Source organism: Providencia sp. wls1914, assembly GCF_009706645.1.
Taxonomy (GTDB): domain Bacteria; phylum Pseudomonadota; class Gammaproteobacteria; order Enterobacterales; family Enterobacteriaceae; genus Providencia; species Providencia zhijiangensis.
The window spans coordinates 1-230686 of the sequence record NZ_WLUN01000004.1 but is presented as its reverse complement, the minus strand read 5'-3'; the positions used below and the strand labels follow the sequence as shown (position 1 = coordinate 230686).

Here is a 230686-nt window from a genome sequence, read left to right as displayed (position 1 = left end):
ACTTTAATAGAAACTTATATTATTCATAATACATAAAGTCATAATCACGCTATAAATTACTTTATTATTTTTTAATTATATTTTGCTGCTCAAGTAAATCGATTAATAAACAAAAAAGCCACCTTATTTATATTCATAATAAGATGGCAATTAATGAGGCATTTAAATTTTATATTATCGAAAATCGATTAAGCGATTTCTGTGTCACCTTGTAATTGGCAACTGCACGCTAAAACATAGCCGTTAGCAATTTCGTCTGCGGTTAATGTCATGGTACTGCTGGTTGTATAATTTCCCGAGAGCACTTTGGTTTTACAGCTACCACACACACCCGCGCGACACGCCGCAATTACCGGTTGTTTATTCTGTTCTAACGCAGACAGCAGCGATGTTCCCACGGGTACAGTGAAATTCACTAAACGGTGACGAATTTTTAAGTTCAATACCTCTTCACTCACGGCCTCATCGCCGCCAGTGGTAAAGCGCTCCATAAAGAAGTGCTCTGCTGGAACGCCTAGTGCCTTAGAAAATTCCTGTACATTTTTCATATACGGAACAGGCCCGCAAGTCATTACCACTCGCCCGTGAATATCCGGTACTAACTCCAGCAATTTTTCTTGGCTTAAGCGACCTTGTGCAACACCGCCGTTATCGGGTGTTTCCGGCATGATGCACAACTGCAAACGTTGCGGATATTGCTGAACCAATCTTTGCCACTCACTAGCAAAAATGACCTGCTTTTCATCTCGCACATTAAACAGTACTTTGACATCCGTTTCTGGGCGATTCGCCATCAGCCAGCGAGTCATCGACATGATCGGCGTGACACCGCAGCCTGCCGCTAACATTAAGTATTGGTGGCTTTGAACATTGGCACAAGTAAACTCCCCTTGCGCCTCAGACAGCCAAAGATAATCCCCTGGTTTGACCGCTCCAGTTAGCCAACAAGAGCCTGCTCCCTCGTCTAATCGTCTCACCGTAATGGAGATAAAACGGCTTTGCCCCGGCGATGAAGACAAAGTATAAGCACGCATCACGTCATCACTGTTTTTGATACTCACCAGCGCATACTGTCCCGGTTCATATTGGTAAAAATCATGATTAATCAGGTTAATTGTCCAAACATCTGAGGTTTCCTGCACAATCGAGTGAATTTGCATTCTGTTCGGACATAGGCTTGTTGGCATGGTCATGGGTTACTCCTTGCAAGGGGGAAAGCCGCTTCCCCCTTGGTTTCCATCAAATTACGCAGGCAGGATTTCCGCCAAATCTTGTTCAACCGTGGTAATGCTGCGCATACCGAATTTTTCATTCAGAATATTCAGCAGATTTTCGGTTAAGAAGCCCGGAGCCGTTGGACCGGTGTAAATGTTTTTCACACCCAGAGCAAGCAGGGTTAACAAGATCACAATGGCTTTTTGCTCGAACCAAGAGAGGATCAGGCTCAGCGGTAAGTCATTCACGCCACAACCTAATTTCTCTGCTAAGTTCACCGCTAACATAATGGCAGAATAGGCATCGTTACATTGACCCACATCCAGTAAACGCGGTAAGCCTTCTAAGGTGCCGAAGTCCAGTTTGTTGAAACGGTATTTACCGCAAGCCAACGTTAAAATCAGGCAGTCTTTCGGTACGCTACGAGCGAAATCCGTGTAGTAACTACGTTCACCACGGCTACCATCACAACCACCGACTAAGAATACGTGGCGTAATTTTTTCTGAGCAACGAGATCAATCACCGCATCCGCAGCACCCAGCAGGGTTTGACGACCAAAACCGACAGTAATTTTGTGTTCGATTTCAGTGTATGGGAAGCCTGCCATTTCCTGCGCTTGCGCTATCATTTCAGCAAAACTGTCGCCCGTAATGTGTTTCACGCCCGGCCAGCCCACAATGCTACGAGTCCAGATACGCGCTTTATATTCACCTACATCAGGGTCGATAATGCAGTTAGAGGTCATTAAAACAGGGCCTGGGAACTTAGCAAATTCCACTTGCTGATTCTGCCAACCACTGCCGTAGTTACCCACTAAATGAGCGTATTTTTTCAGTTCAGGGTAACCATGAGCAGGCAGCATTTCACCGTGGGTGTAAATATTAATGCCTGTGCCTTCGGTCTGTTCTAACAACATTTTTAAATCTTTCAGGTCGTGACCTGAAATCAAAATACATTTACCGGCAACTGGGCGCACGTTAACTTCCGTTGGAACAGGATGACCAAATTCCCCCGTTTCGCCGGCATCCAGAATTTCCATGATTTTGAAGTTCATCATGCCGATAGCCATTGCATTGTTGAGCAGCTCATTCATATCCGCTGGCAATGTGCCTAACCACGCCATAATTTCATGGTATTGAGCATAAATCTGGTTATCAAACTGACCTAAAACGTGAGCGTGCTCCATATACGCCGCCGCACCTTTCAAGCCATACAGGCACAGCATACGTAAGCCATGAATATCCTCGCCAATTTGCGCTTTATCGATATCTAACGCAAATTGTGCCGCTTGCTGTTGCAGGGTCGCAATATCCTGCCCTGCTAATTGCAGGTTGATCAATGGATGGTTAAATGCCACTGCACTATTCACTGACAGGCAATGTTTGATTAATTTATCACGCAGATAAATGGCTTCACGGGCATAACCGATAATACGTTCAGAATCGAAGTTAACGTTGGTCAATGTAGAGAAGAAAGCGCGCGGTGCGAAACTGTCCACATCATGATCAATAATGCCCAGTTCACGAGCCACCACCGCACTGGCAGATAAGCTTTGCAGGACAGCAACTAATAAATCTTGCAGGTCTGAAGTTTCAGCGGTTTTACCGCACATACCTTGCGAATAAGCGCAGCCATTGGTTGCTGGAGTTCTAATTGTTTGTTCACATTGCACACAATACATGGAGGAAACCCCTTTAAGTTGCATTTCATATACAACATTAAGATTACCCCTTTTAAATAAATAGAAAAGCACCTTAAAATTCTATTTGCAGGTTTGTTGATCTACATTAACTTTCACTATAAATAAGAATTATTCAATGTTGTAAAATAGACAGTTTCACTAAGCACAGTTGATTTTTCGCTGGGGTTTCAAAGCAGTATTGCTATACTATGTTTATCATTCATACTTCATAAGTTATTGTTGTTAAATCATTTTAAGAGAATCAAAAAGCGATGATGCAGGCTAATTCGACTCCAAAATCAGACAACAAAACCCATTTTAGTTTTTTACGTCACGTGAAAGAATCCGATAAAACGCCACTCAAAGTGCTTGTTTTAGCGGCTATTATTGGTGCCGTCGTTGGGCTGATAGGCTCCCTGTTTATGCTAGGGACAGAGTGGGTCAGCAATATTCGTATCGCGTCTGTTAACCAATATGTCACCAACAAATGGTTGGTGATCCCCGCTATGTTTGTGGCTTCAGCCCTATTGGCCATGCTCGGCTATTATTTGGTTAAACGCTTTTCACCTGAAGCGGGGGGATCTGGGATCCCGGAAATCGAAGGGGCACTGCAAGATTTGCGCCCTGTCCGTTGGTGGCGCGTGATCCCAGTGAAATTTATCGGTGGGTTAGGTACGTTAGGTTCAGGTATGGTGCTCGGTCGTGAAGGACCTACCGTACAACTGGGGGCGAACATTAGCCAAATGTTTTATGACCTATTTCGCCTCAAAGATAATGAATCTCGCCATACATTATTAGCTGCGGGCGCCGCTGCGGGTCTATCTACCGCCTTTAATGCCCCATTAGCGGGGATCCTGTTTATCATCGAAGAGATGCGACCACAATTTAAATACAGCCTGATTTCCATCAAAGCCGTGTTTATTGGTGCCGTCAGTGCCACCATTGTTTTTCGCCTTATTAATGGTGAAGCCGCGGTGCTGAATATTGGGCAATTCTCCTCTGCCCCCATGGAAACTCTGTGGTTATATCTGATTTTAGGCATGTTATTTGGGATCGTGGGAATTGGCTTTAACCGCTTCTTGCTCTATCTGCAAAGCCTATTTTTAGCTTTTTACCAAAATAAAGTGTCGCGGTTTGTTTTGATGGGCGGTTTGATCGGGGGTAGCTGTGGCGCTATCGGTGTGTTTGCTCCTGAAGTCGTAGGGGGTGGCTATAGCGTGATCCATCAAATGGTGGCCAATAGCTTTACTATCACCATGCTGATGGTCTTTTTTGCCCTGCGCTTTTTAACCTCAACCATCAGCTTTAGTTCCGGTGCGCCAGGGGGGATTTTCTCGCCATTATTAGCCCTTGGTACACTGTTTGGCGGAATCTATGGTTATGCGGCACTGGAGCTATTCCCACATTATTCGATTGAAGTCGGTACCTTTGCAATAGCCGGCATGGGAGCGCTGTTTGCCGCCACAGTGCGTGCGCCATTAACGGGCATTGTCTTAGTGTTGGAAATGACCAATAACTATCAATTGATTTTACCGATGATTATTACCTGCATTGGCGCAACGATGGTGGCGCAATTCTTAGGGGGTCGACCACTTTATTCTGTACTGCTCGAAAAAACTTTAGAGCGCAGCGAAAAACAAGCGGCAACGTCTAATCCCTAAAATTCATTTATATCTCACCATAGAACGCAAAATGGGTTGCCTAGGCAACCCATTATGTTGATGACAAAGAGGGATAAAAGCGTGGTTTTTCCCTCTTTGTGTTATCAGGCGAAAATCAATAAATTGATTTTCCTTTTATCTTCGCTATCGCAGGTTATTTTTTCTTAGCAATCAACGTTGCAAAGTTCAATTTAATTCGGTTACCTTGCGCATCCGTTCTGTGCAAGTGTCCTGGGTTTTCATTGTATTTGAGGATTTCCCAGTCTTGATAATACTGCTGTAATTCACCTGGTTTTAAGAAGCACTTAAATGGCACCATATCCAGTGGCGCATCCGGCGTTTCTACCGCGCATACCACAATATTAATCCCACCCGCTCGAGTATGCGATTGCATATCCGCGATAATGTCAGCAATTTTATCCCGTTGTAGGAACATCAACACGACTGTAGAAACAATCAAATCATAGTCACCTTGGATTTGGTGGCTATTAATGTCATATAGCGCGGTATGGATATTTTCTATGCCCGATTGCTGCTTAACAGTTTCAATGGCTTGAATATGGTTTTGGTTAATATCAACCGCCGTCACATCATACCCTTGCTGAGCAAGGTAGAAGCTATTACGCCCACGGCCGGAACCTAAATCCAATACTTTGCAAGGTTTTGCTAAGTTATTCTCGCAAAGATAGCGCACTTCAGAGTGAGGCACACTGAGATCATACTGTTTATAAAACGCAATTTCAGGACGACATAAAAAAGAGAGTTGGCAACGCATATCATCGCTGCAATCGGCAATACGATGCCAGACTTGCGGCTGGATCACTGGCGGTTGATTTTGCGTATCAAACGTAAATTTTTGCTCGCTGCCATCTTCACCAAAAATAATAAAATCGAGGGAGCCTTGTAACACCTTCAATTGGGCGAATGTGTCTTCCTTGGTGTTATGGCGTTCTTGGAACATTAACGGAACCGAAGCCTTATCCCAAACAGGCATGGTTTTGTAGCACACTAATTCAGTCATGGGGTCACCTTTAAGTTGCATATTAAATACATCTTATGACGTTCATCTTGATAGTGCAACGTTTTCATAGATAGAAAATGAATGAGTTGATGTGCATCAACCTCCTGGGCACAGGAGGTTGAATTCGGAATCTTGGACTTAGAAACTCGGTTTTAAAAATTTGGTTTTATAAACTTGGTTTTATAAACTTGGTTTTAAAAACTTGGTTTTAAAAACTTAGTAACCCAGCTGCTCTGCACTCAGCCCTAAAAATTCAAACGGTTTGGTATCCACATATTGCGCAGTCGCATCACCCGAATAGATATGGCTTTGCTCTTCACCGAGATCTAGTTTTTTCACTTTTCCGGTTTCATTGGAAAAATCAATTTTCTTTAGATCCGTCCAAAAAATATTTGGCGTTAAAGCAGATTCAAAGAAATAGAGTTGACGCTTGCTGTCAACCAGTGTACGCCAACGGGTAGAAGAGATCTCAGGAGACGTTTCCGATGTTAAACCGTAGGGGACGGACACATTTCGGATCACCCCAAACACACTGGCAACCGCTTTATTTGGCGTCGTTTTTTGTGGGATAGCATTGATGTAGAACTGCGCTCGTGCGAAACGATCCGCTGAGCGGTTGGTTCCCGGTAGCATTACCGTGCCACCAATACCTTGCCAATACTCTTGCATCGCTAACTGCTTTTCATAAGCTGGTGAGTTAGTCATGACTTGATATTTACGGCTATGATGAATGACTTGTTTGCCATCGATATATTCGATAATCGCGCTATCACCGCTCGCATCAGACAGCGATAAATGCAGAGTCGCTAAGCGATTTTGTCCCGGAACCTTGTCAGTCGCGACTATCAATGGCGTTTTTTCTAATGCGGCAACGGCTTCTTCAACCGTGGCATAGTTGTCCAGCATATATTGCGCCCATAGCGAAATAGACAGTGCGGGCTTTTTATTATCTAACTCAGGATATTTCGATTCTGCAAGCCAGAGTAAGTTTGCTACTAACCCTTTTTCATTAACGCCATCTGTCGTAGAAATATCGTAACCTGACGCTATCACGCTACCGTATTTGGATTTCCATTTGAGTGATTGTGGCCCTGCCGCGCCATTTCGTTCCATGCCTCGTGGGAAAATCCATAAATTGGTACCCACATCATATTTCCAATCCATGGTTCTACCGGTCATGATTTGTTGATCTTCCCCGAGATAAACAACGCGGGTACAAGCCTGAGAAACCATGGCAGGAACATAAATTGCAGCGATGGTTAAGAGCGTAACAATGCTTTTCTTCACAAATCGCATCTTGCCTCCAAGGGGTATTGAATAAGTAGCGCAGATAAGCTGCGCGAATAAATAACTATTATTTATATTAGACAGTATATCGTTTTCAGCGTGTTTTTAGAGGATGGATATTGAAACAAAATGCAACAAGGATTAACTCAATCAAACTGTTTACGTTTTCCAGTGAGTTAATCCTATTAAAGAAATGGATTAGCAGCCCGCTATTATTTTTTCTTTGCAGAAAACCATGAGCGTAATAATGCCGCTTTTTTCTGATTGTCAGGAATATTCAGTGCGGAGTCATACAAGCTAATCGAAATTTGGCAAACTGTTGCAGGTGATTTTTTTCCAGCCTTCACATCAATCAGCATGGTGACGTCATTCCCGTATTTTTCCGTTAATTTGATTCTCAGAGAGTCCATTAATGCCTGATACTCTTCTTCAGATAACGAGGTACGCTTCTCGCTAGCTTCGCTGGAAATCAACAAAGCATCGATCGCACTCACTTGTTTTAATAAGACATCTTGGCTTTTTTGTGGCGGAATGACATCCGCAGGATCCCTTAACTGAGGGAATAGCGCGTCGTAACACATTTTTCCTGATGGATCTTGCTCTAACAATGATTTGATATTGTCGTTCACTTTAGCGACAAAATTAATCACTGTTTCATCGGAGGCATAAGGCATACGCTCAACGACCAGCTTCATTGATTGGCTCACAACCTGATCCAATAATTGACGACGTAAATCTTCATTAGCTGGATCATATTGAGACATTAAAGGCTCGAAGCTCTGGTAAGTGACAGGGCTTAATTTTTTGATAGTGACTAAAATCGGCAGTTCTTTCTCAACTTGAGCAATGGCCTCTGAATGAATTTCGCTATTACTTTCCGTCGATAGTACGTTGTTGTCTTTACTTAACCAGTAAAAACCCAGCGCAAAGATAATAAAAATGATGCTAACGACTACTGCGATTTTGCGTGAACTGTTTGTATTCAAAGTGAATCTGCCTTTTAACAATCTGTCTTTTAACAATTTGTTGTTAACAACAAAAGCCAAAAAACCAATACTCAATAATAAACTCTTATCATTATTCTAGTCGTGAATGCGGATATATCGCTATAGGAATAAGAGTAAATGCGAAGAAAAAAGCAGAAAATTAACAGTTCTAATGAGTATTTAGAATGAAAAAACCGCAGACACATATTTCAGTCTCTGCGGTTTTGAAAAATCGAAGGAAAGTATTTCAAAAATACGAATTACTTAACTTGAACACCTTCAACAGACAGCATTAATTCAACTTCTTGAGATTTAGGGCCTAAATCAGATTTGATATTAAACTCTTTCAGTTTAATGTTCCCTTTCGCTTCGAAGCCTGCGCGGTAGCCACCCCAAGGATCTTTACCTTCACCCGTTAATTTCGCATCTAAAGTGATTGGTTTCGTCACGCCGTTTAAGGTGAAGTCCCCCGTTACGAGGTATTTATCACCCTCTTTTTTCACTTCTGTAGAAACAAATTTCGCTTCTGGGAATTTTGCTGCATTTAAGAAATCTGGGCTACGTAAATGCTTATCACGCTCTGCGTGGTTAGTGTCGATGCTGCCAGTTTTAATCGTCACTTCAACTTTATCTTTCGCCGGATCTTTCGCGTCGTAAGTAAAGTTACCATCAAAATCTTTAAAGCTACCGTATAACCAGCTGTAGCCTAAATGCTGGATACGAAACTCAATAAAACCGTGTTGGCCTTGTTTATCAAATTGATAGTTTTCTGCCAGTGCAGATCCTGCTGATAATAATAAAGTACCCGCAGCAAGACCTAAAATAGATTTCTTCAACATAACTCTCTCCACGTTATTTATCGGGATTAAAACCCAACATTCTTTTTAAAGTAATATCACCATCAAAGAAATGGTGTTTTAAAGCTGCAAATGCATGCAAAACAGATAACAAAACAACAGCCCAAGCTAAATAAAGGTGAATTTCACCTGCTGTATCCGCTTGTTCTGCTGCACCTGTAAATAATGCAGGCACTTCAAACCAACCAAATACACTTATTGCTTGTCCATCCGCAGTTGAAATTAAATAACCGCTGATCAAAATAGAGAATAAAATAATATAAATTAAAAGCTGAACCGTAATTGAAGCAAATTTCGTTAATTTGCTATAGCTCGATAACGGCTTAGGTGGTGGAGAAATAAATCGCCAAACCACACGAAAAAGCATGATAAAGAATAGCAACATTCCTATGCTTTTATGTATTTCAGGAGCTTGATGGTACCAGGTGTCATAATAGCCTAATGACACCATCCATAAGCCTAATGCAAACATTCCATATACGACAATTGCGACCAACCAATGAATGAGCAGCGAAAGATGCCCATAACGAGTGGCGTTATTTTTCCATTGCATAGTTTAAAAACCATATAGTTTTAAAGGTAATTACTTGTTTTACCAAGTAGGAATAATCATAAGGTTAATCTGGCTTTATTCCTATCCCAAAGTTAAACAAATATTTTGTCGAAGATATTCAAATAGTATCATCATCATAATGAAAAATAGGTGAATTCTATTTTTCTTATTACAAGCGTAAACCTTTAATAAAGAATCTTCTGTTTATGTAAATAGATTACACCTAATAACGTCCGTGATTATTTAATCTGCTGATTTTCTTATTGCTCATCATAATATGATAGATGAATTTGTTATAAATGTAGTTCAGCTTTTCTAAAATAGGTAGGCAAGATTTTTATTTCAACGAATAAATTAACCTAATTTTCTCTATTCCTGCTAAATTGATACTCTGTCTATGGGTTGTTTTTTCTTTATTCTTAGAGGCTAGCGTATGTATACATTATGGATTGCCAATAAAAATTACTCCTCATGGTCTCTAAGACCTTGGATCTTGTTAAAAGCATTGCAAATCCCTTTTGAAGAGAATATTTGCTTCTTCGAAAATGGAAAAAGTAGCCATGAAAAATTTAGCCGTTTTTCACCTTCAGGCTTAGTGCCATGCCTGATTGATGGTGATAAAACCATTTGGGACTCTTTGGCAATTTGTGAATATGTTGCCGAAGATTTCCCTCAAGTTTGGCCCACTGAAAAATCAGCGAGAGCCTGGGCTCGCTGCGCGAGCGCTGAAATGCACGCAGGTTTTTCTGCACTACGCCAACAGTGCCCGATGAATGTGACAAGAAATGAAGCTCTCACTGAAATATCCCATGAGCTACAAGGAAACTTAAATCGCATTCAGCAATTATGGCAGGAAGGATTTGATAAGTTTGAAGGGCCTTGGTTAGCAGGAAAACACTTTACTGCCGTCGATGCATTTTTTGCACCAGTAGCATTTCGCATTCAGAGCTACCAATTAAAAGTCAATGAACACGCTCAACAATGGATTGAACGCATTATTGCATTACCGGCGATGCAAGAGTGGAAACGTGCTGCAGAAATCGAGCCGTCTATCGAACACTAAAAAAACACCTGTACGAGCATCAAAATTAATTTTTGAGCAGTTTGAGTAAGAAATAGACCCAAACTGCTTATTTCAGTCACAAATCACCTAGAGGCTTTCATCCCAAGGATCTGCAGTCATCACATCCCCCGTTGGGGTGTGCAGCGTCACTTGGTCATTTTTAAACCATTCCGCTAAAGAAAATCCACCTTTCGGTGTTTCCACATGAATATCAATTGGGCAATATGGCGTATTCGCTTTAATCGCAAATTGCGCAAAATCTTCTTTTTGCTGTCGAGTTGGGCAGCGGATCACAACATCCAGGTCGCAATCTGTCAGCATACTTTGAATATCCGTCGCCAATGTATAAGCGCAGCTACCCGTCACACCCCATTTCCAAGGCCAATTGTGCTGAGAAATTAGTAACAAAACTTGGATAGGCGGTAACGCAATAAACATCGAACGTTGCAATTCAATGGAATTCGACACTAAAGATTCCACATTCATAATGTGCGTAATGGCCGATTTTGAAATTTGGGTCGTCACACGCTGATGGGGCTTAATACCACGAATAGCCACGGTTAATTGGCTTTCACCGGCTTTTTCTCGGTGCACAATAAGGGGTAGTTTACTGTTCCACTGCGTTTGAACCCATTCCGGCAGAGTATCAAGAGGGACATCGTTATTACTACCAACCCAAACAAAATCATGGGGATTAATTATTTGCATTTATTCTTCCTTATCATGACGACAAATTGCTCTCGTTCTGCGCTATTATGCATTTTTTCAGATAGATGAATACATTCACGCATAATCAACATCTTTATTTATCCCATCAAAAACAAAGATTCATAGGTTATTGATGGAGGAAATTTGTCTTCAAATAGCAATATGTTATCATAGAATACTCTTAATAATGAAAGAGTTAGATAACGAATTTTGAGCATCATAATATGAAGAAAATCCCTGCTATCCATGACGGAATACTGTTCAGCAGCTGCTTAGTTTTAAGTGCCCTCACCGCACTCGCACTGATCAACGTTCAGGCCGCCATGTGGGCAGCATTTTCGACACTCTACTCATTTAACCTATTTAACGCCGCTAAAGAATATAAAAATTACCTCTATACCGCTTTTTGGCTATCCATGATTTTAGTCGCTATCTATATTGGCGATACGCTACGCTTGGGGACTGGGTTTTATATTTATCTGGCTATATTCTCATTTATCTATTATCAGCTCTATGGCACAGATCCGATCATGGACTTAACCATGAAATTCATGATTATCATGTCCACTATTGGCACAATCTTGCCTGAAGTATCGAAAAGCCTGACCTTAGGTTTTTTAATTGGCAGTGGCGTCACCTTGCTCACCTATTATTTTCTCAGCCACAAAATGACTCGCCATTCCATTATTACGCCACTTACTGTGGAAAAAAATCTATTTACTCTACGTAAAAATATTATTCCACGGTCAATGACCTATACCATTGGATTACTATTAACTTTGGCCATCCCCCGGATGGTAGACCTAGGGCATTTTTATTGGACACTACTGACTTTCGTGTTTGTATTGCATCCAAAATCTGAAAGTATTGTGCGCATTACGCTTCAACGGGTGGCGGGTAGTTTAATTTCCGTGTTATTCCTATTCTTATTATTTAATACCCCGTTGATGCCTTATATTGGTCTAGTGGCTATTTTAGTTTTCGCCTTTTTGCTGCCAATGAGCTTTCATCACGGCTATACCTTTATGACTTTTGTCGTCACCAGCCTAATACTCTCGGTTCTTGAACAAGTAGTTTATTGGCGTCACCCTGTTTATACATTATTGTTTGATCGCGTTCTTGAAACTGCCTTAGGTGGAGCTATCGCTATCATTACCAGTATTATCTTGAAACTATTTAGAGAAAAAAGCCCAGAAAGCTAACACTATTCGGAGGTATAGCGCTAACCACCCAGACTTTGTTTATATTTTAATTATGTTGATATCTCGCTTAAGCTCTACACGAGCTCACCATGGTAATGGCGCACTTTCCCCATTCGCGTGCTCGCCGTAATACAACGACGGCAAGAAACGAGACAAATAGGTAAATTCGTTATAGCAGTGACGCATTAACTCTAATCCAATTTCATCGGGCAGCTGTGTACGTGGATCTTCAAGAGATGCGCCTAGCAAGAAACGGCTACGTAATACACAACCAAACTCAGTGTCGCGCGCTAGATGCATCATTTTCCCATCAGTAGGATAACCCTCAGCATCCATTTCAATATGCTCACCAAAGCCAATCGAAGAGCAAACTGCACCGGAAATATGCCCCTCTTTGATGGCTTTTTCATAAGCTGAAGTTTCAAAAAAATCCGTTGGATCTCTAAATTTTAGCTTCGCTGCCACTGGTGGGATCGCGCCGAGAGATTCAACTGCATGGATGGAAGCGCCAATAAAACTCTCCCCTTTTTGCCATTTATCATCCCAACCGTGATGAGCAACATGATCATGGGGATGCCACCAGTGGATATGTTGAGTGGTTTCAAAAAAGGTAAACCACCACGCGAGCATTCGGCCTTTACAGCCATGCAAATCCGTCCGAACCGCGACTGTTAATAACCCATTCTCATCACGCTCAATACCCATTTCCATGCGTAACGGATGTGGAAGTAGCAACTGATGTATGTCGTTAACTGCCCATGTTTGATTTGTTTTCATGATGACCTACCTATCTTGGTTATTTTGGAAACTTATTTTGTTTCCTAATTAGTTTTGAGCTAAAATGAAAAAAAGTCAAGATAGCAAAATGAGGTAAGCCATTTATGTCAAACAGCAGCGAGAAGAAACCAACTCGAGGCCGTCCAAGTATTCCTGAGGCGCTTCTCAAAGAAAAAATCATGAATGCAGCGCTGAATTCACTACTTGAAGATGGATACCAACTCACCAGTATTGATAATGTGGCAAAACGTGCTGGTGTAGCTAAAAAAACCATTTATCGTTTTATGGAAAATCGTGAAGAGCTTGTTGAAAGAGTGGTACTCAATTGGACAGATAGCTTTGTGCCATTGTTTGAACAAAAAGCTACGACCCGCGATGAGCTATTTAGCCTATTGCAAAATAACTTAGAAATTGTCGCAAAAACTGTTCTTTCCCAAGAAGCCGTTGGGCTTTATCGCTTATTACAAACAGATTTTGTACACAAAGAATTGCTCTTAGAAAAATACCAACAAAACGGTATTGAGCGCAGTCGCCAATTACTCAATCAATGGCTAACCCGCCATGCGCAAGACGAAATTATCCAACAGCATGATTTTGCCGTTATCAGCGATTTGATCCTCTCTATGGCAATAGCTGAACCATTACGGCAAATTTCATTAGGGCTTTCCCCTGCTGGCCTGACACCCGAATTTCAGCAAAGGATCGCCCATGTGATTGATTTTTGTCGCTCTCGAGTTTAGATAAAAAACAACCAAATAAATTTTCATGCTCTATACTTTCATTAACATTCATTAAACCTGACAAATGAAAAGGCAGCTGGAGCTAAACATGAAAATATCGATCCTAGGAGCGACTGGTTTTGTCGGTAAAGCATTGGTTTCTGAAGCCTTAATGCGTCATCATCAAGTCACTGCGATTTCTCGTCACAGCAATCAGCTTCCTCAACATGCCCATTTAATTACTGAATCCGGAGATATTACGGATGTGGCTTGGCTAACATCTCGGCTTAAAGGTCAAGATGTGGTGCTTAGCGCATTTAATGGTGGATGGAGTAACCCTAATCTGTACCGTGATACAGTTGCAGGTAATCAAGCAATCTTAGAGGCTGTGAAAAAAGCAGGCATAAAACGATTTATCGTGGTTGGTGGTGCTGGAAGCTTAGAAATCGCTCCAGGTGTTTTATTGCTCGACTCCCCCGATTTTCCAGCCAATATCTGGCCCGGAGCTCAAGCTGTCAAAGAATTTAAAACGACGTTGGAATCAATCGATAGCTTAGATTGGACGTTTGTTTCTCCTGCTGCAATGCTTGAAGATGGCGCGCGGACAGAAACATTTCGCCTTGGAGGAAAACAGCTATTAATGAACGGCAATACCCCCGCAAAAATATCTGTTCAGGATTTAGCCGTGGCAATATTAGATGAGGTAGAGCGGCCACAATTTATTCGTCAGCAGTTTACAGCTGCTTATTAATACTAACAAATGGATTATGAGTAAATAATGACTAAATGTATCCATTTATTTGTTTAACATAAAAAGTAATACAATCATTAACGTTTAATAAATATTCGTATATTCTCGTATAAAAATATGACCATTAACTTATAAATGATTAAACTAAGATTATTATTTAAATAAATTTAAATTTATCTATCAATATAATTTAACTTTGTGCGATATTAATTCAAATTGAGACTGGAGTTTTATTTAATTCTTAGATTTGATAATTTTGATGAGCTTTATGAGATTATTCATAATAGATAATTGTTATGTGTAAAAATTTCATGCAGGTATAATCTAAAACCAGCGTATTAAGCCGGAAGAAACAACCTATAATAGTAAAACAGATAATCTCTTCCGGTCAGACGATTAAATTCATGGAATCTCTTTTATCAAAACGGTGTCGAAAATGGAAAATCTTTTACTTTCCTAGTGATAATTAACCTTTAAAAAATAAATGAATAAGAACATAACATACTGATATTATTAATGAAGTGTACTTCGAGCGCCGCTATTTATGTTCACAACGCCATATAAGAATGATGCAGGTTCCAAGTTAAATAAATAGGCAAATTGAAAAAGAGAATCAACATCAATACAGCTTTCTCCACTCTCGAAACGATTCATTTCATCTTCAGAAACACCAATTAAATCGGCCGCTTGCTGAAGACTCATTTTATGACTCTCTCTTTGCATACGGATCTTAATCCCTAGCTTTTTCGCAATTTCATTTTCATTCATAAATACTCCTTTTACTATTAGATTGAATACCAATTATGAGGGCAGCTAAATTATCATCACACCAAGTTTAATTAATTGACTTACGTTAATAAAACGCGACATACATCACATCATTTAGTGACATTCATAAATAGATATTTTTCACTTAAAACTGCAATTGGTTGATTTAAATTACAAATAAAACCAATAATCCATGTAATATAAAAATAAAAGAGTGATAGTAATCACATAAAATTCAGATTAATACCTGTGTATATTTACTTATTATGCCTATCAATTAATGACGTAAAATTTAATTACTCATTTAATGATGACCTACGGCATGAGCTATATTACAAAATCACAAAAACAATGATCAAGGATTATCTTAACTTTTTTCAAATAATGATAGCTTACGTTTATATACTTAAATTTATTCTTATATTTTAAATCATCTACTAATGACTTATTCACTTAACAACAAGCTATATCATATATAATAACTGACTAAATCATCTATCACTATCAGAATAATTTTTTATCATTTATTTAACTTTTCCCAAATAATCCATTTTGTCATACAAAGTATGAATATTAATGGATGATGATTGAATTATACTCACACAAACTGAATCGAGTAACCTATTGAATGTTTGCTTTAAATCTATTCATTCGTTAATCACTTTTATTCTATTTTTATGAATAGTATTTTCTTTGCACAACAACTGATTTAACAAAAAATGCGTTGTAGGCTATCAAAAATTCAGCGTATTCCTAATACGTTATCTCTGTTTAATAAGCTAACTAACCATCATTTAGTGTGTAAAAAACCGATTAAAACTTACCTAACTTCACATTGCTTATAAAAAAATTGTCAGTAGACATGCTATCCTATGTTCAATTACGATGAGTTTTATCTAACTTTAATGCTCAGATTTGGCGCTTAAAATAACGCCTGTTGCAAAAGTGACTGGAAAGGTAACCATGCTACAAGAAAGTGTTATCAGAGAAATCATTCTCTGGATAGAACAAAATTTAGAGTCGCGGCTCTCCCTTGATACCGTTGCTGATAAATCTGGATACACTAAATGGCACTTTCAACGATTATTTAAAACCCAAACAGGTCTCGCGTTAGGTGCTTATATTCGTGCTCGTCGTTTATCCTGTTCTGCTGTTGCTTTACGCTTAACGAGCGATAGTATCATGGACATTTCACTACGCTATCGCTTTGATTCACAACAAACTTTTTGTCGTGCATTCAAGAAACAGTTTGGTGTAACGCCTTCAGAATATCGTAAACGCTCAGGCTGGCATATTGAAGGATTCTGCCTTCCTCTTCGTGAAAGTAAAGAACTCGAAGCTCACGTGGAATTAGTCGAATTAAAAGAGATCCACTTAGTGGGAATGACTCATCGCTACACACAAGGCATTAACGAGTGGAACTTAAAAACTGAAGAGTTACGACGCCAGTATTGGAAAAACTTTTTAGATAAAAACAAGATTGTTGCCAAGAACTTGTATGCTATTCACGGAGTCGATACAAGCTCAGATGAAGAAGGCCGCTTCCTCTATTCCACTGCATTTGATGAAAACGATCTTGACGTCATGCCACCATTTACTAAAAAACTGATGGTTCCCGCTGGTAATTATTTGCAAATTAAATTTATCGGTAATTTACAAGGCACTGACTATAACGACATCATTTATACCGCTTATGGAAAAGTCCTGGCCGAGATGGATATTGCTCGCGGTTTAGGGGCTGATATTGAACATTATGTTTTAAAATCAACGCCAACTTATGAGGATTTTACTAACCACCCTCATACCTACATCCAAGAACTGAATTACTATATTCCTGTGATTGCATAGTTCCTGTGATTGCCTAAAAACTAACAACCCGCTTTTACACGGGTTGTTAACTTCATTCAGTGCTAAATAGATTAGAACGTGACGTTCAATTTACCCCAGAATGTTCTACCCGGCTCATTAACAGGGCTATTGGACGAATAACCAAATCCGCTATTACCTGCTAAGTTCAAGTGCTCGCTGTACGTTTTATCAAACAGGTTATCGACACCCGCACTCAGTTTCACACTTTCATTGATGCGATATGCCGCATTCATCGAAAATACCGTAAAGCCCGCGCTCTCACTGAAGTCTTTTCCGACAACGTTACCTTCGTTGATTGCTACGCGATCTTGGCGACTCACCATGCGTACCAGCCCCGTCGTTATCCAATCACCTTTCTCCCACGTTAAGCCTAAACGGCTTTCCAACGGTGGCATTTGAGGCAGTGCACGTCCATCAGTTCTATTTTTCCCCCACGAATATGCAAGGCTTGCATCCGCTTTCCATTCATCACTCAGCTGATAAGCGACGCCCATTTCACCGCCCATAATCATCGCATTGACGTTTTCAACTTGGCTCATTCTGGCGTTAGTTGGGCTATAGCGGAATAGAATAAAATCATCGACGCGCCCGACATAAGCAGAAACCCATGCATTAGCCTTATCATCACTGTATTTCGCCCCAATATCTAACTGTGTTGTTTTCTCGGTTTTCACGTTATCAAAAACATTTTTACTGCCGTTCGGCCCCATTTTTGGCGAGAATAACTCCCAATAATCTGGGAATCTTTCTGTATACCCCACTCCGGCGTACAGCATCACTGGCGTTTCAGGTAATGCATGTTCATAGCGAACGAAACCCGCTGGCATAACTGTATTGCGGCCTGAAGAGCCTACATCAGTGTAATTATCGACTAATACGCGGTCTAAACGCCCGCCGCCAATCACTTTACCTTGCTCACTCGCCGTCCAAGTCACCTCACTGAATACCCCATAATCTTGGAATTCGGCATCTTTTTTCCAGCTATTATTACTGTTTTTACGGTGTTTATTGGTCTGCATGTCTGCCCCAGCGCGCAGTTCATAATCACTCCATAACCACGTTCCCATGACCCGGCCGCCCATCGTCTCGCGGTCAACACGCATTTTCATTGGCATATTCATCATCATGCCGTGCCCGCCATGACCGCCGCCCATATGTCCGCCACCTGATCCCATTGTGCTCGTTGGGCTACGTAATGAGTAGTTATCCATAATATGGTCGGCGTAGTTGTAATAAACATTCCCTTCGATTTTATCGAATACCTCACCGATATTGCTTTTCTCGAAACGTAATCCTAAGCTTTCACGCTTGAATTGAGAGCCATCCATTCCTCGTCCTGCGTATCGCGCTTCACCATCACCTTTCCCTGCGGAGAGCTCGAGTAATGTATATTCATCTGGCGTCCAGCCTACTGCAACGTCCGCATTCCATTTATCCCATTTAGACGGTACTTTATCTCCGTTACCATCTTTATAGTCATTAGAACGAGATTTATTGCCAGTCAGGCGTACATAACCTTTCTCATTTCCTAAACTCACATCCGCATTCGCATCCCAACGCTGATTTGATGCTGTCAATGCACTCGCATTCCCTTGAATACCGCCCTCCGTAAAGACAGGTTTTTCACGCTCAAAACGCACAGTACCCGCTGAATTTCCAGGCCCCCATAATACGGTTTGTGGCCCTTTCACCATGGTGAGCAAATCAAAGTTTTCCGGCGAAATATAAGACGTCGGCGCATCCATACGGGAAGGACACGCACCCAACATTTCACTGTCATTCGTCATGATCTTAAGACGGGAACCAAACATGCCACGAAAAACAGGGTCACCATTCGTACCACCGTTACGGATTTGGGAGAAACCGGGGATCGTTTTCAAGTAATCAGAGCCATCACTCGCGGGTACTGGCTGTCTTGGGGTTTTCGGCGATGTCGAAATAGTTAACGGCGAGTCCACAGGAGCCGTGACAATCATGACCGAACTATCGGTAATTAAACTTTGATTTTCTTCTTTAGCGAAAGCGGATGTTGATGCGATAGCCGAAATCACCAGCGCAGTTACAGGTGCGAATTTAAAATTAATTGAGTTCATTTTTAGCCTATTTTTATCTGTTTCTTACTGCTATTGGCTCAATGAATTAATAACCACTCGGCTTCTTTTTAAAAATAGCCTAGCCTCCTGAAAATGAAGCTCAATTTCAGGATAAACGAAGTGGTTTTGTCCATTGAAGACAAAATACAGTTTTAAATTACGTTAAATAAAGAAATAAGAATCAATAGGATGTGGGTGGTGCGCGAGCTAGCTGTAATGACCAAGGACGGAAAATTCGTAATTGAATACAACGTTCGAAAGGAACAAAGATAGCGAGAGTTGCTAATTGGCGGATCACCGCAGCAACAAATAAAATCAAAAATGGGAAGTGAACAAGTAGTTGACAGTAACCACACGCGATGTCTTCCATCGGTGATTGCCCGACTCCCGTCATCAGCATATGGTTCATCGCACCGCCATCTTCGCAATGTTCAGACAATGGCATTTCGTGATGCTGCTGCATCGAATGCTCCGCCATTTCCCCATGCCCCATTGAGCAGTCGTTCATATGTGACATTGATTTTGAAATCAATGGCGCAACGAACAGCATCGCTACAGCGAGTAAGGCAAGGTAAGCGGCAAATTGTCGAATCGCGTGACGTAAATGCAACGGTTTTCCGGTGTTTCATAGCCTATAGATGGGCGCAGATTGTATCGTAATAAGAGGCTTATTGTTATTGTTTTTTGACATTATTGTTAAGCATTAAATACTTAATTGAAATGGATCTTGTTTCTTATTTTACTGGTTAATCATAATAGGTTATTCATAGGTGAGAACTTGCAATGACACCTTTGAAATAATAAAGGGAGCCGAAGCTCCCTTTATTCAGTCACATTAATGCCTGACACCCCGAAAACCGTTATTTACCTTCTGGTGCCTCTTTCTTCTCATGCAGCATCATCAGCGATTGCTCGACACTGCGCTCAATAATCTCTCGGCGCTGATCATTCTCAGGCAGTAGCTTTAACATCATCTGCCAAGCCGAAATGGCTTCAGGATAACGCCCCTGCTCGAACGCATTAAAGGCAAATATGCTGAGCGCTTTAACATTAGTTCGGTTCTTAGCAATCAGCTTTTTAAGTAGCTCATTACCTTCTTGATTATCACTTGGATCTGACGAACGGGTTAATACTTCCGCATAACCTAATGCGACCGCATCATCATCAGGGGATAAGCGGTAAGCACGCCCATAAGCATCGGTTGCCATGGTGGCGTTCCCTAATACCATCCCAATGCGACCAAGCATCACCCAGCCATCAATATTTTGCGGATCCTCTTGAAGGCGAGTACGTAACCCTAAAGCCAAGTTCTCCATCTCTTCATTATTCAATGGAAGCTCATTGGCATTCAGCGCTCTATCTAACAATGCTGGCGCTTGCTGGTAAGCCACACTCCAATCTTTCACTTTGCTGTAGCTACCCACTTCATAATACGCAGCACCTGCAACGCCCAGCGCTATCACAATGCCGGGGATATACACCCAAGCACTCGCACGGCTCGCTTCTGGCAGTGACTCGTCATCATCCTCTTGAGCGACTTGGCTGGCTCTGACACGTTTTTTAGAACGGGCGTAAATCAACCATCCCCCAACCGCGATAGCCACAAATGGCATTCCCCATAACACCACGGTTAGCGGCGTTAATGGCGGGTTATACGTCACGAAATAACCATATCTCGCCACCATATAATCGACGATTTCATCGCGGCTTTTCCCCTCTTGCATCAGCTCATACACTTTCTGGCGCAAATCGAGAGCGATCATCGAGTTGGAATCAGCAATACTGTTGTTTTGGCATTTCGGGCAACGTAACTCTTCCGTCAATTTACGAAATTGCTGCTCTTGCTGCTCATTTTCAAATGTGAAAACTTCCGTGGAAGCCAAGCTTACACCTGCGCTGAGCGCCCACATCATCAAGGCAATCACATATTTCATTGATTTGCCTCCTTGCTATAACGATCCCACAGCGGCTTCAGCTCGTTTTGCCAAACGCGTTCATCAACCGCACCGGCATGGCGATAACGAATAATCCCTTGCCCATCAATTAAAAAGGTTTCAGGCGCGCCATACACACCGAGATCAAGTCCCAGCATGCCTTGCCCGTCGAATAAACTTAATGCGTATGGATTACCCAATTCTCGCAGCCAACCGATCGCTTTTTGGCGATCATCTTTATAGTTCATCCCCACCACACGGATCCCTTGGGACGCTAACTGATTCAAATATTGGTGCTCAGCGCGGCAAGTCGGGCACCATGTCGCCCAGACATTCAATAAAATTGGTTGCCCTTGGATCAATACCTTGGTGTCATATTCCTGCCCCGGATTTTCCAAGGATTCCAAACGGAAAACAGGTACTGGCTTGCCAATCAAGGCGGACTCTAGCAAGCGTGGATCATCCCCTTCAGCATTGCGTACCAATTGCCATAACAGCACGGCAGCAATCGCCGCAAAGATAACAAAAGGAATTAAAAAGACTTTACGATTCATACAGCTTCCCCTTGTAGCTTGCGACGACGATAACGCGAGTCAATCAGGCAACATAACGCGCCTACTGCCATAAATACGCCACCCGCCCATATCCAGCGGACAAACGGTTTATAGTACAAACGCAGTGTCCAGACATTCGGAGAGATCTCCTCACCCAGCGCCGCGTATAAATCACGGGTGATCCCCCCATCAATAGCAGCTTCGGTCATCACTGCACGGCTGGTGCTATAAAAACGTTTTTCTGGATGCAGCGTGGTGAGCACCTTGTCATTCTCTTTCACGGTGATAGTACCAATCACCCCTTGATAATTCGGCCCATCCGCTTCATGTACCCCATTAAATACAAAGGTATATCCACGAATAGCAATGCTATCATCCGGCTTCATTTTCACATCACGTTCAATACTGTAATTCTGGCTAAAGGCGATCCCCACGATAGTCACCGCTAAACCAAGGTGTGCCAGCACCATTCCCCAATAGCTTGAAGTCAGTTTGATTTTTTTACTGATGCGCACCTTCATTTCAGCGAAGGCCAAAATAACAATCCAGCACGCCATCATTAACCCCAGTACCGTCAGTGCTTCGACTCTGTCTTGCATTAGCCAAGGCAGCAAGAAAGAGAGAGTTAATGTCAATACTAACGCCATCAGCAGCAATTTGCGGATAGCCGAAGGACGGTCACGTCCCCAACGCACGAGCGGCCCAATACCCAGTAACAGCGCAAACGGCACCATCAAGGCAATAAACATGGTGTTGAAGAACGGTTCACCAATTGAAATCGTTCCCAAACCAATTTGTTTATGAATAAGTGGCAGCAATGTACCTAACAACACCACCAACATGGCGGCTGTCAGAATTACGTTATTCCCTAATAGCAGGGACTCCCGAGACCATAATGCGTTATTGACCTTAGAACGTACTTTATGACCGCGTATCGCAAACACCAATAGCGAGCCACCGATCACCAACACCATAAAGGCAAGAATAAATAGCCCACGAGCTGGGTCAGAAGCAAAGGCGTGCACCGAAACCAAGACGCCTGAACGGACTAAGAAGGTGCCCAATAAGCACAACGAGAAGGCAAATATCGACAATAATAGCGACCATGCTTTGAAGGTAGCGCGCTGCTCAGTGACCGATAATGAGTGAATCAACGCAGTTCCCACTAACCACGGCATAAACGAGGCGTTTTCTACCGGATCCCAGAACCACCAGCCACCCCAGCCTAATTCGTAGTATGCCCACGCCGACCCTAACATAATTCCCAGCGTTAAGAAGAACCATGCTGCCAACGTCCAAGGACGTGCAAAACGGGTAAAGGAGCTATCTAAGCGACCACTGAGTAATGCGGCAATCGCGAAGGCGAAGGCCACCGAGAAGCCCACATAACCCATGTACAGTAATGGCGGGTGGAAAATCAGCCCCGGATCTTGCAGCAGTGGGTTTAAGTCACGGCCTTCAATCGGGAAGGCGGGCAAGGTGCGAGAGAATGGGTTTGAGGTAAAAATGATAAACAGCAAAAAGCCGACGCTCACCATGCCCATTACCGCCAGCACGCGCGCCACAATATCCAGCGGCATACGGTAACTAAATAATGCCACAGCAAATGTCCAGCCGCTCATTAACAGCACCCACAACAACAGTGACCCTTCATGGGCGCCCCATGTTGCCGCCACACGATACCAAATCGGTAATTGCGTGTTGGAGTTATTTGCCACGTAAGTGACAGAGAAATCATTCACCACAAAGGCATTAATTAAGACTAAAAATGCCCCTGCGATAAACAGAAAAAGCAGCCAGGCTAATGGTCTAGATGCCGCCATCAGGCGGGTATCATTACGCGCCACACCCCATAGTGGATAAAAAGAGAGTAATACCGATACCCCTAATGCTAAACACAGCAGGATATTACCAATCTCAGGGATCATGATGCATTGTCCTTATACATTGCAGCAGGACGTTTATGGTTTTCTTGCATCGCTTGCTCAATTTCTGGCGGTGTGTAGTTTTCATCATGTTTGGCTAACACTTCTTTCGCCATCACATGGTTATTCGGTTCTAATTCCCCTTGTACCACCACGCCTTGCCCCTCTTTAAATAAGTCAGGCAAAATACCGTCATAGCTGACGTCAATCTCAGCTTCCGCATCATAAACGGTAAAAGTGACTTTCAGCGAGTCTGGGTCACGTACAACTGAGCCCGGCATTACCATGCCACCCACGCGTAAACGCTGCCCAACTTCAGGCACTTTTTGCGTTTCTCGCTTCCCGTAAATCACTTCACCGGGGGTATAAAACAGGTCGATACTGGAACTTAAGGCGTATAACACCAATGAAAAAGTCAGTCCAACACCTAAAATAATGGATGAAACCAACCACAGTCGATTACGGCGACGAATATTCACATCCCCTCCCTGCGCGCTCTAGCGGCTTTTTGTCTTGCTTCTCGCGCTTGTTGCTGAACAATCGCGCTAAAAATCATTTTTCGTTGAATATAGGTATGGATGCACAGTGCCGCTAATGGCAAAAGGGTTAGCGCAACCGCTAACCAAACATAAAATCCATATCCGCCCATGGCGATGAAGTCATTCCAAGAGGCAAAAGCACTATTCATTATGATTTCCTCTCATGGCGATTTCCTCGCTTAGTCATCAGTTCCAGTACCCAAGGTCGGTTACGCTCTAACATTAACAATTGGTTACGTAGACGAATTAGTGTCAACGAAATAAACAGGAATAAATACCCCAGAATAGCTAAACGTAATGGTGTACGCATCGCTGGGTTAATGCTTTCTTGCATACGTGTTGAGGGTTGATGCAGGGTTTGCCACCACTCAACTGAGTAGTGAATAATCGGCAAATTGATTACCCCAATTAACACTAAAATGGCAGCCGCTTTTCCTGCTGTACGGCGGTCATCAAAAGCGTGCCACAGGGCAATGACCCCAACATATAAGAATAACAGGATCAATTCAGATGTCAGGCGCGCATCCCATACCCACCAAGCTCCCCACATCGGTTTACCCCATGTGGCGCCGGTGACAAGCGCGATAAAGGTGAATACAGCGCCGACGGGTGCCATTGCGGCAATGGATAACTCAGAAATTTTCATCTGCCACACAAGACCGATGAACGCCGTGATAGCCATAGTGGCATAAATCCCCATCGACCACATGGCCGCGGGGACGTGAATATAGATGATCCGGTAGCTATCACTCTGTGTTTTATCGGTTGGTGCAAAACCAAAGCCCCAAACCCAGCCCACCGCCAGAAAGATCACACTTAACACAATGAACACGGGAGCGAGTCGCCCACATATTTTATAGAGGTTCATTGGAATCGCTAATTGGTGAAGCTTTTTCCACATAGTTAATAGCCCCGATTTATCTCACAAAATGCTGTGCATTAATATTAGCTACAATACACAAAAACCACGTAATTTTATTGATTTATCACAAATACAACTTAGGCTAGCTGACTCAATTAGCCAACTAGCCTATTTCTTAGAAGCCAGGTTCCACTTCTCGCATATCTGGTAACTTATGCGCAATACCTTTATGGCAATCAATACAGGTTTTTCCGTCTTTTAACGCTTGGTCATGCATTTTTGCAGCGACACTTTTTTGAGCGGTAAAATCCATATAGTCGAAGTTGTGGCAGTTACGGCACTCTTGGGAATTATTATCCTTCATCCGCCGCCACTCATTCTGCGCCATTTCGAGACGATGTTCTTCAAATTTCTGTGGTGTATCAATCACGCCAAAAATCTTACCGTAGAGCTCTTTACTGGCTTTGATTTTTCTCACCATTTTTGGCACAAACTCATGAGGTACGTGGCAATCTGGGCATGTCGCTCTCACCCCACTACGGTTAGTATAGTGAATGGTATCCATATACTCTTCGTAGACGTTTTCACGCATTTCATGGCAGCTAATACAGAACTCTTCTGTGTTGGCTTTTTCCATTCCGGTATTGAAACCGCCCCAGAAAATAACACCGCCGACAAAACCGATAATCAACAACGTACCCAACGCTAAACGGCTTGGGCGCCACCACCACTGCCAAACTCGGCGAATGATCCCCGGTTTATCACTTTTATTAGTCATATTCGCCCCTTATTTCCCGAAGCCTTTAGATGGGGTAAAGGTATTATCGATAATCGGCGCAGTATCAGATTGAGGAACATGACACTGTAGGCAGAAATAACGATTTGGTGCCACTTCACCTAATACTTTACCGGTCGCATCCATAAAGTGTGTTGGGCTAATACGTGGTGCACCAGTGGTACGATAATTTTCTACACCATGGCACTGCAAACAACGGTTTGTATTCGTGGTAATTTGATACCCTTCAACACTATGAGGGATCATCGGTGGCTGGTTAACGTAGTTCAGTGCCATTTTTTCCTGCTCTTTAGGAATATGAATGCCACTTTCTGGTGTACCTGACACTTCTGGTGATTGAGCCAGATCGACGCCATTCGCCGACCATGCAAAACTGCTCACGACAACGGCCATACCCGCTATCCAACGGCTTAAAGTTCTTTTCAGGACAGGGTTTTTCATGATTTAGCTCCCGAACTCCATTTTAGTGTTATTTTAAAAACGTCCTCAGCACAGACATCAATACAGCGACCACACGTCGTGCAATCTTTCGCCATGATTTGTGCTGGGGCTTGTTTATCAAGAACCGGAACGCGCAAAACTTGCGGCTCAGGACAAACGTGGAAACAATCCATACAGCGGTTACACTGCTCTTTTTTATGGGCAGTCACGACTAAAGCCCCTTTACACCCCGCGACACCATACAGTGCGCCGAGTGGGCATAAGTGACCACACCAACCATGTTCCACGACCAATAAATCGAATAAAAACAGTGCAATTAAAACTAAAGCGCCGCTACCAAAACCAAAAATCAAACTACGTCCCATCAGAGAAACAGGGTTAATCCATTCCCAGAGCAACGTTCCCGTTAATGCCGAGCCCAACAAAATGACACCCAGCAAAACATAGCGGATGTAACGTGGGATCGTGGCGGATTGATTGAATTCGAATTTTCGACGTAGCCATGCCGCCGCATCCGTGACCGGATTCACAGGGCACACCCAACTACAGAAAACCCGTTTTCCTAACAGGGCATACACCCCGAAAACAATTCCTGCACCGATTAACGCGGAGATCCCCGGTAAGTAACCACTTGCTAAGCTTTCAAGAGTAATCAGCGGATCCGTCAATGGGATGGTATCCAGCAATAAGCTGCTACTGTAATTGCCATGTAAGATCCACACGCCTAACCATGGACCACTCAAAAACATGGCTAACACTAACAACTGACTGGTACGTCTTAATACCAGCCATTTATGGCTTCCCCACCACCCTTTTTTCGCCAGAGCCTCACGTCCGGCATCGTGCTTACGATTTGCCATTGTTACCCTCCAGCCAACCAAAACGGTAATGGTGACCTAATTCCCCTTTTGCCAGCGAACGTGGCAATACTTTAATTGCCGACTCCTCAAGCACACACGCTTGTTCGCATTTACCGCACCCCGTACAGTAATTACTGTTCACAGTCGGCAAGAAACGCGCGTGTTTACCGGTTCGATGGTTTTGTTCAAGTTCCAGTGTGATAGCTTCGTCAATCACAGGGCAAACTCGGTAACACACATCACATCGTAACCCTTGAAAGTTCAAGCAGTTCTCTTGGTCGAGTAACACTGCCAGCCCCATACGAGCATCATTGATAGAGGCAATATCCTTATCCAACGCACCACTTGGGCACACTTTGGCACAAGGAATGTCTTCACACATTTCGCACGGGTTTTCACGAGCAATAAAATACGGTGTACCGGCTGCCATGCCAGACGCCAATGTGGCGAGTTTCAACATGTCATAAGGACACGCTTGCACACATTGACCACAGCGCACACAGGCACTTGCAAAAGCACTTTCGTCTAAGGCACCCGGCGGGCGAAGATGCACTCCGCTCGCTCGGGAGGTTTGTTGCTGAAGCCCCAGTACCACACCAACAGCCGCCAGTCCACCCGCTGCGCGAGCAACATCACGCAAAAAACGGCGGCGACTATTCTGGGAACTCGGTTTCTGGGACATACGCAATTACACCTTTTCCAATTTAACTGCACATTTCTTGTAATCCGTCTCTTTCGATAGCGGATCCGTTGCATCCAGAGTGAGGTTATTCACTAACTGAGATGCATCGAAGAATGCCATATAAATCAAACCTTTTGGTGGGCGGTTACGGCCACGAGTTTCCACGGTTGAGAGCACTTCACCACGGCGAGAAAGTACTTTTACTTTGTCTCCACGACGTAAGTCTTTGGCTTTTGCATCTAGCGGGTTCATAAACACCACGGACTCAGGGAATGCACGGTGCAACTCAGGCACACGGCGAGTCATACTGCCGGTATGCCAATGCTCAAGAACACGTCCGGTGGATAACCATAAATCGTATTCAGCATCTGGCGCTTCTGCGGCAGGTTCAAATGGCAGCGCGAAAATCACCGCTTTACCATCTGGCTTGCCGTAGAATTGATAACCTTGTCCAGCTTTTACGTAAGGGTCATTACCTTCGCTGTAACGCCATTGGGTCTCTTTACCATCCACGACTGGCCAACGGATGCCGCGAGCTTTGTGGTAAGCATCAAAATCTGCTAAGTCATGACCATGACCACGACCAAAGCCTGCATACTCTTCAAACAACCCTTTTTGCAGGTAGAAGCCGAGTTCACGGGATTCATCATTCAGCTGGTCATCGGCCAATTCTGTCAGTGGGAATTTGGTCACAGCCTCGTTAGCAAACAGAATGTCGTATAACGTTTTTCCACGATATTCTGGTTTTTTCGCTAATAATTCTTCCGGCCAAACGTCTTCCGCTTTGAAGCGACGAGAGAACAGCACCATCTGCATTAAGTCAGATTTAGCTTCCCCTGGTGCGGGTACTTGTTGACGCCAGAATTGTGTACGACGCTCTGCGTTACCATACGCCCCTTCTTTTTCTACCCACATTGCTGTCGGTAAAATCAGGTCGGCAGACAGTGCACTGACGGTTGGGTATGGGTCTGAAACCACGATGAAGTTACGTGGATCACGCCAGCCCGGCATACGCTCTTCATTAATATTTGGGCCCGCTTGCATATTGTTATTGCACATCACCCAATAGAAATTGAGCTTGCCATCTTTTAATGCGCGGTCTTGAGCAACAGCGTGTAATCCCACTTTTTCTGGGATAGTTCCCGCAGGTAATTTCCAAACGTTCTCCACTTTTTCACGGTGTTTTTCGTTGGTGACCACCATGTCTGCTGGTAAACGGTGAGAAAACGTTCCCACTTCACGCGCAGTACCACAAGCTGATGGTTGACCCGTTAAGGAAAACGGTCCACAACCTGGTTGAGAAATTTTACCGGTCAATAAGTGCAGGTTATACGCCAAGTTATTCGCCCAGACACCACGAGTGTGCTGGTTGAAGCCCATTGTCCAGTAAGAAACGACTTTTACATTAGGATCTGCATACAGCTTAGCTAACGCTTCTAACTGATCTTTCGGAACACCGGTCATTTCAGCGGTTTTGTCGAGGGTATATTCCGCAACAAACGCTTTGTAATCATCGAATGTCATTGGCTCAGACGCATCTGAACCTGGGTTTTTGGCCTTCTGCTCTAAAGGATGCGTTGGACGTAAACCATAACCAATATCAGTAGCCCCACGACGTAAATTAACGTGTTTATCGAGGAAGTCCTGATTCACCGCATTGTTTTGAATAATGTAGTTAGCGATGTAGTTGAGGATCACTAAGTCTGATTGCGGCGTAAAAACAATGCCGTTATCCGCTAATTCGAAGCTACGGTGTTTAAATGTAGATAGCACCGCCACACGAACATCAGGGTTAGAGAGACGACGGTTGGTGATACGCGACCATAAAATTGGGTGCATTTCCGCCATGTTCGAACCCCACAGCACGAAAGCATCTGCATGTTCGATATCATCGTAACAACCCATTGGTTCATCCATACCAAAGGTACGCATAAAGCCGACAACCGCTGATGCCATACAGTGACGCGCATTTGGGTCTAAGTTATTTGAGCGGAAGCCACCTTTAAATAGTTTGGATGCCGCATAACCTTCCCAAACCGTCCACTGACCGGAACCAAACATTCCGATACCTTCAGGGCCTTTCTCTTTGAGGGTGGTTTTGACTTTCTCTTCCATCACATCAAAGGCTTTTTCCCACGTAATTGGGGTAAATTCACCGTTTTTATCGTACTCACCGTCTTTCATACGCAGAAGCGGTTGAGTTAAACGGTCTTTTCCGTACATGATTTTTGGTAAGAAATAGCCTTTAATACAGTTCAGACCACGGTTTACTGGGGCTTCAGGGTCACCTTGGCTCGCCACGATACGTCCGTTTTGCGTTCCAACTAAGACCCCACAACCTGTACCGCAGAAACGGCACGGCGCCTTATCCCATTTAATGCTTTCTTGCTGACCAACCACTGCTTTCGCAATACTTGGTACGCCAACGCCTGCCGCCGCAGCAGCGGCCGCTATCGCATTGGCTTTCATAAAGCTACGACGACTGAGTTTCATACTTTTTCCTCACATTGCTCATCCTGCTGGTGATAAACCAGTGAAACATCCAATACACCATCGATATCACGGATGAAATCGATAGTATCTAAAAGCGTTTTGCTGTCTTCCCCTTCCACAACCACAATCAACTTGCCATTTTCAGGGGAGGAAATAGCCACTTCGCAGTTGGGTTCTTGGTGTAATTCATCTGTCACAGCTGGAATGCGTTCACTTTTGACTTGAACAATCAAACTGCAAACTTGCCAGTTATTGTGCATCTTCATGCTCCATGGTAATGGCTGATACAGGACATCCCGCGACACATGCGCCACAACCTGTACAACCCTGCATATCAATGTTTGGCTGGTAAATACCGGCCAGTGATGGACGAAAGGCGATCACTTGAGGCTCACAACTGTCTTCACAACGACGACATTCAATCGATTTGTACGCCAGACAGTGTTGCCCAATGGCAATCTTGATATTCCAAGGCTGGGTATTTTGAGGAAGGAATATAGGCTCAGGACAGGCCTCTGCACATGCATAACAGAATGTGCATTCGCCACGCTGAAAATCGACCATGGGATAGCCACCAGGACCCGGTTGCAAAATTGCCGTTTCACAACTCGTGATACACTGGCTACAACGAGTGCACTGTTCAATAAAACGTGCTTCGCTACCACTCCATGGTGGTCGTATTACGGGTGCAGCATTACGCCACGCCCCCGTTAAAACTCCCCGACGGGTGATATCAACCATGTTTATTTCCTTTACATTGCCCAACCAAAAACTGCTAAAAGAGACTGATAAACCGTACTTTTTATATGATTATTTATTGTGAATATTAATTAGCTAACTATCAAAAATACATACTACCTAGTAGGTAAACTAATTTTTTGCGTTATTATGCAGAAAACAGTCATTCTTTGACGTTTCACATCGAAGACACAGTTCAAATATCGAGAAATGCAGGTTTAAGGTCGTTTTATAATTATTCATTAACATTTAATAAATATGATTTGCGAATTTAAACCTTATTTTTAATAGTCAAATTTATAATCAATGAAAATATATACCACCAAAGTAGTATATCATGAGCACTTTTACAAAAAACTATATTTACTTTTTTTGATTTTACGCACGTTTTAATTCAAAAATTAACCAACTTATTTATCCATCGTATTAGTGAAAATATAATTTATTATAAATATCAGCATGATAATGAAAATTACAAAGTGCAAATAATAATCATTATTATTTAATGATTTAATCCATACTCTGCGTTAAAAAATAAAATTTAATATTTTTTTATTTATTCAATTTTCTCCATTTTTATTATTTTTCATCGATTAAAAAGTAAACTCATTTTAATTATTGATCAAAGACAATATTTTTTGTGTGGTTTTTTGCTAATTATATAAGTTGGCAATTGTCTGATAGCAATAGTGCGATTGTTATCAAATATAAAAATAAATACAGCTAATGGGATGGCTGGCTTAAAAACACTCGAGGCCCTTATGGCAAAGATAAGAAATAATGCACTGTACCTACTGAGTGTGCTTGCAGGGATATTTCTGTTTACCTCTGTACAGGCACAAACTCCAACAAAAGATTCCACATCAACCATCAACGCTCGAAACGAAACCTTTGAAGCGGCGCACCCTGATCAATACCATTCATGGCGCGCGACTTCAGAACAATCACAACGAGAAGATGCACTGGCTGAAGATCCTCGCCTTGTCATCTTATGGGCTGGGTATCCATTCTCTCGTGACTACAATAAACCTCGTGGCCACGCCTACGCGATTATCGATGTTCGTGAAACACTGCGAACTGGCGCACCCAAAAATGCGGAAGATGGTCCTCTTCCTATGGCATGTTGGAGCTGTAAAAGCCCTGACGTTGCTCGACTAATTCAGGAACATGGGGAAGATGGCTACTTCAAAGGTAAATGGGCAAAAGGCGGCCCTGAAGTTGTCAACGTATTGGGCTGTGCGGATTGCCACAAAACAGACTCCCCTGAGTTTGCTAAAGGTAAACCTGAACTCACTCTCTCTCGCCCGTACGCTGAACGCGCCATGGAAGCCATCGGCAAGCCATTCGATAAAGCGAGCCGCTTCGACCAACAATCTATGGTGTGCGGTCAATGCCACGTTGAATACTATTTCTCTGGCGAAACCAAAGCGGTGAAATTTCCTTGGGATAACGGTACCAAAGTCGAAGACATGGAAGTGTACTACGACAATATTGGGTTCTCTGACTGGACAAACTCCCTGTCTAAAGCCCCAATGATTAAAGCTCAACACCCTGAGTATGAAACTTGGAGCGCAGGTATCCACGGTAAAAACAATGTGACCTGTATTGACTGCCACATGCCAAAACTGCAAAACGAAAAAGGGGAACTGTATACCAGCCATAAAATCGGTAACCCATTCGATAACTTTGAACAAACCTGTAGTAGCTGCCATACCCAAAGCAAAGAGCAACTGCAGAGCATTGTTGCCGAGCGTAAAAAAGCTATCCAAGAGATGAAAATCAAAGTGGAAGATCAGTTAGTACGCGCTCACTTTGAAGCTAAAGCAGCTTGGGATGCAGGCGCAACCGATGCTGAAATGAAAGATATCCTTGCTGATATCCGTCATGCGCAGTGGCGTTGGGATTTAGCTATCGCGTCACACGGTATCCACATGCATGCGCCAGATGAAGGGTTACGTATGCTTGGTGGGGCAATGGATAAAGCCGCAGATGCCCGTGCAAAACTGGCGCGTTTACTGGGTTCAAAAGGCATTACTCATGAAATCGCGATCCCAGATATCTCCACCAAAGATAAAGCGCAGCAAGCCATCGGCTTGGATATGCAGAAAATTAATGCCGAAAAACAAGAGTTTTTAAAGACTGTGGTACCTGAATGGGATGCACAAGCTCGTAAAAACGACCTGTTAGCCAAATAACCACTCACCCCAGTTCGCTGGGGTGCGATAACCAATGGAGTGAATATGAGCGTACTACGTTCGTTATTAACTGCTGGGGTGCTGGCGTCAGGCTTGTTATGGGCAATATCCGCGTCGGCAACACCACAAATGGCTGAAGAAGCTAGCAAAGACGGTCGTTGGCAAGTTACGCAGCAGCGTAATCCAGACAATGCTTGTCTTGATTGCCATAAACCCAATAAAGAAGGGATGCATGGCACCCATGCTGAGGTCATCAACCCGAATAATAATTTGCCGGTGACGTGCACCAATTGCCACGGCAAACCGGGTCCTAATCACCGTGAAGGCGTCAAAGACGTCATGCGGTTTAATGATCCGATGTACAGTGTGGAACAACAAAATAGCGTCTGTTTATCTTGTCACTTACCTGAACAACTGCAAAAAGCGTTTTGGCCCCACGATGTTCACGTGACCAAAGTGGCTTGTGCGAGTTGTCACGACCTCCATCCAAAGCAAGACACCATGAAAGTGCTGAGTGATAAAGGTAAGGTCAAAATCTGTGTGGATTGCCACTCAGATCAGCGAGATAACCCGAACTTTAACCCCGCTGCGGTGAATGTTCTTAAGGAGCAGCCATGAGTTGTTCTCGTCGTCAATTCATAATCTATTCAGGCGCACTGGCGGCGGTAGGCGGTGTGGCGGGGCATTCCCTCGCCAATACCATGAAAGTTGACGGGGTGCGATATGGCATGATCCACGATGAAACACTGTGTATCGGCTGTACCGCCTGTATGGATGCATGTCGGGAAGTCAACCAAGTTCCAGAAGGCGTATCACGCCTAACGATTATTCGCAGTGAACCCATTGGTCAATTTCCTGACGTCAAATATCGGTTCTTCCGCCACTCTTGCCAACATTGCGAACATGCCCCTTGTGTCGATGTTTGTCCAACAGGGGCTTCATTCATCGATAAAACCACGGGGATTGTGGATGTAAACCCTGATCTGTGCGTTGGCTGTCAATACTGTATTGCCGCCTGCCCTTACCGCGTCAGATTTATTCATCCCATCAGCAAAACCGCCGATAAATGCGACTTTTGCCGTAAAACCAATCTCAAAAAAGGGAAGCAACCAGCTTGTGTCGAAGCGTGTCCAACCAAAGCGTTGGTGTTTGGTAATTTAGATGATCCAAACAGTGCGGTGTCGCTAATGCTCCATGAAAAACCGACCTATCGATTCAAAATTGCACTGGGAACGAAACCCAAAATGTACCGAGTTCCCTTTAAATATGGGGAGGTTAGCCAATGACAACCACTTCAGCTTTTCATTTTGAGTCGTTAGTTTGGGACTGGCCTATCGCCGTTTACCTGTTTTTGATTGGTATCTCTGCGGGGTTAGTGGTTCTGGCTGTATTGATACGCCAATATGTCCCCAATGCTGCCACCAGCAACAGTACTATCATGCGTACTACGCTAATTTTAGCGCCGACCACCATTATTCTCGGTCTACTGATCCTCATTTTCCACTTAACCCGTCCATGGACGTTCTGGAAATTGATGTTTCACTACAGCCCAACTTCTGTGATGTCCATGGGGGTAATGCTGTTCCAAGTTTACATGGCGGTGTTAGTGGTTTGGCTGGCTAAAATTTATGAACAGGAGCTCGTCCAACTGCAACAAAAATGGCTACCTAAACTGACGATAATCCCTCGTGTTTTAGGTTGGCTAAGTCGCATCATGCGCGGATTAGATATTGCTATGCTAGTCTTAGCTGTATTGCTAGGGGCGTATACAGGGTTCTTATTATCGGCACTCAAATCCTATCCATTCTTAAACAACCCAATATTACCGGCTTTATTCCTCTTTTCGGGAATTTCGTCGGGACTGGCGGTGAGTTTACTGGCAATCGCCCTGCGCTATCGCAAAAATGTTCATAACCCTGAAACGGTCTTTTTACACCGTGTAGAAAGCTTCGTCGTTTGGTTAGAGATATTTTTGCTAGCGGCCTTCTTTGTGGGATTGGCGCTCGGTGATGATGGCAAACTGCGTTCGTTAATTGCAGCATTAGGCGGTGGTTTCTGGACGTGGTGGTTCTGGCTTGGCGTAGTGGGAATTGGTTTTGTGATTCCCCTCCTATTGAAAAAATGGCAACAACAAGGTAGCCAAGCTTTTCGGGTTATTGTGGTCAGTGGCGCAAGCTTAATTGGCGTGTTTTTCCTGCGTTTCTTTGTCCTATACGCAGGACAACTGACAGTCGCATAACCGACTTAAACTAAAGGTGATACTTGGAAATTTTCCTTCCCGAAATAGGGTTTATCAGCTTGCTACTGGCGCTGTGTATCACTGGCTATCATACCCTATTGGGGTTTATCGGCGTTTTCAGGCACGTCCCGAGGCAAATGTCTCAGGGCGTGCTCTGGACGTCTTTGCAATTCACTTTTTTATTAACCGCGTTTCTCAGCTTAACCGCCAGCTTTATTTTCAGTGATTTTTCCGTTATTTATGTGGCTCAACATAGCCACAGTTTGTCCCCTCTTGTTATTAAAATTGCGGCAGTCTGGGGAGGACACGAAGGTTCACTGCTTCTGTGGGTGCTGTTTTTCTCCGGCTGGAGTACCTTATTTGCATGGCGTTATCGCCGCCAAAATAGCCCATTTTTTCCTTTAACATTATGTGTACTGGCGGCTATTTGCACGGCGTTATTACTGTTTGTTGTGTTCTATTCCAACCCGTTTGAACGCCTGTATCCTCCTGCAATTGAAGGTCGCGATCTCAACCCGATGCTGCAACATTGGGGGTTAATTTTACACCCGCCACTACTTTACCTTGGTTACAGCGGATTGATGCTGGTGGCCGCGTTAGTGCTCGCGTCATTAATGGCGACGCCCACTCTACTTCCCGAAAATTCCAGTCAACCTATAGCTCAATTGTGTTGGCGCTTTGTGGTTCCAAGTTGGTGCATACTCACTAGCGGTATCATCCTCGGTTCTTGGTGGGCATACAGTGAATTGGGCTGGGGAGGATGGTGGTTTTGGGATCCCGTTGAAAACGCCTCTTTACTTCCTTGGCTTTCAGCCACTGCGTTGCTGCACAGTTTATCTATCACTCGCCGAACAGGGCTGTATCGCCACTGGAGTCTGTTGCTGGCGATTATCACATTAATTTTAGCGCTGCTCGGTACACTGATTGTCCGCTCTGGGATCTTAGTGTCCGTTCATGCATTTGCCTTAGATAACGTGCGTGCCGTTCCGCTATTTTTACTCTTTACCGTTTTAAGCCTTGGCGCCCTGTTTATTTATGGTTGGAAGGCGAAATTCCCACCTCAAGAGCCTCGGTGCAAAACATCACGAGAAATCTATTTATTACTGACATTGATTTTGTTTACCGCAGTTTTATGTATCGTACTGACGGGCACCTTATACCCGATGCTCTATGGTTTATTAGGGTTAGGTAAGATCTCGGTGGGCGCCCCCTATTTCAATCAGACATTACTGCCATTTGGCCTGTTTATGCTGGTGGTAATAGCGCTTGCCACGCTCAAATATCGCGATATTGCCAAGAACGAAAATCACACGCCATTTCAACGGCTGTTGATGATTATGCAGCGAAAATTTCCTGCCATTATTGCTCACGCAGGGGTTATTCTGTTCGCTATGGGAATTGCCCTTTCCTCAACACAGAAATCAGAAATCAGCCAAAATATCGCCGTCGGACAATCAATCTCAGTTGGCGGATATCAATTCCAGTTTCAGCAATTACAACTGGCGGCTGAATCCAACTACACCACCGAAAAAGCGCTGATCCACGTCAGCCAAAATGCAGGTCAAAATGGCTTTGATATTGTCACTGAGCGTCGCCTGTATATGGCTCGCCAGCAATTGATGATAGAGCCGGGGATCCACTGGGGATGGATGCGTTCTTGGTATGTAGTGCTGGGAGAAAAAACGGGCACTGAGCGCTATGCGATGCGTTTTTATGTACAAGAAGGCATTCAATGGATTTGGGGTGGTGGGTTTGTGATGTGCTTAGGTGCGTTGATGAGTTGGTTTAGGGGGCGAAAACATGATTAAAAAAATCGTTATGTTACTCCTGCTGCTGTGCGCCTTGAATGCGCACTCCCAAATAGTGGATACCTGGGAATTTAATTCCAATGAGGAACAAGAATTATCTTTGCAGATTGCCTCACAGTTACGTTGCCCTCAATGCCAAAACCAAAACTTATTAGAATCCAATGCACCTACCGCAGTCAGTATGCGCCATCAAGTTTTTAAAATGGTCTCTGAAGGGAAAAGTGAATCTCAAATTAAACACTATATGACCGAGCGTTATGGTGACTTTGTTTTATATAATCCCCCATTAACGCTTAGCACCCTACTATTATGGTTACTTCCCGTATTTACGGTTCTTTGTATTATCTTTATTTTATGGAAAACATTAAAAGTAAAAAATAAAATTAATCAGCGCATTATTTTATTAGACCCCTCTATTCCGTTAATAGAAAAATACAACCGGACTCACTCTGACATACAATTATTACCGGCTATCAATAATGAAAAAATACTTCAGTATCCTCATTGGAATAAGATAAGTAACATCCTTATTATCATCATAATCTGCATTATGATAGCGGGATATTTTTTATTACCACGATTCCACTCAACACTTGATTTATATCAAAGACAAAATGACCCTATTTTGCTGTTTACACCATTAGAGCGTGAAACGCAGGATCTACAACGTTTACAAGCAGATATCCGCCAATCCCCTGAAAACAGTGAACTTTGGGCTGTTTTAGGTGAATACTATCTTTATCAAAATAGCTATGAAAATGCTTTAATTGCCTATGGCTATGCACTCAAATATCGCGGTGAGAATGCCCAACTCTATGCCGCAATTGCCACAGTGATGTATTACCAAGCCGGACAAGTGGTTACAAATGACACACAAAAAATGATAGACAAAGCATTAAGTCTAGATAAGAATGAAGTCACCGCATTGATGTTATTAGCCTCAGATGCCTTTATCAATGCCAATTACACAACGGCGATTAATATCTGGCAAAACCTACTTGATAGTAATAATCCTAGAGTCAATCGCGCTCAAATTATTGAAGCCATTCATATGGCTAAATTAATGGAAAATAGTGGGAAACAGTGAACAAAAATAATAAAGGCCCTTGAACCTTTATTACCTCGCGGTATCCATAATTGATAAAAAATAATAATAAGTTTATTTATTAAATATAATAATCTAGAAAAAATATCATGACGAATAAGATGCTTTCTATCTTAGTGATTATTCTTATCGCAGGAGGATCATTTCTTGCAGGAGTAATGGCTAACTACACACCTGATTTAGATGTTATCAAGAAATCCGAGCGAGCTGTGGAAGACTTGTTGAATTTCCCTAAAACCGTCGAATTTAAAGATGTGAAATACCATGTCATCAGAGAGACCTCTGATCGCGGTATGTTAGGCTACGTTTGTGGTCAAGTTCTGGTATTTGATGCAAAAAATAGCTATACCTACAAACGTTTTATGGTGAAAACGTACCTGAATGAGGATGGTAGAAATATCGTTTCCATTCCGCTATTGGATAGAGACGAAATGGAATTTCCGCTTGAGGAATTTAATTACTTGTGGCGTAAAAATTGTCAGAATAGATAATTATACTTAATTGAATATTATCTATTTCCTACGAAATTAATGATTTTTCTCTGAGTCTTATTTACAGCAACATGAAGGCTTGCCTGTTAATTCTGCTTCTTGGATTGGTGGGCATTTCACCGTGCCATAAGAACAAAAAACGCAGCAATCCCCTTCTAATGGCTTTAATAATACACCGCAACCCGTGCATTCATAAAACCACTGACAAGCATTGGTTGGCATCTCTTCCATTTTCGAACACCCACATTCTGGGCACGTAATTTCAGACATCAATTCAATTTTGGCTTGACTCATTTGATCCTCGATAAGGTATTCCACAGTAAATAATTCTGTTTATCTTACAAAATAATGTCGCCCTTATCCTTGCGCCAAATTAGGTTTCCCACACAAAATAAAAATACGGTTCCAATAGCATTTCCCGCAAGGTTGATATACAGTTTTCCACTTTTTTCAAAGCACCCTAGATTTTGGAGGCGAAATGTTTATTGGTTTTGACTACGGAACATCTAACTGCTCCGTCGCAATCATGAAAGATGGCAAACCGCAATTGTTACCCCTTGAAGGCAACAATTTTTATATTCCATCAACCTTGTGTGCGCCGACAAGAGAATCAGTTTCAGAGCACTTATTTCGCCATCTGAATATTTCTCCGACAGACTCAGTAGGCCAGCAAATCCTCCGACGCTCTATTGCGTTTAATCAGGATGAAGGCATTGAACTGGAGCCGGAAGATATTGTTTTCGGGCAAGCTGCGCTGGACTTATATTTAAGCGACCCTCGAGATGTCTACTATGTAAAATCACCTAAATCTTTTTTAGGTGCATCAGGCTTACACGAAACCCAAGTCAGTTTCTTCGAAGATTTAGTGTGCGCCATGATGGCAAATATCAAGCATACTGCCGAAGCAAGTACCCAACAAACCATCACTGACACGGTGATTGGTCGCCCAATTAACTTCCATGGACGTGGTGGCGAACTGGCGAACCAGCAAGCGGAAGCTATCTTATTAAAGGCCGCCAAACGTGCTGGATTTCAGAATATTGCGTTCCAGTTTGAGCCCGTTGCCGCAGGGTTAGAGTATGAATCTACCCTAACGAAAGACCAGACCATTTTAGTGGTGGATATTGGCGGGGGAACCACTGACTGTTCACTTATCCAAATGGGCCCAAGTTACAAAGACAGCCATGACCGTACAAGCTCTTTATTAGCACACACTGGTCAACGTGTTGGCGGAAACGATCTGGATATTTTCGTCGCCTTAAAACAGTTAATGCAGCTTTTTGGTATGGAAAACCAATATCAATCGGGGATCAAAATGCCTCTGTTGCAGTTTTGGAACCCAATTGCCATTAACAATGTGGAAGCACAAAAAGAGTTTTATTCTCGCGCTAACCTCAATGCATTAACCCGCTTACAGCAAGATGCTCAAGAGCCTGCCTTGCTCGCCCGTTTGCTCGAGGTTTATCACCAAACGCTGGGTTACAGCATTGTACGCAAAGCGGAAGAGGCGAAAATCGCCCTCTCTGATGAGCAAAATTATTTAGCGAAAATTGCATTATCTAAAGAGCTGCTTGAAGTGAATATTGGACGTGATCAATTGATTGATGCGATTGAATCACCAAAAAGCAAAATGATTGAGTTGGTGAAAGAAGCCGTTGTACAAGGAGGCGTTCAACCGGATGCTATTTTTGTCACCGGGGGTAGTGCCCGCTCGCCTATCTTACATCAAGCGATTCAAGAACAACTGCCGAACATCCCTATTGTTCGTGGTGATGATTTTGGCTCGGTTACCGCTGGGTTAGCCCGCTGGGCGCAAACCTGCTTTAAATAATCGAGTTCCCAATGCCGTTTGTGCGGTATTGGGTTTTCTCTATTCCTTTCAATTATTGCCCTCAACTACTCTTCGAGTAGACGCCCCTCTTTTAAGTAGCTGATTTTATTTGCCATTAACTGAGCTTCATCTTCACTGTGGGTCACCAACAACGCCGTTTGCCCCGCCGCACGTAAAATATCCCGCACTTCTTGCCCTAAGCGTTTTCGGCTATCCGGATCAAGGCTCGAAAGCGGTTCATCCAGCAACAGCACCGCTGGTTGCGGCGCTAACGCTCGTGCTAATGCAATCCGCTGCTGCTGACCACCCGACATTTCGTGAGGATAGCGTTCCGCTAAGCCGCTCAATTCAACCAACTTTAATAACTGTTGAACGCGAGCGTGTTGCTGCTCTTTAGGCTGTTTTCTGAGCCCAAATGCCACGTTCTGCGCCGCCGTTAAGTGAGGAAACAAGGCATAATCTTGGAAAACCATACCAACATTACGCTGTTCAGGCGGCAGATGAAGATTTGGACCCGCAACACAGCGACCACCTACGTAGATGGTTCCTTGCTCTACCTGCTCAAAACCAGCAATCGCTCTCAATGCCGTGGTTTTCCCGCATCCTGAAGCCCCAAGTAAACAACCAATTTCCCCAGCATCGATATGCAAAGAAAAGCCATTAAGCACATGGTTACGTTGATGTTTGTTGCCATAAGAAACATGGACATTGTCAAGAACTAAGGTTGAATCAGACACCGAAGACATTCCTTAACATAATTATTTTTATTGAGACGACCGTTTTGATTGAGATGAAGTCAACTGACTGCGCGCTAGGAGGATCACAGGCAATGTTCCTGCTAGCACAATTAATAGTGCCGCGATCGCGCCTTCTTCATAGGTTCCTCGCGCTGCCTCTGCATATAACGAGGTTGCTAACGTCTCAAAATTCACCGGACGTAACAGTAATGTGGTCGGCAACTCTTTCATCGCATCCGCAAAGACCAACAATGCACTGGTGACAAGTGCCGGACGTAATAGTGGCAGGTGCACACGAAAGAACGTTCGCAGCTCGCTTTCCCCTAGCAGCCTTGAGGCTTGCTCCATACTCGGCGGAATGCGGGTTAACCCAGCATCAATCGCCCCAATGGAGATAGCCATAAATCGAATTGAACAGCAGATAACCAATAAAATTCCCGTAGATAACAGCGGTAATCCTCGAAAATCCAATAGCTCAGCAAGAAAATTATCCAATGCCATACCCGGTGTTAACAAGCCAATTGCCAACACCGTCCCGGGTACTGCATAACCCAGCGAAGCAATTTTCATCAAGGTTCGTCGCCATTCTTGAGATGAACCGGAAATCGCGCTCGCTCTGGCATACCACGCCACCACAATGCTCACCAATGTCACAACGATGGTGACACCCGCCGCCAACAATAATGAGTTTTGTAATGACTGTAACAGGCTGCTTGAGATTGTCATGCTGTCACTGATGCGTTTAAGACTTTCCCACCCCAAAAATAGCGCTGGCGCTAAAAAGCCTAACACGACGGGTAGCGCGGTGACGCACGTCGCTAATATGGCTCGCCATCCCGTCAAACGCGATGGCAAGATCCCGCGCATTTGCCGCCCAGTACTGTAGCGCTGATTTTTTCGACCGTAATATTCTAATGCTAACAGCAAAATAATCACGATTAACATCGAGCAGGCAATTTGCGCCGCAGCGGGTAGATCAGAGCGTGTCACCCATGTGGTGTACACCGTCACGGTCAATGTATTCACACCTAAAAATTCCGATGCGCCGATATCATTGAGGGTTTCCAGCAGAGCGAGGCTAGTACCCACTACTAAGGCAGGTCGCGCCATGGGTAGCGCCACTCGGAAAAATGTTCCCGTCGAGCTGAGCCCAAGGGTTCGAGCCGCTTCCAGCAAATGGGCTGGCTGGCTCATAAACATGGCTCGCATGGTCAAGTAAACATAGGGGTAAAGCACCAGACCAAGCAGCAAAATAGCGCCCGTCATCGAACGGAGATCAGGCAGGCGGAATTGGCGCGGTGAGTCGTACCCTAAAACGCTACGAATAAATTCTTGAATTGGTCCAATAGGATGCAGTAAATCTAACCATGCAAACGCCACAATGTAGGTTGGCATCGCTAGAGGTAGTAACAGCGCCCAGCTAAACAGCTTTCGACCTGGGAAATCAAATGCAGTCACCAACCATGCACACCCCGCCCCAATGGTCATCACCATGGCGCCAACACCCAGCAATAAAATTAAGGTATTTAAGGTGGCATCGGGAAGCACATAGCGCATCAAATGTTCCCAATGGCTGAATCCTGAGCTTGCAGCCAGACCTAATAAAAACAACAAAGGGGTCAGAACGCCGAGCGTAATGACCACCACAGAAAGGGTTAATGGCGAGAAACCAACGCGCGGTAACCCGAAAGCCCCGCGCGTTGAGGTTAAGCCAGTTTTATTGATCGAATCCAACTTTATCTACCAACTGACTCGCTTGTTTACGGTATTTCACAATTTCAGTAAGTGGAAGAGTATCCACATTAATTTCACCAATCGCGTTATTGATAGTGGCATCCAGTGGAACGCCTTTGCGAATTGGGTATTCATAGTTTGCTTGCGCGTACAGTTGCTGTGCAGGAACAGAAACCAAATATTCCATCAACTTAACCGCTTCGGCTTTGTGAGGAGCATGACGTGCAACGGCTGCACCAGTGATGTTGACGTGCGTACCGCCATCGGTAAAGGTTGGCTGAACCACTTTGATAGCATCTCCCCATTTACGTGCGTCAGTGCCTTCTTTGGCATTTTTCATGTGACCCACATAATAAGAGTTCGCTAAACCAACATCACAGATACCGCCAAGAATATCACGCGCGACATCACGGTCTCCGCCCGTCGCTTTACGGGCTAAGTTGGCTTTCACACCGCGTAACCACGCTTCCGTTTTCGCTTCACCGTCGTGGGCAATCATTGCCGCCACTAACGCGGTGTTATACGGGTGCTGGCCTGCACGGATACAAATCTTGTCTTTCCATTTTGGATCGGCTAAATCTTCGTAAGTGATGCTAGTTAACGGCAAATCTTTTTCCGCATACAGCACGCGAGCGCGCATCGATAAACCAAACCATTGGTTATCTTTGTCGCGTAATGAAGCAGGAATAGCGTCAGTTAATACTTTTGAATCCACAGGCTGGGTAACGCCTGTTTCGACTAAATCGATGAGATTCCCTGCATCCACTGTCATTAATAAGTCCGCAGGGGAGTTTTTACCTTCCGCTTTGACGCGCTCTAGCATACCGTCTTTGACATAGACAGTATTGACATCAATAGCCGTTTCTTTGGTAAAGGCATCCAGTAGTGGCTGGATCAGTCCCGGCTCACGAGTGGTGTATAACGTTAGGGAATCTTTTGCCATAGCAGGCAGTGCGCAGGTAACAATAAGCGATGAGGCCAACGTAATTAAACGTGTTTTATTACGTAAAAAATACATTTTTTTCAACATGTTGCTATCTTCTCCAAGGTGAAGTGATGCTTAAACTAGTATATTGAGTATTTTTAACTGGTCGAAAAAAGTATATTGATAACCAATCTCGTTTGCAAATTATTTTCATCGGTTAATAATACGCATTAATGACTATTAAAATTTATTTATAATTTATTATTTGGTATTTATTCTTTTGTGAAGGATTTTTTGCGGGTGGTCTGCGGTCTGTATTCAGGTTTTTTAAAATAACAGTCAATATTACCAAAACGATAATGATGACAATATTCTACAGTAATATTAATAGGTTAAGGTCTCAGTGATGGGTAAATGATAAAAGATCCACTGCCCCCTATCACAACGGATCATCCGAATTTCTGATGAGCATATGAATCTTTATTTAAAGCAAAAAGGCTCAAGATATTTCTTCTTGAGCCTTTTCATCTATCTAATTCATTCACTAATCATACATAAATGTCACGCCAATCACCGACTGCACTTTCCCTGCGGTCACCTGACCTTGAGTTCTAGAATATCGTGCGCTTAGTCCTAAGTTCACCGCTGAACTTCCTACTCGACCTAACTGGACGTTTTGGTTTGCTGGGATCGCATTACCATTGCGAACCATTTGGATCCCGACCCCTTTTGCAGCATTAGCACCAGACAGGGTATTAGCAAAAATATTGCTGCTCGTATCTGTTGTACCTGTTAAATAATAGGAGATGTTTTGACTCGAAGCGCAATAGATCGATAAGGGTACCGGCTGAGCACTTCCCGGATATTCCGGTAAGTTGACCACCACATTACGCGAAGAAACATCACAGCCACCAATAGGTACCACAACATCATTGTTGGCATACAAATTCCATGTAAAGGTCGATGTATTGACGTTACCGCCCCCCACGATGTTAGAACCAACTTGGTACATTACCAATGTTGCAAAGTGGGTTCCTCGGTTAACCACTACACCACCCGCCGCAGAAATGGGGGTTAAATACAATTGGGTATTCCATGCGGTGTAATTGCCCGATGGAAAATCTTGCTGGTGAGTTGGGTTAGTCAAAGGGAACGTATAGCTTAAGCCATAATATCGCAATGAGCCTCGAAAGTTATTCAATACCCCACCATAAGCGGAACCACGGATCATGTTCACTTGGTCACGTCGCGCTGATGGGTCATCGTTCTTACAAAATATTGAATTTGACAAATCGACTACTAAGTTTTGACCCGCTTGAACACTTGGCTGCAAGTTAACATACGCATTGGCGGTCACTGGGCTTTGTGTGTAGCTTAAAACGTTTCCTGTTGAGTCGTAACAGGTAAAAGCATACACCGAAGAAACACCGGCAAAATAGATAAATGCGTTAACAAAGATTAATTTAACTAGCTGTTTTATATTCATAATATTGCTCACAGATACGTGTAGGTGACATCAATTGCCGCTTGGATGGTGCCTTGTGTCGCCCCGCCTCTCACCGATATTGCTCTTACTTGTAAAGGAAAACTGGTTGAAAGCGTTGCATCGCTGACTGGCATGCGTTTTTGTGCGCCGTTATTTAAATTATTGCCCGATGAATCTTGAAGTTGCAGCTGGATATTGCCTGCCGTACCTTGGTTTTTGTAGTATCCCACCGAATCAGCGACACCTTTAAAGGTCGCCATAACTACCGATGTACCAACAGGGCAATTGGTCAAATCCAGCGACACAGTATGCCAATCCGATGCCGACCCCGGTGAGGTCAAATTGAACGTGTAAAGATCACCCAGATCCACATTAGCCGTCTTAGTTGATACCGTACAAGGTTTCGCAACAACGCTCCCATTCACTGTCACGGTTACGTCAGCCGCGTGTGTGGAGGTTATTGATGAAGATAACAGCCCCAAAAATAAAGCTGTCATCATTGTTGATTTATACGTCATTCATCGCATCCTCTATTTACTGGAATTCGAGCGTAAATGTGGCGGTTGCTCGAATATGCCCTGCCGTAACGGGCAATTTTGACGCCATTAAACGTGCATTGAAATTGAGCGTATTGGCTTTTCCTGCCACTAAAGGCGTCCATGCAATATTATTTGAGTCCGCATTTAGGACTAATGGGTCTTTAGCACTGTCTAAAATCTGAATGCCTGCCCCTGTCGCATTTGCGCTACCGGGTTCTAATGCCAGCAAGGTTTTGTTACTCGAATCTGCAATACCGACAAACCCGACTTTGACTGCTGTTACCGCAGAACCGCAAGGTGTTAGCTCAATACGAAACGGTACTGTTGGCGTCACTTCCCCCACTGAGTGCAGCTGTTTCACCGCATTCAGGAGCAAATCCACCACTTGATTTTGTGAGCCAGGAGCCACGGCACAAGTGTTATCTCGTACATTGCCTGTAATGTTAATCGTGCTATCCGCCGCCAATGCATTGGAACATAAGCACAAAGAGGTCAACATTGAGGCAAAGAAAATATTCGATTTATCAAACACTATGGGCTCCTTAGAGACACTCGGCACTATACTTACTGAGGATTTCATATTGGCTTTCTGCTGGCAGTGTGTAATTGACCTTACACTGAGCATCCGCCCCATCTCCCCAACGTGCGATTAATTGTCCGGTTAACGGCAAACCAGTTAAGTAAACTTGCCCATCTTCCGCCACAATATTGCCACCACTGTTTTCACCAGAAGAAACAACCGAACCGAATGGCACCGGTTTTCCATGGCGAGTTAATGTCATCAGAACTTTGACCCCAACTTTCGGTTGGAAATCAGCGCGAACGACAGCACCACGAGTTGGCACCACATTCAGGACGGGATCATCCAGATCCACGTTGTTCGCTAACGTATTGGTATTCAAAGCAATACGGTTTTCACGATATTCAGTGGCATAAGGTAATACCGCATAGCCCCGCCAGTCAGTCTCAACCCCAGTTTGGTTTTCGACTTTCACATGTCCCGCACCCGGCGCTTTCACTAATACCACGGTATCGTTCATTGGCTGACTCAGCGTTAATCCATTTTCATGGGCTAAGACGCCCCCACTCACACCGTAGTAAACTTGGCGAATATTATCGGCATAGCTATAACCGACGTTGGCATTTCCATAAGCCCCGCGATAGTTCAGAGATGTATAACCCGTTCCTGAAGAGTTACCTTGCCCACCGCCTGCATACCCAGCTTGAACGCTATAACTTAAGTTATTGTCTTCCAATAACGTTCCGTATAAACCGGCGGTGTTATTTACGCGACCTTTGAGATCATGCGAAACATTGTAACTTGCGCTGGCATTACGCCAGATAGACTGACTGTCTGAACGTAACCAATGGCTAAAGGGAATGTTGACGTTCAATGCCAGCATTTGGTCGTTGCCATCCTGCCATGAGTTTTTGGATAGGCTGTAACTTAATCCCCAGCTAATCCCTTTAATCAGCGTGTTAATCCCTACCTGTAATTGCTTATCCGCTTTACTGGTATTCCAATACGTTTCATGACTTCCCGTCACATACATCGTGGATTGCTCACCCAGCTGCTGGGTTAGAGTTAACTGAATTTTTTCGCGCTTGTTATAAGCTAAGTTGTAATAGTCAGAAAACTTAGGTGTCACTTGGATAATGCCGTCTTGCGTCGCAAGGTTATACCCTGACATCCGCTTGTAGGTCGTATCCGCAAATGAGTAGTAACCCTTTGTTGAGTACCGGTAACCCGCCAGCTGAATGATCGTGCCCGTTTCATTCAGAGACTTGTTATATAAGAAACGAATTGACTGACCTTGATGGTTGCTGTCATCCGGCAATTTGGCATTAGCATGGGTAATATCGATAGATAGCGCCCCAAAGACACCGATGTTCTTACCCACCCCTGCGTTAAAAGCTTGGTAGCGATTGGCTAACTGAGTTCCGCCATAGAGCGTCCAGCCATATGACAAACCGTGCAGTAACGTAGTTTGTAAGAATGTCGGTTTTTCCTGATTGCCGCTTCCCGAACGGTAATCCCCTACAGTGACGGCATATTGAGTATGCCCTTCACGTTGGAGCAACGGAACGGATGAATATGGCACGGTAAAGCTCTGTACAGATCCATCCGCTTCAGTGATCGTCACATGCAAATCACCACTATTCCCCGCAGAATAGAGATCGTTAATTACAAACGGTCCCGGTGGGAATGTGTTGCGATAGATCTCATAGCCATTTTGCTTAACAGAGACATCCGCTGTGCCGCGAGCGATCCCTCGGATCACGGGCGCAAATCCTTTTTGGCTTTCAGGCAGCATATTGTCGTCCGAAGCTAATTGGATGCCTCGGAAGTTAACGCTGTCGAAAATTTCGCCCGGTGTGTAGCTATCACCCAGCGTTAAACGAGAGCGGATCACATTGATGCCGCGCTCTAAATAGGTATTGATATGTTCCCAGCGAGTTTCACTATTTGCTGTGCCTGTGCTGTGGCTCCATGTGGAGTTATCTCGTAAGCGCCACGCGCCAAAGTTTAAACCACTTTGTAAATTCAAATAGTTATAGCTACTGTGCTTTCCGTCTTGGTTACGCGCACTGCTTCCCGTCAGGCTATAGTTTAAAATACCTGCAGTGATCCCTGAATCCCAAAGCTCCGGAGGAATAAAACCTCGTGCTTTGTCTTTCATAAACAGCTGTGGAACGGTGATATATAACCGTTGTAAGCCCACATCAAATCTCGCCGTTGAATCCTTCACGGTGGATGATAATGGTTCACAGGTATCTTTGGGCTTCGTCTGTAATTCTGGCAGCGATAATGTATTGATCCCCATCTTGGCCAATTCATTAGGCGTTAAACAAGGGGATAGCTGTTTATCATTTTTATCCAGAACAAAATTCACGTCCCGGGTAAGTAAATAGCCATCATTAAGATAGACATCAACACGATAAGTCCCTTCAGGAACTTCTTGCCCTTGTTCAAACGCAGATAAATCTGCGACTGCTGAAGGATCATCCGCTAAGAAACGGGGGTTAAAATATAACTCTGCCGTCGCCCATGTTGGATAAAGGCATGCCCCTATCAAGAATGCCAGCGGAACCAAAGGAAAATGGCATTCGAATCTGCATCCCAAAAATGATCCTTTTTTTGAAATTAATAGCCCTTTTTCAGATGTCAGATGTGACATGTCCCCTCCGCTCAACAATGTTGCTCAGCAAATTTCCAATTTGGAATGATGTTTAATTATTTTCGAGAAATAAAAACGTAAGTTTTTACTGCATTTTTCCTGTCATTTTCGGCGTTAGTGCGCCGTAATCATTAATGGTTTGGTAGCTAATAGCACCATTTCCATTAGAAGGAATATTCACTGACGCATCACCAAATGGAGGAACAAGCACATTATCCAATTTTGCTGCACCGATTTTTAAATCTGTGACAGTGGCAAAATAAGGCGTTGGGTTAACCACAATCAGTGAGCTGCCTTGGCGCTTAAAGCGTAATTCTTCAGCCACTTTATCCGGTGCAATAGAGAGACCTGTAGGACGGTAATACAATTTAATACGGCTAATAATCGCTAACTGCAACGTATTCTCGCTCATGTTCGCTTTGTCCATTGCTGGAATCGCTTTCACATTCAGCCAAAACAGCGTTTCTCTGTCTTTCGGCAGTTGGTTATTGGTCGCATCAATAATGCGCAGTGTATTTTCTTTAACACCTTTCATCGTGAAAAGAGGTGGTGTAATCGCAAATTGGCTATCTTTTTGGCCATTGGCATTTTCAACCCACGATTGGATCAGAAAAACGCCCTTTTCATCATTATTGGTCACGGCAAGTTGAACCTGCTTTTGATCCGCAGGATAAATCACTCGCGTTGCACCTAATGCAACACCTGCATAAACCTGAGTGGACACGGTCGAACAGAGTAAAAGTAATAAGGCGGTAATGAACTTATATGTTTTTCTGGTTTTCATGTTTACATCTGTCCTTTTTTTACTAAAAAATGAAATCAATATGTCACTGTCTTTTTCGATATTTTTATTCATAAGTCAGTGAGAATAGTGCTTGGGCATTCGCTTTTCCGCCCATGATGTTCTCGCTCGTCGAGCGATACTTAGCAACAAAATGCAACGTCATATCCCCATCACGCAGATTAGCTATTTTACGTGGAGCACTATTCACCGGAATTAAGGTATTTTTTGAATCAAAAATGGCTACTCCTACACCTTTCGCGGTGCTAGGCCCATCGCCGATGGAAAAAATATCTGGGTTCCTTTCATTAGCCACACCGTTGAAGGTTATGGATATATACTCACTGACCGCATCGCTACACTCTCGTAGGTGAAGATCAAACGCAGTCGGTGCTGAATCTTGACCTGGAGCCTTGAATGCATTGGTGCGCACTTGCCCCATATTCACTACCAAATTACGATCTGAAGTTTCAACAGTGCAGCCTTCTGCAATTAACTCCCCTTGAAAGCGCATCCCGCCACCAGGAAGTTGAACTTTCCATTTATTCCCAGCTTGCAAAAATGGAGAAAACAGAAGGAGTGAAACTGCCAGCAGCTCTCTCATAAACTTCCACCTTTTGGTTCGTGAATAAAAGCCATCCTTGGCTTATCAAATGGGATATCCCTAATCCTTTTTAATGATTACTCGTATTGAACTGCGAAGGTTGCATCTGCGTTAGCAACACCAGCAGTTGTAGCACCCAGTGCGAAGTAACGAGCTTGGAATGGCAGAACGTTTGCACCGTCATTCAGAGTGATAGGGTTACTGAATGTTGCACCATCCAGACCCAGAGGCGCGCTCTTGCTATCTAAAATTTGGATACCAACGTTAGTCGCTGCACCTGAAGCTGAAGAAGCAATCGATAAAACAGTTGGGTTAGTTGCATCAGCCGCAACACCTTTAAAGGCAACTTTTGCAGAAGTAGCAACTGTTGTATCACAGTCATTTAATTGGATATTGAAACCAACAGGACCACTGGTATCGCCTAATTTAGCTAATTTAGCAGTACGAAATTGGCCTAAGCGAACAGTTTGCTCCACAGAACCAGCATCAACAGCACACGCTGCATTCACTAGCTCACCTTTAAAGTGTACTTGACCGCCGTTTACGGTTGTTGTTGCAGCCATTGCAGCGACTGAACCTAAAGATAAAGCTGAAATAACAACAAGTGCTAGTGATTTAACTTTCATAATATTTCCTTATGTATATTTATTAAGTACATCTTGATAGAAAAAAACAAATACAGACTTCATGACACCATAATTAAAACGACCGAATTTAATTAAATTGCCTAAAACAATTTAATTAAATTTGAATGATTTTAAAAAATAAGGGTCTATCACTCTATTTTAGAGTGTTTGTATACACTAGAATCAAACAGATACTTCATTTTTTCGAAAAAAACATCTATATCTCTGCTACTCATCTCAAGTGCATTAAATAGTATGATAAGTTTGTCGAATGATATATTATTCACGCCATTTTCATACCGAGATATTTGCTGCTGGCTTACATTAATACGCTTCGCCAATTCACTTCCTGTTAATCCTGTGCGCCTACGGTAGTCTTTTAACATCCTGCCAATATTATTTGATAATGGTTCATAATCTCGCATTTCAAACCTCTCAGATCATATTTCGCTGATTATTTTTTTATATTATCGATATAGGAAAATACTCTTCAGCTGTTATTAAGTTATAGAATTAAAACTGTAGTTAAAAATTGTTTTTTTCGATCGAAAAAGAGCTATTTGATATACGCAGGCTATCAATCATAAACATTAATTCATTTAAATCAATAAATGATCAAATATGAGTAAAAAATTAAAATATACAAATCAACACTTTATGAGCATCTAAAAATACCAAAATAAATAATTGAAGATATTTCTTTAAATGAAATAAGACACGTATAACACGATATACATGTGAAATAGACACAATAATTTACAATAAGGAGCAATATATAAAAACAAAACCGTTAATTAATGGAAAACAATAACCAGCACATTACAATTAATTCGCAAAGATAAAGATAAAAACAAATCGAAAAAAGATAATCGATATTTGAATATCCGTAGATTTATAAAAAAATAATAAAACAGCACAAAAGCGTAATACCCACAAAAAACCTAAATTACGCGTTGAAAATAATTTTCAAGAAAAACAAAAAACTGAATTCATTATAGCCTCATATAAGAATAATCCTAGTAAGAGTTAAATAAATATGTAAGTAATTATTACACCCACTATTTCACCTTTATTTCGTGTTTTTAATTATATTATTTAAATTAAATTTAATAATTTTATAACTTTGTAGATTAAATAATCAGGTGTCATTGTGAAATATCAAGAAAACCTATTCATTAACTATCAATTATTTATTTGATGATTTATTCAACTCGAATCACTGAACTAAAAGCTCAATATATACATTAAAGATAGTTTAGAAATAATAATGCAATTGATCAGTATAAATACTAAGTAACATTGTATAGGTTTTTTATAGAGCTCCTAGGAAAGCTGGCTCGCCTATGTTGTGAGAGTTGAGTCGATAGCATTAGAGAACGATTGGATAAGGAAAGCAATAAAGATACTCGGAATAACAGAAGGGAAATCGGTATTATTTAGACAACGTCGTTGATATGCCTTTAGAGGGTCAAATAAACCACCCACTATAGGGGTGGTTAGAATTTAAAACAATTAGGATACGGCACTTGCCTTCTCTAAAATTACTGGAATATTTTTATACGCAGGAATACCACATTGAGGGTCAAAGTTATCAAGTGCTATCAAATTATTTGCTTCAGGAAAATAAGTGGCAACACAGCGATCAGCCATATCATAGATAACCACTTTTAGATTATCTAAACGACGTTTAGTCCTATTTTGTCGATTATCCAAGGCAATAACATTGACTCTATCACCCGCAGATAATTTTTGTTTTTTTGCCTGAGCTTCACTGATAAAGATGACGTCTCTCTGTCCAAAAACACCACGATAGCGGTCATTCATTCCATAAATAGTTGTATTGTACTGGTCATGACTACGTATAGTTGCCAAAACTAATTCGCTATGTGTCGCAGACTCTGGATCTTCAATGACACCTTCAGTTGTTATAAAGTTTGCTTTACCTGATTGAGTTAACCACTTACGCTGAGCCGCTGCATTTGTTAAATGAAAACCGCCAGGAATTCGGATTCTTTTGTTGTAATCTTCAAAACCTGGTAATACAGCTTCCATTGCATCACGAATTTTATCGTAATCATCAATGAAATCATCCCATTCAACTTTTGAGTTAGGAATCGTCGCTTTGGCGAGACCAGCAACAATGGCACATTCAGATTTTAAATATGGGCTAGCAGGTTTTAGCTTGCCATGTGAAGCATGTACCATTGACATAGAATCCTCAACAGTAATGCTTTGCGGACCTGATTTTTGAATATCTACTTCTGTACGACCTAATACAGGAAATAAAAATGTATTCTTTGCCGTCAACAAATGTGACCGATTAAGTTTGGTCCCAATATGAACAGCCATATCAAGTTTTTTCATTCCACTGTAGCACGCATCTTTATCCGGCATTGCAACAGCAAGATTCCCACCCATACAAATCAATGCGTTGACTTTCCCTTCAGAGATTGCTTGCATGCTAGCCACGGCCGCATGACCAAAAGCGACAGGAGGCTTAAAACCAAAGCGTTGCTCAATTTTGTCTAGAAAAGATTGGCTTGGCTTTTCGGTTATTCCAACGGTACGATCGCCTTGCACATTAGAATGCCCTCTCAATGGACAAATTCCCGCACCATCCCGACCAATATTACCTTTCAATAATAAAAGATTGATCAGTTGCTGAATATTTTGAGTGCCATGCTGATGCTGCGTAATTCCCATTCCATAACAGATAATAGTGCTTTTTGCTTCAATATAAAGTTGAGCAATTTGTTCCATTTCATCGCGAGTCATGCCACTCACAGATAAAATATCATCCCAAGAAGTAAACAATACATCGTGCTTAAGCTCCTCGAAACCAACGGTATGAGTACTTATAAATTCATTATCTAATATAGGCGCTTGACCTTTTGCTACCGCCGCATCGTGATGCTCAATAATGATGCGAATAACACCCTTAATTAATGCAGTATCTCCACCAATTCTAACTTTATAGTAATATCCTGCGAGAGGCGTGGACTCTAGCGCCAACATCTCAATTGGATCTTGCGGGTAAGTGAATCGTTCTAACCCTCTTTCTTTTAAAGGGTTAATTGCGATAATTTTGGCACCTCGTTTTGATACTTCACGAAGTGAACTGAGCATTCGAGGATGATTCGTTCCTGGATTATGTCCAATACAAATCACTAAATCAGCCTTGTCAAAATCGTCAAGTAATACCGTACCTTTACCCACACCTATTGAGGCGGCAAGCCCGACACTTGTCGGCTCATGGCACATATTTGAACAATCTGGAAAATTGTTGGTTCCATACTCTCTGGCAAAAAGCTGATATAAAAACGCAGCTTCATTTGAAGTTCGACCTGAAGTATAAAATTCAACAGAATTAGGATCTGAGTAATTTGATAACCGTTGACCTATTTGAGCAAACGCATCGTTCCATTCAATTTTTTCATAGCAATCTGTTTGCTCATTATATTTCATTGGGTGAGTTAGACGACCTTCATTTTCCAAGTCATAATCATTCCACGTTAACAATTCACTAACGGTATGTTTCGCAAAAAACTCAAGTGTTGCTCTCTTTGCCGTGGCTTCCCATGCCATCGCTTTTGCACCATTTTCACAGACATCAAACGATGCACTATGTTTAGGGTCGGGCCATGCGCAACCTGGACAGTCAAAACCTTGGGGCTTATTCATTTCAAACATAGTAATAATATCGGGTACAATATCCATCTGCTCGCGTATAGCTTCAGCGACAGCTTTAACTGCCCCCCAACCCGCCGCAGGTCCAGTGTAATTTTCGATTTTTTCTTTCATTTTCATTACTCTTTTAAATTTAAATGTAACAAGAAATAAACGTTATTTTATTACAGTGTAATTATGATTAATGTGGAGTGACGAATACCGACTTATCTTTTTTTGAATATAATTCAAAAAAAGAAATATTATTTCATAGATAACATATCAAATAGGATTATTAATAATAAGGAATTATCTTCCATTAATAACTTTTATTTTATTGGCTATAGATTAAAACTCTAATGAATTAAAAAAAATATAACATTATCAAATGAATACGGGGTTTTATATACATAATCTTGCTCTATTTTAAACAAACAGGATGTTTTTCAATATAATATAATTCAATTAATGAAGTGTTAAATAACAAAATTAACATTTAAATATTATATGGTTTAGTTTGAGCAGAAAGCACCATATTCATCACCTAACAAGGATATCAACATCCAAAACCCACAACTATTTTAGGTATTAATGATGAATTACCTTATAGTTGAATAGGTAGACGTTAATTGAACGAAGAAAGGCTAAAATCAGCTGATTCCATGAATTTTAGGCATAAAAAAAGACATCCGTGATGTCTATTGATATGCGCTTACTTGAGAATGGTACGCCCTACAGGATTCGAACCTGTGACCTACGGCTTAGAAGGCCGTTGCTCTATCCAACTGAGCTAAGGGCGCATTGTGTGCGCAGACAGCCTATCTGGCTGATGGCGTTGAATTATACGGTTGCTGAGCGCCGAGTCAATGGCTTTTCACTACTTAAATAACGATATGGTTACTTTATCTATCAGATAGACCTGACATTGCTAGCAAGTTCTGACAAAATAGAGGCATCCCCCGTGTCTCATATATGGATTAAGTTACAGATGTTAGCAAAAATTATTGATGGGAAAACGATTGCGCAAGCAATTAGACAGGAAGTTGCTCAAAAAGTACAAACTCGTATTGCCAATGGTAAACGAGCTCCAGGGCTTGCCGTTATTCTCGTAGGCGCTAACCCCGCTTCTCAAATTTATGTTGGCAGTAAGCGACGTGCTTGCGAAGAAGTTGGCTTTATTTCTCGCTCCTATGATTTACCAGACACGACCACTGAAGCTGAATTGCTCAAGCTGATTGATGACCTTAACCAAGATAATGAAATTGATGGCATCTTAGTTCAGTTACCATTACCTGCTGGCATTGATAACGTCAAAGTGATTGAACGCATTCATCCCGATAAAGACGTCGATGGTTTCCACCCTTATAACGTCGGTCGCTTATGTCAACGTGCCCCTCGCCTGCGTCCTTGTACGCCAAGAGGGATTGTTACCTTACTTGAGCGTTATGACATTAATACCTACGGTTTAAATGCCGTTATCATTGGCGCATCAAATATTGTTGGTCGTCCGATGAGCCTTGAATTATTATTAGCGGGCTGCACCACCACCGTCACCCATCGCTTTACCAAAGATCTCGAACAGCATGTCCGTAATGCGGATTTACTGGTCGTGGCTGTGGGTAAACCTAACTTTATTCCGGGCGAATGGATCAAACCGGGCGCTATCGTTATCGATGTGGGTATTAACCGCTTAGAAAATGGTAAAGTGACTGGAGATGTTGATTTCGATGAAGCGTCAAAACGCGCTGCATGGATCACGCCAGTACCGGGCGGTGTTGGGCCAATGACCGTGGCTACACTGATTCAAAACACGCTACAAGCGTGCGAAGAGTACCACGATATTTAATGTAATTTGGAGTCACAATGGATATTTTTCATCTTGATGGTCATCCCCATATCGAGCTATGCGACCTGCTAAAAATTGAAGGTTGGGCAGAAAGTGGTGCGATGGCAAAATCAATGATTGCTGATGGCTTAGTGCAAGTTGATGGCGTTGTTGAAACGCGTAAACGCTGCAAAATTGTCGCAGGCAAAGTCGTTTCTATGGGAAGCGAGCAAATCAAGGTACAAGAGTAGTTCTAACCACATCCTTGATGGAGGTAAGCTGAGACCCAATTCAGCTTACCTTTTGTTATCCCATCAAAATCCCCACTTACTGCTTGTTTTTGTTGGGGATAATGGTGCATTTGTGAATTCTTGTAATTGCCTATATTGCGCTTCATTCTGAACCATATTCGGACTTCCTGTCTCCCGCAACGCTAATACGATATTTTCCATCGATAGTTTATTTCCAGCCTTTCTCCACTGCATACTTGCCGCTAATACCCCTGTTCGACCAATACCCGCTTTGCAGTGAATAACGGGAAGCGGCTTATTTCCTCCTTCTATATCTACTCCTTGATTTTTATAGAGTTCAAATAAGCTGCCTTCATTAATTGTTCCAATAATCCGGTTTAATTTAATTAATTCCTCGGTTGACACCGTTCCACCATCATCCCAATTAGTCACGTGGATTACAGGGATTGAATGCTTTTTATAGCCATTAAAAATATCCATTTTATATTGGCTAAACTCTAATGATTTTTCTCCTACATTGATTTGTTTAGGTTCTACTTTATAGTCTTTTTTTTCTCGCCTAGTGGTAACTTCAATGGCGCCATATTTTTGATTACTCATAAAGTAAGGTGGCAGCTTATCTTTTTGAAAAACAGAACCGTGGATCTCTTGTTTTGATGCTAAGACAACTAATATCGGAGTCTTGTTTGCCATGAGCATAGATAGATGATTTTCAATGGCTTGAGCATTATCTTTGGGGTATTGGCAGCGAATAGCTAAATTTTCCCCATTAATTTGTAGTCGATTAGCTGCGAGAGGCACAATGGATTTATCGGCACTCCGTATTGATATTTGCGTGTGTTTCGCACTACCAATATTGGGATATCGCTGCCCTCTATTCTCCGTATCGTATTCAATGTTTTTTTCATTCAGCAATAACTGCGTTTTTTCAGTCAATTTATCGAATACCGAAACTTGGGTAGCGGCTTCTATATTTAATTTCAACTTTAGCCTATTTTTTTTGACGGATTTTGCTTCAGACAAGTGAGGGCTAAGTTCGGAGATATTTTGGATAGAATGAATACGCTTAGGGAAATGGCTTGCAGTTGATGATGCAGGAAATTCTGTCGATTGAGATACGGTTAGTCGATTAGCGTTTATTGGAAACATATTTATCCTTATCTATGTTTTCATTGTGAGTGAATTCACCATTTCGGTGACCCAATGTTAAATTCCACTGTTAATATTTCACTCAACATTATCGATAATCTCCCACCCCTCGCTTGCAAATTTAGCTGTAATTCCCATAAAAAAACCCACCAAAAATTGATTATTTTTAGTGGGTTTTGTTCTTATTTGTTAGCCTGATTAACCTGAATTCTCTAAATTATTCAAATTGTAGGCAAACAGGTATTACGTGAAAAACGATAAAGGACAATATTCTAAATAGTTCGTGTTGTGGCTAGGCGGCTAGCAAGGATATCTCGGGGAGCATACATAAGTATGTGACCCGAGTAGCTGAGTGACGCCAACAACGCCACAGCGCGAAATATGACGAATATTATTTGCGACGCCACGTAGTGCCAGCAGACGAATCCTCCAACACAATTCCCATCGCTGTTAAAGCATCGCGTGCCTGATCCGCCAGCGCCCAATCCTTACTTTGACGCGCATCGTTACGCTGTTTAATCAGTGCTTCGATTTTTGCGACTTCCGCATCATCTTCGCCTTGTGCGCCACCTTGCAGGAAAGTTTCAGGATCTTGCTCTAACAGCCCCAGCACTTTTGCCAGCTCACGTAATTGAGCCGCCATGCCATTTGCTGCATCCATATTTTCAGTTTTCAGGCGGTTTAATTCACGCGCCATATCAAACAATGCCGAATAAGCTTCTGGTGTATTGAAATCGTCATTCATCGCTTCACAGAAACGGCTCTTATACTCTTCGCCACCTGCTGGTGCAGCTGATTTATCCGTACCACGCAGCGCGGTATACAGACGCTCTAACGCGGTGCGGGCTTGCTTTAAGTTCTCTTCGGTATAGTTCAATTGGCTACGATAGTGACCCGAAAGCAAGAAGTAACGTACAGTCTCTGCATCGTAGTACTCTAAGACATCACGGATGGTAAAGAAGTTATTAAGAGATTTAGACATTTTCTCTCTATCAACCATCACCATACCGGAGTGCATCCAGTAATTAACGTACGGGCCATCATGGGCACAAGTAGATTGTGCAATTTCATTTTCATGGTGCGGGAACATTAAATCTGAACCGCCACCATGAATATCAAAATGGTTGCCTAATGTTTTGCTGTTCATTGCCGAACATTCAATATGCCAACCTGGACGACCTAATCCCCAAGGCGATTCCCAGCTTGGTTCACCCTCTTTGGACATTTTCCATAACACGAAGTCCATTGGATTACGTTTTACATCAGCCACTTCAACACGGGCCCCCGCTTGAAGCTGGTCTAAATCTTGGCGAGATAATAAGCCGTAATTTGGATCAGTTTTGACTTCAAACATCACATCGCCATTATCTGCAACATAAGCATGACCGCGCTCAATCAAGCTTTCAGTTAGCTCAATGATTTCATGAATATGGCGAGTAGCACGCGGTTCGCTGTCTGGACGTAGGATATTTAATGCATCAAAATCTTTGTGCATTTCCGCTAACATGCGCGTCGTTAACTCTTCCACGCTTTCATTATTTTCAGCGGCACGTTTAATGATTTTGTCATCAATATCCGTCACGTTACGCACATAATTCAGGTCATAACCTAAATAGCGTAAATAGCGGCTAATTGCATCGAAAGCCACAAAGGTACGACCGTGACCAATATGACACAAATCGTAAATGGTGATGCCACACACGTACATCCCAATCTTTCCAGCATGGATGGGTTTAAATTCTTCTTTTTGACGACTCAGTGTATTGAAAATCTGCAGCATCTTTTTATTTCCATTTTATTAGTACGTGTATATCTATCATACATCAGATTATCGCGATGTTGAGGATAAAATATCCAGATTCAACCTTACGAAAATAGCACGGTATTGAATCGCGATCACCCGAAGAAAGCAAGGTTAGCACCTGACTTTATCGCCTGATTTATTAGGTCACTGTTATGGGATAACCTATTTTGCAAACACACTGTCGCTTCAAGTCAGGTTTTATCTGTGATATAAACTTGCTGATCTCAACGCTTTCGCAAGTTAGCGCATAAAAAACAATTATTCAGGATAGCTATTATGGTTACATTTCATACCAATCACGGTGACATCGTTATCAAAACTTTCGCAGACAAAGCACCTGTCACTGTCGAAAACTTTTTAACCTACTGCCGTGAAGGTTTCTACAATAATACCATTTTCCACCGTGTTATTAACGGCTTCATGATCCAAGGCGGTGGTTTTGAGCCGGGCATGAACCAAAAAGACACTAAAGCGCCTATCAAGAACGAAGCTAATAACGGACTGAAAAACAGCCGCGGTACATTAGCAATGGCTCGTACTAACGATCCACACTCAGCAACAGCACAATTCTTCATCAACGTCGCTGACAATGACTTCTTAAACTTCCGTTCAGAGCGCCCAGATGGTTGGGGTTACTGTGTATTTGCTGAAGTGGTTGAAGGCATGGACGTTGTTGACAAAATCAAAGGCGTTTCCACAGGTCGCAGTGGTTTCCACCAAGACGTACCTCGCGAAGACGTAGTGATTGAAAAAGTGACTGTCAGTGAGTAATCCCTGAATTTATGTCCACTTATATCATTGCAGACTTGCATTTAAGTGAAGATGAACCGGCGATCACCGCCGGTTTTCTTGCATTTATTGAACAGCAAGCCATCCACGCCGACAGCCTGTATATCCTCGGTGATTTTTTCAATTATTGGATTGGCGACGATGATAATACCCCCTTGCATCAGCAAATCGCTCAAGCCTTAAAACAGCTGAGTGAACGTGGAATTCCTTGTTATTTCATTCATGGCAATCGCGATTTTTTATTGGGTCAACGTTATGCAAAGCAGTGTGGCATGACCATTTTGCCCCAAGAAACTTTACTTGAACTTTATGATAAGCGTATTTTAATTATGCACGGCGATACGTTATGCACCGACGATGCCGCTTATCAAAACTACCGTAAAAAAGTCCATACTCCTTGGATCCAACGGGTATTTTTACTTCTACCGCTCTTTATTCGCCGCCGTATTGCGCAAAAGATGCGTCGCAATAGCCAATATGCCAGCAGCATGAAATCCGAAGCCATTATGGACGTCAATTCCAACGCGGTGATTGATGCCTTAAACCGCCACCAAGCACAATGGATGATCCACGGACATACGCATCGCCCTGCTATCCACGAGATTAATATCGGTGGTCAACTTCATTTTCGTGGAGTTTTAGGCGCATGGCACAGCGAAGGTTCCGCCTTTGTGATCAACGAAAACGGCATTGAGCTTATTTTCTTTCCTTTTTAACATAGTTTCCTTTTTAGCATTCCTATCTTGATAAAGACACCTAGGTAAATTGTTGGTCGTCAGTACGACCGTTTGCTTACTTTATAATCACGCAAACGTTTTCCTTGTCCAATTACCGTGATATGATCGGGGCAATTCACATTCCCACCCTCAGGGTGATATTTTTCAATACAGGGATCACACCAAATGACTGCCCAAGTTCCTGCTCAATCTGCGGCAAAAATCGCCATTGTTATGGGTTCTAAAAGTGATTGGACAACCATGCAGCATGCTGCTGACGTGCTGACCGAACTGCAACTGCCTTTCCATGTTGAGATTGTTTCTGCACACCGCACGCCAGACAAACTGTTTTCTTTTGCTGAAAATGCCAAACATAACGGCTTTGATGTGATCATCGCAGGTGCCGGTGGTGCAGCCCATTTACCAGGAATGTTAGCCGCCAAAACGCTGGTTCCCGTCCTTGGTGTCCCTGTACAGAGCGCGGCATTAAGTGGTGTCGATAGCCTGTATTCTATCGTTCAAATGCCAAAAGGCATTCCCGTTGGCACACTTGCTATTGGGAAAGCAGGCTCAGCTAACGCCGCTCTGCTAGCCGCACAAATTTTAGCCACTCATGACAGCGAACTATTCAATCGCTTATCCGCATGGCGTGAAGCACAAACCAACGACGTATTAAATAACCCAGATCCGAGGGAAGCGTAATGAAACCGGTTTGTGTCCTTGGTAACGGTCAATTAGGTCGCATGTTGCGCCAAGCAGGCGAACCGCTGGGTATTTCTGTCTTTCCGGTTGGGTTAGATGCCGAGCCTGAAGCCGTTCCTTATCAGCAAAGTGTGATCACTGCTGAAATTGAGCGCTGGCCTGAAACCCCATTAACCAAAGAGTTAGCACGTCATAATGCATTTATTAACCGTGATATTTTTCCTCGGTTAGCTGACCGCTTCCCACAAAAAAGCCTGTTCGACTCGTTAAATTTATCGACGGCACCTTGGGCACGATTAGAATCACCAGACCAATGGCCTGAATTATTCACTACACTTGGTGATTTTTTAATCGTCAAGCGCAGAACGGGTGGCTACGATGGCCGTGGTCAATGGCGTGTTCGCCCCGGTGACGAACAAAACCTCCCAGCGGAAATTTACGGTGAATGTATCGTAGAGCAAGGGATCCCATTTGATGCTGAAGTCTCCGTGATTGGTGCTCGTAGTCAATCCGGCAAATCCGTATTCTACCCAATCACCCATAATCTTCACCAAGAAGGGATTTTACGCACCAGCGTCGCTTTCCCTGATGCAAACCCTGCCCAGCAACAACAAGCACAGGCGATGCTCAGTGCCGTGATGGATGAGTTAGGGTATGTCGGTGTGATGGCAATGGAATGTTTTGTGGTTGGCGATAAACTGCTGATCAACGAAATCGCCCCTCGCGTTCATAATAGTGGACATTGGACTCAAAACGGCGCATCTATTAGCCAATTCGAGCTTCACTTACGCGCGATTTTAAATTTACCGATGCCGACGCCAGAAGTTTTCAGCCCGGCTGTGATGGTCAATTTAATTGGCACTGATGTTAACCAAGAATGGTTAAATCTACCTTTAGTCCATTTACATTGGTATGAGAAAGAAGTGCGCCCTGTACGTAAAGTGGGTCACTTAAATCTGACTCATAGTGATGTTCATCAACTCGAAAATACCCTCGATAGTTTGATCCCAATGCTGCCAAATGAGTATAAAAGTGGCATTGAGTGGGCAAAAACAAAATTAGGCTGGTACTCTCGCCAAAAATAGGGAAAATAGCGCTATTCGTGCCCGAGAGTAATATTTCGGGCATTGTGCTATTTTTGCCCTACTTTTATAGTGATTACTTGTGAGTGATGACTAACTCACTAGGGCGCCACTGGAGTACATATGCCAGAAACACAAGCCTCACCGTTTAGTCCGTTATACCAATGGTCGATTCTTATTCTCCTCGGACTGGTTTATTTCCTTGCTACTGCCACCACCTTCACCTCATTAGGCGTAGTATTACCGAGTATGATCGGCGAATTAAAGTGGAGTTGGACTGAGGCAGGCTTTGGTTTTACTTTACTCGGGTTAACCTGCGGTTTAGCGAGCTTTCTACCCTCATTGCTAATACGTAAAGTCGGTGTTCGTCTCACGCTGCTTTTAGGTATGCTGGTGTTCTGCTCTGGCTTCTATAGCCTCTATTCCACCGAAGCTATTAGCACCTATTTCTTAGGCACTGCCTTGATTGGCATCGGGTTTACACTATTAGCGACCGTTCCGGGCACCTATGTACTTTCTCGCCTATTTGAAAAACAATCTCTGGCATTTGGATTGTATTTCACAATTGGCGGATTAGGCGGCGTTGCCGGTCCTTGGATTTACTTCTACGCATCGAATCAATTAGGCTCTTGGCGGATGCACTGGGTATTGTGTGCAGTTTATCTGAGTATTGTCACCATCATCACTATCTTGGCATTGCGTGAAGGGAAAAAAGAACAAGACCACGCCAAGAAAATAATGCAAAAACAAGTTAGTCATGCGAATAAGCCTATTTATCGTACCGCTGAAGTTTGGACAGTTCGCCGAGCATTACGCACTTGGCAATTCTATTTAATTGCCGCAACTTATACCTCTTTCTTATGGTGCGGTATTACAGTAAACAGCTTTGCAGTAGCGCACATTGAAGAACGTGGATTTGGCATGACTATCGCGGTTTCTTTGCTGAGTACCATGGCGTTTGTGAATGCATTTTCGCGCTTCTTAGGGGGCGCAGCGGGTGAATGGCTGGAGCCGAAACGTTTATTGATTGGTAGCCTAATTATCATGGTGCTTGGCGTCGTGGCACTAAGTATCTCCACATCATGGTTCTGGCTGATTTTGTTCGTGATTTGTGTGGGTGTCGGCTACGGCATGACCTTCTTAGCGTCCAGTGTTTTACTGTCCAATTATTTTGGGCGCGGACCTTATTTAGAGTTGTTCTCCGTCGTCAATTTAATCTCAACAATTGCCTGTTTAGCGCCATTTATCGCAGGGGCAATTAAAGATATTACGGGTAGTTTTACCCCTGCATTTTTAACCATCGCCGCCCCTGTCATTGTCATTCTCTTTTTTACGTTGATGATGAAGCCCCCTGCTTTAGAGGCAAAAAAAGATTAACCCCTAAAAAGAAAAAAGCTCGGGGATAACCCGAGCAAATATCAAACCAAGGGAAAAACAAGGATCCATTTACACGTTCTACTTCTTACCTGCATAACCGATTACGCATTACTTCAATAACTCTGGTACTTTCAACAAAATAAATTCATTATCATCCGCTTGATTGGGTTCACGGCTGGAAGAGAACGGGTAGTTATTATCGTTACCGACGATAATATGTTCATTATCGACTACATCCACGTTTTCAATCGTAAAGAATGGGAAGGTAAATACCCCATCATTTAGCGGTTTTCTGGCTAGCTTATTAGGATCTTGGATATTCATCAGGTCAACATAGGCTTGCTTATCCACTGCTCCACCTGCATTGTTATCCGAAAATTCAATGCGATAAACACGTTTAAATTTGGCTAAATTGCTAAAGCAATTTTCTTTGTTTGTTGTGCCTTCCGCACATGCTTTATCCGCAGTGCCTTCGCCATTATCACGTTCGATAATCAAACCGTGAGTGTCATCAATCAGGTTAAAATCACCAATAGCATTTTGATTATCTTCAAAAACATATAACCAACTGCGCCCCGTCCAATCCTGTTTTTTCACATCAAATTCAAGAATACGCGCCGCTTTTTTACCATTCACATTCTCATAATCTTGCTTATCTTCCTGCCACAAAGCGCCTTCCAGCATTGGATAAAGTTTGGTGCCATCCGGCGATGATGCCATTCCCTCAAAACCTTTTGAGCGATTCACTTGAAAAGTCACTTTATCCGCAGGTTTACCTGGCGTTGTCAGTGTGTAGTGGTCAGGAGAAACAACTTTCTTGCCTTCAACTTGCGTTTCAAATAGCGCCAAAACCTTGCCATCTAAATCCATTTTGATGAGATAAGGTCCAAATTCATCTCCCACCCACAAGGCTCCATCGGCAAATTGAAAACTTTCCGGATCAAAGTCACTGCCCGTTAAGTAACGCTGTTCACTGCTTTCGTTAATAATATGAAAAGGAATGATTTTATTGGGGTCGTGGAAAAAAATTGTTTTCAACGGATTGGCTTTTCCCGTTTTAAAATCAATATCATATTGAGTTAAATAGAGCATAGAATCGGGGGAATTCATTTTATTCCCAAAACCATTATCCGTCAGAACCCAATAAGTACCATCATCCATACGCTTGATACCCGAATGTCCTTGTAACGGCTGCCCCTTGATAGGCACAAACTTACCTGTTGGGCGTCCATCGGACTTCCCTTCAACTTTACCCAGCGTATCAACACGGGTTCCTGTGGTGTATTTGCCGCTGTATTGCATATCGGACGGTGCATTTTCCGGCGTTGGTACTATCGCATCCACCGATAAAATGGCATGCCCTGCGAGAGTGGCTGGAACTTGTTTTTGAGCAAACCCTGTGGTGCTAAAAGAAAGTAATCCCATCAGTAAAGAGAGTGATGTCAGCTGAAATGTTATTGGAGTTCGGCGAGCCATTGTTATTTTCCTATTTAGTCGCATCAATAATTGACACAGGAATCATAACCACGGTGAATGAAGGTTTTGTGAAGGATTAGAGACAGTTCGTTTAATAGCGCCAATAACTCTGGCAATATTTATCTGAAAATAGCCAGCAAAAATAATCTTTATCAACAACTATGCTAATATCCATCTCCATTTTCACGTTGAGACTCAATTAATGCTCAAGAAAAAAATCTTTGATAACAAACTAAGAGTTTTATATATAATAATAAGCTCATTACTATTATGGATATCGACTATTAATATAGAAATTATAATGAACAGCAATTATAATTTCACATTATTCTCCTACTATGCCTCTGTCGCCACTATCATTGCTTTATTAATTACTATAATGGAAGTTATTCACAATATTACCATTTCAAAAAGCATCAAGGACAAATCATTATTTACCTTAAATAAATTCAAAGGCACTACAGGGCTAAGTTTATCTCATGAATGTATTTTTTATTACAACCAGTCATTAGATAACCTATCTAGTAAAAAATATGCTTTGCTTGTCACCAATTTCACTATAGCATTCAAATTACATTTGAATATTGCTAACAATTTCATGTCCATCATCGATAAAAAAGAATTCGATAATGAATTAATTAAGCTGAATGAGTTAGAAAGAAAGATTAACGCCACAAGAAATATAACACCTAAATGCCCTTTAGGTAATTCACAGATGCAAGATATTTCAGAGTCATTACTCTATGCCAAACAACTTATTGAATCCAAATACACCTATAAAAACACTGAGGAATAGTTCATGTTACCCGCCGCTATCACACATTTTGTAGAACAACTCATCAGCGAAACGAGATCAAAAATAATTAGTTGGAAATATATTTCGGAGAGTGACGAGGTAAATTTAAATTATAAAGAGATGAAAATTAATGTCGGTTATGAGTTCGATTTTAGCCAAGAGGTTGGTGTTTATAAAATACAGATTGCACAATCAGATGGCCGAGTATTTTACTTTTCCGTTTCTGAATTTGATGTCGGATACATAAACTTAAAAAACTTATACAGCGAAGCTCAAGCATCCGATTTTCATTTTTAAATAGAATAGCCACGAAGGTGGCTATTCTATTTTTTATACATTTAGCCATTTGATAATCGGCGATGTTGATTGCCAGTACCGAGTAATCTCAGCCCCAACCAACCGCCGCACACCGATAATAAGAACCCAGCACAGAGTGGTAATAGCACCCACAAGCGCCATTCTGGCTGCCACGGGAAATCAAATACCTTAGTTTGCAGTAACCATAGTGCGACTTCAGCCCCAAATGCCGCAGCTAGCCCTGCCATTCCTCCGAGTAAGGCAAATTCACTCCATAAAGTACGGCGCATCAATTTTTTGCTCGCACCGAGGGTGCGATACACCACCAGCTCCCGCTCTCGTTGGCTCATACCCACTTGGATCTGTGCGAGCAACAATAATAAGCCACAGAAAATCACCAAAACCACCATCACTTCTAAAGCTTGGCTTACCTGCTGTAAAATCTGCTGAATTTGCGTGATGATAGCGCCAGTATCCAGCACATTAATCGTCGGATACTGATGGCTCAACTGAGTTAACAGTTGCCCATCACCATCATAATGGAAGCTACTCAACCACGTTTCTGGCATTGGTGATAACGTTTCTTCCGCAAAAATAAAGTAGAAATTAGGACGCAAACTTTCCCAATCCACTTTACGAATACTACTCACTTTTGCCGTGAAAATCTGCGAACCTGCATTGAATGTTAGCTTATCGCCGATTTTTAACCCTAACTCTTTAACGACAGTTTGCTCAATGGAAACTTCTCCCGCTTTCGGCGGCCAGCTCCCTTGCTCTAACTCGTTTGCAGGCGGCAATGTTGATTGCCACGTTAAACTAAGCTCTCGCCTAACCGTGTTATTATTGGGATCGCGAGCATCCGCCCACTCAATCGCAGACTGATCATTAATTTCCGATAAACGCGCTAACACAACCGGATTAAACTCCGTTGGAGTGACTTGGTACTGCTTCAAAAGCTGCGTTACGGGATCAAGCTGAGACTGAGTCATATTGATCAGAAAATAGTTCGGGCTATCCGCAGGGAGCTGCTGCTGCCAGCGATCTAAAAGATCCCCTCGAACCAAAATCAATAACGCCAATAACATAAATGACAGTGAAAATGCGCTCATCTGCGTAATAGTTTGCAATGGTTGGCGTAACAAGCGACTGACTGATAAACGCAAGCTTAGCTGGCGAAATTGCATTTTTCTCAGCAACCACAACCCTAGCCAACCAATCAATGCCAGAAGCACTGCTACTACGACAATTCCCAGTAAGATTGACCATAACAGTGGGTTTACCCCCGCAAACAGGAATAACCCGCCGACCACAATCAACGTAACCACAGGCAGATAATAATACAGTGGCCAAATGGGTGATTTGGCATCTTCCCGTAACACTCGAGAAGGTTGAGTGCCCATTAATTGGTAGTAAGGACGGATCCCCACAATAATCGCGATGATAAACAGCGTGGCCACCGCCCAGATCCATGGCCAAAGACTGGCGCTCGGCAAGGCTTTAGGTAACATTGCCGACAATATCTGCATTAAAATGCCTTCAAAAGCCAGTCCCAGCAAAGACCCTAATAATGCCGCAGCCACTAAAATCACTAACCACTGACCAATAATCCACTTACGTAGCGCACTGCGGCCAGCCCCTAGTGTTTTCAAAACCGCAATAAGCTGATGACGGCTTCGACAATAATGGGTCATCGACACCACCACCGCCGCGATCGCCAATAACAGCGTTAGCAACACCGATAACAGTAAAAACTGCTGAGCACGCTTAAAGGTTTTCCCCACCGCACCGCTGTCATCATCCAAAGTATACCAGCGCTGATCGCTACGTAACTGAGCATCATATTTCTCTTTGAATGCATCAATCGCTTGGCGAGAACCCGCAAACATATCGCGATACGTTAAGCGGCTTCCGACTTGAATCGCCCCAGTTAATGGCGCATCCTCAATCGAGATCAACACCCTCGGTGCAATTTGAAAGGGGTTAAAACCACTATCCGGCTCCTGAATTAACGTCCCTGAAATCGTAAACGTCCCATCGCCGATATCAATCTGTTCGCCAACCTTTAAGTTCAGTAATTCCAATAACCTCGGTGCGACGAGAATATGCCCTTTGGTGGGTTTTAACCCCGCAGGCTCGGTCACTAAGCCACCGTATAGCGGATACCCCGCATCTGCCGCTTTCACTAACACTAACTGCGGGCGCCCCTCTTCATCAGCAGTAGAATACGCCATGGTCGAAAATGAAATCTGCTGGCTCAATGTCAGCCCTGCTTGCTGAGCCGCGGAAAGCCATGTGGGCTCACTCGGATGAGATGAACGCAGTACCAAATCCCCCGCTAATAGCTCTTGGCTCTGATAGCTCATGCTATTTTCGATGCGGTCACTGATACGCCCTAACGCCAGCACGCAGGCTACCGCCAAGGTTAACGCGAGCCACACAATCAACAGAGACGGCGTTTTCCATTCACGCCAAAACCAGCGCCAAATCATGACTCTTCCCTCAGTTGCCCATCAACTAACCGTAATCGACGTTGGCAACGGGCAGCTAACTCATTGTCATGGGTGACCAAAATTAGCGTGGTACCGTGCTCTTTGTTCATCGCAAATAACAAATCGGCGATTTTATCCCCCGTATGCCGGTCAAGGTTCCCCGTCGGTTCATCGGCAAACAAAATTTGAGGCTGGCCATTAAATGCGCGCGCCAATGCCACCCGTTGTTGTTCACCACCTGAAAGCTGAGCTGGCATGTGTTTTAAGCGATTTCCTAACCCTAAATCCGTCAGTAAATTCACCGCCTGTTGATGACTTTTGGTTTCGGATTCGCCACGTAGTAATGAAGGTAATTGAACATTTTCAAGCGCATTCAAGGTTGGAATAAGCATAAAGGATTGGAAAACAAAGCCGACACTTTGCGCCCGTAATCGCGCCCGCGCTTCTTCGTCCATGGTCGTTAAGTCTTGGTCAAGCAACTTCACGGTGCCGCTAGTGCCATCATCCAACCCAGCAATAATGCCTAGTAAGGTGGATTTTCCTGATCCTGACTCACCAATTAAGGCAATTGTCTGACCAGACTCGACAATTAGCTCGACTCCTTGCAATATAGTCAGTTCATGTTCACCTTGACCAACACGTTTAATGAGATGATGAACTTCAAGAATATTTTGCGCCGACATATATTGGTTTTTCTCCTGTTAGTTACCGCCAGCGGACAAACGCTCGCGGCAACGAAACTATTGATCCTCGGCGATAGTCTTAGTGCAGGCTATCGAATACCCGCCGAGCAAGCTTGGGCAACATTACTTGCCGAACGTTGGCAAAAAAAGTCGCCACCGATTTTAGTTATTAATGGCAGTATTAGTGGAAATACCGCCTCTCAAGGGTTAGAGCGTCTCCCCACTCTTCTAGCCCAGCACAAACCTGACTGGGTGCTGATTGAGCTGGGAGCTAATGATGGTTTGCAAGGGCTATCTGTTGAACAGTTAGGTATAACATTACAACAGATTATTGACCAAATAGAGCAAAATGGTGCTAAACCGCTCTTAATGCAAATTCGTATCCCGCCAAACTACGGTAAACGCTATACATCCAGCTTTGAAAAAGTGTACCCAACGCTGGCTGAAAAAGATAACCTTCCGCTGATCCCATTTTTTATGGAAAGCGTGATCACCAAACCGGAATGGATCCAGCCTGATGGTATTCATCCAACTGAGCAAGCCCAGCCCACGATTGCAGATTTTATGGAAAAACAGCTATCGCCCTATTTATTAACCAAATAAAGTTGTTCATAAAATAAAGTTATTACCCAAATAAAGTTATTAGCTAAATAAATTTGTTGGGTAAATAAATTATAATGAACCAATATGATAGCGAACATTTAGCCCAGAGTAGGTAAAGTTATGCAAAAAACGGTATTAGTGACAGGGGCGTCAAGTGGCATAGGGTTGTGCGCTGCGCAGACTTTAAAACAGCGTGGTTATCGCGTGATAGCCACCTGTCGAAAACAGGCTGATATTGAACGATTACAATCAGTTGGCTTCGAAACTGTGGCGTTAGATTTAGACGACCCAGTAAGTGTTGAAGCCGCTGCTCAGCAGGTTCTGACGCTCTGTAATGGGAAACTTTTCGGATTATTCAATAACGCCGGATTCGGAGTATATGGCCCATTGAACACCGTGAGCCGCCAGCAATTGGAATCCCAATTTTCCAGTAATTTTTTCGGAGTTCACCAATTGACCTTCCTGCTGCTTCCCGCCATGCTGCCGCATCATGAAGGTCGTATCGTGCAAACCAGCTCTGTAATGGGCATTATTTCAACGCCGGGTCGCGGAGCTTATGCCGCCAGCAAATATGCGCTGGAAGCTTGGTCAGATGCCTTGCGCTTAGAATTACAAGGTTCTGGTATTCACGTCAGCTTAATTGAGCCTGGACCTATCCACAGTGCCTTTACCCAAAATGTGGCGCAAACTCAGCAAGATAAGCCGGTTAAGAATCCGGGAATTGCCGCAAAATTTACGTTATATCCTGAAGATGTGGTCAAAAAATTGATTTTGGCATTAGAGAGTCCGCGTCCACGTGTACGCTACTCCGTCACATTATTAACGGTTTTTGTGCGTATACTAAAACGTGTATTACCCGATAAGCTGATGGACAAAGTCCTCGCGGGTCAGGGCAAGAAAGATTGAAAAAACAGAACTAAGCCCCCATTTCATTGACATGATTAATAACGAATTTTAAAGAGACTGTTTATGTTAGCTAACGCACAAATTATTGATATTAACGAGACCAACCTACACCAGACCATCGAACAATCCATGAACATGCCTGTCATGTTCTACTTTTGGTCACCACGCAGCCCGCAAAGCTTAGAGTTCACCAGCATGTTAGAGCGTATTGCTCAAGATTACGCGGGGCTATTTATCCTTGCAAAAGTTAACTGCGATGAAGAACAAATGATCGCCAGCCAATTTGGCTTAAAAGGCGTTCCAACGGTTTATGTGCTGCAAAATGGTCGCCCAGTTGATGGCTTCGAAGGTCCACAACCTGAAGAGGCGGTGCTGCAAATACTCTCTCGCGTATTACCAAGCCCAGAAGAGTTAAAAGCCGCGCAAGCCGCTGAACTAGTGGCTGAGGGCAAACTTCAAGAGGCTCTGCCATTACTGAAAGAAGCCAACCAACTTGCGCCTAAAAACAGCGATATCACATTCTTATTAGCCGAAGTGCAAATTGGTCTACATTTAATTGATGATGCCGAAACCTTGTTAGCCACTGTGCCAATGCAAGATAAAGATAGCCGTTATCAAGGCTTAGTAGCTCAAATCGAATTAACCAAACAAGCTGCGGATACCCCAGAAATTCAGCAGCTGATAAAAGAATTCAATCAAGATCAAGAAAATACCACGTTAGCCGTTCAACTGGCGTTAAAGCTTCACGAAGTCAATCGCAATGAAGAGGCATTAGACATGCTGCTCACCTTCTTACGTAAAGACTTAAATGCAGGGGATGGCGCAATCAAGAAAACCATGATGGATATCATGTCAGCAATGGGAACAGGTGATGCACTTGCGAGCAAGTTCCGTCGCCAAGTTTATTCATTACTTTACTAGTTAAGGATTACCTATGGATTTGTTCGCGTCTGGTGCGTTACCAGTTGTTATTCTTGTCATTATTGCCGTTGTTATCGTTACCACCTGCGTAAAAACGGTACCGCAAGGTTTCCAGTGGACAGTTGAGCGCTTTGGGCGTTATACCCGTACCTTACAACCGGGTTTACACCTTTTAGTGCCATTTATGGATAAAATTGGTCGCCGTATCAATATGATGGAACAAGTCCTTGATATTCCATCCCAAGAAGTTATCTCTCGTGATAATGCCAACGTCACTATTGATGCTGTCTGCTTTATTCAAGTGATTGACCCAGTACGTGCCGCGTATGAAGTCAGCAATTTAGAATTATCCGTTCTGAACCTGATCATGACCAACATCCGTACGGTTCTTGGGGCGATGGAGCTGGATGAAATGCTCTCCCAGCGTGATTCTATCAATGGCCGCTTACTGCACGTGGTGGATGAAGCCACCAACCCATGGGGCGTAAAAATCACCCGTATCGAAATTCGTGATGTCAAACCACCAAAAGAGCTGGTCAGTGCGATGAACGCTCAGATGAAAGCGGAACGAACCAAACGTGCCGATATTCTGGAAGCCGAAGGTATTCGTCAAGCGGCTATCTTAAAAGCGGAAGGTGAAAAACAGTCGCAAATTTTGAAAGCGGAAGGTGAACGTCAATCCGCCTTCTTACAAGCGGAAGCGCGTGAGCGTGCGGCAGAAGCGGAAGCTAAAGCGACTCAAATGGTTTCTGAAGCGATCGCCGCCGGTGATATGCAGGCTATCAACTACTTTGTGGCACAAAAATACACGGACGCCCTTACCAGCATTGGCTCAGCGGAAAATAGCAAAGTGATCATGATGCCATTAGAAGCCAGCAACTTAATGGGCGCGATTGGTGGGATCACTGAACTCATTGGCGAAAGCAAAAAAATGGGCGCAAACAAAAAGCAGGCTAAAGAATGATAGAATTTATCAGCACTCAACCCGTCTGGTTTTGGCTATGTCTTGGGGGATTACTGCTGATTGCTGAACTTCTTGGTACAGGTGGCTACCTACTTTGGTCCGGCATTGCCGCCGTCACCGTTGGAGTGCTCACCTTTGCATTGCCATTCCTCAGTTGGGAATGGCAAGGTATCTTATTTGCGGTATTTACCGTCGTTTCTGCGATTTTATGGCGAAAATGGCTCAGCCACCGCAAAGCCAGCCGTGCCGATGATGTCAATCAAATCAGCCACCAGCTGGTTGGTGTCAGGGCACGCTTGCTAACTGATACCGAAGAGGGGTTTAGCCGCGTGCGCCTCGCCGATGGCAGTTGGCGCGTATACAGCGACGTCCCATTAAAAGCGGAAGCTGAAGTGGAAGTGACCGCCGTGGACGGAAACACCCTAAAAGTTAAGCCTTACCATGGTGACAACAGCCACGCGCCAGATGGTCAATAATCGGGCAGTCTGCCCCTTCATCACCGGGGCAGACATCCACTAATTCTTGTAACGTATCTCGAATAGCCGACAGCTTTAAAATCGTCTGCTGAATTTCATCAATTTTCGCTATCGTCGCACTTTTCACATCCGCACTGTGTCGGCTTGGATTACGAAACAATCCCAGTAATTCCCCGCACTCGTCCAGCGTAAACCCCACATCTTTGGCTTGCTTTAAAAGCATCAGCTCATCGAGATGTCTGGCTTGATAATAGCGATAACTATTATCCCCGCGTTCCGGTGGTGTGATCAGCCCTTTATCTTCATAAAAGCGAATTGCTTTAGCTGTCAGACCGGTTTTTTTGGCAATTTCACTAATATTCATAATTCCCCTTGACCTTACCCTTGTGGGAAGGTTTAACCTTAACTACATAGCGGATTATAGACTGATTTTGTGTACAAATTATAGCCCCTCGTTATGAGAAGGCCCGGAGAATCAAAAATGAAAATAATTCTATCCTTACAAGGTTTGAGCTGCATGCATTGCGTCGGCTCCGTGACAAAAGCACTGCAAGCACGCCCTGATGTTGAATCGGTCAACGTCACTATTGATTACGCGGTAATTGAAAGTAGCGCTAACGTCGAATCCCTCATTCAAACCATTGTCGATGCAGGTTATGAAGCCACTGAAGCGACTGCGCCAAATGTTGAATTGCAACTCTCTGGCTTAAACTGCATGAAATGCGCAGGGAAAACCCAGCAAGCATTAGAAGCGGTTGAAGGCGTTGCTGCCGCGGTTGTAGATACTCAACTGGCGAAAGTTTATGGCACTGCCTCTGCAGCGGATTTAATCGCAGCGGTAGAAGGCGCAGGATTCCACGCAGAACTTGCCCAAGAAGGTGCTAGCTCCCCAAAAACTGAGCCGCTGAAGACATCAATTGAACAGCCGGAAACGGGTTCAGCGGCAGTTTGCGATATTCCGGCACAAGAGTCTGACCTCGGCGAACAACCTGACATTGCCGTGACCGATGACAGCATTCAATTATTACTCGATGGCATGACCTGCGCCAGCTGCGTCAGTAAAGTGCAAAAAGCACTTAATAGCGTACCTGGCGTGGAAAACGCGCGAGTGAACTTAGCGGAACGCAGTGCGTTAGTCACTGGAACTGCGAAGCCCGATGACCTCGTTGAAGCGGTTGTAAAAGCAGGTTATGGCGCTGAAATCATCCAAGATGAAGCCAAGCGCCGTGAACGCCAGCAAGAAGTCGCGCAAGCTAATATGCGCCGCTTCCGTTGGCAGTCTGCGCTAGCCCTTGCTTTAGGTGTGCCCGTGATGATTTGGGGGATGATCGGCGACAACATGATGTTAAGCGCTGATAACCACAACATTTGGCTCACTATCGGGGTGCTAACGCTGCTGGTGATGATTTTTGCAGGTGGGCATTTTTATCGCAGTGCATGGCAAAGCTTAAAAAATGGTAGCGCCACCATGGATACCTTGGTTGCCTTAGGTACTGGAGCGGCCTGGCTCTACTCCATCGTCGTCAATATTTGGCCTGAGATGTTCCCAGAACAAGCTCGCCATCTTTATTACGAAGCCAGCGCCATGATCATCGGTCTGATTAACTTAGGTCACGCCCTTGAGCAGCGCGCACGCCAGCGTTCCTCCAAAGCCTTAGAGCGATTGTTGGATTTAACGCCACCAACGGCCCGCGTTGTCACCGAACAAGGGGAAGTCGATATGCCCCTTGCTCAAGTGAAACAAGGCATGGTTTTACGCTTAACCACTGGGGATCGTGTCCCTGTCGATGGCGAAATCATTGAAGGCGAAGTGTGGCTGGATGAAGCTATGCTAACGGGTGAGCCTATCCCGCAGCAAAAAAGCAGTGGCGATGCAGTACACGCAGGAACTGTTGTGCAAGATGGTACCGTGTTATTCCGCGCTGCCGCTGTGGGTAGCCAAACCACGTTAGCGCGTATTATTCACTTAGTCCGCCAAGCGCAAAGCAGTAAACCGCAAATCGGGCAATTAGCGGACCGTATTTCGGCAGTGTTTGTCCCTGTTGTGGTAGCTATTGCAGTGATTTCAGGGGCAATTTGGTATTTCGTGGGCCCGGCTCCGCAAATTACCTACGCGCTGGTTATCACGACCACGGTACTGATTATTGCCTGCCCGTGTGCTTTAGGTCTTGCAACGCCGATGTCAATTATATCCGGTGTCGGTCGCGCTGCAGAATTTGGGGTATTGGTGCGTGATGCCGATGCCTTACAGCAAGCGAGCGAGCTCGATACTATCGTCTTTGACAAAACGGGCACCTTAACGGAAGGCATGCCGCAAGTTACTGATATTCACCTGTTCAACGGCTTTAATGAATCACAAGCTTTGCAATTTGCAGCGTCCCTCGAAAGTGGCTCTAACCACCCGCTGGCTCGTGCAATTGTTAGCCGAGCAAAAGGTCTGGATATTGTTGCCAATCAGCAATTTAGGACTTTGGCTGGATTAGGTGTCACCGCAGTTGTTGAGGGTAAAACCGTTTTACTCGGCAATCAGAAACTGCTGGCTGAAAACCAGATTGATACCCGTGAAATCGATGAAACGCTCCATCAGCAAGCATCTCTTGGGGTTACGCCGGTGCTATTGGCGGTTGATGGTCAGATTGCGGCACTGCTGTCTATTCGCGACCCATTACGTGAAGATAGTGTTAGCGCCCTCGCCCGTCTGCATAAACAAGGCTTCCGCTTAGTGATGCTAACCGGGGATAACCCTGTTACAGCCCAAGCAATCGCCAAAGAGGCGGGAATTGACGAAGTGATTGCGGGTGTGATGCCAGACGGAAAATCTGCGGCGATTGAAGCTTTGCAAGCCAAAGGTCATAAAGTGGCAATGGTGGGTGATGGTATCAACGATGCTCCCGCTCTCGCTCACGCTGATGTCGGGATTGCCATGGGTGGCGGCAGTGATATTGCGATTGAAACTGCGTCAATTACCTTGATGCGCCAGAGTCTACACGGCGTTGCAGATGCAGTGTCTATCTCCAAAGGAACTCTGCGTAATATGAAACAGAACTTGTTTGGGGCCTTCGTGTATAACTCGCTAGGTATTCCGATTGCTGCCGGTATTTTATACCCTATTACTGGTACGTTATTGAACCCTGTTGTGGCAGGAGCCGCCATGGCGCTCTCTTCCATTACCGTAGTCAGCAACGCCAACCGTTTATTACGTTTCAAACCTGAAAAATAGCCGCATCAAGCCACCTTTATTCTTTAAAGGTGGCTTTTCCAACATTTTGACTCAACGCAATAAATCGCCCGAATACCTCAGTGACTTCATCATTCCTGTTCTATAATTAAGTGATTTTAATTATTTTCACTGTTTGAGGGTTCCATGTTAAATATTAATCGCGAAAAACTCACCAACTTAGCTAATGGTGATGTGAAAAAGCAACGTAATATTTTGGCGGTTCTCGCCGTGTTATTACTGCTAGGTGGTATCGCCTGTTTAGCTAATCCGGTTGCCTCTGGTATTGCCGTCAGTGCTATTGTGGGCGTGTTATTAATCTTAAGTGGCGTCGGCGCCATTGTGAGCATCCTGAGCACCACTATCTATACAGGTTGGTCTCGTCTCTTTGGATTTGTCATCGGGATTATTTACTGCATCGTCGGTTATGCTTTTATCAAAGAGCCTTTACAGGGTTTAATCGCCATGGCAATGGTGATTGCAGCGCTGTTTATTATTGGCGGGGTAATGCGCCTATATGCCGGTATCCAGCAAATTAAATCTGCGGGTGGTTGGATGCAGATTATTATCGGGGTTCTGGACTTCTTTATTGCTTACTTATTAATTGGCAATGGTCCGATTACCTCAGTTGCGCTGTTAACCGCATTAATCGGTATCGAATTAATTTTCAGTGCGTTTGGTTTATTCTCTCTATTAAGCCTATTAAAGCGCAAAGACTAATTTGCATAATGACTCACGTAATATAATGAATAGCGCCTGATGATGAGGCGCTATTTTTTTATCTGCAATTCGTCTGCTTAGTGATAGGCAATATTTTAGTAATAGACCGTATCGTGCGGTGTAATTCGCAAATTCCCACAAGATTGTTTACTCTGTTTGTCTCAGTCGTTAAATCAGGATAAATATCAGATGGGAAAACTACTCGAAAACTTAAAAAGTTGGCTGCACCGGGGAGTGGCTCCGAATTATCCTTATCCTGCTGTTGATGTTCGCTTGCCTAATAATATAAAGCTGCACATTGTTGGCAGTATTCATATGGGAACTGAAAATATGTTTCCCTTATCCGCGACCTTGCTCGATAAAATCAACCATGCAAATGGTCTGATTGTTGAGGCGGATATCACTCAAGCAAACTCCCCTTTTCCAACGTCTACAACCTTGATAGCGCCGATTTCCCAGCGATTAACGGACACCGAATTTTCCCTGTTTTTGCAATACTGCCAAGAGATACGTCAATCCCCAACTCAGTTTGACCATCTTCCTTCATGGCAAGTCGCCCTGACCATGCAATCCACCCAAGCGCAGTTATTGGGTTTACGGGGTCACTACGGGATTGATTACCAACTGATCCATAACGCGCTAGCCCAAAATAAGCCCATCATTGAGCTAGAAGGTGTAGAATCCCAAGTGCAATTACTGCTCGATTTACCCGATGATGGTTTGCCATTATTGCAAGATACCTTAATCCATTGGCGTGCCAATGCCCGCTCCTTGCAAACCATGATCAGCTGGTGGCTGGATTTTCAACCGGAAAATTGCGTTACATTACCCAATACCTTTAGCGAAGGGGTTTATAATGTGCTGATGACCCAGCGTAATCAGGAATGGGCAAGCAAGCTGAAAACCTTGCCTACGGGCAATTATGTTGTCGCCGTGGGGGCGCTGCATTTATTTGGTGAACAGAGCTTAATTGATTATTTACGAAACGATAATTGATAAAACCCAGTCATGAAAAAAGAAAAGGAATAATTATGACTCCGGCAGTTAAATTACTGGAAAAACAAAAAATTAAATTCACGCTACACCCCTATGATCACGATCCCAATGAGAGTAATTTTGGTGATGAAGCCGTCCAAAAATTAGGCTTAGATGCCAAGCAAGTCTTCAAAACCTTATTAGTCGCGCTTAATGGCGATCAAAAAACCTTAGCCGTGGCTGTCACTCCAGTCTCTGGGCAGCTCGATCTCAAATCTGTCGCCAAGGTATTTAAAGTCAAAAAAGTCGAAATGGCCGACCCGCAAATTGCCCAAAAAACTACGGGGTATTTGCTGGGTGGGATCAGCCCATTAGGTCAGAAAAAACGCCTTCCGACCGTGATTGATAGCCAAGCCCAAGAATTTACGACTATGTTTATTTCCGGTGGCAAGCGCGGTTTGGATTTAGAACTCGCCCCAAGCGATCTGGCAAGTGTGCTAAATGCCAGCTTTGCGGATATTAAGAAAGAATCGTAAAAATAAAAAGCCCCAATCAAGGGGCTTTTTCATACTCATTACCGATTATTTATTTTTATAAACAATCTCGCCTTTTGGCTCGTAATCAGCAGCTTTTAATGGGGAATGTTTCTCAATATAGCCTTTGAGCACTTCCGCATCCACAAAGCCAGTGTTCACGTAGTTTGGATGAGTATCGATAGCTGGATAACCGTCACCACCAATTGCGTTAAAGTTTAATGTCGCCATACGGTAAGTTTTATTCTTATCGACTGGCTTGCCATCAATCTTCACATCGCTGATTGTGCCATCGGCATTCAGAGTCAGGCTCACATTATAGAACTGACCGTAAGCACCAGAGTCAGGTTTCATGTTAGCGACCGCTTGCAGGTATGGCAGAACTTCTTCGCCTTTAAAGTCCACATACACTAATTCGTTAGCAAATGGCTGAACTTTCAGGACATCTTTATAGGTGATATCGCCGCTTTCGATGGAATCACGCACGCCGCCGCCACTCATGATGGCAAAATCCGCCCCAGCCCGCTCTTTTTGAGCCGCCAGCAGTAAGTGCCCCATATTGGTTTGCTCAAAGCGCACTTTATTACGGTCGCCCATCAGCTTGCCTTCCACTGAACCGACTTTCACGCCTAATTGCTGGTCACCTTTATCTTGATAAGGGGTTAGCAATTTTGTCATTTCAGGGTTATGTGCAATTTCCTGTGTGTAGTAGACGTAATCCGATGAACCGTCGTCTTTCTTCACTTTTTTCTTCAGGTTAATTGGGATCAGCTGATAGTGTTTTAAGGTGAATTTACCGTTTTTGAATTCAAAATCGGCACGACCCACATATTTACCCCACTCATGGGCTTGAACAATCCAGGTGCCATTTTGGTTGTCTGGCGCACACGGCGTTCCCGGCACATAGTCTTCTTGTTTGTAGTTTTTATTCTCTTGAGACATACAAACAGGGTCTTGTGAGTGACCACCCACTATCATATCTAAATAGCCAGCAGGTAAGCTACGCGCCATTTCAACATCACCTGGTGCGTTAGAGCCATGTTTGCCGTCATCGTAATGCCCCATATGGGTTGCTGCGATAATAATGTCCGGTTTCTCAGTTGCGCGTAACTCTTCCACCACTTTTTTAGCTTCAGCGGCAGGAACACGGAATTCAACATCAGGGAAGTTTGCCGGATTACCGATTTTTGCCGTGTCATCTGTGGTTAAACCCAGAACTGCAATTTTCACGCCTTGCTTATCAAAAACCTGATAAGGCTTAAACAGACGTTTGCCTGTGCTGGTTTGATAAATGTTGGCAGATAAAAATGGGAATGTTGCCCATTTTTCTTGCTGCTTCAGAACTTCTAGCGGGTTATCAAATTCGTGGTTACCGAGCGCCATCGCATCGTAGCCCACTAAATTCATTCCTTTAAAATCTGGCTCGGCATCTTGTAAGTCAGACTCTGGTACACCAGTATTAATATCCCCACCCGAGAGTAATAAAACACTGCCGCCTTGCTTCGCAACTTCGTCACGAATTTCATCAACCACGGTTTTTTGTGCCGCTAAGCCATACTCACCTTTTTCATTGTGCCAAAAATGGCCATGGTGATCGTTAGTATGCAAAATAGTGATGTTGTAGGTTTTATCTTTTTCCCACGCATTTGCCATCGCTGCGGGTAGCAGCGCTAACGAGACAGTTAATGCGCATGCGGATGCCTTAAATGTCAGTTTCATACATTCTCCCTGCTGGTATAGAAATCTCTACCGATTACGTAGTTTGTTATGAGGTAATAAGCCATGTGTTAATAGACTCAGTCTTATAGCATAAAAATGATGGCAAGATCTGAGCGGCTATGCACAAACAGAACGCTGTTACAAAGAAATGAGATCTGGATCGACTAATATTTTCCACCAATTTGCCCATGCCACTCATATTGCCATTTAAATAATTTCTATATTAGTTATATTGGTTACAATTACGCAACAAACTAAAGTGACGATGATGAGCGAGCAAACAGCAGCGAATGGCGGCGCCAAACCCGCTAATAAAACGGGAAAAACCGTTTTCAGTATTTTGACGGCAATCAGTGTCTCCCACTTACTGAATGACATGATCCAGTCGCTAATATTAGCGATTTATCCCCTATTACAATCTGATTTTTCCCTAAGCTTCGCTCAAATTGGGATGATCACCCTCACTTACCAAGTCACGGCATCACTTTTACAGCCGATTATTGGTTATTACACCGATAAACACCCACAACCCTACTCTTTGCCAATAGGCATGAGCTTTACCTTGTCGGGCTTACTATTATTAGCGATGGCTGAAACCTTCCCAACCATCTTAATCGCTGCCGCGTTAGTGGGGACTGGCTCTTCTGTATTCCATCCTGAATCTTCACGGGTGGCGAGGATGGCATCCGGTGGTCGCCATGGTTTAGCACAATCCTTTTTCCAAGTGGGTGGCAACCTCGGCGCATCATTAGGCCCTCTACTTGCTGCACTGATTATTGAACCTTATGGCAAAGGCAACATCGGCTGGTTCTCGTTCGCAGCACTACTCGCCATTATTATTCTTTTGCAGGTTAGCAGTTGGTATAAACAGCAGCATCGCGCAGCAAAGAAAAAACCCGTTATTCACGGAGAAATTAAAGTACTGCCTCGCAAAGTGGTGATTGGCTCTCTCAGCGTTTTATTAATTTTAATTTTCTCAAAATATTTCTATTTAGCGAGTATTAGCAGCTACTACACTTTCTATTTAATCGATAAGTTTGGTGTTTCGGTACAAAACGCCCAAATTCACTTGTTTGTATTTTTATTCGCCGTTGCGGCGGGTACCATGATTGGTGGCCCTATTGGTGATAAAATTGGACGCAAGTATGTTATCTGGTTTTCTATCCTTGGCGTTGCCCCATTTACGTTGATTTTACCTCACGCGTCACTCTTCTGGACCGGCGTCCTGACGGTGATTATCGGAATGATTTTAGCCTCAGCATTTTCGGCGATTTTGGTGTACGCTCAAGAATTGATCCCAGGTAAAACGGGGATGGTTTCAGGGCTATTCTTTGGTTTAGCCTTTGGTATGGGAGGCGTTGGCGCTGCTGTCTTGGGTCATATTGCAGACCAAACCAGTATTGAGCAAGTTTATCAATATTGTGCCTTTCTGCCATTATTGGGTGTTTTTACTGTATTGTTACCAAATATAAACAACAAATAGCCTTATTACCTTATTTTATCCATACTTATGTTTTCATAAGTATGGATAACCCTTCCTTTATTTTACAAAAGACTTCCATAAAAATGACTAAAATAAAAAGCTTGTAACGATTTATCCCTATCAGCTCGATTTTTTTTTAGAAACCAGTCAATTTTTTAAAGAAATTTGTTTTCAAAACCGCTAAAATAGATGAACACGCAATTTGTATTTCAAAATGGTGATTAACGTCATCAACATTTTGAAAGCCAAAGGCATGTACCCACCTTCCTATTCATAAACAAACCAGAGGAGACTTAATGGAGCATTCAACGCCCTTAATTACAACCATTGTTGGTGGTCTCGCCCTTGCATATATATTAGGCATGCTCGCGCAGCGCTTAAAAATTTCGCCACTTGTCGGTTATCTTGCCGCGGGTGTGTTAGCGGGTCCTTTTACCCCCGGTTTTGTTGCAGACACCACCCTAGCCCCTGAACTCGCTGAGATTGGGGTTATTCTTTTGATGTTTGGTGTTGGTCTACATTTCTCATTAAAAGATTTATTAGCCGTAAAAGCGATTGCTATCCCCGGCGCCATCGCTCAAATAGCCGTCGCAACTTTATTAGGCCTTGGCTTATCGATGTTATTCGGTTGGGGCATATTTACGGGAATTGTCTTCGGTCTCTGTCTCTCAACCGCCAGTACCGTTGTATTACTACGCGCACTTGAAGAGCGACAACTGATTGAAAGCCAACGCGGGCAAATCGCTATTGGCTGGCTGATCGTTGAAGACTTAGCCATGGTTCTCGCCTTGGTGCTGTTACCGGCTGCCGCAGGGATCATGGATAGCAATGAAGCCAGTTTTGGCGAATTAGCCATGAGCCTTGGATGGACAATAGGTAAAGTCATTGCCTTTATTGTCATTATGATTGTCATCGGGCGAAAAGTTATCCCATGGATTTTATCTCGCACGGCATCAACAGGTTCCCGTGAACTGTTTACGCTTGCGGTTTTAGCGCTTGCATTAGGTATCGCCTATGCTGCTGTCGCGATTTTTGACGCCTCCTTCGCACTAGGCGCATTCTTCGCAGGCATGGTGCTAAATGAATCAGAGCTGAGCCATCGTGCGGCTCAGGACACTTTACCGTTACGTGATGCATTTGCAGTACTGTTCTTCGTGTCTGTCGGGATGTTATTCGACCCAGTGGTTCTCATTGAGCAACCGTTAGGGATCCTCGCTGTTCTCGGTATCATTATCATTGGTAAATCCGCCGCCGCGCTGGTGCTCGTACGAATGTTTGGGCACTCACGCCGTACCGCATTAACCATTTCTGTTAGCTTGGCACAAATTGGTGAATTTGCCTTTATTTTGGCCGGTATGGGTCTGGCACTCGGGGTAATGGATAAAGACGCGCAAAACTTGGTATTAGCCGGTGCGATTGTCTCTATCATGTTAAACCCAGTGTTATTCAGTCTCCTGGATAAATATCTGGAAAAAACCGAGACCATCGAAGAACAGCTTCTGGAAGAAACTCTGGAAGAAGAGACTCAGATCCCAGTGGATATTTGTGGTCATGCAGTGATAGTGGGTTACGGCCGTGTTGGCGGCATGCTGGCTGATAAACTGCGTCGTCGTGAAATCCCGCTGGTTGTGGTTGAAGATACTCGCGCACGTTTTGAAGAGCTGGCTGAAAATGGTTTCTGTGCCATCTTAGGTAATGGCGCGAGTAAAGAAATTCTAAGCCTGGCCCGCATTGAATGTGCAAAATCCCTGTTGCTAACCATTCCAAACGGTTATGAAGCAGGTGAAATTGTGGCTACCGCCAAAGAGCTGAATCCGAATATCACCGTGGTCGTACGCGCCCACTATGATGATGAAGTGAGCTTTATTAGAGAGCGCGGTGCAGACCACATTATTATTGGTGAACATGAGATTGCAAAATCTATCACCACGTTAATGTGCAATGATGTGGCTGAATTTGGTTGTGCTATCCCGGATGATAAGGATAAAGATAATCACAACCCAGATGGTAAAAATTTGGATGAATATCTAAAACCGAGCCACTAAGTTCAGTGTCAATTAAGTTTATTTTTAATTGAAAACAAAAAGCCGTAACTGATTAACGTTACGGCTTTTTTTATTATGAATTCAGCATTTTTTCAGCAAATTCACTGTCAGTCCACACAGGTAAACCTTTATCTTTGAAGAATTGAATTTCTGCGGCAACACCACCGCTTTTTTCCCATCCCGCCAGCGTCAGAACAATCAAACCATCACAGCGCTTTAAAAACTCCATATCAATCTCTGACCATGCCACTTTTTGCCCTTGAGAGGCTAAGTACTGGTTGATTGGATGAGTCATGGTGATTTGGCTATAGGTTGCAATTCCTTTAAGCGCTAATTCCGCGGCATATTGGGTACAAGCTTGGAAACGCATTTCCACAATATTACTATCAGGATCAGAGTATGGGCACGCAATAAAATAGAGTTTCATTTTAATTCCTAGTGTCGTATTTAACGAATTTTAAGCAAAGTAATCCTATGAAAAATAAATGAATTATTTTCCATAGGGTATAAATTAAATGAGTAATACTTTGATTTTTATGGCTTACAGAATATCTGCAATAATAATTTTGGTTTTCGGGCGCTTTTTATTTTCAGCTAATTTAAAGTCTTTAGTGGTAGTAATGAGATAATCGATATTCTCCCATCCTGCCACAAAATTAATCGCATGCTTATGGGCTTTTGTTCCATCAGCTAACACCATCAGCTTATCGCTGTTTTCCTGCATTTTTTGCGCAATGGCAGCCTCATCAACGTGTTGATCCATTACACCATGCTGAGGATGAAAAGCACCAGCGCCGATAACCGCATAATCCGCGAAAAATTCCGTAATATTCTTTAATGCGATTGCGCCTAAGCAGGCATTTTGTGCCGCATTAAATTGCCCACCAATCAAAATCGTTTCGATGGTCGGGTTTTCCTGCAATGTGCTCGCTAACAACGGCGAGTTTGTTATCACCGTAATATTATCAATCGACTTAATGCGTTGGCTAAACTCAAAGGTCGTCGTACCAAAATCAATAAACAGTGTGTCTCCGGGCTTAATTAATTCCGCTGCTTTTGCTGCTATCGCTTTCTTTTCATCAACAGCAGCTTGCGCTCGTTCTGTAAAATTACGCTCAAATTTGGACTGAATATTGACAGCCCCACCGTGAACTTTCTTTAATAATTTTTGAGTTTCAAGCTTACTCAGATCACGGCGGATAGTTTCTTGCGCCACATTAAAATGCGTTGCAAGCTCCTGTACATACACCTGACCTTGAGTCGATAACATCTCAATGATGGTTTGGTGTCGTACTTTTGAGGAGCGTCCCTCACACATAGTTTAATCCTTCTGACCATTTAACATTTCCAGCACTATACAACAGTGACAGTAATTTCAGTAGCACTCGCTTGGATTTTTGTTAAATCGATATTTTTCAGCAAAATACGACGAGTCGGTAAGCAACGACGACGCTTTTCATACAGCACGGTATTGCCCGCCATCACACGGATTGTTCCCGTTATTGCCTTGTTGACTTGAATGTTGAAATCCACATTTTTCGCTGTATTTTCGGACATATTAATACATGCAGGTACTGTAAAACGAATTGACTCAGCAAATCGAACAGGCAATCTATTTCCTTGCTGTACATCCGTTTGATGGTGATTGGCTAATAAATCATCCGCAATATATCCGCCAGTGATCACCCCTTCTTGGTAGCACTGATCCCCCATATCCGCAGGGTGCAGCATGTTACCCGCCGCGTAATAGCTGCCATCAGAACAGCGGCTACGCTGGTCAGTGACGGGTTTGCCTGTATTGGCCTCAAAATTCAGGTGGCTTTTACGAATTAACGTATTTTCACCCACAAAGCCCCCTGTAAAAATCACAGAGTCGCACTCAATTTTGCGTATTTGCCCTGCGGTTTCCACCATCACATATTCGACTCTTTCTAAGCCGCCAATTTCCGTGATTTTGCTATTCACATACACCGGGGTTCCCATGGCTTTCGCAAACAATGAAGCCGGTTTGAATGCCAGAATTCGTTCGCCGCTTTCAATCATGGCTTTCGCTTTTACGCCCGCATTTTTTAATGTCCATAATGCAGAGAAACTGACTAACTCACTGCCAACGATCACTGGGTTCAAACACGGTTTTTGCCCTTTTAAATAGACAAATTGCTGTAGCGCACCCGCAGTTAAAATACCTTGAGGACGCAAGCCAGAAACTAAGCGTGGGTGACGTGGTGTTTCGCGAACACCTGTTGCAATCAAAATACGCTTACCGCGCATTTCAACCACCCCATCTGGTGTCGTGACTGTTAAAGTGCCATTAGGTTGTAATTGCGTCACAGTGCAACGCGTTAGTATTGGTGTATCTCCCAAGTCTTTAACAATTTTTTCCGCAAACTGGTTGCCTTTCATTGGGCGTTTGAATACTAACAAACCGAAAGTGGGATGTTGGCAATGACGAGGGACACCACCCGCGTGGGCTTCACGCTCTAAAATCGCAATATTGTGAATACCACGGCGACGCAATGTTTGTGCTGCCGCGATACCTGCCGGCCCTGAGCCAATAATGATCACATCGTAATTTAAGCTCATTTCACTGCCTCCACCGCTAAGGTATTGTCAAAGCGGTCGTTAATAATTTCAGCGACCTGACTACTACAATAAAAACCATTGCAACGCCCCATCATGACGCGAGTTCGACGACGAAGTGCACCTAAACATTCTGGTGGAATGTCAGAATCAAACGCGGCTTCAATTTCTCGTTGAGTCACTAACTCACAGTGGCACACAATGCCGCCATTATTTTTACATTGGTAATCACGCTCATCATATTCAGAGAGCATCGGCATTTTAGGCCAAATTAATTCAGTTGGCGGTGATAGCTCAAATAATGCGTCAAAATTCTCTTGGTAAAGTTTCCCTAAGTGATTGGCGACCCCCAACGCTGCCGTTAAGCCCGTTGAGCGAATTCCCCCAGCACATATCCACTGCCTTTCGGGGTAATCATTAATTCGATAATATTTTTCTTCCGTGGCGGGACGTAATCCGGCATAGGTGGCCGTCACACTGTAATTATGCAGTGATGGCAACATGCGTGAGCCTTGGTCGATTAAATCTTGCAAAACCTCTTGCTTCACTTCCGCTTTCCAGCGGTCTTGCTGTTCTTCCGCTGTTGGGCCTAACAGTAAATTACCGAAAATGGTTTTCGATAACAGAACACCTTTAGTAATCGCTGTGGGTACAGGCAAAATGATCGCATTGATATCGGCCGCTGCTGCTTTGTCGTATACCAAAAACTGGCCTTTACGCGGTTTAATTTCGAATGGTGATGGGTGGCAGATAGATTCCACGATATCCCCATTAATACCGGCACAGTTAATCACTAATCGGGCAGAAAACTCACCTTTTGATGTGGATAATGTCCAAATTCCCGCATTTAGCTCACCCGCAGTCACTTCACAGTGGAATTGATATTCTGCACCGTGCTTCACGGCTTGAGTTAAATACGCCAGCGGCGTGCTCCATGGGTCAATCACCGATTCCCCCGGAACCTCAACCGCTGCCAGCGCACCTTCAGCCAAATGAGGCTCTCGACGATAAAGCTCTTCTTTATCTATCATGCCCACATCCATGACGTTGTTAGTGTGTGCTTGCTCTACAATACTCGGCAACTTATTGAGCTGCTCTTCGTTCCAAGCCACGACTAACGCGCCAGTTTTGAGTAACGGCAAATTCATTTTTTCTCTAATATCAATGAATTCCTGATACCCATCTTGCATGCATTCCAATTCTAATGTCCCTGGTGTGGCATCAAAACCGGTATGTAACAACGCGCTATTTGCTTTGCTTGCTCCTGATAAAATATCGCCACCACGCTCTAACAGCAGTGTTTTAGCGCCCATCAATGTGAATTTTCGGGTCACTGCACAGCCAATGACACCCCCACCGATGACAATGACATCCCACATTTTTTTATTATTAGCATTCATGGCTGAAATCCTTAATATAAAACTTGGACACATAAAACCACATAATTCCCACAACCTCAATATATAAAACAACACAAATCACAATAACACTCCAAAAACTTCTCACATTGTTATCTTATTGTGACAGTTCTCACATTCACAGAAGTTATTGTGAGTTTTTTGTGGATTTTATTTCCGATTAAACGATAGTAAGCAAAAAAACAAACCTATTTACAACATTTATAACACTGGGAAATTCAGCGATGCTCAATCAACGTTATGCCGCTATCGATCAGGGAACAACGGGAACCCGGGTCGTCGTCTTTGAAGAAGGCGGCCATTACCATTCCCCGATGAGTATTCCACACAAGCAAATCACCTTAAACAGTGGTTGGGTTGAGCACGATCCTGAAGAGATCCTAACGAACATCATTAAGTGTCTGAATAGTTGTGAAGTCGTTGATGCTATTGGTATTTGTCACCAAGGCGAAAGTATTGTTGCGTGGGATGCTCAGACTAAGCGCCCCCTTTATAACGCAATTGTTTGGCAAGATCTGCGTACTGAAAAAACCATCCAGCAGCTTAAAGAGGCGGGACTTGAGCCGCTTGTCCAAGCAAAGTCGGGGCTGCCCTTAGATCCTTATTTCTCGGCCAGCAAAATGGGATGGATTCTGGAGAATGTGGTGGGGGCCAAATCCCTTGCAGATAAAAACCGCCTACGCATAGGCACTATGGATGCATTTTTCCTTGATCGTTTATGCGATGTTTTTGTGACGGATTATAACTCCGCATCACGTACCTCTTTACTCAACATTCATACCCTCGAGTGGGATCCTCAGCTGTGTGAGATTTTTGGTGTACCAATCCACTGCTTGCCACCGCTGCGCGACAATATCGGTGACTTTGGCGCTGTCAATCTCGACGGACATCTCACGCCAGTCACCGCCATTATTGTCGACCAATTTGCGGGAACCTTTGGTCATGGTTGCCGCCAAAAAGGAGATGCCAAGATTACCTTTGGTACCGGCGCCTTCTTGCAAGCCTTGACGGGGAGCGATATCCCACAAACTCATCAAAGCGGGTTGTTACCTACACTTTGCTGGAAGTTTCCGGGTGAAGCCCCTGTTTTCGGTTTAGATGGTGGTGTGTATAACGCCGCCTCGGCAATCAACTGGGCACGTAAAATCGGTCTATTTGAGGATTTTGATGAGCTTTCAGATTTTCGCGATGAGCCCGCGATTAAACGTGGTTTAGCGTTTGTACCTGCACTTTCAGGCTTAGGCTGCCCTTATTGGGATCGTAGCGCTGCTGGCCTGTGGGCGGGACTCTCATTAGATACCGATAAGAAAGATATGATGCAGTCGGTCTTAGAAGGAATAGCCGCCCGCTCCGCCGAAGTTATTTTCGCAATGGAGAAAATCTCTCCATTAGGTCAGTCCATTTCAGTCGATGGAGGGTTATCGTCAAATCAGTACTTTAAGCAGTTTTTAGCCAATTTATTACAAAAAAATATTGAAGCACCAGCAAATCGTGAAGTCACAGCACTCGGGGCCGCCTTGCTTGCTCGTAAAGGTTTGGGAATAAGCCATGAAATGGCGATACGACGCAATACTAGCGTCACACGTCCTGATGGAACCAACATGCAAGGCGTAATGGAACAGTATCGCGACATTATTGCCCGTTCTCGCCAGCTCAGAAATTAATTCTTCCAACAATAAAAAAGAAAGGAAACCCTACTATGGCCGAATTCGGAAACTATATTATCTACTTAATCATGTGCGGTGCCGTGATTGGTGCCGTTGCATCGATTGTCAGGCCTGCCAGCGACCTTGGAAAAGAGTTTGTAAACGGTATTTTTTCTATTGGTCCCGTGTTTCTCGCTCAAGCTGGGATCATGGCTGCCGTTCCACTACTTTCACAATTGATATCTTACATCCTAGGGCCAGTATTTAGCTCTGTTGGCTCTGATGTTTCTATCGCAGCACTATCCATTATCGCGGTGGATATGGGCGGATATCAATTAGCCGATGCCTTAACCACGAATCGTGATATGTGGATCACCGCGATGTTGATCGGTTATACCTCAGGGGCAACCATTGTTTATCTGATCCCTGTTGGTTTAACGATGTTAAACCGTAAAGATCACAAATATTTAGCTTTAGGGGCAATGGCAGGATTGATCTCAATCCCATTCGGGGTATTAGCTTCATTGCTGTTGATCACACTCAATAATATCCCTGTTCGCGATATTATTTCGACTAACTCCCCAGCCACTCATCAACTCACCCTTGATTTCTTGACGATGCTGCAATATCTAATGCCGCTATTCGTTTTCTGTTTCTTGCTGGCAGCGGGCTTAAAATATCGTCCAATGCTAATGGTTACGGGCTTTTTGATCTTCGGTAAGATCATGGATGCATTCGTAAAATTAGTATTAGCCTTCTCCATTGTGGAACATTTTACCGGCGTATTTAGTAAAGTCTTTGGGGCTTGGGGATTCGATCCGTTATTTGCCGATCAAAATGAGTTATTCCGTGCGATCGAGATTGCCGGTTATATCGGGATCATGCTCGCAGGTACATTCCCTATCTGTTACCTGTTCCAACGTTACTGTAAGCCACTAGTCAGCGCACTCAGCCGCCGATTAAAACTGAGCGATACGGGTTCACTGGGGTTCATCATGGTGATGGCGAATATCATTGCAACTTACCACTTATTCAAAGAAATGCGCGCAAGGGATAAAGTGTTGTGCGTGGCCTTTGGGGTCTGTGCTCAAGCGACAATTGGCGACCACTTAGCCTTTACCGCAAACTTCCAGCCAACATTAGTGCTACCAATTCTGTTAGGTAAATTAGTAGGCGGTTTCTTAGCGGTATTTATTGCGATTAAAATCTCTGTTCCACAAGCGATGCGCTATGAACAAGAAGATGAGAAAGCGGTTGAGGCTGTTAAAGCGGAGCATCCTGCGGGGATCGCCAAAGAAGCGTAATCGTTCACGTCATAATAAAAACAAAAACACCTCATTCGAGGTGTTTTTTTATTTCAGACTTATTCCAAGTTAGCGATCCCAATAGGACTCTTCTAAGCTATCTTCTTTTTCTGGTAGCCCGCGAGTTAAGCGCGGTGAATGCTGAGAAAGCACCTGATAACTTACACGGTTCGCATACTTACACACCTGTGCCAGTGAGGAGTAAGTGAGATATTGACGCTCGTGCTTACTGGAATTAGGCACATTTGAACGGTGATAAGAGTTCGCCGTAATATCATGCAGTAACGCAGATAAAGCACCATCACCCGCACCATTGGTATTCATGATTTTTTCGGGACCGCCCATATAAGGTTCAATATGAGAGAAAATGCGACGAGGCTGTTTGCAATCTTGCATGCGCATCGCGCGACTAAATTCATACAGGTTAAATTCAGCAATTGCTCCCGGCAGTAGTGGGTGCTGAGTTTTACGTTTATATTCTTCTTCCGTAAAACCTGCCATATACAGCCCTGAAGGCCCAGCTGTACACAGAACAAGGTCAACCCAATCTAGCGCCATATTAGATGCCAATAGGGGATCGCTAAAGCCAGTTAATTCCAAGGCTTCATCTTCGTTCATGGCGACCACTGAGACATGATCTTTAAGGAAATCACGCCAGAATTGCGGATCTTGAGCGATAACAAACTTGGTTCCCAATGTCAGTACCACGGGAACATTATGTTTTTTCGCATAATGGATAGCTTGCATCGTCGCATCCGGCATTGTTTCCCCCGGCTTACAACGCACTAAATAAGCCGTTAATACCAGCGCTGATGCACCTGCAATAATCTCTTCAGGAATGCTATCGGGGTGTAAGCGGTTCATATGCCCCGGGCTAATCGCAAACGTACGTTCACCGTTATCAGTGACGAGCGTAAAACAGCGCCCGATAGGACCGTCTACCCCTTGTAGGTAGTTTAGATCCATACGGCTTGAAGTATGGCAGAGGTAGCGATAAGCATAACTACCAATCTGAATATTGTTACACATCGTGCCCAATAAGACAGAGCGGTCATCGGCTAAGACAGAGTAATTGTGAAGCGTATTTCCTATCGTGCCGCCTGCAAATTCATGGGTGATCAGTTTCTTATCGGTGAGCTCTTTGTAGAGCGCTTCAGCCGCATCATCTTCGATAACTAAAGAGTGACCTTTACTTAATTGATAACGTTCAATAAATTCATCATCAATTTTGGCTTCAATATCGACGAGCGTTTGGTCGATACCCACAATATACGATTTGCAGTTTTCATCGTCAGAGAGCATCTCTTTCATCGGTTGTAAAAGAGGATCTCTGAGGGAGACGGGAAAGTAATGTTTAGATTTGCGTTGACCGGGGAATTTCATATTGGGAACATTAAAAAAGGAACATTTCCGTATTCTAACACGATAAAACAAAACCGGCACCCTTCGATAAAAAGGTGCCGGTTAGGTATTTATAATGCTTTAGAGTGATTACTTGCGGCGAGTATTTTGCTGATTATAGTTACGGTACAGGTCACGACCTAGTACAAACGCACAGCTCATAATAAAGCCAAGAATAGCGCCTAATGCCACGATAAGCATCGATTTAGGGGAGTCTTTAGTAATCGGTAAATCCGGAGTCAGGATAAATCTCACTGGCTCAAAATCTAATTCTTTAGTTGTGAGTGAGTTTAAGTTTTCAATATAGACTTTTGCATTTTGCAGTTTTTCACTGATCAGCGCTAAGTCGCGGTTCTTTAACTCAATGCCCAATTTTTCTTCTAACGCTTCTGAACCTAATGCAATTGGATAATCAGGGTCATCATTAATTGCCACTGAATCTCTTGCGATTGGACGTGTAATTCCAGCGGCTTTCGCGATGGTAATAGCGCGTTTTAAACGCTCAATTTTAACGTCATAAGAAATCTGGATTTTGTTGGTATCTTGTTTTAATGCTTCAACGCTATAAATCAGTTGGCGTGCAATCGCATTATCCACTTCAGTTTTCATTCTTTTACGGACAATACTCGCTGTATAGCGAATATACCCGTCCATTAAATCTTGCGCTTCAACCGCTGTTGGCGCGGTAAATGACAGAACGATGTCGCTATCATCACTGTCTTTTTCTTTACCGTTGTATTTCAATTTAATCGAATCCGCGATGATGCGATTCACTAAGCGTTGAACCTCGAGAGGATCATTTTTATTCTCGAGTTTATCAAGCAGTGTTTTAAAATAATCGGTGCTTTTAACGAAGGCTTCTTGGTTAACTTTAGAACGGTATTGAACGATAAATTCGTTATAAATACGCTGAGAACCCAAGTCAACTTCCATGCCTAATGCATTTAAGCGTGCTGAAAATTCATTAGCTTCTTTTACCTCTTCAGACGTTGGCGGAATAATAACCGCTTCACTCGTCCACTTCTGAGGTAACATTTTGACAACCCCAATACTCAGTGCGGTAACAATGACTGTTGCTATAATAATCAATAATTTATTCTTGAACAGAACCGCCACCAGCGCCATGAGATCGATCTCATCATTGTGCTGCAATTTATATTGCGGATCTTGCTCTAGCTGTTTTTTTAATTCTGGAGATAAATTGGTTTTTTCAGTCATGTTAATTCCAAACAACGCACTCTAAATTGTACCATTGAATATTGAGGTCATAATTATAGTCAAAATTTAAGTTTTGGATATAACCATTAACCTTCTTTATGAAATTACCTATCAAATCACTCTTTCTAAGTGATTTTTCAGAATTAACTGAATCATATTGATGCTGATATCGCTGTCATTCAGTGCAGGAATATAACGATATTGCTCACCACCATTATGTAAGAAAAATTCTTTATTTTGCTCACTAATTTCTTCTAAGGTTTCTAAACAGTCCACCGAAAAACCAGGGCAAACCACTTGAACTGACTTAACCCCTTCTGACGGTAGCTTTTTCATCGTCTGATCCGTGTATGGGCTTAACCACGGTTCACGACCAAATCGAGATTGGTAAGTCATTAACACTCGGTCACTTGGAAATTTCAGGGCCTGCTTTAATAATTCTGTGGTTTGCTCACACTCTTTATCATAAATATCCCCTGAATCGCAGTAACGCTGCGGGATACCGTGGAAAGAGAGGATCAACCTATCCGGCTCACCATGTTCCGCAAAACTGGCTTCGATAGATTCCGCTAAGGCTTGAATATACGCTGGGTGTGTCGCATAGCTGCGAATAAACTGCACTGACGGGATAGTCCGCATCGGTTTAAAGGCGCGAGTGATGGCTTCATAAACCGCGGCAGTCGTGGTGCATGAATATTGTGGATACAGCGGTAAAACCACTAATTCCGTCACATCTTGTGCAATCAAGTTGTCGATAGCACTCTTTATTGACGGCGAGCCGTAAGTCATTCCCAGCTCAATCGGCGTATTAGGAAAAAATGCAGATAATTTTTCTTTCTGACGCTGTGAATAAACCAATAATGGCGAACCTTCATCCATCCAAATTGAGCCATAAAGTTTTGCTACTTTGGAAGCGCGGATTGGCAAAATAGCGCCATGTAAAATCGGCTTCCAAATCAATGGGGAAACATCAATAACACGCGGGTCAGTCAAGAATTCAGCTAAATAGCGTTTAACGGCTGTTGTTGTTGGGGCATCGGGTGTCCCCAAATTTACCAATAGAATTCCATATTTTTTTTCTAACATTAGAACAGCTCCTAATTGATAATCATTCCCAACAATAACAGATTTTAGTAACTAATTTTGCCAACTTGTGGCACAAAAAGAAAGGCAGCGTTTTTGCGCTGCCTTGTTTATTTGAATCTATTTAGATCACGCTCAGAAAAATTAGCCTAAAATTTTTGCTAACTCTGCGCTCACTTCAGTCACTTTGCGAGTACCGTCTAACTTGAAGTACTGAGTGCTGCTCGCTTTCGCTTCATTTTGATAGTAAGCGATTAATGGCGCTGTCAGTGCATGATATTCAACCAAACGTTTACGAACCGTGTCTTCTTGGTCGTCTTTACGGATAGTTAATTCATCGCCAGTTACGTCATCTTTGTTTTCAACTTTAGGTGGGTTGAAAGTGACGTGGTATACGCGACCTGATGGTGCGTGAACACGGCGACCAATGATACGCTCAACAATGATTTCGTCAGGAACATCGAATTCTAAAACGTAATCAACGTTGATGCCTGCTTCTTTCATTGCATCCGCTTGAGGAATGGTACGCGGGAACCCATCCAACAAGAAGCCATTGCGACAGTCATCTTGTTTGATGCGCTCTTTCACTAATGCGATAACCAGTTCATCAGTCACTAATTTGCCGTTATCCATCAGCTCTTTAGCTTGTAAACCTAATTCGCTCCCTGATTTTACAGCGGCACGTAACATGTCGCCGGTTGAAATCTGAGGGATCCCAAACTTCTCCATAATAAATTGAGCTTGAGTGCCCTTACCAGCGCCTGGAGCGCCAAGCAGAATGATACGCATTGCGTAAACCCCTTGCTATTTAGTTTTTTATAATTTGAAAAGAAAACGCTCTACCATACCATTAGCATGGCATCTGACTCAAGAAGACACGTAAACGTTTTCCCATTTATCTTTTTTCGCAAAAGAAAAAAACCACGCAAAAAATCGCTTTTTTACGTGGTTTATGTTCGAAAACGAAAATACCTTAATGGACTACTTTAAAAGTAATTCGTTGATTTTTTTGATGAATAAGTTTGGATCTTCCAGCGTACCGCGTTCTGCCAGCAAGGCTTGGTCGAGTAGTACATCCACCCAATCTGCAAACACGCTTTCATCTTCCACTTCAGACGCTTTTTTCACCAATGCATGGCTCGGGTTCAGCTCGAAGTTATATTTCACTTCTGGCGCCGCTTGACCCGCAGCCGCGAATAATTTCGCCATTTGGGTGCTCATTTCATCCGCATCAGTGGTCACAATGGCTGGTGTATCGGTTAAACGATGAGTCAGTTTCACCTCTTTCACACGGTCGCCCAAGAAGGTTTTTACGCGCTCAACAAATGGCTCTAACTGCTTCTCGGCTTCTTCTTGCTCAGCCTTGTTTTCATCTGCTAACTTGTCTAACGACTCATCAGCTTTGCTCACAGATTGGAACTGTTTGCCATCAAACTCAGAGAGGTAGTTCATCATCCATTCGTCAATGCGATCGGATAACAGCAGAACCTCGATGCCTTTCTTACGGAACAGCTCTAAATGCGGGCTGCTTTTCGCGGCAGCGTAGCTATCGGCAGTGATAAAGTAAATCTTATCCTGACCTTCCACCATGCGGCTTACGTAGTCTTCCAGCGAAACATTTTGTACGCTACTGTCGTTATGGGTGGTTGCAAAGCGCAGCAGTTTTGCAATCGCTTCACCATTGCCCATATCTTCCGCAGGGCCTTCTTTCATAACCAGCCCGAATTGCTGCCAGAAAGTTTGGTATTTCTCTGCGTCGTTTTTCGCCAATTTTTCCAGTGTTTGCAGAACACGTTTTGTCAGTGCACTGCGCAAGTTGCGAGTCAGTGCGCTGTCTTGCAGAATTTCACGGGAAACGTTCAACGGTAAATCGTTGGAATCCAATACCCCACGAACGAAACGCAGGTAATTAGGCATAAACTGCTCAGCATCATCCATAATAAAGACGCGTTGAACATACAGTTTTAAACCGTGGCGCTGGTCGCGGTTCCACAAATCAAATGGGGCTTGAGATGGAATATACAGCAGACTGGTATATTCCTGTTTCCCTTCCACACGGTTATGCGCCCACGTTAATGGGTCAGCGTAGTCGTGGGAGATATGCTTGTAGAACTCAATATATTCTTCGTCTGAGATTTCAGATTTGCTGCGCGTCCACAGTGCTTTCGCTTGGTTGATTTTTTCCCAAGTAACGGTGCCGTCTTCTTCGTTTTTCTCTTCGATTTCAACAGGCAGAGCAATATGGTCAGAATACTTGCTGATAACGGAACGTAAGCGCCAGTTATCTAAAAACTCTTTTTCGTCATCACGTAGATGTAAGGTGATTTCGGTTCCGCGATCGGCTTTTTCGATATCTGCGATAGTGTATTCACCTTCGCCAGCAGATTCCCAGAATACCCCTTCGCTCGCTTCAGCACCCGCTGCACGGCTGCGTACGGTGACTTTATCGGCAACGATAAATGCGGAGTAGAAGCCCACACCGAATTGGCCGATCATTTGGCTATCTTTGACTTGGTCACTGCCTAATGATTCTAAGAATGATTTGGTGCCTGATTTAGCGATAGTACCTAAGTTTTCAATGACTTCTTCACGGCTCATACCGATGCCGTTGTCACTGATAGTTAGCGTACCTTTGTCTTTGTCTGCGCTAATACGCACACGCAGTTCGCCGTCATTTTCATACAGTTCAGGCTTAGATAATGCACGAAAACGCAGTTTATCCGCCGCATCGGATGCGTTGGAAATTAGCTCACGCAGAAAAATTTCTTTGTTTGAGTAAAGAGAGTGGATCATCAACTGTAGCAGTTGTTTGACTTCTGATTGAAACCCACGAGTTTCTTGTCCTTTCATACTCATTAATCGCCTCTATATCATCAATCTAATAGTTAGTTTTGACTTATCGATGGAAACTAATTTGGGGACAAAAAAATAGAATTCAACCACTAACTACAAATTAGTAGCCAAATTAATCTAAACGAAAGGAAATTACCAAAAACTACGATGCTTTGCTTTGAAGGTTTTGAATTAAGGTTTTTGCTTTGAGGGGTTTGCCTTTAAATTTTAAAAACAACTCCCCACCATCATCCTCTAAATAATTTGTGCCGTAGCTAGGCGTCGAATGCATTAATCCCTGGGAGCATACACAAGTATGTGACTAGGGTTGATGCATGAAGACAACAACGCTACGGCGCAAAGAATGACGAGGACTTTAGAGCCGTTGGCGTCCCGCCAACGAGTGAGAAAGGGTGGTTCCGTCAACCATCTCTAACTCCCCACCGACAGGCACCCCATGCGCAATCCGGCTCGCCGCCACCCCATACTGCGCACACATCTGCCCAATATAGTTCGCCGTCGCCTCCCCTTCCACTGTCGGGTTGGTCGCCAAAATCACTTCAGTGATGTTTTCCGATGCCAGTCGCTCTTCGAGCCTATCTAACCCAATATCCATCGGTCCAATGCCATCTAATGGTGACAGATGCCCCATGAGTACGAAATAGCGACCTGAGAATTGACCGGTTTGCTCGATAGCATAAATATCTGCGGGGCTTTCCACCACGCAAATCAGCCCATTTTGCTGACGGCGCGGGTTATCGCAGATATTGCAGGTGTCTTGCTCAGTAAATGTGCGGCAATCGCGGCAATGCCCGATTTCGGACATTGCACGAGTCAGAGACTGAGCCAAACGCATTCCGCCACTACGGTCACGTTGCAGAAGTTGGAAAGCCATTCGCTGCGCTGACTTGGGTCCCACACCGGGGAGACAGCGCAGCGCTTCCATCAATGATTCAAGAAGCGGACTCGTTTGCATTAGAATGGCATCTTAAAGCCTGGTGGCAGTTGCATACCGCTAGATACGCTAGCCATTTTTTCTTTTTGCGTTTCTTCGATACGACGAGCTGCGTCGTTGAATGCCGCAGCAATCAAGTCTTCCAGCATATCTTTGTCGTCTTCTAACAGGCTAGGATCGATTTCAACACGACGGCAGTTATGTGAACCGTTGATGGTCACTTTGACTAAGCCAGCACCAGATTCGCCAGTAGCTTCGAGTTGAGCGATTTCTTCCTGAACTTTCTGCATTTTATCTTGCATTTGCTGGGCCTGTTTCATCAGGTTACCCAATCCACCTTTACCAAACATAGTTTTCTCTCACAACTGAGGCTACAGATTCGCAACTGTAGCGTTAAACGGGGCGAATACTCTCTTCATCCAATTGCGCATCAAACATGGCGCGCAATTTTTGAATTGTTTTATCCGCAATAATAGACTGACGGGCTTGCGCCAGTTTCTCTTCATAAATCGCCTGACGCCACTCCAGCGGCGTTTTCACCGCCGTATTATCATCGTGAACGATTTTCAGTTCAACAGGGCGACCATAATGTTCACTCAACGCGTCTTGCAACGCTTTGAGAGCGTTAGGTTTATCAAGATGGCGTTGAGCGGAGCGCAAGTGCAATACAATTTGCGACTCATCCAATTCTTCTTTATATGAATTCAAAGCCAATTGTTCAACTAGCTTCGGAATATTTAATTGCGCAATTTCCCCTGACCAACTATCACGCTCGCGCCCTTCTTCGGTGATTTTTATTGCTAATTCAGGGGTTTTCTCATATTCCAACGCCTCTTTGATTTCAGTTGGCGTTGTTACTGCGTCTTTTGCGTCAAGAACTTCACCATTTTGAGGCTTCCACTGGTAAGGCTTCGGCTTCGCAGGCTTCGTCTTCTGTGACGCTTTTTCCATCACATTTTGCTGATGTTTGCTGGTTACCGCGGCCAGCCGTTCAAGTGCTGAAACCGCCGGCTTAGCCCTTTCGGACGTCACCGGATGAGTCTTTTTTGGACTCGGATCCTCACTTTGTGGCGTTTGTAGTGCCTGTCTGGCTTTTAATAGCTGCAATGTTGGGCTATTTTCCGGTAAGTTCTCTGCGCTCGCAGGCTGTGGGGCCGGGCGTCTTACCGTTGATGGTGCTGGCTCTGGCTGAAAAGTGGACGTCGGCGCGCTTGAAACTAATTTCGGCGGCAATTCCACTTCTTCAATAATGCTCTTTGGGTGGAAGGCTAGCGCTCTTAATAGCGCCATTTCCACGCCCATGCGTCTTTCTGGCGCGAATGTCAGTTCTTTGCGCCCCACCAGCAAGGTTTGGTAGAACAGTTGAAGATCCGCTGGAGAAATTAATCGTGCCACTTGTCTTAGGCGCCCTTCCGTGGAGGAAGGATCGGTTTCTTGTTCCGCGGGCAGTAGTTGGATCATCGCGATGCGGTGAAGCTGAGAGAGGATTTCAACCAGTAAGTTTTCCCAATCAGCGCCACGGGAAGCAGCTTGCTCGACTTGGGCCATCACACCAAGACCATCCGCACGAACTAAGGCTTCAATAATGGCGAGCGGCTGCTCATCGTCAAGTGTGCCCAGCATTTGGCTAACGATATCCGCAGTGACTTTACCTTGCCCCATGGCAATTGCTTGGTCAGTCAAGCTCAATGCATCACGCAAACTGCCGTCTGCGGCGCGGGCAATCAACTGACGAGCGCGAGTATCGTGCTCAATATTTTCCGCGTTTAGGATCAACTCAAGCTGTTCGCTGATTTGTGGGACATCCAACGCTTTTAGATGGAACTGCAAGCAGCGGGATAAAATCGTGACAGGCAGTTTTTGCGGATCGGTCGTCGCCAGTAAAAATTTGACGTGTTCCGGCGGCTCTTCCAGTGTTTTAAGCAACGCATTAAAACTGTGGCGCGACAACATGTGAACTTCGTCAATAAGATAGACTTTAAAGCGACCACGCGCTGGTGCGTACTGGACGTTATCCAGTAATTCTCGCGTATCTTCGACTTTAGTGCGTGATGCCGCGTCAATCTCAATCAGGTCAACAAATCGCCCCTGTTCAATTTCCAAACAGTTGGCGCATTTTCCGCAAGGTGTTGCCGTGATCCCCGTTTCGCAGTTTAACCCTTTGGCAAACAAGCGGGCGATCGTGGTTTTCCCGACACCGCGGGTACCCGAGAAAAGATAAGCGTGATGAAGCCGTTGGTGCTCAAGCCCATTAGCAAGTGCAGTCAACACATGCTGCTGACCAACAACGTCTGAAAATTTTTGGGGGCGCCACTTACGGGCAAGTACCTGATAGCTCATGGATTCCACTGTTATTCAACATGGGACATTGATAAATATAATAATAGTACCATGCTACCACAGCCTCAACCCATTGGGCGAGACTGCAGTAAAAATAGTAAGAAGAGTGTGGAGCAGATTAGTGGCCTGGGAACTCAACAAGACTATAGGAAGTAACGCCTTCTTTTGCTAAACGCTCAACACCGCCTAAATCTGGCAGTCCGATAACGAAAGCAGCATCCACCACTTTTGCGCCTAGCTGTTTGATCATTTTCACGGTCGCTTCGACAGTACCGCCAGTTGCTAACAGATCATCCACCACCAGCACGTTGTCTTGCGCGGTAATGCTGTCTTTGTGGATTTCCAGAGTGTCGGTGCCGTATTCCAGATCATACGTCATACTTAAAACTTCACGCGGTAATTTGCCTTTTTTACGCACAGGCACAAAACCTACGCCTAAGCGTAATGCAACAGGAGCGCCGAACAGGAAACCACGGGCTTCAGTACCAACAATTTTGGTCACACCTTTGTTTTGATAATGCTCAACCAGCATATCGATTGTCGCTTGATAAGCCGCCGGGTCATTTAACAGTGTGGTAATATCGCGAAACAGCACACCCTCTTTTGGATAGTTAGGGATAGTCGCGATACTTTCTTTAATCAATTGCAGTTGTTGCTCTTTAGCGGTCATAATAAAAACCAATATAGTAAATACGAAAGGGTAGAATCTATGCAAACTACCATAAAAATGCAATAAGAAGCCGTCTATTTGCTGTAAGTTTTATTGTTGGATATCAATATTCCGCCACTTTTCACATTTATTGAGAATAAAAAATGAAAACACAGGCTCTGTTAGAGGCATTGAAAAAGCAGATTGATGAGTTAGCTGAGCGCGTCGCCCCCATCAAAGACCATGAGTTTTCACACTCCCGATTTGATATGCAGCTATTTAGCCATAAATCCACCAAACTGGGTGATTGCCAGAAAGAGCTCAATACCTTGTATCAGCAATTGTGTAATAGCGTTTCGCTAAACCATGCCCAGCAAGTGAACTTTTTAACCGAAAAAATCGTGCATCAAATGCAAGCTATTTCCCGCGAACTCTCCACTCAAGGATTACGGGAAAAAGAAGATTCTTTTCGGACGAAAAAGGAACAGGTTGATTTATATGAACGTTTATCACAACATCAAGATTATGAACGCCGTTTGCAGGCTATGGTGAGCGAAAAAGAGCTCTATTTAAGTGGCTTAACTGACTCACATTTACAGCACCAGTGCCAAAAAGAGCTCGCCGCATTAGCCGGGCGCTTATACCGCTGTAGACAAGCATTAATGCGTATTGAAAAAGCCATCGAGCACCAAGAAAACCAATTTTTTGATTAGAGGGTCGTGAATGGAAACACTGGACACTGCACCACTCGAAACCCAGCTCGCGGTGGATTTAATTTACTTATTAGAATCGGCTGAAGTCGATACCCATACCGTCTTGAAAGCATTAGAGATAGTTAAGCAGGATTATCTCAACAAACAGGCCGCCGAAGCAGCCTGTCAGAATGGTAATTAACGCAGGTTATTTTTCATCGCCATTTTTATCATTATCTTTGTCTTTGATAATTTTCGTCACTTCCTGCACTTCATCACCCTGATTGTTATGCAAATGCACTTCTAATTGATTGAAGGCGATATTGATATCGTTTTCACGGCATAACCGGTCAATTTCACGGTTCACTTCATCACTGGTGATGGTACGCTCACCGATCTGGCGTACATAAAAACGCAGTTCGTGGTCTAACGTGCTAGCGCCAAAACTTAAGAAGTAGGCTGCAGGTGCAGGGTCCGTCATCACTTTGCTGTTAGAGGTTGCCGCTTGCAGTAATACGCGTTTCACTTTTTCCAGATCTGAGCCATACGCAACACCTAAAGAGACCGTAATTCGCGTAACCGTGTCTGAGAGCGACCAGTTGATTAAGCGCTCAGTAACGAATGCTTTGTTCGGGATAATCACCTCTTTGCGATCGAAATCCACAATCGTAGTGGCACGAATACGGATCTTACTGATCGTTCCCGAGTAAGTCCCGATGGTGACTGTATCCCCAATACGAATCGGTCTTTCGAACAATAAAATAATCCCCGAAACGAAGTTCGCAAAAATTTCCTGTAAACCAAAACCGAGACCAACGGTTAAGGCAGCGGCTAACCATTGCAACTGATTCCATGTCACCCCTATCATCCCGAGGGAAGCAATCGCCCCGATACTGACAATCACATAGGTCAACATGGTGGTGATGGCATAGGTGGAACCTTGGCGAAGTTTGAGGCGTGACAACACCAACACTTCCAATAACCCTGGTAAGTTGCGCGTCATAATCCACGCCACCACTACAATCACCACCGCTAAAATTAGGTTGGCCAAAGTCACATGCTGCATGATATTCGCCCCTTCCGCTGATGTAGCGGTATAGCTCCAGAGTTGGATACTATCGAGGAAGGAGAAAATCGTAATAAAATCAGACCAAATGGCGTAAAACGCAAACGCAAAGATAATAAACAGCACCATTGTCGTTAAGCGCAGAGACTGCTGGCTAATCAACTCAATGGTCATAGGCGGCTCTTTGATAGGCTCGTTTTCAGTTTCTTCTTGCTGTTTTGACTGCGCTCGACGCTCAAGCGCACGCTTATACGCCAGTTTTCTAGCGCCTAAACTTAAGCCTCGCAAGCAGACATTATACGTGATGTACCAAAGCACCAGAAGATACAAGCTATCTAACCAACGGTTGGCTAAACGGAGTGTGGTGTAATAGTAACCCGCGATCATCAAACCGATTAAAATTAACGGTGAGAATGTCAGTAACGTGATCAAAATGGAGCGCGTTAAGTGGCTACCCGTTTCCTTCCAAACCTGTTTACAGAACGGAATAGTAAAAATACACAATAATAATAAACAGATAGAAACCACGAGCTGCCCAATCACATCCTCAGACACCTTCAGCGGGTTAATCATTCCATAGGTGGAAAAGAAGATAAGCGGGATCAGCGGTACCGATAAACGCACCATTCGACGACGCATACGCTGGGCATTTTCATGTTCAATATTAAAGTGTTTCTCTGCAATACCTTGAGGTTTTAATACCCTAAACGTTAATTCAAATAGCGCCCAGAAAATCGCAAGTTGCAAGAAATAAGACCAAATAAACTCCCCTTGCAGGTTACCGGTTTTTAAGAACCAGTAACCAATGGCGATAACCACTAATGAGATTGGAATGGTTTGCAGCAACGTGAGTAACAGGGCCAACGGTGTATTCAGTACGCTGTCGTTACGCAAGCTGGATAAACGCAGGTCAATATCATGTAGACGCTGAGTGATTTTTCGATTCAACCAGATAAAGATCAGTGCCGCCAATAACAACGGAATCGTCACCCACAGCGAGCTCAGCAAGCCTTTTTTCAGGCTCGATAATGAAAAATCAAAATCGAGATGAGTTAGTTGATTTTTGGCCGCCTCTGGGAACGCTTTTAACCACTCAATATCCATCGGTTTATTACTGTTTACCCAGAAAATCTGCTGAGCCAAAGTATGCTCAAGGGAGCTGACCACGCTCAATAACTGGTTTTGATCCAGTTGCAAATTAATGGCTTGGGAAATTTGACCGCCTAATTGTAAATTCAATTCATCCAATAATTCACGGCGAACATCCAGGATTTTTACCAGCGCAGCTTTATCTTCTGGGGTAAACAAGCGGGCATTTTCTTGCTCTCCGACCTTAACCGCTTGCTCATGCTCCAGATTATTAATGTAATCCGTAGGTTGGTATAACGCATCACGCTGCTGGTTTATATCAAACTGCTCCAAACGTAGGTCGGCGATGGTGACAGGCAAATTTTTGGTGAGAATATCCGCGGGTAAATCAATTTGTTGCTGAAAAAGAATTCGCGATAGCAGCAAGCTTCCGCGTAATACGTTGATTTGCTCTTTTAAGTTTCGTTCTGATTGAGTGGCGCGTTCTAACCAAGTTTTTACTCGGATACCATTTTGCACCATTTTGTTGCCGTCTTGAGTCACTTCAATCAAGCGGTTGCTCAGCTTGTTATTGATCTCCACCTCTTTTTGAATAATCGGATTTTGCTGTACGGCATCATCCGTAGAGGTGTTTTGTGCTTCACGGACTGTCGATTGAGAATCACTGAGACGCACTTTGCTGATAGCGTCTTGGATCACCTGAATTCGGGCATCGAGTTGCTCAATGTACGCCGCCGTGTAATCACGCTGTTTCTGCAAAACATCTTGGAGTTGCGTATTAGCTTGGAGAACGCGCTTTTGAAATTCGTTTTGCTGCTGTAGAAGGTATTGCTCAAGTTGCAGCATATTCACTTGTGTGGTGCGCAGCTTGCTAGAGTCGGTCAATGTGCTGTTAAGTTCGTTGCGGATCTCTTGCAGTCTTCGAGCATTGTCCAACATGATAGCTTGGGCGCGCTCAGGTTGAGTTTGCAAACCGATCAGTTGACTGTTGTATGTGGCGAGATCATTTTGCTCAGCTTGCAGGTTATCCAAATGGGTTGCCAACATGGACTCTAATTGTTGCAGGCTGCTATTTTCAATTTGGTGCTGAAAGTTAATATCAGGATTTTCACTCTGATTTTTTATTTGTAATAAACCTTGAACCGCTTTTTTTGACTCTTCACCGGAGTGACTTAATTTTTTTTGCAGTTCGTCTGAACGCTGATCGAGTTTTTCCAGTTCATCATAATAATTTAATGACTTTTCCAAATCGGCGATAGCGAGTTTATCTTCTTGCCCTGCATTGTTTTTTTTATTTAGCGAATTGAGCTCTGTTTTTATCTCGTTTTTGCTGGGAAGGTTACTAATTGTTGCTGCGGAAATTTGAAAAGAGAAAAAGGTGATGGCAAATGCCAAAAATATTCTAATTGAATATAACCACGCTTTTCTGTATTGCATTAGTGGGCCCATGATATCTCGTTGTGATCCTACTATTATCTAACACTTAAATTGTTTAGTTCTAATATACTTAGATCTAATATACTGAGTTCTAACTTGCTATTTGAGCTGCAATTTTGACAAACCGCAGCTCAATTCTCAAAAAGCTTTTTTAATCTATGGCGATAAAATTAAAAGGTGAGAACTTTTTCAGCATCTAATGTCCACGCAGCCAAATCAACTAATGTACCGATTTCGACACCATCAATTAATGGTAGCTCACTGATACCACGAGCATCAGTACAGGTTTTGCATAACTTAACAGGGACATTTTGCGCGGTTAAAATCTCTAACATTTGCTGAAGGTTATACCCTTCTTTCGGTTTTTGCGCTGTGATCCCAGCAGTAACTGCGTCAGACATTAAGAAAATTTTCAGGTCGGTTTGTGGGTGTTGCTCTTTTAGCGTGATAGCTAAGCGCAGAGAGTTAAACAACATTTCACTTCCGTATGGCGCGCCATTCGCAATGATCAAAATGGATGACATGGTTTTCTCCGATTATTCGTTTGGCGTTGGTTTGACTCGCAGTGAGACGCTATTTTTAAGCGTTTCTAATAGAGTATCAACTAACGTCGTGGTATGTGCGTCTATCATAAAACGCTCTGGCTGTAATAACCAGTTTTCAAGTAAGCCCGACATCAGTGCGCGGATCATCACCGCGCTACACGCTAAATCTAAATCGGCTGGAAGTTGTCCCGCATCCACGCAATCACGTAAATTTTTAATAATCCGCTGTTCACTTGCGAGATAGTTTTCACGCTTAAAATCAACGACAGATGCCATTTCTCCGACTAATTCGCATTTTAAGAAAAAGATTTCCATTAACGCGCGATTTTTAGGAGTACTAATAAAATCGGTAAGAATATATATTAGCAATTCTCTTAGTATTAAAAGTGGATCATTGGTATATTTCGAACGATAATAATCCTCAGCTTGAGTAATTTGATTATCGCTAAATTCACAGGCTTGATGGAACAGATCCACCTTATTCTTAAAATGCCAATATATAGCTCCCCGGGTAACACCCGCAGCTTTGGCTATATCGGCTAATGATGTGGCTGTTACTCCTCGTTCAGAAAATGTTTTGATGGCTGCATCTAATATTTCCTGACGGGTTTCTTCAGCCTGTTGTTTAGTTTTTCGTGCCATTGACGCCCGTTTTTATCGAAAGCTGATTTACATACATTAGTGTATGTTTGTACTATAGCATAGTGATAAATCATATAATTTGCTTTTTTTCTTAATTTTGTTTTGAACTCATATCGATTAATTGAGGTTAACTTATGCGAAAAAACAGAGGGGTGTTACCTCTGGCTCTGTTGGTCCTTTCAGGCGGCTTAGCGTTATCTGGTTGTAACGAAGAACAGAAAGGTGGCGGTGAACGCCCGGCGCCTGATGTAGGAATTGTTACGCTGAAAGCTGAACCTCTGACCATTAAGACCGAACTTCCTGGCCGTACATCTGCATTTCGTATTGCAGAGGTTCGCCCACAAGTAAGTGGCATCATCCTAAAACGTAACTACAAAGAAGGTAGCGATGTTGAGGCTGGCGTATCGTTGTATCAAATCGATCCGGCACCTTTCCAAGCAACCTACAATAGTGCTAAAGCAGAATTAGCCAAAGCGCAAGCAAATGCTAATCTCGCCGCATTAACTGTTAAACGTTATAAGCCACTGCTTGGCACGAATTACATTAGCCAACAAGAGTACGATCAAGCTAGCTCAACATATGCGCAATCATTAGCAGCGGTAAAAGCCGCTGAAGCGGCAGTTGAAACAGCACGTATTAACTTGGATTACACCAAAGTCACTTCCCCTATCAGTGGACGTACAGGCAAATCCAACGTAACTGAAGGTGCTTTAGTTTCTGCTGGTCAAGCAACTGAACTAATGCGCGTTCAACAGTTAGATCCAATCTATGTGGATGTCACTCAGTCGAGTGAAGATTTCTTACGTTTAAAAGCTGAAATCGAAAATGGTGCTCTGCAAAAAGAGCCGGGTAAAGCACCTGTTAGCTTAGTCATTAGTGGCGGACAAGAATACGCGCAGAAAGGACAATTAGAGTTTTCTGACGTGACTGTCGATGAAACCACAGGTTCCATCACAATGCGTGCTGTATTCCCTAACCCGAATAAAGAGCTGATGCCAGGTATGTTTGTTCGCGCTATTTTAGAAGATGGTGTGAAAGAAAACGCGATTTTAGTCCCACAACAAGGTGTTGCACGTACTCCACAAGGTGATGCGCAAGTGATGGTTGTTGGCGCTGAAAACAAAGTTGAAGTACGCAAAGTACAAGTCGCACAAGCGATTGGCAACAACTGGTTAGTGACTGAAGGCATGAAAGATGGCGACCGTGTCATTGTGATTGGCTTACAGAAAATCAAACCAGGTATGGTTGTTGTGCCGAAGCAAGCAAACTTAGAAACTCAATCCATTGTAGACACTCAGGCAAAACCTGAAACCGCGTCTAAATAAGGGAGCTATTGATTAATGCCTAAGTTTTTTATAGATAGACCAATTTTTGCATGGGTAATTGCGATTATCACCATGCTTGCGGGTCTGCTGGCAATTATCAAGTTACCTGTCGCTCAGTACCCGACGATTGCACCGCCGGCTGTTTCCATTTCAGCTAACTACCCAGGGGCGGATGCGTCAACGGTACAAAATACGGTGACCCAAGTTATCGAACAGAACATGAACGGTATCGATAACTTGGTGTATATGTCATCAACCAGTGATTCATCAGGTTCAGCAAGTATTACGCTGACTTTTGAAGCGGGTACTGATGGCGATATCGCCCAAGTACAGGTACAGAATAAGCTCCAGTTGGCGATGCCACTATTACCTCAAGAAGTACAGCAACAAGGTATTAGTGTGGATAAGTCCACTAGCTCATTCTTAATGGTTGCAGGCTTTATTTCTAAAGACGGTTCAATGGGTCAATACGACATTGCCGACTACGTAGGGTCAAATATTAAAGACCCACTTAGCCGTGTAAATGGTGTTGGTGAAACCCAGCTGTTTGGTACCCAATATGCAATGCGTATTTGGTTAAAACCAGAGCAACTTGTTAAGTACAATATGACAACTTCGGATGTCATTAATGCTATTCGCGTACAAAACAACCAAGTTGCTGCCGGTCAGTTAGGGGGAACTCCTCCTGTTGGCGGCCAGCGTTTGAACGTCTCAATTATTGCTCAAACCCGTTTAAGCAACGTTGAAGAGTTCTCTAACATCTTACTGCGTGTGAACCAAGATGGTTCTCAAGTACGTTTGAAAGATTTAGCCACTGTTCAACTGGGTGCGGAGAACTACAGTACCGTTGCTCGCTTTAACGGTATGCCAGCAGCAGGTATCGGTATTAAATTGGCAACTGGCGCTAACGCACTGGATACGGCGAATAACGTACGTGCAGCCTTAGCTGAGATGGAACCGTTCTTCCCTGAAGGGTTAGAAGTAGTTTACCCATACGATACAACGCCATTCGTTAAGATTTCGATTAACGAGGTAGTTAAAACGCTAGTTGAAGCGATCATGCTGGTTGTTGTGGTTATGTATCTGTTCTTACAGAACATCCGTGCAACATTGATCCCAACTATCGCCGTACCGGTGGTTCTGTTAGGTACCTTTGCTATCTTGTCGGCCTTTGGCTACTCGATAAATACCTTAACCATGTTTGCGATGGTACTTGCCATCGGTCTTCTCGTGGATGACGCCATCGTTGTTGTTGAAAACGTTGAGCGTGTAATGCAAGAAGAAGGTCTGCCACCAAAAGAGGCGACCAAAAAATCCATGGGCCAAATTCAAGGTGCTCTGGTCGGTATTGCAATGGTGCTGTCTGCGGTATTTATCCCAATGGCCTTCTTCGGTGGGTCTACAGGGGCAATTTACCGTCAGTTCTCTATCACCATCGTTTCATCGATGCTGCTATCGGTATTAGTTGCGATGATCCTGACCCCTGCACTGTGTGCAACTATGTTGAAGCCAATTGAAAAAGGCAGCCATGGTTCCACAAAAGGGTTCTTTGGATGGTTTAACCGCGTATTTGAAAAGCAAGCTCACCATTACACAGACAGCGTAAGCCGTATGTTGAATGGAACAGGTCGTTACCTTGTGATCTACGTTTTACTGGTCGTAGGCATGGCATTCATGTTCGTTCGTCTGCCATCGTCATTCTTGCCAGCAGAAGACCAAGGGGTGTTCTTATCCATGGTGCAGTTACCACCAGGATCAACTCAAGAACAAACCGAAGTCATCTTGGATGAAGTCAGTAATTACTTCAGAGTAGATGAAGGTAAAAACGTTGAGTCTGTATTTACCGTTGGTGGCTTTAGCTTTGCAGGTGCAGGGCAAAACATGGGTCTCGCGTTCGTCGTTCTGAAAAACTGGGATGAGCGTAAAGGTAAAGAAAACCATGTGGATGCGATTGTTGCGCGTGCAAACGCAGCACTATCCAAAAAACAAGGTGCCTTTATTTATGCCTTTAACTTGCCTGCAATCGTCGAATTAGGAACATCAAACGGTTTCGATTTCGAACTGGTTGATAAAGGCGGTTTAGGCCATGACAAACTGATGGAAGCACGTAATCAGTTACTTGGACTGGCAGCGCAGCACCCTGAAATTCTGCAAGGTGTACGCCCTAATGGCCAAGATGATACATCTCAATACCGTATCTATATCGACCAACAAAAAGCACAGGCGCAAGGCGTTGCGATCAGCGATATCAACGCAACTCTCAGCTCCGTGTTTGGTGGTACTTACGTCAACGACTTTATCGACCGCGGTCGTGTGAAGAAAGTTTACGTACAAGGTGACGCGGAAAGCCGTATGTTGCCGTCAGATATCAGCAACCTGTATGTTCGTAATAACCAAGGGAAAATGGTGCCATTCTCGGCATTCTTAGATACATCTCAAGATCCTTGGAAATACGGTTCACCACGTTTAGAACGTTATAACGGTGTTCCAGCGATGAACATTCAAGGCCAAGCAACAGAAGGTCAAAGTACCGGTGCTGCAATGCTGATGATGGAAAAACTGACCACAGAAAACCTACCTGCGGGTATCGGTTATGAGTGGACAGGTATGTCGTACCAAGAGCGTTTGTCTGGTAACCAGGCACCTGCCCTGTATGCGATTTCCCTGATTGTTGTATTCCTGTGTCTGGCTGCACTGTATGAAAGCTGGTCTGTACCGTTCTCAGTTATGTTAGTGGTGCCACTTGGGGTTATCGGTGCGTTACTTTTCACCTCCGTCCGAGGCTTAGATAACGACGTTTACTTCAAGGTAGGGCTGTTAACCACCATTGGGTTATCGGCGAAGAACGCAATCTTGATTGTTGAATTCGCCAAAGACTTGATGGAGAAAGAAGGTAAAGGATTGATTGAAGCAACATTAGATGCAGTTAAAATGCGTCTAAGACCAATCCTGATGACATCACTGGCATTTATGCTGGGTGTTATCCCTCTGGTATTCAGTAATGGTGCAGGTTCTGCGGCACAGAACTCCGTCGGTACAGGTGTACTGGGTGGTATGTTCGCAGCAACATCATTGGCTATCTTCTTCGTTCCGGTATTCTTTGTGGTGATCCGTCGCCGCTTTGCAAAGGTACCAGAGCACGTTGATAACCATCAGCCACCAGCAAACCACTGATTAAATTCATAAGTACAAAAAGACCACAGCAATGTGGTCTTTTTTTTGCTATCGCTCAGGGATTTTTAGTAGGTCTATTCTATTTTTTGATAACTGCAGAATGAGAAATTAGCGTTATAGTCATCCTCGTTAAGGACATTTAATAGCAAGGAACTTATAACAGATGACTCATACAATAATGCTAACTAGACCCTTTCTACTCAGTCGGAATATTCGTTCAACAACGGCTATTGAGCATCATTTTTTCTTGAGCAATGAAAACCATGGTCAGCGGAGTTTGACTATCCAAATCGCCAAGATGATATGGGCGAAAGTCATTCAAATGGAGGGACGCTCTCCAAAACAACGAGTCATCAAGCTAGTTAATTCAAATTCATCTAGCCAACCCTCATCATCCTCACCTTTTCAATTAGCAAAGCCTGTCTTGTTTGCTAATCGCTTCAATCATCAAGACACCCCTTTTATCACTTCTTCGAAACAACACAACCTCAATCCATCAAACACCATTTTCACTCCCTTTCATGACGGTATTTTGAGTGCAGGTCGTTATACGAAAATCGAGACTTTTCATCAACAAGCACACCATCTTGTGACAGACAAGGATGTCACGACTTTCGGTAATACCCGCCCTCTTGAAAGCCATCAAACATTATGCAAAGTATGCACTCTTTGCCCGCAAGATATAATTGATATTAAAGGATTCACTCACACCAGAAATCCCTCATTACGTGGAAATAATGAGATTTCAGTCTTCAATACAGGAGCCTTTCAGCTAGGGAAGAACCAATAGGTGCTTGTCATATCAACAGCATCAGAAATAAAAAACGGCCTCATTCTCTGAGGCCGTACTATTTATTATGTTGCTATTTTTTGTATTGAGCTTTAGTCGCCACTTCTCTTTTATCGAACTTTCCGGTTGCTATTACAGCCAGAAGAACCAAGCAAATAGAGAGATGACAATGATACATGCCACGTTCAATACAGCACCCACACGTACCATTTCAATTTGTCGAATATAACCCGAGCCAAACACAATCGCATTCGGTGGTGTCGCGACAGGTAACATAAAGGCACAAGATGCACCAATACCGATAATCATGGTTAACGCCATGACTGGCATACCTAATGCTTCCGCAACTGTTGCAAAGATTGGAACCAACAGTGCCGCACTGGCTGTATTACTGGTAAATTCCGTCAGGATGATAATAAAGGTTGTCACCGCAAGAATGATCACAAACCAATGGCTTTCACCAAATGTCATTTGCATCCAATCTGCCATGATTTTACTTGCACCAGATGAGCTTAAAATCGCGCTCAGTGTCAAACCACCACCAAACAGCATTAATACGCCCCACTCGGTATTTTTTTGGATTTGTGACCAGCTCGCCACGCCCGTAATACCAATTAATACTGCCGCGCTCAATGCGATGATGGTATCTAAATCTTTCACACCACCTAAAGCTTCGCTGATAAATGTACTGGTGATCCAGCAAACAACCGCTAAAAAGAAAATGCCCATTGCGGTAATGCGTTTACCATTCCATTCAACTTTTTCTAATTCAATGTCAAAACGGTGTTTTAAATTCGGACGCAGCATCATGTACATCAGCACAAACATCATTGGCAGTAAAACTACCATGATTGGAATACCGTATTTCATCCATGATAAGAAATCTAAGCCAAGCGCAGAAGCGGCAATCGCATTCGGTGGGCTACCTACAATCGTTCCTAAGCCACCAATACTAGCACTATAAGCCACACCCAATAACACGAATACAAACGTATTGCGCTCATGGCGAACATCGAGGTTAGAAAGAATACCTAAAACCAGCGGTAACATCATTGCGGCAGTTGCCGTGTTGCTGATCCACATGGATAACCCAGCGGTCACCCCGAACAGTAAAATCACAGCAACCGAGAGACGCCCACGAGCAGCCATCAACAAGCGGTTAGCTATTAGGCGGTCAAGACCTTGAATATGCAGTGCAGTTGCTAACGCAAATCCACCAAAGAACAAAAAGATAATTGGGTTAGCAAAAGCTTTTAACGCATCCCCGGTTCCCATTAATCCCAGCCCAACAGCCAGTAAAGGAATACATAATGCCGTGATAGTGACGTGAATAGCCTCTGTTAACCAAAGCACGCCCACAAAGACCATTAAAGCCAGTCCTGCATTTGCTTTTGGATCAAAAGGCAAAAATTTCAACAGTAAAAGTAAAACTACAATATCAACCGCTAGGATAATCCAACCACGCTTATTTGAAGGGGTTGGAGAAGCCGATGGTGTCAAAGATTCGGAAGCATCCATGTTAACTCCATAGTTCGGAAGCAATTTAAGTTTTCGAGTAATTTTTGTTAATCGTTTTTTAAGAGGAGTAAAATATAGAGTTAATTGAATGAGATGAAAATGTAGATAGCCCAAAATTGCGATCTGCACCCCGCAATTTACTCACTTTATGGTGAAAATCGTAAAAATCTCACTGCTAATTCACAAAAATGGCAATTAATTACTTAAGACAATGTATAGGTAAGAATAACTAACTGCGACGTTCCTCTATAAATTCCCCTCACCAGAAATATATAACAATTTGATAGTTCAGATAAATAATTCCATTTCTATTTTGTGAGCTGTAAGCCAGCTGACTATGTAATTCAGGCTGGCTTACATTTTTATGAGTTATCCTTGGGATGGATGGCCTAACAAACCATTATGCAATGTCATGCTCGGTAACCACTGGGTATCCATTCTAGGCATTCCTAATGAATCTTTCTGTGCAAACCCTGCAGCCTGTTCCGACAACAACGAAAAATGAACATCACTTTCAATACGCTGATAATCCTTAAGCTCAATATGCGTTTCTGCCAGATCAATCGTTAAATCCAGTGAGTGGCGCTGAATAAATTGTTCTAATGACACATCTTTTGTTTGGTTGATGAAACGCAACTGCAAATGTTGATGAGCCTGTTTTTGATCACCAAAAACTTGCCTCAACACTAAAGTGGTATTTTGGCTCATATCGGTGATAAATAAATCGTCATCGTGCCGGCTCATCACCAATTCATCACTCTCTGAGACAGGTAAAATTAGCGTATCTAACTGAGAATCAAGCGCATGATTATCGATAATAATAGAGTGATAATACGCCCATGCTTCTTTCGAAATCCTGTAAGTATCCTGCCCATCTCCAGCATTCAGCACGATGTTTTCCACATCCTGAATGATTGCGGGCGATAACCTATCATTTTGCTTGCCACCACGAATAATCAATGAAGAACCGATATGAGCGCTTTGTGATTGGTTTTCATTCGCTAAAATATCGACATACAGAATTTCACCGCTTTCAGTAAACATCAACAAGCCATTACCGACAATTTTCACATTATCAAGCCGTAAATTAGGATAAACATCGACAACTTTTGGTAACTGAGCACCGCTAATCAAGTGCTGGCCTTGTCCAAATGCAGAAGATAACTGACTCTCCATCGCAAATGGTTGGCTATATAATTTCTTGGCGATTGGATCAAAAATCAATCCAGCTGAATTATCCGTGCTTAATCCTAGAAGTTGGATGTTATTTTCTAGTGATAATTCATGAGCAATAATCACCTTTCCATTTAGATACCACGCGGGAATAGCTCGCTGAGAATTTTCTTTATTTAGCCCAATCAATGTGATTGGTTTACAGCAATAGTAATCCCCCAATTTTTCCCACCAATTTACCCGCCCCTTAAGCCAAATTTCATTTAATGCAACTGGATGATATTTCCCGCTGGCATCGATTTGACAAACGACACCATCCGAATCAGACATAAATAAACTACCTTGCCAAAATACAACATTTTGTAAGTTATGAGGGGTATTTAAAAACTGCGCTGTCGGTTTAATCACATTTAATATGTTCTGCCCTGCGCCTTCTTGGCGATACAGTTCTTTATTTTTATGGCTGTAAAAATAGAAAATTTCCGTTCCTTTATCATCAAATAGGCTTCCCATTAATGCCAAATCTGGTGGAATAGCCCAATGGCTTTGATGTAATCGGATATTGGTCGGCTCTTCACCATAACCAAGAGAGGGGGATAAATTAGGTTTAATGAGAAGTCTGTCCGCTACTCTTAACCAATAACGATGTAGAGCTTGGTTGCTATCAATCCCTGATATGGTCACACTCTGACCTAAATCAGCTTCAATCTGCACAGACTGCTTAGCATCAGGTTTGTGAGTCCCCCTTAACATATAGTTCTGTAGGAGTCTCTGAGGCGTTATCGTTGAAAACTGGGTTGGTGTTTGAGCTAATTGTTCTAATAAAGCTGGATTCGCGTTTAAGCCGATTAATTTAATTATATTTTGCTCAAGTTGAAAATTAACAACTTCATTGCTATCTGTATATTTGCATGAAAAATAAATATGCCCATCACCTTTCCATAACTGTAATATTTCAAATGGACGATTATTTTGATTTTCTAATTGATATTCAGCACTCACCACACCGGTTGCAATATCCACTTCCCATATTTGCTTTTGTACTGGTAAGTAGAAATAAGCCGTATCATCCACCACGGTACTTAAAATAGCGTGCTGTTTATTGGCATCAAGGGTATCGATAAAAATATAACGTTGTTTGCTCACATCATAGAATGCTCGCCCTACATCCTTGCCATTATGTTGGTGATTATCGATCGTAATATACTGCCCGTGCGCTTTATGCTTCTTAGCATAGTGTTGTAAATGTTGGTCTAAACTTTTGGGAGTTCCTTGCCATAATTTTTCATCTTCACTCAAAATAGCTACCTGAGCCGCTGAAAAATTAATTTCCTGTACTTCTTTATTTTTATCAACAACAACGATTTGACCTTTCACACGGTCAGCATCGACATCGATTTTAATATTCCCCACTATTAATTGATTATTTTGAATTTTAACCGTGCAATCTTCAAGTTGGCTGGCATCTATAACCCATTTCGAGTTTTGATTATTTTGTACATCATCCGTTAGGCTGATACGTACCCCATTATTTAGATTGAGCTTATACGTTCCGCCATAACCTTTTATTTTATATTCAATTTTCCCATGCCATTCCTTCGCTAACTGCGGAATAACTAATTCACGATTATTTTCATCTAAAACTACATCAATTGAGGTATCCACATATTCATGGAAAATCTGTGTAATAGTATTTTCGCTAGGGAATATATAGAAATCATAATCAAAATTATCTTCCTGCTCTAATCGGCGAATAACATCGAAACCATTATCATGACGCGATGTACATCCCGGCCATAAGTTGTAATTGTATTTAATATAGGATTTAGGAATAACAGGCAACATAATGGCATCTGCATGACTAAAATCTAATTGATGCCTCGCTGACTGATAGCCAATCCCCTGACGGATATTTATAGCTTGCTCTCGATCTTTAACCATCGTAGGGAAGTTCCCTGCCCAAAATATATAGTTATGGCGCCCACCTCCCGAAGAGCGAGGACTTGTTCGATAAATATATTGGCTATCAAATTGAATTTTATTATTTCTTAAATCAAGTGAATCAAACACAGCGCCAAACTTAGGAATCAGCAGTTTTTTATCTGCTATAAAGTCATAGCCATTGCCATTATAGGCGCTATCCAACGTAGAAAAATAGACGCCAACGGCTTTTGCATCTTCACCAATAATCGCAAAATTACGTGCAAGCCCTACAAAGCCAATACCTAACCCTGCAACCATCACACTGGCGCTCCCTAATGCAGCTGCTGCTGTGGAACACCCTATTGCACCTAGCCCAACCCCACCAGCTCCAGTAACAAAACTCGCTGAATCAAAAGTAAGTTGAGTGCCAAATACAATGCGCTCGGGATCACTATCTGCATTGGTGAGTTCATAAATATCAAATCCCACAAGCACACCACTAAAAAGGGCTGCCAACCCTTCATTTGCTGTTCTTGCCATTGATGAAAAGAAACAGTTTATTTCCGTTGCACTGGCTGTGCTTTCCGCTTTTAATCCGAGCCTGATGATTTTATTTATTTTTGTCATATCATTGACGGTGCTATACGCCATCATCGAATAATTTACGTAGGTATGAATTTTTAGCGCCAAAAATAAATTTGGTGAGTTTTTTCGCTCTGAGACGTCATTACGATTTTTATTTTCCACCCACTGAATAATGGATTGAATCGCAATTCCTGCATTCAAACCATCAACGGAAACAGAACTCGCGTCATTGAGCCGTGCTTTCATTTCATTTTCTTCAAATCGATAATATTTGCTGAAAATCCCCATTTGCTCGACTGAATATTGGTGAAACTCGATAAAAGTTTTATCGCTTGTTTCAACCCAACGAGTTAGGTCTGTATTATCAATATGGATAAATTTAATTCGATATGTATTATTCTCGGCTTGCTCTACACTAGAAAATAGTGGAATCCATTTTCCATTAAATTGTTTTTCCTCTGTAAGTTTCATTGTTGCTTCATTGATTCGCTCTCCCCACTGTTGAGCGTCCAGTATTGTCAGTGTGCTTTTTAATTTTGTGTCTTCAGTAATTTCTTTTTGCTTAAAAATTAATTCTTCAACTTTTATTCCTCTATCGCTTAAATTAGATAATTCTTCATCATTACTTAAATCATTGACAGTTAAATGATGACCAATAGGAACCTTTGCCATATCATCTGTATTAATAAAGACCAATTCAAATGCTGGTTTATTATCAACTTCATAGGCAGAATAGTAATCAGCCATTTTCTTTTCATTGAAAAACTTCTTTAAACATGAAAATAGCATCCTGCTATTTTTAAATGAAAATAAACCAAAATTAGGATCATAAAAATAATAAGTACTTTTCCCATCAATCACTGTTTTACCTACCAGCATTGAGTGACTTTTGCTGTTTACAGCAAACATTATGGTTTCAGGTTTAATATCCAGTAGGGTTTGGATTTTTTTCAGTCCCATAATGCCGTGGGAAAAAGAAGCTTCGACTGCTTCAACATTAGAGTGTAATTTTTTCAGAGAATCTTGTAATAATAAAGAATCTCGACTTTCAGGATTAGCCGCTGCGGTGTATAGCTTATCAATGAGTTTATCCGCACCTAGATGCCCCTCTCGCGCTAAGCTCACTGACATTCCTCTGACTAATGGGTAACAGCGCCCACCGGAATCACTTTTTACTAACGATAAATAAAAATCTTGTGGAATTAATCGATTTTTCTTACTACCAGATTCAGAAAATAACTCACTAATTTTCCCCGTTTGCCTCAATACGTTAGTGATATATTCAGCATGTGCTGTTTCTTGAATAACACGATATAACGCACCGCGCTCTCTTGCTGTATACTCATTTGTGACGTACATTTTTTTCAATTGCTGTGAAGGAACTAAGTCATTGACACCTTGCATACTGATGTCTTTGTATTTATTTATTCCTTCATTAAATTCATTTTTAAACCGCATATTTCGCGTTAACTTGTGCAGATAAATTAAGTTTTCATACCGTTCATTAACTGTTAAATAGTAAGCATATGGTGAGTTTATTTCCATATTCGGGTCAAACTCTTTAATTTTAACTACTGCATTCATACCCTGTTTTGTTTTAATACGTTGCCATAACCAACTATATTCCACTTCACGTAAATGATAAAAAAGCTCACCATATTGTTTATTCTGCATTGAAACAATAGTTTTATTCATTTCAATGGCATGTTCTATTTTATTTTTGTATGTTATATCTGTTACGCCAATTAAATTTTCCTCTAGTAACTTCCGATTTTTTTTTAACTCTTGAATTTGAGTATCTAATTTTTGTTTTACTTGGCTGCCAATATCCAGCCACGTTTTTAATGATGAATGATTTTCAAAGGGTTCAGTCAGTGGTTCTGAAGGAAGTATTTCTTCATTTGGAATATCGCCAATTTTCACATTGGCTTTTTTGGCCAGCATTTTTAATTCACTATGAAGTCTCTCCCTAACATTTTCAAAGCGTAGCTTTCTATCGGAAAAATTATAGTCCCCCGCCTTTTGGACTCTAACCATATTTTTTTCTACACTGAGGGAGATTCGATTGCGTTGGGGTTGAACAATCAATTTCCACTCATCACCGTTAAAATGCATAAATGCGCTAGCTTTACTAATATTTTGCTCGACGATCGTGTAATCCCGCGCATCAACAGCCATCACTACATTATCATAAAGTAATGAAGCATCAGCACGGTTATCACGATAAACACGGTAGTTTTCGTGGTCTAATTCAATCACCACAACCGACTCGCCACGCAATAACCCTGTGAATAAAAACGCTTTCTCCGGATGATTTTTAGGGATATCCACATATTCGACACGTTTGCTTTCTTTATTTCGCGCCTTTGAATCTAAAAGATAGCAATCTATGGCGTAACGCTGGTCTTGACCATAACTGGCGTCCACATATTCAACTTGGTAACCTTTACCAAAATTTTTACTGAATAATATTCTACCTTCCGTGGGTATTTGCAAAATAGAGTTAAGTATTTTGGTATTAATATTGTAGTCACGGGCAAATTCAACTGGGTTTTGCTTAAATTTTTCAATATCTATACTAGGCTGATTATCTGAATTCGTGCCGCCGCCAGTAATCGAAATGTCAAAATACGTTTCCTTAACAGACTGAGACAACAAAGCGGGCTGTTCCACATCGTAGCCTTGTATCCTTAATTCTTTGGAAAGGCTTTGTTCTAATGGTTCATCTGAAATCAGTGATGAAACAATCCCTTTAGATATCATTTCAGATCTTGATTCACCATGGCTACTGGATTGCCCTTCAAGGGTTTCTGAATAAGAAAAACCTTTATCAACACGATACATTCCCATCGGGACATGCTCAATCATCGCATCTTCGGGTAATAATGCTTTTAGTTGCTGGCTAATCTCGGTGGCACTTTGTAGGTTCGCTTCAGAAAAATAAATCACCGCTTGATCTGTTATTCGTCCTAATTTTTTAGGGCCCATAATTTTTGTCTGCATCACTTTTTTATGGGGATCATGCTCATAAAGCTGCATTAATGCCTTGGCTAAGTCTGAGAAATATTCTTTCTTCACATTAACTGTTAATCGAGACATTAACATTGAGCGGCTATTATATCGCTCACGATAATTCTTCGGTAATATTCGATATGCAGAACCATCTAACAATTCATCATCATTTAACAATGAAAAATTATTATCATTTTGCCCCTGGACTTTAACTTCAATATGAGTATTTTCTGAGAAATGTTTTTTAAAATCGGCTAAGAATTGTTTCTGCTCAATGATATTTAAGCCTTCGATACCCAAAGGAATAGTGCGGCTATAATTAATATAGGTAACATCAGTAATTTTCTCTTCTAATGCCGCTTTTAGGTTTGAAAGAGGTTCATTCCATGCACCATTTTGCTGATAACCTAACTTTATTGTAGCAACGCACTTCATTAAATCTGCATTTTTTTTTACATATGCATATACTTGTTTTGCTGCGGTAAATAGCGAGTCATGGCTATCCTTTCCCATAATAATTTCCTTATTTAATATTCATGTTAATTATCCAAACAATCACTATTTGATTGCGGCTCTATTAGTAGCATAAAAATTAAAAAGGACGAGATGGAGTTATTCCGCATTATCTATAAGGCTTAAATACTTTCAAAACTATTTATCTAGCACATTTATTTTAGGCAAAAAAAATGGGTCGATTTCTCGACCCATTCTAGGAGTTAATTTCAGCGAATATAAATTACGCTTGGCCTTTAACTTCTTTCAGGCCGTTGAATGGTGCGCTGTTACCCAGAGCTTCTTCAATACGGATCAGTTGGTTGTATTTAGCAACACGGTCAGAACGGCTCATAGAACCAGTCTTAATTTGACCTGCTGCAGTACCAACCGCTAAATCAGCGATAGTTGCATCTTCAGTTTCACCTGAACGGTGAGAGATAACGGCAGTGTAGCCAGCATCTTTCGCCATTTTAATCGCAGCTAATGTTTCAGTCAGAGAACCGATTTGGTTGAATTTGATCAGGATTGAGTTAGCGATGCCTTTCTCGATACCTTCTTTTAAGATCTTAGTGTTAGTTACGAATAAATCGTCACCCACTAATTGGATTTTGTCACCAAGAACTTTAGTTTGGTATGCGAAACCATCCCAGTCAGATTCGTTTAAACCATCTTCGATAGAAACGATTGGGTATTGTTTAGTCAGTTCTTCTAAGTAGTGAGTGAACTCTTGTGAAGTGAAGGTTTTACCTTCGCCTTTCAGCTCGTAGTTACCAGTTTCTTTGTTGTAGAACTCAGAAGCTGCACAGTCCATCGCCAGAGTCACATCTTTACCCAGAACGTAGCCCGCTTGCTCAACCGCTTCTTTGATAGCAGCCAGTGCAGCAGCGTTAGATTCTAAGTTAGGTGCATAACCACCTTCATCACCAACAGCCGTGTTCATACCTTTAGATTTCAGTACTTTTGCTAAGTGATGGAAAATTTCAGAACCCATACGTACCGCTTCTTTCAGTGTCGGTGCGCCAACTGGTTGGATCATGAATTCTTGGATATCAACGTTGTTATCTGCGTGCTCACCACCATTGATGATGTTCATCATTGGCAGAGGCATAGAGTATTGACCGTGAGTACCATTCAGATCAGAAATATGCTCATACAGAGGCATACCTTTTGCCGCAGCAGCTGCTTTTGCGTTTGCTAAAGAAACTGCCAGAATTGCGTTTGCACCGAATTTAGATTTGTTTTCAGTACCATCTAAGTCAATCATGATTTTATCGATATTTGCTTGATCTTTAGCATCTTTACCGATAACTGCTTGAGCGATTGGACCGTTAACAGCGGCAACAGCTTTCAGAACACCTTTACCCAGGAAACGTGATTTATCACCATCACGCAGTTCCAGTGCTTCACGAGAACCTGTAGATGCGCCTGATGGAGCCGCAGCTAAACCAACAAAACCACCTTCTAAATGTACTTCAGCTTCAACAGTTGGGTTACCACGAGAATCAATGATCTCACGACCGATCACTTTAACAATTTTGGACATTAGGTTTTCCTCAGTACAAGTTAAATTTCGGGAAGTTGGCGAAAATTGCCGACTTCCCCGTATCTTATTTCAACTCACCTTTCTGGTACTTACCAGCGGCTTTAACAAAACCTGCAAACAACGGATGACCATCTCTTGGGGTCGAAGTGAATTCTGGGTGGAACTGGCAAGCCACAAACCATGGGTGGTTTGGATTTTCAATGATTTCAACCAGTTTATTATCCACAGAACGACCTGCAATGTTCAGACCCGCATCTTCGATACGTTTCAACAGCAGATTGTTCACTTCGTAACGGTGACGGTGACGCTCAACAATCGTTTCTGCGCCGTACATACCGCGCACTAAGCTGCCATCAGTTAAATGACATTGCTGACCACCAACACGCATCGTACCGCCAAGGTCGCTCTCTTCAGAACGCACTTCAACGTTGCCATCTTCATCGCGCCATTCAGTAATCAGCGCAACAACTGGGAATTTGCAATCTGCATCAAATTCAGTGGAGTTCGCATCTTTCATGTTCGCAACATTACGTGCAAACTCAATCAGCGCCACTTGCATTCCCAGACAAATACCTAAATAAGGAATTTTGTTCTCACGAGCATATTGTGCCGTCAGAATTTTGCCTTCAATACCACGAGAACCGAAACCGCCTGGGACTAAAATCGCGTCCAGACCTTTGAGTAGCTCAACGCCACGGGTTTCGATATCTTGAGAATCAATCAGCTTAATATTCACGGTTAAGCGATTTTTCAGACCTGCATGTTTCAGTGCTTCGATAACTGATTTGTATGCATCTGGTAATTCAACATATTTACCCACCATACCAATGGTAACTTCACCTGCTGGATTGGCTTCTTCGTAAATAACTTGTTCCCACTCAGATAAATCAGCTTCTTTGCATTCAAGGCGGAAACGGTTACAGATGTACTCATCCAAACCTTGCGCTTTCAGCATGCCAGGGATTTTATAGATTGAATCTGCGTCTTTCAGAGAGATAACCGCTTTTTCTGGAACATTACAGAACAGGGCAATCTTCGCACGCTCATTCGCAGGAATAACGCGATCTGAACGGCAGATCAGCACATCAGGCTGAATACCAATTGACAGTAACTCTTTCACAGAATGCTGTGTTGGTTTTGTTTTCACTTCGCCCGCAGCCGCTAAGTATGGCACTAACGTTAAGTGCATATACAGTGTGCGCTCACGGCCCACTTCCGCAGCCATTTGACGAATAGCTTCTAGGAATGGCAGAGACTCGATATCACCGACTGTACCGCCGATTTCGACTAATACAACATCATGACCTTCACCACCACGGATGATGCGATCTTTGATTTCATTAGTGATATGAGGAATAACTTGGATGGTCGCGCCTAAGTAGTCGCCACGACGCTCTTTGCGCAGGACTTCAGAATAAACACGTCCAGTCGTAAAGTTGTTGCGACGTGTCATTTTGGTACGAATAAAACGCTCATAATGACCTAAATCCAAGTCAGTTTCAGCGCCGTCTTCTGTAACGAAAACTTCCCCGTGTTGGGTTGGGCTCATTGTGCCTGGATCTACGTTAATGTAGGGATCCAGTTTCATAATGGTCACATTGAGTCCACGGGCTTCGAGTATAGCCGCCAAGGAGGCTGCGGCAATGCCTTTACCCAGAGAGGATACGACCCCGCCGGTCACAAAAATATAATTAGTTTTCATGCTGAACCTGAACGTTTAGGTTTAAAAGATGATGGATATAACAGGACGGGAAAACAGTATACCCGAACCTTAAATCTCCTACAAATGTTCTAAGCGCAATAAGGCTAGTTTTCATTAATACCTTAAATAAATCAGCAAGTTAAAAATAAAAATATTTATCGTTTGATAAATAGTCACTTTCTAGGGTGCTATTCAACTGTTTTGCAAGATTAACACATTTTTGTGTAAATGCTAAATCCTTTCAGCTTAATCTATCACTGAAAAAACATCATTTTGCCGATTGTTTGATTTTGAATAACTATTTCAATCCGTGACTATCATTATCGACGAGCATTCTTTGCAAAAATTTAGCTGTCTAGATTGAATCATTCATCTAATTTGATAGACGCCCACAATGCTTCCATCTCATCAAGTGTAGCAGTTTCTGTCGATTTGCCAGTTTTTGCTAATCGTCTTTCGATTTCACGAAAACGGCGCTCAAACTTACTGCACGCTTTTTGTAAGGCAAGCTCAGGTTTGTGTCCTAAATGGCGAGATAGATTGACGGTCGCAAATAATAAATCGCCAATTTCTTCTTCAAGATGCTGTTCATCCACGACTGCTTGAGTGGCTTCTTCCATCACTTCCGCTAACTCTTCGGTGACTTTGCCAGCTACAGGGCCCAGCGTATCCCAATCAAAACCGACTGAGGCACAACGTTTTTGAATTTTATAGGCTTTCATTAAGGCAGGAAGTGCATTCGGGATATCATCCAACACTGAGTATTGGTCTTTCTCTGCACGCTCTTTGGCTTTGCGTTGTTCCCAGCCCGCAATAGCTTCTTGGCTGCTGAGCTGGTTGTTTTCGTCGAAAATATGAGGATGGCGACGTTCAAGTTTGTCGCTGACAGCTTGGCAAATATCATCAAAATCAAAGAGATTTTGCTCTTGTGCCATTTGCGCGTAGAACACCACTTGAAAGAGGAGATCCCCCAACTCGCCTTTTAAGTCGGTAAAATCTTCTCGTTCAATGGCGTCTAGGACTTCGTAGGTTTCTTCAAGGGTATAAGGGGCAATGGTTTTAAACGTTTGTTGCGTATCCCACGGGCAGCCATTTTGCGGGTCGCGCAAACGCGCCATAATAGTGAGTAACCGTTCAATTTGTTTATTGCCCTGCTGCATATTTAACCCTTATCAAAAAATAATTACATAGTGATTTAATGAGGTTGATACCTTAACCAAATTAAATTAAATACGCTAAATCTTTTAAGTTTTCGTTCAGTAAACGACGGAGAGGGTATTTTCAAAATAGTTTGGATGTGCAGCTAGGCGGCAAGTAAGCAAGACCCTAGGAGCATACATAAGTATGTGACTAGGGCGAGCGCGCGCAGCCAACAACGCTGCGCGCCAAAATATGAAGAAAATTAGGAAGAATGCCTTTTGGCTTCGATCACATCCGGTAATTGATTTAACTTCGTGAGAACTCGTCCCAGCACCTCAATATTATATAACTCGATGGTCATGTCGATGGTGGCGAGCTGCTGCTTCACATCGCTGCGGCTGCTTACCCCTAACACGTTGACTTTTTCGTTCGCCAAAATCGTCGTGATATCACGCAGTAATCCGCTGCGGTCATTGGCTATGACTCTTACCACCAACGAGTAACCGCTCGAGTAGTTTTCACCCCAAACGGCATCGATCACACGCTCTGGCGCGTGGCTTTGCAGCTCGGCAAGCTGTTCACAATCCGCACTGTGAATCGAAATTCCGCGACCTTTGGTAATAAAGCCGACGATTTCATCTCCCGGAATTGGCTGGCAGCAACGCGCAATATGGTGCATCAGGTTACCGACCCCTTCGACCACCACGCGCCCACTGCCATGGGATGGTGCTCTTGGGACACCAGATTTATTCTCCAGTGATTTCATCGCCGCGCGATCTTCTTCCTCTGCGGTCGCTTTATTAAACTTAGCTTGTAGGAAGTTAACCAATTGGTTGATACGAATATCACCACCGCCAATACCCGCTAACACTTCATCTAGTGAGTGCACGTTATAGCGAGCAATCAACTGTTTCTCTGCGTCTCGTAAACTGATATCCAGATGGGATAATTCGCTGTCGAGGATTTGACGCCCCGCCAGAATGTTTTTATCGCGGTCTTGTTTACGGAACCAGTTTTGAATTTTCGCCCGTCCGCGGCTGGTCGTCACGTAACCGAGGTTAGGGTTGAGCCAGTCACGACTCGGGTTTGGGTGTTTCTGGGTGATGATTTCAATCTGGTCACCCATCTGTAATTGGTAGCTAAATGGCACGATGCGCCCACCAATTTTCGCCCCAATACAGCGGTGTCCGACATCACTGTGAATATGATAAGCAAAATCGAGTGGTGTAGAACCTGTTGGTAAATCCACCACATCGCCTTTTGGTGTAAACACATACACACGGTCATCAAACACTTGGCTACGGACTTCATCCAGCATTTCGCCAGAATCTGCCATCTCTTCTTGCCATGAAATCAGTTTACGCAGCCATGCAATACGGTTTTCGTAGCTGCTGCCTTTACCAACACCACTTGCGCCTTCTTTGTATTTCCAGTGCGCAGCAACGCCCAGCTCAGCATCTTCATGCATTTGGCGGGTACGAATTTGAATTTCTAAGGTTTTGCCATTTGGCCCTAAAACCACGGTATGAATCGATTGATAACCATTGGGTTTTGGATTCGCAACGTAGTCGTCGAACTCATCGGGTAAATGACGGAAATGGGTATGCACAATCCCCAGCGCCGCATAACAATCTTGCAGGCGTTCAACCACGATACGCACCGCACGCACATCGTATAATTCGCCGAATGCTAAGGATTTCTTCTGCATTTTGCGCCAAATACTGTAAATGTGTTTTGGTCGGCCATACACTTCCGCTTGGATTTGCTCTTTGAGCATATATTTGCGCAATGTGCTGACGAAATTGTCGATGTACTCTTCACGGTCAATACGGCGCTCATGCAGCAATTTCGCAATTTTTTTGTATTCATCCGGGTGCAGATAACGGAAACAGAAATCTTCTAATTCCCATTTTAATTGTCCAATCCCTAAGCGGTTTGCTAACGGCGCATAAATATTGGAACACTCTTTCGCTGCTAAGACGCGTTCATCTTCGCTGGCATCTTTGACTTCCCGTAAATGGGCGATACGCTCGGCGAGTTTAATGACCACGCAGCGGAAATCTTCCACCATCGACAGCAGCATACGGCGGATGTTATCCACCTGTACGGAACTGGTTTCGTTAGATTGTGTGGCTTTAAGTTCGCGGATGGCGTCCATCTCAATCACGCCTTTTACCAGCGCATGAATGGATTGACCAAAATCATCAATAACGGATTGTTCGTCGAGTTTTCCCTCTTCAACCAGAGGGAACAGTAACGCAGCTTGTAAGCTACCGATATCCATACTGAGCGTGGATAAAATTTCGGTCATTTCAATGCCGCGCCACAGTAGCAGAGGCGCAATATCCTGCCCCGATAATTTATCGTGACAATACTGCCAGGTATGGATGAGTTTTTCTTCTGATTGTTTGTTATTCAAACCCAAATCATTAACCCACTTTTCGGGGGCAAATTCACCTGCTGGGGTTAAATGCGCACTTCTTACTGCAACCATATATTCTCCCTACCTGTTACACCTCTGGGCTACGAACAAATAGCGCCATAGATTCCAGATGACTAGTTTGCGGAAACATATCCAACATCCGCAATTGAGATAACTGATACCCGCCTTCAAGCAGAACTTTACTGTCTCTTGCTAACGTTGTTGGATTACAAGAAACATAGACAATTTTTTCTGGCATCAGTTTAATTAAATGTTCCATTACACCAGCGGCACCTGCTCGAGCAGGATCTAGCAGCACTTTATTAAAACCTTCTTGCGCCCACGGCTGAGTGTGGATCTGTTCTTCCAAGTTCTCATTATAGAACGCCGCATTCTCAATTGAGTTGCGCTGGGCGTTATTTCTCGCTTGAGTGACTAAATTTTCAACACCTTCAACACCAACCGCCATTTTTGCTAAACGGGCAATTGGCAGCGTAAAGTTACCCATCCCACAGAAAAGATCCAATACCCTATCTTCTGGGCTTAGATCTAACCATGCTAAGGCTTGCGCCACCATGTGCTGATTAATTTCGCCATTCACTTGAATAAAATTGGCAGGGCTAAATTGCAAGGTTTCACCCGCCACCTGATATTCAGGTAACGCGGAGTCAATCTCAAGCGGCAATAATTGCCCTTCATTCCCCGCTAACCAAATACTAAGCTCATGAGATTTGGCAAATTCTAGCAAGCATTTTCTATCAGATGCGTCAACAGGGGCTAAATGGCGTAACAGGATAAGATTACCGTTATCCCCGTGAATTAGCTCTACATGCCCTAATTTACTAGCAATCGATAACTGATTTAAACAACTGGACAGTGGCGCTAGCAGCGCATCGAGCTCTGCGTGTAATACAGAACAACTTTTAATGTCCACCAGCGTATTGGTTTGCGTTTGGCGAAACCCCATCATTAAGTGATTGGATTTATTTTGATATTGCAGTCCCAAACGCGCGCGGCGGCGATAACCATATTCTTCACCGCCAATCACCGAAATAGGAGGCAATACAGACCCAGTTTCGCGCCCGATTAAATGCTGTAAAGCCTGCGCTTTGCTTTCACGTTGAAGCCCAATTTCCACATGCTGCTGTTGACATCCGCCACATTGATTAAAATAACGGCAGCGGGGTTTCACACGTTGCGGGCTAGTACTGAGGCGTTTAATGACTTTGGCTTTCGCGAAATGGCGTTTATCTTCAGTCAGTTCGACTTGCGCCTCTTCCCCTGGTAATAAACCAGTGATAAATATGGCTTTGCCATCATGGCGAGCTACGCCTTGCCCTGCGGCATCTAGACTGTCGACATGAACCGTGATTTGACGGCATTGGGTGGTGCGGCGATTTGGCGAGTAAAATTGGGCCATAAGTAGTCACTAAACGGGGTTAAATAATTTCTATTTCAAGCCACAGGTTGGTAAGCCCATATTTACTGTATAACGGCTTACTTTATCACTGCGACTGCCTGATAATTGGGTAGACAAATTAGCGGGCTATCATAGCATTTTTTTACCGAAATTAGTGACCACTTAGTTTTTTTGTCACGCTATATACTGACTTTTTTTATCAGCATTAATTTGTCACCATAAATTTTCGATACTCTTCATAAGCATAATGGTCAGTCATTCCGCTAATGTAGTCTTGAATCAGTCTGGCTCGATAATAAAACTCTAACATCGATTTATCCGCATCGCTGGTGACTGAAATTTTTTCTAAGGCTTCGTTATACGAGAGTCGATGTTTATTCGATAACTTATGAAATAGGCGAGTTTCGATAAAAAAGTGTTTATGATAATTCTGCGCCACTAATGCTGCAAAATCCTCTTTATCCATCATCAACAGTGGGCTGTAAACATCTAATAATCCGCTGATAATTCGGTAGCCTTGTAGCTCTAGTTCTTCCACTTCATGGTGATTAAACACATGCTTAAACGCCACTGTTTTTAAAGCTTTTAATAGGCGATGCTCTTGGCTTTTATCTTCAAGTAACGCGCTGTTAAAGCTACCGTGATAAATTTCAGGTAGGTTTTGAATAAAGCGTTGAGCACTGTAATGTGCAAGCTTTCCCGTAATATTGACGCGTAAATACATGAAAAACTGATCTTGCTGAATGCGCCTCGTGTGGTTATCGCTGATATTATTGAATGCCCGCAAAATAGTTTGATCGAAGAGATCCCCAGATTTTACCTCGCCCCACTCTGCTTTTAGGTACTCAATTAGCTGCTCAACGGTATAAATGCCCTTTTCTGCTGCATCGTCTAAATCCGCAATACAATAAGAAATATCATCCGCCGCTTCCATGATATAGGAGAGAGGAAAACGGCAATATTTGTCCATCTCCAGTTTTTTACTGAGCTCGCTGACAAAATCCGCTTCAGACCAGTAATAGCCTGGCTTTTTCATTAAATAATCAAACTCTGGAGGAATAGGTTCAAGATCATAGGCGCCGCGAGTATATTTTAAGATAGAGCCAATCTGGGCGTAGGTTAAATTCAGCTTCAATAGGCGATGAGCCATACGCAGCCCTTGCGCATTCCCCTCAAATGAACATAAATCCCGCTTCAACTGGCGGCGAAATAAGTCCTGTTTTTCATTACCCGTCAGTTGCAACGCTTTAATTTTACATGGGTCTTCAGACTCAGGCGTGAACAAATAGTCTGGTGCTAATAATTTACTAAACCAGCGTTGAATCGCGGCTTCACCGAAATGCCCAAACGGCGGGTTGCCAATGTCATGCATCAAGCACGCCATTTCTACGAGGCTCTCAAAGGCATCACAACGGTCGGTTAACCCATATTCATCAAGCAATTTTTTCTTTTTCAATTCACCCAACACCGTTTTGCTGATGTAGCGCCCAACTTGTTGAACTTCAAGAGAATGGGTTAAACGGCTGCGTACGGCGGAATTTTGTTCAAGGGGAAAAACTTGGGTTTTCTGTTGTAAGCGACGAATGGCTGCCGAATTAATAATCCGCCCACGGTCACTTTCAAATAGACGGTTTACGGCATCTTCATCATCGGGTGAGACTCTTTGATTTTTCCCGCTGCTCATATAGTTACGTTGAAAACTCAGCTTCTTAACAAAATTAATCTCTTTTTCCGCCATGCTAGCCTCTGCGCCTTACCGTTTTATTCCTAAATCCTCAAAGAAAAGGCAGAGGAAAACCCACCTTTCGATGTTACACTTTAGCCATCTACGACATAAGTGTCTAATTAATCAACAGTGAGTATGACATAATGAAAATCGGTATCATAGGTGCGATGGAGCAAGAAGTTGCGACCCTACGCGAAAAAATTGAAGGTTGCCAAACATTAAGCCTTGCTGGCTGTGAAATTTACACTGGAAAAATGAACGGCGTTGATGTTGCCTTATTAAAATCAGGGATCGGTAAAGTCGCAGCGGCAATCGGTACTACTTTACTGTTAGAACACTGTAAACCAGATGTGGTGATCAATACGGGGTCAGCGGGTGGTTTAGATCCTCGTTTAAATGTTGGGGATATTGTTGTCTCTACAGAAGTACGTTATCACGATGCGGATGTCACCGCATTTGGCTATGAACCCGGTCAAATGGCACAGTGCCCACCTGCATTTATTGCAGATGCAAAATTAATCGAAACAACCGAAAAATGTGTCAAAGCGCTAGATATGAACGCAGTGCGTGGTTTGATTTGCAGTGGTGATGCATTCATCAATGGTGCCGAGCCTTTAGCGCGTATCAAAGCGACATTCCCAAGCGTTGCTGCCGTTGAAATGGAAGCTGCGGCTATCGGTCATGTCTGCTACCAGTTTAACGTGCCTTTTGTGGTGGTTCGTGCAATTTCAGATGTGGCGGATAAAGAGTCTCACACCAGCTTTGATGAATTCTTACCTGTCGCCGCACGTCAATCATCCCTAATGGTTGCTGCGATTGTCACAGCATTAGCGTAATTTATTTCTCACTTTCTAAGGCATAACTGACCTTCATTTATGCCTTTTCTAATACCTCTTTGTGAAGTAATGCTATGAATCTAACGACCAAACTCATGCGCTCACTGATTGGTTTTCTATTTTTCTTAACCCTAATCAATAGTGCATTCGCCGCCCCCAAATCCCGAGTCATTAGTTTATCGCCAGCTAATACTGAACTGGCTTATGCCGTGGGATTGGGAGATAGCTTAGTTGCCGTGAGCGCCTATTCCGATTATCCCGACTCTGCCAAAAAGCTTGAGCAAGTTGCGGATTGGCAAGGGTTAAATGTGGAGCGAATTATTGCCTTAAAGCCGGATTTGATTTTAGCGTGGCGAGGCGGTAACCCACAGAGACCATTAGATCAACTAGCGTCGTTGGGGATTCCAATTGTCTATTTTGATCCGCAAAGCATTGATGGCGTTATCGCCTCATTGGAGGAACTTGCACAATACAGCCCTCGTCCTGAAGTGGCAGAGAAAAATATCAGCCAAATGCGCAGCGCGCTAAAGATACAAAAAGATAAATTAGATACTAATAAGAAACCTAAGCAATTATTTATCCAACTCGGCACTCAGCCATTATTTAGCGCTGGTAATCATACCCTTCAAAATGATGTGGTTAAGACTTGCGGTGCTCAGAATGTTTTTGAAAACAGCGCAGTCCAATGGCCTCAAGTCAGCCGTGAGCAAGTTCTCACCCGCAAGCCCGATGCCATCATCATGACCGGCTCACCAGAGCAAGAAAATGCCGTCAAAGCTTTCTGGGGCACTCAACTCAATGTCCCTATCATTCGCTTAAATGAGGATTGGTTCCACCGCGCCGGCCCCCGCATCATCAATGCCACCGAGCAGCTATGCAACCAGCTAAACGCTCTACCAAACTGAAAAATAAAGAAGTAGACGTTAAGAATTAAAGAATTTAAGAATTTAAGAATTTAAGAATTTGAGAATTTGAGAATTTGAGAATTTGAGAATACAGCAGGATTTTTCTAAATAGTTCGAGGTGTGACAAGGCGGCAAATGAGGAAATCCCTAGGAGCATACACAAGTATGTGACTAGGGTTGACGAATGAAGCCAACACAGTCACAACTTGAAATATGACGAAAAATATGACGAAAAATTTTAGATGCTGAAGGATGAACCGCAACCACATGTAGATTTGGCATTAGGATTCGTCACAATAAAGCGCGACCCTTCCAGCCCTTCCGTATAATCCACACTTCCACCCACTAAATATTGCAGGCTCATTGGGTCTACAACCAGTGCAACGCCTTGTTTCTCAATGGTCATATCCCCTTCGTTGATTTGATCATCAAAGGTAAAACCATATTGGAAGCCACTGCAACCACCGCCCGTAATGTAGACGCGCAGACGCAGATTTGGGTTATTTTCATCGGCAACTAAGTCTTTGACTTTGGTTGCAGCTGCATCGGTAAATTGCAGAGGCAGAGCTACATCATCACTCATTTATTACTCCAGACCGGTGACCGGTAAATTCATAGGTAAGGCAAAGCCTACTTAGATCAATTTCTCAATTATCCGTCACCTGACTCATTGGTTCAAGTGTTGTTACACAATTGAGCACAGAGTTACTATTCATCTTTATGATTGATCCATCATTGTGATTGATAGCATTGGTTTAATCGCCCTTGTGCTTTAGAATAGCGGCAACTTTTTATTTAGTCTCTTTTCAGGAGCCCTGCAATGCACCATTCCGAAGAATTATATAATGAAGCCCAACAGCTGATCCCTGGCGGTGTTAACTCCCCTGTTCGCGCCTTTAATGGTGTGGGTGGTACTCCGTTATTTATCGAACGCGCTGATGGCGCTTACATTTATGATGTCGATGGCAAAGCTTACATTGACTATGTGGGTTCTTGGGGTCCAATGGTATTGGGTCACAACCATCCGGCTATCCGCGATGCGGTGATTAAAGCAGTCAATAAAGGCTTAAGCTTTGGTGCGCCAACGGCTGCTGAAGTGGAAATGGCAAAACTGGTGTGTGAGTTAGTGCCATCTATCGATATGATCCGTATGGTTAACTCCGGCACTGAAGCCACCATGAGCGCGATCCGCCTTGCTCGTGGTTATACAGGTCGAGATAAAATTATTAAGTTCGAAGGTTGCTACCACGGCCACGCTGACTGCCTATTAGTGAAAGCAGGTTCCGGTGCACTGACCATGGGTGAGCCTAACTCTCCGGGCGTACCTGAAGATTTCGTTAAGCATACATTAACTTGCACATACAACGATTTAGCCTCTGTACGCCAAGCTTTCGAAAACTACCCTGAAGAAGTGGCATGTGTGATTGTTGAACCTGTTGCGGGCAACATGAACTGCGTTCCACCAACCGCAGAATTCCTGCCGGGTCTGCGTGCATTATGTGATGAATTCAATGCACTGCTGATCATCGATGAAGTGATGACTGGCTTCCGTGTTGCACTCGGTGGCGCTCAAGATCACTACAACGTACAACCGGATTTAACCTGTTTAGGTAAAATCATCGGTGGCGGTATGCCAGTGGGTGCTTTTGGCGGTCGCTATGAAGTGATGGAAAAATTAGCGCCTATCGGCCCGGTTTACCAAGCAGGCACACTTTCTGGTAACCCTGTCGCGATGGCAGCTGGCTTAGCCTGCTTAAATGAAGTCTCTCAACCGGGAGTTCATGCACGCTTAACAGAACTGACCGATAAGCTGGCTCGTGGCTTAGCCCGTGTTTCTAAAGAACAAGGCGTGCCAATGGTAATCAACCATGTGGGCGGGATGTTTGGTCTGTTCTTCACTGACGCTGAGTCTGTAACTTGCTACCAAGACGTGATGAAATGCGACGTGACTCGCTTTAAGAAATTCTTCCACTACATGTTAGAAGAAGGCGTTTACTTAGCACCATCTGCATTCGAAGCGGGCTTTATGTCTGTCGCCCACAGCGATGAAGATATCCAGCGCACCATCGATGCCGCGGAAATTGCACTGGCAAAAATCAAAGCCGAATAATCCCCGCAATAAACCGCTCAAAAAAATAGGCGCCATCTACATAAGACGGCGCCTATTTTTTATCTATTTTCTGTTTGTTTTATCTTTTTAAAACTTATCTGCTTATCTCACCATTCTCCTAAATCCCGTGCGCTGTAGCTAGGCGGCAAGTGAGCTACCCCCTAGGAGCATACACAAGTATGTGACTAGGGTTAGCGACCGCAGCCAACAACGCTACAGCGTGCGGGATGACGGAGAATCAGCTAGGCGGCAAGTGAGCTAAGCCCTAGGAGCATACACAAGTATGTGACTAGGGTTAGCGAGTGCAGCCAACAACGCTACGGCGTGCGGGATGACGGAGAATTGGACGGAGAATCGCCGAACATATCTTTGACCCAGTCCGGGGCAGTATCCTCTTGCGGAGCCTCACCATTCCCATTCAAATTCCACGCCGGATCTTGCGATGCTGATCCTTGGCATAGGCTTTGCGGATCTTCTGTCCAGACTGGCAACATTCTGCCGCCACCTAAATCAGAGCAGCTAAATTGGCCATCCATCATGACGCGCATGTCGGTTATCCCTTCTGGCGCTCGGTTGATAAGTGTCAGTGGCGTTTGGTTATCTAAATAGCGCTGATAAACACGTAATGCCCCTGTTGAGCCTGTTAACTGTGTTGGTCCGTTGTTATCGCGACCGACCCAGACAATAGCCACTTCCTTACCGTCGATACCCGCATACCAGCTATCACGCAGATCGTTGGTGGTACCCGTTTTACCCGCCAGATTGTATTTACCATATTTATTCAGTAATACGCGCCCAGTCCCTTGCTGTACCACTTGCTGCATACCAAACAGCGTTAAATAAGCGGCTTGAGATGGTACGGCACGCTCTGCGGATGGGTAACTTTGATACAGCTCTTTGCCATCACCATCAATCACTGAACGTAATGCAGATAATTTTGCACGATTACCTTCGCCACCAATGGTTTGGTACACTTGCGCCACTTCAGCTGGCGTTAAGTTCACCGCACCTAACAACATCGCAGGCACTTTTTCCATCGCACTTTCTGGTGCACCCAGGCGGATAAACGTATTCATCACTTGGTCGAGACCAATTTCCATCCCTAAGTTTACGGTTGGAATATTTTGTGATTTCGCTAATGCATCCACCAGCATCATACGGCCATTGAAGTTACGGCTATAGTTTCGTGGACTCCAGCTTTGATTACCGACTTTGATGGTCAGTGGTTCATCGGATAGCCACGTATTTAAACGGAAGCGGTCTGGCTCACTTAATGCCGTTAAATAAACTGGTGGTTTTGCTAAAGAACCAATGCTACGACGGGCATTCAACGCTCGGTTAAAGCCTGAGAATTGTGGATCAGAGCCGCCGACCATTGCACGCACTTCGCCGTTAATACGGTCAACCACCACCATGGCACCTTCGATATCATCCAATTTACGTGCTTTACGTAAATCAGCCACGCCGAACTCGACTGCATTTTCCGCCGCCGTTTGCGCCACAGGATCTAAGGTCGTAAAGATTTTCGCACCAGAGAGATCTTTAACTTTATCCCCAAGCTTCTCACTTAGCTCTTGTCGCACCATCTGCATAAACGCGGGTTGAGATGCGACTAACCCTTCTTTGTTTTTCACACCGAGTGGTCGAGCGCTCAGAACTTGGTACATCTCATTGTCGATAACACCGCGGGTTTCGAGGATTTTAAGTACAATGTTACGGCGTTTAATCGCATTTTGTGGCTTAGTCCACGGGTTAAAGGTCGATGCACCTTGCACCATTCCCACCAGCAATGCTTGTTGGTCAAAGCTTAACTCATTAATTGGTCGGCCAAAGTAATACAAACTCGCCAGCGGGAAGCCGCGAATTTCGTCATTACCATTTTGCCCTAAATAGACCTCATTCAAATACAGCTCAAGAATGCGTTCTTTGCTGTAGTTGTAGTCTAAAATCAATGCCATAAAGGCTTCGTTAGCTTTACGTTTCAGGGTTCTTTCGTTGGTTAAAAATAGGTTTTTCACCAACTGCTGCGTTAAGGTACTTCCCCCCTGCACGGAGCGACCCGCGGTGACGTTCGCCACCACCGCACGACCGATAGAATATAAGCTAACACCATCATGCTCATAAAAGTTTCTATCTTCCGTTTCGAGGAGGATTTTCACCAAGGATTCAGGAAAATCCGCCATTGGCAGCACTAAACGCTGTTCATTATTCGCAGATTGCATCATGGTGATCAGTTTCGGATCTAAACGGAAGAAACCGAACGAGCGCCCATTTTCAATATTTTCAATCTTGCTCAGCATGCCATTTTCAAACACCAGACGCGCGAGGACTTGCCCCTCTTTTTGGTCTGGGAAATTAAATGGGCGACGCAAAATTTCAATGGTATTGCCTTTCACCACAAACTCACCGGATGTGGTGATTTTGCTGACTTTACGGTACTGCATCCCTTCAAGCAGGTTGGTCATTTCAGCTTGGCTGTAATCCATACCCGGCTCAAGGTTTACCATGCGTCCGTATACTGCCGCAGGCAAGTCCCACACCTTACCATCAAGGCGCTCTTTAATTTGTTGGTTTAGATAAAAACCGTAAGCCGCCAGTATCACTGCGAGTACCAGCATTAATTTAACTAGCAGCCAGAACCAGCGCCATTTACTCTTGCGAGGTTTGTTCTTTTTTGAGCCTTTTTTGGTCATTTGCTCTTCTTCATCGTCTTCATCATCAAGATATTCATCATCAATATCTTCGTCATCATACAGATCTTCATCATAATCATCGCGGCGTCTACGGCGGCGTGAAGAGGAGGATTGTTTCTCGGCAGCGCGTCTTTTGCGTCTGCCAATGGGTTCAAAATCTTTACCGGACATGGTCGCTCCATATCTCCTATACCTAAATAGGCATTAAAATCTAACTATGTATGCGCAAACATAACGACATGTGCGTAAGCACAATTACAGATGCGTAAATGTAACATAAGGCTAATTTTGGCTCATAATTCAAGGAATTTCACGGAAGAAAGCTCCTAATTACACTTCCTTACGCTGCCTATTGGGCGCCATTGCCTAATTTACAGCCCGTTATTAGAGCACAAAATTAGGTTATTTCGCACTCATCATCGCTTTTTTTGTTTGTCGCGTTGGTTCGGCATTTGCAGGGTCATCTGGCCAAGGATGTTTTGGATAACGCCCTTTCATCTCTTTTTGTACCTCTTTATAGCTCCCTTGCCAAAATGCACCGAGATCTTGAGTTATCTGAATAGGGCGCCTTGCCGGTGAAAGCAATGATAATGTTAATGTCACTTTGCCATTTGCCACCGTTGGATTGGCTTTTTCACCAAACACTTCTTGCAGGCGAACTTCAACCACCGGAGGCTTGTCTAACGCGTAGTGAATACTTACCTCGCTCCCAGAAGGGGCAACATAGGTCATAGGGAAAGTGCTGTCGAGCCATTGGCGTTGCTGCCAATCCAATCGATTCAATAATAAATTCATTAAATCAATTTCTTGCAGCTTTTTCTTGCTTGTCACGCCATTAAGATAGGGGGCTAGCCATTCATCAAGCGTCTCGAGTAAAGTCTCATCATCCATTGCAGGCAATGGCGAGTCAGGAAAATAACGCGCCGCTAATTCACAACGAATGCGCAACTGTAAGGTATTTTCTTGCCAGTTTAACTGTTGCAAACCATTTTGCTGAAGCCAGTAAACCAGCGCTTTTTTAATCTCATCCGGTTCTGGATTAGTTAGCCGTTGAGATTTCACGACTAACTGCCCACATTGCAAGCGGCGCCATGCCAGCAAGCTCCCCCGCTGCTCATCCCATTCAACTGTCTCTTGAGTGCTAAAAAGATGCGGGCAATCCTGTTGAAGCTTTTCAATTTCAATAGGATATGCCAAGGAGATACGTGCATCTGCCGAGGTTTCTGACTGCCATAATGCCGCTACCATCAGCCATGTATTGCCCATTAGTGGGTTATTGTCACTCAGTGTTGCCCCTAACCCGCTGGCTAATTGATAACGGGTTTGGTTGTCTCTGGATTTCGCAATATAGTCAGGAAACCCTGTGGCAAGTAAGGTTGGTAACCACTCACTAATCAACCCAGAAGTTTTCCCTAAAGAATGGGTAACTTTCTCACCACTTAAGATAGAGGCGCGTTTGCACCAATTTTCCGTCGGGCGTTCTAAGTGGGTATGTAAGTCAATCACTTCGCCGCGGGGAGGCTCTTCAATAATTGCTGTTAATAATGCAGCAAGTTGAATAACGGATTTATTTTGAGTTTGTTGCGCGTGATACAGCATCGCCGCAGTACGCACTGACGTTCCCGTTCCCGCCATTTTATTGCCCATCGACGTGAGTTTCCCTTGGGCATCGGTGATACCCAATTTGAATAACAGAGTTTTCGCTGCCGATAATGCCGCCTCAGGGGGAACATCTAACCATTGGAGTTGAGAAATATCGTGACAACCCCATTGAAGGAGCGCTAACCATAACCCGCTTAAATCGCTATTATTGATTTCCGCTTCACTAAATTGTGCTGCACGTTCGGCTTGTTCGGCACTCATTAGGTGCCAGCATACACCCGCTTCTAAACGCCCTGCTCGCCCCGCACGTTGAGTCATTGAAGCTTGGCTAATGCGTTTTTTAATGAGCTTTGTAAGCCCACTTCGCGGGTTAAATTGCCCTACGCGCTCAAAACCGCTATCCACCACTAAACGGATCCCCTCGATGGTGAGACTGGTTTCCGCAATGTTGGTCGCCAGCACAACCTTACGTTTTCCTTCGGGGGCAGGCAGAATCGCGTGTTGCTGGGCTTGAATTGATAGTGCGCCATACATTGGGCACAACATCACATCGTCAGTCACTAACCCTTCTAACTCGCTTTTCGTCCGCTCAATTTCGCCTACACCCGGTAAAAAGAGTAACAAAGAGCCAGTTTGTTGCTGCATCAGCTGCCAAACCGCGCTCGCGACTTCTTGATGAAACGGTTTGTTCGGATTGATGGGCTTATATTCTCGTTGAACAGGGAATGCCCGCCCTTGCGAACTTATCACCGGCGCATCGGGAAATAACTGACTAAGCCCTTGATCATCCAGCGTAGCGGACATTAGTAGAATTTTTAAGTCGTCCCGCAGTGCTTGCTGAGAATCCAACAACAGCGCTAAACCTAAATCAGCCTGCAAATTACGCTCATGAAATTCATCCAAAATGACCAATCCGACACCTTCAAGCATCGGGTCATTTTGTAATTGGCGAGTGAGAACCCCTTCCGTCACGACTTCCAAACGCGTTTTTGCACTCACTTTGCTTTCTGAGCGCATACGTAAACCAATGCTTTCCCCTACCGACTCCCCTAACTGCTGCGCCAAGCGAGCGGCGACTGAACGCGCTGCAATACGCCGCGGCTCTAACATAATAATTCGCCCTTCTATCTGCCCACTTTTGAGGATTTCTAGCGGCAATACCGTTGATTTCCCTGCTCCCGTCGGCGCATGCAACAGAACTTGAGAGGATTTCGCTAGAGCAGCGAGTAAGTCATCACTTACTTCTAAGATAGGGAACACTAAGGGGTAACTCCATGAGGTTTAACTTTCTATGAGAAGCATTGTAGCATTAACAAATTGTCGCATTAACGAATATGACGCATTAATACTGTCTATTATCCAAGCCCATCTATAGCATGGTGCTATGTTATGTCACAAACAACGCGGTAAACGGAGAATACATGGAATTTATCCCCCCTTTAAAATCAGCCATCTTAATTAAACGCTATAAACGTTTTTTAGCGGATGTCGTCACCCCCGAGGGTGAGGAAATGACGATACACTGCGCAAACACTGGGGCGATGACAGGCTGTGCAACGCCTGGGGATACCGTGTGGTACTCCACCTCGGATAATCCAAAACGAAAATATCCGTACAGCTGGGAATTAACGCAAACCAAAAGCAACCATCTAATTTGTATTAATACGCTGCGAGCAAATCAATTAGTGGCAGAAGCGTTGGCAAAAAAGCATATTCCAGAATTATCTGACTACAGTATAGTGACCCCTGAAGTGAAGTATGGCAGTGAAAACAGTCGAATTGATTTTTTACTCACTCAAGAGGGCTTAGCTGATTGTTTTATTGAAGTAAAATCAGTGACTTTGCTGGAAAACAACCATGGTTATTTCCCTGATACTCAGACAATCCGAGGACAAAAACACCTTAGAGAGCTGACTATGATTGCGAAAGAAGGAAAACGCGCCATACTTATGTTTGTAATTTTACATAGCGGTATCCACGTAGTATCCGCGGCTGCACATATTGACTCTCAATATGCAGCATTGTTAGAACAGGCTATAGCCAATGGCGTCGAAGTTCTGTGTTATCAAGTGGATATATCTAAACAAAAAATGCAAATAGGGACATCAATTCGCTTCACCCCGACTAAGTCATTTTAGATTAGTCGATATTTAAACAAGGTCATCGAGTTAGGAGTGCTAGTGAAGGGAAGAAACACGCTTGTCCTCACAGCATTACAAAACTCATCACATGAACGATTGCCAAGACGGCTGTCTTCTGATATTTATAGCGACCTTAAATTTTCCCCCTTGGGGTTTTTGTAAAATTTGCGTGTGTAGGAGAAGCATTATGCAAGAAGGGCAAAAACGTAAGACATCGTCCTTAAGCATTCTCGCCATTGCCGGGGTTGAGCCCTATCATGAGAAGGCTGGCGAAGAGTACATGAACGAAGCCCAATTGGCGCATTTTAAGCTCATTCTCGAAGCATGGCGCAATCAACTCAGAGATGAAGTGGACCGGACTGTTACTCATATGCAAGATGAGGCAGCTAACTTTCCAGACCCCGTTGATAGAGCCGCTCAGGAAGAGGAATTCAGCCTCGAATTACGTAACCGCGATCGCGAACGTAAATTGATCAAGAAGATCGAAAAGACGCTGAAGAAAGTTGAAGATGAAGATTTTGGCTACTGCGAATCTTGTGGTGTGGAAATTGGCATCCGTCGTTTGGAAGCGCGTCCAACAGCAGATTTGTGCATCGACTGTAAAACATTAGCAGAGATCCGCGAAAAGCAGATGGCTGGCTAATTGTTGTTTTGGGAGTCCTCAACGGCGCATTAACCCTGCGCCGTTATAAGGATTCGCACCCTCAAAAATGTTTAAACTCCCCTTTTCCTCATCTTTATTTCTCTCATTTTCTCTACATTTGTTATCGTTTGCGTCTCGCGCAAAAAGCTACAATTTGTATAATATTCACTGGTTTAATTGATATAAAAAATAATTAGCCATGACTTTTATTCGTTTAACCATTCTCAAAGAAACTTCAGTGAGCTATGATTAGCCGCTTATTTTGTTTAATGAATCTATGTAATGACATCGAGGTGTACTATTTTTAACCGAGTAGCAAATTTCTGCCGCAATATTTTATCTCGCAATGAACCAGCATCGTCCGCAGAACAGGACTCGATGCCAAAGCGTGGTGCGCGAGACACACAGGCAGCCGGTGAAAGGCCAGTCACTCCTTCTGCATCAGAGAAAAAATCTGAGAGGAAAACTCGGCATGAGCAGAATACTAGACATGACCAGAATACGAGACAAACAAAGAAAGCGGTTCGTCCCTCTAAACGTTCCGATGCTCAAACACAGAAGCGAACATCCGTGACGAAACAAGAATCGATTACCGTTATTCCACGCGCTCAACACATAATCTCGCGTGATGACATTAGTGAAAATGCACTGAAAGTATTGTACCGCCTTAATAAAAATGGCTATGAAGCCTATTTAGTTGGCGGTGGTGTACGTGATTTATTATTAGGCCAAAAGCCAAAAGATTTCGATATCACCACCAATGCAACCCCAGAACAAATTCGCAAGCTATTTCGTAATTGCCGACTGGTTGGTCGCCGATTCCGCCTTGCGCATATTATGTTTGGCCCAGAAATTATTGAAGTCGCCACCTTCCGCGGTCACCACGACCAAGAAGTCGATGATAAAAACCTGTCATCTCAAGCGCAAAATGGCATGCTGCTTCGCGACAATATTTTCGGTTCCATTGAAGAAGATGCTATCCGCCGTGACTTTACTGTCAATAGCCTGTATTACAACATTGATGATTTCTCCGTACGCGATTACGTCAATGGATTACAAGACTTAAAAGATGGCGTTATTCGTCTGATTGGCGACCCAGAAACTCGCTACCGTGAAGATCCAGTTCGTATGATCCGCGCCGTGCGTTTCGCCTGTAAGCTGAATATGCGTATCGAGCCAAATACCGCAGAGCCAATTCATCGCTTAGCTCCATTGCTGCGTGAAATCCCTTCTGCACGACTGTTTGAAGAGTCATTAAAATTACTTCAAGCAGGTTATGGTTACGCCACCTATAAAATGCTGAATCAGTATCATCTGTTTGAACAACTGTTCCCAGTGATTGCGAGCCGCTTCACTGAGAATGGTGACTCACCAATGGAAAAAGTCATTGAACAGGTGTTAAAAAACACCGACTTCAGACTAAAAAATGATAAGCGCGTCAACCCTGCATTTTTATTTGCAGCCATGTTATGGTATCCCGTCACTGAGCACGCAGAGAAACTATCACAGGAAGGCGGTCTTGCTTACTATGATGCCTTTGCGCTGGCAATGAATGATGTACTGGATGAACAGTGCCGCTCTATTGCAATACCAAAACGTATTACGACCACCATGCGTGATATCTGGATGTTGCAATTACGTTTACCACGTCGCCAAGGGCGTCGTGCGAATAAATTGATGGAGCACCCTAAATTCCGTGCTGCCTTTGATTTATTAGAGCTTCGAGCCAATGTAGAACACCGTAATGAGCTACAAGAACTCGCTTTATGGTGGAATGACTTCCAACAAGCTAATGCACAGAAACAGCGTGAAATGATCTCGGAACTCGGTAGTGCCCCAACTCGCCGCCGCCAGCGTCCGCATCGTTCATCACAATCCGGTAATAGAAAACCGAATAAATCATAATGGTTCAATCGCAGCGACTTAAACGGTCGTTGCGATCACCATAGAGAGATTAAGATAGAGAGATAAAGAGATGGAGCAAGTGTACATTGCCATTGGCAGCAACTTAGGCGAGCCACTGAAGCAAGCACAACAAGCGATTGCCGCATTAGATGCGATTCCAAGCACTCGCGTTGTGAGCACTTCCTCTATTTATCGAACTAAACCCCTCGGCCCACAGGATCAACCTGATTATCTCAATCTGGCAGTTTTGCTGGAAACTGAACTCGAACCTGAAGAATTACTCAATTACACCCAGAAAATTGAATTAGATTTAGGCCGCGTTCGTAAAGATGAGCGTTGGGGGCCGAGAACATTAGATCTCGATATCATGTTGTTTGGCAATCGAGTGATCCACACCGAGCGCTTAACTGTTCCACATTATGGGCTAAAAGAGCGTGAGTTTATGCTTTATCCGCTCAGTGACATTACCCCTTCCCTGATTTTTCCTGATGGTGAAAAACTGTCAGAAAGACTTACACACGTCCCTCAAAATGGCCTAATGCTTTGGGAATAAATTCCTAATGTGTTTAACCTCGTTCAGGTATGGTCATAAGAGAAATCATTTCCGGAGGTTATTTTAATGAAACCCATTTCTCTCGCTGATTTGTGTCAATATAAAAAAGAGAAACACAAATTCGCTACCATTACAGCCTACGATGCCAGTTTTGCTCAACTGTTTGCTGAGCAAGGTATCCAAGTGATGCTGGTTGGTGACTCTTTAGGTATGACTATCCAAGGCGAAACCAGCACCCTACCAGTGACCATCGAGCAAATCGCCTATCACACTCGCTGCGTACGTAAAGGCGCCCCTAACACATTCATCATCGCCGACATGCCTTTTATGAGTTATGCCACACCGGAGCAAGCCTGTGCCAATGCCGCTATTTTGATGCAAGCTGGCGCGAATATGGTGAAAATCGAAGGTGGCAGCTGGCTATGTGAAACCGTCAAAATGCTGTGTGAACGCTCCGTACCGGTCTGCGGCCATTTAGGCTTAACCCCACAAGCGGTGAATGTCCTTGGGGGCTATAAAGTCCAAGGTCGTGATGAAGTTACCGCCAATCAGCTTATCAAAGATGCGATTGCCCTCGAGAATGCAGGTATTCAGCTGCTGGTTCTTGAGTGTGTACCGACATCCCTTGCGAACCAAGTGACTGAAGAATTACTGTTGCCAGTCATTGGTATTGGTGCGGGTAATGGCACTGACGGGCAAATTCTGGTGATGCACGATGCGTTAGGGATCACCGCCAAACCACCGAAGTTTGCCAAAAACTTTCTGGCTGAAGCGGGCAATATTCACGATGCAATTCGCCTTTATATTCAAGAAGTTGAGCAAGAAATTTACCCGAGTGACGCTCACTCATTTTCGTAATTCTATATAAAATATAACGATAAGGATGGGAAGTATGCGGATCGTTGAAACATCGCCAATCTTGCGCCGTGAAATTCGTCGCTGGAAACAAGAAGGCAAACGTATTGCGTTTGTCCCAACGATGGGCAATTTACATGATGGGCACCTGACACTGATTGACCAAGCTAAACAGCAAGCCGACATTGTTATTGCCAGCATTTTTGTCAATCCAATGCAGTTTGACCGTCAATCCGATTTAGCCAATTACCCTCGTACCTTGCAGGAAGATTGCGAAAAACTGAAACGTAAAAGTGTTGATTTAGTTTTCGCACCGTCTGCCGCCGAGTTTTATCCTGAAGGTATGGACAACCAAAGTTACGTTGAAGTACCTGAAATTTCCACCATGCTAGAAGGCGCTAGCCGTCCAGGGCATTTCCGTGGCGTTGCAACAGTGCTGACCAAGCTATTTAATCTCGTGCAGCCTGATATTGCATTATTTGGTGAAAAAGATTATCAGCAGCTTCAGTTAGTACGTAAATTGGTAACTGACCTTTCTTTCGATATTCAGGTTGTCGGTGTCCCTATCGTTCGCGCTAAGAATGGCCTGGCTCTGAGTTCACGCAATAATAATTTGTCTGCCGATGAGCTAAAAATCGCCCCTCAGCTGTTTGCGATTATGCAAAAAGCAGGTGAGAAGCTCACGAACTCTCCCGCGGCAGCAACCAGTTTAATTGGTGAAATGGAAGAGTCTTTGCGCCAAGCAGGGTTTACCCCTGACGAGCTCTTTATTCGCGATGCCGATAACCTCGGCGAACTGACGGTTTCCAGCCGCCGCGCTGTGATTTTAATGGCCGCATGGTTAGGTCAAACCCGTTTAATCGACAATCTGCAAGTCGAGTTACCGCTCGATATCGCTTAAAAACAAAATACTTTAGATTCAAGTCACCTAATATTTATTCAAACTCATTGCTGTCACAGTTAGGCGGCAAGTAAACGCGACCCTAGGAGCATACATAAGTATGTGACTAGGGCAAGAGCGCGCAGCCAACAACGCGGTGGCATACAATGAGGAAGAATAAATGTGACTAGGTAAGAGCACGCAGCCAACAACGCTGTGGCTTGAATACGGAAGAATAACCTGAGATTTATTCAAACCCATTCATGTCACAGCTAGGCGGCAAGTAAACGCGACCCTAGGAGCATACATAAGTATGTGACTAGGGCAAGAGCACGCAGCCAACAACGCTGTGGCTTGAATGAGGAAGAAGAAATGCAAAGAAAAATGCTACTAGGCAAACTCCACCGCGCTACGGTCACTCAAGCTGATCTTCACTATGAAGGCTCTTGCGCCATCGATCAGGATTTCTTGGATGCTGTTGGCATTTTAGAATACGAAGCTATCGATATTTATAATGTGGATAATGGCGAACGTTTTTCAACCTATGCGATTGCAGGGGAACGCGGTTCTAAAATTATCTCTGTGAATGGTGCTGCGGCACGTCGCGCTGCGGTTGGCGATAAGCTGATTATTTGCACTTACGGTATGTTACCTGATGAAGAGGCCCGCCAGCATCAACCCAAAGTGGCTTACTTTGATGCGAACAACACAATGAGCCGCATTGCTAAAGCCGTGCCTGTTCAAGTGGCTTAATTTAATATAGAAATGCCCCTCTTAGGGGCATTTAAAGTGACACATAAAGAGGGATAAACGCGTGATTTTCCCTCTTTATATATTAGGCGAAAAGTCCCATTTCACCCTCAACTCAACCTATTTGCTAGGTTAACTTCTTAATCCGCGACCTTGTTCAATTAAATACCATGTCAAAGCATAGAAGATAATTAAAAACACCATTAATACGCTCAAAGTCACGACGATAGACACATCTGCAATGCCTAAAAAGCCATATCTAAAGCCACTGATCATATACACAATCGGGTTGAGCTTAGAAACTGCTTGCCAGAATGGCGGCAGTAAAGATAGCGAATAGAACACCCCACCCAGATAGGTCAGTGGTGTTAAAACGAAGGTTGGAACAATGCTGATATCATCGAAGGTTTTGGCAAAAATCGCATTCAACAGACCCGCAAGGGAGAACACAATCGCCGTTAATAACAGCGTGATCACCACCATTGACCATGAATGAACCTGCAATGGGATAAAGAACAAAGATACGATAGTCACCAAGAATCCGACTAAAATCCCACGTGCAACCCCACCGCCAACAAAACCGGCAATAATCACGTGAGTCGGTACGGGAGCAACTAATAGCTCTTCAATATTTTTCTGGAATTTAGAACCAAAAAATGACGAACAGACGTTGGAGTATGAGTTAGTGATCACCGCCATCATGATAAGGCCAGGGACGATAAACTGCATGTAATCTACACCGCCCATATCGCCAATCCGTGAACCAATTAAGTTTCCGAAAATCACAAAATAGAGCGACATAGTGATTACAGGTGGCAGCAATGTTTGCACCCAGATACGACCAAAACGAGTGACCTCTTTGATCCAAATCGTTTTTAGGGCAACCCAATATAGCGAGATCATTGCGCACCTTCCTGCTCTGAAACTTGGTTATCTTTTTTCACTAAGCTGACAAACAGCTCTTCAAGGCGGTTAGCCTTATTGCGCATACTCAAAATTTGAATTCCTTGGTCACTTAACTGACTGAATACGCCATTGAGCCCTTGCTCACGCTTCACATCCACTTCGAGAGTTGACGTATCCACTAAGCGAGATTCATACCCCGTTAGACTTGGAATTGGACTCTTTGGCATCAAATCGAAAATAAAGGTTTCTGACTCTAGCTGGCTTAAAAGCTGCTTCATGCTGGTATTTTCCACCAGCTCACCATGCTGAATGATCCCGATATTACGGCACAGCATTTCCGCTTCTTCCAGATAGTGAGTGGTCAAAATAATGGTAGTGCCCTGTGCATTCAGCTTTTTCAGGAACGTCCACATAGAACGACGCAGTTCAATATCAACACCGGCAGTCGGCTCATCGAGGATCAACAGTTTTGGCTGATGCATCAAGGCACGAGCTATCATCAGGCGGCGTTTCATCCCACCGGATAAATTACGCGCACGCTCATTACGTTTCTCCCACAAATCTAATTGAGTAAGATATTGCTCTGCACGTTGGTTTGCCACATGACGAGGAACACCATAATAACCCGCTTGGTTTAAAACAATCTGTAAGACCGTTTCAAACGGGTTAAAGTTGAACTCTTGAGGCACTAACCCAAGTTGCTGTTTAGCCAGGACAACTTGCTTATCTAAGTCATAGCCAAACACTTTTACCGAGCCACTGGTTTTGTTGACCAATGAGCTAATAATGCCAATCGTTGTTGATTTTCCTGCACCATTCGGTCCAAGTAAGGCATAGAAATCACCATCTTCCACGCTTAAATCAATGCCACGCAAGGCTTTCACGCCACCTGCATAGGTTTTGGTCAGCTGCGATAGTTCGAGTGCGTAAGTCATATATTAAAAATACCTTTATTCTTGGGGCTGTTTGGAGGCAATATAGATTAATGATGCCACTTTTTCCTGTCGGATGTTATGCAGAAAAGTGATAATAATTTAACAATATATTATTCAACATCCCCCTTAATGAGGGTTGTCATGTATAAATGAGTGGTTCATCATAGATGTGAAATTAGTATAACTAATTATTATTTAATCAATAAATGCTGTATAAGATTTTATCGCAAAGTCACACAACTAGGCTATAAGTCATGATGAGAAAAATTGAAGAGCTGTTTGCTAATAATGAAGCATGGTCAGCGTCTGTAAAAGAAAAAGATCCTGAATTCTTTAAAGAATTATCAAAAGCTCAAAAACCAAGATTTCTATGGATCGGCTGTTCAGACAGTCGAGTGCCTGCCGAAAAGCTGATCAACGCAGCCCCTGGGGATCTCTTCGTTCACCGTAATGTGGCGAACTTAGTTATTCATACGGACTTAAACTGTTTATCAGTTATTCAGTATGCGGTTGATGTTCTGGAAGTCGAACACATTATTATCTGTGGTCACTATGGATGTGGTGGTATTGAAGCAGCGGTGGATAACACCGAATTGGGCCTGATCAATAACTGGTTATTACACATTCGAGATATCTGGTATCGCCATAGCTCTATGTTAGGTGAACTAAAACCGTGCGAACGCTTAGATCGTCTTTGCGAATTAAACGTGGTTGAGCAAGTGTATAACTTAGGTCACTCCACTATCATGCAATCCGCATGGAAACGTGGTCAAAAAATCATGATCCACGGCTGGGTTTACGGTATCAATAATGGTCGCTTACACGACTTACACATTACCTCAGATAGCCGCGAGAAGTTAGAGTTAGGTTATCGTGAGGCTATTTCTAAGCTCACACAGAAAAAATAATTTTTCGAAAACGAGATAGTATTCGAAAATAAGATAGCAAAAGAGCAGCCTAGGCTGCTCTTTTTATTGCTAAGAATACAGTTTAAAAAACTTACTCTTCCAGCAGGGTAACATGCCCAATGTACGGCAGGTGGCGATACTGCTGCGCGTAGTCGATACCATAACCGACAACGAATTTATCTTCGATTGAATAACCAATCCACTCAACCGGTACATCCACTTCACGGCGAGAAGGCTTATCCAACAGAGTACAAATTGCTACAGATGCAGGCTCACGCAGGCCAAAAATCTCACGGACTTTATTTAACGTGTTGCCTGAGTCAATGATATCTTCCACGATCAGCACATGCTTACCGCGAATATCTTCATCTAAGTCTTTCACGATTTTCACATCACGGCTTGATGTCATTGCATTGCCGTAGCTTGATACGGTCATGAAATCAACTTCATGAGGTACGGTGATTTTACGGCACAGATCCGCCATAAAAATGAAGGAGCCTTTTAACAGACCAACCAGCACTAAATCACCTTGTTTGTCTTGGTAATGAGCACTAATGCTGTCTGCTAATTCACTGATTCTTTGAGCAATCTCTTCTTCAGAGATCATTACATCCAGAGTATGTTTCATCATCTATTACGCATGTATGGGAAAGGAAAGCGCGTAATTTTAACATAAGCCACACAAAGACGCGACGACAAAACAAATGGCAGTGACCACATCGCCACTGCCAGTTTCGATGACCTTAGCCTACGGTAAAGCCCATCATCATGCCAGTATCTTCATGCTCCAGTAGGTGACAATGTGCCATATAAGGGTGCTGTGGCGTCGCAGTATGTTTAAATTCCACTAAGACTTCGCTCACTTGGCCTTCCACTTTCACAATATCTTTCCAACCTTGGCGATGCGGTTCAACTGGACGACCATTTTCTTTGAGGATCCTAAAACGCGTTCCGTGAACATGGAATGGGTGCAACATCATATCGCCACGCCCTGAAATCACCCAAATCTCTTGCTGATTTAGCGGCGCATTAAACGCAGGATGGGTCATTGAGAAAACCTGTCCATTGATGGTGTTCGCATTATGAATATCCAGATCACCCGTGCCCATACCGCAATGACCGCCATTACTTTGCGTACCGGCTGCCATATTGCCATGACCCATATTGTTGTTATTCATATTGCCATGGTTCATGTTTCCACTCCCCATATTGCCACCATTCATATTGGAATGATCCATATTCCCCATCATACCACCATGACCCCCCATGTTCCCCATCGCCTGCGGACCATATTTTTCGCGCAGCATCATCATGCCTTGCATATCCAAGCGCATATCCATCATCAAATGGAATTTACGGCGATTTAGCCCCGTCAGTGAAGGAATGGCAGCAATCGTTGCTAATTGCTCAGGTAATTTTCCAGCGCCCGCACTTAAAGTCGTTTCAATGCGTAAAACAGGCAGTGGCTGATCAAATGGCGCGATGGTCATTCCCATTTGCCCAACAGGTAAAGTGACAAGGTCGAAGGAACGACCATCTGAGGCATCAATCAATACTTCAAAGCGCTCGCCCATTAAAATCGGCAATTCAGTTAATGCGATAGGTTCAGCCAGCAATCCACCATCACTGCCCACCACATACATTTTTCGTCCATCACTGGTCGATACGTTCAAACTACGTGCGTTACAACCGTTTAATAACCGCAGGCGGATCCAACCTTTCGGTGCGACATGTTTAGGATAAACCGCTCCATTGGTCAGCATCATATCCCCGAACCAGCCCACGGCAGCACTCATGACATCTAATTGATAATCAATTTGTCCGTCATCTTTTAAGCGCTTATCTTGCAGAATAACGGGAATATCATCGACGCCCCACTCGCTCGGTAAGCCATGTTTTTGGCTATCTTCATCTTTAACAAGCACTAATCCCGCTAACCCCATCGCCACTTGGTAACCCGTTTTTCCGTGAGTATGAGGATGGAACCAGCAAGTGGCTTCAGGTTGGTTGAGGGTGAAATTGACTTTACGGCTAGCTCCGGGAGCGATAATCGCTTGAGGCCCGCCATCTTGCTCGCCGGAAATTTCCAGCCCATGCCAGTGTACGGTTGTCTCTTCAGGTAATTGGTTGGTGATATTAATGTTTACTGACTGCCCATTTTTCAGGCTCAGTGCAGGACCCAATAAATCGCCATTATATCCCCACGTCGTGGTTTTCTTGCCTGGTACAAACTGTGAAATACCTTGCTTGATAGCGATTTGAATATTCCCTTGTGCATCCGGTTCTACAAGTGGTGGAATAGCCAATGTGGGATAATTCCCGGCAGCAACAGCCATGCGGCTCCAAACTGGCAGTGCGCTCGCAGCATAAGCGATGGCACTCAGCTTCAGAAAATCACGACGTAACATAGATAACCTTCCTTTTATTTATCAAAATCAACAATCAGTGAGCACGGTATGACAAGTCTGAAATTGCCCTTGCCAAGCAAAACGTGGTTTAATGATTGGGATGATAAAGCTTCCCCTTACAGGAAGGTCAATAAACCCATGCATCTAATATGGGTTTATTACATAGATTTAAGAAAGTTAGAATTGACTAACGAATCTATACACAAAATAATCTAAAGTACTTAGTATCTATAGAGTACATCGTAGCCATAAAGAAATCAGGCAAATTGATGTAATGCGAGTATGTTCTTATGCTAATGTTACTTGACATAAAAACCAGATGAATATCGAATGCAAAAATTTATATTGATGTCATGCTTAATGATGCTTTTGGGGCTAACCAATACCGCCAAAGCACTCTCTACCAATGAAGCTGAAGACCTCGCTGATCTGACCGCTGTATTTATTTATTTAAAATATGATTGCGGCTATTCCCAAATTCCTGACAGAGAAATTGAACGCGCCATTGTTTATTTTGCGAAAAGTAATAAGTGGGATTTGGGAAACTACAACTCCGATAAAATGAGTAAGCTGAATAAAGAAAGCTACGATGATTTAAAAGGTATTCCACTGACTCAAGAGTTTAAATGCCAATCTTTGGCGAGAGACTCTTTAGGGCTATTTGCTTACGTAAAATAAGCCTAAAATCCCAGCGGAAACATGTCGATGCCCCTTATAATCCACATCGATACATGTTTCCATCTTATCCCTCTTTCTTCCCTTTTCGCTCCTGCCAAAACAGAACTACTGATGGAATCGTTTGGATAATCACCATCCGAATAATATGGTTCGACATGACAAAGCCCGCATCTAAATTCATCGTTATTGCTGCAAACGTCATCGCTTCCATACTTCCCGGTGCCCAAGCCAACAATAACACCGCAATATCATACCCCGTGATCCACGCAGCAAACACCGTGATCAAAAAGGTCAAAATAATATTGATGATCACCACTTGGGCTGAAGAGTAGATATTTTTTATCAGCGCGGATAGCGGGAATACAATGAAATGATTTCCGATATTCATCCCAATTAACACCATGCTCAGCTCAGTCAGCATCAATGGGAAATCGAGCTGAACATCAATCCAACCTTGAATTAACGTTGCCGCCCCGAGGGACGTTAACATAAAAGGCGCCGGTACTCGCAGGCGTTGCAAAAACATCCCGACCACCACTCCCACCGTCACTATCACCAATAACCAGAACGTGGATTCTAGGGTTAACACTGGCCATTCAATTAGTGGCTGAGGATCACCTTCACTCCCCACCACCAAACCTGCCAATAAAATAAGGATAATCAAACGTATAGTATGTGAGATGACAATTTTTTGCGGCGGAGTATGGGTGTGATCCGTTAAGGCAAGGATAGCGGCCATTGCTCCCGGTACCGAGCCCAACATCGCTTCCTGTTTTGTCCACCCGACCTTGCGGTGAAACCAGAAAAAGCTAAATGAAAACTGCACGGCCAAACAGACCACCAGCATCAATAACAGTAACAATAAGTTATCTGCATCCTTCAGCGACACTTGATTAAACATCAACCCCACAGAGGTTCCGAGCGTCACTTGAACAAAAGTAATGGTATGTTTAGGGATAGGGAATGAGAAGCCAAAACGATGGAAAATTATAATGGCGATAATAGGGCCAAACATCAACGCTAAGGGAATGCCGATATAAGTGAGTGCACCGCCAACAATGGCACAAAGAATGATCCCAACACTCATTTTTATCAGCTTTATCATCGGACAGTAACCATTGATATAATTAATTATGAGATTAAGTTATATCACAATCATTCAAGCTCATGAGGCTAAGAATGCAGAAATGAGTGTCGTGCCTGTTTTTCGTGAAGGTTTGACCGATAATCCTACGAGGTGCATAAAATCCCCCTATAGACAGGAGGATATTAGGTGAATTTGAGAGGGGTTAATGTCTATGGTTTTTCAATCTGCTGCTTATCCGCAGTCGCTTGATTAATAATCGCTTTTGCCATCCATTGTGCGATTTCAGTGACCTGATCGTTATCCAATTTCCAGATATCTTTTAATACCAAGAAAATTTCCGATCCGTAGATCACGGAAAATGCTTTAATCACTTTATCAATGACTTCATCCGGAAACTCAGATTTCATCGGTGATGTTACCATCGCCAAAATATCTTTACGATTACCACGCTCTAATCGTTTCTCTTCGGGTTCCGGTGAAGGTGATGAACGCCCAAGCGCCCACTGTTGAAGTGATGTTTGTAACGCTGCACGCAAAACCCCTTCGTGAGCAAACATACGTGGAAATGCATAACGTAACAACTCATCGATCCGCTCTTCTGTTTTTTCGCTTTGCGGTTTCCATGTCAAAATAGGGCCGAGGCTAACATTCACTGTCGCGGCAATCAGATCACTTTGCGTTGGAAAATAACGATACGCAGTCGCACGCGAAACGCCCGCTTCCATCGCTAACTCAGACACTGACGGCATTGCCCCTTTTTCAAATAGATCAACTGCCGTTGACACGAGTAAATTATAGGTACGTTTGCGCGTTCCTTTGTAGTCTGGCATGAGATGGCTCAGTGGCATGTCTTTATCCTTAAAATCGCCTTTCTATGAGTGTAGACAATATCTTTCACAGTACATATTTTCCGATAAGCATTCTTAATCGTCTGACGAGTATGTTGTGTGCTCGCTCTCGAAATTACGCTATAAATACAGCACGGTAAATCATTATATTTAAATATTCATGGACAAAAACCATTAATCTGGTTTAACTATTTTATGATAACCACTCTATTTATAATGTTTAATCAATAAGATACAAATCATCTTCTATACATCCAAGCAGATAACGCCAAAAAATGAGACTACAGTCTCATTATTGACTTATCATAAATGATACTATAGTCTCATTGAGATGGAAAATTCAACATACCCTACACATATTAAGTAACCAAACAAAGTTACATAAAAAACAAAGGATTTTTCTATGCCAAAGCATCAGGGTTTTATTTATGTCGCAAGCACCCTAGACACCAAAAGCGCTGAACTTTTTTATGTCAGTGACTTAATTAAAAATGCAGGGCTTGCTGTACGTACCGTTGATTTGAGTACTCAGCCATCATTATTAGAAAAAAATGCTGATGTCACCGCCGAAATGGTTGCCAGTTTCCACCCTCAAGGTGCTGGCGCCATTTTCTGCGGAGATCGCGGGAAAGCGATAGAAGCGATGGCGCAAGCCTTCAGCCTCTATCTTGCTGCACAAACTGACGTCGCCGCAATACTTGGGCTAGGCGGCTCAGGGGGTACGGCACTGATTACACCAGCAATGCAAATTTTACCTGTCGGTGTGCCAAAACTTATGGTCTCCACCATGGCCTCGGGCGATATTTCCGGGTATATCGGCGCGAGTGATATCGCCATGATGTACTCCGTCACGGATGTTTCTGGACTCAATGTCATTTCACGTAAAGTCCTGAAAAATGCAGCCAACCAAATTGCTGGCGCTGTCTGGTTTGATAACGGTGAAGCCGATACCGCTGAAAATAAACCCGCCATTGCCTTGACCATGTTTGGTGTCACCACCCCTTGCGTCCAGCAATTGACAGCAAAATTAGAACATGACCATGATTGCCTAGTATTCCATGCAACGGGAAGTGGCGGCAAAGCCATGGAAAAATTGATTGATAGCCGCTTATTAGATTCCGTTTTGGATATCACCACCACGGAAGTGTGCGACTACCTATTTGGTGGCGTATTGGCTTGCGATGAAGACCGCTTTGGTGCCATCGCGCGAACTCAAACACCTTGCGTATTATCTTGCGGTGCGTTGGATATGGTGAACTTTGGTCGCCCTTCCACCGTGCCAGAACAATATAAAGACAGACAGTTTTATCACCATAATGCCCAAGTCACACTGATGAGAACAACCGTAGAAGAAAACCGTCAAATGGGACATTGGATAGCAGAAAAGCTGAATGCTTGTGAGGGCGAAATTCGCTTTATTATCCCAACAGCCGGTTTTTCCGCATTAGACATCGACGGCGCACCATTTTGGGATCCGCAGGCAGACCAAGCCTTTATCGACGCATTAACACAGCACTTAGTCACAACAGAAAAACGACAATTAATATTAAGCCCGCATCACATTAATTCCCCTGAATTCTGTGAGCAGGTTATTGAATTACATCAGGAAATAGTAAACAAGTAGAGGTTCATCAATGAAACATAACCGCGAAGACTTACTGAAAAATTTCAGAGAGATGATTGCTCGTGGAGAACCCATCATTGGCGGTGGCGCAGGTACTGGTCTGTCCGCTAAATGTGAAGAAGCCGGTGGCATCGACTTAATCGTTATTTATAATTCAGGTCGTTACCGTATGGCAGGTCGTGGCTCTCTCGCCGGTCTGCTGGCTTATGGTAATGCCAACGAAATCGTGATGGATATGGCGAAAGAAGTTCTCCCAGTCGTGAAGCACACCCCTGTGCTTGCTGGGGTTAACGGTACCGATCCATTCTGTCAGTTCGATAAATTCCTTGATGATATCAAGGCAACTGGCTTTGCTGGGGTGCAAAACTTCCCAACCGTCGGACTGATTGACGGTAACTTCCGCGCCAATTTAGAAGAAACAGGCATGGGTTACGGTTTAGAAGTCGATATGATCCGCATGGCGCATGAAAAAGGGTTATTAACCACGCCATACGTCTTTAGCCGTGAAGATGCCATTGCAATGGCACAGGCGGGTGCGGATATTATTGTGCCACACATGGGCCTGACCACTGGCGGCAACATCGGCGCGGAAACCGCTGTCACACTGGCGGATTGCGTTGAACTTATCAATGATTGGGCGAAAGCCGCAAAATCTGTACGTGATGATGTGATTATTCTGTGCCACGGTGGCCCTATCGCCACGCCGGAAGATGCAGAATATATTTTAGCGCATTGCCCAGATTGCCACGGCTTCTACGGTGCAAGTTCCATGGAACGTTTACCGACAGAAGTGGCATTGAAAGAGACCACACAGCAATTTAAATCAATAACTCGCTAGTTTTCATTCTGTATTTTTTGTTTTACTTTATTTTTGCCAACACCAGGACGCCTACTTCGGTAGGCGTTTTTCTTTCTATTTATTATTCAACTTATTGGCTATCCAACCTATTGACCGTCCACATCGGCCATTTGGGCTTTTTTCTTTTTTCGTAAACTCAGTAGCCCAAATAACGCAGGCAAGACAACAGGCAACGAAAAATAGAGCACGCCAAACGCAAACGCCACATGCGGCTTTTCAGGAAACTCCCCACCCGTACCGATAGAGTCTAAATAATGAATCGATTCCAGATACGCTGGCGTTAACCCACCATACGGCACCATCCACGAGAACAACAGCGCAGTAAAGATACTGAACATAAAGTTCATTGCCATTAAAGCGGAATACCCCATATTCTCTTGGCGTTCTTGGTCGGTTCGGCTGGTTAATCCAAACAGCATCCTGTTGACCACTGTCGCACTGTAGAGATATAAAATGACGGGAGAATCTCCCAGCACTGACATATTAATGGCCAGCGCAAAAAGACCATAAACCAAGGCAAATCCTAATATCACAAAAAAATTCTTAAATACCGACATAAATACGCCGGAGTGCACTAGGATAAACTCGAATATGAGGATCAGCGTGAGGTTATAAATAATCTCGACACTGTAATTTTCAGGGAAAAACCAAACCGAAATAATAAAACCCACATAGAATATTGAAAATCCATAATTGATCATTTTCGAAAAAGCACGAACGACGCTAAATGAATTGTGGGTCTCTTTAACGCTTTTGACCGCTTTCTTCTTAGGGAAAAAACTTGCTGATGAGGATTGGCGCCCTCTATTTTTATTCGTAACCGGTTTCTTTTCCTTGGGTGTTTCCATTCTATTTCTCCGTTGACACTCTTCTATGCTGGTGTCGAACCAATCCTAAATAATGGCGTTATTCTGAAGGGGAATAAAATAAAAAGCGAGGAGAGAAAATGGCACGCAGTCACAATGCTATTCATTATGCTGCGCACCATTAATCAGTGATTAACGCTATTTGAAAATTAAACCAGCTTAGCGATTAAGCTATCTAAATCACCTTGCAGGAAATTCACCGGTGGAATTTCAATGACGGTATACGCCCCCGCAGGCTGTTTCATGGTTGCACGTGCGGCAGATACCATAAACTGCGACGTTAATGCAGGGTTATTGATACGCATTGAGTATTCGAATAACTGATTGTGTGTCGCACCAGAAACCCCTTTATGGGTCATTTGAACGCCGTGTCCCACATCTTTTAATGCATCAATGCTATCCACTTGGCGAATATGCGTTTCATCGGAAGAGAAATAACTATCTTGCTTGATTGCGCGCACCACATCATCAAACTTTGCACCCGCTTCCAGCTCAACATACACCATACGACGATGGACGCCAGTACCTAGAGGGATGGTGACTGAAAGTGCATCTTTCACGCCATCAACTGCTTTCGCCGCAACGCTATGCCCCATACTCATACCTGGGCCAAAGTTAGTGTAAGTCACCCCTTTTGGTGCCATTGCTAACATCAGCGTACGCATGATGGAGTCTGAACCCGGATCCCAGCCTGCCGATACAATTGACACACTGTCATGCTTTTTCGCGACGCTATCAAGCTGGTGTTTTAATGCCACGATATCAGAGTGCACATCGAAGCTATCTACGGTATTAATCCCTAGGCTTAAGATTTTCTCTGCTAAAGTTCCGATAGCACGTGTAGGGGAACAAAGTAACGCAACATCCACGCCATCTAATTTTTCGATGTCATCAACCACGTTATATCCGGCCAATTCCGCTGGAATATCTTGGGTATTACGACGTACAATTCCGACTAACTCGAAATCATCAGCGGCTTGAACAGCTTCTAGTGCATAACGACCTATATTGCCGTAACCCACTATTGCTGTTTTAATTTTTGTCATTGTGACTCCTCGGTCATTCTGATGTCATATTTCAAATACAAGATGCATATCAATAACAAATTTATATAGATTAAACAAAGCTTAATTATCTAAAAAGTTCCGGCTTTTATTACTAGGTTACTTTATCAATTAGAGGTAGAATCCGAGCAAATCTCGTTCTTTTCTCTAATTTCAACGAATACAAAGGTTCTTAATGCATCAGCCCGATGTCACTGAGAGGTCACTCTATTCCCTCAGTTGGCCAATCTTTATTGATATTTTCCTTCATTTGGCCACCTTATTAATTAATACCTACATGGTGAGCCATGTATCGACTGCCTACCTTGCTGCAATGGGGGTCGGGAATCAGGTTTTTGACCTATTTATTACTATCTTTAACTTTATTAGCGTGGGATGTAGCGTCGTTATCGCCCAATATCTGGGGGCAGGTCGCCGTGATAAAGCCAGCCAAGCGATTCATATTTCCATCGCCTTTAACTTTATATTAGGTTTCTCCAGTGCCTTAATTGCGCTCTTTTTTGGCTACAAAATTCTGACCATTATGAATACCCCATCCCACTTAATGGATGATGGGTACGCATATTTACACATTTTGGGTATCTGTTTAATTCCAGAAGCGATCTCCATCATTCTCGCGGCTTGTTTACGCGTTTATGGTAAAGCTCAGCCAGCGATGTGGGTCACTCTGATTGCCAATATCATTACCGTGATTGGTAACATGATTGTGCTGTATGGCTTCTTTGGTTTACCGCAATATGGTCTGGAAGGCGTTGCATGGTCAACGGTGGTTGGACGTGTTGTGGCAGTCATTTTACTGTTCTGCCTGCTGTTCTATGGGCTAAGAATCAAATTTACCCCAATGATGCTGATCCGTTGGTCCAGTAAAATGCTCAGCAAAATATTGCATATTGGTTTACCTGCCGCAGGCGAAAACTTGGTGTGGATCCTGCACTTTATGACCGCATCCGCCTTTATCGGCTTAATGGGTGAAACTGCCCTTGCTGCGCAAACCCTCTATTTCCAACTTTCGCTATTTATTATGCTGTTTGGAATTTCCATCAGTATTGGTAATGAGATTATGGTCGGGCATTTAGTGGGCGCAAAGCGCTTTGAAGATGCCTATCGCCGTGCGTTTAAGAGTTTGAAATGGGGCTTTTACGTCACTATCGGCGTGGTGTTTGTGTTCTGGTTATTCCGCGCCCCCATACTCGAAAGCTTAACGGACGATCAAGGCATCATTCAGTTATTGCTGCCAATTTTCTTATTATCCGTATTCTTAGAGCCGGGACGTACTATCAACATCGTCATGGTAAACGCCCTTCGCGCCTCTGGTGATGCGAAATTCCCATTATTAACCGCCGTACTCTTTATGTGGGGGATCGCCATTCCATTAGGCTACTTCCTTGGAATAAAAATGGAAATGGGGTTAATCGGTATCTGGATTGGATTCTTTGTCGATGAGTGGGTTCGCGGGCTCACCAATGCGTGGCGCTGGCGTTCACGTAAATGGCAAAGTAAACGCCTCGATTTAGAAAGCTAAGCTCACCGTATCCTACCTATGAAAATAGGTAGGATTTTTGTGATCGGCATCATATTTAAAAATATTTACCCCAAACAAATCATATTAGAGATAAATTTTCTCTCTCATCCCCATTTATCCATAAACATTGTGAAGTTTTTCTCCGTCCTCTTCATTAGAATAATTCCATCACCACATGACTTTTAGGGATATCACCATGGCAACGCAAACTGAAGAACTTCTCTGGCAATATTTTATCAATGCCGTCAAACAAGACGTTAAACCTGCTCTGGGTTGTACTGAACCCATTTCCCTTGCTTATGCAGCGGCAAAAGCAGCGTCTTATCTGTCATCGCCAGTGATCCGCGTTGCCGCATTTGTTTCCCCTAATCTCATGAAAAATGGTATGGGCGTCACCGTTCCGGGAACAGGAATGGTGGGATTACCGATTGCCGCGGCGCTAGGCGCAGTGGGTGGTGATGCCGACGCTGGGTTAGAAGTATTAAAATCAGCATCACCTGAAGCAATTGCACGCAGTAAAGCGATGCTCGCGGACGGTTCCATCACCGTTGATATTAAATCCCCTTGTGATGATGTTGTTTATTCAGAAGCGACAGCCTACAGCGACAATGATTCTGCCACGGTGATCATCGCAGGCTCTCACACGCATATTGTCAAAATTATCCATGGTGATCAGGTTCTGTTCGATATTACTGAGAATAAAACAGAAACCCGGGATCCCGTTGATTGTGGTACCGATGTCAGCTTACCGAAAGTCACTGCTAAAGCGGTTTATGAGTTCGCAACTCAAGCACCATTAGACGATATTCGTTTCATTCTTGAAGCCGCACACTTAAATGATGCGTTATCTCAAGAAGGTTTGCGCAATAGCTACGGCCTGCATATTGGTAAAACGTTGCAGGCTCAACGTGACCGCGGTTTATTGTCCAAAGATTTATTATCCGAAATTATGATCCGCACAACGGCAGCCTCTGATGCACGTATGGGCGGTGCGGTATTGCCCGCCATGAGTAATTCCGGTTCCGGTAACCAAGGTATTGCAGCTACTATGCCGGTCGTTGTCACCGCAGATTATCTGCAATCTACCGAAGAACAGTTAGCTCGTGCGCTGATGCTCTCCCATTTAATGGCCATTTATATTCATAACCAACTGCCTGCGCTTTCTGCATTATGTGCGGCAACCACCGCAGCAATGGGTGCTGCTGCTGGGATTGCATGGTTATTGGAAGCTCGCTATGAAGTGGTCGCAATGGCAATCTCAAGCATGATCGGCGACGTCAGCGGCATGATCTGTGATGGGGCATCCAACAGCTGTGCAATGAAAGTCTCCACCAGTGCGAGTGCGGCATACAAAGCCGTACTGATGGCACTAGATAATAGCTGCGTAAGAGGCTCGGACGGGATTGTATCGGATGATGTGGATCAGTCGATTGCGAATTTGTGTTCGTTGGCAGCAGGCTCAATGCGGCATACGGATGTCCAAATCATAGAAATAATGTCCTCCAAAACTCTTCGTTCTTAACGCTGCTGGTGCGTTGACTTCTCTTAGCTACCCTAGTCACATACTATTGTATGCTCCTAGGGATAGCTGGCGTTTGTCGCCTTCCTTCAGCGCTAATAACTTTGAGTTTAATTTTGATTTCTGAATTTTATTCTGGCTTCTGATGACTTTGAATTTAATTTTACTTTCTGATTTTATTCTGACTGCTGATTTTTAATTTCTGGTTTCTAGTGCAGCGAATTTTTCGCGAATTTCGGCTTCAGGGAGATCGATGCCGATGAAAACGAGGACGCTGCTGCGCGTTTCATCTTCACCCCAATCTCTGTCCCAATCGGCGCTATAAAGGCGCTGGACGCCTTGGAATAAAAGGCGCTTTGGTTCGTCGATAATGGACAAAATTCCCTTATAGCGTAATAAATTATCTGCAAAACCGAGTAATAAATCTTCCATCACTTGGGAGACGGCCATCAACTCTACAGGGTAATCAAACTCCAGCACAATCGACCCTACTTCATTTTGCTGCTTAGGCGCAAAACGGAACGTCGGTTGCTTAACATTGAGTTTTGAATCCAACAAAAAGCCTTCAATATCTAGCAGCAAATCTAAATTAATATCCCCATGAACCACTGGATAAATCGGTGCTCGGGCATTAATGCGCTGCAAACGCTCAATCAACGCATCAGTATTTGGCTCAATATCGGTTTTGGTGAGAAGGATTCGGTCAGCATAACCAATTTGCGCTTGGGCAATGGCGAAATCATTAAGCTGCTTATCGGCATGAACTGCATCCACCAAAGTAATAATGCCATCCAATAAATAACGCTCGCACAGCACTTCATGAGAGAAAAATGTTTGTGTAATCGGACCTGGATCGGCCATACCAGTACACTCAATCACTAAACGCTCAAAATCGAGTTTGCCGCTGTCTAAACCATCCAATAAATCCAACAGCGCATTTTCTAATTCATTAGAACGACTGCAACAAATACAGCCATTACTTAAGGTGGTGATTTGCGTGGCACGGTCGCCAATCAACGCATTATCGATAGGAACTTCGCCGAACTCGTTTTCGATCACGGCAATTTTATGGCCATGCTCCGCGTTGAGAATGTGGCTCAATAGCGTGGTTTTTCCTGCCCCCAAAAAGCCCGTTAAAATCGTTACATTGATTGGTTTCATTATTGCCCTCATCATGCCATTCATTGATAAGAAAGTTCGTTAACAGCAGCGAAATCCGCCTTTACCATTGCCGCCGTAGCGAGCATCTTGTCGTTCACGAAAAAACTCTTTATAGGTCATCACAGGTTTATCGGGGTGATTATCTTTCATGTGCTGCACATAGGTATCGTAATCGGGGATCCCCACCAGCATACGCGCCGCCTGCCCTAAATATTTACCAGTTTTACCCAAGTTTCCAAACATAACCATCTCCAAAGGCAAAATGCCCGACACTGCATTTTCGTACAATGTCGGGCTTCCCTTACTGTTTCGAGTGAAACTTAACTCGATGCATTATTCTGCTCTTAGTGTGAAGATGACACTTTCACACCCTCTTTAGGAACAGGAACATAAGGGGTTTCTTTATCTGTACGATTTGGGTTTTTATGGGCTTTCATTCCCACACGGATACCGTAGAAGATAATACCGTAAACCACCACTAAGAACAGAATACTCAGACCCGCGTTAGTGTAGTTATTAATAATAATGTGATTCATATTAGTAATTTCTTGTGCCGTTAACTCAGCACCACCCGCGGCGATTTTCTCTTTGTAAGATTTCGCTAAGTATAAGAAACCTTCAAGTTGAGGATTATCGCTGAATAATTTCAGTCCCAGAGCCCATGTGGTACAGATTAATAACCATACCGCTGGTAACACAGTGACTAAGATGTATTTACTGCGTTTCATCTTAATCAATACAACGGTACTCAGGACTAACGCTACCGCTGCCAGCATCTGGTTGGAGATACCGAACAGTGGCCACAAGCTCTTAACGCCGCCCAGTGGGTCAACAACGCCTTGATACAGTAAATAACCCCATAAACCTACGCATCCAGCTGTACCGATGATCCCAGCAAACAGAGAGTCGGTTTTCTTCAGGAATGGCACGAAGTTACCCAGTAAATCTTGCAGCATAAAGCGGCCAGAACGGGTACCCGCATCCAGTGCCGTTAAGATAAACAGTGCTTCAAACAGGATACCGAAGTGATACCAGAAGCCCATATTGGCAGCAGGCATAATTTCGTGGAATACAAATGCAATACCGACAGCTAAGGTTGGCGCACCACCGGCACGGTTCAGAATCGAAGGTTCACCAATATCTGTCGCTGTTTGCATAATTTGTTCAGGGGAAATCACAAAGCCCCATGAACTGACCGTTGCTGCTGCATGAACAGACACATCTTTCAGTTGTGCCATAATTGCCGCGCCATCAGGGCCACCCAGCTCATGCAGGTTAGGCATAGTGATACCTAATGCTGATGGTGGAGTGTTCATTGCAAAGTACAGACCTGGCTCGATGATAGAAGCGGCCACTAGCGCCATGATAGCCACGAAAGATTCCATTAACATCGCACCGTAGCCGATGTAACGCGCGTCTTTCTCGTTCGCTAACAGTTTTGGCGTCGTACCTGAAGAGATTAAGGCGTGGAAACCGGATACCGCACCACACGCAATGGTGATAAACAGGAATGGGAACAGAGTACCTTTCCAAACTGGGCCAGAACCATCAACAAACTGCGTCACTGCTGGCATTTTCAGTTCAGGGTTAAGGATAACAATACCCACAGCTAAACCAACGATAACCCCGATTTTCAGGAATGTTGCTAAGTAGTCACGAGGCGCCAAAATCAGCCATACAGGCAGTAACGCGGAAACAAACGCATAACCGACTAAAGCATAAGTAATAGTTGTATCTTTAAAGGTCAGTGCTGGGCCCCAGTAAGGGTCGTGTGCAATCACACCACCAAACCAAATAGAAGCGACTAACAGTGCAATACCGATAACGGCAATTTCACCCACACGTCCCGGTCGGATATAGCGCATGTATATCCCCATAAAGAGCGCAATCGGCACAGTGGAGCAAACCGTAAAGACACCCCATGGGCTTTCTGCCAGTGCTTTAACCACGATCAGCGCCAATACGGCGAGGATGATGATCATAATTAAGAAGCAGCCAAACAGTGCTAGCGTACCTGGGATCGGACCCAATTCTTCTTTAACTATCTCACCAAGGGATGCACCGTTACGGCGTGAGGAGATAAACAGCACCATAAAGTCCTGTACCGCCCCCGCAAGGACAACCCCTGCCAGTAGCCACAATGTTCCCGGTAAGTAACCCACCTGAGCCGCCAATACTGGTCCAACTAATGGACCCGCCCCTGCGATAGCCGCAAAGTGGTGACCAAACAGAACGTTTTTATTGGTTGGAACATAGTTTAAGCCGTCATTATTAATGACCGCTGGTGTAGCACGCGTTTCGTCCAGCTTCATCACTTTTTTAGCGATATATAAGCTGTAGTAGCGATAAGCAATCAGATACACCGCCACTGATGCGACGACGATCCATAATGCACTAATGTGCTCGCCGCGTCTTAGCGCGACAACCCCTAAACAGATTGCACCGATGATCCCGAGGATCATCCATGGAATGTGTTTTAAAATACCATTTTTGTTCATAGAACACCCTTCTGAGGTAGAACGAACATGCCATTAATACGTAATTACCGTTTATTAAACTGCGAAAACGTTGTTTTTAATCGTTTTCGATGAATAACAAATGATTTTTTAATAGGCAGTGGTTGAATGATTTTGAATGTGAAAAATTGAGTTCTGCCATAGTGGGTATGGTAAGAAATTACTATCAGGAAAAGCGAAAAGTTACCTTGAGTGGTGGCATACAGAATTAAGCGGTTAGTTTTTTGCAGTGAATGGTTTTCAAGCGTCGCCCAACCCTCAAAAAATGTGATCTGAGTATCAAATATTTTCTATTTCAATAAGTTAAGCAATTTTTAAAATCATGTTTAAATTGTGGCTTTTGTTAAATCCCAGAGGGTAATACATGAATAAAACGCTAATTCCCCCCCTTGAGCGGATTAACAATTTCTTGCCATTCTCCCCCAATCCACCAGCTATGTTCTCCGTCGGTTTGCCGCTCACACTTCTCGCCGACCTTGGCTTTACCGTTTTCGAATGGATATGCACAATCATAAATCGGCTCAATCACAATATCTCCAGTTTGTGCGTTGGCATAACCTATTTTTTCCCCCTGACGAATTCGGTATAGCCCTTCACTCGCAGGGTCAAGACCATTATCAAAATAGTAAAACTGATACACTTCATTATCCTGCTTATCCACGAGCCTGATGCCACCTTTTGTATATACGCTTCCTTTAAGGCAATACAGGAAAGGTGAAGAAGGTTCAAAGCAGCGGATTTTTTCACTTTCTTCTTCCGCCATTAACTGAAACTGTTCTTCGAGTGGCATGGCAGCTGCCATCGTCGTCAACACAGAACTCATCAGCATGCTTTTTATTAGTATCGCTTTCATTCGTAAAGGCGCCTCTCATTTTATTAGACGCCCAGCATCCCTTAAAGCATTCCTAATGGGTATCAGATAATCACGCAATTCTTTTCTATGCGTCTTTTTCGTTCGCACTATTTTTCACTAAGAATAACCCAATCAATAAAACATTAACTTATTAATAAAATTAAAAATAAGACTAAAAAATTATGAAATTAATATTTTCCTTTTAAATAACAATAATTAGATAAAACTAAAAAATAGTTACATAGGAAATTATTTTTGAAGCGAATCACACTAACAGAACATTATTCATACATTAATAACTCAAAGGCGTTATTGTTAACCAAATGATGATTGAATGTTAATTTCAATGAGGATATGAAATGAGCACACAAAAATATGACTATATTATTGTCGGTGCAGGCTCCGCAGGTTGTGTTCTCGCCGCACGCCTGATCCAAGAAACCCAAGCTCACGTGCTACTTATTGAAACGGGCGGTAGCGATAACCACATGTTTATCCGTATGCCTGCTGGTGTAGCAAAAATTATTGCCCAAAAAAGTTGGCCCTATGAAACCGAACCAGAACCTCACGCCAACAACCGCAAAATGCAAATTGCTCAAGGTCGCGTGCTCGGGGGCAGCAGTTCAGTCAATGGCATGATCTACATTCGCGGGCAAAAACAGGATTATGATAACTGGGAACAAAAGTACGGATGCGAAGGCTGGGGTTATCAAGATGTCCTACCGTGGTTTAAAAAAGCCGAACGCAATGAAAGCCTAACCGGGGAATACCACGGCACTGAAGGACCTCTTCCCGTCAGTGAAAACCGTTATCGCCATCCACTTTCTATGGCATTCATTCAAGCGGCTCAAGAACATGGTTTACCTTACGTTAATGACCTTAATGGAGAGAGCCAACAAGGAACCAGTTTCTATCAAACCACCACACACAATGGGGAAAGAGCAAGCACCTCCAAAACCTATTTGAAATCAGTGGCAAATAGCGACCGTTTAACTCTCAAACTTAATACCCAAGTTAATCGCATTATTATCCGCGATGGGCAAGCGGTTGGCGTGGCTTACCAAGGTAAAAATGGTCACGAAGTCGAAGCCCTAGCGCGAGAAGAAGTGCTAGTTTGCTCCGGCGCAATGGGATCAGCGAAGTTATTGATGCTCTCTGGTATCGGCCCTGAAGAACACCTTTCTTCTTTAGGGATCAAAACCGTAGCGAATTTACCCGTGGGCAAAAACTTTCACGACCATTTGCATATGTCCATCAACGTCACCACCAAAGAGCCCATCAGCTTATTTGGTGCCGACCAAGGCTTTGCCGCTATCAAACATGGTTTTGAGTGGATGGCATTTCGCAGTGGGCTACTCGCTTCTAACGTTTTAGAAGGCGCCGCCTTTAAAGACAGTTGCAACCAAGGTCGCCCAGATGTGCAAATTCACTTTTTACCTATTTTAGATAGCTGGGATGATGTACCGGGGGAGCCGCTACCTGCCGCTCACGGTTTTTCACTGAAAGTCGGTTACTTACAACCTAAGTCTCGCGGGGAAATTTTACTGCGTAGCCAAAACCCGCAAGATCCGTTAAAAATTCACGCCAATTACTTGGCTGAACCAGAAGATATGGCAGGTTGTAAACGTGCGGTGAAATTCGGTTTAGAGGTATTAAGCCAGCCATCATTGCAAGCTGTCAGTAAAAATACATTGATGCCGCCAGCCCAAGTTCAGCATGATGAGGAGCAATTAGAAGAGTTTGTGCGTAATTTCTGTAAAACGGTTTATCACCCTGTTGGCACTTGCCGTATGGGAACCGATACCGCAAATTCCGTCACGGATTTACGTCTTCGCGTTCATGGGATCAACAAACTACGTGTGGTGGATTGTTCTGTGATGCCAGAAATCCCAAGTGGCAATACCAATGCGCCAACCATCATGATTGCGGAACGCGCAGCCGCGATGATTATTGAAGATAGGCAATAATCCCCCTAAAAAGCCCCCCGCCTAAACCCAGCATGGCGGGGGATAATCACTAGCCTGTTACTTTCACTCGATCCGCCGCCGTTTTTGCCATCTCTAGGGCTTGCTCAATCGAATCTCCGACCGCGAGCGCCACACCTAAACGACGCGTTCCTGCTATTTCCGGCTTACCAAATAGACGCAATTGAATATCAGAACCAAGTGCCTCATGAATGCCCGAAAAAACTACATTCCGGCTATGCAGCTCTGGTAAAATCACGGCCGATGCGCTAGCCCCATACTGGCGAACAGTGCCAATCGGTAAGCCTAAGAAAGCGCGGACATGTAATGCGAATTCAGATAGGTTTTGAGAAATTAACGTCACCATGCCTGTGTCATGAGGGCGAGGAGAGACTTCGTTGAAAATAATCTCATCGCCACAGACAAACAGCTCCACACCAAATAAGCCGTATCCACCTAAAGCGGTGACAATTTTCTTCGCCACATCCTGCGCTTTTTGCAAAGCAATGTCACTCATCGCTTGCGGCTGCCAAGATTCGCGATAATCGCCTTTCTCTTGGCGATGCCCCACTGGTGTGCAGAAATGCACACCGTCTGCCGCGCTAATGGTTAATAAGGTAATTTCAAAATCGAAATTCACCATTTTTTCAACAATCACGCGCCCTTGACCTGTACGTCCACCTTCTTGGGAATAATTCCACGCACTATCAAGCTGCTCTGCGGAGCGAATGATGCTCTGCCCTTTCCCCGACGAGCTCATGACTGGCTTTACAATGCAGGGAAAGCCAATTTCATGGGCTGAGGCTTCAAAATCCGCTTTCGTTTCCACGAAGCGGTATTCAGAGGTTGGGAGCTGTAGCTCTTCAGCTGCTAAACGGCGGATCCCTTCACGGTTCATGGTTAAGTAAACCGCATTAGCAGATGGCACGACTTTTTGACCTTGCTTTTCGAGTTCCACCAACGTTTTGGTGGCAATCGCTTCAATCTCAGGCACGATAAAATCCGGTTTCTCGCTCGCAACAAGTTGGCGTAGTGCTTCACCATCCAACATATTAATGGTGTAGCTACGATGAGCAACATGCATCGCGGGTGCGTTGTCATAGCGATCCACCGCAATCACTTCAATACCCAAACGCTGGCACTCAATCGCCACTTCTTTACCTAACTCCCCCGAACCGAGAAGCATAACTTTTGTCGCGCTAGAACAAAGTGCAGTACCTAATTGGCTCATGATAATGACCTTATATCCCCAGAGATAAATGCTGCTACATAAAAGATAATGTCTAAAAAGATGGCAGGGATTATATACGCAATCGTTTGCTTTGACCATAATAGAAGCGCAGCCTGCTGACGGTATTCTCCGTAAACAGGCTAATTGATTAAAATCACAGGTTAAATTTGAGGAGGTTCATCTCGCCCGGTCACATAAGGTTGGCGGCGCGCACCTTTGCCATAGCGTTTATGAAGCAGCGCTAACACACAAAACAGTAGGCCAATCCAAATCAAGGTGAAGCTGACACCTTTGACCCAATCGAAAATTTCATTAAACAGGAAAACGGCTAACAAGAATTGAATTGTTGGCTCTATATATTGTGCTAAACCAATCACCGTTAATGTGGTGCGTTTAATCGCTGCCGTGAAAAAGAGCAATGGAATGATAGTCACAGGTGCCGCCAACATGTACAGCATTTTGGTTTGCCAATCACCATTTTCTACTGCACTCATTCCATGTGCGGATAACCACCATGTAATACCTACCGCTAGGGGTAATAACCAGAGCGCCTCTAAAAACAGCGAGGTGATAACATCAAAACGAATAAATTTACGGATCAAACCATAAACCGCAAAGGCGCTCCCCATCACTAACGCTAAAACGGGCAGTTCCCCATATTGAATAATTTGGTAGGCAACACCGGAGAAAATAAACACCACCGCGAGTTTTTCTGCAAAAACTAAGCGCTCTCGCAAAAAAATCACCCCAAGCAAAATGGAAAATAAGGGATTAATAAAATAACCCAAGCTCGCAGCCAGTACTTGTCCATGGGTTAAAGCATAAGTGAAGGTTGTCCACGACACCGCCATAATCGAGGAGCTAAAAAAACATAGCACAATTGAACGTTTATCTGCCCACACTTGTTTCCACAGGGATTTATTCTTGATAAGCAACCGAATAAAAAATAAGAACGGAAGAGACCAAATCAATCGTTGCGCCAGTAATTCCATGGCTTGAGCATCTGGAAGTAACCGATAAAACAGCGGGGTTATCCCCCAAAGAATATAAGAAAAGATAGCTAATGCTACCCCGGAACGCAGCAACATAATTTATCCGTATGAAAGTGTGGTTGATTTTTCTTCTCTATAATACGCCAATAACGGAAAGATAATAGGTTGAAGTGCAAACTATCACTAAGGTTATCGACCAATTTATTCACACTAAACACTTTTATTAATGATATGAAAACCTATAGTGCAATATCTTTTAAGGAAATCATTACGTGTATTCACTCACTTTTTTTAGAGTGCATTGCAATTTTACGGAGCGAATTTTAATAACTTCATCACAAAACATAAAAGCAGATAAAAAATATCAAGGCGGATGATTAATTAAATTTCATAAAATTGCTAATAGTGCTTTTTATGACTAACATTTTGCGATATTATTACTTAGCTAAATAACATTATTTTCATTTTATCTAGAAAACATAATAATCGTAAGACAAGCTTAAAACTCTATCTTGTTACAAAACATTAAACAGATGTTACGTTTTGACACATACTTTAACTTTTGTTTCTTTTTTATATTAAAATTAGGCTAGTACTTTTTTTAATATCAATTACGTTCAGCAATAATCTATAAAAAAGAATAGTTGAAAATATATTGCCATTTTCATCGGTAAATTATTCTCATTCTATTAAACTACGTTAATTTGAATGTCAAATCCGTTTAACAGGAGTTTGGTGATGAATAGCGCCATTCATGTAATCGTTGAAAACGATAATGTCTTTAAGAATAAACTGAAATCAAAGATGGAATCTTTAGATTTTATTTTTAAATTCTATAATGACGAAGAGGTATTTATTAGTACTTATACTTACCCTAAAGAAGAGAATGCAAAGGATTGTGTTTTATTATTCGTAGGCAATAACTCAAGTCATATTAATAAATTAAAAAACCTTACTCAATCTTTAGCCGTTGTCCCTGTTATCGTCATCGCAGAAGAACCTTCCGCGGCACTATGCAGAGACTGTTTCAAGGCTGGAGCCTTTGATTTCTATGCATTTCCATTTGATGACAGAGTGTTTCTAAGCGCTATTCAAGGAGCTAATGAACACTTTGATAAACAAAATGAAAATCATAAAAAATATATCTATTTAGCCGATAAATTCGACCGTCTTTCTGCAAGAGAGCGTGAAATCATGGACATGATTTTAGACGGGAACACCAGCAGAGAAACGGCTGAAAAACTATCATTATCACCAAGAACCGTAGAAGTACACCGTTCAAATATTTATACAAAACTAGGAATAAAATCACTGCCTCAATTAATCCAAGAGTATGAATATATTAATACTTATTCTGCAAACGCTTAATTATCTTTATTCACCAGACACCCTTCCTGCCTAATGGTTTATCAAAAAATCATTAGGCATTTTTTCATCCCCGAGATCATCCAGAAAAATATAATTAAATTTAGATTTTTATTTAGATAACGATTTAGTTTAATCATTTAACTTAACTATCCATTTAACTATTCGGTTAACTATTTTTCACTATCAAACTTAGCATAACGATTATGCACTTTATTTCGCTTTATTAATTTATCACCCTAAAATAACTATTTTTTAATCAATAGTGGAAAATTAAATAAATTGCACTATCATTTTTATACAAGGAAACTGTTACTCTGGTTATTAATAAAAAATCGCATTTATAGCTAAATGTAAGATTAATATATTTAGTTTAAAATAAAATATAAACCTATATATATCCCCATAGCCATTTACTCTAACTGTGAGTATGTGTATTCACTGAAATAAAAATCTATAACATCAAATTAAAACCAATTCCTAAAAAAAAACGTACTGAGATCAACATACTTATCGACAAGATAGGTTGATAATCTTAGCTCTTTTTCATTTCTTCTCTTTCGTTTCGCTGCAAGGCGTGACTGAGCCCGCAATCAATATGCATTGATAGTTGGGCTTAGTGATTACCGTAAGGCTGTGTGATTTGAATGCTTCGAACGTTTTCAGCATTGCTGCAGAAAACCAGTAGAAGCTTTTTTTATTGGCTGGGCTGTTTTTATTGGGATTATAGCTTGTATTCGCGAATATCAATCTGATACTGCTTCAACTTGCGCCACAGTGTCGTACGTCCCATATTTAACGCTTGATGCATCTCCTGAATTTTTCCGCCGTAAGCCAGTGCGGCTTCGATAATTAACGCTTTTTCCACTTCATGAATGTTCAAGTCATGGAACAGATTATGTCCGAGAGTCTTCTCCGAAAGTTTTTGCCAGTAAAAGTGGCACTTCAACTTTTCACTGATTTCTCGCCCTAGGGTAAGAGTGAGTGCTAACAATATATTGCTGCTGGTTGGCTCCCCACGTAACACCAACGTGGCTAGCAAGCGCGTTTCATCATAAATAGGGGCGAAATAGTAAGTATGTCCTTGTGAGTTAATCGGCTGCTCATCTAACGAAGTAACCTGCATTTGAGAGAATATCCAAGATGGTAACATGGTGCTGCTGTCTGATTTACGGTTAGACCATAAGGTTTGACCATATTTATCCAACAACATTCCTTCAATGTCAAAATCATGGATAGGTGATAAGCCACTTGTGATGGCTTCACTTGCCAGTTGTATCAATAACTCCGGATTAATGGAGCATGAAGATTTTTCTGTAAGCTGTGCGAGTTTGGGAATTGTAAAATCAATAGTCATAATCAGCCTTATTCTTCGATAAGTATTCTCTCTGATTATGTCAAGTTGTCAGTTAAGTTTTATATCCTAGATCAAGTTATGATTTGATAGATTTTGGCGGGATGATATAGATCAAGTATTTGAAATATAGAAAAAACCCAAAACAGTGGGTTATATCGAAAAAAGCCTGCGAAAGTGATCCGCAGGCTAAATTTTGAGCCAGATAATAGCCTATTTTTTATTCACTAACAACGGTGCCCCACAGGTCATATTCATCAGCATGCTCAATCAGCACTTTAACGATATCCCCTGCTTTCACATCAAACTCGCCATTGAGGTACACCATGCCGTCAATTTCTGGCGCATCGGCCATACTACGGCCTACAGCACCTTCGTCATCGACCTCGTCGATAATAACTAAAAGCTCGCGACCCACTTTCTCTTGTAAGCGCTGAGTGGATATCTTTTGCTGAAGCTGCATAAAGCGATGATAACGTTCTTCTTTAATCTCTTCAGGGACTTGATCAGCCAGTTCATTCGCTTTTGCGCCTTCAACTGGGCTGTATTTAAAGCAACCGACTCTATCTAATCGAGCTTCTTGTAAGAAATCCAACAGCATCTGGAAATCTTCTTCTGTTTCACCAGGGAAACCAACAATAAACGTCGAACGCAATGTCAACTCTGGGCAAATTTCACGCCAACGTTTAATACGCTCTAACGTTCTTTCTACCGCACCCGGACGTTTCATCAGTTTTAAAATTTTCGGGCTAGCGTGCTGTAATGGAATATCCAAATAAGGTAATACTTTACCTTCAGCCATTAATGGGATCACATCATCAACATGTGGGTATGGATAAACGTAATGCAGACGAACCCAAACGCCCATAGACGCTAACTGTTCACATAATCCAACCATGCTGGTTTTTACTGGCTGACCATCCCAGAACCCTGTACGGTGTTTAACATCCACACCATAAGCAGACGTATCTTGAGAAATCACCAGTAACTCTTTCACACCTGATTCCACTAAACGTTTGGCTTCATTGAGTACATCGCCAATGGCACGGCTATCTAAGTCACCACGCATTGAAGGAATGATGCAGAAAGTGCAACGGTGGTTACAGCCTTCCGATATTTTTAAGTAAGCGTAATGTTTTGGCGTTAATTTTACGCCTTGCTCTGGGACTAAACTAAAGAACGGATCATGCTCTGGTTTTGGCACATAGTGGTGAACGTGATTTAACACTTGTTCATAACTATGTGGGCCCGTAATTTCTAATACCTTCGGGTGAACTTCACGGATTTGGTTCTCTTTTGCGCCTAGGCACCCTGTCACAATCACTTTACCATTTTCGTTCAACGCTTCGCCGATAGCTTCTAACGATTCTTGAACGGCACTATCAATAAAGCCACAGGTGTTCACGATAACCAGATCGGCATCGTCATAGCTAGGAACGACTTGGTAACCATCAGTACGCAGTTCCGTTAAGATACGCTCTGAATCAACGAGATTTTTTGGACAGCCAAGCGAAACAAAGCCAATCTTTGGCACTGAATTCGTATTTTGCGACATAGCTCACTTCTTTATTGTGTTATAGATATTTTTTAAAAAATGGGCTGGATTTTACCTGAAGTATAGCGGGAATTGTATATTTTTTTGGCGGTGGAAATGACAAAACGGTTACTTGTGCAGTTAATCCTATTGATGCCGATAACATTATTTAACACATTAATAATGAGATATTTCTAATGAAGAAACTACTGCTCCTATCCATACTTTTTAGCTCATCACTCTATGCCTCTGAAGCTGATGTTGGAAAAGTATGTAAAGCAGCTTCCGCTGCAATGTTTGGTCGTGATCATAAAATCATGCAATTAGAGAAAATTGAATCTGCAGTTGCATATGTACACTACATCAGACCTGTTGACGGAACACGGTGGGCAATTAAGTGCAAGCTAATAGGTAATCAAGTGATGTGGGCATCTAACAACCCAGATAGTATCGGACGTTGGAGAGATGATCCATTAGATGAAAAGGTATTTTATAACGTTAAAGATGATCAACTCAGTATCACCGAAATGTACAGTGATGGCTCAAATATAAAAAAAACCTATCCTGTAAAAGAACTTTAATTATTTCAGTGATAGTCATGCAATCATAGAAAGCTGTTGATTTACTAATTGCAAAAATGAGAAATGGCATTTCGAGCGAAATCCCCGCGCCATTTCTAGCGCAGGGATTCACTCAGAAAAACAGCAAAGGTTAGCGGTTAATCGAGCGGGCGATACGAGAATAAGTGTGTCTAACACCGCGGATCACAATACTGTAATTCAAAATATTCTCTGGCAAGGCAATGCCGTTATAACCTGAGTCACCAATATGATGTAAATCTGTTCCTGCCATTTTGCACATTAACGCAATCTGGCGGATGGTTTGCAGATCAGCCCCTTCTTGGGACGTGCCAATCGCGGTCATGGTCATCACTCGCTGAGAATGGCAATAACTCACCATTTTCTGCACAAATTCCGACGATATTCCCGGAACGGTACCCGGTGCAGGCAGTAAAATAATATCTGCACCACTCTTAATAAAGGAATGAATATCCTCTTCGGTAATTAACTGCTCAGCAGACGCATTGAGGACTCCCGCTGCATGCATTTTTCCCGTAATAAGAACGATATCTTCCCCCACCACCGCTTTGAGTTCTTTGAGGCTTTGGTTGATTTCTTGGTTAGTCACGCCATTACCCGGATTCCCTGTCAGGACAATAATATCTGCCCCCATCTGCTTTAATTTCAGGGCATTTTTGACAGTGGCCAAACGCCCTTCAGACATTTTCCACTGTTTATCTTGATGGGGATTATTAAACCCTGCAGGAACAGGTTCCAAATTCACGCCAATTGCACGTCCTGTTAAGTGCTTTAAGGTACGGATAATGTCATCGGGTGCAATGCCTTCTGGTAAACCTTGCATCACAGGATTATTCACATCAAAAACATTCAATAGCAAAATATCTGCGCCTTGGCTTGCTGCCAGTTCCGCATTAGTGACGTTCATCAAGACGGGCTGAATAGTCCCGATAGTTTCACTCACCAGTAATCGCCCTTCGCTGGCTTTAATCGCTTCCAGTAAGCTTTTCTTATTCATTTTTGCAATTTCAGAAGCGGAACAATCCAAATAACGTTTTTGCATCTCCAGTACCTCGATTTTATACCTAATAAATACCGATCAACGTTTCGACTATAGCATGTGAAACCCACTACGGTGTCTGAAGCAAATCACCTTTCTAACACTTATTTTTTATCACTAAAAAAGAAAGCATTAACACTTTGATTAATATTAAATTTAAATATATTCATAGTAAGGATTGGATATAAGCCTAAAACATTCTGCTTGTTTTTGATTAATAGTAATGATTATCATTATGCTTCTAACTTCATTCAGGTAAGGATGTCACAATGAAATTCGCTTATCAGGCAGCCGTTTCGGGCTTAGCCTTATTCTCTCTATCCGCTTTTGCTCAAGAGTATCCTCTCGGTCACCCAGTCATTAAAAACGGCATGGAAATCCAAGGTGTTTATTTACAGCCTATCACCATGGACACCGAAGAAGGTCATCACAAGATGGCTCACCTGCCAGCGGATAAAGCCGACGTTCACTTAGAAGCCGACATCCACGCCGTAGAAGATAACCCGAACGGCTTTGCAGAAGGCGATTGGATGCCTTACTTAACTGTCGAGTATACCGTCACCAAGCTGGGCGATAAGCCACAGACTCAATCAGGCACCTTTATGCCGATGGTAGCGAGCGATGGTCCTCACTACGGTGAAAATATTAAACTGGATGGTAATGGTAAATATCGCGTTACTTATAAAATTTACCCACCTTCACACAATCAACAAGCTGCTTTCGGTCGTCACATTGATAAAGAAACCGGGGTTGCTCCTTGGTTCGAACCGTTTGAAGTCTCTTGGGACTTTGACTATGCCGGCATAGGTCGCAAAGGCAGTTACTAATTTTTCAATGATGCGCTGAGGGCTTTCGCGGGGGTAATATTCCGCGCGAGCCCTTTTTCGCTAGTAAGGAACTCTCAATTTTTAATAAGTTTGAGCCAACAATGAAAACATTACTCAGCTTTTTACTGGTTTTTATTTGCGCATTACTACCGCAATCTGCCTTAAGCGCCGAAAAATATACCGTTGAATTAGAAATGAAAAATGGGGATTTAATCCCTCGCGTTCTGGAAGTGCCAGCAAAAACCATTATTCGTATCAAAATTACCAATACCGGCACTGAACCCGCAGAGTTCGAAAGTTTGCAACTGCGCAAAGAAAAAGTATTAGCCCCCGGTGCCAGTTCCGTGGTGGTCATTGCACCGTTAAAACCAGGTAGTTACACATTTTTCGACGATTTCCATCTGTCACATCCAAAAGGCGAGATCATCGCTAAAGAGTAGGACTCAACATGGGACAAGTTCTCTTCGTAGTTTGGCGCGAAAGTTTTGAAGCGCTATTAGTTATCGGCATCATCTATGCGTGGATCAAACGCCACCCTGATGCTCGTAATGGGATGAAATTCCTCTGGGGCGGTGTTGGATTGGGTATCGCCATGTCCATCTTACTCGCACTGCTGATTTACGGCGTATTCAATGTCCTTGATGACACAGGACAATCTATTTTCATGATAGTCATGGAGATCCTCGCCTGTATCTTGATTGTTCAAATGGTCTATTGGATGAACAAAAGCGGCGGCTCGATGAAAAAAGAGCTGGAATCGGGTATTAATCGTAATGCAGAACACCACAGTTGGTGGGGCGCGACCTTGATTATCGCCATCGCGATTGCCCGTGAAGGCAGCGAAATTGTCGTTTTCCTTTCCAGTTTCATCATGTCGTTAACCGCTGAAAATGCTAACGAATTTATCTTTGAAGTTGCCGCGGGTGTCGTTATTGCAGGTATGACGCTGTACGCCTTCTTACTCACTAACCGCATTATTTCGTGGAAAATTTTCTTTAAAGTCACTGGCGTGATTTTACTGTTCCTCGCCCTCTCCTTGTTGCTCAGAGGCGTCGAAGAGATTTCAAACTTAATAATTGAGTTTGACTATCCAATTCCTGAATTTTTAATCTACCCAGCATGGGATACCAGCGCATTACTGGATGACTCCGGTGTGGTTGGCAACTTTATCTCATCGTTCTTTGCATACCGTTCACAGCCAATTTGGCTCAGTGTCATCACCTTTGTTATCTATTGGGTTGTGATCCTCGCACTGTTTGTTTGGAGCAAAAAACATGCCGCTAAACGGAACTTACAAAATGCGTAAAATCACCCGCTTAGCCATTAGCGTAATCGTCGCGTCACTCGTGGCATCGACTGCCTATGGCAAAGCCCTACGCTCCCCTGTGCAAACAGGGGACAACATCATCATTGCCAAGGGGGATATTCCCACCCCTGAAAAATATCAGCCCGCCATTCAAGAATACTTATCCTTCGTCAACAAGGAGTTAAGTGAAATGGTGGTGCAATTAGAAAAACTCAATCAAAGTGTGCAAAAAGGTCAATTAGCGCAGGCGAAAGCGGCCTATATACAAGCCCACCAGCACTATGAAACCGTGCGTCCGGTCATTGTGTTATTTGGTAATACCGACCGAACCATCAACCCGCGTGCGGATTATTTTTTGGATAAAGAAAAAGATTACCGCTTCGTGGGATTTCACTTGGTTGAATACCTTTTATTTGCAAAGCAAGATCTCAAAGCGGCGCTGCCAGCATCTGATGAGCTGTTATTAAAAGGGAAAGATTTACAAAAACGTGTCCTGACAGAAACCATTGAAATTCCGAAATTGGTGCAAGCCTCCGCTGATTTTATGGAGATGATCCTCGAAACAAAACTGTCGGGACAAGAGAATATTTATAGTCTCTCTGACCTGTCGGATATGGCGGCAAATGCCAAGGGTTCTCAAGCCATCATCGAGGTTATCAGCCCGTTTATTGAATCCAAGACCCTTGATCAAATAAAAGAAAATGATCAGAAAATTAATAAAATAGTGCAGTCATATCAATTAGCTAAAGGTCAATACAAGCCTTACAGCCAACTAAAACAACAAGACAAAATGGCGCTCTATTCCCTGTTAACGCAACAAGCCGAACTGCTCGCGACATTACGCGCTCAGATGGATGTTGATGTTTACTATAAATATTAAGGCATAAATTTATGCAAGCTAAACTAAAAAGCGAGTCACAACCTTTGGGATTTTCTCAATCTAAAGTATCTCGCCGCCATGCGCTAAAAACCTTAGTCATGGGAGGTGCAATCCTCGCCGCCCCAGCCCTCAGTGCGAAAGCATCCATTGCGGATTGCGAGCTGACTTATGACAAAAGCATCAATTATTTAGGTTCACACCAAGCGGGCGTGTTAACCCCAGAACAGAAAAATGCCTCGTTTATCGCTTTTCGAATCACGTCGACGACTCTTGATGAGCTGCAAACGCTGTTCACTGTATTAACTCAACGCATTGCCTTTTTGACCCAAGTACAAAAATCTACGCCGAATCAGAATGATAAAATGCCGCCCGCAGAGTCTGGAATTTTAGGTACGCTTATTCAGCCTGACGCCTTGAGTATCACGGTCTCCTTGGGCGATAGCTTATTCGATTCACGTTTTGGGTTAGATAAACTCAAACCGAGTCAATTGGTGGAAATGACCAGCTTCCCGAACGACCGCTTAGAAGATAAATGGTGTGGCGGCGATGTGGTGCTGCAAATATGTGCCAATAGCCAAGAAAGCGTGATTTATGCGCTACGCGATATTCTCCGCCACACTTCACCTTATTGGTTTCCACTCTGGAAAATCGATGGGTTCTTACCCTCAAGGGATATTGATAAACGCTCTACTCCAATTAATTTATTTGGTTTTAAAGATGGTACCGGTAATGCGCCAGCCGACGACAGCAAATTAATGGATGAGCTGATTTGGGTCACTGAAGACAGCAAAGAGCCAGCATGGTGCGTTGGTGGAACCTATCAAGCGGTTCGCTTAATTCGTTTTAATCTTGAATTCTGGGATAGAACCCCGCTGGAAGACCAAGAAAATGACTTTGGGCGCCATAAAGCAACTGGCGCACCAATGGGCATGAAGCACGAAATGGATGACCCTGCGTTCGACAAAGATCCTCACGGTGACCGCGTGTTATTTGACTCCCACATGCGCCGTGCCGAACCAAGAAACCCAACGCGCCACACCGCCAAGTTACGCCGCCGCAGTTACAGCTACTCTCTTGGCTTAACCGATAACGGCGCTCTGGATATGGGGCTGATTTTCGTTTCATATCAAAAGAACTTAAAAACCGGCTTTATTGATACTCAAAAACGGTTAAATGGCGAACCACTGGAGCGCTACATTAAACCGTTTGGAGGGGGTTACTATTTCGTTTTACCCGGTATTCAATCCGAGAAAGACCAACTCGCTAAAGGGTTATTTGCCGCGCTGAAAGACGCTAAATAGCGCCATAAAAAAGCCCCGAATATTATTTCGGGGCTTCTAGCACGCTCATTTACAGACTGATTTTATTATCTTCTTATTTTTTGCGATCCTTCGCATCTTGCTCAACTTCCTGTTTCCATTCCTCTGATATTGGTGCAGCATTCTGTTTGGCTTCTACGGCTTTATTGACCGCTTTATATGCCTTATCGTAGCCTGTGCCATCTTGAACATAACCTGTGGCATTAGAACTCTTAATACCGATATTATCCGCAGCCGTAATTGCATCAATATTGGCACCTAAGAAAATAAAGTCCCACTTATCTTCAACTTCTGCAGATTTAATCATAGATTTAATCTTAGCCTGACTATATTTGGTGCTACTGTTCTCTTCACCATCAGTAATAATCACAAACAAAACATTATTGTTCTTGGTGATTTTTCTATTCTCACGCATTTTCACCATGGTATCGCCAATGGCATCTAATAAAGCGGTATTGCCACCGACAGAATAGTCATCTAGCGTGAGGTTTTTAACTTTATCAATGGGTTCTCTATTGTGTAATAAACTGGTTTTATTATTAAACAACACCGTGGTAATAAAGGTTTTACCCGATTTATTTCTATTTTCTGTCAGTACGCTGTTATATCCACCGACAGTGTCAGATTCAAATCCTGACATAGAACCGCTTTTATCCAAGATAAACACTAAGTCTAATACTTCAGTATCTTTAACGGGTTCAACAATGGATTTAGCGCCAGAGACGCTGGAAAAAAAGAGTAGGAATGCAGCAGATATTGCAGTAAAAAATGAAGTCTTAAATAAATTCATCACTGAGCCTCTTTATAATATTATCCTAACGAAACTATCTCTTAGTTTCCGTGTTTCAACGGGATATCACATAAGATTACTCTGCTTAATTTACAAGCAAATTCTTAATTATAAAGACGCTCAGATAAACTTAATGGAATAGACTTATCTTACCCACACACCATAATTTCTGAGTTTGTTAATTTCTTTAATAAACCCATTCAATTTTATATATTCCTCAGCCACATTACTGGAAGGACTTTCAGTATACGTTTCCACTAACTGAACAGTTAATTGATGATATTGCTTATTCAAGTCTTGATGAATATCGACTTTGTTCGCATTTTTCAGCGTTTCCGTTAGCGCGATAATCTCATTCGCCACCGATTGAACCTGTGGATCACGGAAAGCCGCTTGAGGAATTTGATAACTTAAATGCTGACTAATCGAATTATTCTCTTCATTTTGTGGTGAATTAGGCACTAAATTTTGATCGTGTTCGTTAGCAAAATATTCAATTAACTCTGATTGATCAAAACATTTTGATTTAATATCTTCTTGCTTGTATTGCTTATTTTCTGCCCCCGGCAACGCTTTGCCAATTGGGTAAGTACAACGGAATAAATTGCCATCAATCACCACGGCATTACTGCTTTTAATGGGTAAGCTTAATTCGTGCCCATAAATAGTGACATTTCGCGGCGCTGGCTGATAACCCTTATATTTATCTTGCTCGGTATACACTTCCGAGAACGTGTAATACACCCCTTGATTAGGGTTTAGGATCCCACCGGAATTATGTTCAAACACCATAAATTTGGTGACATGACCGGCATCATCTTCAAGCGTATGTTCACCGCTAACTAATGATATTGAGCCATACTGGTTAGGTTCGACCTGATAATCTTTACCGTCCACTTTAAAGGAAATCGTGTTTTCTGTCGGATTACTATAATAAAACTTTCCTTTATTTCCCATAAGATCGAGATCACCACAGGCAGTAATCAATAGCATTACTGTCGTGAGCAGGCTGACTTTCAATATAGCTTTCATGTATATCCTCAACATATTACACATCAAAAAACAGACCAAAAAATAAACAGTCAAGGGTAGTAATCTTATTCATCTCAATAAAAATAGTTTTACGATTAGTGCTTAATACTTCTTACTTATTGAAAATCAAACAATCATGATGAACTATAAAAAATCTGATATAGAAGTACGCTGTAAAATTAAGATTGATGAGTAGGTGTACGACGTAATGCTCTAAATAATAGCTGAAAAACGGATTCCATCATTGGCGTTAGCGTTTGGTTATTACGCATTAAAGATATTGAGCGCATTAATGCGGGTTGTTGTAGCTGTAAAACTTTTAGTTCCGGATCCCGTAAATGCACCGTGTATAACTGAGGTAAAATGCCAATCGCTAATTTCGATCTTACTAATCCATATAAGGTTTCAATATAATCGACTTGATAACGCGGATTAATATTAAAACGATTACTTTCAATTGTTGCGCTCACTAGTCGATTAATATTTCCTTTCGAAAACATGGCAATATCACGGTTATTTAACAGCTTCCACGGCAGATGAAATGCATTATCTGAAATAAATTCATCACGGTGGATCACCGCCACAAAGGGGTCATCTTGCAAAGGATATAAAGTTAATTCGGCAGGAACGGAGCTATCCAATACACCTACCCCAAAATCAATTTCGTTATTCACTAATTTACTCACTAATGCGTCATTCGTTTGGTCATAGAATTCCACATTCAGCTTAGGAAAATGTTGCTGTAATTGTTCAGGAATAATCGGGAATAATAACGAACTGACAGAAGGAACCAGCCCAATACGCAATGTGCCATCGCCCCCCTCCTCGATAATTTTTTGAATATCACTGAAGCCTCGGTGGGAGACACTTAAAATGCGCTCTGCATGAGGTAAGATTGCGGCGCCTAGCTCCGTCAATGTTACTGACGCTGCCGTACGGTTAATCAACTTACCGCCAATCACAGTTTCAATCTGCCGTATCGCGCTGCTCAATGCAGGCTGACTCACCGCTAAGCGATTTGCGGTTTCGGTAAAATGGCGCAGATGTGCAAGGGTCACAAAATATTGCAACTGCTTTAAAGTTAATGCCGGAAGGCGCTGCCATGGCTCAGTCATTGTATTTCCTCGCAAATTGGATCGTCATTCTTATCATGATGCGCTTCATTATAACCTCTCTTTATGATTCGATAAATTTTATCATCTTGGCAAACGTTTGCCTTGCTCATAAAGTAGCGGCATAAATCTTTGAGATGGTGTTTTATGAAGCTAACAAATCAAACTCGACGTCGTGCCGTACAAGCCGCAAAAGGCGAAGTGCCTTTTGATCTTTTACTCACCAACGCCAATATTATCGATATGGTCACCGGGGAAATTCGACCTGCGGATATCGGTATTGTTGAAGGACTGATCGCCAGCGTACATCCAACAGGAGGTCGTACTGATAGCCATGAAACCCATAATTTATCGGGAAAATTTATTTCCCCGGGGTTTATTGATACCCACGTTCACTTAGAAAGCTCCCACCTTCCTCCTGTTCGTTATGCTGAAATTGTCCTCACACAAGGCACCACCGCCGTATTTTGGGATCCCCATGAACTTGCCAACGTTTTGGGATTAGATGGCGTACGCTATGCCATTGATGCTAGCCGTAATTTGCCACTTGATGTGATGGTTGCAGCCCCCTCTTCTGTGCCGTCAACTCCCGGTTTAGAAATGTCAGGTGCAGACTTCGCAGGACAAGAGATGTCCACCATGCTGAGCTGGCCAGAAGTACGGGGGGTGGCAGAAGTGATGGACATGTTCGGCGTGCTAAATGGCAGCGAACGCATGGAAGAGATCCTCGATGCTGGATTAAACTCCGGCAAAATCATTGAAGGTCATGCCCGCGGGTTAAAAGGCGCTGATTTACAAGCCTATCTCGCTGCTGGCGTCACTTCAGATCATGAGCTTACTTCAGCGGAAGATGCTCTCGAAAAATTACGTGCTGGGCTAACACTGGAAATTCGTGGCTCTCACCCGTATTTGCTCCCTGAAATTGTGGCGGCATTGCAAACACTGCCTCATTTATCCTCACAAATCACGGTATGCACAGACGATGTTCCGCCAGACATATTGATTGAAAAAGGCGGTGTAATTGCACTGCTGAATTTATTAATTGAGCACGGAATGAAAGCAACCGATGTGTTGCGCTTTGCGACACTCAATGGCGCAATTCGCCTACAGCGCAATGACTTAGGTTTGATAGCCGCAGGTCGTCGCGCCAACTTAGTGGTTCTTGATTCACTCGATACCTTAAAAGCTCAGCAAGTTTATGTCGACGGCAAAAAAGTGGCAGAAAATGGGCAACTTATTTCGCCAATTGCCACTGAAAATACGATTTTACCGCCATGCGATACTATGCACCTGACGCCAATCTCCCCCCAAGATTGCCAGCTTCAATTAGCTGACCTGCAAAATGGTACTGCGCGTTTACGCCATATTAGCGGGGCCCGCTTTACTCAGTGGGGAGAGGTCGATGTTCAAGTCAAAAACGGTATCGTGCAACTGCCAGATGAATTTAGTTTGATCCGCGTACAACATCGCCATGGACGCCATGATGCCAAACCACAAATTGCCTTACTAAAAGGATGGGGAGAATTACGGGGCGCCATTGCCACCAGCTATTCCCATGATTCCCATAACCTTGTCGTGCTCGGGCGTGATGCCAACGATATGGCGATGGCAGCCAATCTATTGATTGAAAGCGGTGGCGGTATGGCATTAGTTCAAGACGGCAAGATCCTTGCTCATGTGGCCATGCCAATTGCAGGTATGCTATCGGAATTACCTGCACCTGAGCTGGCAGAACAATTTCGCCAACTCAGAGAATTGAGCAGCCAGATTGCTGACTGGGAACCTCCGTATCGCGTATTCAAAGCCATTGAAGGTACTTGCCTTGCTTGTAATGCAGGCCCCCATTTAACCGATTTAGGACTGACTTGCGGAACCACTCGCCAGATAGTGGATGCCGTCTTAGAACGTACTGAAAGCGATAACTGCAGTAAAAATACTCATCCAATAAAAAATAATGATAGGAGCGCCAATTAATGGCTAACGATTCTCTTCATCAGCCAACATCAGGGAGTTGGTTAGAAAGGCGTTTTGCGCTGCGTGAGCGTGGTAGTTCAATCAGAACAGAATGCCTTGCGGGAGCCACTGGGTTCCTTGCAGCCGCCTATTTACTCGTGGTCATTCCCGGATTGTTAGCTGCGGGTGGGATGGATAAAGGCGCTGCTACCACAGGGACCATTATTGTCTTTGTGCTTGCCAGCCTATTAATGGCGTTCTATGCCAACCTACCTTTTATTGTGGGCCCCGGTATTGGTGGCTCGGTGTTAGTGGGGATCACCCTTGCAGGCAGTGAAGGGATTGATTGGCAAATCGGTTTAGGTATCGCCTGCTGGTCTGGAATTTTATTTTTCCTGTTAACCAAATTCGGTTTGCGTGAAGTGGTCACTCGCTCCGTACCACAATCCATCAAATTAGGCTTAACAGCATCTATCGGTCTGTTTGTGGCAGTGTTGGGTTTTCGTAATGCTGGCTTAGTCTTAGCCAACCCAAAAACCAACGCATTAATGCTGGGGGATTTTCTCTCTCCGGGAGCCTTAGTCGCTCTTGCGGGCTTCTTTGTGGCTATCGCATTACAGGCTCGCCGTATTCCTGGTGGGATCTTATGGGCCATTTTGTTCGCTACTATACTGGGCATTCCGTTTGGCGTCACAAAGTTACCCGAAAGCTTTATCGGCATGCCGCATTCTATTGCTCCAGTCTTAGGTCAGGTAGATTTAATTGGCGCCTTAAACATCGCCTTCTTACCTTTCTTATTTGTGTTCTTCGCAGCGGAATTTTTCTCCACCATGGGAACCACACTAGCGGTTGGTGGCGAAGCCGGATTACTGGATAAAGAAGGCAACATGCCGAATATCAATCGCCCGTTTATTGTGGATTCCATCGCAGCAGCGTTAGGTCCAATGGTGGGTATCCCAGCAGCGACCGCATTAATTGAATCTTCAGCAGCCGCAGAAGCAGGCGGTAAAACCGGTATGACCGCATTAGCGGCGGCGTTCATGTTCCTGCTAATGCTACTGTTCACCCCAATCGCGTTAATGATCCCTGCACAAGCCACCGCTCCTGCGTTGATTTTAATTGGCTTAAATATGTTCAGCGGATTACGTAAGGTGGATTTAGCGAACTTTACCGACGGTCTGCCAGTATTAATGATGGTGATGATCACGTTAATCGCGAATAGCTTCGGTACAGGGATTGCAGGCGGGTTACTGTTCTATATCTTAATTAAAGCCGTGGCAGGCAAGTGGCGCGAAATTCCAATCAGTCTGTGGATCCTTGCAGTGCCATTAGTGTATTACTTCTCAACGTTAGTGAAGCACTAAGTCTGCTCCCCTCTTTATTAAAATAGCCTCTACTTGAGGCTATTTTTCTATCTGTTTCTTATTTCTATCTGTTTCTTATTTCTATCTGTTTCTTATTTAAATCCGCATATTAAATCAGTGGTGGAATTTGTGGCTGAATAGGCACTTCGATCACCGTTGGGCCTTGGCGCTTAAATGCCTCACGGCAAGCCGCTTTGACCTCATCCACCGTCGTGGCTTTTAACGCCGTGCAACCATAACCTTTACCCAATGCCACAATATCCAAGTTTGGAATATCCAGCCCAGGGACCCCCGGCGTCTCTTCTAACACCGCGAAAGATTTTAAAATGGCATATTCGCTATTTCGTGGGATCACAAACACAATCGGTAAATTATGTTGTGCAGCGCTCCATAGCCCTTGAATCGAGTATTGCATCGAGCCATCGCCAATAATCGACATCACAGGGCGGTGTCGGCCACTGTCTTTTTCCGCTAAGGCAATTCCCACGCTTGCTGGTAAGTTCCAACCTAATGATCCACTGGCAAAGGTATAGAAAGAATCCGGTGCATCGATTGGCCATTCACGGTGTAACTCGCCAAGGTTTGACGGCGATTCTTCCACTAAGATAGTCTCTTGCGGAGAAACTTCTCTCAGCGCTTTAAACAGCTGCGCTGCACTTAATACCGTTGAACTTCCCTTCACCTCTGGCGCGGCAGGGTGTGGCGCCATACCATGAGACTGTTTTTCAACCTTATTTTTCGCTGCGGCTCTAGCTTTCACTAACGGGGTCAGCCCTTCAATCGCGAGTATCGCATCACTGAGTAAGCTATCACCAACCGGCGCCCTTCCTACCTCGATAGGATCATCGGTAATGTGCAGTAAACGCATTCCATCTGGTAAATAACTTCCTGCTACATAAGGATAATAACGGAAAACAGGCGCTCCAATAATCAACGCCAAATCATGTCCTTTTAGCTTGTCTGACAACGGCCCCATCGCGAAAGGTAATCCGCCCGCATACAATGGGTGCGTTTCAGGGAACGGCGGACGTTCAGAGGCAGGCGCCGCCCAAACAGGCACATTCAATTTTTCGGCTAATGCGATGCCCGCGTCCCAGCCTTCCCCCCGCGCAATGGCGGAGCCATAAATTAATACTGGGTTTTTGGCGGCATTAAACGCATCAGCAAACGCTTGTAAACGAACAGGGTCATAGCCTATGCGCTGGGAAACTTCACGCACAACCGCCTCTTGGGCAATGGCTGGTTTATCCCAATCATCAAGGGGGATTGATAAGAAAACGGGGCCTGCTGGTGGCTGAAGTGCCATCGCATATGCTCGCATAAACGCGGCAGGGACATCTTCCGCACGCTCAGGCTGATAGCTCCACTTAACCCATGGCTTTGGAAGAGTTTCAGGCTCAATATTGGTTAGCCAAGGCTCCATCAGCAACATTTCACGGGTTTGGTTACCCGCCGTGATAATCAGTGGCGTACGGTTCATATAAGCGGTCAGAATATTACTCATCCCATTACTTAGCCCCGCAGAGGTATGCAGGTTGACCATCGCCACTTTACGCATGCCTTGGGCATAGCCATCTGCGGCTGCAACGGCAGAAGCTTCATGCAATGTTTGGATATAACGAAAATCACTCGGAAAATCTTTTAAGAATGTCTCTTCCGTCGAACCGGGATTCCCAAAAATAGTGGTAATGTTCAATTGACGTAGTAAATCAAAAGTCACTTGGCGAATGGTTTTCTTCATTTAAAATACCCTAATTAAGATACCTGAATTAACGCCCATCATAACCAATCCCTACAATGAAGAATATTGACTCATCCGAGCACTAGGGCATTAAGAAAATCCACTCTATTTTTTAATTATCATTAAATACAATTAGTTAAATAAACATCTTGTTTCGATGATAACAATACAATGGGAATAAATACTGCCCTCTAAGATTTAATCCATATAAAGCATGAAAGGTACTTAAGAATATTGGTCTTTATACTAATTTCAGCCTCAATTTGTCGCGGAAAAAGCAGATTCATCGGCATCAAAACTGGCTAAAACGTGAGTTACGTTGCAATTTCTTAACATTCATTAACAATATAGCGGCTTTTATGCCACCCATCACATTTCCAACAATTACCACAACGTAACACCAGCGCTAGCGCTCGAAAAAAGACGATAAAATTATGTCATTTTCCCGCCAGATGAGAGAAATTAAAATACATCACAAAATCAATACAATAACTAATCATTAGTGATTTCATTGATTAAATAACCTTCTAGTAATGACTTAAACCAATCAATAAAAGTACTTTTTTCGAACGATTTACTTAACTAAAAGTTATATCAACCTCAATAAAACTCATTGTTAAACAAAAGTTAAGCAAAGTAACTTCATTTAACACTAATGTTAAATCGCAAAAGTGAATGCTCTGGTAAATAAATGTGAGGTAAAAATAATGACCCTAGATGCCAGCTATACGCTATTGTTTGCATGCTTAGCGCTGCTTATTGGGATGATTGTGGTGAAAATCAGCCCTTTTCTACAGAAAAACCATATTCCTGATGCTGTTGTCGGCGGATTTATTGTTGCTATCGTTTTATTAATTGTTGATAAAGCGGCAGGCTATACTTTCTCGTTTGATACCTCATTACAAAGCACATTGATGATCGCCTTCTTCTCATCAATTGGTTTAAGTTCAGATTTTTCGCGATTAATAAAAGGCGGGAAACCTCTCGTTATTTTAACACTTGCTGTAACCATCTTGATTGTGATCCAAAACGCTGTGGGCATGGGTTTAGCTGTCATGCTAAACGAAAGTCCATTTATCGGTCTGATTGCAGGTTCAATCACCTTAACAGGTGGTCACGGTAACGCCGGTGCTTGGGGCCCTATCCTTGCCGATAAATATGGCGTAACAGGCGCTGTTGAGCTGGCGATGGCGTGTGCGACTATGGGTCTGGTTCTAGGTGGACTAGTCGGGGGGCCAGTTGCGCGCCACTTACTGAAAAAAGTGACCATTCCAAAAGCGACTGAGCAAGAAAAAGAGACCATCCTTGAAGCATTTGAACAACCAACGGTAAAAAGAAAAATCAATGCCAATAACATCATTGAAACCATTTCAATGCTGATTATCTGTATCGTTGCGGGTAGCTATATCAGTGAGTTAGTAAAAGATACGCCAATGCACTTACCGACTTTCGTTTGGTGTTTATTTGTCGGTATCATCATCCGTAACGTCTTAACTCACGTGTTTAAACATGAAGTTTTCGAGCCGACTGTTGACGTTTTAGGTAGCGTGGCGCTCTCGTTATTCCTTGCTATTGCGCTAATGTCATTGAAGTTTGGCCAATTAGCTAGCATGGCGGGTCCAGTATTAATCATTATTGCGGTACAAACCGTTGTGATGGTGTTATTCGCCTGCTTTGTCACCTTCAAGATGATGGGCAGTGACTATGATGCTGTCGTTATCAGTGCGGGTCACTGTGGGTTCGGGATGGGGGCAACACCAACGGCAATCGCTAACATGCAGACCATTACTCGTGCATTCAGCCCATCACACAAAGCCTTCTTAGTGGTACCGATGGTCGGTGCGTTCTTGGTGGATATCACCAACAGTATCATCATCAAGTTATATATTGAATTAGGCGCAGCCATCGCATAATTCTTGATAGCACTTGCCGGCTCATAACCAAAAGTATATGAGCTGGCATTTTTCATTTCTGGTAAGTGACCTCGATATCGGATCCATGGAATTTTTTTCTGTAGAATAAGAAAAAATGCAAAGTATTACCAAGTTCTAACCATGGACGACCAATAATGAAGTTAAGGCACCTTGATATCTTTTATGCAGTGATGACCTGCGGTTCACTCACTCGCGCAGCAGAAGTTCTGCATATTTCCCAGCCAGCGGCGAGTAAAGCCCTCAAACATGCTGAACAGCAATTGGGGCTCGTTTTATTTCAACGGATCCGAGGGAAATTACTGCCAACAGATGAAGCCAATTTATTATTTGAAGAGGCGAAAGAGGTTTATCAGAATTTAGATAGACTCAGAATTTTGGCACAGAATTTATCCAGAAACCCACAAGGGAAATTAGCGATTGGCTGTTTACCTAGCCTTGGTCTTAACCTAGTGCCTGAAGTCACCGCACTATTTATTAAAAAACACCCGAATATAAAACTCACTATTGGAACCCATCACACCACGGATATTTTGCAATTATTAACGCAGCAAGATCTTGATATCGGTATTGCATTTAATTTGGCCATTGAAGGTGGGATCACCGTATTGCCTGTTGCTGATATTCCACTCGTCTATGTGGATAGCCAGACTCCCGTAAAATCTCCCGTTTCACTGGTGGATATTGACCAAGACCGCTGGATCCACCCAGGCTCCGACTCCCTCTCTCAACTGCTACAGCAAAGACATGAGTTCCAAGAATCCAATATCAGCGTACACACCTACCACATGGCGGCGGAGTTCGTTCGTGCTGGCCTAGGTTGCAGTATTACCGACATTTTTTCTGCAGAACATACCTTGCCAGAATCGATGATCTACCCTCTTAAAGAGAACTTGCATTTAGCCGTATCCGTTTTCCACCGCGCAGATAGACCACTCACGAAAGCCGCGCAAAATTATGTAAACACCTTGTCGTTAATACTAAAAAAACGCAACGCAGTAGTTAACCAAAAGTTATACTCCGGTGATGAAAACTCAATTGTTTAGTCTGACTATTCGCCGTTAAATGATAACTCCTACGTTATTATTGGTTGCGGAATATTATGACTAAACATGTGGTAGTGATCGGTGCTGGAGTGATTGGATTAAGTACTGCATATGCTTTAATTAAAGCGGGTCAAACCGTCACATTAATTGAATCTGATTCTGACGTTGGCATGGAAACCAGCTTTGCCAATGGTGGACAATTAAGTTATCGCTATGTTTCGCCACTTGCAGATGCGGGCGTTCCATTACAAGGCTTACGCTGGATGGGTAAAAATGATTCCCCATTAAATTTGAGAATCGATTTTACATTACAGCAGCTTTCTTGGATGACCCAATTCACCTTAGCCTGTAACCGCACAACCAATAAAATTAATGGCGCTCATTTATTACGATTATCACTACTCAGTCAAAATGTCATGAATACTTGGCGGACGAATGGTGATATTGCTGATTTCGCTTGGGAAAAATCAGGAAAGCTAATTATCCATCGCGAGCAATCTAGCTTTAAAAAAGCCAGTGAAACCGTGGATAAGGAATTTCAAAAAGTCCTGAATGCGGATGAAATCGTTGAATTAGAGCCTGCATTAAAGAATATCCAATCACAACTAGTGGGCGCGATTTACGCGCCCGATGATGAAACTGCTGATTGTTATTTATTCTGCAAAAATATTCTGGCTTATTTATCAACACTGCCACAATTTACATTATGCCTAGAGCACTCGGTCAAATCCTTTATTAAACTTGGCAATACCATTACGGGTGTAGAAACAAATCAAGGCACAATTCAAGCGGATGATGTGGTGATTTGCGCAGGCAATGGTAGCCGTGAGTTATTAAAACCCCTTGGCATTGATGTGCCAATTCTCGGTTTAAAAGGCTACAGCCTCAGTGTGGAATACCCACAAATGGCACATATCGTTCCTAAACTTAGCGTAACCGACTATGGCAATAAAATTGTCTACGCCAAACTTAATGACCAATTACGCATCGCGGCTATGGTCGATATTGGTTATGACAAATTTGGATTACGAGAAAACAGAATTTCTGCATTAAAAAACATTATTAGAAAAACATTCCCGGATTTACCTAAAATTGATGAAGCTGAAACATGGTGCGGTTTACGTCCGTCAACACCAAAGGGACCACCAATGTTAGGCAAAACTACACACAGCAACTTATGGCTCAATGTGGGTCACGGCAGTTTAGGTTTTACATTAGCAGCGGGTAGCGCAGAGATATTAACTCAGCTCATTACCCAGCAACGCACCCCTATTTCATTAGAAGGATTAACGAGGTAATTAATGTCCATTAAACGTAATAACCCAAAACCACGCTTAGCAGACAGCGTTGAATATGCTGGATTAGTTTACTTATCTGGACAAGTGCCTACAGATTTAACCGGAGACATTACCGCTCAAACCCAAGATGTATTAAACAAAATTGACGCATTATTAGCTGCTAGCAATAGCGATAAAACCCGCATTTTATCAGCTCAAGTGTGGATAAAAGACATGAAGCGTGATTTTGCTGACTTTAATACCGTTTGGGAAAATTGGATGCCAGCTGAATTTAGCCCTGCTCGCGCCGCTGTTGAAGCGAATATGGCACGTGAGCAAGTACTCGTTGAAGTGATGGTGACCGCAGCACAACGCTAATATTCACTTCACCTAGGGCATTCAAAAGATTAAATTTATTCTCTTGAATGCCTTTTTTATCTTTTTTTCTATCCTTTTCGTACATTTCACTACGTCAATATTCTTTTTATTATCATTTCTGATAAAAAAAACACTCCCACATTTGATATTCCAGCTACTATTATCAATATACAAAAATAAAATAATCACCTAAAAATTAAAAATAAATTTATTTTTTATTTTGTTGAATGATTCTAATATGGAGAAATCACATGGTCCAAACTGTTATCGAACATGTTTTATCCAGATTACAAGCACTCGGTATTAATGATATTTTTGGTGTTGCAGGTGATTATGCCTTTCCTATTAATGATGCCGTCTGCGCCTCCCCAAATTTACGTTGGGTAGGAAACTGCAATGAATTAAATGCGGCCTATGCCGCAGATGGTTACGCTCGCGTAAAAGGGTTTGCGGCACTCGCAACAACCTTCGCAGTTGGAGAACTCAGTGCATTAAATGGCATTGCAGGGGCGTATGCAGAAAGATTACCTATTTTTCATTTAGTCGGAATGCCTGCCAGCCATATCCAAAAAAATCAACCTATTATGCACCATACTTTAGGTGATGGTGATTTCGAGGTATTTTATAAAGTTGCTCAATCCTTTTCGTGTGCTCACACGGTTTTGACACCAGAAAACTGTGTCAGTGAAATGACCCGTTTAATCGCTCAGGCATTTGCTCAAAGGCGCCCAGTTTATATTGGCATCCCTGCTGATCATGCTGTGAAACGCATCGTAGTACAGAGTATCAAGCCGTTCACATTACCAAGTAGTCGTCCTGATACCTTAAAAAAAGTCCTCAGTTTGATAGTCAATAAACTCAGCCACAGTGAATCCCCATGCGCCTTACTGGGTTCGCTCATATCACGATTTGACTTAGTCAAAGAAGCAGAAGCACTGATTAAAATCACTCACTTACCTTATGCCACAATGTTTATGGATAAAGGTGTTTTAAATGAAACCCACTCACAATATATAGGCATGTACAGTGGACATTTAATGAATCCAGCCATTGCTGAGTTTATTGAAGGCTGCGATTGTATTCTCAATATTGGCGCGATGATGAGTGATGTAAACACAGGGTGTTTCACTGCAGATCTTGATACAAATAATATGATCCACATAATGGATAATTATGTCGTTATCGATGCAATTCGATATTCCGATGTTTATATTTATGAACTACTTGCTGAACTAAGAGATATTCTGACATTTATTCCGAGCAGCTCAATAAAAGTTCACGGCCTAGGTGAACCAATCAGTAATGCTAACGGAAAAATAACCAGTGATTATTTATACCCGCGATTTGAACAATTTATTAAGCAAAATGACATCGTTATAGCAGACACTGGAACATTTTCCATGGGATTAGGCTTTGCACTTCTTCCTAAAGAAGTGTCTTTTCAAACTCAATCCCTATGGGGTTCGATTGGCTGGGCAACCCCTGCGGCACTAGGTGCAGCACTTGCCGCGCCTCATCGCCGCGTGATCCTGGCTACCGGCGAAGGCTCCCATCAATTAACCGCGCAAGAAATTAGCTTATTTGCTCGCTGGGGGCTGAAACCACTTATTTTTGTTCTCAATAATGATGGCTATTTAATTGAACGCCTTTTCTGCCATGAACCCGAGGCCTATTACAACGATATCCACCCTTGGAACTATGCTCAGCTTCCCGCAACCCTTGGATGCAAAAATTGGTATTGTCAGAAAATCACCACTTGCGATGAACTCGATCGAGTTCTCAATACACTCGAAAGAATAGATACTGCCGCCTATATTGAAATCGTCACCGACAGATATGAAACCTCAGATTTGCTGCAAGCAATGGGAAAAATAATCAGGGCAGAAACACCAAAACATCTTAAATAATGACGCTTAGCCCCCTAGGCCACGGTGGCTCACAATCATCAACGATGATCCTCAGCGTCGCCGCCGGCGGATCCACCAAACACCAACAATCACCAAAACAATGATAGCTAGCCAAGAGAGATGCGGGTGAAATGGGAGCGCAAAAACAAGGGAGCTGACAAAGTAGCCGATAGAAACAATCAAACATCCCCAAATTGCGCCACCAAGGATATTTAATACAAAAAATCTGAGTGGATTTACCTTACTAGCACCAATAATAATCGGTCCAACCGTTCTCATTCCATATGCAAAGCGGATCCCAATAATAATCCAATTTTCATGGCGTTGTATTAACTGCTGAACTCGTACAATCTTACCCTGATGTTTTTGAAATTTAGGCAATACCCGAGCTCCCGCATAACGCCCGACAAAAAAAAGCACATTGTCACTGACGACACCACCAAGCGCAGCAAATAACATCGTCAAAGGATAAGAGAGTAATTGATTATGTGCGGCCACTCCCGATAGAAAAGCTGCCGTTTCCCCTTCAAGCATCGCGCCAAGAAATACAGCCCAATAGCCATATTCCATTAACCACTGAGTTAATATTTCAGACATAAGACTGAGATCCCTTCCTGAACAACTGATAATGGATATCTTTAGCCAAAATCTTAACACAGATAAAATTAAATTTTTGTTTGTATTCTTGGTAATTCAATAAGGTGGGAGCCTTGCGGATAAAATGAATGGCGTATAAAAAAACTGCACTTAACGACAACTTAAGTGCAGGGGATCACGACGCATAAAATATAAATATAGACTATTTATTGTATAAGCTAGCATTGATTGAAATATCGTTACCTTCACCTTCAGAGTTCACTGAGGTAATAATAAAGTATTTTGCGCCCGCTTCATCCGCTTTTTGTGAAACTGCATTCACATAATCCGTTGTTGTCGCTGCATTCATTACGATATTAATGTTGCCAACTAATTTCATTTCCATGGACTGAACATAATTAATCTCAGTTGCACTCATCGCAAATGGACTTAAAAACATCAAAGAAACCAATGCTATTTTTAATTTATTCATCAAAATCACCTCTTATTAAAATAACGTCCCCATTGAAATGCATTCTTTTTTAGAGAATAAAATTATGAGCATCGTTAAAAGAATATTATTTACCTGATAATATAAGATTATATTTACCTATTAAAATAAAGAATGTAGCGATGAATATCAAATTTAATATCGTGCGAAACTTAGCATAAATTGCTTTTATTTATGCTATTTCTAACGTTTTAAATCAGTACTAAAAATATGGCTCAGCCTGATGTTAAAACGAATATAACGATGCCACAGACTTACCTAATTTTTTGGCCAGATCGGAAGCGGCGTATCTATCCATAACTATCTCAATATAGGCGGCTGAATCCGTCACTTCAGCGTGTTTAATAGCAGCGTCTAATTCATCGCAAGTGGTGACTTTTTGGCAATACCAATCAGTGCACCCTAATGCCGCTGGCAATTGTGCATAATTCCACTGAGGTAGATCGTTATAATAAGCTTCTGGCTCTTTACATAATAATCGTTCAATTAAATAACCATCGTTATTAAGCACAAAAATAATCGGCTTTAGCCCAAAGCGTGAAAATTGACTAATTTCTTGCGCCGTTAATTGATGTGAACCTTCACCGGTCACTAAAATCACGCGCTTATTGGGTGCAGCTATTGCTGCGCCAAATGCTGCTGGCGTTGCCCAACCAATTGATCCCCATAATGTTTGGTTATGAAACTGAGCATCTTTAGGCAGTAAAGCAAAACCCAAGCCCATTGATGCTGTCCCTGTTTCCGCAATCACAATATCGTCGTCCTTGAACATTTTCTCTAAGCGCGGATACAGATATTGTGCGGTAATTTGACCGTTATCACCTTGTCGAGGCTCACCCAATCCTTGAGCCGCAATACCTTGATGCTTTAACGAAGGCGCTAATATTTGCAGTTTATCCAATACCTCTTTCATCATCACATTTGGGTAAACCGCAGAACCCACTTTCACCTGATCCGCTAAAATATTAATACGTTGCTCAGGGGAGATAGATGCCGTAAAACTGCCTGAGTTAAAATCCGTTAATACCGCGCCAATGCCTAAAATACAGTCGCAACTTTCAACAAATTCGCCCACTTGAGCATTCATTAATTTGCCATTATAAATTCCCATATACGTCGGGTTGGATTCACTCACAATACTTTTGTCCATAAACATCGTGGCATACGGCAGGCCTGTCTTATCAATAATTGCCTGCACATCATCCGAATAGCCTAAACGCGCCGTCAAAATCCCCGGAATAATACAGGCTTGTTGGCTGGCATTAAGTTTATCTAAAATGGCATTCACTGCGGCATTGAGTGACTGTGTATCACTTTTCTGTGACTCAGTTTTTTTATGTTTCCCATTGGCAATGACGGGCATCACCGCGTAATCAGATGGGAAACCCATATAGACGGGGCGACGTTCTTTTAGGGCTGCTGCAATTAATCGCTCGGTTTCATCAATGCAATTTTCTGGAGTCAATATCGCATGAGCGCAGCTCAAATGCTGACTCATTTGATAAAACACATCAAAATCACCATTGCCTAAAGTATGGTGAACAAGACGATGGTTTTTCTGGACACCACTCGCTGGCATGCCCACCAGATGGAAGATAGGTAAATGCTCAGCATAAGACCCCGCAAGACCATTCAACGCACTGAGTTCCCCCACTCCAAATGTTGTCGAAAGTGCGGCAACACCTTTGATTCTTGCGTAACCATCCGCGGCATAAGCGGCATTTAACTCATTACAATTACCAATCCAACGCAATGAGCCACTTTCACAAACGGCATCTTCAATAGGAAAAGCGTAATCCCCTGCGACTCCAAAAACTTCGTTGATACCCAGTGCTTGCAAGCGTTCCAGAACATATTCGATAACCGTTTTCATAATGCAATTCCTAATAATAATTTATGCTGATTATTCAGCTTTGTATTATTACTAGCCCTAATATTGCATTAACGGAAATTATTTATAATCATTATCGCTATAACAAAATGTAATAGAGGTCACGATGGACATTCGAGGATTACGCTATTTTGTCGAAGTAGTACAACAAAATAACTTTAGCCGAGCAGCGGATAAATTATACGTCACCCAGCCAGCAATCAGCCGCAGCATTCAAAAATTAGAACAAGAGCTTGAAGTAACCTTACTGATCCGCGAAACCGACGGCGTGAAACTGACCGATGATGGTGAGATTTTATTCCGCCATGCTCAGCAAATTCTGGCGCAATTCGACAGTCTTAATAACGCATTAAAAGACAAGTCAGGCCCACTCACAGGGATCTTGAAGGTCGGTTTACCCCCTGTAATTGCCTCAACCTATTTTGCCGATATCATCATGGCATTTAGTCAGAAATATCCACAAGTCGAATTGCAGATCATTGAATTAAGTTCAAACCATATGATGAATGCCATGCTCAAAGGAGATGTAGAAACGGCAGCGGTAATGTCTCCATTTGATGAACAACGATTTAATTTATATCGATTTGCGACTGACCGATTGATGCTACTCGTGAACGAAAAACACCCATTAGCCACTCAAAATAACGTTAAGTTTTCAGAACTTCTGAATGAACCATTTATCTTTTTTCAAGATAGCTTTCGAATTAATGAACTAGTTGTTAGTGCGTGCGGGATCTATGGCAAAAAACCAATTATTGCAGGACGCAGTGGGCATTTAGATCTTGTGATGGCGATGGTGCGCGCAGGAGTTGGTATCACCTTACTCCCTGAAAGTATGTGGAAAAAGAATCATATTGAGGGGCTTTCCATTATTCCAGTGACGGAGCCTGTTCTAGCCTATGAGCTGGCTCTAGCAACTTTGAAAGAATCCCATCCAAGTCGTCGGGCTACGGCATGGATCGAGTTAGCGCTGGAAATGTTGAATATGCCCTCATCATTATGAACAATTATAATGAGTTACAACTGAATAGCCACCGACTTGATAGACCCTTTAAGTTAAACAAGCTTGTTTTAGGAAGATATGTTGAGAATAACGCAACATGCAGAAATTGAAAGAGAAATGCGAAATTTTATCGGTGCCAGTTAAATAACCGACACCAGAGAAATTAACGCCAGCGTTCTGCCGCCCAGGCGACCTGCTGTTGTGCGTCGTGGAAAGTCCAGGCCACGAAGCGACTGATTTTTTGCCCCTGCGACATTTCAATGGTACGGACTTCCGCCGCCCCCACCTGCTTCAACGCGTGATAAATCGAAGGCAGGGTCGTGCTTTTAGAAATCAACGAGGTAAACCACAGGCAGTTTTGTGCTAGGCTAACGCTCTCCTCTACCATTTTACGTACAAAGGCTTCTTCACCGCCTTCACACCATAGCTCTTTATTTTTACCACCAAAGTTCTGTACTGGTGTATCGGCTACCTCGCCTTTACCCAGCTTGTGCAGTTTGCGGCGGGTGCTGGCTTGCGCTTCCTGTTCAGAGCTATGGAATGGAGGATTACACATTGTGGCATCAAATTTCTCCGCCACACCGATGATACCGTTCAAAATAGATTCAGGTTGTTTTTGCAAACGCAGACGCACGCCGTTTCTCAGCGTCGGATTCATCTCCACGATCATTTTGGCCGCATTGAGCGATACTGGTTCAACCTCCGAACCAGTAAAACGCCAACCGTATTCACGCAGGCCAATGATCGGATAAATACAGTTGGCACCAACGCCCACATCAAGGATTGCCACGCCTTTACCACGAGGGATCTCACCGCCGTTGCTGGTCGCCAGCAGGTCAGCCAGATGGTGTAAATAGTCGGCACGCCCAGGGATCGGAGGGCACAGATAACCGGCGGGAATGTCCCAGTGTTCGATGCCATAAAAATGTTGCAGCAACGCACGGTTGAGCATTTTAACCGCCGTAGGATCGGCAAAATCTACCGAGATGTCGCCCCAGGCATTCGGTTTGACGAACGGCTCCAGTGCAGGGCAACTGGCGATCAGTGCCGGGAAATCATAGCGCGAGCGATGACGGTTACGCGGGTGCAAGCCGCTTTTCTGCTGCGGGAAGGTTTTCTTTTTTTCCACCGTGACGGGCTCTCTTAAAGGTATTTCTGGCGCGTACGATACCATATACCCTAGAGCTTTCAAGTTGCAGCTAACAGCTCGGGATGAAACTGTATTAAGCCTGCATTCAGAGTTGATACCGGAATACCTTGCGCTTTATATTATTTAGCTTCTTTCAGCTCTGGGGTTTCATTCGGCCTATTAGCGTAACTTTCTCAACTCTTTTAACTTAACTCTCGCTTCACTCAATGAGATTTTGAGGTAAATACCCCGTTATTAGCAGTACAAGTTTTCCCTTAACTGGGCTACTATGAGGGTCGCAAACGCCCTTTCAACTTTCCGCGAATTCACCCTAACAACAAGATAAAATAGCGTTTACGCCGAAAGTCAAAAGCCCATAAATACATCAAATATTCAACAAGTTAAAAACATGACAGAAAATCAAAGTTTCGAATCCCATACGCCGATGATGCAGCAGTACTTAAAACTCAAAGCACAACATCCCGATATTTTGCTGTTTTATCGTATGGGGGATTTTTACGAACTGTTCTTTGATGATGCTAAAAAAGCCTCTCAGTTACTGGATATTTCTCTCACCAAGCGTGGTCAATCTGCCGGTCAACCTATCCCGATGGCGGGCGTTCCTCACCATGCAGCCGAAAACTATTTAGCCCGATTGGTACAGATGGGAGAATCTGTCGCCATTTGCGAGCAAATTGGTGATCCTGCCACCAGCAAAGGCCCTGTTGAGCGCCAAGTAGTACGTATTGTCACACCGGGTACCATCACCGATGAAGCCTTACTCAATGAACGCCAAGACAACTTACTGGCAGCGGTATGGCAAGAGCCTCAAGGCTATGGTTTTGCGACCTTAGATATCGCATCAGGTCGTTTTATCATCAGTGAAATTGATGATGAAGAGTCATTAAAAGCCGAGCTTCAGCGTACCCGCCCAGCGGAATTACTCTATCCTGAAGATTTCGCTAGCATGTCATTGATTGAACTGAATAAAGGCTTACGCCGTCGCCCATTATGGGAATATGAATTAGACACGGCAAAACAGCAATTAAACCTGCAATTTGGCACCAAAGATTTAATCGGGTTTGGCGTTGAAAATGCGCATAAAGCCTTACGTGCTGCGGGTTGTTTGCTGCAATATGTGAAAGATACGCAGCGAACTGCACTGCCGCATATTCGTAGCATTATCATGGAAAAACAACAAGATAATGTAATTTTAGATGCTGCAACTCGCCGAAATTTAGAGCTAACCCAAAACCTTGCTGGGGGCACCGAAAATACCCTTGCCGCGATTTTGGACAAGTGTGTCACCCCAATGGGAAGCCGTATGCTAAAACGCTGGCTTCATACCCCATTGCGTAACCTCTCCGTGTTGAACAACCGCCAGCAAGCCATTGGTGCACTGCAACAATACGGCTTTGAGCTACAACCGTTCCTTCGCCAGATTGGTGATTTAGAACGAGTGCTCGCTCGTCTCGCATTACGCTCAGCGCGCCCTCGCGACTTAACGCGTATGCGCCATGCATTCCAGCAATATCATGATATTCACCAAATTCTAGCGCAATCAGATTGCGGCTACCTCGGTGCACTAACGCAACGTATTGGTCAATTCGATGAGTTGCAAACCCTACTGGAAAAATCGATTGTCGATGCACCTCCAGTGTTAGTCCGTGATGGCGGCGTCATTGCCCCTGGCTACAACAGCGAACTCGATGAATGGCGCGCATTGGCAGACGGAGCAACAGATTACCTCGATCGCTTAGAAATTCGTGAGCGTGAAAAACTGGGTATCGATACCCTAAAAGTGGGCTATAACGCGGTACATGGTTACTACATTCAAGTGAGTCGTGGACAAAGCCACCTCACGCCAATTCATTATGTTCGTCGCCAAACGCTGAAAAATGCGGAGCGCTACATTATCCCTGAATTGAAAGAGTATGAAGATAAAGTACTGACATCAAAAGGTAAAGCGCTCGCTATCGAAAAAGCCTTGTATGATGAATTGTTCGATATGCTGCTACCGCATTTAGCTGCGTTACAAACCAGTGCCGAAGCGCTGGCTGAGTTGGATGTCCTCTCCACCCTCGCAGAGCGTGCAGACACCCTCGGTTATGCCTGTCCTCAATTAACAGACAAGCCCGGTATTCAAATTACTGAAGGTCGTCATCCGGTTGTCGAGCAAGTGCTTAGTGAGCCTTTTATTTCTAACCCGCTGTCTCTTTCTCCGCAACGCCGCTTGCTGATCATTACAGGCCCCAATATGGGCGGTAAAAGTACCTATATGCGCCAAACTGCCCTGATCACCTTACTGGCTTATATCGGGAGTTTTGTGCCAGCCAGTAAAGCCGTCATTGGGCCTATTGACCGTATTTTTACGCGCGTCGGTGCCTCCGATGATCTCGCTTCAGGGCGATCAACCTTCATGGTAGAGATGACTGAAACTGCGAATATTCTGCATAATGCCACTGAACACAGCTTAGTGTTGATGGATGAAATTGGTCGCGGTACATCTACCTATGATGGGCTTTCTTTAGCGTGGGCATGTGCAGAGAACTTAGTCAATCGCATCAAAGCGATGACCTTATTTGCGACTCACTATTTTGAATTAACCACCTTACCGGAAAAATTGGAAGGTGCGGTCAATATTCACCTCGATGCGATTGAACACGGTGATACCATCGCCTTTATGCATAATGTGCAAGACGGTGCGGCAAGCAAGAGTTACGGTTTAGCCGTTGCTTCACTGGCTGGCGTCCCAAAAGAAGTGATCAAACGCGCGAAGCAAAAACTCAAAGAGCTAGAAGTTATCTCCAATAATGCCAATGCGAGTCATGTGGATAGCGCTCAGCTGAGCTTCTTAGGGACTGTGGAAGAAGAACCATCCCCAGTATTAGCCGCTTTAGAGGAAATCGACCCTGACAAACTAACTCCACGCCAAGCCCTTGATTGGTTATATCGTTTAAAGGAAATGGATAAGTAGCATGGATGAGTACGCTGAATTACTAGCGCCAATTAAACAATTTTTGCAGTGTGAAACGCCCGATGCGTGGATCCACAAAGCCAGTCAACCTGAAAATTTGCCAACAATTTTGAAGGATCATCTGCTGTGTGAATTAAAAGCCGCGCAAAGTGCCATGTTTTTAATTCGCAAATATGCAGTGGATAAAGAAAGTGCGGCGATTTTATTAGAGTGGTTCAAACCCTATGAAGCCTTTGCGTATGATCGCATTGGTGATGTTCACACATTGAAAAATAAGAACCAAATCTCAAAACAGATCCTAGCGAAAAAACAGTCTCCATATAGCCAAGATTTGATTGATAAAATGGTGTTGTTAATCAAAGAGGAATTGCACCATTTTTACCAAGTGCTAGAAATTATGCATCAACGGAACATTGCGTATGATGGGATCACCGCAGGTCGCTACGCGAAAGGGTTATTCAGTCATTTAGACCCTCATGATCCGAAAACTTTGGTAGATAAGCTCATCATTGGGGCTTATATTGAAGCGCGCTCTTGCGAGCGGTTTGCTAAATTGGCGCCACACTTGGATGAGCAACTTGCCAATTTTTATACCTCATTACTGCGTTCAGAGGCGCGCCATTATCAGGATTATCTGCAACTTGCTCAGTTGATTAGTAAAACAGATATCACTGAGCGTGTGCGTTTTTATGGGGAAGTTGAGGCTAAGTTGATTTTAATGCCTGACGAAGACTTTAAGTTCCACAGCGGCGTACCGATTAATTAGCTCCACCAACTAAAAAGAAAAGCCCCTGTTATCAACGACAACAGGGGCTTCATGTGTTTTAACACGGCAGATTACATATTGAATAACGCTTCCAGCGTTAAATCTTCGCCTTGTAAAATATCTTTTAAACGTCTTAAACCTTCTACCTGAATTTGACGAACTCTTTCACGAGTGAGCCCAATTTCGCGCCCAACCTCTTCCAGAGTTTCCGCTTCATATCCCAACAAACCAAAACGGCGCGCTAAAACTTCACGTTGCTTCGGATTGAGTTCATATAACCACTTAACGATATTTTCTTTTAAGTTGTTATCTTGGATAGTGTTTTCAGGCCCTGAATCATTATCATCCGATAATACTTCCAGCAGTGACTTCTCAGAATCCCCTGCAATAGGCGTATCAACCGATGTAATGCGCTCATTTAAACGTAGCATTCGGCTAACATCTTCAACAGGTTTATCTAATTGCTCAGCTATCTCTTCAGGACTTGGCTCGTGATCGAGCTTTTGAGCAAGTTCACGGGCTGTACGAAGGTATATATTGAGTTCTTTGACGATATGAATCGGTAGGCGGATTGTTCGGGTTTGATTCATGATAGCGCGTTCAATCGTTTGACGGATCCACCAAGTCGCATACGTTGAAAAACGGAAGCCTTTTTCGGGATCAAACTTTTCAACTGCACGAATCAACCCGAGATTTCCTTCTTCGATCAAATCGAGTAAGGCAAGACCTCGGTTGTTATAACGGCGAGATATTTTTACCACTAAGCGAAGGTTGCTTTCTATCATGCGCTGACGCGATGCCACATCTCCCCGAAGGGCTCTGCGAGCATAGAAAACTTCTTCCTCTGCGGTGAGGAGTGGAGAGAATCCAATTTCACTGAGATAAATTTGGGTTGCGTCCAAAACACGTTGACTCGCGCTTTGGAGTAATTCCGTTTCTTCATCCAGTTCTGAAACTAGATCCTCTTCTTTGAATTGACTCTCATCAAATGCTTCATCCATCGCATTTTCATCGAGGTCATTATACAACTCGTTAACTTTCAGCGAACTTTGGCTCATCAGTGACTCCGACCCAAGATAATGAGGACGGAATGTGTCACTCCGCCCAGTTTATCGCTGCGGTAAATAACGCAACGGGTTTACTGATTTTCCCTTATAACGAATTTCAAAATGCAAACGAACAGAACTTGTTCCGGTGCTACCCATAGTGGCTATTTTTTGACCTTCAGCAACATCCTGTTGGTCACGCACAAGTAACGTATCGTTATGTGCGTAGGCACTTAAGTAGTCATCGTTATGTTTTATTATTATGAGATTTCCATATCCGCGCAGTGCATTACCGGCATAGACGACTTTACCAGGAGCAGCTGCAATAACAGATTGACCGCGAGAACCAGCAATATCAACACCTTTGTTTCCGCCTTGCGCATCAGAGAAGCCTTCAATCATCTTCCCATCAGCTGGCCAACGCCATTTAATTGACGAATTATTGGTGCTACTTCCTGTTGTTGCTGTTGCAGTCGTAGTGGTTGGGCTCGCTGTTGTCGTTGAAACCGTTGAGGCTGGTTTCTTGTTATTCGGCAACATCTTACCTGAATTCTGCCCGCTACTATTTTCAGGATACCCATTAGTTGGTTGAATATCAACCGGGCGCTGTTGACTATTTGACGCAGTTTGTGTGATCGAGCTCACATTTGCATTACCAATATTTATCACCTGACCTACATCTAGGCTGTATGGTTCAGAAATATTGTTTTTCGATGCTAACTCACGGAAATCATTACCCGTTATATAGGCAATATAGAACAGAGTATCACCGCGCTGAACGGTGTAGGTATTTCCGTTATAACTTCCTTTAGAAATGCGGCCATAGTCTCGGTTATAAACAATACGTCCATCGCTGCTGGTTGAAACAGGTCTAGAGGCATTATTTCCCATCGAACTATTAGACGACAAATTAGGTCTGTCTGAAGGCATCGCCGTGCTCATTCCAGTATTGGACGGAGGATTCGGCACCGTTCTTGGTGCGGATTGTTGGCTAGATGAACCTCCATCATTCACACTCGAAATCGGTGCTGCGGGATGATAAGGCGTTGAGCATCCTGCTAATAAAGCACCGCTAAATGAAAAGATAACCGCCCATCGAATTCTGTTTATTGGGCTAACAATTTTCATATTTCTTCTCCCGTGAAGAAAAATCTGACCTGATACTAAAGAGTTAGAATGCAATTAATGCTTATAGAATATTAGTATCTTAAAATATTTCGCTTATTAAAGCAGAAATATAAAATAATGGACAAGTTAAATGTATCAAAAGTATAACAAATTGAGATTATCACTTAACAGTTTGAGCGAAATAACCCATTAATTCAAAATAACTTAAAGGGTTATTAGCTCAAATCGCCAGCAACAAGAGGGACAAAACGCACTTTTTCAATCACATTAGTGTGATAGTCATTACCGCGACGGGTAATTAATTTCAGAGCCTGATCTTTGTCACCGACAGGGAGCACGAGGCGTCCACCATCTTTTAACTGCTTAAGTAACAATGACGGAATTTCGCTAGGTGCGGCGGTAACAATGATCCCATCAAAAGGGCCTTTCGATTGCCAGCCTTCCCAGCCATCACCGTGGCGAGTAGAAATATTATGTAAATCTAACAACTTAAAGCGACGTTTTGCCGTCCACTGCAAGCTTTTAACTCTTTCGACTGAATACACATGCTCACAAAGATGAGCCAAAACCGCCGTTTGATACCCAGATCCCGTGCCAATCTCCAGCACATGATCCGTCGGTTTGACCGCCAATAATGCAGTCATTTTTGCAACAATATACGGCTGCGAAATGGTCTGTCCATGACCAATGGGTAATGGGATATTATCGTAGGCTTTATGAGAGAGCGCTTCGTCAACAAACCGTTCGCGAGGAACTAGCGCGAGCGCGTCTAATAGGCGCTCATCGTGAATTCCCTGTTGGCGCAATTGTGCCAGCAGTTCTTTCATGAGCCCAATTTTCATTTTGCCTTCACTCCTGACTTATCTAGCCACTCTTCTAATACAGCCTGAGTTTTATAAGACGTTAAATCCACTTGTAACGGCGTTATCGAAACATAGCCATTTTGTACCGCTTCAAAATCCGTACCTGGGCCTGCATCACGAATTTCCCCAACCGGCCCTAACCAATACAGCATATTACCGCGAGGATCTTCTAGATTATAAACCTCAGATGCCGCATGACGGCTGCCACAGCGGGTAACTTTAATTCCTTTTAGCTCCTCATAAGGAATATCTGGCACATTGATATTCAAGATATTTCCCGCACGCAATGGATTTTTTTGCAGCATTGTGAGGATATCGCACGTTACCTTGGCCGCCGTTTCATAATGCACATCACCATCCAATGAAACCGCAATAGACGGTAAACCTAAGTGACGCCCTTCTGTTGCCGCCGCAACGGTACCAGAATAAATCACATCGTCCCCGAGATTTGGGCCACAGTTGATTCCAGACACCACAATATCAGGGCGAGGACGCACAACTTTATTCACCCCGATATACACACAATCCGTTGGAGTGCCTTCTTGTACAGCGAGATCACCATTACTTAATGTTTGGATTTTTAATGGTCTATCCAAGGTTAATGCATTTGAAGCGCCACTACGGTTGCGGTCGGGTGCAATCACCTGCACATGATAATGTTGGCGCAATGCCGCTGCCAGAGTTTGAATCCCCGGCGCCGATACACCATCATCGTTACTCAATAATATGTTCAGCATCAATACAATCCTGATTAATAATTTCGCGTACAACACTCGTGGCAAAGCTGCCTAAATTCAGGAAAAAGCACAGCTTCACGGTTGACGAGTCTAGCCACTGCCATTGCAGATTTTGCGGCTTAACCAGTACAGCTCGTCTCGCTGGAGAAACTCGCTCACTTTTCATTAGTGCCATAAATGGCTGATAATCTTGTAAACAGTGAGTCTCGAAAGCTAGGGCATCATCTTGAGTGCCTAAATCGCCATCCCCAGGAAGCGGCGCTGTCACACTTAGCTCAGCAGATTGTAAACGCGCTTGCAGAGAGTCTAACTCTTCTGCCGTCGCCACAAACCAGCTACCACGTCCGGTTAATTGCAGTGCATCCCCCAACATTGCGTGTTGCTGTGTATGATTTGCAATTCGCGCACTGGCGATATCATTAAACATAGCACTTCGCGCGGCAGAGAGATAAAAACTGCGTTTATTTCGTTCACGTACTGTAATTTCTTGATTTGCCCAGCGGCGAGCTTGAACCAAGTTTTGCCCATCCCGACCAAAACGTTGGTCGCCAAAATAGTTCGGAACACCTAAATCAGCCACTTTTTGTAGGCGTTGTTCTACATCATCGGCGTCCGTAATATCCCGCAATGTCACTTCGAATTGATTCCCTTTTAAGGAACCAATGCGTAATTTGCGTTTCTGGCGAGTGACCGCTAACACACGGCACCCTTCAAGCTGCCAAGCCGAAAAATCGGGCGTGTCTTTACCCGGCATTTGCAGACAGAACCACTGCTCTGTCACCGCATGTCTGTCTTTTAGTCCTGCATAACTGACTGCTCTTGCTGAAATTTTAGCAAACTTTGCCAGTTGTTCCGCAACAAATAATGTATTGCAGCCTGTTTTTTCGACGCGAACCATAACGTGTTCGCCTTCGCCATCAAGCTCAAAACCCAAATCTTCTTTCACCACGAAATCTTCAGGAATACTTTTTAATGTCCCTGAAGAGAGAGGTTTACCATGCAGGTACTGAACATTCATAACTTTCATTACTATTATCTTTGATAAGTAAAACCACAGCAGCGCAAGCAATCCCTTCTTTTCGACCCACAAAACCCAATTGTTCTGTGGTGGTTGCTTTCACATTGACGTCGTCCATGTGGCATTCGAGATCTTCGGCTATATTCACGCGCATTTGTGGGATATGCGGCAACATTTTTGGTGCTTGCGCCATGATAGTGACGTCGATATTGCCAATTAAATAACCTTTTTTACGTACTTGGCAAAAGGCTTCTCTGAGTAATACTCGGCTATCTGCGCCTTTATAAGCAGGGTCAGTATCTGGGAATAATTTTCCGATATCCCCAAGTGCCGCAGCACCTAAAATGGCGTCTGTCAGCGCGTGTAAGACCACATCACCATCCGAATGTGCGATAAGACCTTGTTCGTAAGGAATGCGAACGCCACCAATAACGATAGGGCCTTCTCCGCCAAACTTATGCACATCAAAACCGTGTCCGATTCTCATTTTTTTTCCTTATGATTTCATTCTTGAAAGATAAAATTCCGCCAGCGCCAAGTCCTCTGGTCGCGTCACCTTAAGGTTATCAGCTCGTCCCGATACTAATATCGGTTGATAACCGCAATGCTCAAGTGCGGAAGCCTCATCCGTGATTACTGCATTTTCTTTCAATGCTTTATCTAAACAGTCGCGTAGTAATACTAATGGGAAAAACTGCGGTGTTAAGGCATGCCAGAGCGCTTCTCGCTCAACAGTATGGGAAATACTTTGCGTTCCCTCCACGCCCCGTTTCATCGTATCCCGAACCGGAGCCGCCAGTATGCCCCCACAACAATCATTCTGAGTGGCTAACTGAACGATAGTATTTAAATCATCTAAATGCAGACACGGACGCGCCGCATCATGCACCAATACCCAAGCATCATCATACTCAGGCTGCGAAACCAGATAGTTTAATCCTGATAATACTGAATCTGCACGCTCTTTCCCCCCGATAACCGTGATGACGCGAGGGTCTTTGGCTATATCGAGGTGATGGAAATAATCATCTTCGGCACTTAATGCAACCACGATTTTTTGTACGTCGCCACTGCGCAATAAGGCGTCAATGGTGTGTTCAATAATAGTTTTCCCTGCGACCGACAAATATTGCTTTGGGCAATCCGCATTCATACGACTGCCCACTCCCGCAGCGGGGATCAGCGCAACAATCGGTACTGCGCTGGATGTTCTTGGATTTATCATGATTCGAATCTTACATCAGAAATTATCAGGCTCTTGGGTGTGGTCTGCCCTACACGATGATTATTGAGATGACGGTGGATTATTACGCTCTTTGACCATTCGATAGAATGATTCTCCAGGCTTTAACATGCCTAGCTCGCTACGTGCGCGCTCTTCAATTGCATCCTGACCATCATTCAAGTCATTGATTTCTGCAAATAGCTGCTCATTACGCTGTTTTAAACGCGTATTCACAATTTCCTGCGCAGCAACATCATCCTTGACTTTGACATAGTCATGGATGCCATTTTTGCCTAACCATAAGGAATATTGTAACCAAGCTAATATCGCAATTAATAGTAGCGTTAATTTACCCATCTTGCCCCCTGAAATGATTTGCTAATCATCCCATAACTGAGCGCGTGACGCTACTGCGATGCAAATATTGTCTAAAAAAGTCAGAATTGTTCGCGCTAGAAGAGATTAAATATCATCCAATTCCCTATAAATGTAGAAAAGGATGATATTTAAGTAAAATCAATTTGCTATAGAAATGATATTTCGCTGTTGCAGCAGTTGAATCACCTGCGCTAAAGAATCATGGATAGGGCGCAGACCATCAAGGTGTAATTCTGGATTTTGTGGTGGTTGATAAGGCGAATCAATCCCCGTGAAATGGGTAATTTTTCCTGCTCGTGCTTGCTGATATAACCCTTTGGGATCTCGCTTTTCACAAACCTCAATGGGCGTATCCACATACAGCTCATAAAACTGATCGAGTTCAAACAGTTCACGTACACGCTGCCTATCTTCTTGATAAGGAGAAATAAACGCTGTAGCCACAATCAGCCCCGCATCCACCATTAACTTGGCAACTTCGCCAATCCGTCGAATATTTTCCTGCCGATCCGCATCACTAAACCCAAGGTCACGACACAATCCATGGCGAACATTATCTCCATCAAGAAGATAGGTTTTGATCCCCAAATTAGCCAATTGTGTCTCTATCACCCCCGCCAACGTGGACTTTCCCGACCCCGATAAGCCCGTCAACCACAGCACCGCACCTTTGTGACCATTACGCTGCTCTCGCCATTGCCGAGTCACATTATGGGAATGCCAAACAATATTCTCCGACAGGCCATTTTCCAATGTATCCATAACGTTACTTCCCACCTAACACATCCCGGGCACCCCAGTGCGGGAAATGGCGGCGGATCAGTTGGTTAAGCTCAACTTCGAATTGGCTAAACTCACCACGATGTACCGTTTCTTCTGGCTGCGCCTCTCTAACTAGCCCAGCCCCCACCGTCACGTTGGTTAGCCTATCAATCAAAATCATCCCACCGGTATCACCATTGCTTTGGTAATTTTCCAGTAGTAATGGCTCATCGAATGAAAACTCCACCAAACCGATGCCGTTCAATGGCAGTTCCGTGGCCACTTTCTGAGTTAAGTTATTCACATCCACTTGGTATTGAATGTTTTCAACTTTGCCTCGGCTTCGCTTGCCTGCCACTTTAATATCCACTTGTTGCCCTTGCACCAGCGGCTGTTCTGACATCCACACCACATCCACTAAGGCGTGCTGGCTAGCAAGTAACTCTTCGTTTTCAGCGACAATTAAATCGCCGCGACTGATATCAATTTCATCGTTCAGTACTAGCGTAATCGCCTCACCCGCAATGGCTGAAGTCGGGTTACCGGAAAATGTCACAATCTCTTTGATAGTTGAAACGCTCCCTGAAGGCAGCACTTTCACGCGTTGCCCCACCTGTACAACCCCCGATGACACCGTGCCACTGTAGCCGCGAAAATCTAAGTTTGGGCGATTCACATATTGCACAGGGAAGCGCAATGGCTGCTCAGCGGCCGTCTGAGTCACTTGCACCGTTTCCAGCAGCGACAATAGCGTTTCCCCTTGATACCACGGTAAATTTTCGCTTGGTGAGACGATGTTATCCCCATCCAGTGCCGAAATCGGCACAAACCAGACGTTTAAATCGAGCGGAAGTTGCTGAGCAAATTGCTGGTAATCTTGCTGTATTTTCTCAAACACGGACTGACTATAATCCACCAGATCCATTTTATTCACCGCGACGATCAAGTGGCGGATCCCCAGCAACGTACTAATAAAACTGTGGCGTCGCGTTTGCTCTTGAATGCCTTTTCGAGCATCGATCAGCAGAATAGATAACGAGCACGTTGATGCGCCTGTCGCCATATTGCGGGTATATTGTTCATGTCCAGGTGTATCCGCGATGATAAACTTGCGTTTTTCCGTCGAAAAATAGCGATATGCCACATCGATGGTGATCCCCTGTTCACGTTCAGCTGCTAATCCATCCACCAGCAAAGCCAGATCTAATTTCTCACCTTGAGTGCCAATTCGCTTACTGTCGCTTTGTAAAACGGACAATTGATCTTGGTAGATTTGTTGAGTGTCATGCAGCAAGCGCCCAATCAAGGTACTTTTCCCATCATCCACGTTGCCGCAGGTAAGAAACCGCAATAACCCCTTATGTTGCTGAGCCTGCAAGTAAGCTTCCACGCCACCTTGCAGTTGAATTTGATGCGCCATTGCGTCGTTATACGCTAATTCAGCCATAGTGTTGCTCTCCTCACCGATTAATTAAAAATAGCCTTGGCGCTTTTTCAGCTCCATAGAGGCGGATTGGTCACTATCAATCAAACGCCCTTGGCGTTCACTGGTGGTGGATAGCAACATCTCTTCGATAATTTCCGGTAGCGTGCTGGCATTCGACGGCACAGCTCCCGTCAATGGCCAGCAGCCTAATGTGCGAAATCGTACTTTTTTCTTGGCAATAACCTCTCCCGCTTTTAGCTCTATGCGCCCATCGTCCACCATGATTAAGGTGCCGTCGCGTTCAATCACAGGGCGTTCATCGGCAAAATAGAGTGGGACAATGTCGATGTTTTCCAAGTAGATATATTGCCAAATATCCAGTTCAGTCCAATTGGATAGCGGGAAAACGCGGATACTTTCCCCTTTATTAATTTGTCCGTTGTAATTGTGCCAAAGCTCCGGTCGTTGGTTTTTCGGATCCCAGCGGTGCGAGCGGTCACGGAATGAATAAATTCGTTCTTTTGCTCGTGATTTTTCTTCATCACGCCGAGCCCCACCGAACGCAGCATCAAAACCATATTTATCTAACGCCTGCTTTAATCCCTCGGTTTTCATGATGTCGGTATGTTTTGCGCTACCATGAACAAACGGGTTGATGCCGAGACGCTCCCCTTCAGGATTTCGGTGGATCAATAATTCAAAACCGTATTTTTTCGCCGTCTCATCACGGAACTGGTACATTTCACGAAATTTCCATCCAGTATCCACATGCAGCAACGGGAAAGGGATCGTGCCAGGATAGAACGCTTTTCGAGCCAAATGCAGCATCACGGATGAGTCCTTACCAATGGAATAGAGCATCACGGGATTCGCAAATTCCGCCGCCACTTCACGAATAATATGAATACTTTCCGCTTCTAATTGCTGTAAGTGGGTTAATTTTTTTTCGTTCACGATTTACTCCTCGATTAAGCCAATTCCAGCACGGCTGAGCGCCATTGGATGGTTTCGGGTTGCTGGCCAAACCACGCCAGCTGTTGATGTAATGCCGCCACTTCACCAATGACGATTAATGCAGGGGCTGGCGCTTGCTGAGCCAATGACTCCAATTCATGCAAAGCCCCCACAATCACTTTTTGATTTTGCCGAGTCCCACAACCAATCACCGCAACGGGGGTATCTCGATGACGGCCATATTGAATAAGCTGCTGGCGAATATTGGCAGCTGTCACGGTGCCCATGTAGATAGCCAGTGTTTGATGACCGCGTGCTAATGCTTGCCAATCCAACTCAGCCCCCTCTTGTCGGCAATGTCCGGTAATAAACGTGATACTCTGCGCGTGTTCTCTGTGGGTCAGCGGGATCCCCGCATAAGCCGCCGCACCAATAGCAGCAGTGATGCCGGGTACGACTTGAAAAGGGATGTTAGCCTCGGCAGCAACTTGCAACTCTTCACCACCACGACCAAAAATAAACGGATCCCCGCCTTTTAAGCGCACCACCTTTTTGCCTTGCTGGGCATAGTTGACGATCAACCGATTGGTTTCCTCTTGGGAAACGCTGTGATTTCCTGCTCGTTTACCCACACAGACTTTGTCTGCATCACGGCGAACAAGGTCAAGGATTTCCGAGCTCACCAAATGGTCATACAGCACCACATCCGCGTTTTGCAGTACTCTCAGCCCTTTAAGTGTTAGCAGCCCCGCATCGCCCGGACCTGCTCCCACTAAGGTCAATTCCCCTTGGTTATCCGGCTTCGCTAGCTGTTGCTCCAGCTGCTTTTCGGCATCATCCAGTTGCCCACTTTCCACCAAAGAGGCAAAACGCCCGCTAAAACTCAGTTCCCAAAAACGTTTACGCTCACTGAGTTTGGTCAAATTCTGCTTAACGCGCTCACGCCAACGCCCTGCAATCTCCGCCATTTTACCCAGCGATGTCGGCAACAAGGTTTCCAGTTTTTCTCGTAATAATTTGGCTAAGACAGGTGCGGTTCCACCCGATGAAATCGCCACCATAATGGGAGAACGATCGATAATCGAAGGCACAATAAAGGAACATAGGGGTTGGTCATCCACCACGTTGACAAAAATATGGCGCTGCTGCGCATCATGAAAAACTTTCTCATTGAGCGCTTGGTCATCCGTGGCAGCAATCACCAAGTAAGCATCATCAAGGTGATAAGCTTGATAAGGCTGCTGCACCCAGTGCAATTGTTTTTGCTGATAAGCTAACTGTAAGCTTTCGCAAAGTTCAGGGGAAATCACCACCAGCGAGGCATGGGCTTTCAATAATAATTCGGCTTTACGTGCCGCAACCACACCGCCGCCAATCAAGACAACTTGTCTTTCTCGCACACTCACAAATAAGGGTAAGTAATCCATATATCGCTTCCATCCAACATTTTAATTATAAGAGCAATGAAATTGACTATATGGCCTGAATTGGTCACTTTGAAATGACAAAAAAGCATGAATAGGAACAGAAAGGCATAAGCTAAATAAAGTGAGGAAAACCCAGTAAATTAAGCCTATCTCTCGCGATTTTGTATAAATAAACAATAAAGGGACACCCTTATTTTAGATAAAGGCATCCCTTTGTTATAAAACAAATAAATTAACTTTCTACTTATTAGTAATGCAAGTAATTAATTATTTAAACGAAGTCTTTAGTTTTCTTAAAAAGCATTAATTTTCATGCAGCCCACATTCTCGCTTTAAGCCAAAGAAACGGGTCTGTTCTTCGCTCATTCCCGGCTCCCACGGACGGCTGGTATGGGTATCCCCTACTGATAAATACCCTTTTTCCCATAATGGATGGTAGGGTAAATTATGTTTGGTCAGATACTGATAAACATCTTTATTATTCCAATCAATCACCGGCAGAATTTTAAAGATCCCGCGCCCAAGACTCAGTACGGGTAACTCAGAACGGCTCGCCGATTGTTCCCGCCTTAATCCTGAAAACCAGCTTTGCGCCTGCAGTTCATGCAGCGCCCTCGCCATCGGCTCCACTTTGTTCAATTGGTTATAACGCTCTATGCCCTCAATCCCTTGAGTCCACAACTGCCCATGAATGGCTTCTTGCCATGCAGGGCTCGTCGCCGCTCGGTACACTTTCAAGTTTAAATTCAGGCGTTCAGTAAGCTGCTCAATAAACTGATACGTTTCGGGAAACAGATAACCCGTATCCGTCAGAATCACAGGAATATTTGGCACCACTTGCGTGACTAAGTGCAGCGCCAAAGCACCTTGGATGCCAAAGCTTGATGACAACACGAATTCAGCAGGAAGATGTTCAACCGCCCACTCAATGCGGGCTAGCGCGGTCATCTCTTCAAGTTGCGTATTGAATTCCGCTAAATAAGCGACTTGAGCCTGTTTATCTAACGGATGAACTTGCGCTAATTGAAGTCGGCTCATACCGCCTCCTTAACCTCGTAAAAATCGATAGCTGAGTTGAGTACCGGCTTCACAACGTTAGCGCGGATCAGGTAATCACCAAAACCTTCATTCGGTTGACGCTCAACTGCCCAGCGACCAATCAGCTCATCCATGATGGCTAAAATTTCTGTGCTGCTGATATTTTCCTTATACATTCGAGGAATACGCGTACCGATGCGGTTTCCACCTAAATGCAAGTTATAACGGTCGAGGGCTTTACCCACCAATCCCACTTCCGCCAGCATCGCGCGACCACAGCCATTTGGGCAGCCCGTAACCCGTAAAACAATATGTTCATCCGCCACATGATGCGCCGCCATGATGTTTTCAACTTGCGTGACGAACTCTGGCAAAAAACGCTCCGCTTCCGCCATCGCTAGCGGACAGGTTGGGAAAGAGACACACGCCATCGAGTTTTCACGCTGGCGCGTCACTTCACCGCTCATCAATCCGTGCTCAATGGCAATTTTCTCTATTGTCTCTTTGTCTTCTTCCGCAATCCCCGCCACAATTAAGTTCTGATTGGCCGTCAGGCGAAAATCCCCTTTATGGATTTTAGCGATTTCGGCGACGCCAGTTTTTAACGGTTTATCCGCTAAGTCGATTAAGCGCCCATTCTCCACAAACAAGGTTAAATGCCAGCGGTTATCAATTCCCTTAAGCCAGCCAATTTGATCGCCACGCTCCGTAAATTGGTAAGGGCGAATAGCCTCAAACTGTACGCCGGCACGTTTTTCCACTTCCGCCTTAAACACCTCAATCCCAACGCGCTCAAGGGTATATTTGGTTTTGGCATTTTTACGATCAGTTCGGTTTCCCCAATCCCGCTGCGTAGTGACAATCGCTTCAGCAATTGCCAAGGTTTTATCTAAGGGAATAAAACCAAATTCACTGGCAAGGCGTGGGAATGTGTTGGTATCGCCGTGGGTCATCGCTAAACCGCCGCCCACCAGCACGTTGAAACCGATCAATTGCCCTTTTTCAGCAATCGCCACAAAGTTCATATCATTGGCATGGAGATCCACATCATTCAATGGCGGGATCACCACTGTGGTTTTAAATTTCCGAGGAAGATAGGTTTGCCCTAAAATCGGTTCTTCATCGGTGGTCACAATCTTTTCTTTATCCAACCAAATCTCAGCATACGCACTGGTGCGAGGTAGCAAATGCTCAGAGATTTTTTTCGCCCATTCATAGGCTTGCTGATGCAGTTCAGACTGCACGGGGTTAGAAGTACACAGTACGTTACGGTTTACGTCATTGGCGGTCGCTAACGCATCCAGCCCCACATGACTGAGCATTTGATGCGCCGGCTTCACATCCCCTTTCAGAATACCGTGAAACTGGAATGTTTGACGGTTGGTGATGCGAATACTGCCATACAGCGTGTGCTCAGAGGCAAATTTATCAATATCGAGCCACTGTTTCGGGGTAATAATCCCCCCCGGTAAGCGGCAACGCAGCATCATGGCATGACGCGGTTCCAGCTTCTGCTCAGCTCGCTCTGCACGAATGTCTCTGTCGTCTTGCTGATACATGCCGTGAAAACGGATCAGCAAGAAGTTGTCTCCGTCAAAACCGCCCGTTAAGCCATTTTTGAGGTCGTCTTTGATAGTGCCTCGTAAATAGTTACTTTGCTGCTTCATCCGCTCGCTGTCAGCGAGCTTCCCTTCAACCACTAAGGCTGGCTGAGGTGCAGCTTTTTGATGTTCATTGCTCATTAATAAACGTCCCTCTGGTAACGGCGCATCACACGCAGCTCACTTAAAAAGTCATCCGCTTGCTCTTCATCCATGTGCCCGTGCTCGCTGATGACATCCAATAATGCTTGTTCCACATCTTTCGCCATCCGATTTGCATCCCCACACACATAAATATGTGCGCCTTGCTGGATCCAGTCCCACACTTCACTACCTTGTTCGCGCAATTTGTCTTGTACATACACTTTTTCAGCCTGATCCCGCGACCACGCTAATGAAATATGGGTCAGTAAACCGTCTTTGACATAACGCTGCCATTCCACTTGATATAAAAAATCGTCAACAAAGTGCGGATTGCCGAAAAACAGCCAGTTTTTACCTTCGCTACCATCGTTATCTCGTTGTTGTAAGAAAGCGCGGAATGGGGCAATACCCGTACCCGGACCAATCATAATCACGGGCGTATTTGAGTCCGCGGGTAAGCGGAAATTATCATTATGTTCAATAAACACCCGCAGTTCGTCACCTTCATTGAGACGATCCGCTAAAAACCCAGAAGCCCCCCCTGTTCTTGGACGACCATCTATTTCATAACGAACAACCCCAACAGTGGCATGCACTTCATCAGCGGCCTCCGCTTGTGAAGAGGAAATGGAGTACAAGCGCGGGGTCAATGGACGCAGTAAATCCACAAATTCTTGCGCACTTGGCTGAGCTGCCGCTTGGCGAACCATATCGACGATCGGCGTGGTTTGCGCATATTGCATAATGGCGGGCTTATCGCTGATCAAACCTAATAAATTGTCATCTTTAGATAGCTGCGCATACTTTTCGACGATCAAATGGGTGTTTTGGGTTAGTTCTAATTGGTAAGTTAACGCATCACGCAGCGAATGGCGCTGTTGACCAATAAATACGTCCTCATCCCCCTGTAGCCATAGCAGGCTAATCAGCTCATCCACTAACGCGGGGTCATTATCAAACCACACGCCCAGCGCATCACCTGGCTGATAGCGTAGACCGGAATCCCCCAAGTCAATCTCAATATGGCGCACATCTTTGTCGGAACCACGGCCTGTTATCTTTTGATTACTCAATAGCGAGGCGGTTAATGGCGCTGTTTTACTGTAAGGGGAAGAATCGAGCTGATTCACACTGCCTGATTGAGTGTTGATGAGCTGGCTATCCGTTTGAGCGGGAACTCGCGCTTTTAAAATCTGCGTCAAAGAGCTTACCCACTCGTCTGCCAATGCTTGGTATTCAACATCCGCATCGACCCGAGGAAGCAACGCACTCGCCCCCAGTTTCGCAAACTGGCTATCGAAATCTTTTCCTGCTTGGCAAAAATGCTCATAAGAAGAATCGCCAAGCGCAAAAACCGCATAATGGGCGGTTGAGAGATCAGGCGCTTTCTTCGAATTCAAATATTTATGTAATGCAACGGCCTCTTCGGCTGGCTCCCCTTCACCTTGGGTGGATGCCACGACGATCACCACCTTCTCTTGGTTAATCTGCTTAAACTTGTAATCGCCAGCATTGACTAAATTGGCACTGATTTTTTCACTCAGTAGTTTTTCTCGAATCTGCTCAGCTAAACGGCGGGCATTACCCGTTTGGGAGGCTGAAATAATGGTCACGGTTTCTTGAGGCGCATTGCTTGCAGATGAATGGCTTGCAGCCACAGGCTCGCTCAGCGTACTGTTTTGATTTACCATGCCCCACAAATAGCCAGATAGCCAAGCCAATTGATGGGATGAATAATCCCCCACTGCGGTTTGTAAGCGCCCTAATTGCTCCGTCGAAATCGGTAATGCTGATAATGGAGGTTGCTTGTTTTGCATTATTTTGTCACTCCAACGTGATCCATCATTGAATAGTCAATAAAACGTTATTTATGCCATTCTCTATCCCAAATGAAGATAAAGGTTATAACAGCCATAACTAGGAAGATAAGAAACTATAGCCATAACTAATAGCTAAAAATCCTAAAGAAAATATTCGATGATGAATATCGAATAAAAAGATTAGCCAGAAATCGATAAATAACGACATTTTGAGTAAAAATAACAGTAGAATACGCTACTAAACATTAGTAAGGAGAAATTTATGAGCACAACCATCTACAAAGATTTTCACTTTGAAGCAGCCCACCGCCTTCCTCATGTCCCTGAGGGGCATAAATGTGGTCGCCTGCATGGGCACTCTTTCATGGTGCGCTTAGAAATCACGGGTGAAATTGATGCGCATACGGGATGGATCATAGATTTTGCTGATGTGAAAAGCGCCTTTAAACCTATCTATGAGCGTCTAGACCATCACTATTTAAATGAAATTGAAGGGTTAGAAAACCCAACCAGTGAAGTACTTGCTCGCTGGATTTGGCAGCAAACCAAGCCACTATTACCACTATTAAGCGCCATTACGGTTAAAGAAACCTGCAATGCAGGCTGTGTGTATCGCGGAGAAGCCTAAGCCAAAGAGATGCTGAGCTGTAAGTTATCACCTACAGCTCAAAGACATAGTGATTACTGAATATTCAGATATTTATGGGTTTGAATGGATAGCCGCCAGTTGCGTTGAATGCAGGTATCGATACATAGCTTCGTCGCCGACACTTTTTGGCTAATAGGCTGAAGCGCCACAATCGGTGGCTCACCCTGAGTTCGCAAAGATAATAGCAGGTCAAGGGCTTCAATATCCTTTTCACGCGCCACAGGATGCTTGATTTCATTGGCACGATTAATCGCTTGTTCGAGCACTTGTAATCCACCTTTCATCCCCACTTTCGGCGAGACAGTGACCCAAGTATTTTCGGTGCAGATGATTGGGTAAGTGCCGCTGGTTTCTATCTGACATTGAAACCCATTCGCTTCAAGGGATTGTGTTAAGGCAGTTAAATCATAAATGCACGGCTCGCCACCCGTTATCACAATGTGTTTTGCGGTATAGCCGTTTTGTTGCATCAGTTGGATTAGGCTTTCGGCATCGGACATTACCCATAAATCACTGTCTTGTGTTTTTAATGCAATATCACCCAATGTGGATTCCTTCGCGGGCTCTTTGTCCCAGGTCTGTTTGGTATCGCACCAACTACAGCCAACTGGACAGCCTTGCAAACGAATAAAAACAGCAGGGACGCCAGTAAAAACACCTTCCCCCTGTAAAGTTTGGAAGATTTCATTAATTGGGTATTTCATATTGCTCCTAGAAGATTCCATTTGGCGCATATTATATTGCAGATATCTATCTCGCGGGCAATGCACTTTGTGATAATGTAGTCACCCTGCGTTCAGGAAAGTACGTCAACTCAAACAACGAAACCGAAACAATATTCGGTACAATATTTCGAAATAAAGTCAATGACAGGAAAAGACATGCAAAGTAGTGAACAAAATCAACTCAGAAAGGGGCTGAGTGTCCGGCACATTCGCTTTATGGCCTTAGGGTCAGCGATTGGTACTGGGCTATTCTACGGTTCTGCGTCTGCGATTCAGGCTGCAGGTCCCGCGGTGTTACTTGCCTATATGTTAGGTGGTGCCGCCGTATTTATGGTGATGCGCGCCCTCGGCGAAATGGCAGTTCATCATCCAGTCCCAGGTTCATTCTCTCACTACGCAAGCCATTATATGGGGCCTCTAGCGGGCTTTTTAACAGGCTGGAACTATGTATTTGAAATGCTGGTGGTCTGTTTAGCCGATATTACAGCCTTCGGGATGTACATGGGGTTCTGGTTCCCACATGTCGACCAATGGGTCTGGGTTTTGAGTATTGTGCTATTTATTAGCGCCCTCAATCTTTGCCACGTTAAGATTTTCGGTGAGATGGAATTCTGGCTATCGATTATTAAAGTTAGCGCCATTATTGCCATGATTGTCGGTGGTGCCTTCTTGATGATCTACGGTTTTGGTCAAGAAACTAGCCATCAAGTGGGTATCCAAAACTTGTGGGAGCATGGCGGCTTTATGCCAAATGGCATTGAAGGGGTAATTGCCTCTCTCGCAATCGTTATGTTTGCTTTTGGTGGTATTGAGGTGATTGGTATCACGGCAAGTGAAGCGCAAAACCCTGAAAAAACTATTCCGAAAGCTATCAATGCTGTACCTATCCGTATTCTATTATTCTATGGATTAACGCTGTTTATCCTGATGTGTATCTATCCATGGAACCAAATCGGTCAAAACGGTAGCCCGTTTGTCCAAATCTTCGATAGCTTAGGAATTCAATCTGCAGCAAATATCTTGAATATCGTGGTGATCACCGCAGCAATTTCCGCTATCAACAGTGATATTTTTGGTGCAGGCCGCATGATGTATGGCATGGCTCAAGATGGACAGGCCCCTAAGGTCTTTACCAAACTGACCAAAAGCGGTGTTCCATGGGTGACAGTGCTGGTGATGTCCGTTGTGATGTTATTAGGGGTTTACCTGAACTACCTGTTACCAGAAAAAATCTTTGTGATCATCGCGTCAATTGCGACCTTCGCGACGGTGTGGGTCTGGTTAATGATCTTACTGTCTCAAGTAGCCATGCGCCGTAAAATGAGCCAAGAAGAAGTCAAAAAACTGAAATTCCCTGTGCCTTTCTGGCCTGTAGGCCCAGCAATCACCATCGCATTTATGGTGTTTGTTATCGCCTTATTGGGCTTCTTTAAAGATACACAAGTGGCGCTGATTGTAGGCTTTGTGTGGGTGGCTTTACTCAGTATCACCTTCTTTGCAATGCGTTATTACCAAAAACGCTGATCCCTTTTCATTAAGAGGTCAATAAAACAGCCCTAGGTCGAGCAGATCTAGGGCTGTTTTTTAATGTTTTTCGATTCTATGGAACCGCTAGCGCATCAACATCATGCTGATGCAAGCGCTTGTTCGATATCCGCAATCAGCTCATCCACATTTTCTAAACCAATCGATAGTCGAATCAGCCCATCACTAATACCATATTGTAGCCTTTCTTCCCGTGTATAGGTTGAATGAGTCATACTAGCAGGATGCTGTGCCAACGACTCGCAATCTCCCAAACTCACCGCTCTAGAGAACAGCGCTAAATGGTTTAAGAACTGCTTACCAGCTTCAAGTCCCCCTTTTAGCTCAAATGCAATCATGCCTCCGGCTAATTTCATCTGCTTTTGGGCTAACTGGTACTGCTCAAAACTCGGTAACCCTGGGTACATAATGGTAGCGACTTTTGGGTTCACTTCTAAATATTCCGCAATTTTCTGTGTGCTCTGGACTATCCTATCCATACGAACAGACAAGGTTTTCATCCCTCGAATAATTAGGTTAGCATCATGAGGAGATAAACATGCTCCCGTCATATCTTTCAAACCAACTAATCGAATGAGTTTTGCACACTCTGCCGTTGTGGCTACCGCTCCTCCCATAGCATCCCCATGACCATTCATGTACTTGGTCAAAGAATGCAGCACAATATCCGCCCCCAGCGTTAGTGGTTTTTGAATATACGGCGTGCAGTAGGTGTTATCGACCGCCACTAAGATATTATGTCGATGCGCAATTTCACTCACTGCAGCAATATCCACCAAACGCATGTTCGGGTTAGCGGGTGACTCAAAAAATATCATGCGCGTTTTTTCCGTAATAGCTTTCGCGACATTCTCTGGATCACTCATATCAATGTGCTTAACTTTCACACCAAATCTAGCCAACCCATGATGAAAAAAGGCATAAGTACAACCATAAACCGTTAAGTCCACTAACAGTTCATCACCCGGATTTAATAATGTCCAAAATGTTGCTGTGATTGCGCCCATACCTGACGAGAACACAATTGCTGCCTCCCCTTCTTCAAGGGAAGCAATTCTATTTTCCAATAGATTTAATGTTGGGTTATTAATTCGGGTATAAATATAGCCATCTTTTTCACCACTAAAACAGGCAGCTCCCTCTTCGACACTTTTAAATACATAAGTCGATGTTTGATAAATTGGCGATGCCAGTGAACCTAAATGATCTTGTGCATTATAGTGACTATGAATTGCCCGTGTTTCGAAAGAATGCTTTATATCTAAACTCATACCACCTCCGAAAAATTACCCTCCTTGGGATTGAGATAATCGAGAACCGACAATTTGCATTGTTCGCAAAAGTGTCGTAATTCCACGCAATGTATTTGGATCTTTTAATAATCCATACACTGAGCGAAAGTTAGGATTTTTACTATCATGTATTCCTTCCATTTTTGCCATATTGTAGGCAGTACCTAATTCCCATACAGGCACTAAAGTATCTTCAAAAGAATTTGATAATCGCTCTACCGTACTGTTATCTAATATATCGACAAGATCGGATACTAGTGAAAGTAGATCCACAATATTGTCTAGGCGATTTAACTGTAATAACGGTGCTAATTTTTCAGCAAGATGATTACCGGATTCTGAGCTTAATAATTCAACCAGTTTGCTTTGACTTTCATTATTCGACATTTTTAATTCCTTATTAAACTAAGCCACGGATTGCTGCCCAATAAATACCTCTATTGAAGCCATTTCTTAGTAATCCACCGAGTTTCGTTGGCGGAGTCGGAATAACATCGTGCTTGTAATCATATTGCAGAGGCATACCCGCCGTTAATCCCATTTGAGCAACAGCTTGCACTCGACCATCATAAATAGCCGCTGGATAGCCATAAATCAACTCGCCACAAATATTATCAGCGATAATTGCAGCTTGGTTATGGCAGCTACCGCCGGCTTTACTAATTGGTAAATCAACCGTGTCACCAATTACATAAACGCCTTCAACACCATAGACTTGCATAGTTTCATGATCGGTCGGTAACCAACCTTCACCATTATTGTGTTCACTTAACCCTGTATTCACGACCGCCTCTACCGCAGTAATTGGTGGCGTGCTAATTAATAAATCGAAAGGCTGTTCATCCCCTTCTTTGGAATAAGCTAGTTTCTTATCTGGGTCGACTTTACTTAAAGTGAATCCTCGCTGAGCTTTAATATCTCTAGTAACAAATACTTCTGGAATAACTTCACAAACTGGCTGTTGCATGAATAAACAGTTACGCAGTAATTGTGCAACCGTTGGGTAGGTATAAACAATTTCAATATTATCTCTAACCCGACGTTTACGTAAAAATTCATCAATCATGAGTGTTGTTTCCATCGGTGCTATACCACACTGATGGGGAACATTTGGTGTTTCAGGAAATGAAACGGTAATAAAAATACGACCTTTTTCAATCTTAGATAATTGATCGGCTAATTTACGCGAGGCATCATAGGCATAAAAATGGTTACCCATTTCCTTTAATCCTTCAATGCGTTCAGGTCTTGGAATACACCCAGTTGCAACAACTAAATAGTCATAGTGATATTTTTTATTATTTCTTGAGTGTAATTCTTTATTTTTAAAATCAAAAGAATCAACTTTATCAATGACTAATTCAATTTCTGGTCTTAATAATTCACGCTCAGGTCGGCTTAATTCTTCTTTAAAGAACATATTAAAAGCCACATACATAAATGCAGGTTTATAATAATGTATCGGATTATCTGTTATTAACGTTATTTTTATTTTTTTAGAAAAAATGTCTTTATTCAGTTTTCTAGCCAAAATATTAGCTAACATGGTACCGCCAGTACCACCACCCACAATAACTATATTTTTCATGATTTAAAATCCTTAAGAAATAAAACAACTCGATAAATAAAACCTGCTCATCGCCGTGCTTTACACTTAGTAAATATAGTTTAATGCCAATAACAACCAATACAATAAATTGCATATAATTCGAAAATTAACAAAAAAAACTAATCACTTTGAGATATTAAAGTACTTTCTCCGGTAAAAGAAAAGTCATGCACTCATAAATAAAAAAATAAACTTCATTACAACTCATTGAAATAATAATATTAATATGAATAATGCCCAACTATCTTCCATTTAAACAAGATGTCCTCGGCGACTTGCCCATATCCAATATTATGCATCACTAAGTAATATTGATTATTCGACGCTTTGATGGATGTCACAATTCCTATATGTGGACGACCATTATCTAAACGCCATGAAACGATATCGCCGGGCAAATAATCCTCCCCTTTTAACGTAATAGGTTTAACCGTGCCTTTTCGAGCAAAAAAGGTTTCTAAATTAGGTACTCGCCGATGATCAATGTTGGTATCAGGCTTACGAAGCCCCCACATTTTTTGGCTTGGATACTGGCTAAAATTTTTCTTTATATCTTCATGAAGCTGTTTTTGAAGATCAATACCCAGCTTACGATAACTGCGGATCACAACATCAGAACAGACACCATAATGGCTGGGAACATCCCCATTGGGGTAATCTATCTGGCGATAAGATGAATAATAAACAACAAGGCGAGGTAACTGTTCAGCCTGTTTTGCCAATTCAAGGTTATTTTTTCCTAATGCATAGGACATGCAAAATAGTAAAGCGATGGGTAATAATCGTTTCAAGGTATGGTCCCCGCAAAATAGAGAATCAAATCTACAATAATTACAGGGATAAATAAGGTGGGATAATCTTAAAAAGGCATTACTTAGTTAATTTAAATTGGGTAATAATAGGGTTATGATCTGACGCATCCGTCTGTAATATGTGGCTTTCTTTCAGTTTTAAGCCGCGGTAAAACATAAAGTCTAATGGACGACCAAACGCTTTTGTCCGTAAATCTGAATCGTAGAGAACTTCCTTCAAGCCAACGGAACGAATAAAGCGTTTTAATGCATTTACTCGCTGACGGCTCCATGCATTAAAGTCCCCAGCGAGAATAACGGGACCAACATGTTTGCTAATGTGAGAACCTAATTTACTCAATTGCTTCGTATACACATCAACCCCAAAACTAAAGTTGATTGCGTGTACGTTCGCTACCATTAAATGCTTACCATTAGGCAATGGATAAACTGTGATCAACGCCGATTTCGCTAAACGTAATAACGGTTCTTTTTCTCGTAATGGGCAACAATAAATAGGGTGAGCGGTCGCGAGTGTCATTACCCCTGATGGATGAGGGGAAAAAGGTAAGGCAGGGACTTGGTCTGCTATCAACTGATGTGAAGCAGCAAAAGAAACCAATTCTGGTGACATTTGTGCTTCTTGGAGCAATAACAGTTTTTTTTCTTTAACGAGCTCTGCTAACGTAGATTTCCAATTTGGTCGCTGCTGCTTATAAATATTCCACGTAACAACATCCAACGTTTCACCCGCAGGAAACAGAGGAAGACCAATAGGAAGAGAATCTCCCAGCATATGGATTGGCATAGGCTGAATACGTTTTGCAGGCTCGCCTGCAATGTACCGAACAGAATAGGTTCTTTTAGCCACGTACCGGATTCCCTACGAAATTGATAACAACAATATTGTTGTCGACTATGCTAGTTTAGCATTGGTTTGACTGACTCAAGTGCAGTATATCAAATATCTTGCAGGTTATCTTACGGAACTTATTATTCCTTTTTGTGACTTTTCCAGGTTAGCCCAACTATCTTCGTCAAATTACCTGCCATCCGCCATGATAAACTTGCAAGATAATGGCTTAACAAAGAAAAAACATACACGTAATAGAGGCATTCTTTACTACTTGATTAGGATATAAGGCGGGTAAGGTTAATATGGCGGTCGGTTTTCAACTCAATATGCAGGGCAATTTTATTGCTGATAGTAAAAACACCGTTTATGGGTTGGGAAGCAAAGCGATATTAGGCGCTTTTAGGCAGTTAGTGAGTAGAGGCATCACCGACGTTGTGAATGGTAAAACAGTTAGTGGTATACCTTTCTGTGATTTCCAGTACCCCAAACGCAAAAAAGCCACCCAATGGGTGGCTTCTCGGCTAATTTAATGTCTGGCAGTTCCCTACTCTCACATGGGGAGACCCCACACTACCATCGGCGCTACGGCGTTTCACTACTGAGTTCGGCATGGGGTCAGGTGGGACCACCGCGCTATTGCCGCCAGACAAATTCTGTTTATTCCCGTTTAGCCTTTAATCACTAAACCAGAATATCAATCCTGAACAAGCTGTTGTGTCCACCTTTCGGCGTCCCACTTCATTGAATCAACTTTAATCTCTCAATCTCGAAAACACCTTCGGTGTTGTCAGGTTAAGCCTCACGGTTCATTAGTATTGGTTAGCTCAACGTATCGCTACGCTTACACACCCAACCTATCAACGTCTTAGTCTTAAACGTTCCTTTAGGACCCTTAAAGAGTCAGGGAAGACTCATCTCAAGGCAAGTTTCCCGCTTAGATGCTTTCAGCGGTTATCTCTTCCGCACTTAGCTACCGGGCAATGCCATTGGCATGACAACCCGAACACCAGTGGTGCGTCCACTCCGGTCCTCTCGTACTAGGAGCAGCCCCTTTCAATCTTCCAACGCCCACGGCAGATAGGGACCGAACTGTCTCACGACGTTCTAAACCCAGCTCGCGTACCACTTTAAACGGCGAACAGCCGTACCCTTGGGACCTACTTCAGCCCCAGGATGTGATGAGCCGACATCGAGGTGCCAAACACCGCCGTCGATATGAACTCTTGGGCGGTATCAGCCTGTTATCCCCGGAGTACCTTTTATCCGTTGAGCGATGGCCCTTCCATACAGAACCACCGGATCACTAAGACCTACTTTCGTACCTGCTCGAGCCGTCACTCTCGCAGTCAAGCTGGCTTATGCCTTTGCACTAACCGCATGATGTCCGACCATGCTTAGCCAACCTTCGTGCTCCTCCGTTACTCTTTGGGAGGAGACCGCCCCAGTCAAACTACCCACCAGACACTGTCCGCACCCCAGATAATGGGGCTACGTTAGAACATCAAACATTAAAGGGTGGTATTTCAAGGTTGGCTCCACGCAGACTGGCGTCCACGCTTCAAAGCCTCCCACCTATCCTACACATCAAGGCTCAATGTTCAGTGTCAAGCTATAGTAAAGGTTCACGGGGTCTTTCCGTCTTGCCGCGGGTACACTGCATCTTCACAGCGAGTTCAATTTCACTGAGTCTCGGGTGGAGACAGCCTGGCCATCATTACGCCATTCGTGCAGGTCGGAACTTACCCGACAAGGAATTTCGCTACCTTAGGACCGTTATAGTTACGGCCGCCGTTTACTGGGGCTTCGATCAAGAGCTTCTCCTTACGGATAACCCCATCAATTAACCTTCCAGCACCGGGCAGGCGTCACACCGTATACGTCCACTTTCGTGTTTGCACAGTGCTGTGTTTTTAATAAACAGTTGCAGCCAGCTGGTATCTGCGACTGGCTTCAGCTCCATGGGTAAACCACTTCACCTAATGCCAGCGTGCCTTCTCCCGAAGTTACGGCACCATTTTGCCTAGTTCCTTCACCCGAGTTCTCTCAAGCGCCTGAGTATTCTCTACCTGACCACCTGTGTCGGTTTGGGGTACGATTAATGATAATCTAGAGCTTAGAGGCTTTTCCTGGAAGCGGGGTATAAGCTACTTCGCCACCGTAGTGACTCGTCATCAGACCTCAGCATATAGTGAACCGGATTTGCCTAATTCACCTGCCTACATCCTTAAACCGGGACAACCGTCGCCCGGCCAGCCTAACCTTCTCCGTCCCCCCATCGCAATTATCACCAGTACGGGAATATTAACCCGTTTCCCATCGACTACGCATTTCTGCCTCGCCTTAGGGGTCGACTCACCCTGCCCCGATTAACGTTGGACAGGAACCCTTGGTCTTCCGGCGTGCGGG

General features: G+C 43.6%; 165 protein-coding genes, 1 tRNA gene, 2 rRNA genes and 31 pseudogenes. 78 read left to right on the top strand and 121 right to left on the bottom strand.

The annotated features are described in order from the left end of the window. Window positions 1-188: 188 nt before the first annotated feature. Both hcr and hcp read right to left on the bottom strand, forming a co-directional pair. Entirely contained in the window at window positions 189-1193 is a 1005-nt protein-coding gene (hcr, locus tag GKR74_RS03215; RefSeq protein ID WP_154602504.1) for an NADH oxidoreductase, read from the bottom strand. A 51-nt stretch (window positions 1194-1244) separates the two neighbouring features. Further along, entirely contained in the window at window positions 1245-2897 is a 1653-nt protein-coding gene (gene hcp / locus GKR74_RS03210) for a hydroxylamine reductase (protein ID WP_154602503.1), read from the bottom strand. A gap of 272 nt (window positions 2898-3169) precedes the next feature. Here hcp and clcA point away from each other — a divergent pair, with 272 nt between their 5' ends. Further along, window positions 3170-4558: a H(+)/Cl(-) exchange transporter ClcA gene (clcA, locus tag GKR74_RS03205; protein ID WP_154602502.1), complete on the top strand. Its 1389-nt coding sequence runs from the start codon at window positions 3170-3172 to the stop codon at window positions 4556-4558. A gap of 154 nt (window positions 4559-4712) precedes the next feature. On the opposite strand, the gene tehB is transcribed toward clcA, so the two are convergent. The 5 genes from tehB to GKR74_RS03180 all read right to left on the bottom strand — a co-directional run bounded on the left by tehB (window position 4713) and on the right by GKR74_RS03180 (window position 9262). Beyond that, window positions 4713-5600, bottom strand: a complete 888-nt coding sequence (gene tehB / locus GKR74_RS03200) for an SAM-dependent methyltransferase TehB (RefSeq protein ID WP_154602501.1) — start codon at window positions 5598-5600, stop codon at window positions 4713-4715. Window positions 5601-5795: 195 nt separating this feature from the next. Next, on the bottom strand, window positions 5796-6875 hold the full coding sequence (locus GKR74_RS03195) for a linear amide C-N hydrolase (RefSeq protein WP_154602500.1): 1080 nt from the start codon (window positions 6873-6875) through the stop codon (window positions 5796-5798). Between the two features lie 203 nt (window positions 6876-7078). After that, entirely contained in the window at window positions 7079-7852 is a 774-nt protein-coding gene (locus GKR74_RS03190; RefSeq protein ID WP_154602499.1) for a topoisomerase IV, read from the bottom strand. A 260-nt stretch (window positions 7853-8112) separates the two neighbouring features. Continuing rightward, window positions 8113-8691, bottom strand: coding sequence for a YceI family protein (locus GKR74_RS03185; protein WP_036952050.1), 579 nt, complete (start codon window positions 8689-8691; stop codon window positions 8113-8115). Between the two features lie 13 nt (window positions 8692-8704). Then, window positions 8705-9262, bottom strand: a complete 558-nt coding sequence (locus GKR74_RS03180) for a cytochrome b (protein WP_036952053.1) — start codon at window positions 9260-9262, stop codon at window positions 8705-8707. 433 nt (window positions 9263-9695) lie between these two features. Between GKR74_RS03180 and GKR74_RS03175 the strand changes: the two genes are divergently transcribed. Beyond that, entirely contained in the window at window positions 9696-10325 is a 630-nt protein-coding gene (locus GKR74_RS03175) for a glutathione S-transferase family protein (RefSeq protein ID WP_154602498.1), read from the top strand. Between the two features lie 87 nt (window positions 10326-10412). Here GKR74_RS03175 and GKR74_RS03170 read toward each other — a convergent pair whose 3' ends face one another. Further along, window positions 10413-11033, bottom strand: a complete 621-nt coding sequence (locus GKR74_RS03170) for a malonate decarboxylase holo-ACP synthase (RefSeq protein ID WP_154602497.1) — start codon at window positions 11031-11033, stop codon at window positions 10413-10415. Between the two features lie 224 nt (window positions 11034-11257). Here GKR74_RS03170 and GKR74_RS03165 point away from each other — a divergent pair, with 224 nt between their 5' ends. Beyond that, window positions 11258-12235 carry an FUSC family protein gene (locus GKR74_RS03165; RefSeq protein ID WP_154602496.1) on the top strand — a complete coding sequence of 326 codons (978 nt, stop codon included), beginning with the start codon at window positions 11258-11260 and terminating at the stop codon, window positions 12233-12235. A 39-nt stretch (window positions 12236-12274) separates the two neighbouring features. Here GKR74_RS03165 and GKR74_RS03160 read toward each other — a convergent pair. Beyond that, window positions 12275-13012 (bottom strand): annotated as a pseudogene (locus GKR74_RS03160) (DAPG hydrolase family protein). A 104-nt stretch (window positions 13013-13116) separates the two neighbouring features. Between GKR74_RS03160 and GKR74_RS03155 the strand changes: the two are divergent. Next, entirely contained in the window at window positions 13117-13752 is a 636-nt protein-coding gene (locus GKR74_RS03155; RefSeq protein WP_154602494.1) for a TetR/AcrR family transcriptional regulator, read from the top strand. An 88-nt stretch (window positions 13753-13840) separates the two neighbouring features. Then, window positions 13841-14482 (top strand): NAD(P)-dependent oxidoreductase, encoded by a 642-nt coding sequence (locus GKR74_RS03150; RefSeq protein ID WP_154602493.1) that lies wholly within the window; start codon window positions 13841-13843, stop codon window positions 14480-14482. Between the two features lie 513 nt (window positions 14483-14995). On the opposite strand, the gene GKR74_RS03145 is transcribed toward GKR74_RS03150, so the two are convergent. Further along, entirely contained in the window at window positions 14996-15250 is a 255-nt protein-coding gene (locus GKR74_RS03145; RefSeq protein WP_154602492.1) for a helix-turn-helix domain-containing protein, read from the bottom strand. Between the two features lie 963 nt (window positions 15251-16213). Here GKR74_RS03145 and GKR74_RS03140 point away from each other — a divergent pair. Beyond that, window positions 16214-17098, top strand: a complete 885-nt coding sequence (locus GKR74_RS03140; RefSeq protein WP_154602491.1) for a helix-turn-helix domain-containing protein — start codon at window positions 16214-16216, stop codon at window positions 17096-17098. 71 nt (window positions 17099-17169) lie between these two features. Here the strand turns inward: GKR74_RS03140 and GKR74_RS03135 are convergent, their stop codons facing one another. From GKR74_RS03135 to napF, 15 genes and pseudogenes are all read right to left on the bottom strand, one after another. Next, window positions 17170-19212 carry a TonB-dependent copper receptor gene (locus GKR74_RS03135; protein WP_154602490.1) on the bottom strand — a complete coding sequence of 681 codons (2043 nt, stop codon included), beginning with the start codon at window positions 19210-19212 and terminating at the stop codon, window positions 17170-17172. Between the two features lie 157 nt (window positions 19213-19369). Further along, window positions 19370-19822 (bottom strand): annotated as a pseudogene (locus tag GKR74_RS03130) (DUF2946 domain-containing protein). 250 nt (window positions 19823-20072) lie between these two features. Continuing rightward, complete coding sequence (locus GKR74_RS03125) at window positions 20073-21146, bottom strand: cytochrome c-type biogenesis protein CcmH (protein WP_154602488.1); 1074 nt, start codon at window positions 21144-21146, stop codon at window positions 20073-20075. After that, a pseudogene (gene dsbE, locus GKR74_RS03120) lies at window positions 21098-21700 on the bottom strand (thiol:disulfide interchange protein DsbE). The gene GKR74_RS03125 and the pseudogene dsbE overlap by 49 nt, the downstream one beginning before the upstream one ends. Then, window positions 21679-23628, bottom strand: a pseudogene (locus GKR74_RS03115) (heme lyase CcmF/NrfE family subunit). Before GKR74_RS03115 ends, dsbE begins: the two co-directional pseudogenes overlap by 22 nt. Beyond that, window positions 23592-24104: pseudogene (ccmE, locus tag GKR74_RS03110) on the bottom strand (cytochrome c maturation protein CcmE). The pseudogenes GKR74_RS03115 and ccmE overlap by 37 nt, the downstream one beginning before the upstream one ends. Beyond that, a pseudogene (gene ccmD, locus GKR74_RS03105) lies at window positions 24053-24313 on the bottom strand (heme exporter protein CcmD). The pseudogenes ccmE and ccmD overlap by 52 nt, the downstream one beginning before the upstream one ends. Next, window positions 24313-25065, bottom strand: a complete 753-nt coding sequence (locus GKR74_RS03100; protein ID WP_154602485.1) for a heme ABC transporter permease — start codon at window positions 25063-25065, stop codon at window positions 24313-24315. Before GKR74_RS03100 ends, ccmD begins: the two are co-directional and overlap by 1 nt. Before the next feature lie 136 nt (window positions 25066-25201). After that, window positions 25202-25804, bottom strand: coding sequence for a cytochrome c-type protein NapC (napC, locus tag GKR74_RS03095; protein ID WP_154602484.1), 603 nt, complete (start codon window positions 25802-25804; stop codon window positions 25202-25204). A gap of 9 nt (window positions 25805-25813) precedes the next feature. Continuing rightward, complete coding sequence (napB, locus tag GKR74_RS03090) at window positions 25814-26263, bottom strand: nitrate reductase cytochrome c-type subunit (RefSeq protein WP_036952098.1); 450 nt, start codon at window positions 26261-26263, stop codon at window positions 25814-25816. Then, window positions 26233-27123: pseudogene (gene napH / locus GKR74_RS03085) on the bottom strand (quinol dehydrogenase ferredoxin subunit NapH). The gene napB and the pseudogene napH overlap by 31 nt, the downstream one beginning before the upstream one ends. Continuing rightward, a complete protein-coding gene (gene napG, locus GKR74_RS03080) occupies window positions 27110-27805 on the bottom strand; it encodes a ferredoxin-type protein NapG (RefSeq protein WP_036952102.1) in 696 nt (231 codons plus the stop codon). Before napG ends, napH begins: the two are co-directional and overlap by 14 nt. Window positions 27806-27811: 6 nt before the next feature. After that, on the bottom strand, window positions 27812-30298 hold the full coding sequence (napA, locus tag GKR74_RS03075; RefSeq protein WP_154602482.1) for a nitrate reductase catalytic subunit NapA: 2487 nt from the start codon (window positions 30296-30298) through the stop codon (window positions 27812-27814). Beyond that, window positions 30256-30564: pseudogene (napD, locus tag GKR74_RS03070) on the bottom strand (chaperone NapD). The gene napA and the pseudogene napD overlap by 43 nt, the downstream one beginning before the upstream one ends. Further along, window positions 30548-31039 carry a ferredoxin-type protein NapF gene (napF, locus tag GKR74_RS03065; RefSeq protein WP_154602481.1) on the bottom strand — a complete coding sequence of 164 codons (492 nt, stop codon included), beginning with the start codon at window positions 31037-31039 and terminating at the stop codon, window positions 30548-30550. The pseudogene napD and the gene napF overlap by 17 nt, the downstream one beginning before the upstream one ends. Window positions 31040-31797: 758 nt before the next feature. Here napF and nrfA point away from each other — a divergent pair. From nrfA to GKR74_RS03030, 7 genes and pseudogenes are all read left to right on the top strand, one after another. Further along, the gene (gene nrfA / locus GKR74_RS03060) at window positions 31798-33231 is read left to right on the top strand and encodes an ammonia-forming nitrite reductase cytochrome c552 subunit (protein WP_154602480.1); all 1434 of its coding nucleotides are present in this window, start codon (window positions 31798-31800) and stop codon (window positions 33229-33231) included. A gap of 45 nt (window positions 33232-33276) precedes the next feature. Then, a pseudogene (nrfB, locus tag GKR74_RS03055) lies at window positions 33277-33873 on the top strand (cytochrome c nitrite reductase pentaheme subunit). Next, window positions 33846-34550, top strand: a pseudogene (nrfC, locus tag GKR74_RS03050) (cytochrome c nitrite reductase Fe-S protein). The pseudogenes nrfB and nrfC overlap by 28 nt, the downstream one beginning before the upstream one ends. After that, window positions 34514-35470 (top strand): cytochrome c nitrite reductase subunit NrfD, encoded by a 957-nt coding sequence (gene nrfD, locus GKR74_RS03045; protein WP_154602478.1) that lies wholly within the window; start codon window positions 34514-34516, stop codon window positions 35468-35470. Before nrfC ends, nrfD begins: the two are co-directional and overlap by 37 nt. A 23-nt stretch (window positions 35471-35493) precedes the next feature. Further along, window positions 35494-37278: a heme lyase CcmF/NrfE family subunit gene (locus GKR74_RS03040; RefSeq protein WP_154602477.1), complete on the top strand. Its 1785-nt coding sequence runs from the start codon at window positions 35494-35496 to the stop codon at window positions 37276-37278. Beyond that, a pseudogene (gene nrfF / locus GKR74_RS03035) lies at window positions 37271-38359 on the top strand (heme lyase NrfEFG subunit NrfF); the annotation flags it as partial. The gene GKR74_RS03040 and the pseudogene nrfF, both read left to right, overlap by 8 nt. 113 nt (window positions 38360-38472) lie before the next feature. Next, on the top strand, window positions 38473-38874 hold the full coding sequence (locus tag GKR74_RS03030) for a hypothetical protein (protein ID WP_154602475.1): 402 nt from the start codon (window positions 38473-38475) through the stop codon (window positions 38872-38874). Between the two features lie 57 nt (window positions 38875-38931). Here the strand turns inward: GKR74_RS03030 and GKR74_RS03025 are convergent, their stop codons facing one another. Further along, a complete protein-coding gene (locus GKR74_RS03025; RefSeq protein ID WP_154602474.1) occupies window positions 38932-39168 on the bottom strand; it encodes a GDCCVxC domain-containing (seleno)protein in 237 nt (78 codons plus the stop codon). Window positions 39169-39352: 184 nt separating this feature from the next. Here GKR74_RS03025 and yegD point away from each other — a divergent pair, with 184 nt between their 5' ends. Then, the gene (yegD, locus tag GKR74_RS03020) at window positions 39353-40705 is read left to right on the top strand and encodes a molecular chaperone (RefSeq protein ID WP_154602473.1); all 1353 of its coding nucleotides are present in this window, start codon (window positions 39353-39355) and stop codon (window positions 40703-40705) included. A gap of 65 nt (window positions 40706-40770) precedes the next feature. On the opposite strand, the gene GKR74_RS03015 is transcribed toward yegD, so the two are convergent. From GKR74_RS03015 to GKR74_RS02955, 13 genes and pseudogenes are all read right to left on the bottom strand, one after another. Continuing rightward, a complete protein-coding gene (locus GKR74_RS03015; protein ID WP_336431288.1) occupies window positions 40771-41442 on the bottom strand; it encodes an ABC transporter ATP-binding protein in 672 nt (223 codons plus the stop codon). Between the two features lie 27 nt (window positions 41443-41469). Beyond that, the gene (locus GKR74_RS03010) at window positions 41470-43176 is read right to left on the bottom strand and encodes an ABC transporter permease (RefSeq protein WP_154602471.1); all 1707 of its coding nucleotides are present in this window, start codon (window positions 43174-43176) and stop codon (window positions 41470-41472) included. Further along, window positions 43160-44194, bottom strand: coding sequence for a Fe(3+) ABC transporter substrate-binding protein (locus GKR74_RS03005; protein ID WP_154602696.1), 1035 nt, complete (start codon window positions 44192-44194; stop codon window positions 43160-43162). Before GKR74_RS03005 ends, GKR74_RS03010 begins: the two co-directional genes overlap by 17 nt. Before the next feature lie 451 nt (window positions 44195-44645). Then, the gene (locus GKR74_RS03000) at window positions 44646-45587 is read right to left on the bottom strand and encodes a fimbrial protein (RefSeq protein WP_154602470.1); all 942 of its coding nucleotides are present in this window, start codon (window positions 45585-45587) and stop codon (window positions 44646-44648) included. After that, window positions 45578-46087 (bottom strand): annotated as a pseudogene (locus tag GKR74_RS02995) (fimbrial protein). Before GKR74_RS02995 ends, GKR74_RS03000 begins: the two are co-directional and overlap by 10 nt. Window positions 46088-46121: 34 nt before the next feature. Then, on the bottom strand, window positions 46122-46625 hold the full coding sequence (locus GKR74_RS02990) for a fimbrial protein (protein WP_230086558.1): 504 nt from the start codon (window positions 46623-46625) through the stop codon (window positions 46122-46124). 43 nt (window positions 46626-46668) lie between these two features. Next, window positions 46669-49305: a fimbrial biogenesis usher protein gene (locus GKR74_RS02985; RefSeq protein ID WP_154602468.1), complete on the bottom strand. Its 2637-nt coding sequence runs from the start codon at window positions 49303-49305 to the stop codon at window positions 46669-46671. Between the two features lie 85 nt (window positions 49306-49390). Beyond that, window positions 49391-50089, bottom strand: coding sequence for a fimbria/pilus periplasmic chaperone (locus tag GKR74_RS02980; RefSeq protein ID WP_154602467.1), 699 nt, complete (start codon window positions 50087-50089; stop codon window positions 49391-49393). A 64-nt stretch (window positions 50090-50153) separates the two neighbouring features. Continuing rightward, window positions 50154-50690, bottom strand: a complete 537-nt coding sequence (locus tag GKR74_RS02975) for a fimbrial protein (protein WP_154602466.1) — start codon at window positions 50688-50690, stop codon at window positions 50154-50156. Window positions 50691-50767: 77 nt separating this feature from the next. Continuing rightward, entirely contained in the window at window positions 50768-51316 is a 549-nt protein-coding gene (gene fimA / locus GKR74_RS02970) for a type 1 fimbrial major subunit FimA (protein WP_154602465.1), read from the bottom strand. A 146-nt stretch (window positions 51317-51462) separates the two neighbouring features. Then, window positions 51463-51741 (bottom strand): annotated as a pseudogene (locus GKR74_RS02965) (helix-turn-helix domain-containing protein). 1087 nt (window positions 51742-52828) lie between these two features. Beyond that, the gene (locus GKR74_RS02960; RefSeq protein WP_154602464.1) at window positions 52829-55117 is read right to left on the bottom strand and encodes an FdhF/YdeP family oxidoreductase; all 2289 of its coding nucleotides are present in this window, start codon (window positions 55115-55117) and stop codon (window positions 52829-52831) included. A 588-nt stretch (window positions 55118-55705) separates the two neighbouring features. After that, window positions 55706-55782, bottom strand: a tRNA-Arg gene (locus GKR74_RS02955). Between the two features lie 188 nt (window positions 55783-55970). Here GKR74_RS02955 and folD point away from each other — a divergent pair. Next, window positions 55971-56828 carry a bifunctional methylenetetrahydrofolate dehydrogenase/methenyltetrahydrofolate cyclohydrolase FolD gene (folD, locus tag GKR74_RS02950; RefSeq protein WP_036952132.1) on the top strand — a complete coding sequence of 286 codons (858 nt, stop codon included), beginning with the start codon at window positions 55971-55973 and terminating at the stop codon, window positions 56826-56828. 17 nt (window positions 56829-56845) lie between these two features. Beyond that, a complete protein-coding gene (ybcJ, locus tag GKR74_RS02945) occupies window positions 56846-57058 on the top strand; it encodes a ribosome-associated protein YbcJ (RefSeq protein WP_108478314.1) in 213 nt (70 codons plus the stop codon). 45 nt (window positions 57059-57103) lie between these two features. Here the strand turns inward: ybcJ and GKR74_RS02940 are convergent. Both GKR74_RS02940 and cysS read right to left on the bottom strand, forming a co-directional pair. After that, a pseudogene (locus GKR74_RS02940) lies at window positions 57104-58207 on the bottom strand (protein-tyrosine phosphatase family protein). Window positions 58208-58598: 391 nt separating this feature from the next. Beyond that, window positions 58599-59987, bottom strand: a complete 1389-nt coding sequence (gene cysS, locus GKR74_RS02935; RefSeq protein WP_154602462.1) for a cysteine--tRNA ligase — start codon at window positions 59985-59987, stop codon at window positions 58599-58601. Window positions 59988-60287: 300 nt separating this feature from the next. On the opposite strand from cysS, the gene ppiB reads away from it, so the two are divergent. From ppiB to GKR74_RS02910, 5 genes are all read left to right on the top strand, one after another. Then, window positions 60288-60782 (top strand): peptidylprolyl isomerase B, encoded by a 495-nt coding sequence (gene ppiB, locus GKR74_RS02930; RefSeq protein WP_006659258.1) that lies wholly within the window; start codon window positions 60288-60290, stop codon window positions 60780-60782. An 11-nt stretch (window positions 60783-60793) separates the two neighbouring features. After that, window positions 60794-61516: a UDP-2,3-diacylglucosamine diphosphatase gene (gene lpxH, locus GKR74_RS02925; protein WP_154602461.1), complete on the top strand. Its 723-nt coding sequence runs from the start codon at window positions 60794-60796 to the stop codon at window positions 61514-61516. Between the two features lie 186 nt (window positions 61517-61702). Continuing rightward, window positions 61703-62218 (top strand): 5-(carboxyamino)imidazole ribonucleotide mutase, encoded by a 516-nt coding sequence (gene purE, locus GKR74_RS02920; protein WP_154602460.1) that lies wholly within the window; start codon window positions 61703-61705, stop codon window positions 62216-62218. After that, window positions 62218-63303, top strand: a complete 1086-nt coding sequence (gene purK / locus GKR74_RS02915) for a 5-(carboxyamino)imidazole ribonucleotide synthase (protein ID WP_154602459.1) — start codon at window positions 62218-62220, stop codon at window positions 63301-63303. Before purE ends, purK begins: the two co-directional genes overlap by 1 nt. Window positions 63304-63423: 120 nt before the next feature. Next, the gene (locus GKR74_RS02910) at window positions 63424-64677 is read left to right on the top strand and encodes an MFS transporter (protein ID WP_154602458.1); all 1254 of its coding nucleotides are present in this window, start codon (window positions 63424-63426) and stop codon (window positions 64675-64677) included. A 108-nt stretch (window positions 64678-64785) separates the two neighbouring features. Here GKR74_RS02910 and GKR74_RS02905 read toward each other — a convergent pair whose 3' ends face one another. Continuing rightward, a complete protein-coding gene (locus GKR74_RS02905) occupies window positions 64786-66153 on the bottom strand; it encodes an esterase-like activity of phytase family protein (RefSeq protein WP_154602457.1) in 1368 nt (455 codons plus the stop codon). A gap of 301 nt (window positions 66154-66454) precedes the next feature. Here GKR74_RS02905 and GKR74_RS02900 point away from each other — a divergent pair, with 301 nt between their 5' ends. Together GKR74_RS02900 and GKR74_RS02895 are read left to right on the top strand one after the other, a co-directional pair. Then, window positions 66455-66949: a hypothetical protein gene (locus tag GKR74_RS02900; RefSeq protein WP_154602456.1), complete on the top strand. Its 495-nt coding sequence runs from the start codon at window positions 66455-66457 to the stop codon at window positions 66947-66949. 3 nt (window positions 66950-66952) lie between these two features. Next, window positions 66953-67246, top strand: a complete 294-nt coding sequence (locus GKR74_RS02895) for a hypothetical protein (RefSeq protein ID WP_154602455.1) — start codon at window positions 66953-66955, stop codon at window positions 67244-67246. 41 nt (window positions 67247-67287) lie between these two features. Here the strand turns inward: GKR74_RS02895 and ybbP are convergent, their stop codons facing one another. Both ybbP and ybbA read right to left on the bottom strand, forming a co-directional pair. Then, a complete protein-coding gene (gene ybbP / locus GKR74_RS02890) occupies window positions 67288-69735 on the bottom strand; it encodes a putative ABC transporter permease subunit YbbP (protein WP_154602454.1) in 2448 nt (815 codons plus the stop codon). Next, window positions 69735-70418 (bottom strand): annotated as a pseudogene (gene ybbA, locus GKR74_RS02885) (putative ABC transporter ATP-binding protein YbbA); the annotation flags it as partial. The gene ybbP and the pseudogene ybbA, both read right to left, overlap by 1 nt. Between ybbA and tesA the strand changes: the two are divergent. From tesA to GKR74_RS02860, 5 genes and pseudogenes are all read left to right on the top strand, one after another. After that, window positions 70386-71021 (top strand): multifunctional acyl-CoA thioesterase I/protease I/lysophospholipase L1, encoded by a 636-nt coding sequence (gene tesA / locus GKR74_RS02880; RefSeq protein ID WP_154602452.1) that lies wholly within the window; start codon window positions 70386-70388, stop codon window positions 71019-71021. The pseudogene ybbA and the gene tesA sit on opposite strands and share 33 nt — an antisense overlap. A gap of 120 nt (window positions 71022-71141) precedes the next feature. Continuing rightward, window positions 71142-71966 (top strand): annotated as a pseudogene (locus tag GKR74_RS02875) (SDR family oxidoreductase). A gap of 24 nt (window positions 71967-71990) precedes the next feature. After that, window positions 71991-72848: a co-chaperone YbbN gene (locus GKR74_RS02870; protein ID WP_154602450.1), complete on the top strand. Its 858-nt coding sequence runs from the start codon at window positions 71991-71993 to the stop codon at window positions 72846-72848. Between the two features lie 13 nt (window positions 72849-72861). After that, window positions 72862-73815 (top strand): annotated as a pseudogene (locus tag GKR74_RS02865) (SPFH domain-containing protein). After that, window positions 73809-74288, top strand: coding sequence for an NfeD family protein (locus tag GKR74_RS02860; RefSeq protein ID WP_154602449.1), 480 nt, complete (start codon window positions 73809-73811; stop codon window positions 74286-74288). Before GKR74_RS02865 ends, GKR74_RS02860 begins: the two are co-directional and overlap by 7 nt. On the opposite strand, the gene cueR is transcribed toward GKR74_RS02860, so the two are convergent. Next, a complete protein-coding gene (cueR, locus tag GKR74_RS02855) occupies window positions 74242-74652 on the bottom strand; it encodes a Cu(I)-responsive transcriptional regulator (RefSeq protein ID WP_036952159.1) in 411 nt (136 codons plus the stop codon). The genes GKR74_RS02860 and cueR overlap by 47 nt on opposite strands. Window positions 74653-74769: 117 nt before the next feature. On the opposite strand from cueR, the gene copA reads away from it, so the two are divergent. The 4 genes and pseudogenes from copA to ybaK all read left to right on the top strand — a co-directional run bounded on the left by copA (window position 74770) and on the right by ybaK (window position 79736). Then, on the top strand, window positions 74770-77508 hold the full coding sequence (copA, locus tag GKR74_RS02850) for a copper-exporting P-type ATPase CopA (protein ID WP_154602448.1): 2739 nt from the start codon (window positions 74770-74772) through the stop codon (window positions 77506-77508). A gap of 144 nt (window positions 77509-77652) precedes the next feature. Continuing rightward, window positions 77653-78225: an HdeD family acid-resistance protein gene (locus GKR74_RS02845; RefSeq protein WP_154602447.1), complete on the top strand. Its 573-nt coding sequence runs from the start codon at window positions 77653-77655 to the stop codon at window positions 78223-78225. A gap of 189 nt (window positions 78226-78414) precedes the next feature. Then, a pseudogene (locus GKR74_RS02840) lies at window positions 78415-79224 on the top strand (TraB/GumN family protein). Between the two features lie 32 nt (window positions 79225-79256). Next, window positions 79257-79736: a Cys-tRNA(Pro)/Cys-tRNA(Cys) deacylase YbaK gene (gene ybaK / locus GKR74_RS02835; protein WP_036952167.1), complete on the top strand. Its 480-nt coding sequence runs from the start codon at window positions 79257-79259 to the stop codon at window positions 79734-79736. A gap of 45 nt (window positions 79737-79781) precedes the next feature. Here ybaK and ushA read toward each other — a convergent pair whose 3' ends face one another. Beyond that, window positions 79782-81452, bottom strand: coding sequence for a bifunctional UDP-sugar hydrolase/5'-nucleotidase UshA (gene ushA / locus GKR74_RS02830; RefSeq protein ID WP_154602445.1), 1671 nt, complete (start codon window positions 81450-81452; stop codon window positions 79782-79784). A 268-nt stretch (window positions 81453-81720) separates the two neighbouring features. Here ushA and GKR74_RS02825 point away from each other — a divergent pair, with 268 nt between their 5' ends. Then, window positions 81721-82935: an MFS transporter gene (locus GKR74_RS02825; protein WP_154602444.1), complete on the top strand. Its 1215-nt coding sequence runs from the start codon at window positions 81721-81723 to the stop codon at window positions 82933-82935. 296 nt (window positions 82936-83231) lie between these two features. After that, on the top strand, window positions 83232-84980 hold the full coding sequence (ybaL, locus tag GKR74_RS02820) for a YbaL family putative K(+) efflux transporter (protein WP_154602443.1): 1749 nt from the start codon (window positions 83232-83234) through the stop codon (window positions 84978-84980). A gap of 73 nt (window positions 84981-85053) precedes the next feature. Here the strand turns inward: ybaL and GKR74_RS02815 are convergent, their stop codons facing one another. The 4 genes and pseudogenes from GKR74_RS02815 to GKR74_RS02800 all read right to left on the bottom strand — a co-directional run bounded on the left by GKR74_RS02815 (window position 85054) and on the right by GKR74_RS02800 (window position 88960). Further along, window positions 85054-85407 (bottom strand): DUF1937 family protein, encoded by a 354-nt coding sequence (locus GKR74_RS02815; RefSeq protein WP_154602442.1) that lies wholly within the window; start codon window positions 85405-85407, stop codon window positions 85054-85056. A 114-nt stretch (window positions 85408-85521) separates the two neighbouring features. Continuing rightward, window positions 85522-86298, bottom strand: a complete 777-nt coding sequence (locus tag GKR74_RS02810; RefSeq protein ID WP_154602441.1) for a DeoR/GlpR family DNA-binding transcription regulator — start codon at window positions 86296-86298, stop codon at window positions 85522-85524. Window positions 86299-86333: 35 nt separating this feature from the next. After that, on the bottom strand, window positions 86334-87563 hold the full coding sequence (locus tag GKR74_RS02805; protein ID WP_154602440.1) for an NAD(P)/FAD-dependent oxidoreductase: 1230 nt from the start codon (window positions 87561-87563) through the stop codon (window positions 86334-86336). Further along, a pseudogene (locus tag GKR74_RS02800) lies at window positions 87554-88960 on the bottom strand (NAD(P)/FAD-dependent oxidoreductase). Before GKR74_RS02800 ends, GKR74_RS02805 begins: the two are co-directional and overlap by 10 nt. A gap of 242 nt (window positions 88961-89202) precedes the next feature. On the opposite strand from GKR74_RS02800, the gene GKR74_RS02795 reads away from it, so the two are divergent. Together GKR74_RS02795 and eutH are read left to right on the top strand one after the other, a co-directional pair. After that, on the top strand, window positions 89203-90642 hold the full coding sequence (locus tag GKR74_RS02795; protein WP_154602438.1) for an FGGY family carbohydrate kinase: 1440 nt from the start codon (window positions 89203-89205) through the stop codon (window positions 90640-90642). Window positions 90643-90677: 35 nt separating this feature from the next. After that, entirely contained in the window at window positions 90678-91928 is a 1251-nt protein-coding gene (eutH, locus tag GKR74_RS02790; RefSeq protein ID WP_036952538.1) for an ethanolamine utilization protein EutH, read from the top strand. Between the two features lie 69 nt (window positions 91929-91997). On the opposite strand, the gene GKR74_RS02785 is transcribed toward eutH, so the two are convergent. The 9 genes and pseudogenes from GKR74_RS02785 to apt form a co-directional block, all read right to left on the bottom strand. Then, window positions 91998-93311, bottom strand: a complete 1314-nt coding sequence (locus tag GKR74_RS02785) for an inosine/guanosine kinase (protein ID WP_036952541.1) — start codon at window positions 93309-93311, stop codon at window positions 91998-92000. Window positions 93312-93419: 108 nt separating this feature from the next. Beyond that, on the bottom strand, window positions 93420-94547 hold the full coding sequence (gene wzz(fepE) / locus GKR74_RS02780; RefSeq protein WP_154602437.1) for an LPS O-antigen length regulator Wzz(fepE): 1128 nt from the start codon (window positions 94545-94547) through the stop codon (window positions 93420-93422). A 108-nt stretch (window positions 94548-94655) separates the two neighbouring features. Beyond that, window positions 94656-95633 (bottom strand): annotated as a pseudogene (hemH, locus tag GKR74_RS02775) (ferrochelatase). A gap of 141 nt (window positions 95634-95774) precedes the next feature. After that, a complete protein-coding gene (gene adk / locus GKR74_RS02770; protein ID WP_036952549.1) occupies window positions 95775-96419 on the bottom strand; it encodes an adenylate kinase in 645 nt (214 codons plus the stop codon). Window positions 96420-96611: 192 nt separating this feature from the next. Further along, on the bottom strand, window positions 96612-98486 hold the full coding sequence (htpG, locus tag GKR74_RS02765) for a molecular chaperone HtpG (protein WP_154602435.1): 1875 nt from the start codon (window positions 98484-98486) through the stop codon (window positions 96612-96614). A gap of 352 nt (window positions 98487-98838) precedes the next feature. Next, the gene (recR, locus tag GKR74_RS02760) at window positions 98839-99438 is read right to left on the bottom strand and encodes a recombination mediator RecR (RefSeq protein ID WP_154602434.1); all 600 of its coding nucleotides are present in this window, start codon (window positions 99436-99438) and stop codon (window positions 98839-98841) included. Beyond that, complete coding sequence (locus tag GKR74_RS02755; protein WP_006659291.1) at window positions 99438-99767, bottom strand: YbaB/EbfC family nucleoid-associated protein; 330 nt, start codon at window positions 99765-99767, stop codon at window positions 99438-99440. Before GKR74_RS02755 ends, recR begins: the two co-directional genes overlap by 1 nt. Window positions 99768-99810: 43 nt before the next feature. Further along, window positions 99811-101757 carry a DNA polymerase III subunit gamma/tau gene (gene dnaX / locus GKR74_RS02750; RefSeq protein WP_154602433.1) on the bottom strand — a complete coding sequence of 649 codons (1947 nt, stop codon included), beginning with the start codon at window positions 101755-101757 and terminating at the stop codon, window positions 99811-99813. A gap of 118 nt (window positions 101758-101875) precedes the next feature. Then, window positions 101876-102427: an adenine phosphoribosyltransferase gene (apt, locus tag GKR74_RS02745; RefSeq protein ID WP_036952557.1), complete on the bottom strand. Its 552-nt coding sequence runs from the start codon at window positions 102425-102427 to the stop codon at window positions 101876-101878. Between the two features lie 143 nt (window positions 102428-102570). On the opposite strand from apt, the gene priC reads away from it, so the two are divergent. Both priC and GKR74_RS02735 read left to right on the top strand, forming a co-directional pair. Further along, complete coding sequence (gene priC / locus GKR74_RS02740) at window positions 102571-103119, top strand: primosomal replication protein PriC (RefSeq protein ID WP_154602432.1); 549 nt, start codon at window positions 102571-102573, stop codon at window positions 103117-103119. A 10-nt stretch (window positions 103120-103129) separates the two neighbouring features. Further along, window positions 103130-103300: a DUF2496 domain-containing protein gene (locus tag GKR74_RS02735; RefSeq protein WP_154602431.1), complete on the top strand. Its 171-nt coding sequence runs from the start codon at window positions 103130-103132 to the stop codon at window positions 103298-103300. 6 nt (window positions 103301-103306) lie between these two features. Here GKR74_RS02735 and mscK read toward each other — a convergent pair whose 3' ends face one another. The 3 genes from mscK to acrR form a co-directional block, all read right to left on the bottom strand. Next, window positions 103307-106702, bottom strand: a complete 3396-nt coding sequence (mscK, locus tag GKR74_RS02730; protein WP_154602430.1) for a mechanosensitive channel MscK — start codon at window positions 106700-106702, stop codon at window positions 103307-103309. Window positions 106703-106860: 158 nt separating this feature from the next. Further along, entirely contained in the window at window positions 106861-107214 is a 354-nt protein-coding gene (locus tag GKR74_RS02725) for a DsrE/DsrF/TusD sulfur relay family protein (protein WP_154602429.1), read from the bottom strand. Window positions 107215-107226: 12 nt separating this feature from the next. Next, on the bottom strand, window positions 107227-107877 hold the full coding sequence (gene acrR / locus GKR74_RS02720; protein ID WP_132496735.1) for a multidrug efflux transporter transcriptional repressor AcrR: 651 nt from the start codon (window positions 107875-107877) through the stop codon (window positions 107227-107229). A gap of 134 nt (window positions 107878-108011) precedes the next feature. Between acrR and GKR74_RS02715 the strand changes: the two genes are divergently transcribed. The 3 genes and pseudogenes from GKR74_RS02715 to GKR74_RS02705 all read left to right on the top strand — a co-directional run bounded on the left by GKR74_RS02715 (window position 108012) and on the right by GKR74_RS02705 (window position 113166). Further along, window positions 108012-109202 carry an efflux RND transporter periplasmic adaptor subunit gene (locus GKR74_RS02715; protein ID WP_154602428.1) on the top strand — a complete coding sequence of 397 codons (1191 nt, stop codon included), beginning with the start codon at window positions 108012-108014 and terminating at the stop codon, window positions 109200-109202. A 15-nt stretch (window positions 109203-109217) separates the two neighbouring features. Then, window positions 109218-112388 (top strand): annotated as a pseudogene (locus GKR74_RS02710) (efflux RND transporter permease subunit). A 151-nt stretch (window positions 112389-112539) separates the two neighbouring features. Further along, window positions 112540-113166 (top strand): hypothetical protein, encoded by a 627-nt coding sequence (locus GKR74_RS02705; RefSeq protein ID WP_154602426.1) that lies wholly within the window; start codon window positions 112540-112542, stop codon window positions 113164-113166. 132 nt (window positions 113167-113298) lie between these two features. On the opposite strand, the gene GKR74_RS02700 is transcribed toward GKR74_RS02705, so the two are convergent. From GKR74_RS02700 to dgt, 8 genes and pseudogenes are all read right to left on the bottom strand, one after another. Further along, the gene (locus tag GKR74_RS02700; protein ID WP_154602425.1) at window positions 113299-114684 is read right to left on the bottom strand and encodes an SLC13 family permease; all 1386 of its coding nucleotides are present in this window, start codon (window positions 114682-114684) and stop codon (window positions 113299-113301) included. A 369-nt stretch (window positions 114685-115053) separates the two neighbouring features. Beyond that, window positions 115054-121890, bottom strand: a complete 6837-nt coding sequence (locus GKR74_RS02695) for a TcdA/TcdB pore-forming domain-containing protein (protein WP_154602424.1) — start codon at window positions 121888-121890, stop codon at window positions 115054-115056. 223 nt (window positions 121891-122113) lie between these two features. Continuing rightward, window positions 122114-123415: a phosphopyruvate hydratase gene (eno, locus tag GKR74_RS02690; protein WP_006659306.1), complete on the bottom strand. Its 1302-nt coding sequence runs from the start codon at window positions 123413-123415 to the stop codon at window positions 122114-122116. Window positions 123416-123479: 64 nt separating this feature from the next. Further along, a complete protein-coding gene (gene pyrG, locus GKR74_RS02685; protein ID WP_154602423.1) occupies window positions 123480-125117 on the bottom strand; it encodes a glutamine hydrolyzing CTP synthase in 1638 nt (545 codons plus the stop codon). Window positions 125118-125464: 347 nt separating this feature from the next. Continuing rightward, window positions 125465-126277, bottom strand: a pseudogene (gene mazG / locus GKR74_RS02680) (nucleoside triphosphate pyrophosphohydrolase). Between the two features lie 242 nt (window positions 126278-126519). Further along, window positions 126520-128751 (bottom strand): GTP diphosphokinase, encoded by a 2232-nt coding sequence (gene relA / locus GKR74_RS02675; protein WP_154602421.1) that lies wholly within the window; start codon window positions 128749-128751, stop codon window positions 126520-126522. Between the two features lie 16 nt (window positions 128752-128767). Further along, a complete protein-coding gene (rlmD, locus tag GKR74_RS02670; RefSeq protein ID WP_154602420.1) occupies window positions 128768-130099 on the bottom strand; it encodes a 23S rRNA (uracil(1939)-C(5))-methyltransferase RlmD in 1332 nt (443 codons plus the stop codon). Between the two features lie 205 nt (window positions 130100-130304). Further along, window positions 130305-131837 (bottom strand): dGTPase, encoded by a 1533-nt coding sequence (dgt, locus tag GKR74_RS02665; protein ID WP_154602419.1) that lies wholly within the window; start codon window positions 131835-131837, stop codon window positions 130305-130307. Window positions 131838-131968: 131 nt separating this feature from the next. Here dgt and mtnN point away from each other — a divergent pair, with 131 nt between their 5' ends. Both mtnN and btuF read left to right on the top strand, forming a co-directional pair. Further along, on the top strand, window positions 131969-132661 hold the full coding sequence (gene mtnN / locus GKR74_RS02660; RefSeq protein ID WP_154602418.1) for a 5'-methylthioadenosine/S-adenosylhomocysteine nucleosidase: 693 nt from the start codon (window positions 131969-131971) through the stop codon (window positions 132659-132661). A 95-nt stretch (window positions 132662-132756) separates the two neighbouring features. Continuing rightward, window positions 132757-133581 (top strand): annotated as a pseudogene (gene btuF, locus GKR74_RS02655) (vitamin B12 ABC transporter substrate-binding protein BtuF). A 223-nt stretch (window positions 133582-133804) separates the two neighbouring features. On the opposite strand, the gene erpA reads toward btuF, so the two are convergent. Then, window positions 133805-134149, bottom strand: a complete 345-nt coding sequence (gene erpA, locus GKR74_RS02650) for an iron-sulfur cluster insertion protein ErpA (protein ID WP_132496746.1) — start codon at window positions 134147-134149, stop codon at window positions 133805-133807. Between the two features lie 237 nt (window positions 134150-134386). Between erpA and hemL the strand changes: the two genes are divergently transcribed. Next, a complete protein-coding gene (gene hemL, locus GKR74_RS02645; protein ID WP_154602416.1) occupies window positions 134387-135676 on the top strand; it encodes a glutamate-1-semialdehyde 2,1-aminomutase in 1290 nt (429 codons plus the stop codon). Window positions 135677-135993: 317 nt separating this feature from the next. On the opposite strand, the gene mrcB is transcribed toward hemL, so the two are convergent. Both mrcB and hrpB read right to left on the bottom strand, forming a co-directional pair. Then, window positions 135994-138540: a bifunctional glycosyl transferase/transpeptidase gene (mrcB, locus tag GKR74_RS02640; RefSeq protein ID WP_154602415.1), complete on the bottom strand. Its 2547-nt coding sequence runs from the start codon at window positions 138538-138540 to the stop codon at window positions 135994-135996. Window positions 138541-138771: 231 nt separating this feature from the next. Next, window positions 138772-141231 (bottom strand): ATP-dependent helicase HrpB, encoded by a 2460-nt coding sequence (gene hrpB, locus GKR74_RS02635; protein WP_181477466.1) that lies wholly within the window; start codon window positions 141229-141231, stop codon window positions 138772-138774. Between the two features lie 161 nt (window positions 141232-141392). Between hrpB and sfsA the strand changes: the two genes are divergently transcribed. The 7 genes from sfsA (at window position 141393) to panD (ending at window position 147701) form a co-directional block, all read left to right on the top strand. Further along, on the top strand, window positions 141393-142109 hold the full coding sequence (sfsA, locus tag GKR74_RS02630; protein WP_154602414.1) for a DNA/RNA nuclease SfsA: 717 nt from the start codon (window positions 141393-141395) through the stop codon (window positions 142107-142109). A gap of 190 nt (window positions 142110-142299) precedes the next feature. Next, window positions 142300-142755: an RNA polymerase-binding protein DksA gene (gene dksA, locus GKR74_RS02625; RefSeq protein ID WP_006659320.1), complete on the top strand. Its 456-nt coding sequence runs from the start codon at window positions 142300-142302 to the stop codon at window positions 142753-142755. Between the two features lie 378 nt (window positions 142756-143133). Further along, on the top strand, window positions 143134-144660 hold the full coding sequence (gene pcnB, locus GKR74_RS02620; RefSeq protein ID WP_220127909.1) for a polynucleotide adenylyltransferase PcnB: 1527 nt from the start codon (window positions 143134-143136) through the stop codon (window positions 144658-144660). Window positions 144661-144730: 70 nt separating this feature from the next. Further along, window positions 144731-145213, top strand: a complete 483-nt coding sequence (folK, locus tag GKR74_RS02615) for a 2-amino-4-hydroxy-6-hydroxymethyldihydropteridine diphosphokinase (protein ID WP_154602412.1) — start codon at window positions 144731-144733, stop codon at window positions 145211-145213. 66 nt (window positions 145214-145279) lie between these two features. Continuing rightward, window positions 145280-146071: a 3-methyl-2-oxobutanoate hydroxymethyltransferase gene (panB, locus tag GKR74_RS02610; protein ID WP_154602411.1), complete on the top strand. Its 792-nt coding sequence runs from the start codon at window positions 145280-145282 to the stop codon at window positions 146069-146071. Window positions 146072-146105: 34 nt separating this feature from the next. Continuing rightward, entirely contained in the window at window positions 146106-146969 is an 864-nt protein-coding gene (gene panC, locus GKR74_RS02605; protein WP_154602410.1) for a pantoate--beta-alanine ligase, read from the top strand. Between the two features lie 351 nt (window positions 146970-147320). Then, window positions 147321-147701: an aspartate 1-decarboxylase gene (gene panD / locus GKR74_RS02600; protein ID WP_006659325.1), complete on the top strand. Its 381-nt coding sequence runs from the start codon at window positions 147321-147323 to the stop codon at window positions 147699-147701. A gap of 129 nt (window positions 147702-147830) precedes the next feature. Here the strand turns inward: panD and GKR74_RS02595 are convergent, their stop codons facing one another. Both GKR74_RS02595 and GKR74_RS02590 read right to left on the bottom strand, forming a co-directional pair. Continuing rightward, window positions 147831-148601 (bottom strand): ABC transporter permease, encoded by a 771-nt coding sequence (locus GKR74_RS02595; RefSeq protein WP_108478347.1) that lies wholly within the window; start codon window positions 148599-148601, stop codon window positions 147831-147833. Beyond that, window positions 148574-149539 (bottom strand): annotated as a pseudogene (locus tag GKR74_RS02590) (ABC transporter ATP-binding protein). Before GKR74_RS02590 ends, GKR74_RS02595 begins: the two are co-directional and overlap by 28 nt. 254 nt (window positions 149540-149793) lie before the next feature. Between GKR74_RS02590 and can the strand changes: the two are divergent. Then, window positions 149794-150447: a carbonate dehydratase gene (gene can / locus GKR74_RS02585; protein WP_036955599.1), complete on the top strand. Its 654-nt coding sequence runs from the start codon at window positions 149794-149796 to the stop codon at window positions 150445-150447. Window positions 150448-150538: 91 nt separating this feature from the next. Here can and hpt read toward each other — a convergent pair whose 3' ends face one another. Both hpt and cueO read right to left on the bottom strand, forming a co-directional pair. Continuing rightward, window positions 150539-151075: a hypoxanthine phosphoribosyltransferase gene (gene hpt / locus GKR74_RS02580; RefSeq protein WP_108478397.1), complete on the bottom strand. Its 537-nt coding sequence runs from the start codon at window positions 151073-151075 to the stop codon at window positions 150539-150541. Between the two features lie 115 nt (window positions 151076-151190). After that, window positions 151191-152855 carry a multicopper oxidase CueO gene (gene cueO / locus GKR74_RS02575; RefSeq protein ID WP_154602408.1) on the bottom strand — a complete coding sequence of 555 codons (1665 nt, stop codon included), beginning with the start codon at window positions 152853-152855 and terminating at the stop codon, window positions 151191-151193. A gap of 330 nt (window positions 152856-153185) precedes the next feature. Here cueO and GKR74_RS02570 point away from each other — a divergent pair, with 330 nt between their 5' ends. Continuing rightward, the gene (locus GKR74_RS02570) at window positions 153186-153533 is read left to right on the top strand and encodes a YacC family pilotin-like protein (RefSeq protein WP_036955602.1); all 348 of its coding nucleotides are present in this window, start codon (window positions 153186-153188) and stop codon (window positions 153531-153533) included. Between the two features lie 64 nt (window positions 153534-153597). Here GKR74_RS02570 and GKR74_RS02565 read toward each other — a convergent pair whose 3' ends face one another. Both GKR74_RS02565 and GKR74_RS02560 read right to left on the bottom strand, forming a co-directional pair. Beyond that, window positions 153598-154638, bottom strand: a complete 1041-nt coding sequence (locus tag GKR74_RS02565; RefSeq protein ID WP_154602407.1) for an AbrB family transcriptional regulator — start codon at window positions 154636-154638, stop codon at window positions 153598-153600. A gap of 191 nt (window positions 154639-154829) precedes the next feature. Beyond that, entirely contained in the window at window positions 154830-155468 is a 639-nt protein-coding gene (locus GKR74_RS02560; protein WP_154602406.1) for a TetR/AcrR family transcriptional regulator, read from the bottom strand. Window positions 155469-155871: 403 nt separating this feature from the next. On the opposite strand from GKR74_RS02560, the gene GKR74_RS02555 reads away from it, so the two are divergent. Together GKR74_RS02555 and GKR74_RS02550 are read left to right on the top strand one after the other, a co-directional pair. Continuing rightward, window positions 155872-157092 carry a Tm-1-like ATP-binding domain-containing protein gene (locus GKR74_RS02555; RefSeq protein ID WP_154602405.1) on the top strand — a complete coding sequence of 407 codons (1221 nt, stop codon included), beginning with the start codon at window positions 155872-155874 and terminating at the stop codon, window positions 157090-157092. A gap of 10 nt (window positions 157093-157102) precedes the next feature. Then, window positions 157103-157930, top strand: coding sequence for a phosphoenolpyruvate hydrolase family protein (locus GKR74_RS02550; RefSeq protein ID WP_036955608.1), 828 nt, complete (start codon window positions 157103-157105; stop codon window positions 157928-157930). Window positions 157931-158037: 107 nt separating this feature from the next. Here the strand turns inward: GKR74_RS02550 and GKR74_RS02545 are convergent, their stop codons facing one another. Continuing rightward, entirely contained in the window at window positions 158038-158799 is a 762-nt protein-coding gene (locus GKR74_RS02545; protein WP_154602404.1) for a hypothetical protein, read from the bottom strand. A 167-nt stretch (window positions 158800-158966) separates the two neighbouring features. Then, window positions 158967-159863, bottom strand: a complete 897-nt coding sequence (locus GKR74_RS02540; RefSeq protein ID WP_154602403.1) for a diaminopimelate dehydrogenase — start codon at window positions 159861-159863, stop codon at window positions 158967-158969. Between the two features lie 193 nt (window positions 159864-160056). Between GKR74_RS02540 and GKR74_RS02535 the strand changes: the two genes are divergently transcribed. After that, entirely contained in the window at window positions 160057-161403 is a 1347-nt protein-coding gene (locus GKR74_RS02535) for an MATE family efflux transporter (RefSeq protein WP_154602402.1), read from the top strand. Between the two features lie 196 nt (window positions 161404-161599). Continuing rightward, window positions 161600-162925 (top strand): L-cysteine desulfidase family protein, encoded by a 1326-nt coding sequence (locus GKR74_RS02530; RefSeq protein ID WP_154602401.1) that lies wholly within the window; start codon window positions 161600-161602, stop codon window positions 162923-162925. 192 nt (window positions 162926-163117) lie between these two features. Here GKR74_RS02530 and yjiA read toward each other — a convergent pair whose 3' ends face one another. The 4 genes from yjiA to GKR74_RS02510 all read right to left on the bottom strand — a co-directional run bounded on the left by yjiA (window position 163118) and on the right by GKR74_RS02510 (window position 167452). Then, window positions 163118-164083 carry a GTPase gene (yjiA, locus tag GKR74_RS02525; protein WP_154602400.1) on the bottom strand — a complete coding sequence of 322 codons (966 nt, stop codon included), beginning with the start codon at window positions 164081-164083 and terminating at the stop codon, window positions 163118-163120. Window positions 164084-164122: 39 nt separating this feature from the next. After that, window positions 164123-164326, bottom strand: a complete 204-nt coding sequence (locus tag GKR74_RS02520) for a YbdD/YjiX family protein (protein WP_154602399.1) — start codon at window positions 164324-164326, stop codon at window positions 164123-164125. A 101-nt stretch (window positions 164327-164427) separates the two neighbouring features. Further along, the gene (locus tag GKR74_RS02515) at window positions 164428-166581 is read right to left on the bottom strand and encodes a carbon starvation CstA family protein (RefSeq protein WP_154602398.1); all 2154 of its coding nucleotides are present in this window, start codon (window positions 166579-166581) and stop codon (window positions 164428-164430) included. A gap of 394 nt (window positions 166582-166975) precedes the next feature. Then, window positions 166976-167452, bottom strand: a complete 477-nt coding sequence (locus GKR74_RS02510; protein ID WP_154602397.1) for a WG repeat-containing protein — start codon at window positions 167450-167452, stop codon at window positions 166976-166978. A 359-nt stretch (window positions 167453-167811) separates the two neighbouring features. Here GKR74_RS02510 and GKR74_RS02505 point away from each other — a divergent pair, with 359 nt between their 5' ends. Then, the gene (locus tag GKR74_RS02505; RefSeq protein ID WP_154602396.1) at window positions 167812-169419 is read left to right on the top strand and encodes a GMC family oxidoreductase; all 1608 of its coding nucleotides are present in this window, start codon (window positions 167812-167814) and stop codon (window positions 169417-169419) included. Window positions 169420-169468: 49 nt separating this feature from the next. Here the strand turns inward: GKR74_RS02505 and purT are convergent, their stop codons facing one another. Both purT and rarD read right to left on the bottom strand, forming a co-directional pair. Beyond that, complete coding sequence (gene purT, locus GKR74_RS02500) at window positions 169469-170647, bottom strand: formate-dependent phosphoribosylglycinamide formyltransferase (protein ID WP_154602395.1); 1179 nt, start codon at window positions 170645-170647, stop codon at window positions 169469-169471. Between the two features lie 161 nt (window positions 170648-170808). Next, on the bottom strand, window positions 170809-171735 hold the full coding sequence (rarD, locus tag GKR74_RS02495; RefSeq protein WP_154602394.1) for an EamA family transporter RarD: 927 nt from the start codon (window positions 171733-171735) through the stop codon (window positions 170809-170811). A gap of 642 nt (window positions 171736-172377) precedes the next feature. Between rarD and GKR74_RS02490 the strand changes: the two genes are divergently transcribed. Beyond that, complete coding sequence (locus GKR74_RS02490) at window positions 172378-173007, top strand: response regulator transcription factor (RefSeq protein ID WP_154602393.1); 630 nt, start codon at window positions 172378-172380, stop codon at window positions 173005-173007. Window positions 173008-173728: 721 nt separating this feature from the next. Here the strand turns inward: GKR74_RS02490 and GKR74_RS02485 are convergent. Together GKR74_RS02485 and rimO are read right to left on the bottom strand one after the other, a co-directional pair. Beyond that, window positions 173729-174361, bottom strand: a complete 633-nt coding sequence (locus GKR74_RS02485) for a helix-turn-helix domain-containing protein (protein WP_154602392.1) — start codon at window positions 174359-174361, stop codon at window positions 173729-173731. A gap of 217 nt (window positions 174362-174578) precedes the next feature. Beyond that, the gene (rimO, locus tag GKR74_RS02480; protein WP_154602391.1) at window positions 174579-175913 is read right to left on the bottom strand and encodes a 30S ribosomal protein S12 methylthiotransferase RimO; all 1335 of its coding nucleotides are present in this window, start codon (window positions 175911-175913) and stop codon (window positions 174579-174581) included. Between the two features lie 176 nt (window positions 175914-176089). On the opposite strand from rimO, the gene GKR74_RS02475 reads away from it, so the two are divergent. Further along, window positions 176090-176473, top strand: a complete 384-nt coding sequence (locus GKR74_RS02475) for a hypothetical protein (protein WP_154602390.1) — start codon at window positions 176090-176092, stop codon at window positions 176471-176473. Window positions 176474-176603: 130 nt separating this feature from the next. Here GKR74_RS02475 and GKR74_RS02470 read toward each other — a convergent pair whose 3' ends face one another. Then, on the bottom strand, window positions 176604-177533 hold the full coding sequence (locus GKR74_RS02470) for a DUF7916 family protein (protein ID WP_154602389.1): 930 nt from the start codon (window positions 177531-177533) through the stop codon (window positions 176604-176606). Between the two features lie 266 nt (window positions 177534-177799). Here GKR74_RS02470 and GKR74_RS02465 point away from each other — a divergent pair, with 266 nt between their 5' ends. From GKR74_RS02465 to efeB, 5 genes are all read left to right on the top strand, one after another. Continuing rightward, window positions 177800-178357: an iron transporter gene (locus GKR74_RS02465; RefSeq protein ID WP_036955660.1), complete on the top strand. Its 558-nt coding sequence runs from the start codon at window positions 177800-177802 to the stop codon at window positions 178355-178357. A 101-nt stretch (window positions 178358-178458) separates the two neighbouring features. Then, window positions 178459-178797, top strand: a complete 339-nt coding sequence (locus GKR74_RS02460; protein ID WP_036955670.1) for a cupredoxin domain-containing protein — start codon at window positions 178459-178461, stop codon at window positions 178795-178797. Between the two features lie 8 nt (window positions 178798-178805). Then, a complete protein-coding gene (locus GKR74_RS02455) occupies window positions 178806-179663 on the top strand; it encodes an FTR1 family iron permease (protein ID WP_154602388.1) in 858 nt (285 codons plus the stop codon). Then, window positions 179656-180543, top strand: a complete 888-nt coding sequence (locus GKR74_RS02450) for an EfeM/EfeO family lipoprotein (protein ID WP_154602387.1) — start codon at window positions 179656-179658, stop codon at window positions 180541-180543. Before GKR74_RS02455 ends, GKR74_RS02450 begins: the two co-directional genes overlap by 8 nt. An 11-nt stretch (window positions 180544-180554) precedes the next feature. Next, complete coding sequence (gene efeB / locus GKR74_RS02445; RefSeq protein ID WP_154602386.1) at window positions 180555-181844, top strand: iron uptake transporter deferrochelatase/peroxidase subunit; 1290 nt, start codon at window positions 180555-180557, stop codon at window positions 181842-181844. A 73-nt stretch (window positions 181845-181917) separates the two neighbouring features. Here efeB and GKR74_RS02440 read toward each other — a convergent pair whose 3' ends face one another. The 3 genes from GKR74_RS02440 to GKR74_RS02430 form a co-directional block, all read right to left on the bottom strand. Continuing rightward, the gene (locus tag GKR74_RS02440) at window positions 181918-182652 is read right to left on the bottom strand and encodes a vWA domain-containing protein (protein WP_154602385.1); all 735 of its coding nucleotides are present in this window, start codon (window positions 182650-182652) and stop codon (window positions 181918-181920) included. Between the two features lie 144 nt (window positions 182653-182796). After that, the gene (locus GKR74_RS02435) at window positions 182797-183684 is read right to left on the bottom strand and encodes a hypothetical protein (RefSeq protein WP_154602384.1); all 888 of its coding nucleotides are present in this window, start codon (window positions 183682-183684) and stop codon (window positions 182797-182799) included. A gap of 179 nt (window positions 183685-183863) precedes the next feature. Continuing rightward, the gene (locus tag GKR74_RS02430) at window positions 183864-184799 is read right to left on the bottom strand and encodes a LysR family transcriptional regulator (protein ID WP_154602383.1); all 936 of its coding nucleotides are present in this window, start codon (window positions 184797-184799) and stop codon (window positions 183864-183866) included. 144 nt (window positions 184800-184943) lie between these two features. On the opposite strand from GKR74_RS02430, the gene GKR74_RS02425 reads away from it, so the two are divergent. Together GKR74_RS02425 and GKR74_RS02420 are read left to right on the top strand one after the other, a co-directional pair. After that, window positions 184944-186770, top strand: a complete 1827-nt coding sequence (locus GKR74_RS02425; RefSeq protein ID WP_154602382.1) for an adenine deaminase — start codon at window positions 184944-184946, stop codon at window positions 186768-186770. Then, complete coding sequence (locus GKR74_RS02420) at window positions 186770-188113, top strand: NCS2 family permease (RefSeq protein WP_154602381.1); 1344 nt, start codon at window positions 186770-186772, stop codon at window positions 188111-188113. The genes GKR74_RS02425 and GKR74_RS02420 overlap by 1 nt, the downstream gene beginning before the upstream one ends. 109 nt (window positions 188114-188222) lie before the next feature. Here GKR74_RS02420 and mdlC read toward each other — a convergent pair whose 3' ends face one another. After that, window positions 188223-189854: a benzoylformate decarboxylase gene (gene mdlC, locus GKR74_RS02415; protein WP_154602380.1), complete on the bottom strand. Its 1632-nt coding sequence runs from the start codon at window positions 189852-189854 to the stop codon at window positions 188223-188225. Window positions 189855-190561: 707 nt separating this feature from the next. Here mdlC and gltS point away from each other — a divergent pair. The 5 genes from gltS (at window position 190562) to GKR74_RS02390 (ending at window position 196393) form a co-directional block, all read left to right on the top strand. Next, window positions 190562-191767: a sodium/glutamate symporter gene (gene gltS, locus GKR74_RS02410; protein ID WP_154602379.1), complete on the top strand. Its 1206-nt coding sequence runs from the start codon at window positions 190562-190564 to the stop codon at window positions 191765-191767. A 155-nt stretch (window positions 191768-191922) separates the two neighbouring features. Further along, entirely contained in the window at window positions 191923-192831 is a 909-nt protein-coding gene (locus GKR74_RS02405; protein ID WP_154602378.1) for a LysR family transcriptional regulator, read from the top strand. 56 nt (window positions 192832-192887) lie between these two features. After that, a complete protein-coding gene (locus GKR74_RS02400) occupies window positions 192888-194129 on the top strand; it encodes a D-amino acid dehydrogenase (RefSeq protein WP_154602377.1) in 1242 nt (413 codons plus the stop codon). 3 nt (window positions 194130-194132) lie between these two features. Next, window positions 194133-194486 (top strand): RidA family protein, encoded by a 354-nt coding sequence (locus GKR74_RS02395; protein ID WP_154602376.1) that lies wholly within the window; start codon window positions 194133-194135, stop codon window positions 194484-194486. Between the two features lie 251 nt (window positions 194487-194737). Further along, on the top strand, window positions 194738-196393 hold the full coding sequence (locus tag GKR74_RS02390; protein ID WP_154602375.1) for an alpha-keto acid decarboxylase family protein: 1656 nt from the start codon (window positions 194738-194740) through the stop codon (window positions 196391-196393). Between the two features lie 6 nt (window positions 196394-196399). Here the strand turns inward: GKR74_RS02390 and GKR74_RS02385 are convergent. The 3 genes and pseudogenes from GKR74_RS02385 to GKR74_RS02375 all read right to left on the bottom strand — a co-directional run bounded on the left by GKR74_RS02385 (window position 196400) and on the right by GKR74_RS02375 (window position 199353). Then, window positions 196400-196990 (bottom strand): annotated as a pseudogene (locus tag GKR74_RS02385) (DedA family protein). Between the two features lie 202 nt (window positions 196991-197192). Beyond that, complete coding sequence (locus tag GKR74_RS02380) at window positions 197193-197462, bottom strand: DUF1471 domain-containing protein (protein ID WP_108478370.1); 270 nt, start codon at window positions 197460-197462, stop codon at window positions 197193-197195. Between the two features lie 244 nt (window positions 197463-197706). Further along, window positions 197707-199353 (bottom strand): alpha-keto acid decarboxylase family protein, encoded by a 1647-nt coding sequence (locus GKR74_RS02375; protein WP_154602373.1) that lies wholly within the window; start codon window positions 199351-199353, stop codon window positions 197707-197709. A 124-nt stretch (window positions 199354-199477) separates the two neighbouring features. Between GKR74_RS02375 and GKR74_RS02370 the strand changes: the two are divergent. Further along, a pseudogene (locus GKR74_RS02370) lies at window positions 199478-200431 on the top strand (LysR family transcriptional regulator). 106 nt (window positions 200432-200537) lie between these two features. On the opposite strand, the gene rlmF reads toward GKR74_RS02370, so the two are convergent. Beyond that, window positions 200538-201503: a 23S rRNA (adenine(1618)-N(6))-methyltransferase RlmF gene (gene rlmF / locus GKR74_RS02365; protein WP_336431287.1), complete on the bottom strand. Its 966-nt coding sequence runs from the start codon at window positions 201501-201503 to the stop codon at window positions 200538-200540. A gap of 409 nt (window positions 201504-201912) precedes the next feature. Between rlmF and mutS the strand changes: the two genes are divergently transcribed. Together mutS and miaE are read left to right on the top strand one after the other, a co-directional pair. Further along, window positions 201913-204480, top strand: a complete 2568-nt coding sequence (mutS, locus tag GKR74_RS02360; RefSeq protein ID WP_154602370.1) for a DNA mismatch repair protein MutS — start codon at window positions 201913-201915, stop codon at window positions 204478-204480. A 1-nt stretch (window position 204481) separates the two neighbouring features. After that, window positions 204482-205246: a tRNA isopentenyl-2-thiomethyl-A-37 hydroxylase MiaE gene (gene miaE, locus GKR74_RS02355; RefSeq protein ID WP_154602369.1), complete on the top strand. Its 765-nt coding sequence runs from the start codon at window positions 204482-204484 to the stop codon at window positions 205244-205246. 71 nt (window positions 205247-205317) lie between these two features. Here miaE and rpoS read toward each other — a convergent pair whose 3' ends face one another. The 15 genes and pseudogenes from rpoS to cysJ form a co-directional block, all read right to left on the bottom strand. Continuing rightward, window positions 205318-206304 (bottom strand): RNA polymerase sigma factor RpoS, encoded by a 987-nt coding sequence (gene rpoS, locus GKR74_RS02350; protein WP_154602368.1) that lies wholly within the window; start codon window positions 206302-206304, stop codon window positions 205318-205320. 51 nt (window positions 206305-206355) lie between these two features. Then, window positions 206356-207420: a murein hydrolase activator NlpD gene (gene nlpD, locus GKR74_RS02345; protein ID WP_154602367.1), complete on the bottom strand. Its 1065-nt coding sequence runs from the start codon at window positions 207418-207420 to the stop codon at window positions 206356-206358. 215 nt (window positions 207421-207635) lie between these two features. Next, complete coding sequence (locus GKR74_RS02340; RefSeq protein WP_006659377.1) at window positions 207636-208262, bottom strand: protein-L-isoaspartate(D-aspartate) O-methyltransferase; 627 nt, start codon at window positions 208260-208262, stop codon at window positions 207636-207638. A gap of 5 nt (window positions 208263-208267) precedes the next feature. After that, window positions 208268-209020: pseudogene (surE, locus tag GKR74_RS02335) on the bottom strand (5'/3'-nucleotidase SurE); the annotation flags it as partial. Further along, window positions 208998-210047, bottom strand: a complete 1050-nt coding sequence (gene truD, locus GKR74_RS02330) for a tRNA pseudouridine(13) synthase TruD (RefSeq protein ID WP_154602365.1) — start codon at window positions 210045-210047, stop codon at window positions 208998-209000. The gene truD and the pseudogene surE, both read right to left, overlap by 23 nt. After that, on the bottom strand, window positions 210013-210525 hold the full coding sequence (gene ispF / locus GKR74_RS02325; RefSeq protein ID WP_108478380.1) for a 2-C-methyl-D-erythritol 2,4-cyclodiphosphate synthase: 513 nt from the start codon (window positions 210523-210525) through the stop codon (window positions 210013-210015). Before ispF ends, truD begins: the two co-directional genes overlap by 35 nt. A 9-nt stretch (window positions 210526-210534) precedes the next feature. After that, window positions 210535-211263 (bottom strand): 2-C-methyl-D-erythritol 4-phosphate cytidylyltransferase, encoded by a 729-nt coding sequence (gene ispD, locus GKR74_RS02320; protein WP_154602364.1) that lies wholly within the window; start codon window positions 211261-211263, stop codon window positions 210535-210537. A 60-nt stretch (window positions 211264-211323) separates the two neighbouring features. Continuing rightward, the gene (ftsB, locus tag GKR74_RS02315) at window positions 211324-211620 is read right to left on the bottom strand and encodes a cell division protein FtsB (protein WP_036955764.1); all 297 of its coding nucleotides are present in this window, start codon (window positions 211618-211620) and stop codon (window positions 211324-211326) included. Between the two features lie 168 nt (window positions 211621-211788). Continuing rightward, window positions 211789-212403, bottom strand: a pseudogene (gene cysC, locus GKR74_RS02310) (adenylyl-sulfate kinase); the annotation flags it as partial. Between the two features lie 4 nt (window positions 212404-212407). Then, a complete protein-coding gene (gene cysN / locus GKR74_RS02305; RefSeq protein WP_154602362.1) occupies window positions 212408-213850 on the bottom strand; it encodes a sulfate adenylyltransferase subunit CysN in 1443 nt (480 codons plus the stop codon). A gap of 24 nt (window positions 213851-213874) precedes the next feature. Further along, window positions 213875-214783 (bottom strand): sulfate adenylyltransferase subunit CysD, encoded by a 909-nt coding sequence (gene cysD, locus GKR74_RS02300; RefSeq protein ID WP_036955774.1) that lies wholly within the window; start codon window positions 214781-214783, stop codon window positions 213875-213877. Window positions 214784-214797: 14 nt separating this feature from the next. Then, window positions 214798-216210, bottom strand: coding sequence for a siroheme synthase CysG (gene cysG, locus GKR74_RS02295; protein ID WP_154602361.1), 1413 nt, complete (start codon window positions 216208-216210; stop codon window positions 214798-214800). 303 nt (window positions 216211-216513) lie between these two features. Further along, window positions 216514-217248, bottom strand: coding sequence for a phosphoadenylyl-sulfate reductase (locus GKR74_RS02290; RefSeq protein ID WP_154602360.1), 735 nt, complete (start codon window positions 217246-217248; stop codon window positions 216514-216516). Beyond that, a pseudogene (cysI, locus tag GKR74_RS02285) lies at window positions 217230-218990 on the bottom strand (assimilatory sulfite reductase (NADPH) hemoprotein subunit). Before cysI ends, GKR74_RS02290 begins: the two are co-directional and overlap by 19 nt. Beyond that, window positions 218990-220810, bottom strand: coding sequence for an NADPH-dependent assimilatory sulfite reductase flavoprotein subunit (gene cysJ, locus GKR74_RS02280; protein ID WP_154602358.1), 1821 nt, complete (start codon window positions 220808-220810; stop codon window positions 218990-218992). The pseudogene cysI and the gene cysJ overlap by 1 nt, the downstream one beginning before the upstream one ends. 265 nt (window positions 220811-221075) lie before the next feature. Here cysJ and queD point away from each other — a divergent pair, with 265 nt between their 5' ends. Then, the gene (gene queD / locus GKR74_RS02275) at window positions 221076-221441 is read left to right on the top strand and encodes a 6-carboxytetrahydropterin synthase QueD (protein WP_154602357.1); all 366 of its coding nucleotides are present in this window, start codon (window positions 221076-221078) and stop codon (window positions 221439-221441) included. 53 nt (window positions 221442-221494) lie between these two features. Here the strand turns inward: queD and queE are convergent, their stop codons facing one another. Beyond that, window positions 221495-222166, bottom strand: a complete 672-nt coding sequence (queE, locus tag GKR74_RS02270) for a 7-carboxy-7-deazaguanine synthase QueE (protein ID WP_154602356.1) — start codon at window positions 222164-222166, stop codon at window positions 221495-221497. Window positions 222167-222343: 177 nt separating this feature from the next. Between queE and GKR74_RS02265 the strand changes: the two are divergent. Further along, window positions 222344-223747 (top strand): annotated as a pseudogene (locus tag GKR74_RS02265) (amino acid permease). An 11-nt stretch (window positions 223748-223758) separates the two neighbouring features. Here GKR74_RS02265 and GKR74_RS02260 read toward each other — a convergent pair. The 5 genes and pseudogenes from GKR74_RS02260 to GKR74_RS02240 all read right to left on the bottom strand — a co-directional run bounded on the left by GKR74_RS02260 (window position 223759) and on the right by GKR74_RS02240 (window position 228295). Continuing rightward, window positions 223759-225003, bottom strand: a pseudogene (locus GKR74_RS02260) (methionine gamma-lyase). Between the two features lie 15 nt (window positions 225004-225018). Continuing rightward, window positions 225019-225411, bottom strand: coding sequence for a hypothetical protein (locus GKR74_RS02255; RefSeq protein ID WP_154602353.1), 393 nt, complete (start codon window positions 225409-225411; stop codon window positions 225019-225021). Between the two features lie 13 nt (window positions 225412-225424). Then, on the bottom strand, window positions 225425-226612 hold the full coding sequence (locus tag GKR74_RS02250; protein WP_154602352.1) for an NAD(P)/FAD-dependent oxidoreductase: 1188 nt from the start codon (window positions 226610-226612) through the stop codon (window positions 225425-225427). A gap of 242 nt (window positions 226613-226854) precedes the next feature. Beyond that, window positions 226855-227388 carry a DUF1287 domain-containing protein gene (locus tag GKR74_RS02245; protein ID WP_195848749.1) on the bottom strand — a complete coding sequence of 178 codons (534 nt, stop codon included), beginning with the start codon at window positions 227386-227388 and terminating at the stop codon, window positions 226855-226857. A gap of 115 nt (window positions 227389-227503) precedes the next feature. Further along, on the bottom strand, window positions 227504-228295 hold the full coding sequence (locus tag GKR74_RS02240; RefSeq protein WP_181477506.1) for an endonuclease/exonuclease/phosphatase family protein: 792 nt from the start codon (window positions 228293-228295) through the stop codon (window positions 227504-227506). A gap of 287 nt (window positions 228296-228582) precedes the next feature. Here GKR74_RS02240 and GKR74_RS02235 point away from each other — a divergent pair, with 287 nt between their 5' ends. Next, window positions 228583-228810, top strand: a complete 228-nt coding sequence (locus GKR74_RS02235; RefSeq protein WP_154602350.1) for a hypothetical protein — start codon at window positions 228583-228585, stop codon at window positions 228808-228810. 1 nt (window position 228811) lies between these two features. On the opposite strand, the gene rrf is transcribed toward GKR74_RS02235, so the two are convergent. Then, window positions 228812-228927: ribosomal RNA gene (rrf, locus tag GKR74_RS02230) — 5S ribosomal RNA — on the bottom strand. A 141-nt stretch (window positions 228928-229068) separates the two neighbouring features. Continuing rightward, a 23S ribosomal RNA gene (locus GKR74_RS02225) occupies window positions 229069-230686 on the bottom strand; the annotation flags it as partial.

What these genes read in the sequence shown, in the direction of transcription:
- GKR74_RS02465 (WP_036955660.1), top strand. Translation starts at nt 177,800, where the DNA reads ATGAAATTCGCTTATCAGGCAGCCGTTTCGGGCTTAGCCTTATTCTCT.
- GKR74_RS02810 (WP_154602441.1), bottom strand. Translation starts at nt 86,298, where the DNA reads ATGTGTGAGGGACGCTCCTCAAAAGTACGACACCAAACCATCATTGAG.
- ybbP (WP_154602454.1), bottom strand. Translation starts at nt 69,735, where the DNA reads ATGATTTGGCGCTGGTTTTGGCGTGAATGGAAAACGCCGTCTCTGTTG.
- GKR74_RS02380 (WP_108478370.1), bottom strand. Translation starts at nt 197,462, where the DNA reads ATGAATAAATTAAAAATAGCATTGGTTTCTTTGATGTTTTTAAGTCCA.
- efeB (WP_154602386.1), top strand. Translation starts at nt 180,555, where the DNA reads ATGCAAGCTAAACTAAAAAGCGAGTCACAACCTTTGGGATTTTCTCAA.
- recR (WP_154602434.1), bottom strand. Translation starts at nt 99,438, where the DNA reads ATGCAAACGAGTCCGCTTCTTGAATCATTGATGGAAGCGCTGCGCTGT.
- mdlC (WP_154602380.1), bottom strand. Translation starts at nt 189,854, where the DNA reads ATGAAGAAAACCATTCGCCAAGTGACTTTTGATTTACTACGTCAATTG.
- GKR74_RS03030 (WP_154602475.1), top strand. Translation starts at nt 38,473, where the DNA reads ATGACGAATAAGATGCTTTCTATCTTAGTGATTATTCTTATCGCAGGA.
- GKR74_RS02755 (WP_006659291.1), bottom strand. Translation starts at nt 99,767, where the DNA reads ATGTTTGGTAAAGGTGGATTGGGTAACCTGATGAAACAGGCCCAGCAA.
- GKR74_RS02990 (WP_230086558.1), bottom strand. Translation starts at nt 46,625, where the DNA reads ATGTTGACCTCTTTGTGCTTATGTTCCAATGCATTGGCGGCGGATAGC.
- GKR74_RS03145 (WP_154602492.1), bottom strand. Translation starts at nt 15,250, where the DNA reads ATGAATGAAAATGAAATTGCGAAAAAGCTAGGGATTAAGATCCGTATG.
- relA (WP_154602421.1), bottom strand. Translation starts at nt 128,751, where the DNA reads ATGGTTGCAGTAAGAAGTGCGCATTTAACCCCAGCAGGTGAATTTGCC.
- GKR74_RS02450 (WP_154602387.1), top strand. Translation starts at nt 179,656, where the DNA reads ATGCGTAAAATCACCCGCTTAGCCATTAGCGTAATCGTCGCGTCACTC.
- mrcB (WP_154602415.1), bottom strand. Translation starts at nt 138,540, where the DNA reads ATGTCCGGTAAAGATTTTGAACCCATTGGCAGACGCAAAAGACGCGCT.
- GKR74_RS02595 (WP_108478347.1), bottom strand. Translation starts at nt 148,601, where the DNA reads ATGATCTCGCTATATTGGGTTGCCCTAAAAACGATTTGGATCAAAGAG.
- nrfD (WP_154602478.1), top strand. Translation starts at nt 34,514, where the DNA reads ATGACAACCACTTCAGCTTTTCATTTTGAGTCGTTAGTTTGGGACTGG.
- GKR74_RS02980 (WP_154602467.1), bottom strand. Translation starts at nt 50,089, where the DNA reads ATGAAAACCAGAAAAACATATAAGTTCATTACCGCCTTATTACTTTTA.
- nrfA (WP_154602480.1), top strand. Translation starts at nt 31,798, where the DNA reads ATGGCAAAGATAAGAAATAATGCACTGTACCTACTGAGTGTGCTTGCA.
- eno (WP_006659306.1), bottom strand. Translation starts at nt 123,415, where the DNA reads ATGTCCAAAATTGTTAAAGTGATCGGTCGTGAGATCATTGATTCTCGT.
- GKR74_RS02845 (WP_154602447.1), top strand. Translation starts at nt 77,653, where the DNA reads ATGTTAAATATTAATCGCGAAAAACTCACCAACTTAGCTAATGGTGAT.
- GKR74_RS02420 (WP_154602381.1), top strand. Translation starts at nt 186,770, where the DNA reads ATGGCTAACGATTCTCTTCATCAGCCAACATCAGGGAGTTGGTTAGAA.
- copA (WP_154602448.1), top strand. Translation starts at nt 74,770, where the DNA reads ATGAAAATAATTCTATCCTTACAAGGTTTGAGCTGCATGCATTGCGTC.
- GKR74_RS02570 (WP_036955602.1), top strand. Translation starts at nt 153,186, where the DNA reads ATGCAAAAATTTATATTGATGTCATGCTTAATGATGCTTTTGGGGCTA.
- adk (WP_036952549.1), bottom strand. Translation starts at nt 96,419, where the DNA reads ATGCGTATCATTCTGCTTGGCGCTCCAGGCGCTGGTAAGGGCACTCAA.
- folK (WP_154602412.1), top strand. Translation starts at nt 144,731, where the DNA reads ATGGAGCAAGTGTACATTGCCATTGGCAGCAACTTAGGCGAGCCACTG.
- dnaX (WP_154602433.1), bottom strand. Translation starts at nt 101,757, where the DNA reads ATGAGCTATCAGGTACTTGCCCGTAAGTGGCGCCCCCAAAAATTTTCA.
- GKR74_RS03005 (WP_154602696.1), bottom strand. Translation starts at nt 44,194, where the DNA reads ATGTATTTTTTACGTAATAAAACACGTTTAATTACGTTGGCCTCATCG.
- GKR74_RS02545 (WP_154602404.1), bottom strand. Translation starts at nt 158,799, where the DNA reads ATGGAAACACCCAAGGAAAAGAAACCGGTTACGAATAAAAATAGAGGG.
- GKR74_RS02235 (WP_154602350.1), top strand. Translation starts at nt 228,583, where the DNA reads ATGGCGGTCGGTTTTCAACTCAATATGCAGGGCAATTTTATTGCTGAT.
- cysN (WP_154602362.1), bottom strand. Translation starts at nt 213,850, where the DNA reads ATGGCTGAATTAGCGTATAACGACGCAATGGCGCATCAAATTCAACTG.
- GKR74_RS02975 (WP_154602466.1), bottom strand. Translation starts at nt 50,690, where the DNA reads ATGAGAGAGCTGCTGGCAGTTTCACTCCTTCTGTTTTCTCCATTTTTG.
- ybaL (WP_154602443.1), top strand. Translation starts at nt 83,232, where the DNA reads ATGGAGCATTCAACGCCCTTAATTACAACCATTGTTGGTGGTCTCGCC.
- panC (WP_154602410.1), top strand. Translation starts at nt 146,106, where the DNA reads ATGCGGATCGTTGAAACATCGCCAATCTTGCGCCGTGAAATTCGTCGC.
- GKR74_RS03100 (WP_154602485.1), bottom strand. Translation starts at nt 25,065, where the DNA reads ATGTGGAAAAAGCTTCACCAATTAGCGATTCCAATGAACCTCTATAAA.
- GKR74_RS02340 (WP_006659377.1), bottom strand. Translation starts at nt 208,262, where the DNA reads ATGAAAATTGGGCTCATGAAAGAACTGCTGGCACAATTGCGCCAACAG.
- queD (WP_154602357.1), top strand. Translation starts at nt 221,076, where the DNA reads ATGAGCACAACCATCTACAAAGATTTTCACTTTGAAGCAGCCCACCGC.
- GKR74_RS03185 (WP_036952050.1), bottom strand. Translation starts at nt 8,691, where the DNA reads ATGTTGAAGAAATCTATTTTAGGTCTTGCTGCGGGTACTTTATTATTA.
- GKR74_RS02435 (WP_154602384.1), bottom strand. Translation starts at nt 183,684, where the DNA reads ATGAAAGCTATATTGAAAGTCAGCCTGCTCACGACAGTAATGCTATTG.
- GKR74_RS03025 (WP_154602474.1), bottom strand. Translation starts at nt 39,168, where the DNA reads ATGAGTCAAGCCAAAATTGAATTGATGTCTGAAATTACGTGCCCAGAA.
- GKR74_RS02910 (WP_154602458.1), top strand. Translation starts at nt 63,424, where the DNA reads ATGCCAGAAACACAAGCCTCACCGTTTAGTCCGTTATACCAATGGTCG.
- GKR74_RS02475 (WP_154602390.1), top strand. Translation starts at nt 176,090, where the DNA reads ATGAAGAAACTACTGCTCCTATCCATACTTTTTAGCTCATCACTCTAT.
- GKR74_RS02255 (WP_154602353.1), bottom strand. Translation starts at nt 225,411, where the DNA reads ATGTCGAATAATGAAAGTCAAAGCAAACTGGTTGAATTATTAAGCTCA.
- yjiA (WP_154602400.1), bottom strand. Translation starts at nt 164,083, where the DNA reads ATGAAACCAATCAATGTAACGATTTTAACGGGCTTTTTGGGGGCAGGA.
- cueO (WP_154602408.1), bottom strand. Translation starts at nt 152,855, where the DNA reads ATGTTACGTCGTGATTTTCTGAAGCTGAGTGCCATCGCTTATGCTGCG.
- panD (WP_006659325.1), top strand. Translation starts at nt 147,321, where the DNA reads ATGCAAAGAAAAATGCTACTAGGCAAACTCCACCGCGCTACGGTCACT.
- GKR74_RS02430 (WP_154602383.1), bottom strand. Translation starts at nt 184,799, where the DNA reads ATGACTGAGCCATGGCAGCGCCTTCCGGCATTAACTTTAAAGCAGTTG.
- purK (WP_154602459.1), top strand. Translation starts at nt 62,218, where the DNA reads ATGAAACCGGTTTGTGTCCTTGGTAACGGTCAATTAGGTCGCATGTTG.
- GKR74_RS02375 (WP_154602373.1), bottom strand. Translation starts at nt 199,353, where the DNA reads ATGAAAACGGTTATCGAATATGTTCTGGAACGCTTGCAAGCACTGGGT.
- pcnB (WP_220127909.1), top strand. Translation starts at nt 143,134, where the DNA reads ATGCCAAAGCGTGGTGCGCGAGACACACAGGCAGCCGGTGAAAGGCCA.
- htpG (WP_154602435.1), bottom strand. Translation starts at nt 98,486, where the DNA reads ATGAGTATGAAAGGACAAGAAACTCGTGGGTTTCAATCAGAAGTCAAA.
- GKR74_RS02505 (WP_154602396.1), top strand. Translation starts at nt 167,812, where the DNA reads ATGAGCACACAAAAATATGACTATATTATTGTCGGTGCAGGCTCCGCA.
- GKR74_RS02560 (WP_154602406.1), bottom strand. Translation starts at nt 155,468, where the DNA reads ATGCCACTGAGCCATCTCATGCCAGACTACAAAGGAACGCGCAAACGT.
- rlmD (WP_154602420.1), bottom strand. Translation starts at nt 130,099, where the DNA reads ATGGCCCAATTTTACTCGCCAAATCGCCGCACCACCCAATGCCGTCAA.
- GKR74_RS02715 (WP_154602428.1), top strand. Translation starts at nt 108,012, where the DNA reads ATGCGAAAAAACAGAGGGGTGTTACCTCTGGCTCTGTTGGTCCTTTCA.
- GKR74_RS03135 (WP_154602490.1), bottom strand. Translation starts at nt 19,212, where the DNA reads ATGAACTCAATTAATTTTAAATTCGCACCTGTAACTGCGCTGGTGATT.
- GKR74_RS03180 (WP_036952053.1), bottom strand. Translation starts at nt 9,262, where the DNA reads ATGCAATGGAAAAATAACGCCACTCGTTATGGGCATCTTTCGCTGCTC.
- GKR74_RS02705 (WP_154602426.1), top strand. Translation starts at nt 112,540, where the DNA reads ATGACTCATACAATAATGCTAACTAGACCCTTTCTACTCAGTCGGAAT.
- GKR74_RS02485 (WP_154602392.1), bottom strand. Translation starts at nt 174,361, where the DNA reads ATGACTATTGATTTTACAATTCCCAAACTCGCACAGCTTACAGAAAAA.
- GKR74_RS02555 (WP_154602405.1), top strand. Translation starts at nt 155,872, where the DNA reads ATGCCAAAGCATCAGGGTTTTATTTATGTCGCAAGCACCCTAGACACC.
- GKR74_RS02960 (WP_154602464.1), bottom strand. Translation starts at nt 55,117, where the DNA reads ATGAAAGAAAAAATCGAAAATTACACTGGACCTGCGGCGGGTTGGGGG.
- truD (WP_154602365.1), bottom strand. Translation starts at nt 210,047, where the DNA reads ATGAAAGTTATGAATGTTCAGTACCTGCATGGTAAACCTCTCTCTTCA.
- GKR74_RS03165 (WP_154602496.1), top strand. Translation starts at nt 11,258, where the DNA reads ATGAAGAAAATCCCTGCTATCCATGACGGAATACTGTTCAGCAGCTGC.
- mtnN (WP_154602418.1), top strand. Translation starts at nt 131,969, where the DNA reads ATGAAAATCGGTATCATAGGTGCGATGGAGCAAGAAGTTGCGACCCTA.
- GKR74_RS02725 (WP_154602429.1), bottom strand. Translation starts at nt 107,214, where the DNA reads ATGTCATCCATTTTGATCATTGCGAATGGCGCGCCATACGGAAGTGAA.
- GKR74_RS03140 (WP_154602491.1), top strand. Translation starts at nt 16,214, where the DNA reads ATGCTACAAGAAAGTGTTATCAGAGAAATCATTCTCTGGATAGAACAA.
- GKR74_RS02535 (WP_154602402.1), top strand. Translation starts at nt 160,057, where the DNA reads ATGCATCAGCCCGATGTCACTGAGAGGTCACTCTATTCCCTCAGTTGG.
- GKR74_RS02795 (WP_154602438.1), top strand. Translation starts at nt 89,203, where the DNA reads ATGCTCAATCAACGTTATGCCGCTATCGATCAGGGAACAACGGGAACC.
- erpA (WP_132496746.1), bottom strand. Translation starts at nt 134,149, where the DNA reads ATGAGTGATGATGTAGCTCTGCCTCTGCAATTTACCGATGCAGCTGCA.
- napB (WP_036952098.1), bottom strand. Translation starts at nt 26,263, where the DNA reads ATGAAAAACCCTGTCCTGAAAAGAACTTTAAGCCGTTGGATAGCGGGT.
- GKR74_RS02390 (WP_154602375.1), top strand. Translation starts at nt 194,738, where the DNA reads ATGGTCCAAACTGTTATCGAACATGTTTTATCCAGATTACAAGCACTC.
- ftsB (WP_036955764.1), bottom strand. Translation starts at nt 211,620, where the DNA reads ATGGGTAAATTAACGCTACTATTAATTGCGATATTAGCTTGGTTACAA.
- ybaK (WP_036952167.1), top strand. Translation starts at nt 79,257, where the DNA reads ATGACTCCGGCAGTTAAATTACTGGAAAAACAAAAAATTAAATTCACG.
- yegD (WP_154602473.1), top strand. Translation starts at nt 39,353, where the DNA reads ATGTTTATTGGTTTTGACTACGGAACATCTAACTGCTCCGTCGCAATC.
- nlpD (WP_154602367.1), bottom strand. Translation starts at nt 207,420, where the DNA reads ATGAAAATTGTTAGCCCAATAAACAGAATTCGATGGGCGGTTATCTTT.
- queE (WP_154602356.1), bottom strand. Translation starts at nt 222,166, where the DNA reads ATGAAATACCCAATTAATGAAATCTTCCAAACTTTACAGGGGGAAGGT.
- hcp (WP_154602503.1), bottom strand. Translation starts at nt 2,897, where the DNA reads ATGTATTGTGTGCAATGTGAACAAACAATTAGAACTCCAGCAACCAAT.
- GKR74_RS02515 (WP_154602398.1), bottom strand. Translation starts at nt 166,581, where the DNA reads ATGAACAAAAATGGTATTTTAAAACACATTCCATGGATGATCCTCGGG.
- eutH (WP_036952538.1), top strand. Translation starts at nt 90,678, where the DNA reads ATGGCCGAATTCGGAAACTATATTATCTACTTAATCATGTGCGGTGCC.
- GKR74_RS02815 (WP_154602442.1), bottom strand. Translation starts at nt 85,407, where the DNA reads ATGAAACTCTATTTTATTGCGTGCCCATACTCTGATCCTGATAGTAAT.
- cysS (WP_154602462.1), bottom strand. Translation starts at nt 59,987, where the DNA reads ATGCTGCAGATTTTCAATACACTGAGTCGTCAAAAAGAAGAATTTAAA.
- napG (WP_036952102.1), bottom strand. Translation starts at nt 27,805, where the DNA reads ATGTCCCAGAAACCGAGTTCCCAGAATAGTCGCCGCCGTTTTTTGCGT.
- GKR74_RS03155 (WP_154602494.1), top strand. Translation starts at nt 13,117, where the DNA reads ATGTCAAACAGCAGCGAGAAGAAACCAACTCGAGGCCGTCCAAGTATT.
- miaE (WP_154602369.1), top strand. Translation starts at nt 204,482, where the DNA reads ATGGATGAGTACGCTGAATTACTAGCGCCAATTAAACAATTTTTGCAG.
- GKR74_RS02250 (WP_154602352.1), bottom strand. Translation starts at nt 226,612, where the DNA reads ATGAAAAATATAGTTATTGTGGGTGGTGGTACTGGCGGTACCATGTTA.
- can (WP_036955599.1), top strand. Translation starts at nt 149,794, where the DNA reads ATGATGAGAAAAATTGAAGAGCTGTTTGCTAATAATGAAGCATGGTCA.
- apt (WP_036952557.1), bottom strand. Translation starts at nt 102,427, where the DNA reads ATGACCGCTAAAGAGCAACAACTGCAATTGATTAAAGAAAGTATCGCG.
- cysG (WP_154602361.1), bottom strand. Translation starts at nt 216,210, where the DNA reads ATGGATTACTTACCCTTATTTGTGAGTGTGCGAGAAAGACAAGTTGTC.
- ushA (WP_154602445.1), bottom strand. Translation starts at nt 81,452, where the DNA reads ATGAAACTGACATTTAAGGCATCCGCATGCGCATTAACTGTCTCGTTA.
- pyrG (WP_154602423.1), bottom strand. Translation starts at nt 125,117, where the DNA reads ATGAAAACTAATTATATTTTTGTGACCGGCGGGGTCGTATCCTCTCTG.
- GKR74_RS02700 (WP_154602425.1), bottom strand. Translation starts at nt 114,684, where the DNA reads ATGGATGCTTCCGAATCTTTGACACCATCGGCTTCTCCAACCCCTTCA.
- priC (WP_154602432.1), top strand. Translation starts at nt 102,571, where the DNA reads ATGAAAACACAGGCTCTGTTAGAGGCATTGAAAAAGCAGATTGATGAG.
- GKR74_RS02510 (WP_154602397.1), bottom strand. Translation starts at nt 167,452, where the DNA reads ATGAAAGCGATACTAATAAAAAGCATGCTGATGAGTTCTGTGTTGACG.
- napA (WP_154602482.1), bottom strand. Translation starts at nt 30,298, where the DNA reads ATGAAACTCAGTCGTCGTAGCTTTATGAAAGCCAATGCGATAGCGGCC.
- GKR74_RS02520 (WP_154602399.1), bottom strand. Translation starts at nt 164,326, where the DNA reads ATGTTTGGAAACTTGGGTAAAACTGGTAAATATTTAGGGCAGGCGGCG.
- GKR74_RS03195 (WP_154602500.1), bottom strand. Translation starts at nt 6,875, where the DNA reads ATGCGATTTGTGAAGAAAAGCATTGTTACGCTCTTAACCATCGCTGCA.
- GKR74_RS03000 (WP_154602470.1), bottom strand. Translation starts at nt 45,587, where the DNA reads ATGAATATAAAACAGCTAGTTAAATTAATCTTTGTTAACGCATTTATC.
- cueR (WP_036952159.1), bottom strand. Translation starts at nt 74,652, where the DNA reads ATGAATATTAGTGAAATTGCCAAAAAAACCGGTCTGACAGCTAAAGCA.
- panB (WP_154602411.1), top strand. Translation starts at nt 145,280, where the DNA reads ATGAAACCCATTTCTCTCGCTGATTTGTGTCAATATAAAAAAGAGAAA.
- ispF (WP_108478380.1), bottom strand. Translation starts at nt 210,525, where the DNA reads ATGAGAATCGGACACGGTTTTGATGTGCATAAGTTTGGCGGAGAAGGC.
- sfsA (WP_154602414.1), top strand. Translation starts at nt 141,393, where the DNA reads ATGGAATTTATCCCCCCTTTAAAATCAGCCATCTTAATTAAACGCTAT.
- GKR74_RS03175 (WP_154602498.1), top strand. Translation starts at nt 9,696, where the DNA reads ATGTATACATTATGGATTGCCAATAAAAATTACTCCTCATGGTCTCTA.
- GKR74_RS02400 (WP_154602377.1), top strand. Translation starts at nt 192,888, where the DNA reads ATGACTAAACATGTGGTAGTGATCGGTGCTGGAGTGATTGGATTAAGT.
- GKR74_RS02985 (WP_154602468.1), bottom strand. Translation starts at nt 49,305, where the DNA reads ATGTCACATCTGACATCTGAAAAAGGGCTATTAATTTCAAAAAAAGGA.
- GKR74_RS02860 (WP_154602449.1), top strand. Translation starts at nt 73,809, where the DNA reads ATGATAGAATTTATCAGCACTCAACCCGTCTGGTTTTGGCTATGTCTT.
- rimO (WP_154602391.1), bottom strand. Translation starts at nt 175,913, where the DNA reads ATGTCGCAAAATACGAATTCAGTGCCAAAGATTGGCTTTGTTTCGCTT.
- ppiB (WP_006659258.1), top strand. Translation starts at nt 60,288, where the DNA reads ATGGTTACATTTCATACCAATCACGGTGACATCGTTATCAAAACTTTC.
- GKR74_RS02870 (WP_154602450.1), top strand. Translation starts at nt 71,991, where the DNA reads ATGTTAGCTAACGCACAAATTATTGATATTAACGAGACCAACCTACAC.
- cysJ (WP_154602358.1), bottom strand. Translation starts at nt 220,810, where the DNA reads ATGCAAAACAAGCAACCTCCATTATCAGCATTACCGATTTCGACGGAG.
- napC (WP_154602484.1), bottom strand. Translation starts at nt 25,804, where the DNA reads ATGACTAATAAAAGTGATAAACCGGGGATCATTCGCCGAGTTTGGCAG.
- GKR74_RS02530 (WP_154602401.1), top strand. Translation starts at nt 161,600, where the DNA reads ATGGCAACGCAAACTGAAGAACTTCTCTGGCAATATTTTATCAATGCC.
- rpoS (WP_154602368.1), bottom strand. Translation starts at nt 206,304, where the DNA reads ATGAGCCAAAGTTCGCTGAAAGTTAACGAGTTGTATAATGACCTCGAT.
- hcr (WP_154602504.1), bottom strand. Translation starts at nt 1,193, where the DNA reads ATGACCATGCCAACAAGCCTATGTCCGAACAGAATGCAAATTCACTCG.
- GKR74_RS02895 (WP_154602455.1), top strand. Translation starts at nt 66,953, where the DNA reads ATGTTACCCGCCGCTATCACACATTTTGTAGAACAACTCATCAGCGAA.
- GKR74_RS02490 (WP_154602393.1), top strand. Translation starts at nt 172,378, where the DNA reads ATGAATAGCGCCATTCATGTAATCGTTGAAAACGATAATGTCTTTAAG.
- GKR74_RS03150 (WP_154602493.1), top strand. Translation starts at nt 13,841, where the DNA reads ATGAAAATATCGATCCTAGGAGCGACTGGTTTTGTCGGTAAAGCATTG.
- tehB (WP_154602501.1), bottom strand. Translation starts at nt 5,600, where the DNA reads ATGCAACTTAAAGGTGACCCCATGACTGAATTAGTGTGCTACAAAACC.
- GKR74_RS02395 (WP_154602376.1), top strand. Translation starts at nt 194,133, where the DNA reads ATGTCCATTAAACGTAATAACCCAAAACCACGCTTAGCAGACAGCGTT.
- GKR74_RS02540 (WP_154602403.1), bottom strand. Translation starts at nt 159,863, where the DNA reads ATGACAAAAATTAAAACAGCAATAGTGGGTTACGGCAATATAGGTCGT.
- GKR74_RS02565 (WP_154602407.1), bottom strand. Translation starts at nt 154,638, where the DNA reads ATGATAAAGCTGATAAAAATGAGTGTTGGGATCATTCTTTGTGCCATT.
- GKR74_RS02455 (WP_154602388.1), top strand. Translation starts at nt 178,806, where the DNA reads ATGGGACAAGTTCTCTTCGTAGTTTGGCGCGAAAGTTTTGAAGCGCTA.
- purT (WP_154602395.1), bottom strand. Translation starts at nt 170,647, where the DNA reads ATGAGCCAATTAGGTACTGCACTTTGTTCTAGCGCGACAAAAGTTATG.
- mutS (WP_154602370.1), top strand. Translation starts at nt 201,913, where the DNA reads ATGACAGAAAATCAAAGTTTCGAATCCCATACGCCGATGATGCAGCAG.
- gltS (WP_154602379.1), top strand. Translation starts at nt 190,562, where the DNA reads ATGACCCTAGATGCCAGCTATACGCTATTGTTTGCATGCTTAGCGCTG.
- lpxH (WP_154602461.1), top strand. Translation starts at nt 60,794, where the DNA reads ATGTCCACTTATATCATTGCAGACTTGCATTTAAGTGAAGATGAACCG.
- GKR74_RS02405 (WP_154602378.1), top strand. Translation starts at nt 191,923, where the DNA reads ATGAAGTTAAGGCACCTTGATATCTTTTATGCAGTGATGACCTGCGGT.
- napF (WP_154602481.1), bottom strand. Translation starts at nt 31,039, where the DNA reads ATGGTTGATATCACCCGTCGGGGAGTTTTAACGGGGGCGTGGCGTAAT.
- dksA (WP_006659320.1), top strand. Translation starts at nt 142,300, where the DNA reads ATGCAAGAAGGGCAAAAACGTAAGACATCGTCCTTAAGCATTCTCGCC.
- GKR74_RS02440 (WP_154602385.1), bottom strand. Translation starts at nt 182,652, where the DNA reads ATGAATTTATTTAAGACTTCATTTTTTACTGCAATATCTGCTGCATTC.
- GKR74_RS02905 (WP_154602457.1), bottom strand. Translation starts at nt 66,153, where the DNA reads ATGGCTCGCCGAACTCCAATAACATTTCAGCTGACATCACTCTCTTTA.
- hemL (WP_154602416.1), top strand. Translation starts at nt 134,387, where the DNA reads ATGCACCATTCCGAAGAATTATATAATGAAGCCCAACAGCTGATCCCT.
- GKR74_RS02460 (WP_036955670.1), top strand. Translation starts at nt 178,459, where the DNA reads ATGAAAACATTACTCAGCTTTTTACTGGTTTTTATTTGCGCATTACTA.
- rarD (WP_154602394.1), bottom strand. Translation starts at nt 171,735, where the DNA reads ATGTTGCTGCGTTCCGGGGTAGCATTAGCTATCTTTTCTTATATTCTT.
- dgt (WP_154602419.1), bottom strand. Translation starts at nt 131,837, where the DNA reads ATGGCGGAAAAAGAGATTAATTTTGTTAAGAAGCTGAGTTTTCAACGT.
- GKR74_RS02805 (WP_154602440.1), bottom strand. Translation starts at nt 87,563, where the DNA reads ATGAGCTTAAATTACGATGTGATCATTATTGGCTCAGGGCCGGCAGGT.
- GKR74_RS02900 (WP_154602456.1), top strand. Translation starts at nt 66,455, where the DNA reads ATGAACAGCAATTATAATTTCACATTATTCTCCTACTATGCCTCTGTC.
- hpt (WP_108478397.1), bottom strand. Translation starts at nt 151,075, where the DNA reads ATGAAACATACTCTGGATGTAATGATCTCTGAAGAAGAGATTGCTCAA.
- fimA (WP_154602465.1), bottom strand. Translation starts at nt 51,316, where the DNA reads ATGAAAGTTAAATCACTAGCACTTGTTGTTATTTCAGCTTTATCTTTA.
- mscK (WP_154602430.1), bottom strand. Translation starts at nt 106,702, where the DNA reads ATGGGCCCACTAATGCAATACAGAAAAGCGTGGTTATATTCAATTAGA.
- GKR74_RS02245 (WP_195848749.1), bottom strand. Translation starts at nt 227,388, where the DNA reads ATGTCCTATGCATTAGGAAAAAATAACCTTGAATTGGCAAAACAGGCT.
- GKR74_RS03170 (WP_154602497.1), bottom strand. Translation starts at nt 11,033, where the DNA reads ATGCAAATAATTAATCCCCATGATTTTGTTTGGGTTGGTAGTAATAAC.
- purE (WP_154602460.1), top strand. Translation starts at nt 61,703, where the DNA reads ATGACTGCCCAAGTTCCTGCTCAATCTGCGGCAAAAATCGCCATTGTT.
- GKR74_RS03125 (WP_154602488.1), bottom strand. Translation starts at nt 21,146, where the DNA reads ATGAAATATGTGATTGCCTTGATGATGTGGGCGCTCAGCGCAGGTGTA.
- GKR74_RS02785 (WP_036952541.1), bottom strand. Translation starts at nt 93,311, where the DNA reads ATGAAATTCCCCGGTCAACGCAAATCTAAACATTACTTTCCCGTCTCC.
- ybcJ (WP_108478314.1), top strand. Translation starts at nt 56,846, where the DNA reads ATGGATATTTTTCATCTTGATGGTCATCCCCATATCGAGCTATGCGAC.
- GKR74_RS02290 (WP_154602360.1), bottom strand. Translation starts at nt 217,248, where the DNA reads ATGAGCCGACTTCAATTAGCGCAAGTTCATCCGTTAGATAAACAGGCT.
- GKR74_RS02735 (WP_154602431.1), top strand. Translation starts at nt 103,130, where the DNA reads ATGGAAACACTGGACACTGCACCACTCGAAACCCAGCTCGCGGTGGAT.
- GKR74_RS02825 (WP_154602444.1), top strand. Translation starts at nt 81,721, where the DNA reads ATGAGCGAGCAAACAGCAGCGAATGGCGGCGCCAAACCCGCTAATAAA.
- GKR74_RS02695 (WP_154602424.1), bottom strand. Translation starts at nt 121,890, where the DNA reads ATGGGAAAGGATAGCCATGACTCGCTATTTACCGCAGCAAAACAAGTA.
- folD (WP_036952132.1), top strand. Translation starts at nt 55,971, where the DNA reads ATGTTAGCAAAAATTATTGATGGGAAAACGATTGCGCAAGCAATTAGA.
- GKR74_RS02470 (WP_154602389.1), bottom strand. Translation starts at nt 177,533, where the DNA reads ATGCAAAAACGTTATTTGGATTGTTCCGCTTCTGAAATTGCAAAAATG.
- GKR74_RS02425 (WP_154602382.1), top strand. Translation starts at nt 184,944, where the DNA reads ATGAAGCTAACAAATCAAACTCGACGTCGTGCCGTACAAGCCGCAAAA.
- acrR (WP_132496735.1), bottom strand. Translation starts at nt 107,877, where the DNA reads ATGGCACGAAAAACTAAACAACAGGCTGAAGAAACCCGTCAGGAAATA.
- tesA (WP_154602452.1), top strand. Translation starts at nt 70,386, where the DNA reads ATGATGAACTTCAAGAATATTTTGCGCCGACATATATTGGTTTTTCTC.
- ispD (WP_154602364.1), bottom strand. Translation starts at nt 211,263, where the DNA reads ATGATAAATCCAAGAACATCCAGCGCAGTACCGATTGTTGCGCTGATC.
- GKR74_RS02550 (WP_036955608.1), top strand. Translation starts at nt 157,103, where the DNA reads ATGAAACATAACCGCGAAGACTTACTGAAAAATTTCAGAGAGATGATT.
- clcA (WP_154602502.1), top strand. Translation starts at nt 3,170, where the DNA reads ATGATGCAGGCTAATTCGACTCCAAAATCAGACAACAAAACCCATTTT.